This is a genomic window from Anianabacter salinae, from assembly GCF_019061145.1.
Classification (GTDB): Bacteria; Pseudomonadota; Alphaproteobacteria; order Rhodobacterales; family Rhodobacteraceae; genus Anianibacter; species Anianibacter salinarum.
Genome location: NZ_JAHQZS010000003.1, coordinates 1 through 219,581, shown reverse-complemented (window position 1 = coordinate 219,581; position 219,581 = coordinate 1). Strand labels below are relative to the sequence as shown.

Annotated in this window: 231 protein-coding genes, 3 tRNA genes and 1 pseudogene (1 of these 235 running past the window's edge); 132 read left to right on the top strand and 103 right to left on the bottom strand. The window is 64.6% G+C overall.

The window, feature by feature from the left end; genetic code table 11:
- On the bottom strand, positions 1-499 hold the 5' portion of the coding sequence (locus KTJ87_RS10040; RefSeq protein ID WP_267138985.1) for an OmpA family protein. Its footprint begins 68 nt before the window's first position; 499 of the gene's 567 nt are visible here — the first part of the coding sequence; its start codon is at positions 497-499; its stop codon lies beyond the left edge, outside the window.
- A 216-nt stretch (positions 500-715) separates the two neighbouring features.
- Positions 716-2,041 (bottom strand): tRNA (N6-isopentenyl adenosine(37)-C2)-methylthiotransferase MiaB, encoded by a 1,326-nt coding sequence (gene miaB / locus KTJ87_RS10035; protein ID WP_267138984.1) that lies wholly within the window; start codon positions 2,039-2,041, stop codon positions 716-718.
- 135 nt (positions 2,042-2,176) lie between these two features.
- Here miaB and KTJ87_RS10030 point away from each other — a divergent pair, with 135 nt between their 5' ends.
- From KTJ87_RS10030 to KTJ87_RS10020, 3 genes are all read left to right on the top strand, one after another.
- Positions 2,177-3,043 (top strand): glycosyltransferase family protein, encoded by an 867-nt coding sequence (locus KTJ87_RS10030; protein WP_267138983.1) that lies wholly within the window; start codon positions 2,177-2,179, stop codon positions 3,041-3,043.
- Between the two features lie 148 nt (positions 3,044-3,191).
- Entirely contained in the window at positions 3,192-4,088 is an 897-nt protein-coding gene (locus KTJ87_RS10025) for a DUF5677 domain-containing protein (RefSeq protein ID WP_267138982.1), read from the top strand.
- Between the two features lie 197 nt (positions 4,089-4,285).
- On the top strand, positions 4,286-4,753 hold the full coding sequence (locus KTJ87_RS10020) for a hypothetical protein (RefSeq protein ID WP_267138981.1): 468 nt from the start codon (positions 4,286-4,288) through the stop codon (positions 4,751-4,753).
- Positions 4,754-4,769: 16 nt separating this feature from the next.
- On the opposite strand, the gene KTJ87_RS10015 is transcribed toward KTJ87_RS10020, so the two are convergent.
- The 4 genes from KTJ87_RS10015 to fabA are packed head-to-tail and all read right to left on the bottom strand — an operon-like array spanning position 4,770 to position 8,388.
- Complete coding sequence (locus tag KTJ87_RS10015; RefSeq protein WP_267138980.1) at positions 4,770-5,780, bottom strand: serine hydrolase domain-containing protein; 1,011 nt, start codon at positions 5,778-5,780, stop codon at positions 4,770-4,772.
- A 51-nt stretch (positions 5,781-5,831) separates the two neighbouring features.
- A complete protein-coding gene (locus KTJ87_RS10010; RefSeq protein WP_267138979.1) occupies positions 5,832-6,620 on the bottom strand; it encodes an enoyl-ACP reductase FabI in 789 nt (262 codons plus the stop codon).
- Positions 6,621-6,626: 6 nt separating this feature from the next.
- A complete protein-coding gene (locus KTJ87_RS10005; RefSeq protein WP_267138978.1) occupies positions 6,627-7,856 on the bottom strand; it encodes a beta-ketoacyl synthase N-terminal-like domain-containing protein in 1,230 nt (409 codons plus the stop codon).
- Between the two features lie 22 nt (positions 7,857-7,878).
- Entirely contained in the window at positions 7,879-8,388 is a 510-nt protein-coding gene (fabA, locus tag KTJ87_RS10000) for a bifunctional 3-hydroxydecanoyl-ACP dehydratase/trans-2-decenoyl-ACP isomerase (RefSeq protein WP_267138977.1), read from the bottom strand.
- A gap of 198 nt (positions 8,389-8,586) precedes the next feature.
- Here fabA and irrA point away from each other — a divergent pair, with 198 nt between their 5' ends.
- Positions 8,587-9,012, top strand: coding sequence for an iron response transcriptional regulator IrrA (gene irrA, locus KTJ87_RS09995; RefSeq protein ID WP_267138976.1), 426 nt, complete (start codon positions 8,587-8,589; stop codon positions 9,010-9,012).
- Positions 9,013-9,086: 74 nt separating this feature from the next.
- Here the strand turns inward: irrA and KTJ87_RS09990 are convergent, their stop codons facing one another.
- Positions 9,087-9,515: an FKBP-type peptidyl-prolyl cis-trans isomerase gene (locus KTJ87_RS09990; RefSeq protein WP_267138975.1), complete on the bottom strand. Its 429-nt coding sequence runs from the start codon at positions 9,513-9,515 to the stop codon at positions 9,087-9,089.
- 185 nt (positions 9,516-9,700) lie between these two features.
- On the opposite strand from KTJ87_RS09990, the gene KTJ87_RS09985 reads away from it, so the two are divergent.
- The 13 genes from KTJ87_RS09985 (at position 9,701) to KTJ87_RS09925 (ending at position 22,005) form a co-directional block, all read left to right on the top strand.
- Positions 9,701-10,387, top strand: a complete 687-nt coding sequence (locus KTJ87_RS09985; protein ID WP_267138974.1) for a haloacid dehalogenase type II — start codon at positions 9,701-9,703, stop codon at positions 10,385-10,387.
- Complete coding sequence (locus KTJ87_RS09980; RefSeq protein WP_267138973.1) at positions 10,387-11,205, top strand: alpha/beta fold hydrolase; 819 nt, start codon at positions 10,387-10,389, stop codon at positions 11,203-11,205. The genes KTJ87_RS09985 and KTJ87_RS09980 overlap by 1 nt, the downstream gene beginning before the upstream one ends.
- Positions 11,202-12,182: a threonine ammonia-lyase gene (locus KTJ87_RS09975; protein ID WP_267138972.1), complete on the top strand. Its 981-nt coding sequence runs from the start codon at positions 11,202-11,204 to the stop codon at positions 12,180-12,182. Before KTJ87_RS09980 ends, KTJ87_RS09975 begins: the two co-directional genes overlap by 4 nt.
- Positions 12,183-12,783: 601 nt before the next feature.
- Complete coding sequence (gene pobA, locus KTJ87_RS09970; protein ID WP_267138971.1) at positions 12,784-13,953, top strand: 4-hydroxybenzoate 3-monooxygenase; 1,170 nt, start codon at positions 12,784-12,786, stop codon at positions 13,951-13,953.
- A gap of 29 nt (positions 13,954-13,982) precedes the next feature.
- Positions 13,983-14,771 carry a 3-oxoadipate enol-lactonase gene (pcaD, locus tag KTJ87_RS09965; protein ID WP_267138970.1) on the top strand — a complete coding sequence of 263 codons (789 nt, stop codon included), beginning with the start codon at positions 13,983-13,985 and terminating at the stop codon, positions 14,769-14,771.
- Between the two features lie 123 nt (positions 14,772-14,894).
- Positions 14,895-15,272: a 4-carboxymuconolactone decarboxylase gene (gene pcaC / locus KTJ87_RS09960; protein ID WP_267138969.1), complete on the top strand. Its 378-nt coding sequence runs from the start codon at positions 14,895-14,897 to the stop codon at positions 15,270-15,272.
- Positions 15,272-15,997, top strand: coding sequence for a protocatechuate 3,4-dioxygenase subunit beta (gene pcaH, locus KTJ87_RS09955; protein ID WP_267138968.1), 726 nt, complete (start codon positions 15,272-15,274; stop codon positions 15,995-15,997). The genes pcaC and pcaH overlap by 1 nt, the downstream gene beginning before the upstream one ends.
- Position 15,998: 1 nt before the next feature.
- Positions 15,999-16,598, top strand: coding sequence for a protocatechuate 3,4-dioxygenase subunit alpha (gene pcaG / locus KTJ87_RS09950; protein WP_267138967.1), 600 nt, complete (start codon positions 15,999-16,001; stop codon positions 16,596-16,598).
- Complete coding sequence (locus KTJ87_RS09945) at positions 16,598-17,308, top strand: alpha/beta fold hydrolase (protein ID WP_267138966.1); 711 nt, start codon at positions 16,598-16,600, stop codon at positions 17,306-17,308. Before pcaG ends, KTJ87_RS09945 begins: the two co-directional genes overlap by 1 nt.
- Positions 17,305-18,138, top strand: coding sequence for a BKACE family enzyme (locus KTJ87_RS09940; protein ID WP_267138965.1), 834 nt, complete (start codon positions 17,305-17,307; stop codon positions 18,136-18,138). The genes KTJ87_RS09945 and KTJ87_RS09940 overlap by 4 nt, the downstream gene beginning before the upstream one ends.
- On the top strand, positions 18,138-19,466 hold the full coding sequence (locus KTJ87_RS09935; protein WP_267138964.1) for a class-II fumarase/aspartase family protein: 1,329 nt from the start codon (positions 18,138-18,140) through the stop codon (positions 19,464-19,466). Before KTJ87_RS09940 ends, KTJ87_RS09935 begins: the two co-directional genes overlap by 1 nt.
- A gap of 216 nt (positions 19,467-19,682) precedes the next feature.
- Positions 19,683-20,768, top strand: a complete 1,086-nt coding sequence (locus KTJ87_RS09930) for a Zn-dependent alcohol dehydrogenase (RefSeq protein ID WP_267138963.1) — start codon at positions 19,683-19,685, stop codon at positions 20,766-20,768.
- A 4-nt stretch (positions 20,769-20,772) separates the two neighbouring features.
- A complete protein-coding gene (locus tag KTJ87_RS09925) occupies positions 20,773-22,005 on the top strand; it encodes a mandelate racemase/muconate lactonizing enzyme family protein (RefSeq protein WP_267138962.1) in 1,233 nt (410 codons plus the stop codon).
- Between the two features lie 220 nt (positions 22,006-22,225).
- Here KTJ87_RS09925 and KTJ87_RS09920 read toward each other — a convergent pair whose 3' ends face one another.
- The 3 genes from KTJ87_RS09920 to KTJ87_RS09910 form a co-directional block, all read right to left on the bottom strand.
- A complete protein-coding gene (locus tag KTJ87_RS09920; RefSeq protein WP_267138961.1) occupies positions 22,226-22,891 on the bottom strand; it encodes an SOS response-associated peptidase in 666 nt (221 codons plus the stop codon).
- 4 nt (positions 22,892-22,895) lie between these two features.
- Positions 22,896-23,198: a DnaJ family domain-containing protein gene (locus tag KTJ87_RS09915; RefSeq protein WP_267138960.1), complete on the bottom strand. Its 303-nt coding sequence runs from the start codon at positions 23,196-23,198 to the stop codon at positions 22,896-22,898.
- A 151-nt stretch (positions 23,199-23,349) separates the two neighbouring features.
- A complete protein-coding gene (locus KTJ87_RS09910; protein ID WP_267138959.1) occupies positions 23,350-24,906 on the bottom strand; it encodes a bifunctional metallophosphatase/5'-nucleotidase in 1,557 nt (518 codons plus the stop codon).
- A gap of 168 nt (positions 24,907-25,074) precedes the next feature.
- On the opposite strand from KTJ87_RS09910, the gene KTJ87_RS09905 reads away from it, so the two are divergent.
- The 7 genes from KTJ87_RS09905 to KTJ87_RS09875 all read left to right on the top strand — a co-directional run bounded on the left by KTJ87_RS09905 (position 25,075) and on the right by KTJ87_RS09875 (position 29,690).
- Entirely contained in the window at positions 25,075-25,413 is a 339-nt protein-coding gene (locus KTJ87_RS09905) for a DUF952 domain-containing protein (protein WP_267139253.1), read from the top strand.
- 76 nt (positions 25,414-25,489) lie between these two features.
- Positions 25,490-26,548 (top strand): quinone-dependent dihydroorotate dehydrogenase, encoded by a 1,059-nt coding sequence (locus tag KTJ87_RS09900; RefSeq protein WP_267138958.1) that lies wholly within the window; start codon positions 25,490-25,492, stop codon positions 26,546-26,548.
- Positions 26,545-26,898, top strand: a complete 354-nt coding sequence (arsC, locus tag KTJ87_RS09895) for an arsenate reductase (glutaredoxin) (protein WP_267138957.1) — start codon at positions 26,545-26,547, stop codon at positions 26,896-26,898. Before KTJ87_RS09900 ends, arsC begins: the two co-directional genes overlap by 4 nt.
- Positions 26,895-27,782 (top strand): dihydrodipicolinate synthase family protein, encoded by an 888-nt coding sequence (locus KTJ87_RS09890; protein WP_267138956.1) that lies wholly within the window; start codon positions 26,895-26,897, stop codon positions 27,780-27,782. The genes arsC and KTJ87_RS09890 overlap by 4 nt, the downstream gene beginning before the upstream one ends.
- Positions 27,783-27,807: 25 nt before the next feature.
- Positions 27,808-28,914 (top strand): pyridoxal phosphate-dependent aminotransferase, encoded by a 1,107-nt coding sequence (locus KTJ87_RS09885; RefSeq protein ID WP_267138955.1) that lies wholly within the window; start codon positions 27,808-27,810, stop codon positions 28,912-28,914.
- 99 nt (positions 28,915-29,013) lie between these two features.
- Positions 29,014-29,391 carry a CopM family metallochaperone gene (gene copM / locus KTJ87_RS09880; RefSeq protein ID WP_267138954.1) on the top strand — a complete coding sequence of 126 codons (378 nt, stop codon included), beginning with the start codon at positions 29,014-29,016 and terminating at the stop codon, positions 29,389-29,391.
- 86 nt (positions 29,392-29,477) lie between these two features.
- Positions 29,478-29,690 (top strand): hypothetical protein, encoded by a 213-nt coding sequence (locus tag KTJ87_RS09875; protein WP_267138953.1) that lies wholly within the window; start codon positions 29,478-29,480, stop codon positions 29,688-29,690.
- Here the strand turns inward: KTJ87_RS09875 and KTJ87_RS09870 are convergent.
- Positions 29,636-30,883 (bottom strand): pyridoxal-phosphate-dependent aminotransferase family protein, encoded by a 1,248-nt coding sequence (locus tag KTJ87_RS09870; RefSeq protein ID WP_267138952.1) that lies wholly within the window; start codon positions 30,881-30,883, stop codon positions 29,636-29,638. The genes KTJ87_RS09875 and KTJ87_RS09870 overlap by 55 nt on opposite strands.
- Before the next feature lie 122 nt (positions 30,884-31,005).
- On the opposite strand from KTJ87_RS09870, the gene ygfZ reads away from it, so the two are divergent.
- Complete coding sequence (ygfZ, locus tag KTJ87_RS09865) at positions 31,006-31,767, top strand: CAF17-like 4Fe-4S cluster assembly/insertion protein YgfZ (protein ID WP_267138951.1); 762 nt, start codon at positions 31,006-31,008, stop codon at positions 31,765-31,767.
- A 403-nt stretch (positions 31,768-32,170) separates the two neighbouring features.
- Positions 32,171-32,491: a DUF6280 family protein gene (locus KTJ87_RS09860; protein WP_267138950.1), complete on the top strand. Its 321-nt coding sequence runs from the start codon at positions 32,171-32,173 to the stop codon at positions 32,489-32,491.
- 72 nt (positions 32,492-32,563) lie between these two features.
- Here the strand turns inward: KTJ87_RS09860 and KTJ87_RS09855 are convergent, their stop codons facing one another.
- Positions 32,564-33,133, bottom strand: coding sequence for a cobalamin biosynthesis protein CobQ (locus KTJ87_RS09855; protein ID WP_267138949.1), 570 nt, complete (start codon positions 33,131-33,133; stop codon positions 32,564-32,566).
- A gap of 60 nt (positions 33,134-33,193) precedes the next feature.
- Between KTJ87_RS09855 and KTJ87_RS09850 the strand changes: the two genes are divergently transcribed.
- Positions 33,194-34,648: a cobyric acid synthase gene (locus tag KTJ87_RS09850; protein ID WP_267138948.1), complete on the top strand. Its 1,455-nt coding sequence runs from the start codon at positions 33,194-33,196 to the stop codon at positions 34,646-34,648.
- A gap of 7 nt (positions 34,649-34,655) precedes the next feature.
- On the opposite strand, the gene KTJ87_RS09845 is transcribed toward KTJ87_RS09850, so the two are convergent.
- From KTJ87_RS09845 to KTJ87_RS09835, 3 genes are all read right to left on the bottom strand, one after another.
- A complete protein-coding gene (locus KTJ87_RS09845) occupies positions 34,656-35,963 on the bottom strand; it encodes a hypothetical protein (protein WP_407650484.1) in 1,308 nt (435 codons plus the stop codon).
- A gap of 76 nt (positions 35,964-36,039) precedes the next feature.
- Complete coding sequence (locus tag KTJ87_RS09840) at positions 36,040-37,413, bottom strand: TolC family outer membrane protein (RefSeq protein WP_267138946.1); 1,374 nt, start codon at positions 37,411-37,413, stop codon at positions 36,040-36,042.
- 39 nt (positions 37,414-37,452) lie between these two features.
- Positions 37,453-38,109, bottom strand: coding sequence for a protein-L-isoaspartate O-methyltransferase family protein (locus tag KTJ87_RS09835; RefSeq protein WP_267138945.1), 657 nt, complete (start codon positions 38,107-38,109; stop codon positions 37,453-37,455).
- 162 nt (positions 38,110-38,271) lie between these two features.
- Between KTJ87_RS09835 and KTJ87_RS09830 the strand changes: the two genes are divergently transcribed.
- Positions 38,272-38,345: transfer RNA gene (locus KTJ87_RS09830), tRNA-Cys, on the top strand.
- Between the two features lie 159 nt (positions 38,346-38,504).
- Here KTJ87_RS09830 and KTJ87_RS09825 read toward each other — a convergent pair.
- From KTJ87_RS09825 to KTJ87_RS09795, 7 genes are all read right to left on the bottom strand, one after another.
- Positions 38,505-40,127, bottom strand: a complete 1,623-nt coding sequence (locus KTJ87_RS09825) for a dihydroxyacetone kinase subunit DhaK (protein ID WP_267138944.1) — start codon at positions 40,125-40,127, stop codon at positions 38,505-38,507.
- Between the two features lie 11 nt (positions 40,128-40,138).
- Positions 40,139-41,134 (bottom strand): ABC transporter ATP-binding protein, encoded by a 996-nt coding sequence (locus tag KTJ87_RS09820; protein ID WP_267138943.1) that lies wholly within the window; start codon positions 41,132-41,134, stop codon positions 40,139-40,141.
- Positions 41,127-42,224, bottom strand: a complete 1,098-nt coding sequence (locus KTJ87_RS09815; RefSeq protein ID WP_267138942.1) for an ABC transporter ATP-binding protein — start codon at positions 42,222-42,224, stop codon at positions 41,127-41,129. Before KTJ87_RS09815 ends, KTJ87_RS09820 begins: the two co-directional genes overlap by 8 nt.
- Before the next feature lie 4 nt (positions 42,225-42,228).
- Complete coding sequence (locus KTJ87_RS09810; RefSeq protein ID WP_267138941.1) at positions 42,229-42,417, bottom strand: hypothetical protein; 189 nt, start codon at positions 42,415-42,417, stop codon at positions 42,229-42,231.
- Positions 42,414-43,352, bottom strand: a complete 939-nt coding sequence (locus tag KTJ87_RS09805) for a carbohydrate ABC transporter permease (RefSeq protein ID WP_267138940.1) — start codon at positions 43,350-43,352, stop codon at positions 42,414-42,416. Before KTJ87_RS09805 ends, KTJ87_RS09810 begins: the two co-directional genes overlap by 4 nt.
- Positions 43,349-44,296 (bottom strand): carbohydrate ABC transporter permease, encoded by a 948-nt coding sequence (locus tag KTJ87_RS09800; RefSeq protein ID WP_267138939.1) that lies wholly within the window; start codon positions 44,294-44,296, stop codon positions 43,349-43,351. Before KTJ87_RS09800 ends, KTJ87_RS09805 begins: the two co-directional genes overlap by 4 nt.
- A gap of 120 nt (positions 44,297-44,416) precedes the next feature.
- Entirely contained in the window at positions 44,417-45,736 is a 1,320-nt protein-coding gene (locus KTJ87_RS09795) for an ABC transporter substrate-binding protein (protein ID WP_267138938.1), read from the bottom strand.
- A 187-nt stretch (positions 45,737-45,923) separates the two neighbouring features.
- Here KTJ87_RS09795 and KTJ87_RS09790 point away from each other — a divergent pair, with 187 nt between their 5' ends.
- From KTJ87_RS09790 to KTJ87_RS09770, 5 genes are all read left to right on the top strand, one after another.
- Positions 45,924-46,946 carry a LacI family DNA-binding transcriptional regulator gene (locus tag KTJ87_RS09790; RefSeq protein WP_267138937.1) on the top strand — a complete coding sequence of 341 codons (1,023 nt, stop codon included), beginning with the start codon at positions 45,924-45,926 and terminating at the stop codon, positions 46,944-46,946.
- Between the two features lie 103 nt (positions 46,947-47,049).
- Complete coding sequence (locus tag KTJ87_RS09785) at positions 47,050-47,391, top strand: ArsR/SmtB family transcription factor (protein WP_267138936.1); 342 nt, start codon at positions 47,050-47,052, stop codon at positions 47,389-47,391.
- On the top strand, positions 47,388-47,864 hold the full coding sequence (locus KTJ87_RS09780; protein ID WP_267138935.1) for an SRPBCC family protein: 477 nt from the start codon (positions 47,388-47,390) through the stop codon (positions 47,862-47,864). The genes KTJ87_RS09785 and KTJ87_RS09780 overlap by 4 nt, the downstream gene beginning before the upstream one ends.
- On the top strand, positions 47,864-48,736 hold the full coding sequence (locus tag KTJ87_RS09775) for an SRPBCC family protein (protein WP_267138934.1): 873 nt from the start codon (positions 47,864-47,866) through the stop codon (positions 48,734-48,736). The genes KTJ87_RS09780 and KTJ87_RS09775 overlap by 1 nt, the downstream gene beginning before the upstream one ends.
- Before the next feature lie 131 nt (positions 48,737-48,867).
- Entirely contained in the window at positions 48,868-49,830 is a 963-nt protein-coding gene (locus KTJ87_RS09770) for an aminoglycoside phosphotransferase family protein (RefSeq protein ID WP_267138933.1), read from the top strand.
- On the opposite strand, the gene KTJ87_RS09765 is transcribed toward KTJ87_RS09770, so the two are convergent.
- Both KTJ87_RS09765 and KTJ87_RS09760 read right to left on the bottom strand, forming a co-directional pair.
- The gene (locus tag KTJ87_RS09765; protein ID WP_267138932.1) at positions 49,796-50,935 is read right to left on the bottom strand and encodes an acetoin utilization protein AcuC; all 1,140 of its coding nucleotides are present in this window, start codon (positions 50,933-50,935) and stop codon (positions 49,796-49,798) included. The genes KTJ87_RS09770 and KTJ87_RS09765 overlap by 35 nt on opposite strands.
- Positions 50,932-51,462 (bottom strand): glutathione peroxidase, encoded by a 531-nt coding sequence (locus tag KTJ87_RS09760; RefSeq protein WP_267138931.1) that lies wholly within the window; start codon positions 51,460-51,462, stop codon positions 50,932-50,934. Before KTJ87_RS09760 ends, KTJ87_RS09765 begins: the two co-directional genes overlap by 4 nt.
- A gap of 186 nt (positions 51,463-51,648) precedes the next feature.
- Here KTJ87_RS09760 and KTJ87_RS09755 point away from each other — a divergent pair, with 186 nt between their 5' ends.
- The 5 genes from KTJ87_RS09755 (at position 51,649) to ptsP (ending at position 56,986) form a co-directional block, all read left to right on the top strand.
- On the top strand, positions 51,649-52,101 hold the full coding sequence (locus KTJ87_RS09755; RefSeq protein WP_267138930.1) for an NUDIX hydrolase: 453 nt from the start codon (positions 51,649-51,651) through the stop codon (positions 52,099-52,101).
- A 70-nt stretch (positions 52,102-52,171) separates the two neighbouring features.
- On the top strand, positions 52,172-52,600 hold the full coding sequence (locus KTJ87_RS09750; protein WP_267138929.1) for a DUF1178 family protein: 429 nt from the start codon (positions 52,172-52,174) through the stop codon (positions 52,598-52,600).
- Complete coding sequence (locus tag KTJ87_RS09745; protein ID WP_267138928.1) at positions 52,600-53,250, top strand: SDR family NAD(P)-dependent oxidoreductase; 651 nt, start codon at positions 52,600-52,602, stop codon at positions 53,248-53,250. Before KTJ87_RS09750 ends, KTJ87_RS09745 begins: the two co-directional genes overlap by 1 nt.
- Positions 53,251-53,340: 90 nt before the next feature.
- Entirely contained in the window at positions 53,341-54,576 is a 1,236-nt protein-coding gene (locus KTJ87_RS09740) for an aspartate kinase (protein ID WP_267138927.1), read from the top strand.
- Positions 54,577-54,739: 163 nt separating this feature from the next.
- Positions 54,740-56,986, top strand: coding sequence for a phosphoenolpyruvate--protein phosphotransferase (gene ptsP / locus KTJ87_RS09735; RefSeq protein WP_267138926.1), 2,247 nt, complete (start codon positions 54,740-54,742; stop codon positions 56,984-56,986).
- A 61-nt stretch (positions 56,987-57,047) separates the two neighbouring features.
- Here the strand turns inward: ptsP and KTJ87_RS09730 are convergent, their stop codons facing one another.
- Both KTJ87_RS09730 and KTJ87_RS09725 read right to left on the bottom strand, forming a co-directional pair.
- Positions 57,048-57,701 (bottom strand): hypothetical protein, encoded by a 654-nt coding sequence (locus tag KTJ87_RS09730; protein ID WP_267138925.1) that lies wholly within the window; start codon positions 57,699-57,701, stop codon positions 57,048-57,050.
- 138 nt (positions 57,702-57,839) lie between these two features.
- Entirely contained in the window at positions 57,840-58,352 is a 513-nt protein-coding gene (locus KTJ87_RS09725) for a GNAT family N-acetyltransferase (RefSeq protein WP_267138924.1), read from the bottom strand.
- 76 nt (positions 58,353-58,428) lie between these two features.
- On the opposite strand from KTJ87_RS09725, the gene KTJ87_RS09720 reads away from it, so the two are divergent.
- Entirely contained in the window at positions 58,429-59,034 is a 606-nt protein-coding gene (locus KTJ87_RS09720; RefSeq protein ID WP_267138923.1) for a flavin reductase family protein, read from the top strand.
- 144 nt (positions 59,035-59,178) lie between these two features.
- Here KTJ87_RS09720 and argF read toward each other — a convergent pair whose 3' ends face one another.
- Genes argF through KTJ87_RS09705 form a run of 3 tightly spaced genes read right to left on the bottom strand, consistent with a single transcriptional unit; the run spans position 59,179 to position 61,821 of the window.
- Entirely contained in the window at positions 59,179-60,105 is a 927-nt protein-coding gene (argF, locus tag KTJ87_RS09715) for an ornithine carbamoyltransferase (protein ID WP_267138922.1), read from the bottom strand.
- Between the two features lie 56 nt (positions 60,106-60,161).
- Complete coding sequence (locus KTJ87_RS09710; RefSeq protein ID WP_267138921.1) at positions 60,162-60,650, bottom strand: GNAT family N-acetyltransferase; 489 nt, start codon at positions 60,648-60,650, stop codon at positions 60,162-60,164.
- The gene (locus KTJ87_RS09705) at positions 60,640-61,821 is read right to left on the bottom strand and encodes an aspartate aminotransferase family protein (RefSeq protein WP_267138920.1); all 1,182 of its coding nucleotides are present in this window, start codon (positions 61,819-61,821) and stop codon (positions 60,640-60,642) included. The genes KTJ87_RS09710 and KTJ87_RS09705 overlap by 11 nt, the downstream gene beginning before the upstream one ends.
- Before the next feature lie 354 nt (positions 61,822-62,175).
- Between KTJ87_RS09705 and KTJ87_RS09700 the strand changes: the two genes are divergently transcribed.
- The gene (locus KTJ87_RS09700; protein WP_267138919.1) at positions 62,176-63,396 is read left to right on the top strand and encodes a GSCFA domain-containing protein; all 1,221 of its coding nucleotides are present in this window, start codon (positions 62,176-62,178) and stop codon (positions 63,394-63,396) included.
- 173 nt (positions 63,397-63,569) lie between these two features.
- Complete coding sequence (locus tag KTJ87_RS09695) at positions 63,570-64,670, top strand: hypothetical protein (protein ID WP_267138918.1); 1,101 nt, start codon at positions 63,570-63,572, stop codon at positions 64,668-64,670.
- Between the two features lie 81 nt (positions 64,671-64,751).
- Here the strand turns inward: KTJ87_RS09695 and KTJ87_RS09690 are convergent, their stop codons facing one another.
- A complete protein-coding gene (locus KTJ87_RS09690) occupies positions 64,752-65,555 on the bottom strand; it encodes an ABC transporter permease (RefSeq protein ID WP_267138917.1) in 804 nt (267 codons plus the stop codon).
- A gap of 119 nt (positions 65,556-65,674) precedes the next feature.
- Here KTJ87_RS09690 and KTJ87_RS09685 point away from each other — a divergent pair, with 119 nt between their 5' ends.
- Positions 65,675-66,244: a GcrA family cell cycle regulator gene (locus KTJ87_RS09685; protein WP_267138916.1), complete on the top strand. Its 570-nt coding sequence runs from the start codon at positions 65,675-65,677 to the stop codon at positions 66,242-66,244.
- A 57-nt stretch (positions 66,245-66,301) separates the two neighbouring features.
- Here KTJ87_RS09685 and KTJ87_RS09680 read toward each other — a convergent pair whose 3' ends face one another.
- On the bottom strand, positions 66,302-68,341 hold the full coding sequence (locus tag KTJ87_RS09680; protein WP_267138915.1) for an AsmA family protein: 2,040 nt from the start codon (positions 68,339-68,341) through the stop codon (positions 66,302-66,304).
- 141 nt (positions 68,342-68,482) lie between these two features.
- Between KTJ87_RS09680 and rimO the strand changes: the two genes are divergently transcribed.
- Genes rimO through cutA form a run of 3 tightly spaced genes read left to right on the top strand, consistent with a single transcriptional unit; the run spans position 68,483 to position 70,920 of the window.
- The gene (gene rimO / locus KTJ87_RS09675; RefSeq protein ID WP_267138914.1) at positions 68,483-69,847 is read left to right on the top strand and encodes a 30S ribosomal protein S12 methylthiotransferase RimO; all 1,365 of its coding nucleotides are present in this window, start codon (positions 68,483-68,485) and stop codon (positions 69,845-69,847) included.
- A 9-nt stretch (positions 69,848-69,856) separates the two neighbouring features.
- Complete coding sequence (locus KTJ87_RS09670; protein ID WP_267138913.1) at positions 69,857-70,606, top strand: hypothetical protein; 750 nt, start codon at positions 69,857-69,859, stop codon at positions 70,604-70,606.
- Entirely contained in the window at positions 70,603-70,920 is a 318-nt protein-coding gene (gene cutA / locus KTJ87_RS09665; RefSeq protein ID WP_267138912.1) for a divalent-cation tolerance protein CutA, read from the top strand. The genes KTJ87_RS09670 and cutA overlap by 4 nt, the downstream gene beginning before the upstream one ends.
- Here cutA and KTJ87_RS09660 read toward each other — a convergent pair.
- The 4 genes from KTJ87_RS09660 to KTJ87_RS09645 form a co-directional block, all read right to left on the bottom strand.
- On the bottom strand, positions 70,917-71,141 hold the full coding sequence (locus KTJ87_RS09660) for a DUF6455 family protein (RefSeq protein ID WP_267138911.1): 225 nt from the start codon (positions 71,139-71,141) through the stop codon (positions 70,917-70,919). The genes cutA and KTJ87_RS09660 overlap by 4 nt on opposite strands.
- Entirely contained in the window at positions 71,138-71,392 is a 255-nt protein-coding gene (locus KTJ87_RS09655) for a DUF6455 family protein (RefSeq protein WP_267138910.1), read from the bottom strand. Before KTJ87_RS09655 ends, KTJ87_RS09660 begins: the two co-directional genes overlap by 4 nt.
- 4 nt (positions 71,393-71,396) lie before the next feature.
- A complete protein-coding gene (locus KTJ87_RS09650) occupies positions 71,397-71,654 on the bottom strand; it encodes a DUF6455 family protein (RefSeq protein ID WP_267138909.1) in 258 nt (85 codons plus the stop codon).
- Between the two features lie 76 nt (positions 71,655-71,730).
- Positions 71,731-72,435 (bottom strand): M48 family metallopeptidase, encoded by a 705-nt coding sequence (locus KTJ87_RS09645; protein WP_267138908.1) that lies wholly within the window; start codon positions 72,433-72,435, stop codon positions 71,731-71,733.
- Positions 72,436-72,587: 152 nt separating this feature from the next.
- On the opposite strand from KTJ87_RS09645, the gene KTJ87_RS09640 reads away from it, so the two are divergent.
- Complete coding sequence (locus tag KTJ87_RS09640) at positions 72,588-72,827, top strand: hypothetical protein (protein WP_267138907.1); 240 nt, start codon at positions 72,588-72,590, stop codon at positions 72,825-72,827.
- A 4-nt stretch (positions 72,828-72,831) separates the two neighbouring features.
- Here KTJ87_RS09640 and KTJ87_RS09635 read toward each other — a convergent pair whose 3' ends face one another.
- Positions 72,832-73,080, bottom strand: a complete 249-nt coding sequence (locus tag KTJ87_RS09635) for a DUF167 domain-containing protein (RefSeq protein WP_267138906.1) — start codon at positions 73,078-73,080, stop codon at positions 72,832-72,834.
- A gap of 72 nt (positions 73,081-73,152) precedes the next feature.
- On the opposite strand from KTJ87_RS09635, the gene KTJ87_RS09630 reads away from it, so the two are divergent.
- The 3 genes from KTJ87_RS09630 to KTJ87_RS09620 are packed head-to-tail and all read left to right on the top strand — an operon-like array spanning position 73,153 to position 75,593.
- Positions 73,153-74,277, top strand: a complete 1,125-nt coding sequence (locus tag KTJ87_RS09630; RefSeq protein ID WP_267138905.1) for a class II histone deacetylase — start codon at positions 73,153-73,155, stop codon at positions 74,275-74,277.
- A gap of 42 nt (positions 74,278-74,319) precedes the next feature.
- Complete coding sequence (locus tag KTJ87_RS09625) at positions 74,320-74,898, top strand: nitroreductase family protein (RefSeq protein WP_267138904.1); 579 nt, start codon at positions 74,320-74,322, stop codon at positions 74,896-74,898.
- Positions 74,895-75,593, top strand: a complete 699-nt coding sequence (locus tag KTJ87_RS09620; RefSeq protein WP_267138903.1) for an EI24 domain-containing protein — start codon at positions 74,895-74,897, stop codon at positions 75,591-75,593. The genes KTJ87_RS09625 and KTJ87_RS09620 overlap by 4 nt, the downstream gene beginning before the upstream one ends.
- On the opposite strand, the gene KTJ87_RS09615 is transcribed toward KTJ87_RS09620, so the two are convergent.
- Positions 75,571-75,843: a DUF1467 family protein gene (locus KTJ87_RS09615; protein ID WP_267138902.1), complete on the bottom strand. Its 273-nt coding sequence runs from the start codon at positions 75,841-75,843 to the stop codon at positions 75,571-75,573. The two genes, KTJ87_RS09620 and KTJ87_RS09615, sit on opposite strands and share 23 nt — an antisense overlap.
- Complete coding sequence (mce, locus tag KTJ87_RS09610; protein WP_267138901.1) at positions 75,843-76,247, bottom strand: methylmalonyl-CoA epimerase; 405 nt, start codon at positions 76,245-76,247, stop codon at positions 75,843-75,845. Before mce ends, KTJ87_RS09615 begins: the two co-directional genes overlap by 1 nt.
- 139 nt (positions 76,248-76,386) lie before the next feature.
- Between mce and KTJ87_RS09605 the strand changes: the two genes are divergently transcribed.
- Positions 76,387-77,109: a response regulator gene (locus tag KTJ87_RS09605; RefSeq protein ID WP_267138900.1), complete on the top strand. Its 723-nt coding sequence runs from the start codon at positions 76,387-76,389 to the stop codon at positions 77,107-77,109.
- On the opposite strand, the gene KTJ87_RS09600 is transcribed toward KTJ87_RS09605, so the two are convergent.
- Positions 77,106-77,825 (bottom strand): GNAT family N-acetyltransferase, encoded by a 720-nt coding sequence (locus tag KTJ87_RS09600; protein WP_267138899.1) that lies wholly within the window; start codon positions 77,823-77,825, stop codon positions 77,106-77,108. The two genes, KTJ87_RS09605 and KTJ87_RS09600, sit on opposite strands and share 4 nt — an antisense overlap.
- 385 nt (positions 77,826-78,210) lie before the next feature.
- Here KTJ87_RS09600 and KTJ87_RS18160 point away from each other — a divergent pair.
- Positions 78,211-78,975: pseudogene (locus KTJ87_RS18160) on the top strand (DpnI domain-containing protein).
- A 5-nt stretch (positions 78,976-78,980) separates the two neighbouring features.
- Here KTJ87_RS18160 and aspS read toward each other — a convergent pair.
- On the bottom strand, positions 78,981-80,948 hold the full coding sequence (gene aspS / locus KTJ87_RS09595) for an aspartate--tRNA ligase (RefSeq protein ID WP_267138898.1): 1,968 nt from the start codon (positions 80,946-80,948) through the stop codon (positions 78,981-78,983).
- Positions 80,949-81,268: 320 nt separating this feature from the next.
- Here aspS and KTJ87_RS09590 point away from each other — a divergent pair, with 320 nt between their 5' ends.
- Entirely contained in the window at positions 81,269-82,525 is a 1,257-nt protein-coding gene (locus tag KTJ87_RS09590) for an SAM-dependent methyltransferase (protein WP_267138897.1), read from the top strand.
- 12 nt (positions 82,526-82,537) lie between these two features.
- Here KTJ87_RS09590 and KTJ87_RS09585 read toward each other — a convergent pair whose 3' ends face one another.
- Complete coding sequence (locus KTJ87_RS09585) at positions 82,538-83,209, bottom strand: CPBP family intramembrane glutamic endopeptidase (protein WP_267138896.1); 672 nt, start codon at positions 83,207-83,209, stop codon at positions 82,538-82,540.
- Between the two features lie 179 nt (positions 83,210-83,388).
- On the opposite strand from KTJ87_RS09585, the gene carB reads away from it, so the two are divergent.
- Together carB and lfb1 are read left to right on the top strand one after the other, a co-directional pair.
- On the top strand, positions 83,389-86,694 hold the full coding sequence (gene carB / locus KTJ87_RS09580; protein ID WP_267138895.1) for a carbamoyl-phosphate synthase large subunit: 3,306 nt from the start codon (positions 83,389-83,391) through the stop codon (positions 86,692-86,694).
- A 65-nt stretch (positions 86,695-86,759) separates the two neighbouring features.
- Complete coding sequence (gene lfb1, locus KTJ87_RS09575; protein WP_267138894.1) at positions 86,760-87,152, top strand: LIC10280 family protein; 393 nt, start codon at positions 86,760-86,762, stop codon at positions 87,150-87,152.
- 176 nt (positions 87,153-87,328) lie between these two features.
- Here lfb1 and KTJ87_RS09570 read toward each other — a convergent pair whose 3' ends face one another.
- Both KTJ87_RS09570 and KTJ87_RS09565 read right to left on the bottom strand, forming a co-directional pair.
- Entirely contained in the window at positions 87,329-87,805 is a 477-nt protein-coding gene (locus KTJ87_RS09570; RefSeq protein ID WP_267138893.1) for a hemerythrin domain-containing protein, read from the bottom strand.
- Positions 87,806-87,875: 70 nt separating this feature from the next.
- Positions 87,876-88,682, bottom strand: a complete 807-nt coding sequence (locus KTJ87_RS09565; protein WP_267138892.1) for a DUF4198 domain-containing protein — start codon at positions 88,680-88,682, stop codon at positions 87,876-87,878.
- Here KTJ87_RS09565 and KTJ87_RS09560 point away from each other — a divergent pair.
- Both KTJ87_RS09560 and KTJ87_RS09555 read left to right on the top strand, forming a co-directional pair.
- Positions 88,681-89,850, top strand: coding sequence for a HupE/UreJ family protein (locus KTJ87_RS09560; RefSeq protein ID WP_267138891.1), 1,170 nt, complete (start codon positions 88,681-88,683; stop codon positions 89,848-89,850). The two genes, KTJ87_RS09565 and KTJ87_RS09560, sit on opposite strands and share 2 nt — an antisense overlap.
- 59 nt (positions 89,851-89,909) lie before the next feature.
- The gene (locus KTJ87_RS09555) at positions 89,910-90,509 is read left to right on the top strand and encodes a thymidine kinase (RefSeq protein ID WP_267138890.1); all 600 of its coding nucleotides are present in this window, start codon (positions 89,910-89,912) and stop codon (positions 90,507-90,509) included.
- Here the strand turns inward: KTJ87_RS09555 and KTJ87_RS09550 are convergent.
- Both KTJ87_RS09550 and KTJ87_RS09545 read right to left on the bottom strand, forming a co-directional pair.
- Complete coding sequence (locus KTJ87_RS09550; protein ID WP_267138889.1) at positions 90,506-91,453, bottom strand: 2-hydroxyacid dehydrogenase; 948 nt, start codon at positions 91,451-91,453, stop codon at positions 90,506-90,508. The two genes, KTJ87_RS09555 and KTJ87_RS09550, sit on opposite strands and share 4 nt — an antisense overlap.
- A complete protein-coding gene (locus KTJ87_RS09545) occupies positions 91,453-91,791 on the bottom strand; it encodes a tRNA-binding protein (protein ID WP_267138888.1) in 339 nt (112 codons plus the stop codon). Before KTJ87_RS09545 ends, KTJ87_RS09550 begins: the two co-directional genes overlap by 1 nt.
- Positions 91,792-91,902: 111 nt before the next feature.
- On the opposite strand from KTJ87_RS09545, the gene KTJ87_RS09540 reads away from it, so the two are divergent.
- Positions 91,903-92,706, top strand: coding sequence for a hypothetical protein (locus tag KTJ87_RS09540; protein WP_267138887.1), 804 nt, complete (start codon positions 91,903-91,905; stop codon positions 92,704-92,706).
- On the opposite strand, the gene proC is transcribed toward KTJ87_RS09540, so the two are convergent.
- The 3 genes from proC to KTJ87_RS09525 form a co-directional block, all read right to left on the bottom strand.
- On the bottom strand, positions 92,695-93,507 hold the full coding sequence (gene proC, locus KTJ87_RS09535; protein ID WP_267138886.1) for a pyrroline-5-carboxylate reductase: 813 nt from the start codon (positions 93,505-93,507) through the stop codon (positions 92,695-92,697). The two genes, KTJ87_RS09540 and proC, sit on opposite strands and share 12 nt — an antisense overlap.
- 36 nt (positions 93,508-93,543) lie before the next feature.
- Entirely contained in the window at positions 93,544-94,044 is a 501-nt protein-coding gene (locus tag KTJ87_RS09530) for a type III secretion system chaperone family protein (protein WP_267138885.1), read from the bottom strand.
- Between the two features lie 291 nt (positions 94,045-94,335).
- Positions 94,336-94,581 carry an accessory factor UbiK family protein gene (locus KTJ87_RS09525; RefSeq protein WP_267138884.1) on the bottom strand — a complete coding sequence of 82 codons (246 nt, stop codon included), beginning with the start codon at positions 94,579-94,581 and terminating at the stop codon, positions 94,336-94,338.
- Between the two features lie 93 nt (positions 94,582-94,674).
- Between KTJ87_RS09525 and lgt the strand changes: the two genes are divergently transcribed.
- The 5 genes from lgt to KTJ87_RS09500 all read left to right on the top strand — a co-directional run bounded on the left by lgt (position 94,675) and on the right by KTJ87_RS09500 (position 98,655).
- On the top strand, positions 94,675-95,559 hold the full coding sequence (lgt, locus tag KTJ87_RS09520) for a prolipoprotein diacylglyceryl transferase (protein WP_267138883.1): 885 nt from the start codon (positions 94,675-94,677) through the stop codon (positions 95,557-95,559).
- On the top strand, positions 95,556-96,623 hold the full coding sequence (locus KTJ87_RS09515; RefSeq protein ID WP_267138882.1) for a class I SAM-dependent methyltransferase: 1,068 nt from the start codon (positions 95,556-95,558) through the stop codon (positions 96,621-96,623). Before lgt ends, KTJ87_RS09515 begins: the two co-directional genes overlap by 4 nt.
- Entirely contained in the window at positions 96,620-97,375 is a 756-nt protein-coding gene (pgeF, locus tag KTJ87_RS09510; RefSeq protein WP_267138881.1) for a peptidoglycan editing factor PgeF, read from the top strand. The genes KTJ87_RS09515 and pgeF overlap by 4 nt, the downstream gene beginning before the upstream one ends.
- A 136-nt stretch (positions 97,376-97,511) precedes the next feature.
- Positions 97,512-97,655, top strand: coding sequence for a hypothetical protein (locus KTJ87_RS09505; protein WP_267138880.1), 144 nt, complete (start codon positions 97,512-97,514; stop codon positions 97,653-97,655).
- Positions 97,656-97,860: 205 nt separating this feature from the next.
- The gene (locus KTJ87_RS09500) at positions 97,861-98,655 is read left to right on the top strand and encodes a Hint domain-containing protein (protein ID WP_267138879.1); all 795 of its coding nucleotides are present in this window, start codon (positions 97,861-97,863) and stop codon (positions 98,653-98,655) included.
- Positions 98,656-98,659: 4 nt separating this feature from the next.
- On the opposite strand, the gene KTJ87_RS09495 is transcribed toward KTJ87_RS09500, so the two are convergent.
- Positions 98,660-99,661, bottom strand: coding sequence for a DUF2125 domain-containing protein (locus KTJ87_RS09495; protein WP_267138878.1), 1,002 nt, complete (start codon positions 99,659-99,661; stop codon positions 98,660-98,662).
- A 64-nt stretch (positions 99,662-99,725) separates the two neighbouring features.
- Between KTJ87_RS09495 and KTJ87_RS09490 the strand changes: the two genes are divergently transcribed.
- The 3 genes from KTJ87_RS09490 (at position 99,726) to KTJ87_RS09480 (ending at position 103,994) form a co-directional block, all read left to right on the top strand.
- Positions 99,726-100,268 carry a gamma-glutamylcyclotransferase gene (locus KTJ87_RS09490; protein ID WP_407650483.1) on the top strand — a complete coding sequence of 181 codons (543 nt, stop codon included), beginning with the start codon at positions 99,726-99,728 and terminating at the stop codon, positions 100,266-100,268.
- Positions 100,269-100,340: 72 nt separating this feature from the next.
- A complete protein-coding gene (locus tag KTJ87_RS09485; RefSeq protein ID WP_267138877.1) occupies positions 100,341-101,534 on the top strand; it encodes a biopolymer transporter ExbB in 1,194 nt (397 codons plus the stop codon).
- 3 nt (positions 101,535-101,537) lie between these two features.
- Positions 101,538-103,994 (top strand): peptidoglycan -binding protein, encoded by a 2,457-nt coding sequence (locus KTJ87_RS09480; RefSeq protein ID WP_267138876.1) that lies wholly within the window; start codon positions 101,538-101,540, stop codon positions 103,992-103,994.
- A 3-nt stretch (positions 103,995-103,997) separates the two neighbouring features.
- Here KTJ87_RS09480 and KTJ87_RS09475 read toward each other — a convergent pair whose 3' ends face one another.
- The 3 genes from KTJ87_RS09475 to gloB all read right to left on the bottom strand — a co-directional run bounded on the left by KTJ87_RS09475 (position 103,998) and on the right by gloB (position 108,237).
- Positions 103,998-104,948, bottom strand: coding sequence for a M23 family metallopeptidase (locus KTJ87_RS09475; protein WP_267138875.1), 951 nt, complete (start codon positions 104,946-104,948; stop codon positions 103,998-104,000).
- Between the two features lie 7 nt (positions 104,949-104,955).
- The gene (gene clpA, locus KTJ87_RS09470; protein ID WP_267138874.1) at positions 104,956-107,286 is read right to left on the bottom strand and encodes an ATP-dependent Clp protease ATP-binding subunit ClpA; all 2,331 of its coding nucleotides are present in this window, start codon (positions 107,284-107,286) and stop codon (positions 104,956-104,958) included.
- A gap of 183 nt (positions 107,287-107,469) precedes the next feature.
- Positions 107,470-108,237: a hydroxyacylglutathione hydrolase gene (gloB, locus tag KTJ87_RS09465; RefSeq protein WP_267138873.1), complete on the bottom strand. Its 768-nt coding sequence runs from the start codon at positions 108,235-108,237 to the stop codon at positions 107,470-107,472.
- A 66-nt stretch (positions 108,238-108,303) separates the two neighbouring features.
- Between gloB and KTJ87_RS09460 the strand changes: the two genes are divergently transcribed.
- The 7 genes from KTJ87_RS09460 (at position 108,304) to KTJ87_RS09430 (ending at position 114,667) form a co-directional block, all read left to right on the top strand.
- The gene (locus KTJ87_RS09460; protein ID WP_267138872.1) at positions 108,304-109,047 is read left to right on the top strand and encodes a class I SAM-dependent methyltransferase; all 744 of its coding nucleotides are present in this window, start codon (positions 108,304-108,306) and stop codon (positions 109,045-109,047) included.
- 262 nt (positions 109,048-109,309) lie between these two features.
- Positions 109,310-109,870 (top strand): F0F1 ATP synthase subunit delta, encoded by a 561-nt coding sequence (locus tag KTJ87_RS09455; RefSeq protein ID WP_267138871.1) that lies wholly within the window; start codon positions 109,310-109,312, stop codon positions 109,868-109,870.
- A 1-nt stretch (position 109,871) separates the two neighbouring features.
- A complete protein-coding gene (gene atpA / locus KTJ87_RS09450) occupies positions 109,872-111,410 on the top strand; it encodes a F0F1 ATP synthase subunit alpha (protein WP_267138870.1) in 1,539 nt (512 codons plus the stop codon).
- A 27-nt stretch (positions 111,411-111,437) separates the two neighbouring features.
- On the top strand, positions 111,438-112,319 hold the full coding sequence (locus KTJ87_RS09445) for a F0F1 ATP synthase subunit gamma (RefSeq protein ID WP_267138869.1): 882 nt from the start codon (positions 111,438-111,440) through the stop codon (positions 112,317-112,319).
- A gap of 19 nt (positions 112,320-112,338) precedes the next feature.
- Positions 112,339-113,763, top strand: coding sequence for a F0F1 ATP synthase subunit beta (gene atpD / locus KTJ87_RS09440; RefSeq protein WP_267138868.1), 1,425 nt, complete (start codon positions 112,339-112,341; stop codon positions 113,761-113,763).
- 9 nt (positions 113,764-113,772) lie between these two features.
- Positions 113,773-114,204 (top strand): F0F1 ATP synthase subunit epsilon, encoded by a 432-nt coding sequence (locus tag KTJ87_RS09435; protein WP_267138867.1) that lies wholly within the window; start codon positions 113,773-113,775, stop codon positions 114,202-114,204.
- A gap of 112 nt (positions 114,205-114,316) precedes the next feature.
- Positions 114,317-114,667: an H-type lectin domain-containing protein gene (locus KTJ87_RS09430; RefSeq protein WP_267138866.1), complete on the top strand. Its 351-nt coding sequence runs from the start codon at positions 114,317-114,319 to the stop codon at positions 114,665-114,667.
- Here KTJ87_RS09430 and KTJ87_RS09425 read toward each other — a convergent pair.
- On the bottom strand, positions 114,661-114,888 hold the full coding sequence (locus KTJ87_RS09425; RefSeq protein WP_267138865.1) for a DUF2842 domain-containing protein: 228 nt from the start codon (positions 114,886-114,888) through the stop codon (positions 114,661-114,663). The genes KTJ87_RS09430 and KTJ87_RS09425 overlap by 7 nt on opposite strands.
- Positions 114,888-116,180 (bottom strand): adenylosuccinate synthase, encoded by a 1,293-nt coding sequence (locus KTJ87_RS09420; RefSeq protein WP_267138864.1) that lies wholly within the window; start codon positions 116,178-116,180, stop codon positions 114,888-114,890. The genes KTJ87_RS09425 and KTJ87_RS09420 overlap by 1 nt, the downstream gene beginning before the upstream one ends.
- A 150-nt stretch (positions 116,181-116,330) precedes the next feature.
- Here KTJ87_RS09420 and KTJ87_RS09415 point away from each other — a divergent pair, with 150 nt between their 5' ends.
- From KTJ87_RS09415 to KTJ87_RS09330, 18 genes are all read left to right on the top strand, one after another.
- Entirely contained in the window at positions 116,331-116,726 is a 396-nt protein-coding gene (locus tag KTJ87_RS09415; protein WP_267138863.1) for a DUF6524 family protein, read from the top strand.
- Positions 116,727-116,823: 97 nt separating this feature from the next.
- The gene (gene secG / locus KTJ87_RS09410; RefSeq protein WP_267138862.1) at positions 116,824-117,207 is read left to right on the top strand and encodes a preprotein translocase subunit SecG; all 384 of its coding nucleotides are present in this window, start codon (positions 116,824-116,826) and stop codon (positions 117,205-117,207) included.
- Between the two features lie 174 nt (positions 117,208-117,381).
- Positions 117,382-119,025, top strand: a complete 1,644-nt coding sequence (locus KTJ87_RS09405; RefSeq protein WP_267138861.1) for a CTP synthase — start codon at positions 117,382-117,384, stop codon at positions 119,023-119,025.
- Between the two features lie 181 nt (positions 119,026-119,206).
- Positions 119,207-119,992 (top strand): 23S rRNA (adenine(2030)-N(6))-methyltransferase RlmJ, encoded by a 786-nt coding sequence (gene rlmJ / locus KTJ87_RS09400; protein ID WP_267138860.1) that lies wholly within the window; start codon positions 119,207-119,209, stop codon positions 119,990-119,992.
- A 43-nt stretch (positions 119,993-120,035) separates the two neighbouring features.
- Positions 120,036-120,476, top strand: coding sequence for a tellurite resistance TerB family protein (locus tag KTJ87_RS09395; RefSeq protein ID WP_267138859.1), 441 nt, complete (start codon positions 120,036-120,038; stop codon positions 120,474-120,476).
- Positions 120,473-121,243 (top strand): phosphate/phosphite/phosphonate ABC transporter substrate-binding protein, encoded by a 771-nt coding sequence (locus KTJ87_RS09390; RefSeq protein ID WP_267138858.1) that lies wholly within the window; start codon positions 120,473-120,475, stop codon positions 121,241-121,243. Before KTJ87_RS09395 ends, KTJ87_RS09390 begins: the two co-directional genes overlap by 4 nt.
- A gap of 98 nt (positions 121,244-121,341) precedes the next feature.
- The gene (locus KTJ87_RS09385; protein WP_323371726.1) at positions 121,342-122,115 is read left to right on the top strand and encodes an ABC transporter ATP-binding protein; all 774 of its coding nucleotides are present in this window, start codon (positions 121,342-121,344) and stop codon (positions 122,113-122,115) included.
- Between the two features lie 29 nt (positions 122,116-122,144).
- Positions 122,145-122,879, top strand: coding sequence for a transporter substrate-binding domain-containing protein (locus KTJ87_RS09380; protein ID WP_267138857.1), 735 nt, complete (start codon positions 122,145-122,147; stop codon positions 122,877-122,879).
- A gap of 48 nt (positions 122,880-122,927) precedes the next feature.
- A complete protein-coding gene (locus KTJ87_RS09375; protein WP_267138856.1) occupies positions 122,928-123,806 on the top strand; it encodes an ABC transporter permease in 879 nt (292 codons plus the stop codon).
- On the top strand, positions 123,803-124,609 hold the full coding sequence (locus tag KTJ87_RS09370) for an ABC transporter permease (protein ID WP_267138855.1): 807 nt from the start codon (positions 123,803-123,805) through the stop codon (positions 124,607-124,609). Before KTJ87_RS09375 ends, KTJ87_RS09370 begins: the two co-directional genes overlap by 4 nt.
- Positions 124,606-125,937, top strand: a complete 1,332-nt coding sequence (locus tag KTJ87_RS09365; protein ID WP_267138854.1) for a glutamine synthetase family protein — start codon at positions 124,606-124,608, stop codon at positions 125,935-125,937. Before KTJ87_RS09370 ends, KTJ87_RS09365 begins: the two co-directional genes overlap by 4 nt.
- 54 nt (positions 125,938-125,991) lie before the next feature.
- Positions 125,992-126,246 carry a type II toxin-antitoxin system ParD family antitoxin gene (locus KTJ87_RS09360; RefSeq protein WP_267138853.1) on the top strand — a complete coding sequence of 85 codons (255 nt, stop codon included), beginning with the start codon at positions 125,992-125,994 and terminating at the stop codon, positions 126,244-126,246.
- Positions 126,135-126,578 carry a type II toxin-antitoxin system RelE/ParE family toxin gene (locus KTJ87_RS09355; protein ID WP_267139250.1) on the top strand — a complete coding sequence of 148 codons (444 nt, stop codon included), beginning with the start codon at positions 126,135-126,137 and terminating at the stop codon, positions 126,576-126,578. The genes KTJ87_RS09360 and KTJ87_RS09355 overlap by 112 nt, the downstream gene beginning before the upstream one ends.
- Before the next feature lie 64 nt (positions 126,579-126,642).
- Positions 126,643-127,338: a type 1 glutamine amidotransferase gene (locus KTJ87_RS09350; protein WP_267138852.1), complete on the top strand. Its 696-nt coding sequence runs from the start codon at positions 126,643-126,645 to the stop codon at positions 127,336-127,338.
- Complete coding sequence (locus KTJ87_RS09345; RefSeq protein WP_267138851.1) at positions 127,331-128,689, top strand: glutamine synthetase family protein; 1,359 nt, start codon at positions 127,331-127,333, stop codon at positions 128,687-128,689. Before KTJ87_RS09350 ends, KTJ87_RS09345 begins: the two co-directional genes overlap by 8 nt.
- Positions 128,686-129,993, top strand: a complete 1,308-nt coding sequence (locus KTJ87_RS09340) for an NAD(P)/FAD-dependent oxidoreductase (RefSeq protein ID WP_267138850.1) — start codon at positions 128,686-128,688, stop codon at positions 129,991-129,993. Before KTJ87_RS09345 ends, KTJ87_RS09340 begins: the two co-directional genes overlap by 4 nt.
- Positions 129,994-130,036: 43 nt before the next feature.
- Positions 130,037-130,438 (top strand): GFA family protein, encoded by a 402-nt coding sequence (locus KTJ87_RS09335; RefSeq protein WP_267138849.1) that lies wholly within the window; start codon positions 130,037-130,039, stop codon positions 130,436-130,438.
- Between the two features lie 105 nt (positions 130,439-130,543).
- Positions 130,544-131,911, top strand: a complete 1,368-nt coding sequence (locus KTJ87_RS09330; protein WP_267138848.1) for an aminotransferase — start codon at positions 130,544-130,546, stop codon at positions 131,909-131,911.
- Positions 131,912-131,946: 35 nt separating this feature from the next.
- Here KTJ87_RS09330 and phaR read toward each other — a convergent pair whose 3' ends face one another.
- From phaR to KTJ87_RS09315, 3 genes are all read right to left on the bottom strand, one after another.
- Complete coding sequence (gene phaR, locus KTJ87_RS09325; protein ID WP_267138847.1) at positions 131,947-132,510, bottom strand: polyhydroxyalkanoate synthesis repressor PhaR; 564 nt, start codon at positions 132,508-132,510, stop codon at positions 131,947-131,949.
- A gap of 142 nt (positions 132,511-132,652) precedes the next feature.
- Positions 132,653-133,111 carry a Phasin gene (locus KTJ87_RS09320; protein ID WP_267138846.1) on the bottom strand — a complete coding sequence of 153 codons (459 nt, stop codon included), beginning with the start codon at positions 133,109-133,111 and terminating at the stop codon, positions 132,653-132,655.
- A gap of 131 nt (positions 133,112-133,242) precedes the next feature.
- Positions 133,243-135,033 carry a PHA/PHB synthase family protein gene (locus KTJ87_RS09315; RefSeq protein WP_267138845.1) on the bottom strand — a complete coding sequence of 597 codons (1,791 nt, stop codon included), beginning with the start codon at positions 135,031-135,033 and terminating at the stop codon, positions 133,243-133,245.
- Between the two features lie 98 nt (positions 135,034-135,131).
- Here KTJ87_RS09315 and phaZ point away from each other — a divergent pair, with 98 nt between their 5' ends.
- Complete coding sequence (gene phaZ, locus KTJ87_RS09310; RefSeq protein ID WP_267138844.1) at positions 135,132-136,463, top strand: polyhydroxyalkanoate depolymerase; 1,332 nt, start codon at positions 135,132-135,134, stop codon at positions 136,461-136,463.
- On the opposite strand, the gene KTJ87_RS09305 is transcribed toward phaZ, so the two are convergent.
- From KTJ87_RS09305 to KTJ87_RS09280, 6 genes are all read right to left on the bottom strand, one after another.
- Entirely contained in the window at positions 136,363-137,073 is a 711-nt protein-coding gene (locus tag KTJ87_RS09305; RefSeq protein WP_267138843.1) for an alpha/beta fold hydrolase, read from the bottom strand. The genes phaZ and KTJ87_RS09305 overlap by 101 nt on opposite strands.
- Before the next feature lie 117 nt (positions 137,074-137,190).
- Entirely contained in the window at positions 137,191-137,853 is a 663-nt protein-coding gene (locus tag KTJ87_RS09300; protein WP_267138842.1) for a hypothetical protein, read from the bottom strand.
- Positions 137,835-138,266, bottom strand: a complete 432-nt coding sequence (locus tag KTJ87_RS09295; protein ID WP_267138841.1) for a VOC family protein — start codon at positions 138,264-138,266, stop codon at positions 137,835-137,837. The genes KTJ87_RS09300 and KTJ87_RS09295 overlap by 19 nt, the downstream gene beginning before the upstream one ends.
- On the bottom strand, positions 138,266-139,246 hold the full coding sequence (locus KTJ87_RS09290) for an alpha/beta hydrolase (RefSeq protein WP_267138840.1): 981 nt from the start codon (positions 139,244-139,246) through the stop codon (positions 138,266-138,268). Before KTJ87_RS09290 ends, KTJ87_RS09295 begins: the two co-directional genes overlap by 1 nt.
- A 1-nt stretch (position 139,247) precedes the next feature.
- Complete coding sequence (locus KTJ87_RS09285; RefSeq protein WP_267138839.1) at positions 139,248-140,009, bottom strand: alpha/beta fold hydrolase; 762 nt, start codon at positions 140,007-140,009, stop codon at positions 139,248-139,250.
- 55 nt (positions 140,010-140,064) lie between these two features.
- Positions 140,065-141,357 (bottom strand): MFS transporter, encoded by a 1,293-nt coding sequence (locus KTJ87_RS09280; protein WP_267138838.1) that lies wholly within the window; start codon positions 141,355-141,357, stop codon positions 140,065-140,067.
- A gap of 103 nt (positions 141,358-141,460) precedes the next feature.
- Here KTJ87_RS09280 and KTJ87_RS09275 point away from each other — a divergent pair, with 103 nt between their 5' ends.
- From KTJ87_RS09275 to thrS, 3 genes are all read left to right on the top strand, one after another.
- Positions 141,461-142,231 carry an ArsR/SmtB family transcription factor gene (locus KTJ87_RS09275; RefSeq protein WP_267138837.1) on the top strand — a complete coding sequence of 257 codons (771 nt, stop codon included), beginning with the start codon at positions 141,461-141,463 and terminating at the stop codon, positions 142,229-142,231.
- On the top strand, positions 142,228-142,626 hold the full coding sequence (locus tag KTJ87_RS09270) for an MAPEG family protein (protein ID WP_267138836.1): 399 nt from the start codon (positions 142,228-142,230) through the stop codon (positions 142,624-142,626). The genes KTJ87_RS09275 and KTJ87_RS09270 overlap by 4 nt, the downstream gene beginning before the upstream one ends.
- A gap of 170 nt (positions 142,627-142,796) precedes the next feature.
- Positions 142,797-144,749, top strand: coding sequence for a threonine--tRNA ligase (thrS, locus tag KTJ87_RS09265; protein WP_267138835.1), 1,953 nt, complete (start codon positions 142,797-142,799; stop codon positions 144,747-144,749).
- A 40-nt stretch (positions 144,750-144,789) separates the two neighbouring features.
- Here thrS and KTJ87_RS09260 read toward each other — a convergent pair whose 3' ends face one another.
- Complete coding sequence (locus tag KTJ87_RS09260) at positions 144,790-145,146, bottom strand: hypothetical protein (protein ID WP_267138834.1); 357 nt, start codon at positions 145,144-145,146, stop codon at positions 144,790-144,792.
- Between the two features lie 48 nt (positions 145,147-145,194).
- Positions 145,195-145,521: an arsenate reductase family protein gene (locus KTJ87_RS09255; RefSeq protein ID WP_267139249.1), complete on the bottom strand. Its 327-nt coding sequence runs from the start codon at positions 145,519-145,521 to the stop codon at positions 145,195-145,197.
- 214 nt (positions 145,522-145,735) lie between these two features.
- On the opposite strand from KTJ87_RS09255, the gene KTJ87_RS09250 reads away from it, so the two are divergent.
- Positions 145,736-145,942, top strand: coding sequence for a cold-shock protein (locus KTJ87_RS09250; protein ID WP_267138833.1), 207 nt, complete (start codon positions 145,736-145,738; stop codon positions 145,940-145,942).
- A 52-nt stretch (positions 145,943-145,994) separates the two neighbouring features.
- On the opposite strand, the gene KTJ87_RS09245 is transcribed toward KTJ87_RS09250, so the two are convergent.
- From KTJ87_RS09245 to KTJ87_RS09235, 3 genes are all read right to left on the bottom strand, one after another.
- Positions 145,995-146,297: a hypothetical protein gene (locus tag KTJ87_RS09245; protein WP_267138832.1), complete on the bottom strand. Its 303-nt coding sequence runs from the start codon at positions 146,295-146,297 to the stop codon at positions 145,995-145,997.
- Between the two features lie 127 nt (positions 146,298-146,424).
- Complete coding sequence (locus KTJ87_RS09240; RefSeq protein WP_267138831.1) at positions 146,425-146,760, bottom strand: hypothetical protein; 336 nt, start codon at positions 146,758-146,760, stop codon at positions 146,425-146,427.
- Positions 146,761-146,872: 112 nt separating this feature from the next.
- Complete coding sequence (locus KTJ87_RS09235) at positions 146,873-147,157, bottom strand: hypothetical protein (protein WP_267138830.1); 285 nt, start codon at positions 147,155-147,157, stop codon at positions 146,873-146,875.
- Positions 147,158-147,443: 286 nt separating this feature from the next.
- Between KTJ87_RS09235 and KTJ87_RS09230 the strand changes: the two genes are divergently transcribed.
- Positions 147,444-148,487, top strand: coding sequence for a hypothetical protein (locus tag KTJ87_RS09230; RefSeq protein ID WP_267138829.1), 1,044 nt, complete (start codon positions 147,444-147,446; stop codon positions 148,485-148,487).
- On the opposite strand, the gene thyX is transcribed toward KTJ87_RS09230, so the two are convergent.
- On the bottom strand, positions 148,465-149,373 hold the full coding sequence (gene thyX / locus KTJ87_RS09225) for an FAD-dependent thymidylate synthase (RefSeq protein WP_267138828.1): 909 nt from the start codon (positions 149,371-149,373) through the stop codon (positions 148,465-148,467). The genes KTJ87_RS09230 and thyX overlap by 23 nt on opposite strands.
- 149 nt (positions 149,374-149,522) lie before the next feature.
- On the opposite strand from thyX, the gene KTJ87_RS09220 reads away from it, so the two are divergent.
- Genes KTJ87_RS09220 through KTJ87_RS09210 form a run of 3 tightly spaced genes read left to right on the top strand, consistent with a single transcriptional unit; the run spans position 149,523 to position 151,341 of the window.
- The gene (locus KTJ87_RS09220; protein ID WP_267138827.1) at positions 149,523-149,951 is read left to right on the top strand and encodes a VOC family protein; all 429 of its coding nucleotides are present in this window, start codon (positions 149,523-149,525) and stop codon (positions 149,949-149,951) included.
- Positions 149,945-150,637, top strand: a complete 693-nt coding sequence (locus KTJ87_RS09215; RefSeq protein ID WP_267138826.1) for a DUF1194 domain-containing protein — start codon at positions 149,945-149,947, stop codon at positions 150,635-150,637. The genes KTJ87_RS09220 and KTJ87_RS09215 overlap by 7 nt, the downstream gene beginning before the upstream one ends.
- On the top strand, positions 150,634-151,341 hold the full coding sequence (locus tag KTJ87_RS09210; protein ID WP_267138825.1) for a DUF1194 domain-containing protein: 708 nt from the start codon (positions 150,634-150,636) through the stop codon (positions 151,339-151,341). Before KTJ87_RS09215 ends, KTJ87_RS09210 begins: the two co-directional genes overlap by 4 nt.
- Here KTJ87_RS09210 and KTJ87_RS09205 read toward each other — a convergent pair.
- The 3 genes from KTJ87_RS09205 to KTJ87_RS09195 form a co-directional block, all read right to left on the bottom strand.
- Positions 151,335-151,835 carry a MarR family winged helix-turn-helix transcriptional regulator gene (locus KTJ87_RS09205; RefSeq protein WP_407650482.1) on the bottom strand — a complete coding sequence of 167 codons (501 nt, stop codon included), beginning with the start codon at positions 151,833-151,835 and terminating at the stop codon, positions 151,335-151,337. The two genes, KTJ87_RS09210 and KTJ87_RS09205, sit on opposite strands and share 7 nt — an antisense overlap.
- A gap of 71 nt (positions 151,836-151,906) precedes the next feature.
- Entirely contained in the window at positions 151,907-152,167 is a 261-nt protein-coding gene (locus tag KTJ87_RS09200; protein ID WP_267138824.1) for a succinate dehydrogenase assembly factor 2, read from the bottom strand.
- On the bottom strand, positions 152,164-152,571 hold the full coding sequence (locus tag KTJ87_RS09195) for a helix-turn-helix domain-containing protein (protein ID WP_267138823.1): 408 nt from the start codon (positions 152,569-152,571) through the stop codon (positions 152,164-152,166). Before KTJ87_RS09195 ends, KTJ87_RS09200 begins: the two co-directional genes overlap by 4 nt.
- An 84-nt stretch (positions 152,572-152,655) precedes the next feature.
- Between KTJ87_RS09195 and KTJ87_RS09190 the strand changes: the two genes are divergently transcribed.
- The gene (locus KTJ87_RS09190) at positions 152,656-153,858 is read left to right on the top strand and encodes a pyridoxal phosphate-dependent aminotransferase (protein WP_267138822.1); all 1,203 of its coding nucleotides are present in this window, start codon (positions 152,656-152,658) and stop codon (positions 153,856-153,858) included.
- Positions 153,858-154,283 (top strand): hypothetical protein, encoded by a 426-nt coding sequence (locus KTJ87_RS09185; protein WP_267138821.1) that lies wholly within the window; start codon positions 153,858-153,860, stop codon positions 154,281-154,283. Before KTJ87_RS09190 ends, KTJ87_RS09185 begins: the two co-directional genes overlap by 1 nt.
- On the opposite strand, the gene KTJ87_RS09180 is transcribed toward KTJ87_RS09185, so the two are convergent.
- From KTJ87_RS09180 to KTJ87_RS09165, 4 genes are all read right to left on the bottom strand, one after another.
- The gene (locus KTJ87_RS09180) at positions 154,268-155,629 is read right to left on the bottom strand and encodes an MATE family efflux transporter (RefSeq protein ID WP_267138820.1); all 1,362 of its coding nucleotides are present in this window, start codon (positions 155,627-155,629) and stop codon (positions 154,268-154,270) included. The genes KTJ87_RS09185 and KTJ87_RS09180 overlap by 16 nt on opposite strands.
- 86 nt (positions 155,630-155,715) lie before the next feature.
- Complete coding sequence (locus KTJ87_RS09175) at positions 155,716-156,618, bottom strand: NAD-dependent epimerase/dehydratase family protein (protein WP_267138819.1); 903 nt, start codon at positions 156,616-156,618, stop codon at positions 155,716-155,718.
- A gap of 56 nt (positions 156,619-156,674) precedes the next feature.
- The gene (locus KTJ87_RS09170; protein WP_267138818.1) at positions 156,675-157,400 is read right to left on the bottom strand and encodes a redoxin domain-containing protein; all 726 of its coding nucleotides are present in this window, start codon (positions 157,398-157,400) and stop codon (positions 156,675-156,677) included.
- A gap of 372 nt (positions 157,401-157,772) precedes the next feature.
- Positions 157,773-158,735, bottom strand: a complete 963-nt coding sequence (locus tag KTJ87_RS09165; protein ID WP_267138817.1) for a D-2-hydroxyacid dehydrogenase family protein — start codon at positions 158,733-158,735, stop codon at positions 157,773-157,775.
- Between the two features lie 136 nt (positions 158,736-158,871).
- Here KTJ87_RS09165 and KTJ87_RS09160 point away from each other — a divergent pair, with 136 nt between their 5' ends.
- From KTJ87_RS09160 to KTJ87_RS09150, 3 genes are all read left to right on the top strand, one after another.
- A complete protein-coding gene (locus KTJ87_RS09160; protein ID WP_267138816.1) occupies positions 158,872-159,492 on the top strand; it encodes a TIGR02453 family protein in 621 nt (206 codons plus the stop codon).
- 104 nt (positions 159,493-159,596) lie between these two features.
- Positions 159,597-161,558 (top strand): DNA topoisomerase IV subunit B, encoded by a 1,962-nt coding sequence (gene parE / locus KTJ87_RS09155; RefSeq protein WP_267138815.1) that lies wholly within the window; start codon positions 159,597-159,599, stop codon positions 161,556-161,558.
- A gap of 628 nt (positions 161,559-162,186) precedes the next feature.
- On the top strand, positions 162,187-162,543 hold the full coding sequence (locus tag KTJ87_RS09150) for a hypothetical protein (RefSeq protein ID WP_267138814.1): 357 nt from the start codon (positions 162,187-162,189) through the stop codon (positions 162,541-162,543).
- Between the two features lie 76 nt (positions 162,544-162,619).
- Here KTJ87_RS09150 and KTJ87_RS09145 read toward each other — a convergent pair whose 3' ends face one another.
- The 4 genes from KTJ87_RS09145 to KTJ87_RS09130 form a co-directional block, all read right to left on the bottom strand.
- Positions 162,620-163,297 (bottom strand): ABC transporter ATP-binding protein, encoded by a 678-nt coding sequence (locus KTJ87_RS09145; RefSeq protein WP_267138813.1) that lies wholly within the window; start codon positions 163,295-163,297, stop codon positions 162,620-162,622.
- Entirely contained in the window at positions 163,290-164,573 is a 1,284-nt protein-coding gene (locus KTJ87_RS09140) for a lipoprotein-releasing ABC transporter permease subunit (protein ID WP_267138812.1), read from the bottom strand. The genes KTJ87_RS09145 and KTJ87_RS09140 overlap by 8 nt, the downstream gene beginning before the upstream one ends.
- 129 nt (positions 164,574-164,702) lie before the next feature.
- Positions 164,703-166,592, bottom strand: a complete 1,890-nt coding sequence (locus tag KTJ87_RS09135; RefSeq protein ID WP_267138811.1) for an acyl-CoA synthetase — start codon at positions 166,590-166,592, stop codon at positions 164,703-164,705.
- A gap of 97 nt (positions 166,593-166,689) precedes the next feature.
- Positions 166,690-168,477 (bottom strand): ABC transporter transmembrane domain-containing protein, encoded by a 1,788-nt coding sequence (locus KTJ87_RS09130; protein WP_267138810.1) that lies wholly within the window; start codon positions 168,475-168,477, stop codon positions 166,690-166,692.
- Positions 168,478-168,670: 193 nt separating this feature from the next.
- Here KTJ87_RS09130 and KTJ87_RS09125 point away from each other — a divergent pair, with 193 nt between their 5' ends.
- Positions 168,671-169,651, top strand: a complete 981-nt coding sequence (locus KTJ87_RS09125) for a calcium/sodium antiporter (RefSeq protein ID WP_267138809.1) — start codon at positions 168,671-168,673, stop codon at positions 169,649-169,651.
- Positions 169,652-169,855: 204 nt separating this feature from the next.
- Here the strand turns inward: KTJ87_RS09125 and KTJ87_RS09120 are convergent, their stop codons facing one another.
- The 4 genes from KTJ87_RS09120 to KTJ87_RS09105 form a co-directional block, all read right to left on the bottom strand.
- The gene (locus tag KTJ87_RS09120; RefSeq protein ID WP_267138808.1) at positions 169,856-170,491 is read right to left on the bottom strand and encodes a recombinase family protein; all 636 of its coding nucleotides are present in this window, start codon (positions 170,489-170,491) and stop codon (positions 169,856-169,858) included.
- A 607-nt stretch (positions 170,492-171,098) separates the two neighbouring features.
- A complete protein-coding gene (locus tag KTJ87_RS09115; protein WP_267138807.1) occupies positions 171,099-172,547 on the bottom strand; it encodes a class I SAM-dependent DNA methyltransferase in 1,449 nt (482 codons plus the stop codon).
- Between the two features lie 147 nt (positions 172,548-172,694).
- A complete protein-coding gene (locus tag KTJ87_RS09110; RefSeq protein WP_267138806.1) occupies positions 172,695-174,275 on the bottom strand; it encodes a DUF6538 domain-containing protein in 1,581 nt (526 codons plus the stop codon).
- Between the two features lie 92 nt (positions 174,276-174,367).
- Positions 174,368-174,442: transfer RNA gene (locus KTJ87_RS09105), tRNA-Thr, on the bottom strand.
- Positions 174,443-174,526: 84 nt separating this feature from the next.
- Here KTJ87_RS09105 and KTJ87_RS09100 point away from each other — a divergent pair.
- The 18 genes from KTJ87_RS09100 to KTJ87_RS09015 all read left to right on the top strand — a co-directional run bounded on the left by KTJ87_RS09100 (position 174,527) and on the right by KTJ87_RS09015 (position 188,878).
- Positions 174,527-174,673: a hypothetical protein gene (locus KTJ87_RS09100; protein WP_267138805.1), complete on the top strand. Its 147-nt coding sequence runs from the start codon at positions 174,527-174,529 to the stop codon at positions 174,671-174,673.
- 1 nt (position 174,674) lies between these two features.
- Positions 174,675-175,943, top strand: coding sequence for a UDP-N-acetylglucosamine 1-carboxyvinyltransferase (murA, locus tag KTJ87_RS09095; protein WP_267138804.1), 1,269 nt, complete (start codon positions 174,675-174,677; stop codon positions 175,941-175,943).
- Positions 175,940-176,419, top strand: coding sequence for a DUF2948 family protein (locus KTJ87_RS09090; RefSeq protein ID WP_267138803.1), 480 nt, complete (start codon positions 175,940-175,942; stop codon positions 176,417-176,419). Before murA ends, KTJ87_RS09090 begins: the two co-directional genes overlap by 4 nt.
- 4 nt (positions 176,420-176,423) lie before the next feature.
- A complete protein-coding gene (gene hisD, locus KTJ87_RS09085; protein WP_267138802.1) occupies positions 176,424-177,740 on the top strand; it encodes a histidinol dehydrogenase in 1,317 nt (438 codons plus the stop codon).
- A complete protein-coding gene (locus KTJ87_RS09080) occupies positions 177,737-178,216 on the top strand; it encodes a UPF0262 family protein (protein WP_267138801.1) in 480 nt (159 codons plus the stop codon). Before hisD ends, KTJ87_RS09080 begins: the two co-directional genes overlap by 4 nt.
- A 68-nt stretch (positions 178,217-178,284) precedes the next feature.
- On the top strand, positions 178,285-178,686 hold the full coding sequence (locus KTJ87_RS09075; protein WP_267139247.1) for an arsenate-mycothiol transferase ArsC: 402 nt from the start codon (positions 178,285-178,287) through the stop codon (positions 178,684-178,686).
- A complete protein-coding gene (locus tag KTJ87_RS09070; RefSeq protein WP_267138800.1) occupies positions 178,683-179,078 on the top strand; it encodes a ketosteroid isomerase-related protein in 396 nt (131 codons plus the stop codon). Before KTJ87_RS09075 ends, KTJ87_RS09070 begins: the two co-directional genes overlap by 4 nt.
- Complete coding sequence (locus KTJ87_RS09065) at positions 179,075-179,662, top strand: GNAT family N-acetyltransferase (RefSeq protein ID WP_267138799.1); 588 nt, start codon at positions 179,075-179,077, stop codon at positions 179,660-179,662. The genes KTJ87_RS09070 and KTJ87_RS09065 overlap by 4 nt, the downstream gene beginning before the upstream one ends.
- Entirely contained in the window at positions 179,662-180,546 is an 885-nt protein-coding gene (locus KTJ87_RS09060; RefSeq protein ID WP_267138798.1) for a carbon-nitrogen hydrolase family protein, read from the top strand. Before KTJ87_RS09065 ends, KTJ87_RS09060 begins: the two co-directional genes overlap by 1 nt.
- A gap of 77 nt (positions 180,547-180,623) precedes the next feature.
- On the top strand, positions 180,624-180,842 hold the full coding sequence (gene infA, locus KTJ87_RS09055; RefSeq protein ID WP_011455993.1) for a translation initiation factor IF-1: 219 nt from the start codon (positions 180,624-180,626) through the stop codon (positions 180,840-180,842).
- A 4-nt stretch (positions 180,843-180,846) separates the two neighbouring features.
- Positions 180,847-181,455, top strand: a complete 609-nt coding sequence (locus KTJ87_RS09050; protein ID WP_267138797.1) for a Maf family protein — start codon at positions 180,847-180,849, stop codon at positions 181,453-181,455.
- Positions 181,452-182,483 carry a ribonuclease E/G gene (locus tag KTJ87_RS09045; RefSeq protein WP_267138796.1) on the top strand — a complete coding sequence of 344 codons (1,032 nt, stop codon included), beginning with the start codon at positions 181,452-181,454 and terminating at the stop codon, positions 182,481-182,483. The genes KTJ87_RS09050 and KTJ87_RS09045 overlap by 4 nt, the downstream gene beginning before the upstream one ends.
- Complete coding sequence (locus tag KTJ87_RS09040) at positions 182,483-182,680, top strand: DNA gyrase inhibitor YacG (RefSeq protein WP_267138795.1); 198 nt, start codon at positions 182,483-182,485, stop codon at positions 182,678-182,680. Before KTJ87_RS09045 ends, KTJ87_RS09040 begins: the two co-directional genes overlap by 1 nt.
- Positions 182,681-182,760: 80 nt before the next feature.
- A tRNA-Phe gene (locus KTJ87_RS09035) sits at positions 182,761-182,835 on the top strand.
- Positions 182,836-182,968: 133 nt separating this feature from the next.
- Positions 182,969-184,048 carry an IS5 family transposase gene (locus KTJ87_RS09030; protein WP_267138794.1) on the top strand — a complete coding sequence of 360 codons (1,080 nt, stop codon included), beginning with the start codon at positions 182,969-182,971 and terminating at the stop codon, positions 184,046-184,048.
- 197 nt (positions 184,049-184,245) lie between these two features.
- Positions 184,246-185,328, top strand: a complete 1,083-nt coding sequence (locus tag KTJ87_RS09025; RefSeq protein ID WP_267138793.1) for an IS630 family transposase — start codon at positions 184,246-184,248, stop codon at positions 185,326-185,328.
- Positions 185,329-186,083: 755 nt separating this feature from the next.
- On the top strand, positions 186,084-187,592 hold the full coding sequence (locus KTJ87_RS09020) for a tyrosine-type recombinase/integrase (protein ID WP_267138792.1): 1,509 nt from the start codon (positions 186,084-186,086) through the stop codon (positions 187,590-187,592).
- 668 nt (positions 187,593-188,260) lie between these two features.
- Positions 188,261-188,878, top strand: coding sequence for a trimeric intracellular cation channel family protein (locus tag KTJ87_RS09015; RefSeq protein WP_267138791.1), 618 nt, complete (start codon positions 188,261-188,263; stop codon positions 188,876-188,878).
- Between the two features lie 241 nt (positions 188,879-189,119).
- Here KTJ87_RS09015 and KTJ87_RS09010 read toward each other — a convergent pair whose 3' ends face one another.
- The 3 genes from KTJ87_RS09010 to KTJ87_RS09000 form a co-directional block, all read right to left on the bottom strand.
- Positions 189,120-189,533, bottom strand: coding sequence for a hypothetical protein (locus tag KTJ87_RS09010; protein WP_267138790.1), 414 nt, complete (start codon positions 189,531-189,533; stop codon positions 189,120-189,122).
- 194 nt (positions 189,534-189,727) lie between these two features.
- Complete coding sequence (locus KTJ87_RS09005) at positions 189,728-190,003, bottom strand: hypothetical protein (protein ID WP_267138789.1); 276 nt, start codon at positions 190,001-190,003, stop codon at positions 189,728-189,730.
- Between the two features lie 540 nt (positions 190,004-190,543).
- Positions 190,544-190,717: a hypothetical protein gene (locus tag KTJ87_RS09000; RefSeq protein ID WP_267138788.1), complete on the bottom strand. Its 174-nt coding sequence runs from the start codon at positions 190,715-190,717 to the stop codon at positions 190,544-190,546.
- A 356-nt stretch (positions 190,718-191,073) separates the two neighbouring features.
- Between KTJ87_RS09000 and KTJ87_RS08995 the strand changes: the two genes are divergently transcribed.
- Both KTJ87_RS08995 and KTJ87_RS08990 read left to right on the top strand, forming a co-directional pair.
- Positions 191,074-191,832, top strand: a complete 759-nt coding sequence (locus KTJ87_RS08995; RefSeq protein ID WP_267138787.1) for a DUF1236 domain-containing protein — start codon at positions 191,074-191,076, stop codon at positions 191,830-191,832.
- A 1,204-nt stretch (positions 191,833-193,036) separates the two neighbouring features.
- Positions 193,037-193,225, top strand: a complete 189-nt coding sequence (locus KTJ87_RS08990; protein WP_267138786.1) for a hypothetical protein — start codon at positions 193,037-193,039, stop codon at positions 193,223-193,225.
- Between the two features lie 360 nt (positions 193,226-193,585).
- Here KTJ87_RS08990 and KTJ87_RS08985 read toward each other — a convergent pair whose 3' ends face one another.
- Entirely contained in the window at positions 193,586-193,819 is a 234-nt protein-coding gene (locus KTJ87_RS08985; protein WP_267138785.1) for a hypothetical protein, read from the bottom strand.
- Positions 193,820-193,999: 180 nt separating this feature from the next.
- Here KTJ87_RS08985 and KTJ87_RS08980 point away from each other — a divergent pair, with 180 nt between their 5' ends.
- Positions 194,000-194,731: a Crp/Fnr family transcriptional regulator gene (locus KTJ87_RS08980; protein ID WP_267138784.1), complete on the top strand. Its 732-nt coding sequence runs from the start codon at positions 194,000-194,002 to the stop codon at positions 194,729-194,731.
- 387 nt (positions 194,732-195,118) lie between these two features.
- Here the strand turns inward: KTJ87_RS08980 and KTJ87_RS08975 are convergent, their stop codons facing one another.
- From KTJ87_RS08975 to KTJ87_RS08965, 3 genes are read right to left on the bottom strand one after another with little or no spacing between them, the layout of a single operon-like run.
- Positions 195,119-195,823 carry a maleate cis-trans isomerase family protein gene (locus tag KTJ87_RS08975; protein ID WP_267138783.1) on the bottom strand — a complete coding sequence of 235 codons (705 nt, stop codon included), beginning with the start codon at positions 195,821-195,823 and terminating at the stop codon, positions 195,119-195,121.
- Complete coding sequence (locus KTJ87_RS08970) at positions 195,820-196,986, bottom strand: M24 family metallopeptidase (RefSeq protein ID WP_267138782.1); 1,167 nt, start codon at positions 196,984-196,986, stop codon at positions 195,820-195,822. The genes KTJ87_RS08975 and KTJ87_RS08970 overlap by 4 nt, the downstream gene beginning before the upstream one ends.
- Positions 196,979-198,028, bottom strand: a complete 1,050-nt coding sequence (locus tag KTJ87_RS08965) for a pyridoxal-phosphate dependent enzyme (RefSeq protein ID WP_267138781.1) — start codon at positions 198,026-198,028, stop codon at positions 196,979-196,981. The genes KTJ87_RS08970 and KTJ87_RS08965 overlap by 8 nt, the downstream gene beginning before the upstream one ends.
- A 166-nt stretch (positions 198,029-198,194) precedes the next feature.
- On the opposite strand from KTJ87_RS08965, the gene KTJ87_RS08960 reads away from it, so the two are divergent.
- The 3 genes from KTJ87_RS08960 to KTJ87_RS08950 all read left to right on the top strand — a co-directional run bounded on the left by KTJ87_RS08960 (position 198,195) and on the right by KTJ87_RS08950 (position 202,088).
- Positions 198,195-198,656: an Lrp/AsnC family transcriptional regulator gene (locus tag KTJ87_RS08960; RefSeq protein WP_267138780.1), complete on the top strand. Its 462-nt coding sequence runs from the start codon at positions 198,195-198,197 to the stop codon at positions 198,654-198,656.
- A 458-nt stretch (positions 198,657-199,114) separates the two neighbouring features.
- Entirely contained in the window at positions 199,115-200,113 is a 999-nt protein-coding gene (locus KTJ87_RS08955; protein ID WP_267138779.1) for a hypothetical protein, read from the top strand.
- Between the two features lie 691 nt (positions 200,114-200,804).
- A complete protein-coding gene (locus KTJ87_RS08950) occupies positions 200,805-202,088 on the top strand; it encodes a hypothetical protein (protein ID WP_267138778.1) in 1,284 nt (427 codons plus the stop codon).
- Between the two features lie 462 nt (positions 202,089-202,550).
- Here the strand turns inward: KTJ87_RS08950 and KTJ87_RS08945 are convergent, their stop codons facing one another.
- A complete protein-coding gene (locus KTJ87_RS08945) occupies positions 202,551-202,949 on the bottom strand; it encodes a helix-turn-helix domain-containing protein (protein WP_267138777.1) in 399 nt (132 codons plus the stop codon).
- A gap of 1,486 nt (positions 202,950-204,435) precedes the next feature.
- On the bottom strand, positions 204,436-205,215 hold the full coding sequence (locus tag KTJ87_RS08940; protein ID WP_267138776.1) for a hypothetical protein: 780 nt from the start codon (positions 205,213-205,215) through the stop codon (positions 204,436-204,438).
- Between the two features lie 216 nt (positions 205,216-205,431).
- Here KTJ87_RS08940 and KTJ87_RS08935 point away from each other — a divergent pair, with 216 nt between their 5' ends.
- Positions 205,432-206,379, top strand: coding sequence for a tyrosine-type recombinase/integrase (locus KTJ87_RS08935; protein ID WP_267138775.1), 948 nt, complete (start codon positions 205,432-205,434; stop codon positions 206,377-206,379).
- An 89-nt stretch (positions 206,380-206,468) separates the two neighbouring features.
- Here KTJ87_RS08935 and KTJ87_RS08930 read toward each other — a convergent pair whose 3' ends face one another.
- From KTJ87_RS08930 to kdpF, 6 genes are all read right to left on the bottom strand, one after another.
- Complete coding sequence (locus KTJ87_RS08930; RefSeq protein ID WP_267138774.1) at positions 206,469-207,170, bottom strand: response regulator; 702 nt, start codon at positions 207,168-207,170, stop codon at positions 206,469-206,471.
- The gene (locus tag KTJ87_RS08925; RefSeq protein ID WP_267138773.1) at positions 207,167-209,821 is read right to left on the bottom strand and encodes a sensor histidine kinase; all 2,655 of its coding nucleotides are present in this window, start codon (positions 209,819-209,821) and stop codon (positions 207,167-207,169) included. The genes KTJ87_RS08930 and KTJ87_RS08925 overlap by 4 nt, the downstream gene beginning before the upstream one ends.
- A 9-nt stretch (positions 209,822-209,830) precedes the next feature.
- A complete protein-coding gene (locus KTJ87_RS08920; RefSeq protein WP_267138772.1) occupies positions 209,831-210,409 on the bottom strand; it encodes a potassium-transporting ATPase subunit C in 579 nt (192 codons plus the stop codon).
- Between the two features lie 24 nt (positions 210,410-210,433).
- Positions 210,434-212,095: a potassium-transporting ATPase subunit KdpA gene (gene kdpA / locus KTJ87_RS08915; RefSeq protein ID WP_267138771.1), complete on the bottom strand. Its 1,662-nt coding sequence runs from the start codon at positions 212,093-212,095 to the stop codon at positions 210,434-210,436.
- Positions 212,096-212,191: 96 nt separating this feature from the next.
- Positions 212,192-214,204 (bottom strand): potassium-transporting ATPase subunit KdpB, encoded by a 2,013-nt coding sequence (gene kdpB / locus KTJ87_RS08905; protein ID WP_267138769.1) that lies wholly within the window; start codon positions 214,202-214,204, stop codon positions 212,192-212,194.
- 10 nt (positions 214,205-214,214) lie between these two features.
- Complete coding sequence (kdpF, locus tag KTJ87_RS08900; protein ID WP_267138768.1) at positions 214,215-214,304, bottom strand: K(+)-transporting ATPase subunit F; 90 nt, start codon at positions 214,302-214,304, stop codon at positions 214,215-214,217.
- A gap of 390 nt (positions 214,305-214,694) precedes the next feature.
- Here kdpF and KTJ87_RS08895 point away from each other — a divergent pair, with 390 nt between their 5' ends.
- A complete protein-coding gene (locus KTJ87_RS08895; RefSeq protein ID WP_267139246.1) occupies positions 214,695-216,143 on the top strand; it encodes a TrkH family potassium uptake protein in 1,449 nt (482 codons plus the stop codon).
- 242 nt (positions 216,144-216,385) lie between these two features.
- Here the strand turns inward: KTJ87_RS08895 and KTJ87_RS08890 are convergent, their stop codons facing one another.
- Positions 216,386-216,718, bottom strand: a complete 333-nt coding sequence (locus KTJ87_RS08890; RefSeq protein WP_267138767.1) for a type II toxin-antitoxin system HicB family antitoxin — start codon at positions 216,716-216,718, stop codon at positions 216,386-216,388.
- Positions 216,715-216,969: a type II toxin-antitoxin system HicA family toxin gene (locus KTJ87_RS08885; RefSeq protein ID WP_267138766.1), complete on the bottom strand. Its 255-nt coding sequence runs from the start codon at positions 216,967-216,969 to the stop codon at positions 216,715-216,717. Before KTJ87_RS08885 ends, KTJ87_RS08890 begins: the two co-directional genes overlap by 4 nt.
- A gap of 416 nt (positions 216,970-217,385) precedes the next feature.
- Here KTJ87_RS08885 and KTJ87_RS08880 point away from each other — a divergent pair, with 416 nt between their 5' ends.
- Positions 217,386-218,006 (top strand): transposase, encoded by a 621-nt coding sequence (locus KTJ87_RS08880; protein ID WP_267138765.1) that lies wholly within the window; start codon positions 217,386-217,388, stop codon positions 218,004-218,006.
- Here the strand turns inward: KTJ87_RS08880 and KTJ87_RS08875 are convergent.
- Together KTJ87_RS08875 and KTJ87_RS18155 are read right to left on the bottom strand one after the other, a co-directional pair.
- Positions 217,952-219,141 (bottom strand): IS3 family transposase gene (locus KTJ87_RS08875; protein WP_267138764.1). Its coding sequence is split into 2 segments (ribosomal slippage): positions 217,952-218,889 and positions 218,889-219,141, totalling 1,191 coding nucleotides; the frame shifts between segments, so codons are not numbered across the junction. The genes KTJ87_RS08880 and KTJ87_RS08875 overlap by 55 nt on opposite strands.
- Positions 219,142-219,282: 141 nt before the next feature.
- Positions 219,283-219,447 (bottom strand): transposase, encoded by a 165-nt coding sequence (locus KTJ87_RS18155; RefSeq protein ID WP_407650488.1) that lies wholly within the window; start codon positions 219,445-219,447, stop codon positions 219,283-219,285.
- Positions 219,448-219,581 lie beyond the last annotated feature (134 nt).

Here is a 219,581-nt window from a genome sequence, read left to right as displayed (position 1 = left end):
GCGGAACCCGCTCGCCATAGCCGCGCACGTCGGCAATCCGCGCCCCTGTCGAGGCGGCGACCTGCGCCACCGAATTGGCGCGGTTGACCGAAAGGCGCATGTTGTATTCGTCGCTGCCACGGGCATCGGTGTGCCCGGCAATGACGTAGGACGTCGCGCGCGCGCTGCCGAAGAAGTTCTGAAGATAGGCCGCCCCCTGCTGGCTGAGCCGGAAGCTGCCCGTCTGGAAAAGAACATCCGAATTCAGCACGCCGCAGGTGTTGCCCCGGCGGCAGACCGGAATGCCCTGGCGGGTGACATGGGGTGTCATGAAGCCTTCCCAGCCGTCGTCCATGACCCAGTGCTCGCACCCGTCGGGATCGACCCAGATCGTCGGAACATAGGCCTCGCCGATGACCGTGCGATTCACCCCCTGCGCCTGAGCCCCGGCGGCGAATAGCCCGAACACGACTGCTGCGGCTGCGATACATCCGCCGAACGCGCTGCTGACCTTGCCCATCGAAATACCCTTTGCCCAGTTGCACAGCGACCCCGGATATCACCGGTCGGTCCATCTGCCTCACATGATTTGGGGCATGATAGCAAACATGGTGGTTGTGTGAAGATGTTTTCACCACATATGGCGCAATTAAGGCGGGCGTGACTTCAATGCACGGATGCGCGCTGCGGCACGGGGTGCAGCGCGCCACAAGATGTGGGGTTTGGACCGAGACGATCAGGCGGTCGCGGGAACACCGGCCAGCGAGTTGGGGCCGCTCTCGACGATGCGGACGGGCAGGATATCCCCCGCCGCCGCGCCGCTGCCGGTGACATGGACGGCGTGCAGGTATTCGGACTTGCCGACCATCTGGCCCGGCATCCGCCCCGCCTTCTCGAACAGCACCTTGACCGTGCGCCCGACCATCGCGTTCTGGATCTCGCGCTGCTGGCGGGTCAGCAGTTCCTGCAACCGGGCCAAACGATCCGACGCGGTGTCTGCATCCACGAAGGACCGCTCGGCGGCAGGCGTTCCGGGGCGCGGCGAGTATTTGAAGGAATAGCACTGGCCATAGCGCACCTGCTGCACCAGCCGCAGCGTGTCCTGAAAGTCGTCCTCCGTCTCACCGGGAAAGCCGACGATGAAGTCGCCCGACAAAAGGATATCGGGCCGCACGGCGCGGATCCGCTCGATCAGGCGCAGGTAGTCGCCGGCGGTGTGCTTGCGGTTCATCGCCTTCAGCACGCGGTCGGACCCCGACTGCACCGGAAGATGCAGGTAAGGCATCAGCTTGTCGCAATCGCCATGCGCGGCGATCAGGTCATCGCCCATGTCGTTCGGATGCGAGGTGGTGAAGCGGATGCGCTCCAGCCTGTCGATTTCGGCCAACGCCCGGATCAGCCGCGCCAGCGTCCAGTCACCGCCAGCACCCGCGCCATGATAGGCGTTGACGTTCTGGCCCAGAAGCGTGATCTCGCGCACCCCGCGTTCGACCAGCCCGCGCGCCTCGGTCAGCACACGGTCCGCCGGGCGCGACACCTCGGCCCCGCGCGTGTAGGGCACGACGCAGAAGGCGCAGAACTTGTCGCAGCCTTCCTGCACCGTCAGGAACGCCGTCGGCCCGCGCCGCGCCTTGGGGCGTGCGGCGAGGCGGTCGAATTTGTCTTCTTCGGGAAACTCGGTGTCGAGCGCGCGCGCACCGCCCGCAACGGCGGCCTCCATCGCGGGCAGGCGGTGATAGCTTTGCGGCCCGACCACCAGATCGACCAGCGGCTGGCGGCGCATGATCTCTTCGCCCTCGGCCTGCGCGACACAGCCCGCCACGCCGATCTTGAGATCGGGGCGCGCGTCCTTCAGCGGCTTCAGGCGGCCAAGCTCGGAATACACCTTTTCCGCCGCCTTCTCGCGGATGTGGCAGGTGTTCAGAAGGATCATGTCGGCGTCTTCCGCGGTGTCCGTGGTGACGTATCCCGACGCGCCCATGGCCTCGGCCATGCGTTCGCTGTCATAGACGTTCATCTGACAGCCATAGGTCTTGATATACAGCTTTTTCGGGTCCGACATTGCGCCTGTGCTCCCGTTCGCGTTCAAGGGCCGTGGCGTATCCGAGAAGCCCCTTGGGTGCAACGCTTGAAAATCCCGGGCGTGCGGTCAAACTGCGCCCCGCACTCCGTCCGAACGACCCCGAAAGACACCGCCATGCGCTACGCCAGCCTCGATGAGTTCCTGAAGACCGGCACGGCGGCCCTGGCGAAGGGGCCGGTCGCAATGGTCTTCTGCGAGGATCTGGTCGAGATCGAGAGCACCGTGCGCCACCATCTCGACGCCGGTTTCGTCGAGGTGCTGCTGTTCGCGCCGCCCACGATCGAGCTGTCGCGCCTGATCGAGGAAGAGGTGCAACGGATCGACCACGACATCGTCGTCGCCGGGGCGCTGCAGGCCGCGGTCAACCGTGTGATCGCCGCTGCCGGGGATATCTGGCTCTACTACTGCTATAACGCCGAATACCTGTACTACCCGTTCTGCGAGACGCGCAGCGTCGCCGAGATGCTCGCCTTCCACGCCGAAGAACGACGCGGAGCGATGCTGACCTATGTGATCGACCTGTACGCGTCCGACCTGTCGAAGAACCCCAACGCGGTGAACCTGCGCGACGCCTGGCTTGACCGCACGGGATACTACGCGCTGGCCCGCAAAGGCGGCCCGCACGATCACCCGATGGACCGGCAACTGGATTTCTTCGGCGGGCTGCGCTGGCGCTTTGACGAGCATATCCCGCCCGAGAAGCGCAAGATCGACCGGGTGTCGCTGTTCCGCGCCAAGCCGGGCCTGACCCTGCGCGGCAACCACACGTTTTCCGACGAGGAATACAACACCTACGCCTGCCCCTGGCACAACAACATCACCGCGACGGTCTGTTCATTCCGCACGGCCAAGGCCCTGAAGATGAACGCCGGGTCCACCTTCGACATCGGCAAGTTCAAATGGCACAACTCGACCCGCTTCGACTGGAACTCGATGCAGTTGATGAAGCTGGGGTTGATGGAGCCGGGGCAGTGGTTTTGAGTGGGGGGCGGAGCAAACCGGTCATTGAACTGAGGCAGCGAGTGCCGCACTCGCATTCAGCCTAGCAGACATCCGCCTTTAGGTTTCCCAATTCTAAACTTTCTTGAACTTATCGGGACACATTTCAGTCTATGGATATCTAAAGAAGATGAAGCATGGTTTTTCAAAAGAATTGAACGAGATTCAAGATGCCACGCTTGCAAGCGTATCAATTTCTCGAGACAGCATAGCCAAGATTTTTGAAGATCGCATTGATCGGTCAACTCTTATTGGAGCTACACTGTGGGATCTCGTCAAATACCAATCAGAACGCAGTCAGACAGTTTCCTACCTGGTCAGTTCGAACTTAATCTGGGACGCAGAGATGATCCTGCGCTCGTTCTATGAGGCCAATGTCAAGATTTGGTATCTCTGTTGTTTGCAAGGAGACGAGCGAGACGCGGCAGTCGAGGATTTCGCAAATGCATTTCGCGACGTGCAAGCCAACAAGCGCCGACTGAAGGCTAGCCTCGCTCGCACCGTAGGCGAAGCTAATGGTCGCAAGTTCGAAAGCGAAATTCTTGCGGCCTTGGAAGATGACAAAATCTTCAATTTTCATGATGGCAACAAGAAGGAGCGAAGGGACACCGAGCAACGCTGGTCGTTTTCTATCCTAGTTAGAAAACTAAAGGAAACCCCACCAGATATTCTCGACTTTTCAATGATACGTGGAATTGAGCATGCGTTTGGCCTCCAAAGTCATCTGCTGCATGCCGATGTAACAGCATTGGACCTAGTGCATGATAGACGCAATAGGCAAGCAGAGGAACTTGAGGCACTCGTTGGTGCACACGTTTGCCGAATTTTCTCTGACCAAGTGGCCATATGGGCGATAACAGCAATTGCCATTTGGAAAGTCGCAGCAGCGAAGAACCCGAATGGCAAACAGATCACTGAGAGCGTGGAGCGAGTGCACAATCTGACGCGTCCATTCAGAGACCGATTTGAGGCAACTCAAAGGGACTTTTACGATACCGTCGCCTTTAGACGGGGTGGAGATGAATGAGAGGACTGATTGACTGCGTTTCAAGACTTCGCGTCACCTGGTCTTCACTCTCAGCAACAGTCGCGCCAAACTCGTTTGAACGTTCTCCGACGCAATTCTAAATTGTGTTGACTCGCGCTACGGCGAACTACCGCTCCCTCCGGCAAGTTCACGCCGATGGCCTTGATCGCGCGGCATCTTCCCATAGTTTTCCGGGTATGACAGCGTTTCCTCACCCCCCCGCCACCGCCGCCGTGGCCGTCGCCAACCCCCGGCGGCCGCTTGCCAACTTGCGATCCATCCTGCCGCGCTTTCGGGCGGCGGAGGTGTTACTGGCCGCGTGCCTTGTCTTCTCCGCTTCGGCGGTCGTCTCGGACGAGCGGCTGCAGGACTGGATCCCCGAGGTTCTGACCCTTCCCGATGACGCCGAGGTCGTCACCGACCGCGCCATCGGCTCGACCGTGCGGATGTTCTCGATCGCGACGGGCGCCGACATCGACGATCTCTTCGCCGACTGGGAAGAGCAGCTGAACAGCAACGGCTATCCCGTGACGCAAGGGGCGGACGAGCTGCTGGACCAGGCGATCGAATTCTCGGGCCCCGGTATCTCGAACGCCAAGATCCTCGTCGCCCCGGCCACCACCGGCGAGCGCAACGTGATCGAGTTCGACGCGACGCTGAACTGACGCCGCCCGGCCCCGCTCAGGGCGCGAAGACCGGCAGCACAGCCTCGGCCAAAAGCGCGTTCAGCGCGCCGAAATGCCCCTCGCTCTCGCCCGCCGGGCGGGAGGCGTCCGAGGTGGCCACGACCGTCAGGCGCAGGTCCGGTACGACCCAGATCATCTGCCCGCCATAGCCCCGCGCATAGCGAGTGTCCCATCCGGTGGGCTGAAATGCATACCAGCCATAGCCGTATTCGTGGCCCGATTCCGGGCTGCGGGTGCGGGGCGTCCAGCTTTGGGTGATCCAGTCCGTCGGGATCACCTGGGTGCCCCCCCAGAACCCGCCCTGCCGGTATGTCTCGCCCAGTTTCATCAGCGCCTCTGGCGACAGGCGCATGTCGTTGCCGCCGAGGTAGCGCCCCGAGGGGTCCTGCGTCCAGGCGGGGATCTCGATGCCCAGCGGCACGCCCAGCCGGTCGCGCGCGAGGCTTAGCAGGTTCTGCCCCGTCGCCTCCATCAGCACCGCGCCCAGCATGTGATAGCTGGCGGTGGAATAGAGCATGTCGGTGCCGGGTTCGGCGACCATCGGTTCCGACAGCGCGTCATAGATCCAGTGCGTGCCCTCGACCCAGTCGCCATAGGCCGCGCCCGACAGCCGCGTCAGGCCCGAGCGCATGGTCAGAAGATCGCCCACCGTGATCGCGCGGACACGCGGATCGGCACGGCGCGGCACCCAGCGCGCCAGGATCGGGGCGATGGGCTGATCGACGCCCGACACTTCGCCGTGCCCGATGGAAATGCCGACAAGCGCCGAGATGATGGATTTCGAGACGGACTTGATGTTCACGGGCACGTCGAGTGCGGGGCCGCGGAACGCCTGCGCCTTCAGCACCTCGCCGCCCTGCGCGACGGCAAGCGACCAAAGTTGTTCCATCTCGCCCGCCCGCGTGAAGGCGGCGGACAGGTCAGGCGTGCCTTGTGCCCTGAGCGCCGGGGCCGCGAGCGATGCGCCCAGCCCCGCCAGAATCATGCGCCGTGTCGGTGTGGTCATGGGCGCGAGCCTAGGGGGCAATCGCCGCACGGGTCGATGAAGACTCCGCGATCAGAGGTTTTCCGGCTGAGGCATGCCGAGAACGTGGTAACCGCCATCGACGTGGATGATCTCGCCGGAGGTGCAGGCGCCATAGTCGCTGGCCAGATACACCGCCGTTCCACCCACCGCGTCGAGCGTCGCGTTGGCGCGCAGCGGCGCGTTGAGGTCGGTGTGCTTGAACGTCTTGCGCGCGCCGCCGATGGCCGCGCCCGCCAGCGTCTTCATCGGGCCGGGCGAGACCGCGTTGACGCGGATGTTGTCGGGGCCAAGATCGTTCGCAAGATAGCGCACGGTGGATTCCAGCGCCGCCTTGGCCACGCCCATGACGTTGTAATACGGCGTCACCTTGTTGGACCCCTGGTAGGTCAGCGTCAGGATCGTGCCGCCGTCCGTCATCAGCGGGCGGGCCCGCCGCGCCACGTCGATCAGCGAATAGCACGAGATCGTCAGCGAATGCTTGAAGTTGTCGCGGGTGGTGTTGATGAACCGCCCGGTCAGTTCCGCCTTGTCGGAATAGGCGATGGCGTGGACCACGAAATCAAGCCGGCCCCAGGTCTGCTTCAGCGTCTCGAACGCCTCGTCCATCTTGGCGTCGTCCAGCACGTCGCAATCCACCAGAATCGACGAGCCGACGCTTTCTGCCAAAGGCTGCACGCGCTTGCCGAACGCCTCGCCCTGGTAGGTGAACGCGAGTTCCGCCCCCTCGGCGGCCATGGCCTTGGCGATGCCCCAGGCGATCGAGCGGTCGTTGGCGACGCCCATGATCAGACCGCGCTTGCCCATCATCAGATCAGCCATGGCGCGTCACCCGTCATACTTGCTGAGCAACATCGACCCGTTGGTGCCGCCAAAGCCGAAGCTGTTGGTCATCACCGTGTCGAGGCTTGCGGCCTCGACCGTCTCGGTTGCGATTTCGGAAGGATCGAGCGCGGGGTCGAGCGTCTCGACGTTGATCGACGGCGCGATGAAGTCATGCTTCATCATCAAAAGGCAGAAGATCGTCTCAAGCGCGCCCGCCGCCCCCTGCGCGTGCCCGGTCATCGACTTGGTCGAACTGATCGGCGGCGTCGTGCCCTGGCCGAAGACGCGGCGCACCGCTTCGACCTCGCCGACATCGCCCACCGGGGTCGAGGTGCCGTGCGCGTTGATATAGTTCACGCGGCGTCCCTCGGGCAGCGTGCGCAGGGCCGTGCGCATCGCCCGTTCGCCGCCCTCGCCTGACGGGGCAACCATGTCGTGCCCGTCCGAGGTGGCGCCGAAGCCGGTGATCTCGGCGTAGATCGGCGCGCCGCGCGCCTTCGCCCGCTCAAGGTCTTCCAGCACGACCATGCCGCCGCCGCCCGAGATGACAAAGCCGTCGCGCGCCACGTCGAAGGCGCGGCTGGCCCGCGCGGGATCGTCGTTGAACTTGGACGACATCGCGCCCATCGCGTCGAACAGGCACGACAGCGTCCAGTCCAGTTCCTCGCCGCCGCCCGCGAACATCACGTCCTGCTGGCCGAGCATGATCTGTTGCGCCGCCATGCCGATGCAGTGCAGCGACGTGGAACAGGCCGAGGTGATCGAGAAATTCACGCCTTTGATCTTGTAGGCGGTCGACAGGTTCGCCGACACCGTGGACGACATGCATTTCGGCACCGCGAAGGGGCCGATGCGCTTGGGCGCACCCTTTTCCAGAACGATCTGGTGCGCGTCGAACATCGCGCTCGTCGAAGGCCCGCCCGAACCGGCGATCAGGCCGGTCATCGGGTCCGACACCTCGGCCTCGGTCAACCCTGCGTCGGCGATGGCCTGCTGCATGGCGATGTAGGAATAGGCCGCGCCCGGCCCCATGAAGCGCAGTAGCCGCTTGTCGATCTGCTCGGAGACGTCGATGTCGATCGCCCCCTTAACCTGGCTGCGAAAGCCACGCTCGATGTAGTCCTCGGCCCGGACGATGCCGGACGTGCCCGCTTTCAGCGAGGCGGTGACCTCGCTCGCGGAATTGCCGATGGACGAGACGATGCCCAGTCCTGTGATGGCGACGCGGCGCATGGGGGATTCTCCTTGTCGCGGGTCAGCTCTCGGAAAGAGCGACCTTCATGTCCTTGACCTGGTAGATGGTTTCGCCGTCCGCCTCGACCCGGCCGTCGGCGACGCCCATGGTCAGGCGGCGGGTCTGCACCGCCTTGGTGAAATCGACGTAATACGTCAACATCTTGCGGTCCGGGCGCACCATGCCGGTCAGCTTGACCTCGCCCACGCCCAGCGCATAGCCGCGCCCCTGCCAGCCGCGCCAGCCCAGGTTGAAGCCGGTCAGCTGCCACAGCCCGTCAAGGCCAAGGCAGCCGGGCATGATCGGGTTGCCCGGAAAATGGCATTCGAAGAACCACAGGTCCGGCGTGATGTCGAATTCGGCCACGACATGACCCTTGCCGTGCGCGCCGCCGTCGCCCGAGATGTCGGTGATGCGGTCCATCATCAGCATCGGCGGTTCGGGAAGCTGCGCATTGCCGGGGCCGAACAATTCGCCCCGCGCGCACTTCAAAAGGTCGTCCTTGCCGAAGCTGGTCGGATAGTCTGCCATGCGGTGCGGTCTCCCGGATCGCCGTGTCCCTTGGTCCAGCAGGGTCTATCACCGCGCGGCGAGACGTGGCAAGCAGACTGCCCGCTCTGGCCCTGCAATATGGCGGACCGAACGCGGACGGTTCGGGTGACGTCGAATTATGTTTGAAATTCCCGCCCTGAACGCCCTATATGTGCAGCGATCATGGAAGATTTCGCAATGAGCACCCCATCGGAAGATCAGGTCGAACGCGGCACGCAGTGGCTGTCGCGCGCGGGCCTGCGGCCGACACGCCAGCGCGTGACGCTGGCCGCATTGCTTGTCGGGGACGGGCACAACCGGCATGTGACGGCGGAAAGCCTGTTCGCCGCGACATCGCAGTCGGGCGACAAGGTCTCGCTTGCGACCGTCTACAACACCCTGCGCGCGTTCTGCGACGCCGGGCTGATGCAGGAAGTCACGGTCGAGGGGACCAAGTCCTATTTCGATACGCGGATGGACGATCACCCGCATTTCTTCTGGGAAGACGAGGGGCGGCTGACCGACGCGCCAGCCGATCAGCTGGATATCGCGCAGTTGCCCGAGCCGCCCGAAGGCATGACCATCTCGAAGGTCGACGTGGTCATCCGCCTGCGCCGCAGCTGATCCGCAGGCCGGTGCGGGCAGGCCGGTGCGGGCTGCGCGGCGCACCGCGCAACCCGAAGACGCGTGAAGCGCGATCAGACGATCTCGACCAGTTCCACGTCGAAGACCAACGCCTTGCCCGCCAGCGGGTGATTGGCGTCAAGCGTGACCTCTGCCTCGTTCACATCCGCGACCACGACGGGAACGGTTTGCCCGTCCGGCGTCTGAAGCTGCAACTGCGTGCCGACCTCGGTCGGGATGTGGTCGGGGATCTGGTCGCGCGGCACGGTCTGGGCGCGCGCCGGGTCATGCTCTCCGTAGGCTTCCGTCGGCGGCACGGTCACCTTCTTGGTGTCGCCGGGCACCATGCCGGGCACCGCGTTGTCGAGGCCGGGAATGATCTCGCCCGATCCGACGGTGAATTCGAGCGGCTCGCGGCCCGCGCTGGAATCGAATGTGGTGCCGTCTTCCAGCGTTCCTGTGTAGTGCATGCGAACCTTGTCGCCGGCTTTGACCTGCGTCATTGGAGTCTCCTTGATGTCGGGGTGAATGAAGCGAGGCCGCCAGTCTCGGCGGGTGCCCGCGAATGCCTCCCCAAGGTAAGGGCTCATGTCCTGATGTAAACCCGGTGGGCCGGGCATCTGCGGGAAACGGCTTTTCCAGCGCCGCCCGCTCTGCCAATGTCCGGTGCGACAGGCAGGAGGACCCCATGAACATCAAGGCTTGCGTCTTTGACGCATACGGGACGCTGTTCGACGTGGCTGCCGCCGCCCGCGAGGCTGCCGCCGAGCCGGGCAACGAGGCGCTGGCCGAGGTCTGGCCGAAACTGGCCGCCGACTGGCGCCTGAAACAGCTGCAATACAGCTGGCTGCGCGCGGTGACGGGCGCGCATACGGGCTTTTGGCAGGTCACGCAGGACGGGCTGGACTGGGCGATGGAGGCTTCCGGTCTGGAGGACGCCGCGCTGCGCGAGCGGCTGCTGGCGCTTTATTTCGAGCTGTCCGCCTATCCCGAAGTGCCGGGGATGCTGGCGACCCTGAAATCCGAAGGCTTTGCCACCGCGATCCTGTCCAACGGCTCGCCCGACATGCTGGACGGTGCGGTGCAAAGCGCCGGGCTGGCCGAGTTCCTCGACGACGTGATCTCGGTCGAGGATGTGGGCGTGTTCAAGCCACATGCCTCGGTTTACCGCCTTGTGCCTGAACGGATGGGCGTCGCGGTGGACGAGGTGCTGTTCGTCTCCTCGAACGGCTGGGACGCCGCCTGCGCCAAGGGTTTCGGGTTCGTGACCGCATGGGTCAACCGCGCGGGCGAGCCTGTCGACCGCCTGCCCTGGACGCCGGACCACATCCTGACCGATCTTTCCCCCATTCCCGACCTGACCAAGGGGCTCTGATGCCGACCTATGAAAGCGCCGATGGACTGACGCTCCATTATCTCGACGAGGGAGAGGGCCGCCCGGTCCTGTGCCTGCCGGGCCTGACCCGCAATGCCAGCGATTTTGACTATCTCGCGCCCTACCTGCCCGATGTGCGCCTGATCCGCCCCGACTATCGCGGGCGCGGCAAATCCGACTGGGCCGACCCAGAGACCTACACGGTCCCGGTCGAGGCGCGCGACATCGTCAGCCTGCTGGATCACCTTGGACTGGACAGCGCCGCCGTCATCGGCACCTCGCGCGGCGGGATCATCGCGATGATGCTGGCCGCCACGTCAAAGGCGCGGCTGCAGGGCGTCTGCCTCAACGACATCGGCCCCGTGATCGACCAGGCGGGGCTGGACCGGATCTCGTCCTATGTCGGGCAGCGCCCGCGCGCCGCCACCCGCAGTGAGCTGGCCGCCGCACTGCCCGGCGCATTTCCCGATTTCGAGGGCGTGCCGGACAGTCGCTGGGCGGAAGAGGCCGCGCGCCACACCGTCGAGACAGACACCGGTCTGAACATCAACTACGACCCGCGCCTAAAGGACGCGTTCGATGTGGCCAATGCCGCCGGTCCCGTCGATCTGTGGCCCCTGTTCGACGCAATGGACGGCCTACCGCTCGCGGTGATCCGAGGCGCGAATTCGGACCTTCTGTCGCCCGCCACCGTCGAGGAAATGTGCCGCCGTCGCCCCGATCTGATCCAGGCCGAAGTGCCGGGGCGCGGGCATATTCCGTTCCTCGACGAGCCCGAGGCGATCGAGACCATCCGCTCCTGGCTGGCCGGCCTATGAACATCGAGATGATCGAGGCGGCCGCGATCCGCCTGGCCGGCAAGGTGCGGCGCACGCCGCTGCTGTCGTCGCCGTTTCTCGACCAGATCGCCGGGCGCCGCGTCTTCGTGAAACCTGAATGCCTGCAGCATACCGGATCGTTCAAGTTTCGCGGCGGCTGGTCCGCCCTGTCGGCGCTGGACCCGGACACGCGGGCGCGCGGCGTCATCGCGTATTCGTCGGGCAATCACGCGCAGGGCGTCGCCCATGCCGCGCGCGAACACGGTGTACCCGCCGTGATCGTGATGCCGTCGGACGCCCCCGCCCTCAAGATCGCCAACACCCGTGCACTCGGCGCCGAGGTGATCCTCTATGACCGCGCCCTTGAGGACCGTGACGCCATCGGCGCGGCCCTGGCCGAGGAACGCGGCCTCGTGCTGGTCAAGCCCTATGACGATCCGCAGGTGATCGCGGGTCAGGGCACGGCCGGGCTGGAAATCGCCGCCCAGGCCACCGAGTTGGGCGTCACCACCGCTGACGTGCTGGTCTGTTGCGGGGGCGGCGGACTGACCTCGGGCATCGCGCTGGCGCTGGCGGATCGCGCCCCCGGTCTGCGCGCCCGCCCGGTCGAGCCCGAGGGCTTCGACGATGTGGCGCGCTCGCTCGCCTCAGGCCGGATCGAGCGGAACGCCCGCCTGAGCGGCTCGATCTGCGACGCCATCGTCACGCCCGCGCCCGGCACCCTGACCTTCCCGATCATGCACGCCCGGTGCGGCCCCGGCATCGCCGTGCCCGACGAGGACTGCCTGCGTGCCATGGCCGCTGCCTTCCTGCGGCTCAAGATCGTGCTGGAACCCGGCGGCGCGGTCGCCCTTGCAGCGGCGCTCTATCACCCCGACGCGGTGACGGGCGACACGGTGATCGCGGTGGCCTCGGGCGGCAACGTCGACCCGGCGCTTTTTGCCGCCGCTGTGGAAAAGTACGGGGACGGAACCTGACGCAACGTCCGGTAGCATGAGGGCTGTCACCGCCACGGGATCGAGGACGGATGGGCCTGTCCGTTTCGCACATTGCGGCCCGCCGCACCAGCGCCCCTCCGCCAGGCGAGCGGGCTGAACCGGGGCCTTCCGGCTGGTGCAAGCCCTGCGCGACCTTGCCCGTTCAAGGGGGGCTTTCCAGTGGTGACGGGTGGCCATGACGCCCCCGGAAATGATGCCAATTGCGCACCGTAACCCACTGCCAGCGCGAAGGAATGTTCTCGCATCACGCCTCTCATCGGAACCTGCAATCCAAGCCCCTTGGCGCACCCGCCGCTGGCCATTACACCAGCCATCCGCCTTTCGGCCTAAACCCGCAATCCGGCTGTCCCTGCCCCGTGGCGCTGCGCAAGCAGCCGCCCGGACAGCACTGCGCGCCGCTTGCACTTTCCCCGCATCAGGGCCTGCACGCGGCCCTGTCCGGCACCCGCCTTTGGGCCTGTGGATGAAACGCGCCCGCCCCGGCCGCGTCACCCGGATCGCAATTCCGCGCGGTCCTGCCCTTGATAGTTGACAATGACAACTACCTTGCTGCAAAGATGCATGTAGGGAGAGACATTTCATGCGCACACAGGTCTGTATCATCGGCGGTGGCCCGTCGGGACTGCTTCTCAGCCAACTGCTGCACAAGGCAGGGATCGACACCGTCGTCCTCGAACGCCGCACGCGGGACTATGTGCTCAGCCGCATTCGCGCGGGAGTGCTGGAATGGGGCTCGGTCGAGTTGTTGCGCGACGCCGGGATCGGCCCGCGCATGGACGCCGAGGGCTTTCCCCATACCGGAACATACCTCGCCTTGCAGAACCGCGGCTTCCGCGTCGATTTCCACAAGACCACCGGCAAGCAGGTCATGGTCTACGGCCAGACCGAGGTGACATCGGATCTCTACAAGGCCCGCGACGCGATGGACGGCATCGTGATCCACGAAGCGGAAGGCGTCACGCCCCGCGCGCTGGACAGCACCGCGCCTTACGTGACCTACCACAAGGACGGCACCGAACGCCGCGTCGACTGCGACTTTGTCATCGGCTGCGACGGGTATCACGGCGTCTCGCGCCGTTCGATGCCTGCGAACGTGCTGAAGGAGTACGAACGGGTCTACCCCTTCGGCTGGCTCGGCATCCTGTCGGAAACGCCGCCCGTCGATCACGAGTTGATCTACGCCAACCACAGCCGCGGCTTCGCGCTCTGCTCGATGCGCAACGCCAACCTGTCGCGCTATTACGTGCAGGCCCCGGTCGATGATCCGATCGAGAAATGGACGGATGACGCGTTCTGGGACGAACTCAAACGCCGCATTCCCGAAGAGGCCGCAGATCGCCTCGTCACCGGCCCGTCGATCGAGAAATCGCTCGCTCCCTTGCGGTCCTACGTGGCCGAGCCGATGCGCTGGGGTCGCCTGCTTCTGTGCGGCGATGCCGCCCATATCGTGCCGCCCACCGGCGCCAAGGGCCTGAACCTCGCCATCGGCGACGTGAAATACGCCGCCGATGCGCTCGTCGCGCATTTCCGGCACGGCGACGACAGCGGGCTGGAACAGTATTCGCAAAAGGCGCTGGCCCGGGTCTGGGGCGCGATCCGCTTCTCGTGGTGGTTCACCACGCTGATGCACCGCTTCCCGGAACAATCCGATTTCGACCAGCGCATCCAGGAAACCGAACTGGAACAGCTTGAAGCGTCGGTTGCAGCGCAGACGGTGATGGCCGAGAACTACGTGGGGCTGCCCTACTGATCCGGCCCCGCACACCGGAGGAGACCGCCATGCAGATCGCCGAACTCAAGGACACAAATATCCATTACCGCGAGGACGGCGATCCGTCCGGCGCGCCGGTGGTCTTCGCCAATTCGCTGGGCACGGACCTGCGGCTCTGGGACCAGGTGCTCCCGCTACTGCCCAAGGGCCTGCGGATCATCCGCTACGACAAGCGCGGCCATGGCCTGTCGTCCTGCCCGCCCGCGCCCTACGCGATGGGCGCACTGGTCAGCGATCTGGAACAGCTTCTGGATCACCTGACCGTCAAGGACTGCCTGCTGGTCGGGCTGTCCATCGGCGGCATGATCGCGCAAGGGCTGGCGGTGAAACGCATGGACCTCGTGCGCGCCATGGTGATCTCGAACACCGCCGCCCGGATCGGTACGCCCGAGATGTGGCAACAACGCATCGACGGCGTCCGCGACGGCGGGATCGAGGCACTGGCCGACCCGGTGATGGAGCGGTGGTTCTCCAAATCGTTCCGCCGGACGCCCGCGCTGGAGGCGTGGCGCAACATGCTCACCCGCACCCCCGCCGAGGGCTACATCGGCTGCTCCGCTGCGATCTCGGGCACCGATTTCTACACCACCACTGCCAGCCTGACCCTGCCGACCCTCGCCATCGCCGGCTCCGAGGATGGCTCGACCCCGCCCGATCTCGTGCGCGAGACCGCCGATCTCATCAAGGGCAGCCGCTTTCACCTGATCCGCGGCGCGGGCCATCTGCCTTGCGTCGAGAACCCCGCCGAATATGCGGAAGTGCTGACGAAATTCATCAAGGACACCGGCCATGCCTGATCGCCCCCTCACCGCCCCGGCACCTGCTGCCATCTTTGGTCTCCAAATACCTCCGGGGGTCCGGGGGCAGAGCCCCCGGCCGGTCCGGTGCGCAGCACCGGAAACCGGATCGGAGCGCCGCACATGACCCGTTTCGACGATGGCATGAAGACCCGCCGCCGCGTCCTTGGCGACGCCCACGTCGACCGCGCCGAGGCGAAAAAGACCGCCTTCGACGAGCCGTTCCAGACCCTCATCACGGAATCCGCCTGGGGCTCTGTGTGGTCGCGCGACACGATCAGCCCGCGCGAACGCTCGATGCTGACCATCGCGCTGCTGGCCGCGCTGGGGAACCACGAGGAAGTCGCGATGCACATCCGCGCCACCGCCAACACCGGCGCCAGCAAGGACGACGTGATCGAGGCGCTTCTGCACGTCGCGATCTACGCGGGCGTGCCGCGCGCCAACCACGCGATCAAGATCGCGAAAGAGACCTATGCCGAAATGGAGGGACAGGACTGATGGACCACGGGCCGCTCATCCCGCGCAACCGCGCGGCGCACCCGCCTGCCTATGATGTCGATTACAAGACCGCCGTGCCGCGCAGCCCGCGCTGGCCGCTTCTTTCGATGGAATCGACCATCTCCGAGGAAACCGGCCCGACCTTCGGCCACGGCATCCTGGGCAAGCACGACAACAACCTGATCGTGAACTACACCCAAGGCGAAGGCCTCGCCGTGGGCGAGCGCATCCGCGTTCATGGCCGGGTGCTGGACGAGAATGCGCGCCCCGTGCCGAATACGCTGGTCGAAATCTGGCAGGCCAACGCCGGCGGGCGCTATCGCCACGTCAAGGACAATTACTTTGCGCCGCTCGACCCCAATTTCGGCGGCTGCGGGCGCACGATCACGGACGACAACGGGTTCTACGAGTTCTTGACGATCCGCCCGGGCGCCTATCCCTGGCCGAACCGCGCGAACGACTGGCGGCCGATGCACATCCACTTTTCGATCTTCGGCCACGCCTTCGGCCAGCGGCTCATTTCCCAGATGTATTTCCAGGGCGATCCGCTGATCGACCTGTGCCCCATCGCCGCGACGATCAAGTCGCGCAGCCAGCTCGACCGGCTGGTCGCCCCGCTCGACATGCAGGGATCGCGCCCGATGGATTACCTCGCCTACAAGTTCGACATCGTCCTGCGCGGCAACCGCCAGACGATGTTCGAGAACAAGCTGGAAGGGATGTAAGATGACACAGGAACTGACCACCCTGATGGAAACCCCGTCGCAGACCGGCGGGCCTTACGTCCATATCGGCTGTATCCCGTCCTTCACCGGCATCACCTCGATCTACCCGGTCGATCTTGGCGTCTCACCGATCGAGGACGGCGCGGCGGGCGAGATCGTCACCATCACCGGCGAGGTGATCGACGGCACTGGCTGGGCCTTGCGCGACGCGATGCTGGAAAGCTGGCAGGCGGATGCGGCGGGCCTCTATCCCGGCCAGCCCGGCGCCGATCCCAAGGTGAACGGCTTCTGCCGCTTCGCCGCCGACAAGGAGACCGGCAAGTTCACCCTGCGCACCGTCAAACCGGGCCGCACGCCGATGCGCTATGGCGGCACGCAGGCGCCGCACATCTCGGTCTGGATCGTGGCGCGCGGCATCAACATCGGCCTGTCCACCCGCATCTACTTCGAGGACGAGGACAACGACAGCGACCCGCTGCTGGCACGGATCGAACAACGCCAGCGCGTGTCCACCCTGATCGCCAGGAAAACCGGCGACGGGCAGTACACGTTCAACATCGTGCTGCAAGGCGACGGGGAAACCGTGTTCCTCGACCTGTGATGGCGCGGCTGGTCCTGATCCACGGCGCCTGCCACGGCGCCTTTTGCTGGCGCGACGTCATCGGCCCGCTGCGCGCAGCGGGCCACGATGTCGTTGCCATCGACCTGCCGGGGATGGGCGACGACCTGACACCGACAGATGGCATCGACCTGGACTCCTATGCGCAGGCGGCGCTTGCCGCATGCGCGACGCCCTCGATCCTCGTCGGCCATTCGCTGGGCGGTCTGACGATCACCGAAGCCGCCGCCACGGACGCTGCGCACATACGCGGGATCGTCTACCTCGCCGCCTGGGCGCCGAAGCCCGGCGAAAGCGGCGCGTCCCTGCGCAAGACCCACGGCTGCGAGGCACTTCAGGCAGCAACCGTGATGTCCGAAGACCGCCAGACCTTCACCTTTGCCGAGGACGCGCATGTGCCGGTGTTCTACGCAGACTGCCCGCCCGAAACGGTGGCTTTCGCCCGCAAACACATCCGCCCGCAGCCCGTGAAACCCTCACAGGCCCCGGCCAAACCCCTGCCCGCCGATCTGCCGCGCCATTACATCCGCTGCACCGAAGACCGCGCCATTCCCTATGCCGCTCAGGTCGCCATGACCGATGGCTGGCCCCCGGGCACCGTCCACGACCTGCCCACCTCGCACTCGCCCTTCTTCGCGGCGCCGGATAGGCTGGCCGCACTCCTCGACCGCATCGCGAAAGACATCCCATGACCGATACCCCCTGCATCATCTGCTGCGCCATCACCGGCTCGTTGCCCCGCAAGGAGGACAACCCCGCCGTTCCCGTCACGGTGTCCGAACAGGTCGAATCGATGCACGAGGCGTTCGAGGCGGGCGCGAGCATCTGCCACGCCCATGTCCGCAACGATGACCAGACACCGACTTCGGACCCCGACCGTTTCGCCGCCCTCAAGGAGGGCCTCGAAAAGCACTGCCCCGGCCTGATCATCCAGTTCTCGACCGGCGGGCGGTCGGGTGCCGGGCGCGAACGCGGCGGGATGCTGCCGCTGAGACCGGACATGGCATCGCTCACCGTGGGGTCGAACAACTTCCCCACCCGCGTTTATGAAAACAGCCCCGATCTGGTGGACTGGCTGGCGTCCGAGATGCTCGAATACGGCATCAAGCCCGAGATCGAGGCGTTCGACCTGTCGCACATCCACCAGGCCGCGAAGATGGCCGCCGACGGGCGGCTCAAGGGTCCGCTCTACATCCAGTTCGTCATGGGTGTGAAGAACGCGATGCCCGCCGACAAGCCGACGTTCGATTTCTACATCGAGACGGTGAAACGGCTGGCCCCCGATGCCCAGTGGTGCGCGGCGGGGATTGGCCCGAACCAGATCGTCCTGAACGAATGGTGCGTGTCGATGGGCGGCCATGCGCGGACGGGCCTTGAGGACAACATCCGCCTCGACAAGACCGCGCTCGCGCCGTCGAACGCCGCACTGGTCAAGCGCGTCACCGACCTGTGCGAGAAATACGACCGCGCCGTGGCGACGGCCCAGCAGGCAAGGCAGATCCTCGGGTTGGCAGCCGCCTGATGGCCGCCAGCGTCTTCGACAGCGCGATCTACCGCGACCTGTTCCGCGACGAAGAGACGGCAAGGCTGTTCTCGGACACCGCCGAGGTGCGCGCGATGCTGCTGGTCGAGGGCGCGCTGGCCAAGGCGCAGGGCGCGCACGGGATGATCCCCGAGACAGCGGCCAAGGCGATCCACCGCGCCAGCCTCGAGGCGCAGATCGACCCCGCGGCGCTGGCCGAGGAGACAGGCCGCAGCGCCGTCGTGGTGCCCGCGCTTGTCTCGGCCTTCCGCAAGGAAATCGGCGCGCCCGACCATGCGCAATACGCCCATTGGGGCGCCACGTCGCAGGATATCATGGACACCGGCCTGGTCCTGCGGCTACGGCAGGTGATCGCGCTTTACGAGACGCGGCTGTCCGCGCTGCTGCACGCGCTCGCCGACCAGGCCGAGCAGCATGAAGGCACGCCGATGGCCGCACGCACCTACATGCAGGTCGCCTCCCCCACCTCGTTCGGGGCAGTCGTGGCGCAGTGGGGCCGCCCGCTCCTGCGCCTGCGCGCCCGCCTGCCCGCCGTCCGGGACGCGCTTCTGACGGTCAGCCTGTCGGGCGCCGCCGGAACCCTGTCCGCGATGGGCGAGGATGGCCCGAAGGTCCGCGCCCGTCTGGCCGAGGAACTTGGCCTGTCCGATCCCGGCGCAACCTGGCACACCGAACGTGACCGGCTGACCGGCTTCGCTGCCTGGATGACCGACACCGCCACCGCGCTTGGCAAGATGGGCGAGGACCTGATCCTGCTCACCCAGTCCGGCATTGGAGAGGTCACGCTGGGACAGGGCGGCGGATCCTCGACGATGCCGCAGAAATCGAACCCGATCCAGCCGACGCTCCTGTCGGCGCTGGCGCGGCAGACCGTTGCGCTCAACAGCGCGATGCAGGGCGCCGCGATCCACCGCCAGCAGCGCGACGGCACGGCGTGGTTCACCGAATGGATGACGCTCCCGCAGATGTGCATGGGCCTCGGCACCGCGCTGACGACCGCCACCGACCTTGCCCGAACGCTCACCGCCAACACCGCCCGGATGCGGGCGGGGATCGACGACGGCACCGGCCTCATCCATGCCGAGGCGCTGTCCTTCGCGCTCGCCCGGCACATGCCCCGCCCCGAGGCGCAGGCCGAGGTCAAGGCGCTGTGCCAGCAGGTGCAGACCAGCGGCACGCCGCTGCCCGATCTTGCCGCCGCGCGCTGGCCCGATCAGGACCTGTCCGCGCTGTTCACGCCCGAGGCGAGCCTCGGCACCGCCCCGGCCGATGCGCGCGCCTTCGCCAGGGCGGCCCGCACCCCCTGACATCTTTGGTCCCCAAATACCTCCGGGGGAGTCGCGCGGCACGCGCGGCGGGGGCAGAGCCCCCTGCCCGAGGGGGCGTAGCGTAGCGAAGACCCCGAGACATGTCTCGCGCCCGCAGGGCGCACCTTGATCGCACTGAAGGCCGACACTCGGACTGCTTGCAAGGCCGGGCACACCCCGGCACTGTCCGGCGAAACGAGGGGGAGTCTCGACATCATGCCAAGCACGATCCGCGCCGCCGTCTGCCGCGACTTCGGCGCGCCGCTGACCATCGAGGACATCACCCTCGCCGATCCCGGTCCGAACGAGATCGAGGTCACACTGGCCGCCTGCGCGATCTGTCATTCCGACATCTCGCTGGCCGAAGGCGGATGGGGCGGCTACCTGCCAGCGGTCTACGGGCACGAGGCGGCTGGGCGGATCACGCGGCTGGGCGCGGGCGTGACGGCCTATGCGACAGGCGACACGGTCCTTGTCACCTTCCTGCGCAACTGCGGCACCTGTCCGTCCTGCCACGGCGGTCATCCCGCCACCTGTGAGACCGGTTTTGACCGGCTGTCGCGCTATACGGGCAAGGACGGAACGCCGCTTGAACAGGGGCTGGGGTCGGGTTGCTTTGCCGAAAAGGTGGTCGTGGACACCAGCCAGATCGTGAAGATCCCCGGCACCCTGCCGATGGCATCCGCGTCCACACTGGCTTGCGGCGTCATCACCGGCATCGGCGCGGTGGTGAATACGGCGGGCTTGCGTCCCGGCCAGTCGGCGGTGGTGATCGGCGCGGGCGGGGTCGGCCTCAACGCGATCCAGGGCGCGCGGCTGGCGGGCGCGTCGCACGTCATCGCCGTCGACATGACCGAAGGCAAGCTGGCGATGGCGCACGAGTTCGGCGCGACGGCAGGGGTGCTGGCGACCGGCGAAAAGCCCTGGCGCGACGCGATGGACATCATCGGGCGCGGCGCGGACCATGTCTTTGTCACCGTGGGCGCGATCCAGGCGTATGACACCGCAATGCGCTATCTCGCCAACCACGGCAAGATGACCATGGTGGGCATGCCGCATTCCGGCCAGACCACCAGCTATGAGCCGGTGATCGCGGCCTACACCGGGCAACAGATGCTGGGGTCCAAGATGGGCGACGTCGTGATCCAGCGCGATATTCCGTGGATGGTGGAACTCTATCAGCAGGGCCGGTTGAAGCTGGACGAGCTGGTGTCGGCGACATGGACGCTCGACCAGATCAACGAGGCTATCGCCGACACACGGGCAGGCGGCGCCAAGCGCAACGTCATCGTGTTCGAGTGACCGCATGAAGCTGGCAGACCTCGATATCATCGTTACCGCGCCCCCCGCTCCCGGCTGGGGCGGGCGCTACTGGATCCTCGTCAAACTCACGACCGACACCGGCATCACCGGCTGGGGCGAGGTCTATGCCGCCTCGGTCGGCCCGGATGCCATGCGCTCGGTGATCTCGGACGTGTTCGAGCGGCACATGGCGGGCGAGAACCCCGAGAACATCGAGTTGATGTTTCGCCGCGCCTATTCCGCCGGCTTCACCCAGCGCCCTGACCTGACGGTGATGGGCGCGTTCTCTGGGCTGGAAATCGCCTGCTGGGACATCCTCGGCAAGGACCGCGACCGCCCGGTCTGGGCGCTCTTGGGCGGGCTGATGAACGACCGCATCCGGGCCTATACCTACCTCTACCCCGAGCCGGACGACCCCGACATCGGCGGCTTCTGGAACGATGCCGACCGCACGGCCGAGGCCGCCGCGCGCGCGGTCAAGGATGGCTGGACCGCCGTCAAGATGGACCCCGCAGGCCCCTACACCATCCGCGGCGGGCACATGCCGTCGATGAGCGACATCTCGCGGTCGGTGCGGTTCTGCAGGGCCGTGCGCGCAGCGGTGGGCGACCGCGCAGACATCCTCTTTGGCACCCACGGCCAGTTCACCCCCGCAGGCGCGATCCGCATGGGGCAGGCGCTGGAGCCCTACCTGCCGCTGTGGTTCGAGGAACCGATCCCGCCGGACAATCCGCTGGATTTCGCCCGCGTCGCTGCGGCGGTGCGGATCCCGCTGGCCACCGGCGAACGCGCCACGACCCGCGCCGAATTCGCCACGCTTCTGCGTGCGGGCGGGGTCGAGATCCTGCAACCGGCACTTGGGCGCGCGGGCGGTATCTGGGAGGGCCGCAAGATCGCCGCCGTGGCCGAAGCCTTCGGCGCGCAGGTCGCGCCGCATCTCTATGCCGGACCCGTGGAATGGGCCGCGAACCTGCACCTGTCGGCAGCGATCCCGAACCTCCTGCTGGCCGAGACCATCGCCACGCCGTTCCACGACGCGCTCATCAAGGGCAGCATCCGGGTCGAGGCGGGGCATGTGCGCGCGCCGCAGGGCCCCGGGCTTGGCATCGATGTGGACGAGGCGCTGGCCCGCGCGCATCCCTACACCGGCGATGCCCTGCACCTGTCGATGCAGGAAGCCCCCTGCGACTACGCGCAGGAAAACCGCTTCGAGGGCGGCGCCCCGCCCAAGCCGTAAGACCCAAGGACAATGGCACCGGACACGCGCCGAGTGTCATGGAACTGATACAGTTGCCACATTCACGCCGCATTCTCGCGGTACGTTACTTCAGGGCAAGAGCGCAGAAAACGCCCGCCCTCGCAGGTTTTGGTGAAGTAACGAGTCCTCCCTGACTGGATGGCCGCCGCACTGGCGGTCATTTTTTTGCCGCGCCTGCGGTCAGGCAAACAGCGGGCGGTCAGGCCACCAGTGGCTGGATCAGATCGGCGCCGTGCGCGCGGTTCGAATTCACCTTCGCATCCACCCTGTGAAAGACGAAGCGGTCCTCGGGCGCCGAGCTCATCAGCGTCGCAGCGCCCTTGCCGTCCTCGCCCAGCCACAGGGCATAGTCATCCGGCGCCAGCGTCACGGGCATCCGGTGGTGGATCGCGGACATCGCGTCATTGGCCCCGGTGGTGACGATGGCGCAAGTGACCAGCCGCTCCTCGCCGCGCTCCCACAGCTGCCAGACAGCGGCAAAGGCGATGGGCGCGCCGTCTGCGGGGCGGATGTACCACGGCAGGCGGTTGCCCGCGTCGTCCTTGGTCCATTCGTAAAAGCCGGTGGCGGGCAGGATGCAGCGCCGTTCGCGGCAGGCGGCCCGGAACGCCGGTTTCTCGGCAATGGTCTCGGCCCGCGCGTTGATGAGCAACGGGCCATCCGTGAGCGTCTTGTACCAGTGCGGCAGAAATCCCCAGCGCATCGCGGTCAGGCGCCGCTGAGCGCCGTCGCTGACGACGGCATGCACCCGGTTGGTGGGGCAGATGTTGAAGTTGGGCACCGGCGGCAGGTCGTTCGCGGGCGCAGCGCCGAACAGGCGCGCCATCTCGTCGTCGGGCAGGGTCAGGACAAAGCGGCCGCACATCGGATCAGCCCCTCCGCCGCGCGATCTCGATCCTGACCTCGGTCATCGACATCTCTGTGACGATGCGCTTGCGCTCTGTGCGGTCACCCGTCTCGCGCAATTCCGCGCGCAACCGGGCCAGCTCGCGCGACAGCGACACCAATTCCGGCACCGCCCCATTCTCCTGAAGGATACGGTGCAGCACTGCGTTGTCGGGATCACTCACCTTCGGCAGGGGCTTACCTGCGCCCGGCAGGTTGTCGAAATCGCCGCGCGCCTCGGCCTCGCGGATCTTCGCAGAGATCAGGTCGATCAGGGGATGGTCCATGCGCCGAATATAGGGCGTGGCAGCGCGCAACGGAATGGGCCTTTGCGATGAACGCTGCCACCTTGCGCGGCCAAATCGTTGCAAAGGATTTGTTCCGATTTCCTGTCAGGAAATCGTCCCCCGGCGGCAGGACCGCCGGGGGAAGCTTGTCTTACTTCATGGTGATGCGGCCATCCGTATAGGGCTCATACGGGCCGTTCGCGGCCAGATACTCTGCCGTCACATCGGCCAGGTCGGGGCCGAAGTCGTAGGCGTTCATCGCATCGACGAACATCCGATAGCCGTCGCCGCCGTTGCGGACGTAGTTGTTGGAGACCACGCCATAGGTCGCGGCCGGATCGATCGGCGCGCCGTCGACCATGACATCAGACACGCGGCTGCCCGGCTCTGCCGTAGGATCGAAGGCAAAACTCATGCCCGAGACCTGCGGGAAGCGGCCAGCGCCCTCTTCGACTTGGCTGACACCGTTCTCGAGTGCCTCGACAAGCGACTCACCCGAGACCTGGAAGGTCGACAGCGTGTTCTGGAATGGCAGCACCGTCAGGACCTCGCCCATGGTGACCTCGCCCGCGTCGATGGACGCGCGCAGACCGCCGCTGTTGGCGATGGCGACCTGGATGCCCTGTCCGGCCACGCGTTCCAGCATGGCGTCGGCGACAAGGTTGCCCATCGAGCATTCCATCGCGCGGCACACCTCGCGCCCGCCTTCGATCGGCGCTGCGGTCTCGGCGACGACGCGGTTGCGGATCTCGTCGAGCGGCGCTGCGGCCTCGGCGATGCGCGCCTTGGTGGCTTCGTCCTCGGTCACCGCTGCGTCCATCAGAAGCGGCGCGCCCGAAGCTTCGGTCACGTTGCCGTCGTCGTCGAAGGTCACGTTCAACTCGCCCAGGAACTTGCCGTAAGCGTAGGCCTGAACGATCTGCACGCCGTTCACCGCGGTCGGATAGGACCCGGCCGCACCCTCCATGTCACCCAGAAGCGTGTTCGAGTGGCCGCCGACGATCACGTCGACCCCGGTGGTGTTCTCGGCAACGCGCTGGTCAACGGCAAAGCCCGAGTGCGACAGCACGATGATCTTGTTGACGCCATCGGCGGTCAGCTTGTCGACCTCGCCCTGAACGGCATCGGACGGATCGGTGAAGATCACGTTGGGACCGGGCGAGGCCAGCTCGTCGGTGTCTTGCGGGGTCAGGCCGATCAGGCCGATGCGCTCGCCGCCCTGCTCGATCACGACCGATTTCTGGATTGCACCGGCCAGCAGCGGCTCGCCGCTGACATCGGCGTTCGACATCAGGACGGGGAAGTCGACGGTATCGACGAAGCCGCGCAGAACCTCGGGGCCATCGTCGAATTCGTGGTTGCCCACGGTCATCGCGGTGTAGCCCATCTTGTTCATCATCTCGGCCGCAAGCGCGCCCTTGTAATAGGTGTAGAACAAGGTGCCCTGGAACTGGTCGCCGCCGTCCACGAGGATCCAGTTGTTCGACCGCGCCTTGGCGTCGGTGATGGCGGTGACCAGACGGGCCGAGCCGCCAAAGCACTCGCCAGCCTGGTTATCCTCTTCCGAGCAGCCCGAATCGAAGCCCGAAATCGGCTCGAACCGCGCGTGGAAGTCATTGGTGTGCAGGACGGTCAGCTGGTAGTCGGCCAGCGCCGCGCCAGAGGTCAGCGCAAGCGCTGCCGCCGAGGCGAGAAATCGTGCGAACATGGGGAGCTCCCTGTTGGTTGATGACATCACTCTGACCGCAGCGCGCGGCGCTGTCAAAGCGTCCCGGCGCTTCCGATAGGCCGCCAACGTGACAGCCCCATGAAGCGGCAGCGTCTGCCCGAAAGATGGACGCTTGACCCCCGGGGCGCGGCGGGGCATCCCGGTTTCATGCTGATCTACAAGATATTCCGGGCGGGCGAATGGGCCGCGTTCCAACAGGCCGAGGTCACCGCGGGCGCGCCCATCGACGTGACCGACGGCTTCATCCATTTCTCGACCGCTGCGCAGGCGCCCGAGACGGCCGCGAAACACTTTGCAGGTGAAGACGGGTTGTTCTGCGTCGCGGTCGACACGGGGCGCCTTGGCGATGACCTGAAATGGGAAGTCTCGCGCGGGGGGCAGGAGTTTCCGCATCTCTACCGCGAGCTGACCATGGAAGATGTTGTCTGGGTCGAGCCCATGTCGCTGGAGAACGGGGCTCACGTCTTTCCGGCGGCGATGCTGTGACAGGCGCGCGGGCCTTGGTCGTCCGGGCCCGCCGGTCGTGCGGGGCACCGCAGCGGCGGGCAAATGAGGTCGTTGGATGTCCGTGATCGAGCGTGCGGGCCTGCGCCTGCTGCGGACCGCCGATCCCGAAACCGCGCATGGGCTGGCATTGACCGCGCTGCGGGCCGGGCTGGGCCGGATGCACGGGCCAGTCACCTCGGCCCGTCTTGCCACAACGCTGGCCGGGATACCGTTGCCCAATCCGGTCGGACTTGCCGCGGGCTTCGACAAGAACGCCGTCGCGCTGGCGCCGCTGATGCGCGCGGGCTTCGGGTTTCTCGAGGTCGGCGCCGCGACACCGCGCGCGCAGCCCGGCAACCCCAGGCCGCGCCTGTTCAGGCTGACCGAGGACCGCGCCGCAATCAACCGCTTCGGGTTCAACAATGAAGGGGCGGCGGCAATCACCGCGCGCCTTGCCTCGCGCCCGGTGGGCATTCCCGTCGGCCTGAACCTTGGCGCGAACAAGGACAGCGACGACCGTGCCGCCGATTTCGCATCAGTGCTGGCGACGGCGGGGCCACACATCGACTTTGCGACCGTCAACGTCTCGTCCCCCAACACCGAACGCCTGCGCGACCTGCAAGGGGCCGCCGCCCTGCGCGCGCTGCTGGCGGGCGTGATGGAGGCGCGGGCCGCGCTGCTGCGCCCGGTGCCCGTGTTCCTCAAGATCGCGCCGGACCTGACGGACGAGGAGATCGCCGACATCGCCTCGGTCGCGGTGCGCGCGGGCGTCGATGCGATCATCGCCACCAACACCACCCTGTCCCGCGACGGGCTGAAGGGTCGGCATGCGTCCGAAAAGGGCGGCTTGTCGGGAACACCGCTGTTCCAGCGCTCGACCCGGGTGCTGGCGCGGCTGCACTGGGAAACCGGCGGCGCGGTGCCGCTGGTCGGGGTCGGCGGTGTCGGTTCGGCGCGGGACGCTTATGCCAAGCTGCGCGCGGGCGCGTCGGCGGTGCAGCTTTACACCGCGATGGTCTATGACGGATTGTCGCTGGCGGCGCGCATCGCAGAGGGGCTTGACGGCTTGATCAAGGACAGCGGTTTCGCCACAGTCGCGGATGTGGTGGGCACTGGGAGGGACGCCTGGCTATGACGACACCGACGGTGATCTGGCACAATCCGCGCTGTTCGAAATCGCGCGAGACGCTGAAACTGCTGGAGGATCAGGGCGTTGCCCCGGTCGTCCGGCTGTATCTGTCCGAGCCGCCACAGGCTGACGAGATCCGCAAGGCGCTGGACAAGCTGGGTCTGCGCCCGATTGAGCTGATGCGCCGCAAGGACGCGGCCTTCAAGGATCAGGGCTTGAGCGACACGATGGAGGACGAGTTGCTGATCGCCGCCATGGCAGCCAGCCCCGAGTTGATCGAACGCCCCATCGTGTTCCACAACGGGGCCGCAGCCCTTGGCCGTCCACCTCAATCCGTGGCGGGCCTGTTCGAATGAACGGCGCGGACTTGCACGGGGTCATCCCGTATCTGCCGACCCCGCTGACGGCGGGCGGCGACGTGGATTCCGACATGCTTGCCAGGCTCACCGATCACCTGATCGCGCAGGGCGTCCACGGCGTGACGCCGCTGGGATCGACCGGAGAATTCGCCTATCTCGATTCCGCGCAGCGTGAAGCGGTGGTGTCCTGTGTGGTCGAAGCGGCGGCGGGCCGGGTGCCGGTGATCGCGGGCGTCGCGTCGACCAACACCCACGATGCCGTCCGCCAGGCGCGGCGCTGGGAAACGCTGGGCGCAGACGGATTGCTGGCGGTGATGGAAGCGTATTTTCCCGTGCCTGACGCGGGCGTGGTCGATTACTTCACTGCCATCGCCGATGCCACGTCGCTGCCCGTGACGCTGTACACCAATCCCAATTTCCAGCGATCCGACCTGTCGATCGACGCGATAGACCGGCTGGCCGACCATCCGCGCATCGTCCACATCAAGGACGCCTCGACCAACACCGGGCGCCTTCTGACGATCCTGAACCGCTGCGGCGACCGGATCGGCGTGTTCGCCGCCTCGTCGCACATCACCACCGCCGTGATGTTGATCGGCGGTCAGGGCTGGATGGCCGGGCCGTCCTGCCTGATCCCCCGGCAAAGCGTGCGGCTGTACGATCTGTGCCGCGCGGGCGAGTGGGACAGCGCTATGGAATTGCAACGCGATGTCTGGGCGGTGAATCAGGCCTTCGCCCGCTTCAACCTTGCGGGGGCGGTCAAGGCCGGGCTCAAGCTGCAGGGCTTCGACTGCGGCAACCCCGCGCCGCCGCAGCAGCCCCTGACGGAAGCCGATGTCTCGGTGATCCGCGCCGCGCTTGAAGGGTGCGGCGCGCTGTGACCCCCTTCGCGCAGGAGCGACGCCGATGACCCAGCCGCGCTACACCGCCCTTGCAGGCACCCTGCCCGCCTCGGTTCCCTTCGTCGGCCCCGAGGCGCAGGAACGCGCGCGGGGCCGCCGCTTTGCCGCGCGCATCGGCGCAAATGAAAGCGTCTTCGGCCCCTCGCCCCGCGCCATCGCCGCGATGGAGACGGCGGCGCGCGAGGTGTGGATGTACGGCGATCCCGAAAGCCACGACCTGCGCCACGCGCTTGCCGAGCACCACGGCGTGACCCCGGCGAACATCATCGTCGGCGAGGGCATCGACGGGCTTCTGGGGTATCTCGTGCGGCTGGTGACGGAACCGGGCGACGCCATCGTGACCTCTGCGGGCGCCTATCCGACGTTCAATTACCACGTCACCGGCTTTGGCGGCGTGCTGCACATGGCCCCCTACCGCGATGACCGTGAAGACCCGGAGGCGCTGGCAGAACTGGCGCATCAGACCGGCGCAAAGCTGGTTTATCTCGCCAACCCCGACAACCCGATGGGCACCTTCCACGACGCTGCGGCCATCACCGACCTGCTGGACGCGCTGCCGGAGGGCACGCTTCTGATCCTCGACGAGGCCTATGTCGATTTCGCACCGCCGCAAGCAGTGCCGGTGCTCGCGCCGGACGATCCCCGCGTGATCCGGATGCGCACGTTCTCCAAGGCATACGGCATGGCTGGCGCGCGCGTCGGCTATGGCATCGGCGCGCCGGACCTGATCCGCAGCTTCGACAAGATCCGCAACCATTTCGGCATGGGACGGATCGCGCAGGACGGGGCGCTGGCCGCCTTGGCAGACCAGCAGTATCTGGCCGAGGTGATCGCAAACGTTGCCGAGGCGCGGGACCGGGTCGCCGCCATCGCCGCCGAAAGCGGGCTGACCTGCGTGCCGTCGGCGACCAACTTTGTCGCGGTCGACTGCGGCAGCGACGGCGCCTTTGCAAAGCGCGTGCTGGACGGCCTGATCGCCCGTGACGTCTTTGTGCGGATGCCGTTTGCCGCCCCGCAGAACCGCTGCATCCGGGTGACGGCAGGCCGCCCAGCCGATCTTGATGCCCTTGCCGAGGCGCTGCCCGGCGCGCTGGCGGACGCACGCGGCTGACTCGCTACCAGTATCGAACTTCACGCGCAGGTGACTTGCTTTCAGGGGCAGTTCCGGGGGTTCCTGACCGCACCTCAATCACGGATCAGGCCCTTGCAGATGACGCACAGATACCTTGCTGCCTTCACCCTCGTTCTGGCTGCCGCGCTGCCCCTTGGCGCGACCGGTGAAACCTCGGGCGGATCACATGCCGGGCATGACATGTCCGCCATGGCAAGCGATGTGCCGCTGGCCGAAGAATGGGCCGAGATCAACGACAAGATGCACACCGGCATGGCGATCGAGCTTTCGGGCGATGCGGATGCCGACTTCGTTCGCGGCATGATCCCGCACCACGAGGGCGCGGTCGACATGGCACGCCTCGTGCTGGACCACGGGTCCGATCCTGAGGTCCGCAATCTGGCCGAAGCCGTGATCGAGGCGCAGGAGGCTGAAATCGCATGGATGCGCGCATGGCTTGCTGAGCGCGGATACTGACCGAAGCCGCCCACACGGACAATTTTCTAGCCTGAGCGCGAATCGGTGCTAGCCTTTCCCCAGAGGTAAGCTGCCGAGGCCTCCGGATGAAGCGATACGATCTTCACGAACGCCCGCCCCTGCCCGGCACCGGCCGGGTCGAGGATTATACCACTGCGTTCCTGTGGTCCTTTGGCGCGTTGGTGTTCATCGCGCTGTTCACGATCTGGGCGGCCTTCGGGTTTCCGCTTGCGCTGGCGGCGGGCTATTTGGCCGACATCGGAATGCGCCGTTTTATCGGGCCGGACGACACCGCCTGAGGTCCCGCGCAGACCGCCGCCGCCGCGTCGAGGGCGCCGCGCCCGTGCGGGATGCCAAGCGCCTTGAGCCCTGCGTCGATCGACGCCAGCGCCCCCAGCACCATGTGGGCGTTCACATGCCCCATGTGCGCGATGCGGAAGAACCCGTGCCAGGCCGGATCGCCCGGTTCCGCCATCCCCAGCCCGATGCCCAGCGTCACGCCCGTGTTGGCGGTCAGCCAGTCGCGCAAGGCCGATCCGTGCGGCGCGCCGATCCGCACCGCCGTGACCGCATGGCTGCGCAGGGCAGCGCCGGCGATGTTCATCTCGACCGGGCCGTCCTGCCCCCAGGCCTCCAGCGCGGCCCAGACCGCGCGGGCAAGGGTGGCGTGGCGGTCCCAGACCTGATCGAGCCCTTCCTCGGCGATCATGTCCAGCGCCTCGCGCAAGGCAAAGATGTGGTGCGTCGGCGCGGTCCCTGCGAAATACTGGTAGAACTCGGACGGATTGGCGCGCGGCAGCCAGTCCCAGTAGAACGACACGCGGTCCACCTCAGCGCGGGCGGCGGCGGCCTTGTCGTTGAAGAAGACAAAGCCCAGCCCCGGCGGCGTCATCAGGCCCTTCTGGCTGGCGGCGACCATGATGTCGACGCCCCAGGCGTCCATCTCGAACCGGTCGCAGCCAAGGCAGGCGATGCAGTCCACCATCAGAAGCGCCGGGTGCCCGGTCTCGTCCAGCACGCGGCGCACGCCTTCGACGTCGTTCTTCACGGACGATGCGGTGTCGACCTGCACCAGCATCACGCTGTGGTAGCGGTGCCCGGTGTCGGCGCGCAGCACCTCGGCCAGATGGTCCAGATCGACCGGCGCGCGCTTGCCGAAATCGACGATCTCGGTCTCGATCCCCATCGACCGCGCGACCGTGCCCCAACCAAGCGCAAAGCGCCCCGTGGCCAGCACCAGAGCGGTGTCGCCAGGGCGGTGCGTGTTGGCCAGCGCCGCCTCCCACGCGCCGTGACCGTTGGCGATGTAGATCGCCACCTGCCCCTTGGTGCGCGCCACCGCCTTCAGGTCAGGGACCAGCCCCGCGACAATCTCGTGCAGCTCTCCGGTGTAGATGTTCGGCGCGGCGCGGTGCATCGCGTTCAGCACGCGGTCAGGCATCACCGAGGGGCCGGGGATGGCAAGGTAGGGACGGCCATTGGCAAGGGACATGGGGCGAACTCCGACGCGGGACCGGATGACAAAAGCGCGGCGGCGCGGCGGCGTCAATCGCGATCCCTTTCGCACAGCGTCCCGGCGCCTATATTCGAGAGGAACACGCACAAGGGGGCATCATGCCAGGCGAACGGGACGACGCGCGGACCATCCTTCGGATCAGCGGGGCCGAGCGGGTCGAGTTTCTTCAGAACCTCGTCACCAACAACCTTGGCGGGCTGTCCGGCGGGGCGGTCTATGCGGCCCTTCTGACGCCGCAGGGCAAGTACCTGGCCGACTTCTTCCTTGTCGAGCAGGGCGACGCGATCCTTCTGGACGTGCACAGCGATCTGGCGCCGGGCCTCGCGCAGCGGATGTCGATGTACAAGCTGCGCGCCGATGTCAGCATCGAGGACAGCGGATTGCGCGTGCTGCGCGGCATCGGCGATGCACCCAGGGGTGCGGTGGCCGATCCGCGTCATCCCGCGATGGGCTGGCGGCTTTATGGCGACGAGGGCGGCGCAGAACCGGCGACCGACTGGGACGCGATCCGCGTCGCGCATTGCATCCCCGAGACCGGCACCGAATTGATCCCGAACGAGACCTTCATCCTTGAGGCAGGGTTCGACCGGCTGAACGGCGTCGACTTCCGCAAGGGCTGCTATGTCGGGCAGGAGGTCACGGCGCGGATGCGTCACAAGACCGAGTTGCGCAAGGGATTCCGCACCGTCTCGATTGACGGCGAGGTGCCCCTCGGCACCGAGATCCTGTCGGACGGCAAGGCGGCGGGCACCGTTCATACGCAGTCGGGCGGCCGCGCGATCGCCTACCTGCGGTTTGACCGGATCGGCCCGGCGATGCGGGCCGCCGATGCAGCGGTTCAGGCCGAAGACACCGTCTGACAGAGCATATCGGGCAAGAGGCGCGCGCCGCATCGGAAACTGTCCGCCGATTGGCGACGGCACTGTTGAAACTGTTGCGCAAAACGCCCACTTCGGGGCGACAGAGGGTCTTCAAACCGCCCGGATCGACCGCGATAGAGGCACAGGACGACGTGAAAATTTCCCCGCAGCGGGAACATTTTCATTTGTGGCGAAATCTTGACAAAAGGTTGATCGGTCAGGGGCCGGACCTATATTTCGTCGGGACGGGGTACTGATTCCGACAAGATACGGATGCCTTGGTGACACAGCCATGATCTGTGTGCATAGGTGGCATTCCGAAGGAACAATACCGAATCGCGCGTTAGCGGTCATAGTGGCCGCCACGCCTGAAAGACAAGAGCAATAATCGAAGGACGACGACATGGTCGATTTCGTTGACGGTAACGCATTCAATTGGGAACAGGGCCAGCGTGCGCGCAAGCTGTTTGCCGCCGTGGTTCTCGCAGCCCTGGACGATGCGATTGCCGACGACAAGAAGTACGGGAACGGACCCGAGCAGATCGCCCGCTGGGCGCGGTCTCGTGACGGTCGTGAAGTGCTGTCCTGTGCAGGCATCGACCCCAACGAACGCGTTGTGAAGGGTCTGATGGAGTTCGTCTCCAAGGGCGTGCGCACGTCCGTCGCGCTGTCGCGCGAGGAAAGCGAGCGTCGCCAGGTTGCACTGCAGGCCGAAGCCGCCTGATCCCGGCTCTGCCGTACCGAATTTGCGCGCCCCTTCGTGGGCGCGCTTTTTCGTTTCGCGCGCTGGGAGCGGTCAGAAGATGAACCGCCAGATGTTCGCCGAAGCCGCCTCGGCCAGCGCCATCAAGGCGACTGCGCCGCGCATCGCCGCGCTCTTGAACCGCCACAGCATCCAGCCGCACAGCGCCAGAGACACGGCAAGTTCCAGCGGGCCGATGATGCCGCCGTAGCGGCTGCTGTCCCAATAGCTGACGGGGCTGACGAACACCCAGTCCGTCAACGGCCAGAATTGCCGCCGCGCGTCCTCGTTGTGCAGCAGGAAATCGAACACCAGGTGCAGAAGTCCCGCCCCGGCAAAGGCGATCAGCACCGGCCAGCGCCGCCACAGCGCCGCGCCAAGCAACGCGCCCCACAGCACAAAGCTGTTGTCGATGGCAAAGATCCCCTGCCACAGGTCGGAATAATACATCTCGCGGAACACCACCTCGGCGGGGATGTTCATCACCAGCATTGACCAGCCGACAAGCAGGTAAAGCGACAGGTCCGGCAAAAGCGCGCCCGCTGCGGCGGCGGCGATGACTCGCGGCTGGCCGGGCGTGCCGAAAGCGGCGACGCCGAAGATCAGGTGCGCAGGCGTGTTCATAGGCTCTTTCCCCTGCCCGGCTCTCGGGCTACCGCTGACAACTAGCGCAAAGGGGGACACATGGCGAAGGCGATCATGATCCAGGGCGCCGGGTCGAACGTCGGAAAGTCGCTGATCGTGGCGGGGCTGGCGCGGGCGCTGGTGCTGCGCGGCCATTCCGTCGCCCCGTTCAAGCCGCAGAACATGTCGAACAACGCCGCCGTGACGGTGGATGGCGGCGAGATCGGCCGCGCGCAGGCGTTGCAGGCCCGCGCGGCGCGGCGCGAACCGGTCACCGACATGAACCCCGTCCTGCTCAAGCCCGAGACCGACATCGGCGCGCAGGTGATCGTGCAGGGCCGCCGCGTCGGCACCATGAAGGCGCGCGAATACGGCAGTCGCAAGGCCGAGCTGATGCCGCAGGTTCTGGACAGCTTTCGCCGCCTTGCCGCCACAGCCGACATCGTGCTGGTCGAGGGCGCGGGCAGCCCGGCCGAGATCAACCTGCGCGCAGGCGACATCGCCAACATGGGCTTTGCCGAGGCGGCGGGCGTGCCGGTGATCCTGGTCGGAGACATCGACCGGGGCGGCGTGATCGCGCAGCTTGTCGGCACCCATGCGGTGCTGCCTGCACAAGACCGGGACCGCATCGCAGGCTTTGCGGTGAACAAGTTCCGGGGCGACGTGTCCCTGTTCGACGAGGGCGTGCGCGAGATCGCAGCGCGCACCGGTTGGCAGGCGATGGGTGTTCTGCCGTGGTTCGACGAAGCTTGGCGGCTACCGGCGGAAGACATCCTCGACCTGCGCGGGCGGCCTGGCGGCGCGCTGAAGATCGCGGTGCCGCGCCTTGGCCGGATCGCCAATTTCGACGATCTGGACCCGCTGTCAGCGGAACCCGGCGTCACCGTCGACATCGTCGAGCCGGGGCTTGCCCTGCCTGGCGATGCGGCGCTGGTGCTGATCCCCGGCTCCAAGTCCACCATCGCCGATCTGGCCGCGTTCCGCGCGAACGGCTGGGACATCGACCTTGCCGCCCATGTGCGGCGCGGCGGGCATGTGCTTGGCATCTGCGGCGGCTATCAGATGCTCGGACGCGAGGTGGCGGACCCCGAAGGGCTTGAAGGCGCGCCGGGACGACACGACGGGCTGGGGCTGTTGGATGTCACGACGGTGATGCGCCCCGAAAAGCGGCTGGCGCTGTCGCATGGGGTTCATCCCGCGTCCGGGGCCACCGTGGAAGGCTACGAGATCCATCTTGGCAGCACCGAAGGCCCAGATTGTGCGCGCGCCTGGCTGACCATCGGCGATCGTCCAGAGGGCGCGGCCAGTGCGGACGGACGGGTGCGCGGCTGCTACCTGCACGGGCTGTTCGCGTCGGACGGGTTCCGGGCCGACATGCTGCAGGAACTCGGCGCATCGTCGGGGATCGCCTATGGCGACACGGTAGAGGTGACGCTCGACGCGCTGGCCCGCCACATTGAGACGTATTTCGACGTGGACGCGCTGGTGCGGTTGGCCTTGCCCGTCAGGGTCTAGTCAGGCCCTAATCGAGGCTGCGCATCGACAGCGCGCGCTGCACTTCACGGCGCACAAGGCGCTTGACGTTGCGGGTGATGCGCTCGCCCAGAACGCCCTGCAATTCCTCGCGCACGATCTCGGCAACCAGCAGGTGCAGCGCCTCTTCATCCAGCGGCAGGTCTTCGGCCATCTCATAGGATGTGGGCCCCGCGTCCTTGCCGCGCGCCGCAAGCGGCCCTGAGGCAGCAGTCGCCGGTTCGTCCGTATCGTCGGCGTCGCCGGGGTCTTGCTCTGCGGTATCCTGCGAGAGTGGCGTGTCGTCGTCCTGCCCATCAGCCCCGGCGGATGCAGGTTCAGGCAGATCGGCTTGCGGGTCTTCCTCTGCCGCCTCGCCGTCGTCCAGCCAGCTGTCCACGTCGAAACCGACGCGCTCCGCGGTCTCGTGCGCGTCCTCTTGCGGGTCGGCCGCACCCTCGCCGCTGCCGCCCCACAAGCTGTCGGCAAGGCGGTCCACGTCAAAGGCGTTGCCCTCGAACCTTGCCTCGCCGCGCTCGTCGCCGTCACCAGAGGGGATATCCGCCAGCGCTTCGGCCAGGCTGTCCGAAAGCGACTCGGTCGCGGGATCGTCCGCCGCGACTTCGCTGCCGTCGGGCTCCCAGTCGCCCGCGGTGCGGCTGATCGCGGCCTCAAGCTCGGCGATCCGCTCTTCCAGAGTGAGGGCGCGGCGCGGCGCGGCGGCCTCGACCGGGGCGTCGTCTTGCGGCTGCGGCGCATAGAGTTCCGCCACGGCGTCGCTTTCGGCTGCGTCTTCTTCGGACTGTTCGGCAAGGGATTGCAGATCGGCGGCCTCGACGTGGGCGTCGGCGTCAGCGGCCTTGTCGGTATCGTCGTCGCGCAGCGAGGCGATCAGCGCCTCGGTCTCGTCGTCCGCGTCGTCCGCCGCCGGTTCTGCGGCTTGCGGCGCCGAACCCGTATCATCATCGGTGTCCAGCCGCGACCAGAACGCCGCCTCGACCGGGTCGGCATCGGAATCATGTGCCTTGGCATCCCCGGCGCCAAGCGCGTCCAGGAGCGCCTCGTCCTCGGCGTCGCCCTGCGGCGCGTCCGGGTCATCGAGGGCCGCATCGCCAAAGTCCGCCTCCTCGGGTGCCTGGTCGTGAAGGATGTTCGACCGCTCGGGCGCAGGCACCCGCAACGCATCGGTGAGAACCAGCTTCTCGACCGAACGCTGGCGCGGGCGCTGCCGCTCGTACGTCGAGGGATCCTCGGACACCAGACGCCTGATGGAGGATAGGACGTCTTCTATTTCAGCGTTTGTGACTGGGTCAGACATGAAGGATTCCGTGCGGGACTGCGACAAGACTACTCGCGCTGCCGCGACCATACAACATGCGCGGCAGACCCCTGCCCTAGTTGCGACCTAGGCGCTTCATCAGGCTGTCCAGACGCTCTCCCTGCGGGCTTACGGTGCCGTTCGGCGCGTTCTTGACCGCGTTGTAATAGGCGGCCGGATCATAGGTGACGATGCCGAGGTTCAGGTGATCCACCGTCAGAAGACCCATCGCCGACAGCAGCGAATAGACCGCGACATAACGATCGACCTCGGCCGAGACGCGGTTTGTGCGCGCGTCGAGAAGTTCCTGTTCCGCGTTCAGCACGTCAAGCGTCGTGCGCGCGCCAAGGCGCAATTCTTCGCGCACCCCGTCATAGGCAAGCTGCGACGACCGGACCTGCTGGTCGCTGGCCGCAAGCACCGCCTGCGACACGGCCAGCCGCGCCCAGGCGTTTCCGACGTTCTGGCGCACCTGCAGCACGGTCTGGTGCAGTGACGCGCGCGAGGCGTCGCGCCGCGCCGCCGCCTGGCGGATCGCTGCGGAAATCGACCCGCCGCTATAGATCGTCTGGTTCAACTGCACGCCCGCCGTCAGGTTCGCCGGTCCGGTCGAGGTCACACGCGCCCCGGCATTGCCGGTGATCGACGGTTTCTTCGCGGCCTCGGCGCGCAGGATATTGAACTCGGACGCCTGCACCTCGTGCTGCGCCTGCGCAATGCTGGGGTGCGTGCGTTCCGCGATGGCTTTGGCCTGATCCTCGGACGAGGCAGAGATCGGCGGGCTGGGCGGCGGACGCAAGGTTCCGGGATACTGTCCGACAGCTGCCTTGTAGGCCTCGCGCGCGATGTCGAGATCGCCCAGCGCCGCCGACAGCGATGACCGTGCGGCCGCAAGGCGCGACTCGGCGATGGCGACGTCGGTGCGCGTGACCTCGCCCACCTCGAACCGGTCACGGGCGGCGCGCAGCTGCTCGGTGATCAGGCGCACGTTGTTCTGGCGCAGCTGCACGAATTCGGACGCGCGCAGCACGTCGGTATAGGCCTGCACCGCGGTCAGCAGCACTTGCTGTTCCACCTGCAACAGGCCGTCGCGCGTCGCGAGCACGGTCTCTTTCGCGGCGTCGATGGCCAGTTGCGAGCGTCCGAAATCGAAGAGCGTGATTTCCGCCGTGATCTGGGCGGTGCTGGTCAGGGTCGAGGGCGCGGCAGTCCCCGGGATGGCGGTGAATGTCGAGCCGGCAATGAAGGCAACCACCGGCCGGAGTTGGGCCACCGCCGTTGCCACATCCTCGTCCGCGGCGCGCAACAGCGCGCGGTTCTGTTCCAGAAGATTCGAGTTGCGGTAGGCCAGCACAAGCGCATCGGCAAGGCTTTCGGCGCGCGCGGGTCCGCTCGAAAGCATCATGGCGGCCATTCCGGCGATCAGCACTGACTTGAACCTGAAGATCATCGGAATTCCCTGCAGAGTGGCGGTGTCCGCACGCGCGGTTCAGAACTGGAAAGCTGGGGCTTTCGCGAAGCCCGGCAAGACCGGCGCGGTGCCGTTGAACGCAAAACGCCAGGTCATGCGGCCGTCGATCTTGTAGCCGATGCGGCAGGTGCCCAGCACGCCTTCCATGAAGATCGCCGCGATCCGACCGCCCTCCTTGATCTGGTCGATCAAGGCATCGGGGATCATCTCGACAGCGCCTTCCAGAACGATGACGTCATAGGGTCCGTGCTGCGCGGCCCCCGCGGCAAGGGCGCCCTCCACGACCGCGACGTTGTCGGCGCCGTATTCGGACAGCGCCGTCTGGGCCTCGGACGCCATTGCCGCGTCTTCCTCGAGCGCCACGACAGCCTCGGCCAGATGCGCGATCACGGCAGAGGAATAGCCGTGCCCCGCGCCCACATCGAGAACAAGCGCATTGCGGGTCAGGTCCAGCGCCTCGATCATCTTGGCGAAAGTGCGCGGCTCCAGCAGGACACGGTCTTCGAGGCCCAGCGCGACGTGTTCGCCGACATAGGCCGTCTCGCGCTTGTCGCCCGGCACGAAGCGCTCACGCGGCACGGCGAGCATCGCCTCGATCAGCGGATATTCGGTCACGTCCGAGGGCCGTATCTGGGTGTCGACCATGAAGGTCCGACGAGCGGCGTAATCGGCCATATCTAAACTCATCCGTTCAGTCTTGTCAGAATCGGTGTGCCACAGATGGCGCAAGGCGGCAACGGGCGATGGCAGCTTATCCACGCCCCGTGTCGCGACAACCCGCCGCCCTGCCTCTTGCGCGAGCGGAAACCTTGATATACCTCCCCCTAGCACCACAGCGGCGAGTTGGCGGAGTGGTTACGCAGCGGATTGCAAATCCGTGCACAGGAGTTCGATTCTCCTACTCGCCTCCACGTATCCTGCGGCTCAGATGCGCGTGCTCTTTGGTTTTTCTGGAAGTGTCGCGCGGCTCGCCCCGCAAGCCACAGTTCGCGCCGGGCGTCGTGCTCAGGCCTCAGTCATGCCGCGACCTTCGGCCGGTCGCAGCACCAGTAACAACCATTCCTTCCCGGTCATGAGGCAAGCCGTTCGAACAGTCGCGCGACCGCTTCGGCGCCTGGGTCCACATGACCTTCAAGCTGGTCGGCGTTGATATAGGAGGCGCGGCCCGCCTTGGCGTGCCGGATCGTGGCGGTATGTTCCGCGCCTGCGCGGGCGACGATCGCGGCTTCAGCGATGCCCTTTGCCTGCAACTCGTCCAGCGCGGGCTTGAGGGCGTCGACCATCGTGCGGTCCCCCAGTTGCGCCCCGCCGATACGCTGCATGCGGGCCAGTCCCTCTTGCAGGGCGGCGACCATGCTCAGCCCGCTCGATGCGGCATCGCCTGCGGCGGTGAAGAAGATCGCCAGCAGAACACCGGACGAGCCGCCCATCGTCTGGGTCAGTTCCTGCCCGATCGCCCGGTACAGCTGGGTGTGGTCCGCCAGCGGAAGCCGGTCCAGCGCGCCGATCAGGGCACGGGACGCGCCCGCCAGCGTCGAGCCGGTGTCCCCGTCCCCGGACTTTGCGTCAAGCGCGTTCAGATCCGCCTCGGCGTCGATCAGGATCTGGCAGCAGCGGGTCAGGAACTCCGCCGTTGCCTTGTGTTCGGACGGGATCGGGCGGATCGGGCGCAATCCGTCCGGCAGGTCGAGCACACGCACCGGCGTGATCGCCTTGCATCCCGGCCAGGCCGAGGGCGCGCAGGGCGCAGAGAGCCAGGCGTGATCCTCTGCGGCCAGCGGGAAGACCGAGACCGAGAAGCCGCGCATGTCGAGCGATGTCATCATCGCGGCAGGACCGACGATCAGTTTCAGGTGCCTGCCGATCGCCGACTTGACCAGATCATTGGCAAGGATCGACATTTCCAGTTCCGTCGCGCCGCCAAGGTTGTTGAGAAGGACGACGTGCGGCGTGTCGTCCATGACCGCGGCCAGCTTGGCGGTCACTGCAGCCATCGCCTGTGCCGCATTGTGATAGTCGACCTGTTCCACTCCGGCTTCGCCGTGAATGCCGAGGCCAAGCTCTGCCTTGCCCGCGCCGATGCGGTCCTCCTTGGGCGAGCCGGGCACGGTGCAGGTATCGAGCGACATGCCGATGGACCTGGTGCCTGCGATCACCCGTTCAGCGGCGGCGGTCACGTCGGCGAGGGACGCGCCGCTTTCGGCCATCGCCCCGGCGATCTTGTGCACGAACAGCGTCCCCGCCACACCGCGCGGCTGCGGCAGGTTCGGCAGGGCGATGTCGTCGTCGACGATCACCATGTTGACGTTCAGGCCAAACGCCCGCGCCCGTTCCGCAGCGAGGCCGAAATTCAACCGGTCGCCGGTGTAGTTCTTGACGATCAGCAGGCACCCCGCCGGTCCCGTGACGGCAAGCACCCCTGCAAGAACCGCGTCCACCGAAGGCGAGGCAAAGACATCGCCGCAGACCGCCGCCGTCAGCATCCCCTGGCCGACGAAACCTGCATGGGCGGGCTCGTGTCCCGACCCGCCGCCGGAGACGAGGGCGACCTTGGACCTGTCCCAGTCCGTGCGCAGGACGACGCGGATATGCGGGTAGCCATCCAGCCGAGCCAACGCGCCTCCCGAGGTCTGGATCATGCCGTCGATCGCCTCGGTCACGGTCGCTTCTCTGGAGTTGATGAATTGGGCCATGGTGTCCTCCCTCAGGCCAGTCGCGCGCCAGAGGCGTCGAAATAGAACGGTTTGTCGGGGCGGATCCTGACGATGTCCCCTGATTTGAGGGGCGTGTGCGCATCCGTCACCGTGACGATGTCGTGCGACTTGAACGCCAGGTGCAGGCGGGTCTGGTCGCCCAGACGCTCGACGCGCTGAACGCGGCTTTCCTCACCCTCGCCCTGCACGATCTGTTCGGGGCGCAGGCCGATGCTGCTGGCCCCGGCGGGCGCGCCGCCGAACACATCCGCCGGAAGCACGTTGATACGCGGCTGTCCAAGGCGGCTGGCGGCATAGATGCTGACCGGGGCTTCGTAGATCTCGCGCGGGGGGCCGAACTGAACCAGCTTGCCCTTGTCGAGAACGCCGACGTGGGTGGCCATCGTCATCGCCTCGATCTGGTCGTGGGTCACATAGAGCAGGGTCGCGCCGCTGTCCGCCTGGATCGATTTCAGCTCGACACGCAGATCGGCGCGCAGCTTTGCATCGAGCGAGCTGAGCGGCTCGTCCATCAGGTAGACGGACGGATCGCGCACCAGCGCTCGCCCGATGGACACGCGCTGCATCTCGCCGCCCGACAGCGCCGTCGCCTTGTTGTCGAGCTTGTGGGAAATCTGCAGGACCTCGGCGACCTGCCCGACCTTGCGGTCGATCTCGGCCTTGGGCGTGCGCAGGATCGGCGACTTCAGCGGAAACTCGAGGTTCTGGCGCACCGTGAGGTGCGGGTAGAGCGAGTATTGCTGGAACACCATCGCCACGTTGCGCTGTGCTGGGGCAAGGCCGGCCATGTCCCGCCCGCCGATGGTCACGCGGCCCCCGTCCGGGGAATCCAGACCCGAGACCATGCGCAAGGTGGTGGTCTTGCCCGCCCCGGTCGGTCCAAGCAGGACGACGAAAGACCCGTCCGGTATGGTCATGGTCACATCGTTCAGCGCCACATTTGCGCCGAAGGTCTTGGTCAGGCCGGTCAGCGTCACCTCAGCCATGAGCCAGCACTCCTTCATTGGCGCGGCTGCGCAGGGCGCGGCCCCCGGCGTTCTCGAACAGGGTGATCGTGCGGGCATCAAAGTGCAGGCCCGTCGCCGTGCCGACCGCCACCTTGTCGCTGCTTGCGACGCGCGCCTTGAGCGTGCCGTTCGGCGTGTCCAGGGTGACGATCTGCGTTGTCCCGAGATATTCGGTGGCCACCACCCGGCCGCGATAGGGCGCCGCATCGTCCAGCGTCACATGCTCTGGCCGGACGCCAAGCGTCAAATCACCCTTGGCCCCGTCGATGCTGTGCGGAACCCCGACCGCGACATCGCCGAGGCGCACCTTGTCCTGCCCGGCGTCCACCGTGCCGTTGAAGTTGAGGAAATTCATCGGCGGCGAGCCGATGAACGCTGCCACGAACCGGGTCGCGGGCCAGTCGTAGATGTCTTGCGGCACGCCGAACTGTTCGACGACGCCGTGGTTCATCACCACGATCTTGTCGCCCATCTGCATGGCTTCCAGCTGGTCATGGGTCACGTAGACCGTGGTCGCGCCCATCCGGTCATGCAGCGCGCGCAGCTCTTCGGCCATGTGTTCGCGGAACTCCGCATCCAGCGCGCCCAGCGGCTCGTCCATGAAGAACGCCTTGGGATCGCGCACAATGGCCCGGCCCAGCGCGACGCGCTGGCGGTCGCCGCCCGACAGCCCGCCCACCGGACGGTCGAGGATGTCCGCGATCCCGAGGATGTCCGCCACCTCGGCGACCTTGGCCCTGATCTGCCTGGTTGGCATGCCCTGGCTTTTCAGCGGATAGCTGATGTTGCCGCGCACGTTCATGTGCGGGTACAGCGCGAACATCTGGAACACGAACGCGATGTCGCGCTGGCTGGCGGGCTTCTGGCCGACCTCTTCGCCGTCGATATAGATCTGCCCGGACGTCGGCAGCTCCAGCCCGGCCATCATCCGCAAGGTGGTGGTCTTGCCGCAGCCGGACGGGCCAAGGAGCATGAAGAACTCGCCGTCCTCGATGGTGAAACTCGACGACTGCACCGCGGTGAAGGCCCCGAAATCCTTGCGCACGTTTTCTATTCTGATCTGTGCCATGGGTTCACTCCGGGAAGTGGCTGACGATGACGAACAGGACCGTTCCGGTCAGCGTCACGAGGAAGGACCAGGAATAGAGGCCGATGGCGAAGGGCTGCATCAGCATCAGCACGCCAAGCGCGATGAGCACCGAGGCAACCATTTCCCAAGGGCCGCGACGCAGCCGCAGCAGGCCGTTAATGAAGCCGCTCATTTGCGCACCGCCCCGAACGTGATCCCGCGCAGCAGGTGCTTGCGCAGAAGAATGGTGAAGACCATGACCGGCACCAGGAAGATCGTGGCGCCCGCGGCGACGGCCGGCCAGTCCTTGCCCGACGTGCCGATGATCGTGGGGATGAAGGGCGGCGCGGTCTGCGCGGTGCCGGACGTCAGCAGGACCGCAAAGGCATATTCGTTCCACGCGAAGATCAGGCAGAAGATCGCGGTCGAAGCGATGCCGGTGGCGGCTTGCGGCAGCACGACCTTGTAGAACGCCTGGAACCGCGTGTAGCCGTCGATCAGCGCGGCCTCCTCGTATTCGACGGGGATCTCGTCGATGAACCCCTTCAAGAGCCAAACCGACAGTGACAGGTTCACCGCCGTATACAGCAGGATCATCCCCAGATGGGTGTCGTTCAGGCCAAGGTTGCGGAACATCAGGAAGATCGGGATCGCCACCGCGATGGGCGGCATCATCCGCGTCGACAGGATGAAGAACAGAAGATCGTCCTTGAGCGGCACCCTGAACCGGCTGAACGCATAGGCCGCCGCCGTGCCAAGGATCATGCACAGCGCGGTCGACCCGAAGCCGATGATGACCGAGTTCAGGAACCGCTCGCCATAGCGTGACGCGCCGGTGATGACGGTGCCCTGATCGCGCGCGATCTGCTCGTACCAGTTCCGTGGCGCTCCCGCTGCGTCCAGCATGTCCTGCGTGGCGCGGGTGCGGTCGGTGAACAGGTTGACGTAGCCTTCCAGCGTCGGCTCGAACAAGACCTTGGGCGGGTAGGCAATGGAATCCGGGCCGGACTTGAAGCCGGTCGCGACGATCCACAGCAGCGGCGCGATGGTGACAAGCGCATAGCCGACGACAAGGATGCCCGCGACCCACTTGATCCTGTTGGTGGGCTCGGTGACGGAAAAGCTCATCTCTGTTTCACCTTGTTCAGGGCCTTCACGTAGATCGAGGCCAGCCCGAAGACGGTGACGAACAGGATCACCGCATAGGCCGAGGAATAGCCGGTGCGCCACTTCTCGAAGGCTTCGCGCTTGAGATCGATCGAGGTCAGCGTGGTGGTATTGCCCGGACCTCCGCCGGTCAGTTGCACCACGAGATCGAACATCTTGAAGTTCTCGATCCCGCGGAACAGGACCGCCAGCATCAGGAACGGCAGCACCATGGGCACCGTGATCGTCCAGAACTGCCGCCACTTGCTCGCGCGGTCGCATTCGGCGGCTTCATAGATGCTGTCCGGGATGGACCGCAGGCCCGCCAGACAGATCAGCATCACAAAGGGCGTCCACATCCAGGTGTCAGCGATCACGATGGCCCACGGCGCAAGGTTCACGTCGCCGATCATCGAGAAACTGGCGGGATCAACGCCGGTGAAGAAGGCGATGACGTAGTTGAACAGGCCGATCTGCGGTTGGTACAGGAACGTCCAGAAGTTGCCGACGACGGCGGGCGACAGCATCATCGGAAACACGATGATCGTGGTCCAAAGATCGTTGCCCCGGAAGTTCTTGTTGATCAGGTAGGCCAGCGCGAAGCCGATCAGCACCTGCAACACGATGGTCCAGATCAGGAAATGCGCGGTGGCCTGCATGGTGGCCCAGATGTCCGGGTCCGTCAGGATGCGCTCGTAGTTGCGCAGGCCGACCCATTCGACCTCGCGGTTCGGGCGGTTCACCCGGAAATCGGTAAAGCTGAGCCGGATCGTCCAGATCAGCGGAAAGATATTGACCGCCAGCAGCAGGAAGATCGTCGGAGCGACGAATATCCACGCGATGGTCCGGTCGGAAAATCCACGGATGCGGCGCGCCATGCCCGCTGGCGTTGCCCGTGCGATCTTGTCGATGGGTGTGTCCGTCATGTGCCTCGCCCCGGTGGCGCCTTGGCAATGCCCGGCGCCTTGTCTCTTGAATAGGGCTCCCGGCGGCATGACGTGCCGCCGGGAGCGGCCGGACCGTCACCGGCCCGACAGGGAGGAGCGTTACAGCTTGCCTTCGTCCTCGAAGACCTCGGTCCAGTCCCGCACCAGCCCGTCAAGAGCTTCCTGCGCGGTGCCTTCGCCTGCAATGACGTAGTTGTGGATGCGTTCCTGCATGGGCAGCAGCAGGTCGGCGTAGGCAGGCTCGGCCCAGAAATCCTTTACGATCGCCATGCTGTCGAGGAAGGTCTGTGCGTAGGGCTGGCTGGAGGCAAAGCCGGGGTCCTCGACCACCGCGCGCAGGGCTGAATAGCCGCCCAGTTCCCACCAGCGGGCCTGGATCTGGGGCTGTGCGAACCACTGGATATACTCCAGCGCCGCATCCTGCTTTTCCGAGTAGGCCACGACCGAGATGCCCTGCCCGCCAAGCTGCGCGAACTGGCCCGCCGGACCGGCCGGATTGGGGAAATAGCCGGAACGTCCGCCACCGACATTCGGATCAGCCTCGACACCCGGCCAGATGAACGCAAAGTTCATCTGAAGCGCGACCTGACCCGACCGATACGCGTCGATATTCTCGCCCATGTACCAGTTTGACGATCCGGGCGGCGTGGCGGTGTCGTAGAGATCCTTGTAATACTCAAGACCCGCGACCGCGCCTTCGGAATTCACGAAGCCGTCGATGGCATAGGGCTGGGCGGGGTCTTCGTACATGAACCCGTAATTGTAGAGAGCGTTCGTCACGCCCATCGTGATCCCCTCCGAGCCGCGCTCGGTGTAGATCGCGGCGCCGTAGACCGTGGTTCCGTCGATGTCCCGGCCCTGAAAGAACTGGGCGATGTCCTTAAGCTCTTCCAGCGATGCGGGCACGCCCAAGGGACGGCCATGCTCGGCCTGAAAGGCCTCCTGAAGCTCGGGACGCTCGAACCAGTCCTTGCGGTAGGTCCAGCCGACCACGTCGCCGAAGGCCGGAAGCGCGTAGTAGTTGGGCGTGTTCTTGGGCCACTCGGCATAGCCCGTCACCGTCGCCGGGATGAAATCGGCCATGTCGATGCCGTTGGCGTCGAAGAAATCATTGAGCTTGACGTAGTGACCGTTCTCGGCGCCGCCGCCGATCCACTGGCTGTCACCGATCATTAGGTCGCAAAGCTGGCCGCCCGAGTTGAGTTCGTTCAGCATCCGGTCCGCGAACGAGGTCCACGGCACGAATTCGAAGTTCATGGTGTGGCCGGACTGCGCCTCGAAGTCCTTGGACAACTCGATCAGCGCGTTCGCCGGGTCCCAAGCCGCCCAGCACAGGGTCAGGTCTTCGGCCGAGGCGGACGTGGCAGCACCCGCGACCAAGGCGGTAGCGGCAGCCGAAATCAGGTATTTCGTCTTCATTTGGTTTCCTCCCAGTTGCACCGCCACGGCCCTCCTGCCGAAGCTTTACTGACGCCAAGAGATAGATGAGGTGCGCACCTCAAAGCAAGCAATTCCTGAGGTGCGCACCTCATTTCACCTTGTCACCACAGTATCGAGCAGCCATGATGGGCGCAGTTAGGCCAGCAAAATCAGGGCTTTCAGCAATATGAGACCGACCACGAAAGACCTTGCCAAAGCGGCCGGCGTCAGCCTTGCAACGGTTGACAGGGTGCTCAATGGACGGTCGGGCGTGCGCGACAAGACGGTCCGGGCCGTCAACGAAGCCATCGAGAGAATCGGCTTCGAGCGCAACCAGGTCGCCGCCACGCTCGCCCGGCAGCGCGCCTATCGGTTCGCCTTTGCCCTGCCCCGTTCGGGCGATGAGTTCCTTGAAGAGATCATCGACCGCATCCGCGAATTCGACAAGGCGGGCCGCGCCGAGATGGTCGAGGCCGACGTGATCCGCCTTGACGACCGCGACCCCCACCGCACGGCACGGACGCTGTCGCGCCTGTCCCCCGAGGACATCGACGGGATCGCGATCATGGCCCCCGAGACACCGCAGATTCGCGACGCCTTGCTGCGAATGCGCGAGCGCGGGATCAGGACGATCCCCTTCGTGACCAACCAGCAGGAGGACGGCGGAGAAGGCTTTGTCGGGATCGACAACCGGGGCGCGGGCGCCACGGCGGGGCGTCTGATGGGGCGGTTCATCGGCCCCGCCGCCGGGTCCATCGTCGTGCTGACCGAGACGACGCAATCGCGCGACAGCCTTGAGCGCCGCCTTGGGTTCGACGGCGTCATCAACCGCGACTACCCGGACCTCACGATCCTGCCGACGCTTGAGACACACGGCGATCCGGGCCGCGCCCAGCACGTCCTGCGCAACGCCCTGCACTCCCACGACGACGTGGTCGGGCTTTATTTCATGGGCGCCGAGGCGCGGATTCCGATCGAGGTCGCGCGCGCCCTTGGGGCGACCGAGGGGCGCGTCACGATTGCCCATGAACGCACACCGGCAACGGAACGCGCGCTGCGGACGGGCGAGCTTGACGCGGTCATTCACCAGGATCCCGGCCATCTGGTGCGCAGCGCCATCCGCATCCTGCGCGCCAAGTGCGAAAACCGGGCGACGCTGGCCTCGCAGGAACGCATCCGCACCGAGATCCTGATCGCAGAGAACGTGTGAGGCTTTGGCCTGCAAGGCCGTTGCCATCAACCCATAATGCGAAACTTAGCCAACTGACGAAGTTTATCCTTGCGTGGACCGGCGCCGCGGAATAGTTAGACGTATGACTAAGCATGATCCCGATCTGTCCCTTGTGTTCCATGCCCTTGCAGACCCGACGCGGCGCGCGATGCTGGCGCGGCTTGCGGCGGGGCCCGCTCCGGTAAGCGATCTGGCAAGGCCGACCGGCCTGCGCCTGCCAACCGTGATGCGGCACCTTTCGGTGCTGGAAGACGCCGGGCTGATCGCCACCACCAAGGAGGGCCGCGTGCGGACCTGCGCCATGGTGCCCGAGGCGCTGACCCCGGTGCAGTCCTGGCTCGAAGAGCAGCGCGCTCTTTGGGACGCACGGCTCGACCGGCTGGATGCCTATGTGATGACCCTGATGGAGACGCGTGACACATGACCCCCGACCTCAATCCCGAGACCGACCTCAGCTTTACCCGCACGCTGGCGGTGCCTCGACAGCTTGTGTGGGACTGCTGGACACAAGCGGAACACATCCCGCATTTCTTCATTCCCGCTCCGCACAAGGTGACGGAGGTCGACATCGACCTTCGCGTCGGCGGGCGCTTCAACACCGTCTTCGACGTGGATGGCAACCGGATGGACAACACCGGCGTCTACCTCGAGATCGTGACGGGCGAAAAGCTTGTGTTCACCGACACTTACACCGAAGGGTGGAAGCCGGCGCCAGACCCGTTCATGACGGCGATCCTGCTGTTCAGCGATGCCGAGGGCGGCGGCACGACCTATACCGCCATCGCCCGCCACAGATCACCCGAGACGCGCAAGTCGCACGAGGAGATGGGGTTTTTCGACGGCTGGGGCACGGTCACAACGCAGCTTGAGGCCTATGCCAGGGGGCTGCGCGCCTGATGGACCGTTTCGCCACCCTGACCTTCGAGCGGCAGGCCGCCGCGCCGGTCGATGCCCTCTGGCAAGCGTGGACCTCCCCCACGGCGCGGGCCATCTGGGCACCGCCCGCACCGGGCGTGACGGTCGAGTTTCTCGAGGCCGACAGCCAGGTCGGCGGGCGCGAGGTCTCGATCTGCCGGGCGCCCGGACACCCCGATATCCGGGCCGAGTGCATCTGGCTGCATCTTGAGACGGACAGGCGCAGCGTCGGCACGGAAGTGCTGTCGAGCGACGGCGCGGCCCTGTCGGCCGCGCTGGTCACCGCCGACTTCGAGACGCGCGGCGACGGCAGCCACATCACCGTGACGGTGCAACTGTCGCCCCTCGCGCAGGACATGGCCGAGGGGTATCGGCAGGGCTTCGCGGCCGGGCTGGAAAACCTGGCGGGTGTCGCCGCGCGCACGATGGTCCTTCGCCGTGTGATCGACGCGCCAAGGGATGTCGTCTGGGGTGCCTGGGTGAATGCCGAGACGCTGCCGCAGTGGTGGGGGCCAGAGGGCTTTTCCTGCCGCACGGACCGGATCGACCTGCGCTCTGGCGGAGAGTGGGTCTTTGACATGATCGGGCCGGATGGCACAGTCTACCCGAACCATCATCACTATATCGAGGTGCGAGAGCAGGCGCGGCTGTCCTACACCCTGCTGGCCGGAGAGAACGGGCCGAAGCACGCAGACGCCTGGGCGACCTTCGAGGAATCCGGGGGCGCAACCGTCGTGACGCTTGGCATGGTCTTCAACACGGCGGCGGAATTCGCCGCCGCGAAGGGGTTCGGCGCACAGGAGCTTGGGATGCAGACGCTGGGCAAGCTTGCGCGGTTCGTCGGCGACAGGTGATGGCGCCCCGCCGGGGTGATCCTTGCGGCGCCAGCATTGTTTGCACCTGCCCGCGCGGGCGTGTTGAGTAGACCTGTCCTTGCCGGGATGCCCGCCAACCGGGCGATCCCCGTCCCGAACAGGTGGTTCCGATGCCCCCCGCGCGTCCAGACATACCCGACACGCCCGGTTTCACCGCCCTGATCGCAGAGGCGGCCGAGGCGCTTGGCCTGTCCGATGCGCACGCCATCCCGCTCGCCCGCGCCAAGGACCGAACGCACGAGCGCTGCGTCGTCGCGCTGGCAGGCGGCGGGCGCATGGTCGCGGTCAAGATCGATCTGCGCGGGGACGACACCGGACGGCTTGCACGGGAACACGTCCAGCTTGTCCGCCTGCGTCCGCTGTTCGCCGCTGCGGATGGCGCCGCCCTGATCGAGCCGATCCTGCTGGGCGGCAATGGCCGCTTTCTCGTCACCGGCCTCGTTGAAGCGCCGACGATGCTGGAGACCTTGGACGCGGGACCTGCCCCCGCCGACGCGCGGGCGCTGTTCACGGCAGCGGGACGCTGGCTGCGGGTGCTGCATTCGGCGGACACCGCAGAGATCGCGCCATTCTGGCCGCGCTGGATGATCGAGCGGTTGCAAGAGCTGGCGAGTGGACCGGCGCAAGCCGACCCGGCGCGGGCGCAGGCGGTGACGAACGCCATCGCCGAGAGGCTGCGCGCCCTGCGTGGAACGAACGCGACCGAGGGCCTGTGCCACCGCGATTTCCACGCCAACAACCTGCTGTTCGACGGACAGACCGCCACCGGGCTGGACCTGACCGAAGTGACCCGAAAGCTGGCGCTCTATGACATCGTCGATCTTCTGCGGGCGGATGTGCAACTGGTGCTGGACGGGCCGCTTCACCCCTCGGGGATCGCGCAGACCACGATCGAGGCCTTTGTCGCCGGGTATGGCCCGCTGCCCGATCCCCGGCTGTTCGAGGCGGCCATGCAGGCGCGGCTGGCGATGGACTGGCTGACCGTCACGCCCGAGCGCTTTGCCACCTCCGCCGCCCAGCGCCACCGGTTCGACACGCTCAGCCTGCGGCTGCGATCCGTTCTGCCGATCTGATCCGGGCGGCAAGGGCCGCGATGCGGCCCGCCACCTCGGGCCGCACCGGGCCTTCGTTCGGAGCGTCGCGCAGGGCGGTGAACAGCGTCTCGCGCGGGGCGCGGGCGCGACTGTTGCCGGACCAGGGCACGGCGCGCAGGATCGCTTCGGCCTCTGGCGGCAGGCGGTCCGGGATCTCGGCTCCGGTCAGGGTCGCCCAGACGCCGGACCACAACCGCCCCACCGTCCAGGGGTTGTAGCCGCCACCCCCGGTCACGAAGTAGCGCGGGCTGAGGGGGCGCAGCGCCGCCACCACCTGCCAATGCGCGTTGTTCGACAGCGACAGGCGCGACAGCGGGTCTTCCTCGACCGCGTCGGCGCCGCATTGCAGGACCACGGCATCAGGCCGGTGCGCGGCGACGGCGGGCAGGATCACGCTGTCCAGCGCGGCGCGCATCTCGGTGTCGTTGAAGCCGCGCGGCACCGGCAGGTTGAACACGTTGCCCGCGCCCTGATCGGCCAGCGCGCCGGTGAACGGCCAGCGCCGTTCCTCGTGCACCGACACCAGCAGCATGTCTGGATCATCGCGGAACGCGTGATCGACGCCGTCGCAATGATGCGCGTCGATGTCGACATAGGCGATCCGCCGCACGCCCATCCGGCGCAGCGACAGAAGGCCCAGCACCGGGTCATTGAGATAGCAGAAGCCGTTGGCGCGGTCCGGCATTCCGTGGTGCGTGCCGCTGGCGGGCGAATAGACCACGCCGCCCTCTGCCAGCATCTCGCCCGCAAGGATCGATGCCCCCGCCGCCGTGGCGGGACGGCGGAAGACTTCGGGGTAGACCGGGTTGGAATGGGTGCCAAGGTGATGCCTCTGCCGAACCGCGTCACTCACGGTCTGGTCACGCTCGGCCGCCTGCAGCGCGGCGATGTAGCGGGGCGTGTGGAAGGCGTGCAGCGCAGCAGGCCGTGCGCGGGGCGAGGGGACGAACTGCGCGCGCGGCAGCCAGCCCAGCGCGCGGCACAGGTGCATGACAGTGGACACGCGCGGCACCCGCAGCGGGTGCCAGCCGCCATAGGACGAGCCGCGATAGATCTCGGAGCCGATGAAGACCGGCAGGGTCATTGCGACAGGAGCGCCTCGATCCGAGTGCGGATACGCGGCGACATCGGATCGACGCCGGACCCGTAGGTGTCGATCACGGTGCCGTCCGGCCCGATCAGCACCTTGTTGAAGTTCCAGTTCGGCACGAAGCCTTCCGTCTCGCGCAGCCAGGCGTAGAACGGATGCGCCTCGCGTCCTCGCACGGGTGTGATCTCGGTCATCGGCAGGTCGAGGTCGAAGTTCACCGCGCAGAATTCCTTGACCGCCGCCTCGTCGCCAAGCTCTTGCGCGAAGTCGTCCGACGGCACCGCCAGAACCAGAAGCCCGCGTGCGCGGTAGGTGTCATAAAGCGCCTGAAGCCCATCGTATTGCGGGGTGTAGGCGCACAACGACGCGGTATTGGCCACCAGCACCGGGCTGCCCTGCCAGTCGGCGCTGTCGATGGTTCCGCCGTCGATGGACCGGAAACTGAAGCCGCCGATGGACTCGATCGCATACGCCGGGGCGGCAAGGGCAAGCGACAGGATGACGATAACGGCGCGCAGCATGGGGGGACCTCCGTTGTCATGCAGAAACTATGGCCGCGCTACATGGGGTCAAGACAATCACATGCAGTTGCCTCTTGGGCTTTGCGCAATCATGGCGTATCCTCCATGTCCAATAATGGCGGCGATCCATCGCGGCCCAGAGCGGTCAGGTAAATTTTGAGCATTGCCAAGCCAAAGCAGCAGCCCATGCGGCTGCCTTCGTCGTCAAAGCGCGACGTGCGGACCCAGTTCGGGGCCGTCTGCTACCGCATGCGCAAGGACAAGACCGAAGTGCTGCTTGTCACCAGCCGCACGACCGAGCGCTGGATCACGCCCAAGGGCTGGCCGGTCGAGGGCGCGACCCCCAGCGACGCGGCCGCGACCGAAGCCTGGGAAGAGGCGGGCGCGATCGGCAAGGTGTCGACCCTGTGCCTTGGGATCTATTCCTACATCAAGCTGGCCGAGGCGCCGGACGAGACCGACATGCCCTGCGTCGTGGCGCTGTTTCCCTTCAAGGTCACAGAGCTTGCCGACGACTACCCCGAGGCAAAGGATCGGCGCCGCCGCTGGTGTTCGCCGCAAAAGGCCGCCACGCTGGTGGACGAGCCGGAATTGCGCGAGATCCTCAAGGTCTTCGACGCGCGCAACCTGCCGCGCTGACGCACGGGGGCGATTGATCGCCCCGCGCCGGTGACTATGTTCGGCGGATCGTTTTGACGGGACAGATGGAATGATCCGCTACGCGCTCAAATGCTCGAACGCCCATGACTTCGAAAGCTGGTTCCAGTCGTCGGGCGCCTACGACACGCTGCGGGCGTCGGGCCATGTCGCCTGCCCGAATTGCGGCGACACCGTGGTCGACAAGGCGCTGATGGCGCCCGGTGTTCCGGCGGCGCGGCGCGACGAGCGAACGGTTCCCGCGCTGTCGGCACCGTCGCACCCGCTTGAGGAAAAGCTGCGCAAGATGCGCGCCGAGGTCGAGAAGAACGCCGAGTATGTCGGCACCGATTTCGCCCGCCAGGCCCGCGCAATCCATGATGGCGAACGGGATAGCAAGCCGATCTGGGGCGAGGCGCGGCCCGACGAGGCGCGCCGCCTGATCGAGGACGGCGTGCCGGTGGCCCCCCTGCCCTTCATGCCAACGCGCAAGGCGAACTGATGCGCGTGCTGGTCACGGGGGCCAACCGTGGGATCGGTGCCGCGCTGCTGGACGGCTACCGGAGCGACGGCGCCACGGTGTTCGGCACCACGCGGGCGGCGGGCGGCGCAGACGGTCTGATCGCAGCCGACGTCACCCGGCCCGGCGATCTGGCCACGCTGTCCGCAACGCTCGGCGCCGACCCACTCGATGTGCTGATCTGCAACGCCGGTGTCTATCCCGACAAAGTGCAGGCGCTGGGCACCGGCTATCCCGCCGCGATGTGGGCGGATGCCTTTGCGGTCAACGTCACCGGCGTGTTCCTGACCGTGCAGGCCCTTCTGCCGCAGCTTCGCGCGGCGCGCGGCAGGATCGCGATCATCTCCAGCCAGATGGCCAGCCACACCCGCGCGCCCGGCGGCAGCTATGTCTACCGCGCGTCCAAGGCGGCGGCGCTGAACCTTGGGCGCAACCTTGCCACCGATCTGCGCGGTGACGGCGTGAGCGTCGGGATCTATCACCCCGGCTGGGTGCGCACCGACATGGGCGGCGGCAGCGCCGAGATAGCGGTGGACGAGGCGGCGGCAGGCCTGAAGGACCGCATCGCCGAATTGTCGCTGGACAGCACGGGGTGCTTCCGCACCTGGGACGGGCGCGACCACCCCTATTGATCCGGCGCGCCACTCGCCGCGATTGACCACCCCCTTGGCTAACCCTATAGAGCGCCCGTTCACCTCTCTGACGGGACCAGACCCGGCCTCATGCCCATTCTCGTGATGAAATTCGGCGGCACGTCCGTCGCCACGCTCGACCGCATCCGCCGCGCCGCAAAGCGCGTGGGCCGCGAGGTTGCCAATGGCTATGACGTCATCGTCATCGTCTCGGCCATGTCCGGCAAGACCAACGAACTGGTCGGCTGGGTCAACGAGACCTCGCAATTCTACGACGCGCGCGAATATGACGCGGTGGTGTCGTCGGGCGAGAACGTGACGGCGGGCCTGATGGCTCTGACCTTGCAGGAAATGGATGTCCCCGCACGCAGTTGGCAGGGCTGGCAGGTGCCGCTACTGACCAACAGCGCCCACGGGGCTGCGCGGATCGAGGACATCCCGCCCGCCAACATCCTGTCGAAGTTTGCCGCAGGCATGAAGGTCGCCGTTGTCGCGGGCTTTCAGGGCGTCAGCCCCGAGGGCCGGATCACCACGCTGGGCCGTGGCGGATCGGACACCACCGCCGTCGCCTTCGCCGCCGCCTTCGGCGCGGAACGCTGCGACATCTACACCGACGTGGACGGCGTCTATACCACCGACCCGCGGATTTCCGACAAGGCACGCAAGCTGGACCGCATCGCGTTCGAGGAGATGCTGGAACTGGCGTCGCTGGGTGCAAAGGTGCTGCAGACCCGTTCGGTCGAGCTGGCGATGCGCTTTGGCGTGAAACTGCGCGTGCTGTCGAGTTTCGAGGAAATGGATGACAACGCGGGCACCCTTGTCTGCGCCGAGGAGGATATCGTGGAAAGCAAAGCAGTGGCCGGTGTCGCCTATAGCCGCGACGAAGCGAAGATGACCCTGATCTCTGTCGCCGACCGCCCCGGCATCGCGGCGGCGATCTTCGGCCCGCTGGCCGATGCGGGCGTGAATGTCGACATGATCGTGCAGAACATCGCCGAGGATGGCCGCACCGACATGACCTTTTCCTGCCCCATCGATCAGGTCGCGCGGGCCGAGAAGGCAATGACGGACGCCAAGACCAGGGGCGAGATCAACTTTCACGACCTGGTCGCGGACAAGGACGTGGCCAAGGTGTCGGTCGTCGGGATCGGCATGCGCAGCCATGCGGGCGTCGCGGCGACGATGTTCAAGGCGCTGCGCGACGAGGGCATCAACATCAAGGTCATCACCACGTCCGAGATCAAGATTTCTGTCCTGATCGACCGCAAGTACATGGAGCTTGCAGTGCAGGCGCTGCACGACGCGTTCGAGCTAGAAAAGGCCTGAACCGCCCAGCAAATTGGCGGAGCTGAAAGCAAACGGATCAACGCCCGGGCGGCCTGCAAGCGGCCCGGCGCTTGCAACACGTTCAGCGGGAAAATCCGTTCCGTTCCACAGATCGCTGTGATTTAAGCCGAACAGAAGGCCGCACGAGGCGGGGTCGAGGGACATGCCCGACAGAACCGAAAGCGAAAGCCGCAAGCTTCTCGGACGCTTGCGCGATACGCTGGCCGACGAAAGCGCGGGCCAGACCCGACTTGACCGGATCACCCACCTGATCGCGGACTCGATGGGCACCGAAGTGTGCTCGATCTACCTGTTCCGCGACGCCGAAACGCTTGAGCTTTGCGCGACCGAGGGCCTCAAGGCCGAAGCCGTGCACCAGACCCGGATGCGGGTCGGCGAGGGCCTTGTGGGCCGCGTCGCCCGGGCCGCGACGCCGGTGAACACCAAGGATGCACCGTCGGAACGCGGCTTTCGCTACATGCCCGAGACCGGCGAGGAAATCTATTCGTCGTTCCTGGGCGTGCCGATCCAGCGTCTGGGCGAAACACTTGGCGTGCTGGTCGTGCAGTCCAAGGAAGAGCGGCTGTTTTCTGACGATGCGATCTACGCGCTGGAAGTCGTGGCGATGGTGCTTGCCGAGATGACAGAGCTTGGTGCCTTCGTCGGCGAAGGCGCCGCGCTGGCCAAGCCGCACCAGCAGGCGGTGCTGATCCGCGGCGGCACCGGGCAGGAAGGCACCGCCGAAGGGCATGTCTGGCTGCACGAGCCGCGTGTCGTCATCACCAACCTCGTCGCCGACGATCCCGAGGCCGAACGCCAGCGGCTCCACGATGCCGTCGACCGGCTGCGCGTGACCGTCGATGATCTGCTGAAGTCCGTGACCTCGACCGACAAGGACCAGCGCGATGTGCTGGAAACCTACCGGATGTTCGCCAACTCGCGCAGCTGGATGCGCCGGATGGAGGAAGACATCTCGCGCGGGCTGTCGGCAGAGGCGGCGGTCGAGAAAGAACAATCCTCGGCTCACGCCCGGATGGGCCAGGTGCCCGATCCCTACCTGCGCGAACGGCTGCATGATCTGGACGATCTGTCGAACCGGCTGCTCCGCATCCTGTCGGGACAGGGCCGCGACACCGGCGCCGAGATTCCCGCCGATCCGATCCTCGTTGCACGCAACATCGGTCCGGGCGAGTTGCTGGACTATGGCCGCTCTCTCAAGGGCGTGGTGCTGGAACAAGGCTCGGTCGGCAGCCATGCCGCAATCGTCGCCCGCGCGCTGGCGATTCCGCTGGTCATCAACGCGGCCCGCATCACCACCGAGGCGCTGAACGGCGATCCGATCCTTGTCGACGGCGATCAGGGCATCGTCCACCTGCGCCCCGAGGAAACCGTGACCAAGGCGTTCCGCGACAAGATCGCGATGCAGGCCGAGGCGCAGCAACGCTACGTCTCGCTGCGCGGCCTTCCGGCCGAGGCGAAGTGTGGCACGGTGATCGACCTACATATGAACGCCGGGCTCATGGCCGACCTGCCGTCGCTGGACGGCTCCGGCGCGCAAGGTGTCGGCCTGTTCCGCACCGAGCTGCAGTTTCTCGTGCGCAACACCATGCCACGCCGGTCGGAGCTGGCCAGCATCTACGCGCGCGTTCTGGATGCGGCGAAGGGCAAGCCGGTGGTGTTCCGCACCCTCGACATCGGGTCGGACAAGGTGCTGCCCTACATGAAGCCTAACGAGGAACCGAACCCCGCGCTGGGCTGGCGGGCGATCCGGGTCGGCCTCGACAAGCCCGGCGTGATGCGGATGCAGCTTCAGGCGCTGATCCGTGCCGCCAACGGCCGCCCCCTGACGCTGATGTTCCCCTTCGTCGCGCAGCTCGAGGAATTCCGCGCCGCGCGCGCCCATGTCGACCGCGAGATCGAGCGCGAGCGCGCGCTGGGCCACCCCCTGCCATCCGAGTTGAAGGTTGGCGCGATGCTGGAAACGCCCAGCCTCGCCTTCGCGCCCGATGCCTTCTTCCGCGAGGTCGATTTCATCTCGATCGGCGGAAACGATCTGAAACAGTTCTTCTTCGCCGCCGACCGCGAGAACGAACTGGTCCGGCGCCGCTACGACACGCTCAACGTCAGCTTCCTGACGTTTCTGCAGGGCATCGTGCAGCGCTGCGCCGAGCATGGCACGCCGCTGTCGTTCTGCGGTGAGGATGCAGGCCGGCCGGTCGAGGCAGTGTGCTTCGCTGCCATCGGCATGCGTGCGCTGTCGATGCGCCCCGCCTCCATCGGTCCGGTCAAGAGCCTGGTGCGCCGGGTCGATCTGGCCGAGGCAAAGGCCGTCATCGACGAGGCGTTCGGCAGCGGCGCGCAAAGCGTGCGCGCGGCGGTGACGGACTGGCTGGCGCGGTCCACCGCCTGATCGCGCACATGAAAAGGGGCACCCCGAAGGGTGCCCCAAGTCGGTCAGACTTCTGCGAAGATCACATGCCGACGATCGCGCCGATCCGGTTGACCTCGTCTGTGCCCATCTCGCTCGACGTGGCGAGCGTGTAGATTTCCGCCTTCTGGCTGGTGGACAGGTTCGAGACGTCGACGCTGGTGTAGCCGGTGCTGACCAGAGCGTTCTCCACCGCAGCGTCGAACTGCGACTGCTCCATGTTCAGCACGACCAGCAGCGTTTCGGGGTCGTTCATGTCGACGGCGCCCGATCCGGCAAGGATACCGCGCACGCGCTGCATCGCGGTGCCTTCGTCATCGGTCGAGGTGGTGGCCGCGTAAAGCTCCGACACTTCCTCGTCAGTCAGAAGCGCCACGTCCACGTCCATGCCATAGGTCGCCAACTCGTTGGCGACGGTCTGGCGCAGCTGGTCGGCATCATCCATGCTCATCCCGGTGCTGTTGTCGGCGATCACGGCACGCACCCGCTGGGCCACGTCACCGCTGTCGTCGGTCGAGGTGATGATGGTGTAAAGCTCGGCAACCTGCTCCTGGCTCAGGGTCGACACATCGATGTCCATCCCCAGGGTCGCAATCTCGTTGGAAACCGTGTTGCGGATCTGGCTGTCCTGCGCGGTTGCGACACCTGCGGTTGCGGTTGCCAGAACAAGTGCGGTCGTCGTGAGAAGACGTTTCATATCAAAAGTTCCTTTCGTCCTATCGTGTCCCGGCAGTGCGCCGGTTCGGGTGTGGAACACGGGGCCACGACGAAGGGTTCCTGCAACTTCAAGTACTTGTGAGGTTTCGCCGCGTAAGGCAACCGCCTTCCGCAGCCCTCAGCTGGGCGGCTCGCCCGCGTCCCGGCGAACCACCGCCCCCGTGATCCCGTCCCAGGCATCGCCGGGGACCAGCGACAGCCCCAGGACGCGGTCCGGGTTGGTCGGCGGCGGCATCTCTACCCCGTCCAGCCGCGTGAAGCCGAAGCGCCCGTAGTAGGGCGCATCGCCCACCAGCATCGCGCGCGTCCAGCCAAGCGCGCGCGCCCGCTGCAGGCTCTCGCGGATCAGAAGACCGGCCAGCCCCTCGCCCTGCCGCGTCGGGTGCACCGCCACCGGTCCCAGCAAGAGCGCCGCCGCCCCGGCAGTGCCGACGCGCACCGGCCAGTAGCGGATCGCGCCCTCAAGAATGCCGAGGGTGTCGCGCGACACCAAGCACAGCGGCCCGACAGGCGCCACATCCTCGCGCAGGCGATAGGACGACAGCGCCGTGCGGCCCGGCGCAAAGCACAGATCGAACAGCGCCTCGACCTCCCACCAGTCGTCAGGACGTTCTTCGGCGATACGGTCCAAGGCTGTCCTCCCAGCACTGGATTTGGCCGTAGCATGGGGCTAGGTCAGCAACAACACGGCGCAAGGGACCCCCCGCATGTTCTACCAGCCCAAGGACGGCCACGGCCTGCCGCACAACCCGTTCAACGCCATCGTCACGCCGCGGCCCATCGGCTGGGTGTCGACGCGGGGCGGCGACGGTCACGACAACCTTGCGCCCTATTCCTTCTTCAACGCCGTCGCCTACACGCCGCCGCAGGTGATGTTCGCCTCCACCGGCAGCAAGGACGACCGCGACGGCACCAAGGACAGCGTCGGCAACATCCGCGATACCGGCGTGTTCTGCATGAACATCGTGCCCTATGCGATGCGCGACGCGATGAACGCCACCTCGGCCACCCTGCCGCGTGGCACCGACGAATTCGCCCGCGCGGGCCTGGACAAGCTGGGTTGCGAAACCATCGACTGCGCGCGCGTCGCGGGCTGCCCGGCACATCTCGAATGCAGGGTCACGCAGATCGTGACACTGGAAGGCCCCGCCAACATCGCCGTCTTCGGAGAGGTAACGGGCATCCACATCGACGAGCGCTACCTTGTGGGCGGGATGCTCGACATCACCCTCTACCAGCCGCTCTCGCGCCTCGGCTACCGCGACTACACGCGCATCGCAGACGTGTTCAGCCTGCGCCGCCCGGACGACTGACTTCCCGCTTCTCTTTGGTCTCAAATACCTCCGGGGTGAATGGCCCGCAGGGCCAGAGGGGCAGAGCCCCTCGCCCCCGGGCGGCGCAGCGCAGCGGAGCGTCCGGGACATGTCTTGCGCCGCAGGCGCTCCTCCTTCGCGCGCTCACACGCCAAGGCACCAGCGCAGGATCGCCTTTTGCGCGTGCAGACGGTTCTCGGCCTCGTCGAAGACCACCGACTGCCGCCCGTCCATCACCTCGCTCGTGACTTCCTCGCCGCGGTGGGCGGGCAGGCAGTGCATGAACAGTGCGTCCGGCTTGGCGTGGCGCATCAATTCGGCGTTCACCTGGTAGGGGCGCAGCTGGTTGTGCCGCCGCTCGCGCGCGGACTGGCTGTCGTGCATCGAGATCCAGGTGTCGGTGACGACAAGGTCCGCGCCGGTGACGGCAGCGGCGGGGTCACGCTCGATCCGCACCTTGCGGCCCTTTTCGCGGCCATAGCGCAGGTATTCGGCGTCGGGATCCAGCGTCTGCGGCCCGGAGAAGGTCACGTCGAAGCCGAATTGCCCCGCCGCATGCAGGAACGACGAGAACACGTTGTTGCCGTCCCCGCACCACGTCACCTGCGCATCGGCGATCGGCCCCCGGTGTTCCTCGTAGGTCATCACGTCGGCCATGATCTGGCAGGGATGGCTGCGGTCGGTCAGCCCGTTGATCACCGGCACCGTCGCGTTGTCGGCCATCTCGTGAAGCACCGCCTCGTCGAAGGTGCGCAGCATGATGAGGTCGACATAGCGCGACAGCACGCGGGCCGTGTCGCCGATGGTCTCGCCATGACCAAGCTGCATGTCGCTGCCCGACAGCACCATCGTCTCGCCGCCCATCTGCCGCACGCCAAGATCGAAGGACACCCGCGTCCGGGTCGAGGGTTTCTCGAAGATCAGCGCGACCATGCGGCCCGCCAATGGCTGCTCGTCGTCTGCGGCACCCTTGGGCCGGTCTTGCCGCGCGGATTTCATCGTCGCGGCGTGGTCGATCATCTGCCGCAAATCGGCGGGGTCGGTGGTGTGGATGTCTAGGAAATGGGTCATCTGTCGTCTCGTATCGCGGGCAGGAAAAAGGGTGGACCGGATCATGGACCGCCGGATCAGGGGTCGTATTCCATCACCAGAACAGGGTCGCCGTCCTCGCACGGGGCGGTGAAGCGGGGCTGAAACCCCGCTGACGTGTAGGCGCGGATCGCGCGGGCATTGTCCGGGTCTGGATCGACAAGGACGGCCGGAAAGCGGTCGCGCAACACCCCGGCCCTCGCGCGCAGATAGGCGGCGGCGTGGCCCTTTCCGGCAAAGGCAGGCTCGCCCAGGAAGGTATCGACCGCGCGCGCACCGGATGCAAACGCCTCGTATTGCGGCATCGGCCAGTGATGCGCCGGATAGTCCTGCACATAGGCAAAGGGCGCGCCGTCCACCGTGACGATGCGCATGTCCGTCGGGCCGCTGTCCATATCCGCCTCGATCAGGGCGATCTCCTCCTCGGGATCGCCCCACCAGGCGCGCACATGCGGTTCGGCCAGCCAGCGGCGCAAGAGCGGGTAATCGCTCCGCGCCACCGGCCGGAAGCCGTAGTCAGGCCGCATCGCCCGTCACCCTGGCCGCTGCCCGGCCCAGCCGGTCCACCGCTTCGCCGATCTCCTCGTCGGTGATGGTCAGGGGCGGCAGCAGGCGCACCACGTTGTCCCCCGCAGGCACCGTCAGCACATGCTCGGCATAGCCTGCGGCGACCACATCGCTGTTGGTCGCGCGGCATTTGAGGCCCAGCATCAGCCCCGATCCCCGCACGCCCTCAAAGACGTCCGGGTGCGCCGCGACCAGCCCTTCCAGCTTTTGCCTGAGCAGGCCCGCCTTGCGGTTCACCTCGGCCAGGAATTCGGCATCGGCGATGATCTCCATCACCTTGGCGCCGACCGCGCAGCCCAAGGGGTTGCCGCCATAGGTCGACCCGTGGGTGCCCGCCGTCATGCCGCTCGCCGCCTCTTCGGTCGCAAGCACCGCGCCAAGGGGAAAGCCGCCGCCGATGCCCTTGGCGATCATCATGATGTCGGGGCTGACCCCGGCCCATTCATGGGCGAACAGCTTGCCGGTCCGGCCCATGCCGCATTGCACCTCGTCGAAGATCAGCAGGATGCCATGCTCGTCGCACAGATCGCGCAGGCCCTTGAGACACTGGTCAGGAACCGGGCGGATGCCGCCCTCGCCCTGCACCGGCTCGATCAGGATCGCCGCGGTGTACTCGGTGATGGCGGCGCGCAGCGCGTCATGATCGCCAAACTCCAGATGGGTGAACCCGGGCAGCAGCGGCGCGAAGCCCTTGGTCATCTTCTCGGACCCGGCAGCCGCGATCCCGGCAGAGGACCGGCCGTGGAACGAGCCGGAGAAAGTGATGATGTCGGTCCGCTCGGGCTGTCCTGCGTCAAAGAAATGCTTGCGCGCCATTTTGACCGCCAGCTCGCAGGCCTCGGTGCCCGAGTTGGTGAAGAACACCGTATCGGCGAAGGTCGCGTCGACCAGACGGTCGGCAAGGTCTTCCTGCTGCGGGATGCGGTAGAGGTTCGAGACATGCCACAGCGTCTCGCCTTGGGTCTTCAGCGTCTCGACCAGCGCCGGGTGCGCATGACCCAGCGCATTCACGGCGATCCCGGCGCCGAGGTCGAGGTATCGCGCGCCGCCTTCCTCGAAAAGCCAGCTGCCCTGCCCCTTCACGAAGGTCAGGGGCGCGCGGTTGTAGGTCGGAAGGATCGACGGGATCATGGAGATATCCTCGGGAACAGGAGGCTCTGAGAGGTGCATGACCGACAGGGCCAAGTCAACGTTTTGAAGGAAAGCGGTTTGCGCAGGGCGCGGGGGGCGGTCACCGCGCGCACGCGGGCCGGTCGTCAGACGCGGGTGCGCCTACGTCGGATGATCGGAAAGGATGCGATCTGGATGCCCATGCGGCAAGCGATAGACCGCGCGCCCGGTCCGCGCAAGCGCGATTTGACCGCGCAGCAAGCCGCAGCGCTTGAGTTGATGGCCGCTCCGGGGCATTCTTTGGGCAAGTGGCCTTCAACAATTGGCCATATTCTCGGGCCAGACTTGCGCCCAGGCAAAAAATCGAGGCGAGCGATGGCGAAAACGACCGACAAGATGAAGAAGGACGGCACCGAGATGCTGGTGACGGACGAACACGGCACCCAAAGCCTCGTGTTCCAGAAGACCACCAAGGCCACGCGCGACCACCGGACGTGGTTCCGGGGCGAGTCGACCAACTTCAACCCCAAGCAGGCGCAGATGATCGGCACCAACGCGGTGATCGACAACGTGCTGCACGGCTGGGCGCCCGAAAAGCCGATGCTCAAGCCCTCGACCCAGATCACCGCCTTTGGCTCGTGCTTTGCCACCAACATCTCGAAATGGCTGTCGGCGCGGAACTTCAACGTCCTGAACAAGAGCGGCGAAGACGCCGAAGACGCGAAGTCGGCCTATGTCGTCACCATGGGCGAGGGCATGGTGAACAGCTTTGTCATCCGTCAGCAGTTCGAATGGGCGTGGGAAAACAAGACCTTCGAGCAACCGCTCTGGCACGGCTACAAGGCCGAGGAATTCGGCTATGACGAGGAAATCCGGCTGGAGACCCGGAAGATCTTCGACGAGACGGAATTCTTCATCCTGACCTTCGGGCTGTCCGAGGTCTGGTATGACGAGCCCACGAACAACGTGTTCTGGCGCACCATCCCCAAGGACGTCTACGACCCCGAACGGCACAAGTTCCGGGTGTCCTCGGTCGAGGAAAACCGGGACAACATGCTGGCGATCTACGACCTGATCCGCAAGCACCGCCCGGATGCCAGGATCCTGTTCACCCTGTCGCCGATCCCGCTGATCGCCACCTTCCGCGACGTGTCCTGCCTGACCGCCAACTCGGTGTCGAAATCCGTGCTGCGCGTCGCCATCGACGAAGTCATGCGCGAGAAGCAGGACGAGGGATACCTGTATTACTGGCCGTCCTACGAGATCATCACGGACGTCTTCCGCCTGCCCTACCGCCCCGACCGCCGCCACCCGCCGCAGCCGACGCTCGACTACATCATGACCCTGTTCGAGCATGTGTGGTGCGACGAGGACGAGAAACCGTCGCTGGCCGAGGCGTGGGTCAAGGCGCAGGCGTCGGCGGGCAACATGCCGGGCGACTTCTACCGCATCACCAACCACCGCAAGCTCGAAGCGCTCGACCGCTGGCTGGCCAAGGAAAGCTTGTCGCGCGACGTTGAGCAAGACATCGCGATGCGCGAGCTGCTGATGGAGTTGCGCGCGGAGTGGACAGGGGAGCGGGAAGCGGCGGAGTGAGGGGGGCGTTTAAGGGATGAATTCTGCTAAGAAACCGCAGGCGACCCAAAATAATCCCTCAGCATGACGCAGACCAGCAGCAGAGCATAAGCATCTGACGACAACAAGAGTTCTTGCCTACGAAGCCTTAGCCGGTCTAGGTTTTCAACCATAGGTGGGGCGATAGGCGGCATATGACTGAAGTATTGCCATGGGAATTTGACGCGCGCTCGGATCGATTTTTCATCCACTTCGATGTAGATGACCACTTCCTGAAGCTGGACACCTTCGTTCAAACGGCGGAGAGTACCAGGAAGGTTATTGAGGCATTCAATAGCACCTTCTTTCAAGGTAGTTTGGACTATGAGCTGATAGTCCTGCCGCCCGAAAGCGGTACTTTTTTATCTAAACTAGCCGTCCTATTGGCCGTGCCTGGTACAGTGTTTGCGTTCCTGAATAGCGACGTAGGGTCCGCATATGTCGAAGGATTAACCGGGAAGTCGCCAGCCGATTGGGCAATGGAACTCGGGCAAGACCACCAAGAACGAATTCGAACCCTGCAAGAGTTTACGGTATTAGAAATTGAAGAGCCACAATACGGAGAGGAAGCGCTAGAGCCAACAGTGCCTATGCCTGACGATGACGAGGCCGCGTGCCGTTTGGGAGCGAAGATCGTTGTCGCAATGACGCAGGGGGTGCTCGAAAAGAGCAATGATGACCTTCGAAAAATTGGTATGGAACTTGGTGACCTACCTGACGCCCTAGACGCTCGATCTGACTTCTTCGCCGCCTGCATCGAAGATCGCGATGTAAGGCGCATTGGCTTTTCAAGCGACGACGATTTTCCCATCCCCCGTAGTCAGTTTCCCGAACGCGCGCAGAAGCCCGTCCGAAAGGAAAATGACGACGAGCCGCTAGAATGGACCGTCACAATCGAAGGTATCTACGTCACCTCACCAAACTGGGATCAGGAAGACCAGAAGGCGCGTCAATGGAAGGGCAAGGACTCGGTTCGTCGGGACTGCTATTTCGTGATTGACGACGCTGAGTTCTGGCATCTGGTGAAGCGGAAAGATTTACCCGTGGAGGTTCTGGATAATCTTAAGGTGCAGTGGGCGTTTCAGATCAGTGATGGACGCCCTAAGAACCGCCGTGTTTTGCGTGTGCTAGAGTTCAATGGGGCCAAGCTTGCTGAACCTTTGACGCCAGATGCAATTAAGGCGCGCCTTGGCGACTTCACGACAGCGTATGCGCAACGTGAGCATCCGTCACTCTTTGATGGCAGCGAGGATTGACCTACGCACAGATGTAGCGAAGATACGTTTCCTTCTGCATTACCACTGCTTCAAGAAATCAAAGCGCCGCAATCCCCCCCCTCAACTCTTCATCCGGTACCCGCTCCGGAACCACCACCAGCACAGCGTGCAGACCAGCCCCGTGCACACCGACACGATGAACAGCCCCAGCCAGGGCGAGCTGTCGGACACCCCGAGCATCCCGTAGCGCACGCCGTCGATGAGGTAGAACACCGGGTTGAGGTGGGTGATGACCTGCATCGGTGCGGGCAGCGTCTCGATCGAATAGAAGGTGCCCGACAGGAACGACAGCGGCGTGATGATGAAGTTGGTGATCGCCGCCATCTGGTCGAACTTGGTCGCAAAGATCGCCGCGACGATGCCCAGCGCGCCCAGGAACGCCGCGCCGAGGAACGAGAACACCAGCACCCAGGCGGGATTCGCCAGCCCCGCGCCCACGGTCAGCACCATGAACACCAGGATCGCGGCCGCCACGAACAGCCCGCGCGCCACCGCGCCCGTCAGGTAGCCCACCAGCAACTCGCCCGCCGACAGGGGCGGCATCAGCGTGTCGACGATGTTGCCCTGCACCTTCGCCACCATGATCGAGGACGAGGTGTTGGCGAATGCGTTCTGGATCACCGTCATCATCAGGATGCCCGGCGCAAGGAATTCGACAAAGGGCACGCCCATCACCTCGCCCCGCGCCGGGCCGATGGCCAGCGCAAAGATCGCAAGGAACAGACCCGCCGTCACCAGCGGCGCGGCCAGCGTCTGGTTCCACACCGACAGGAACCGCATGCATTCGCGTTCCGCCAGGGTATACATCCCCAGCCAGTTGACCCGCCCGAAGCGGCGTGTGCCCATTGTGCCTGTTTCGGCCATCGTTGCCTCCTTTGACTGCTCGCGGCTTGTATCCCGCCTTGCGGTGATTAGAATAGGGTCCGACACAAGATGACCAGGCGGCGCGGGGTTCCCGGGCCGCCTTGATATTGGAGACGGCCATGTCCTGGACCGACGAACGCGTTGAACTTCTCAAGAAGATGTGGGGCGAAGGCCAAAGCGCAAGCCAGATCGCAAAGGAACTTGGCGGCGTGACCCGCAACGCGGTGATCGGCAAGGTGCACCGTCTGGGGCTGTCGAACCGCACGCAAGGCACCGCCGTGCCGCCCGCCGCGCCCGCCAAGGAAAAGGCCGAGGCGCCCAAGCCCGCCGCAAAGGAGAAGGTCCTGGAAGACGCCGCCCCCGCCGAAGCCGCGCCCGAGCCGCGCCCCGACCCCGCGCCCATCGCGCGCAAGCAGATCGTGCCCGCAGGCCAGCCCTTGCCGCCGCAGCCTTCGGCGAACGAGATCAGCCCCGAGGCGCTGGCCAGCGTGCGCGAGATCGAGAAGAAGGCCAAGAAGATCAGCCTGATGGAGTTGACCGAGCGGACCTGCAAATGGCCGATCGGCGATCCGGCGACGGATGATTTCTATTTCTGCGGCCTGCCGGTGAAACAGGGCAAGCCGTATTGCGAGGCGCATGTGGGCGTCGCATTCCAGCCGATGAGCTCGCGCCGCGATCGCCGCCGCTGAGCTGCCGCTACAGGATGACAAAGGGGCGCCCACTCGGGCGCCCCTTTTTGCGTCAGTCTAGTTCCCGCCCAGCAAGTCACCCAACAGGTTGTTCAGCCCTTCCGTGGCGCGTTCTTCCAGCCCGCGCTGCAGGATCTGCTCGGCCGTCTCGCCCTCTTGCGCCTCGACGCCAAGCTCCTGTCCGATGCGGTTGCGGATCTCGGTTTCGGCCTGGCCTCGCAGGTTGTCGAGCTCTTCCTGGATTTCCTCTTGCGCCGCCGCCGCCAGATCGAGCGACACGCGCGGGCCGGACCACGGCCCCGTGATCACGACCGGCACGTTGATGTCGTCCTGCCCGTCCAGCAGCGACGGGATGATCCGCATGTCGATGGTTTGCGCCCCCAGCCCGATGGTCCCGCGCCCGCTGGCCGACGCCGCCGGGGTGACAAGGCGCAGGTCCTCTGTGCGCGCGGTGCCGCCCGCAACGGCAAAGGTCGCCGATGCGGTCTCGACCGGCGTCGCCATGTTCGGCCCGACGGCAGAGGGGTCGAGGTTCCGCAGCATCCGGTCAAGGTCGATGCCGCGGATCTCGCCGCCCGTCAGTTGCAGCGACGCGTCGCCTTCGAGGCTTTTCATCAGGGTGTCCACCGAATTGCCGACCCCCAGCAGGTTGACCGAGAAGTCTCCGCTGCTGTCGATCCGGTCCAGATCGGCCAGCGCCATCAGAAGCGCGTTCATGTCGATGTCCCGGCCGGTCAGCGCCGCCCGCGTCGACAGCCCGCCACGGCTGTTCACCACAAGGCTGCCGGACAATCCGCCGCCGTAGCCCGCAAGCTGCTGGATCTCGGTAACGGCGCGTCCGTCGGCAAGTTGCGTCACAAGGCGGGCCGCGCCGAATTGCAGCATCCCCAGATCAAGGCTGTCCGCGTTCAGTGACAGGTCCAGATCGACAGCCTGCAGCGCCGAGACGTCGATCCGGTCCGTGGGCCAGCCGGTCGGTCCGGATGTGGTGCCTTGGCCGCCCTGCCCGCCTTGGCCGCCCGTGCCCGAGCCGCCGCCTGAAGACGCCGCAGCGTTGCCGCCGCCCAGCGCCGAGAGATCCAGATCGCCCGCCGTGACCTGCGCAGTCACCTTGGGCCGCGCGCCCAGCGCGATATCCGCCGCCAGCGCGATCCGGTTCTGGTCAAGCGTGACCGACGCATCGCGGATGTTCAGGGTCTGCGCGGTATAGGTGATGTCACCCGTCAGCGCCACGGTGCGGCCCATCCCCTGCGGCAGTCCCGGCGGCGTCATGCCGAGGATGGCGAAGGGCCCGGACAGATCGCCGAGGTCGGCGTCGATGCGCCCCGACGCCGCCAGCGGCGCCAGCCCCGCGCGCCCGGTAAAGTCCACATCTGCCGATCCCAGCGTGCCGCGCACCGACACCGGGACGGCGCCATTTGCAAGGAAAGTCGACAGCCCCTCGATCCGCGCGACCGTGTCGATCCGCTGGCCGTTCATTGTCGCGGCAAAGTCGAGGTCGGCGATGCCGTTGAAATCGGGCAGCTCCACCACTGCGTCGATGTCCGTCAGGGACGAGCGGCTGCCATCGCGGCGGTCGATGTAGAGGATCGCCCCATCGCTGATCCGCGCCACGTCGAGCGAGAAGAAACGCGGGCCCGAGGCGGGGGCTTGCCCCGCTTCGCCCGCCTCACCCTGCGCCGGATCGCCCGTGGGGGCAGCCTCCGGCTCTGCCGCGCCGATTTCCCAGTTGCCGGTGCCGTCGGCGGCCCGTTCCAGGATGATCGCGGGCGCCGTCGCCGTGACCTCGCGAATGCGCACCTCGCCCCGGATCAGCGCCGCGGCATCGACCCCGATCTTCAGCCCCTCGGCGCGCAAGAGCGGGCCTTCGTCGGACCACTCCGCGTTGGCGATCTCGACTGGCCCCGTCTCGACCCCCAGCACCGGCCAGACCGTCGGGCTGACCCCGCCCGACAGCGTCATCGTGCGCCCGGTCGCGGCCTCGAAGCGCTGTTCGGCCAGCGCCGCGATGCGGTCGGCGGGCAGAAGGAACAGCAGAACCACGGCAGCGACGACAAGGCCCACGAGGGCAAAGGCAATGCGAAGTATCCAGCGCATGGGGGGCGTCCTTTCCTGAGCGTGAGGAAAGCCTAGCAGCGCCCCCGCCGGGCGGAAAGCGTCACGCGCTCACGCGACCGGCATCGCCTCGCCGTTTTCAGGGCCTTTTCCCGCGCCCCGGATGCGCGTATCTGCCGGGCCATGACCCAGAACCCGCCCGACCTGCGCCCCGACCAAGCCCGCGCCCGCATCACCGACACCGTCCGCGACGGCCAGCCGACCATCGGCATGGTCTCGCTTGGATGTCCCAAGGCGCTGGTCGACAGCGAACGCATCCTCACGCGGCTGCGGGCCGAGGGGTATGGCATCTCGGCGGACTACGCGGGCGCGGACGCGGTGATCGTGAACACATGCGGATTCCTCGACAGCGCCAAGGCCGAGAGCCTCGATGCCATCGGCGAGGCGCTTGCCGAGAATGGCCGCGTGATCGTCACGGGGTGTCTGGGGGCCGAACCCGACTACATCACTGGCGCGCATCCAAAGGTCCTCGCCGTGACCGGGCCGCACCAGTATGAACAGGTGCTCGACGCGGTGCATGCCGCCGTCCCGCCCTCGCCCGATCCCTTCGTCGACCTTTTGCCCGCGCGGGGGGTCAGCCTGACACCCCGCCACTACAGCTATCTGAAGATTTCCGAGGGCTGCAATCACGCCTGCAAGTTCTGCATCATCCCCGACATGCGCGGCAAGCTGCAGTCGCGCCCGGCAAAGGCCGTCCTGCGCGAGGCGGAAAAGCTGGTCGAGGCTGGCGTGAAGGAGCTTCTGGTCATCAGCCAGGACACATCGGCCTACGGGACCGACTGGAAGGACCGCGACGCCAAGGCGCCCATCATCCCGCTCGCCCGCGAATTGGGGCAACTCGGCGCCTGGGTGCGGCTGCACTACGTCTACCCCTACCCCCATGTGCGCGAGTTGATCCCGCTGATGGCCGAGGGGCTGGTGCTTCCCTATCTCGACATTCCGTTCCAGCACGCGCACCCGGACACCTTGCGCCGCATGGCCCGCCCCGCCGCTGCCGCGCGCACGCTGGACGAGATCGCCGCCTGGCGCGCCGACTGCCCGGACATCGCCCTGCGCTCTACCTTCATTGTCGGCTATCCCGGCGAGACCGAGGCCGAGTTCCAGACGCTGCTGGACTGGCTGGACGAGGCGCAACTCGACCGCGTGGGGTGCTTCAAGTACGAAAACGTCGCCGGGGCGCGGTCGAACGCCCTGCCGGACCATGTGCCCGAAGAGGTGAAGGACGACCGCTTTGCCCGCTTCATGGAAAAGGCCCAAGGGATTTCAGAGGCCAAGCTGGCCGCGAAGGTCGGCACGCGGCTTGAGGTGATCGTCGACGACATCGACGAAGACGGCGTCGCCACCTGCCGCACCAAGGCCGACGCCCCCGAGATCGACGGCTGCCTGTTCATCGACGAGGAGACGGAGGGGCTGTCGGTGGGTGAGATCGTGACGGTCGAGGTAGACGAGGCGGGGGAGTATGACTTGTGGGGTAGACCTGTTCAGTAGGAGAAACTCATGGCCCACCCAAGCTTTTATCGAGGTGCGGTAGCAGGCGTGACCATAGGGGCTGTCCTGGCGTTCTCGTTTTGCGCAATTCAAGAATATGAAATTTTCTACCGGCTGCGCAGCGAAGTATCTTCAATACTTACAGCATTTGTAGCCATTATTTCCGCATTTTATGCCTATTCAGGGATAGCGCGTCAGATCAAAAATACTGAAGAAGTGGAGGAAAGACGGAGATTGGCCAGACTGGAAGCCGAACGTGCAGCGCTACCAATAGCCCTCAGCAACCTAGGGAATTCTGCAGAGAACACAATAAAGGCACTGGCCTTCGATAAGGGCGTTCCAGAAAATATTTCGATCCTTAAGAATTCAAATAGACTACAATCCTCAATAGATACAATAAAATCATGCATAGAACATGATAGGAATAATGAAGCTCTTATTGGAATCATAAGAAATTTTCAGATGTGTGTCTCCAGAACTGACCGGCTGAGTGCGGATGCAAATAAGACTATTCCAGACCACAAATATGAGTTAAACGTTAAGCTAATTTTGGATTGGTTGTTGCTGCGTGAATTAATTGGAGATTGCTTTGAGTATGCTCGCGGCGAAGGCGCGCTCCCTATGCAGTTCAGGGCAAAGTCTCTAGATTCACAACTGGCTATTATGGGATTGGGCAGTCAATCAGACCTTCTCGAGGCTGCACAACTTCACCAAGGTGCGGGCGCTGTATTCTCTTCTAGTTCCGTGATTCTGACATGACCCACCCCGTCGATCTCCATGTCACCTGCCCCGATGAGGCCACAGCCGAGGCGATTGCCCGTGCCGCCATCGCCGCGCGGCTGGCGGCTTGCGCGAACCTGCAGGGTCCGGTGAAAAGCCTGTTTCACTGGGAGGGCGCGGTGGACAGCGGCACGGAATGGGCGCTGGCGTTCAAGACGCGGGACGCTTGCGCGCAAAGGCTGGTCGCGCTGATCCGGGCCGAGCATCCCTATGATCTGCCCGCGATCACCTGGACGCGGGTTCAGGCCGACGCGGACACCGCCGCCTGGATCGCGACAGAGACCGGCGGCTAGGGGCGCAGCGCCAGCAAGTCCTCGGCGTTCAGGCAATAGCCCGGCGCCGCCTCGGCGCGGGGGTGGTCGAGCATCCACAGGATGCAGGCGTCGTGCTTCACGCAGGCCCGGCAGCGCGTCACCATCGCCTCCACATCGGGCGCGCGGTCGGCCACCACGCCCAGCTTGTCCGCCATGCCCTGCATCAGGCAGTCGTGGGCATGATCGGCAAGGCGGGTCACAGCGCGGCCCTCATCAGGTCGAACTCGTGCCGGTTGGCGCAATGGTCCGGCGCAGCTTCGGCGCCTGGATGCTGCACCGGCATCGCCGCGCAGGCCTCCGTCCGGGTGCAGTCGGCGCAGTGTGCAACGATGCGTGACATTTCGCGCCGCCCGATCAGGCCGGACGACACGGCATCGGCGAGGCGCAGTCCGATGGCACGCGCCATGCCCTCTGCGCCGCGAAAGGCGCGCCCCTGCAAATAGGCCGGCATCCCGTCAGCCGGTTGCGAGGCGAGCCAGCATCTCGCCGTTGCGGCAATAGCCCGGCGCGGCAGCGGCGCCTTGCGGGTGCGCATCCATCCACGCCTCGCAGGTCTGGTCCTGGCGGCAGGACATGCAGCGGAACACGGCGCCGCGCACTTCGTCAGGGCTGACATGCGCGCGCATCATCTGCTCGGCCATGTCCACGCCGACCGTGTCGGCCATGCGGTTCACCAGGCTGGAACGGCGGTTGAGCTTTTCCATGATCGACATTTCGGCGTCTCCTCTCTGCGTGATGTTCACCGCAGACTGGACGGCCCGAAACCGCCGCGCCTTGATCCCGATCAAGTCACCTGATCTGCGACAACACCCGCTGCACCGTCGCGACCCGGTCGCCGTTCGGCGGATGCGTCCCGAGGAACCGGTTGCCGGGATCGGGAATGCGCGTGAAGTATTCCGCGCCGCGCGCCGGGTCATAGCCCGCCTGATACGCGATGACCGTGCCGAGCGCGTCGGCCTCCAGCTCGAAATCCTTGGCAAAGCTGCGCGCACCCACCTGCGCGCCAAGGCGGCTGACCTGCTCGGCGGTGGCGGCATTCGCCCCGCCCAGCGTCGCCAGCGCCCCGGCCAGAAGCGCACCCTGCATCGCAGAGGCCTGCACGCGCGGGATATGCCCCTCGATATGGTGCGCCGCCTCGTGCCCGAGGATGAACGCCAGCTCGTCCTGATTCCGCGCGTCCGCGATCAGCGCCACGGTAAAGCCGATCACCGGGCGCCCGGCGTCGTTCAGTGTCTGGAACGCGTTCGGCGGCTGGTTGGGGCGGCTGTCGACGGCGATCTGGAAATCGCAATCCACGCCGCGCGTGCGCTCGCGGCAGACCTGCTCTGCGATGGGTTCCACCCGGTCCACCACGGCGACGAAATTGTCGGCGGCCTGCCGGGCCGAGGGCGGCGCGCCGGGCGGCAGCTGCGATGTCGGGCCCGGCGCGGGCGGCGGGGCGGGGACTGCGCAGGCGGACAGGACAAGAAGAAGCGGGAGGATCAGGCGGATCATGCGTGGGCCTTTCGGCAGACGTGCGCGGTTGCTGGCGACCCTAGCAAATTCGCCGCCCGGTGCCAGTGGCAAGCGCGTGATCGGCGGTTTGCGCCCGCCGCGGCTCCGTGCAAGGCTGGACGGGACACACGCCAAAGGCCGGGAGACCCGCGATGTTCACCATCGAGCACGATTTCGACGCCACCGTCGTCACGCTGGTCGACGAAGGCGCGCCGCACCTGCAGGAAGACATTACCATCAACGCCTTCGAGGATTGCGTGACGCTGGAACAGCTCGATCCGGTCAGCGACACGGTGCAGAAGGTCACCCTGTCGATGACGCAGCTGCGCGACCTGTCGGCGGCGCTGAAGTTGCCCGAAGGCGTCTACCGGCTGCGGCCCGCCGGATCCTGAGGACTCATTCCACCCGGAACGTCTTGTCGCGCGAGGTCTCGCCGCGCACCAGCGTCAGGCGGGATTTCGGGATGCCGATCGCCTTGGCCAGCAGCCGGACCACCTCGGCCGTGGCTTTGCCGTCTTCCGGCACCGTCGACACCTGAACGCGGATCTTGCCGTCGCGCAGGGTCACGTCATTGCGCGATGCCTTGGGCGTGACGCGCACGGCGAACAAGGTGCCGGGCGCAGCAAGGTGGCGAAGGTCGATCATGCTGGTCTGGCCTTTCCCCCCGGACGCGCGCAGCCTAGTCTCTCGCAGCGCAGCACGCCACAAGGAGGAACCATGCCGCGGACGGGATTTTTCTGGAGCGAACGCTGTTTCTGGCACGCAGGCTATGGCTATGCGATGACCATGTCCGAGGGCGGGCTGGTGCAGCCGATGGTCGCGGGCGGGTTGCCCGAGGCGCCCGAGACCAAGCGGCGTCTCAAGAACCTGGTCGAGGTGTCGGGGCTGGCCGGTGATCTGGCGATGCAGGGCGCCGAGGCTGCGGACCGCAGGGCGCTGGAGCGGGTGCACCCCGCCGCCTTCCTTGACCACTTCAAAGAGGTGTCCGACGCGGGCGGCGGCGAGATCGGCCTGCGCACGCCCTTTGGGCGCGGCGGCTACGAGATCGCGGCGCTGTCGGCCGGTCTGACGGTGGCGGCGCTGCGGTCGGTGCTGAAGGGCGAGGTGCAGAATGCCTATGCCCTGTCGCGCCCGCCGGGGCACCATTGCCTGCCGGACTGGCCGAACGGGTTCTGCCTGCTCAACAACATCGGCGTCGCGGTACGCGCGGCGCAGGCGGACGGGTTGGCGCGGCGCGTGGCTGTCGTCGACTGGGACGTGCACCACGGCAACGGGACCGAGGCGGTGTTCTGGGACGATCCCGACGTCCTGACCATCTCGGTGCACCAGGAACGGAACTATCCGCTCGACACCGGCGAGGCCGAGGCAACGGGCGGCGCGGGCGCAGAAGGCGCGAACATGAACATCCCCCTGCCCCCGGGCGGCGGTCACAAGGTCTACATGGACGTGATGGAGCGGCTGATCCTGCCAAAGCTGCGCGCCTTCAGGCCCGACGCCATCGTCGTCGCCTGCGGCTACGATGCGTCGGCCTTCGACCCCTTAGGCCGGATGATGGCCACCGCCGAGACGTTCCGCCTGATGACGCGTGCGGTGATGCAAGCGGCGGACGATCTGTGCGGCGGGCGGCTGCTTCTGGTCCATGAGGGCGGCTATTCCGAGGTGCATGTGCCGTTCTGCGGCCACGCCGTGCTCGAGGAACTGTCGGGGAGCGGCCATGCCGCCCCCGATCCGATGGCGGCGACGCTGGAGAAACGACAGCCGGGCGCGCGGATGGATGCCGCCCATGCGGCGCTGGTAGACGACTATGTGCAGCAATTCGGGCTGGAGCGGCTTGAAACCTGACTGTTTTTGTCTGACATCAGGCCCAGCATAGAAAGGTATCCCATGCCCGCACCCAATCCCGCCGCGCTCGACTTCCTGCTCACCCGGCGTTCTCGCCCTGCCAAGACCCTGACGACGCCCGTGCCAAGCCGCGATGACTTGCGGCCCATCCTGACCGCCGCCGCCCGCACGCCGGATCACGGCAAGCTGGAGCCGTGGCGCTTCATCGTGCTGGAGAAGCCCGCGCTGGACCGTCTTGCCGCACTGGTGGTGGCGCATGGCCCGGCCCTCGGCAAGGCCGAGGAGGACGTCGCCAAGGCCCGCTCGCAATACGCCGACGGGCATCTTGCCGTGGCCGTGGTCGAGGTGCAAAAGCCGTCCGGCAAGATCCCGGCGCTGGAACTGACCTATTCGGCAGGCGCGGTCTGCCTGGCGCTGCTGAACGCGGCACTGGCGGCGGGTTGGGGCGCGAACTGGCTGTCGGGCTGGCCAAGCCATGACCGCCGCTTCATGGCCGAAGGCTTTGGTCTGGCCGAGAACGAGCGCATTGCGGGCCTGATCCACATCGGGACCGAGACGAACCCGCCGCCAGAGCGCCCGCGCCCCGACTTGGATGCCATCACCACCTGGGCCACGTCTTGATACTGTCGGATTTCCTCAAGGCACTGGCGCAGCTTGGCGATCCGCGGTTCCGGGGCGTGCTGGCCAAGGGCCTCGGCCTGACGCTGGCCCTGCTGGTCGCCGTCTATGCACTGACCTTCTGGGGCGTCGGGCTGCTGTTGCCCGACAGCTTCAGCCTTCCCTGGATTGGCGAGATCACATGGGTCGACGACATCGCCTCGGGCGCGTCGGTGATCCTGATGATGGGGCTGTCGGTGTTCCTGATGGTGCCTGTCGCTTCGGCCTTCACCGGGATCTTTCTCGACGATGTGGCAGACGCCGTGGAACAGTCGCACTACCCCGGCCTGCCCCCGCCGATCCGCTTTGGCCTGGCCGAGAACCTGAGTCAGAGCCTTGCGTTCCTTGGCACGGTCATCGCCGCGAACGTCGTCGCGCTGGTGCTTTACCTGTTCCTCGCCCCGTTCGCGCCGCTGATCTTCTGGTCGCTGAACGGCTTTCTTCTGGGCCGCGAGTATTTTCAGCTTGTCGCCCTGCGCCGGATGCCTCCGCCCGAGGCCAAGCGCCTGCGCGCCCGCCACGGGCTACAGATATGGCTGGCCGGGGCGCTGATGGCGGTGCCGCTGACAATTCCGGTGGTGAACCTGTTGGTCCCGGTGCTGGGCGCCGCGACCTTCACGCACCTGTTTCACCGGCTCAGGTCTCGCCCATCCGGTTGAACATGTCGATGTCGTCAACCGTCACCAGTCCGGTGACGATGACGCCTGCGATGATCGCCCAGACCACGAAGGCGATGATCGAGGTCTGCAGGAACTTGCGCCTCAGGTTCAGGTTCGCGGGCGATCCGGCATGGGTGCCGGGCTCGATCTTGCCCTCGTCGCCTTGTGTGCGCAGCCCGATGGGCAGAAGCACGAACAGCGTCATGAACCAGATGACCGCGTAAAGAACGAGACCAGAGACGGGGCCCATCAGACCTGCTCCAGCTCGACGAGGGTTCCGGTGAAATCCTTGGGGTGCAGGAACAGGACCGGCTTGCCGTGTGCGCCGATCTTCGGCTCGCCGTCACCCAGCACCCGCGCGCCCTGCGCCTTCAGCCGGTCGCGCGCCGCAAGGATGTCGTCGACCTCGTAGCAGACATGGTGGATGCCGCCCGACGGGTTCTTGTCGAGAAAGCCGCGGATCGGACTGTCCTCGCCCAAGGGATACAGCAGTTCGATCTTGGTGTTCGGCAGTTCGATGAACACGACCGTCACGCCGTGGTCGGGTTCGTCCTGCGGCGCGCCGACATCGGCGCCCAGCGTGTCACGATAGAGCGCCGAGGCCGCATCGAGGTCGGGCACGGCGATGGCGACATGGTTCAGGCGTCCGATCATGGGGCGGGTCCTTTTCATCGTGGTGCGGGCGTTATGTCGGGATGGCACGGCCCCTGCAAGAGACGTGACGCCGCGCCCCTTAACCACTCGTTCACGATGGGGCGTCTAGCCTCTGAATATCGTGATTGAGGACACTGCCATGCCCGATTCGAACCCGCTGGATCTTGCGCCCTGCACCCGTCCGACCGCCGACCGCCCGCTGGCCGGGATCACCGTGCTGGTGGTCGAGGACAGCCGATACGCATCTGAAGCGGTCAGGCTCTTGTGCCTGCGTTCAGGCGCACGGCTGCGCCGCGCCGACAGCCTTGCCGCCGCAGATCGCCACCTCAAGGTCTACCGCCCGACCGTGATCCTGGTCGATGTGGGGTTGCCGGATGGCTCGGGGCTCGACCTGATCGAGCGGCTGAACCGGTCCGAGCCGCGCATCCCCGCGATCATCGCGATGAGCGGTGAGGATACCGCGCTGAGCACCGCGCTCATGGCGGGTGCCAATGCCGCCCTGGCAAAACCGCTTGGCGATCTGGGGGCGTTTCAGGAAACCCTGCTGGGCGCGCTGCCGCCCGACTATCGCCCAAATGGCCCGCGCAAGATTTCGCACGAAACGGTGGCGCCGGATGTCATGGCCCTGCACGATGATTATGCCCGCGTGGTCGAGATGATCGGCGGACAGGATCTCGATCACAGCATCGACTACGTCGCGCAGTTCCTGACCGGGCTGGGCCGCGCCGCGCAGGATACCGATCTTGAGACCGCGGCGACCACCCTGCGCCGCCGCCACGAACGCGGCGCCCCGATGCTGGGCGACATGGCGCGGGTCGCGGGGCTCTTGCAGGATCGCCTGTCGCGCCGCGCGGCCGTCTAGCCGCGTCCTGCTAGCGCGGGGTCGCGCGCCACAAGGATCGGCGCGGTCAGCTCCGAAAGGGACTGACGTTGGCGCCCCTCCGCGTCGAAATTCGCAAGGTCGAGCCAGGTCTTGAAGGCGGCTTGCAGGGCAGGCCATTCGGCATCGATGGCGGCAAACCACGCGGTGTCGCGGTTGCGCCCCTTCACCACGGCGGCCTGCCGAAAGATGCCCTCGTAAGACAGGCCAAGCCGCTGCGCCGCCCGGCGCGAGCCAAGGTTCAGCGCATTGCACTTCCATTCATAGCGGCGATACCCGGCGCCAAAGGCCCACCTCATCATCAGGTACATCGCCTCGGTCGCGGCGGGGGTGCGCTGCAAGGCCGGCGCGAAATTGATGTGCCCGACCTCGATGCTGCCTGCCGCGGGGGTGATCCGCAGATAACTGGCGACCCCGCCCCACTGCCCGGTCGTGCGGTCCATGATGGCATAGAACATCGGATCGGCGCCAAGGGCGCTGTCCTGCATCCAGTCCAGATAGGCGGCTTCGGTGCCGAACGGACCGTAGGGCAGCCATTTCCAGATCGCATCGTCCTCCGCGTTCGCCGCATGCAGCGCAGCCGCGTGCCGGACCCCAAGCCGCTCGAGCCGCGCGAGGCGCCCCTCCATGACGTCCGGCCCCGGCAGGGGCGGCGGCGTCCAGCCGGGAACAAGCGGTGCGTCGGCGGGGTGGGGCATCAGCGAATCATTCCTCGACAAACTTCGAAAGTATGGGCACATTCAAGAGAAACATATTATTTGCCAACGCCTTGAAGGAAAGGGGCCATTTCATGGCTTGGTTAGCAATTTACTACGAATGCCCAACCTGTTGCGAAGTATGGGACGAAGAATGGTCCTGTGCTTGCGATAGTCGTTGTCCGGCTTGCGGATGCTCTGATGTTTCCCCTGCAGGAACCGACGACCTTTCCATCCTTGTTTCCCCTGCTGAGACTGGTCGATATTCTGTCTCAGTTTCAAAGCGTGATGCTGAGGATGATCCAAAGTACGAGAAGCTTGCGAGCTTCGTCAAATTTGAGAACGCCATTCGATTCTCTAAATCGACAGTCCTCTTCAGAAATACCGTATGAAACGAGGGTTTGAGGAAGCGCCACAACAATTCCATGGCGCCACGCAAGTCGCTCGCTATGACACAGAAAATTGGGCCGCCCGGTGGATGTATTGCCCGAACTGTGGCAATTCCAAGCTATCGCGCTTCACGGCCAATCGACCTGTCGCGGACTTTTATTGCGCAGATTGCGGTGATCAATACGAACTCAAGAGCCAAACCCGGAAGTTTGGTCGAAAGATTGCAAACGGCGCATTTCGAACGAAAATGGAACGTCTAGCGTCAGATTCCTCACCAAACTTGATCTTACTTCAGTAAGATCGCAATGAGCGAACCGTAGACAACATGTTTGTTGTGCCAAAGCGCTTCTTTGTTCAATCCGTTGTCGAGAAGAGACCGCCATTAAAGGCGACTGCGCGTCGCGCAGGATGGATAGGGTCAAACATACTGCTAGGTCAGATCCCGCAATCTGGCAGAATACCGATCATCGAAAATGGCATCATTAGGCCAAGACACCAAGTTCTTGATGATTGGAAGCGCACCTACTTTGTCGGCAATCGGACAGGGGCCGCGAGAGGTTGGCTAGTCGACGTAATGCGCTGTGTAGACCAGTGCGGGACAGGCGAGTTCTCAATATCAGACGTGTATGCTTTCGAGCATCACTTGACTCTTCTCTATCCAGAAAACGCTAACGTCCGTCCGAAGATACGTCAACAGTTACAAGTACTTCGCGACAACGGGCACATCGCATTCCTTGGTGGCGGAAGGTATCGCAGGCTGTAGCCCCATCACTCCTCTCGCGGCAGGACGCGCAGGCCCAGTTCGCGGAGTTGCTCGTTCATCGGCTCGGACGGGGCGCCCATCATCAGGTCTTCGGCGCGCTGGTTCATCGGGAACATGATGACCTCGCGGATGTTCGCCTCGTCGGCCAGCAGCATCACCATCCGGTCGATGCCCGCCGCACAGCCGCCGTGGGGCGGGGCGCCGTAGCGGAAGGCGTTGACCATGCCGCCGAAGCGCTTTTCCACCTCGTCGCGGCCATAGCCCGCAACCTCGAACGCCTTGAACATGATGTCGGGGCGGTGGTTCCGGATCGCGCCCGAGATCAGTTCATAGCCGTTGCAGGCCAAGTCATACTGATAGCCGAGCACGTCCAGCGGGTCGCCGTTCAGCGCGTCCATCCCGCCTTGCGGCATCGAGAACGGATTGTGCGAAAAGTCGATCGCGCCGGTTTCCTCGTCCTTCTCGTACATCGGGAAATCGACGATCCAGGCAAAGGCGAAGCGGTCCTTGTCCGTCAGGCCCAGCTCCTCGCCGATGGTGTCGCGCGCCTTGGACGCGACCCGCTGGAACGCATCCGGCTTGCCGCCAAGGAAGAACGCCGCGTCGCCGACGCCAAGGCCAAGCTGCTGGCGGATCGCCTCGGTCCGCTCGGGTCCGATGTTCTTGGCGAGGGGGCCGGCGGCCTCCATATACTTCGACCATAGGGCAGCAACGCTGTCCAAGTCTCCGCTCTCTTGGATCTTTTCGAGCATCCTTGCCAACAACTTGCTGTCGATGGCGGAAATTGGCTGGTTCTTACGGATAGGTGTCCCGCCAGACTCAGCCACAGCATCACCATAAACTGAGGCAATTCGTTGTAGAAACTCCTCGTCTACCGTCTCCTCGGTCTTCGGACGCCAGAAGATATACCCCATGCCCGGCAGGCCCTCTTTCTGGGCAAAGGCGTTCATGCGGTCACAGAACTTGCGGCTGCCGCCCGTGGGCGCAGGGATAGCGCGGATCTCGGTGCCGTCCTGCTCCAGAAGCTTGGCGAAGATCGCAAAGCCAGAGTCGCGGAAATGCTCTGACACGACCTGCATTTGAATCGGATTGCGCAGGTCGGGCTTGTCGGTGCCGTATTTCGCCAGCGCGTCGGCATAGGTGATCTGCGGCCACTCGGCATCGACCTTGCGGCCGCCGCCAAACTGCTCGAACATGCCCCGGATAACCGGTTGGATGGCGGCGAACACGTCGTCCTGCGTCACAAAGCTCATCTCGAGGTCAAGCTGGTAGAAATCGGTGGGCGAGCGGTCGGCGCGCGGGTCTTCGTCGCGGAAACAGGGCGCGATCTGGAAATACTTGTCGAAGCCCGACACCATGATCAGCTGCTTGAACTGCTGGGGGGCCTGCGGCAGCGCGTAGAACTTGCCGGGATGCAGGCGCGACGGCACCAGGAAGTCGCGCGCGCCCTCGGGGGACGAGGCGGTGATGATCGGCGTCTGGAACTCGGTGAACCCCTGCCCCCACATGCGCTGGCGCAGGTCGGCAACGACGCGGCTGCGCAGCATCATGTTCTCGTGCAGCTTGGTGCGGCGCAGGTCGAGGAAGCGGTAGCGAAGGCGCGTTTCCTCGGGGTATTCCTGATCGCCGAACACCATCAGCGGCAGTTCCTCGGCGGCGCCGAGGATCTCGATGTCGCGGATGTAGACCTCGATCTCGCCGGTGGGGATCTTGGTGTTCACGAGGCTGGCGTCGCGCGCCTTCACGGTGCCGTCGATGCGGATGCAGTATTCCGAGCGGACCTTCTCGGCCTGCGCAAAAACCGGGCTGTCGGGATCGCACAGCACCTGCGTGATGCCGTAGTGGTCGCGCAGGTCGATGAACAGCACGCCGCCGTGGTCGCGGACGCGGTGGACCCATCCGGCAAGGCGAACGGTCTCGCCCACGTTGTCATGGCGAAGGTCGGCGCAGGTGTGGCTGCGATAGGCGTGCATGGCGAAAATGTCCTGTTCAGCAAGGCGTGCGGGGCGCCGGGCCGATACACCGTGACGGGGCCGGGAAGTCAAGGCGCGCGCGCCACAACGTCAAGGCGGACGGTGTTTCCGCGCGCAACTGGCGACGGCGCAAGTCCGGGGGGCTGCCTGATTTTCGGGCGGCGGCGCCGGATGCCCCAACGGCATCTTGCCCGAAACGGCTTGATTTCCAGACAGAATGTCGCAGATTTGAGGGAAAACGCGGCGTCAGTGACGGCCGGAGCCGATGACCCGCGGTCTCTTGCGGGGCCCAAGCGCCCCCCCTGCAAGGAGTGGTGGCAATGTGGAACACGCTTTTCGATCGCGCCATCGGGCAGATCATCACCTCGGGCACGCTGATCGTCGAGATGCCGGATGGCGCCGTCACCCGCTACGGTGATGGCACCGGAACACCGATCCGCGTGACGATCAAGGACCCCGCCCTGCCGCGCCGGATCATGATGAGCCCGGACCTTGGCGTTGGCGAGGGCTATATGGAGGGCACCTTCGTCATCGAGGATGACGACCTGCGCGGGTTCCTGACGCTGGCGATCCGCAACTCGGCCAAGACCTTCGGCCGGTTCAACGTGCACACCCTTGGCAACCACCTGCGCGCGCTGGTGCGATGGGCGCAGCAATACAACCCCGTCGGCAAGGCGCAGAAGAACGTCGCGCATCATTATGACCTGTCGGGCGAGCTGTATGACCTCTTTCTCGACGCCGACAAGCAATACTCCTGCGCCTATTTCCGCGCGCCCGATGTCAGCCTGGAACAGGCGCAGATCGACAAGAAGAACCACATCGCGGGCAAGCTGCTGATCGAGCCGGGGATGAAGGTGCTGGACATCGGCTGCGGCTGGGGCGGCATGGGGATCACGCTGGCGCGCGACTATGGCGCCAAGGTGCTGGGCGTCACCCTGTCCGAGGAACAGCACAAGGTCGCCACGCGCCGCGCAGAAGAGGCCGGGCTTTCGGACCGCGTCGAATTCCGTCTGACCGATTACCGCAATGTGCAGGACAGCTTTGACCGCATCGTGTCGGTCGGCATGTTCGAGCATGTCGGCGCGCCGCATTACCGCGAGTATTTCCGGCATGTGAAGGACAAGCTGACGCCAGACGGCGTCGCGCTGATCCATACCATCGGGCGCGCCACGCCCCCCGGCGCGACAAGCCCCTGGATCGCCAAGTACATCTTTCCGGGCGGCTACATCCCTGCGATGTCCGAAGCGATGGCGGCGGTCGAGAAGGCAGACCTTTATCCAACCGACGTCGAGGTCTGGCGCCTGCACTATGCCGAGACGCTGAAGCATTGGCACGAACGGTTCGTGGTCAACATCGACCGCGCGCGCGAGATCTATGATGAGCGATTCTGCCGGATGTGGCGGTATTACCTGCTGGCCTCCGAACTGACCTTCCGGCTGAACCGGCAATGCGTGTTCCAGTTCCAGCTGGCCCGCAGGCAGGACGCCGTGCCGCTGACCCGCGACTATCTCTACCGCGACGATGTCTCTGCCGGGGCAGCGCCGCAAAAGGCCACCGCACCGCAGGCCGCCGAATAGCGCGGCTGCGCCCTAGAACGGGCGCACGACGTTGCCGGAATAGAAGTACACGCCAAGCCCCAGCGCAAAGACGACGATCCCGGCAAGGCTGTGCAGCAGCACCGCCTCGGGGAAGTTGCGGCGCACGCGGTAGGCATAGGCAAAGGCCAGCCCGCCCGAGAACGTCATCGCCGCGACGATCCAGTTCCAGTACATCAGGTGCGCCAGCGAAAAGACGGCGGCGTTCAGCACCACCTGCGCGCGCACATCGCCCGGCAGAAGCGTGCCATAGCGGCGGAAGAACAGCGGCCTGAACACGATCTCCTGCGGCAGGGCCGACAGCACCGGATACAGCAGCGCGATCATCAGCATCAGGCCAGGGTTCGCGCGCAACAGCAGCCACAACGCCTCGGGTGCGGTCAGGACCATCACGGCGTATCCCACGGCCAGCGTCGCCAGCGTGCCCAGCACGACAAAGGCCAGCGACACCTCGCGCAGGCCGCGCGTCAAATCAGACCAGTGAAAGCCCGGCGTCAGGTGCAAAAGGACCAGCCCAAGCGCGGTGACGCCGAACAGCGCCGGGAACATCATCGACGGCGGCAACACCAGCGCCAAAATCATCGGCGCCGCAAGATAGAACGCGCAGAATTCGGCGATCAGCCGGGCGCGGGTTGCGGCGGGGGCGCGGATATGGGCAAGGCTCATCGGGGCGTCTCGGCAGCGGCGGGTCGCACCCATAGATAGGGCCATGTGCGGCATTCCCAACCCTTCCGGGGACCGCCCCTTGCACGGGGCGCGCGCATGTCTATAACCGCCACAATTTTGCCCACCGCGCCGCGGCGGGCGCGACAGAACCGATCACAACAGCGATCAAAGAGGGTCCCATGCCAAAGCGCACCGACATCAAGTCGATCATGATCATCGGGGCGGGACCCATCATCATCGGACAGGCCTGCGAATTCGACTATTCAGGGGCTCAGGCCTGCAAGGCGCTGCGCGAGGAAGGCTACCGGGTCATCCTCGTCAACTCGAACCCCGCCACGATCATGACCGACCCCGGGCTGGCGGATGCCACCTATATCGAGCCGATCACCCCCGAAGTCGTCGCCAAGATCATCGAAAAGGAACGCCCGGACGCGCTTTTGCCGACGATGGGCGGGCAGACCGGCCTGAACACCTCGCTCAAGCTGGCGGACATGGGCGTTCTGGACAAGTTCGGCGTCGAGCTGATCGGTGCCAACCGGCAAGCCATCGAGATGGCCGAGGACCGCAAGCTGTTCCGCGAGGCGATGGACCGCATCGGCCTCGAGAACCCCAAGGCCACCATCGCCGAGACGATGGAGGAATGCGTCGCGGCGCTGGAACACATCGGCCTGCCCGCGATCATCCGCCCCGCCTATACGCTGGGCGGCACCGGCGGCGGCGTGGCCTATAACCGCGACGATTACCTGCGCATCTGCCGCTCTGGCCTCGATGCCTCGCCCGTCAGCCAGATCCTGATCGACGAGTCGCTTCTGGGCTGGAAGGAATTCGAGATGGAGGTCGTGCGCGACCGCGCCGACAACGCCATCATCGTCTGCGCCATCGAGAACGTCGACCCGATGGGCGTGCACACCGGCGACAGCGTCACCGTGGCCCCGGCCCTGACGCTGACCGACAAGGAATACCAGATCATGCGCAACGGCAGCATCGCCGTCCTGCGCGAGATCGGCGTCGAGACCGGCGGATCGAACGTGCAATGGGCGATCAACCCCGAAGACGGGCGCATGGTCGTGATCGAGATGAACCCGCGCGTGTCCCGCTCGTCGGCACTGGCGTCCAAGGCAACCGGCTTTCCCATCGCCAAGATCGCCGCCAAGCTGGCCGTGGGCTACACGCTGGATGAGCTGGACAACGACATCACCGGCGTGACGCCTGCGTCCTTCGAGCCGACCATCGATTATGTCGTGACCAAGATCCCCCGCTTCGCCTTCGAGAAGTTCCCCGGCTCCAAGCCGGAACTGACCACAGCGATGAAATCGGTGGGCGAGGCGATGGCCATTGGCCGGACCTTCCACGAGAGCATGCAGAAGGCGCTGGCCTCGATGGAGACCGGGTTGTCGGGCTTTGACGAGATCGCCATCGACGGCGCGGGCGACACGCCGCAGGGCACCGCCGCCATCATTCGCGCGCTGTCGCAACAGACCCCCGACCGGCTGCGCGTGATCGCACAGGCGATGCGCCACGGCTTGACCGACGACACCATCCAGGCCGCCACCAGCTATGATCCGTGGTTCCTGTCGCGCATCCGCGAGATCGTCGACACCGAGGCCGAAGTGCGCCGGGGCGGCCTGCCCGTGACCGAGGACGGCTTGCGCCGCCTGAAGATGATGGGCTTCACCGATGCCCGTCTCGCCAAGCTGACCGGCCGCGAGGAAGACCAGGTGCGCCGCGCCCGCCACAACCTTGGCGTCACGGCGGTGTTCAAGCGCATCGACACCTGCGGCGCCGAGTTCGAGGCGCAGACGCCCTACATGTATTCCACCTACGAGGCCCCGGTGATGGGCGACGTGGAATGCGAGGCGCGCCCCTCGGACCGCAAGAAGGTCGTGATCCTCGGCGGCGGCCCGAACCGGATCGGTCAGGGCATCGAATTCGACTATTGCTGCTGCCACGCCTGCTATGCGCTGACGGATGCTGGCTATGAGACAATCATGATCAACTGCAACCCCGAGACGGTGTCGACCGACTACGACACCTCGGACCGGCTGTATTTCGAACCGCTGACCTTCGAGCATGTGATGGAGATCCTGCGCGTCGAGCAGGACGCGGGCATACTGCACGGCGTGATCGTGCAGTTCGGCGGGCAAACCCCGCTGAAACTGGCGAACGATCTGGAAGCGGCGGGAATCCCGATCCTCGGCACCTCGCCCGACATGATCGACCTGGCCGAGGACCGCGAGCGGTTCCAGCAGATGCTGATCCAGAACGGCCTGAAACAGCCGCGCAACGCGCTGGCGCGCACCGATGCCGAGGCGATGACCATCGCCAAGGAAATCGGCTATCCGCTTGTGATCCGCCCGTCCTACGTTCTGGGCGGCCGCGCGATGGAGATCGTCCGCGACGACGCGCACCTCGAACGCTACATCCGCGATGCGGTGGTGGTGTCGGGCAAGAACCCCGTCCTTCTCGACAGCTACCTGTCGGGCGCGGTCGAGGTGGACGTGGACGCCCTGTCGGACGGCACGTCGGTCCATGTCGCGGGCGTGATGCAGCACATCGAAGAGGCGGGCGTGCATTCCGGCGACAGCGCCTGCTCGCTGCCGCCCTATTCGCTGTCCGCCGATGTCGTGGCCGAACTGAAACGCCAGACCGAGGTGATGGCCCGCGCGCTGAACGTCGTCGGCCTGATGAACGTGCAGTTCGCGATCAAGGGCGACGACATATACGTCCTCGAGGTGAACCCCCGCGCCAGCCGCACCGTGCCCTTTGTCGCCAAGGCCACCGACAGCGCCATCGCGTCCATCGCCGCGCGCCTGATGGCCGGAGAGCCGATGTCGGCCTTCCCGCTGCGCCCGCCCTATGAAAAGGACGCCGGCATCGACAGCGAGATCCCGATGGCCGACCCGATGACGCTGGCCGATCCCGACATGCCGTGGTTCTCGGTGAAAGAGGCGGTGTTGCCCTTCGCCCGCTTCCCCGGCGTCGATACGCTGCTGGGGCCGGAAATGCGCTCCACCGGCGAGGTGATGGGATGGGACCGGTCCTTCCCCCGCGCTTTCCTCAAGGCTCAGCTTGGCGCGGGCGTCGACCTGCCGCACAAGGGCACCGTCTTCATCTCGATCCGCGATGCCGACAAGACCCCCGAGATGATCGAGACGGCGACGATCCTGACCGAAATGGGCTTCGGCATCCTCGCCACGCGCGGCACCGCCGCCTTCTTCGAGGCGGGCGGCATCACCGCGCAGACGGTGAACAAGGTCTACGAGGGCCGCCCGAACATCGTCGACCGGCTCAAGGACGACGAGGTGTGCCTCGTGATGAACACGACCGAGGGCGCGCAGGCGATCGAGGACAGCCGCGAAATCCGCTCGGTCGCGCTCTACGACAAGATCCCCTACTACACGACCGCCGCCGCCAGCCACGCCGCGGTCCTGGCGATGCAGTCGCGCCGCGAAGGGGCGTTCGAGGTGCGCAGTTTGCAAGGGTGATCGGCGGGCTTGCCCGTAACGGGGCAAGCCGCCATTCTGGCGCCATCCCTTGACGGAGACGCGCCATGCCCAGTCGACGCCTAGCCCTTGCCTGCTGCCTTGCCATCCTCGCCGCCGCCGCGCCCGCCCAGGCGCAGAAGAAAAGCGCATCGACAGGCGCAGGCAGCGCAACAGTCGCCGCCGAAGTGATCGACATCTCGGGCGGCTATTCGGTCGAAGGCCGCAACGCCGACGGGTCCGCCTATTCGGGGCGCCTGTCCGTGGCGCAGTCGGCCTCAGACCTGCGCTTCGACTGGCAAGTCGGCAGCGCCTATTCCGGAACCGGACTGATCGAGGGACGCATCGTCACGATCGACTGGGGCAGCACGACGCCGGTCGTCTACGTCGTCATGCCGAACGGCGCGCTTCACGGCACCTGGGCGGACGGCACCGCGCTGGAACGCGCCACGCCCGACTGACCATTCCAGATCGGCCGGACCACGGCAGCCTGACCAGACCGGCCGCACCCTCCCATCTTTGGTCCACAAATACCTCCGGGGGTTTGGGGGCAGAGCCCCCATGCTGCGGGGGTTTGGGGGCAAAGCCCCCATGCGGCGCGCGGGGGCCCAAATGGCCCCAAGCGCCGCTCCCCCCCTCAATCCTCCAACGCGTCCTCGGACTTCTGATCGACGATCTCGCGCTCGCGGGACTTGCGCGTCTCGAAGTCCGCGCCGTGCCGGTCCCACTCCGCCTTGTCCACGACCTCGCGCGCGCGGGCGAAGATCTCGGTCTCTTCCTCGTCGATGTGGTGCTCGTAGTCGTGCCGCAACTTGCGGAACGTCTCGAGCCATTCGGGCGCGGCCATGTCCATGTCGTTCAGCTTTTCCAGAAGGTCGTCCATCTGTTGGTGCTCGTGCACCGAATGCCGCGCGGCGTCCTGCCCCCAGGGCTGGGACATCAGCTTGGAATAGAACGTCTCTTCCTCGGCTGCGGCGTGGGATTTCACGTCGTAGTAGAAGTTCTGCCAGGCGATGTTGCGGTCCTTGCTGCCGTCCGGGGTGTCCTCGATACGGGCCAGCAGATCGCGGTGCTTGTCGTGGTCGCCCTTGATGACCTCGAAAATGTCGGGCATGGGATCGGTCCTTCTTCAGCCGGTGTACTGTCCCGGCTGAAACGCGGCCCGACCGCGGGCTGTTCCGCGCCTATCCGGGCATGCGGAAGGTCAGCGACGCCCAGAGCGATTCCCACGCGGGTCCGGTCTCGGTGCCGCTCTCGATCTCGCGCAGGACCACGCTGTCGACAAGGTACTCGTGCCCGGCCTCGACCGGAAACGACACCCGCCCCTCGGCATCGGTGCGGTAGCGCGTGACCGACACCGCGCCCTCCGGGGCTCGGGAATAGACCTCGACCTGAGAGCCCGCGCGCACGGCGCCGTCGTGGAACACCTGCACCGGCATCTCGCTCAGCGCGGCGGTGTAGGGGTTTGCCTCCGCCACGATCTCGATCAGAAGACCGACCCGCACGTCCTGCCCCGCCGCATCGCCGACACCGACTAGCGACTTGCCATAGCGGCTGTATTGCTCGCGCACGTTGTCCATGGACAGGCCCCGTGCGACATGGCGCTCTTGCGCCCAGGTGACATCCTTGTGCTCGGTGAAGCCCACGAAGGTGTCCCAGTCCTTGTACTTGAGCTGCGTGTCGGTGGTGACATGGACCACGGTCCACAGCCCGTCCCCGGGGGCCGCCATCGCCAGCGCCGGACGGTCGCCAATGCGCCCTTCCACGGGCACCACGGTGTCGCCCTGCACCAGATCGAAGCGGCGGAAGTTGTCCGGGATATAAGAATAGCTCGACCCCTCGAAATCCGAACCGACCCGGATCGCCGCCGTGATGGTGCCCCCTGCCTCGACCTGATACGCCTCGGGCGAGATCCAGAACTCGTGGGCAGCGGCGGGAAGCGCGCTAGCTCCGGCAAGGATCAGGGAAGCAACAAGGGTTCTGAGGCGCATGGCGAGTATCCGGTCTGGTTCGATCATGGCAAAGCTGGTCTATCGGCGGGTGGTGTCAAGCATACTGCTGGCCCTCGCCCTCACGTTCGCGGCACCGTCCGGCGCACATGAGGTGCGTCCAGCCATCGCCGACCTGACGCTGGAGGGCAGCACGGCGCGGATACAGGTGACGCTCGCGCTTGAGGCGCTGGTGGCGGGGGTCGATCTACAGGGGCTGTCCGACACCGACGAGTCGCCCAACGCAGCGCGCTACGACCGGCTGCGCGCGCTGCCCCCGGCAGACCTGCGCGCCGCGCTCGATGAGGCGTGGCCGGACATTCGGGACGGTTTCGTCTTTGAAGTGGACGGCGCGCGCCTTGTGCCGCAGATCGTGGAGACCGACATTCCGCCCGTCGGCAACGCCGAGTTGCCGCGCGACAGCGTGCTGACCATCGCAGCCGACCTGCCCCCCGGCGACGCGCCCCTTCAGGTCGGATGGATTGCCGAATACGGCCCGCTGGTGGTGCGCCAGCAGGGCGCGGGCGACGGCGAGGGGTATTCCGGTTACCTGACGGGCGGCCAGTTGTCGGATCCGATCCCGCGCGACGGCGTGGCGGATGTCGGGCTGCTGGCCGCGTTCGGCAGCTACGTCCTCATCGGGTATGAACACATCGTGCCCAAGGGCCTCGACCACATCCTGTTCGTGCTGGGGCTGTTCTTCTTCTCGCTGCAGCTGCGCCCGCTGGTCCTGCAGATCACCGCCTTCACCGCTGCGCACACCGTGACGCTGGCGCTGGCGACGCTGGGGTATGTCACGATCTCGCCCGCCATCGTCGAGCCGCTGATCGCCGCGTCCATCGTCTATGTCGCGGTCGAGAACGTCCTTGTCACGCGGATGCACTGGTGGCGCACGGCGATCGTGTTCGGCTTTGGCCTGCTGCACGGATTGGGCTTTGCGTCCGTCTTGGGAGACATCGGGCTGAACCCGGCGCGTTTCGTCACCGGGCTGATCGGTTTCAACGTCGGGGTCGAGCTTGGCCAGTTGTCGGTGATCCTGCTGGCGTGGATCACGCTGGCCTACTGGTTCGGCAACAAGCCTTGGTGGCGGTCGCGGATCGCCGTTCCGGCCTCTCTCGCCATCGCGGCGGTCGCGGCCTACTGGTTCGTCGAACGCACGTTTCTGGCTTGAACCCCCGCCGCCGCCCGGTCTAACCGGAACGCCGACGATGGGACGGCGGCGGCAGGCACATGGCAAAGCTCTATTTTCACTACTCGACGATGAACGCGGGCAAGTCGACGCTGCTGTTGCAGGCCGCCTATAACTACCGCGAACGGGGCATGGTGCCCTATCTTATCACGGCGCAGCTTGACCACCGGGCCGGGCGCGGGCGCATCGCCTCGCGCATCGGGATCGATGCAGAGGCCGACACCTTCACGGCCGGCGAGGACATGTTCGCCAAGATCGCCGCGCGGCAGGCAGAAGGGCCGATGGCCTGCGTCTTCATCGACGAGGCGCAGTTTCTCAGCCACGCGCAGGTGTGGCATCTGGCGCGCGCGGTGGATGACTTGAAGGTGCCGGTGATGTGCTACGGGCTGCGCACGGACTTCCTGGGCAACCTGTTCCCGGGCTCCTCCGCGCTTCTGGCGCTGGCCGACGAGATGCGTGAGGCGCGCACGATCTGCCACTGCGGCAAGAAAGCGACGATGGTGGTGCGCAAGGATGCGGCGGGCCGGGTGCTGATTGGCGGCGCGCAGGTGCAGGTCGGCGGCAACGAGACCTATGTCGCGCTGTGCCGCCGCCACTGGCGCGAGGAAACCGGCGACGCGGCGCCGTTCGGGCCGCTCTAGACCGGGTTCGGCGGGCTGCGGCCCTCGGCCACGGCGGTCGCGTTGTCGAGCGCCAGCATCCCCATCGCCTCGCGGATTTCCAGCGCGGCAGTCCCCAGATGCGGCAGAAGCGCGGTGTTCTCCAGCGCGCGCAGGGCCTCAGGCACCTCGGGTTCGTTCTCGTAGACATCAAGCCCGGCGGCGGCGATCCGTCTCTCTTGCAGCGCGGCGATCAGCGCGGCCTCGTCCACCACGTCGCCCCGTGCGATGTTCACGAAGACGGCGTGCGGCTGCATGTGCGACAGGACAGCGGCGTCGATCAGGTGGCGCGTCTCTGCCCCGCCCGGCACGCAGACGACGACGATATCGGCCGCCGCCATCAACTCGGACAGGGAGCCGAGTTGCCGCGCGGGCATTCCGGGGTCGGCAACGGCCGAGCGGTTGTGAAACACCACCGGCATGTCGAACCCGTAGTGGCAGCGCTTTGCCACCGCCTTGCCGATGCGTCCCATGCCGACGATGCCGACCGTCTTGCCGGTGACGTGCAGGCCCAGCATCTGTGTCGGCGTCCAGCCCTTCCACGCCCCCGCGCGCACGACGCGCTCGCCCTCGGACGCGCGGCGGGCGGCCATCAGCAGCAGCGTCATGGCGATGTCGGCAGTCGCATCGGTCAGCACGCCGGGTGTATTCGTCACCTCGACCCCGGCGGCACGGGCGGCGGGCGCGTCGATGTGGTTATAGCCGACACCGAAGTTCGCAAGCACCCTGGTGCGCGGCGCTGGCCCCTCGAAGGCCGCCGCGCCGAAGGCATCGCCGAGCGTGGGGATGATGAGGTCGTAGTCGGACAGCGCCGCGCGCGCCTCGTCCGGCGACAGCTTGCCGCCCTCGTGGACCGTGGTGTCGAACCGGGCGCGCGCGGCGTCCAGAACCTTTTGCGGCAGGGTGCGGGTGATCAGCAGGTTCATCAGTAAAGCCTCCCTCCAGGCGGCACGTCCCGCTCGGGCGTCATCAGGACCACCTCACCGGCGGCGTCGGGCACTCCTAGCACAAGGATTTCAGACATGAACGGCCCGATCTGGCGCGGCGGAAAGTTCACCACCGCCATCACCATGCGGCCCGGCAGGTCATCGAGCGCATAATTCGCCGTGATCTGGGCCGAACTTTTCCGCACTCCCAAGTCCGGGCCAAGATCGACCCAGAGCTTGAAGGCGGGCTTGCGCGCCTCGGGAAACGGCTCTGCCCGCGCGATGCGGCCCGCGCGGATATCGACTGCAAGGAATTGCTCGAAACTGATCTCTGGCACGGCTGGGGTCCTATCCTGTTGCCGGATTCGGTGATTTCGGGTAAGTTATCCACAGACGGGGCAAACCCGCGCGAACAACAAGAAGATCGGGCAGGCAGTATGGCGCACAGGATGCGGGTCGCAAGTCTCTGGCTTGGCGACAGGCTCAGTTTCATCGAACAGGTCGTATTGCAGTCCTGGGTGGACCACGGCCATGACGTGCAGCTTTACGCCTACGGGGATGTTGCGGGCGTGCCAGGGGCCGTCGATCTTGTCTCGGCAGCGGATATCCTGCCCCCGCGCGATCTGCCTGACGCGCACGACGCCGCGATTTTCACTGACATCTTCCGGCTGACGCTGCTGGCGCAGGCCGATGTCACATGGTTCGACATGCGCGCGCTGTGCGTTGCGCCGCTGCCCGCCGATGACGTGCTGTTCGGGCTGTCCGCGCCTGATGTCGTCTCGCCGCTGGTGCTGCGTGTGCCGGGCGACCTGTCCGCGCTGGCCGAGGCGCTTGAGTTCCTGAACGCGGACCCTCCGATAATGCCCTGGCGCGGTCCGCGTTTCGTGCGGCGCATGGAAGAGCAGATTGCGGCGGGCGAGACATGGACCCTGAAGGACCTGCGCGAGGGCGCCACCGGCACGATGCTGCTGACCCACATGATGATAAGCGCGAACCTGTTGCAGCGCGGCCTGCCGACCGAACGCATCGCGCCGGTCAGCGAGGCGGCGAGCGGGCTGTTCTGGACGACGCTGGTGCCGCTTGACCGGATCGAACCCAAGGGGACGCTGACCGTCGCCCTGCCCGATGCCGCGCGGTCGGTGATCGAAACGACGTTCTGCGGATTGCCGCCCAAGACCAGCTATCTGGATGCGATCTGTCGGCGGCACGGGATCAATCCCGTCGCCGCTCCCGTGACCGCCCTAGCCGCGTAGCGCGCGAGAGCGGTCGGCGGCGGCCTTGACCGCGCGGCGCAGAAGCGCCGGAAATCCGTTGTCTTCATCCATCAGCAGGCCCAGCGCGGCGGCAGTCGTGCCTTGCGGGCTGGTGACGTTGACGCGCAGCTGCGACGGGTCCTCGACCGCATCCTCGGCCAGTTGCCCCGCGCCGCCCACCGTGGCCTTGGCAAGCTGCATGGCAAGCTCTGGCGGCAGTCCCTCGGCCTCGCCCGCGGCGGCCAGCGTCTCGATCAGGTGGAAGACATAGGCCGGGCCGGACCCGGACACGGCGGTGACGGCGTCCATCTGGTCCTCATCATCGAGCTGCACCACCTGCCCCACGGCCGACAGAAGCGTCTCGGCAAGGGACATGTGATCGGGCGTCGCCTGCGCATTGCCGATGATCGCGGTGATCCCGCGCCCTACGGCGGCGGGCGTGTTCGGCATCGCGCGGATTATCGGCGACCCGGCGCCAAGCGCCTCCTCGAACCGGGCGATCGGGGTTCCGGCGGCGATCGAGACGAACAGCGTGCCGCCCCCGCCCAGCGCCCGCAGACCGGGCAGCGCGTCGCCCATCATCTGCGGCTTCACCGCGATCAGGGCGATGGCAGGATCGGCTGGAAGGTCGGCGTTCAGGCGCGTGCCCTGCGCGCGCAACCAGTCGGTCGGCTTGGGGTCGATCACGGTGACGGACGGTGCAGGCAAGCCCCGCGCCAGCCATCCGGCCAGCATCGCCGATCCCATCTTGCCGCAGCCCATAAGGACAAGGCCGCGGCGTTCGATGTCGTTCATATCCATGGTGCGTCGCCCCCAAATCGCTTCAGGGGGCGGAGGTTAGGCGCGCCCGTAGGCCTGTGCAATGGCGACCTGCATCGCGTCCTTCGGCTCTCGGTTGCCCCAAGCGACAAGCTGGAACGCGGGGTAGTAGCGTTCCGCCGCGCTGACGGCGGCGCCGATCATCTGGTCGATCTGCTCGGGGCTGGCCATCTGGCCGCCCGCAAGGATCAGGCCATAGCGGTAGACCATCAGGCGCTGTTCCGGCCAGTAGCTGAACGCGCCCGCCCAGCAGGTGTCGTTGGTGCGGTTGAGCGTCTCGTAGAGCGCCGGCAAACGGTCTTCGGGAGGCTCCATCTCGAAGGTGCAGATCAGGCGAAGCGTCTCGTCGAAATGCGTCCAGGCCAGCGTGATCGAGTAGGTGCGCCACTGCCCCTCGACCGCCATCGCGATCTGGTCGTCCGACACGCGGTCAAAGTCCCAGTCCTGATGTTCGGCAAGATGTTCGACGATGTCGATGGGGTGGATGTCGTCCGAAAGGAACTGCTCTGAAAGCGACATGCGCGGCCTCTCTGGGTTTCGCCTGCGAACACTGCTGGTCCGCTACGGCTTGGTGCCTGCTCCAAGAGCGGCGGTTACAGAGGCCGCCCTTACCAGATATGGTGTGTCCTGCGGGAGTCTGAGTAAAGCTTTATTTTGTGGGTAACCGCAGGAAGTTGTGGAAAGCCCCATTGTCGCCACAAAACTTCGCAAGGCTGTTACGTTGGACCGAGGCGCCAGGAGGTGCCAACGAAAACGGGCGCGCCCGGCGGCACGCCCGTGTTGTGTCTCACGCCTTGGCCTGGGCCGGTGTCAGCCCTTTTTCTTCTCCAGCGCGTCAAGACGGGCCTTCAGCGCCTCGTTCTCTTCGCGCGCCTTCTGCGCCATCGCGCGCACGGCGTCGAATTCCTCGCGGGTGACGAAATCGCGGTCGGCGAGCCAGCGGTCAACCAGCCCCTTCATCGCCGTCTCGGCCTCGTCCTTGGCGCCTTGCGCGACGCCCATGGCATTGGTCATCAGTTGCGAGATGTCGTCGAAAATCTTGTTGCGTGTCTGCATGGCGGGGCCTCCTGTCGCTTGGCTGATATATGGCGCTGACATTCCCTCTCCACAAGGTTGACTTCCCGATCACCAGAATGTCTGCATCCTTTCATGCTTGCCGCCATCCCCTTTCCCGACCTCTCGCCCGAGATCTTCACGATCGAGATCGGCGGCTTCGCCTTTGATCTGCGCTGGTATGCGCTGGCCTATATCGTCGGCATCCTGATCGGCTGGCGCATTGCCGTCGCCGCTGTCCGGCGCCCGCAAATCTGGCCGGGCAGCCATGCGCCGATGACCCCTCAACAGGTCGACGACCTTCTGACCATGGTGATCCTCGGCGTCATCATCGGCGGGCGGCTGGGCTTCGTCATCTTCTACCAGCCGGGCTATTACCTGGCGAACCCGGTGGACATCGTAAAGATCTGGACCGGCGGGATGTCGTTCCACGGCGGGATGCTGGGCGTGGTCGCAGCGCTGGTCTGGTTCTGCCGCCGCAACAGCGTGCGGCTGCTGTCGGCCGCCGACATGCTGGCCATCGCGACGCCTGCCGGACTGCTGCTGGGCCGCATCGCCAACTTCATCAACGCCGAGCTGTGGGGCCGCCCGACGAACCTGCCCTGGGGCGTGATCTTTCCGGGCGCGGCGGCGCAGACTTGTCCCGGCGTCGAGGGCCCCTGCGCGCGCCATCCCTCGCAACTTTACGAGGCGGGACTGGAAGGGTTGCTGCTGGGCGCGCTGGTGCTTGTCGCGGCCTTCGTCTGGTGGTGGACACGCCGGCCCGGACAAGTCACCGGACTGTTCCTTGCGGGCTATGGCGCGGCGCGCTTTGTCGTTGAATACTTCCGGCAGGCGGATGCGCAGTTCATCACGCCCGGCAATCCCTGGGGCCATGTGGTCCGCCTTGGCGAGACCGGGATCACCATGGGCCAGCTTCTGTCCCTGCCGATGGTGCTGGCCGGTGTCGCCCTGATCCTCTGGGCCCGCCGCAGACCATGACACCGCTCGCCGCGCTGATCGCCCGGCGGATCGCAGCCACAGGCCCGATCACGCTTGCCGATTACATGACCGAATGCCTGTTCCACCCAAAGCACGGCTATTACACCACCGGCCACCCCATTGGCCGCGCCGGCGATTTCACCACCGCGCCCGAAATCAGCCAGATGTTCGGAGAGCTTGTCGGCCTGTCGCTCGCGCAGGCGTGGCAGGATCAGGGCTGTCCCGCCCCCGTCGCACTGGTCGAGATGGGGCCGGGACGCGGCGCGCTGATGGCCGATGCCTTGCGTGCAACATCCGGCGTGCCCGGCTTTCACGACGCGCTGCGCCTGCATCTAGTCGAGGTGTCGCCAGTGCTGCGCGGCGCACAGGCCGCCGCGCTGGCGGGACCGCATGTCATCACCTTCCACGACAGCATCGCCGATGTGCCCGAGATACCGCTGCTGCTGATCGCCAACGAATTCTTCGACGCGCTACCGGTGCGGCAGTTCCAGCGCCATGACGGCGGCTGGCAGGAGCGTGTGGTGGGGCTGGAGGGCGACCGACTGACGCTTGGCCTGACCGCACCCGCCCCGCTGGCCGCGCTGGAGCACCGGCTGGCCGACACCATTCCCGGCCAGATCGTCGAGACCCGCGCCGGGGCAGGCGCCATCGCCGAGGAGATCGGCCGCCGGATCGCCGATCACGGCGGTGCGGCGCTGATCGTGGACTATGGCGGTTGGCGGTCCATCGGAGACACCTTCCAGGCCCTGAAGGACCACGCGCCGGACGACCCCTTTGCGCATCCAGGGCAGGCCGACCTGACCGCGCACGTCGATTTCGAGGCGCTCGCTCAGGCGATGCCAAGGACGCAGGTCAGCGCGATGACGCCGCAAGGCGTCTGGCTGGAACGGCTTGGAATAACGGCACGGGCGCAGGCGCTTGCCAACGGGTTGACCGGCGCGGCGCTCGATGCGCAAGTCTGTGCACACCGGCGCTTGACCCACCCGCAGGAAATGGGGAGCCTGTTCAAGGTGATCTCGGTCACGCCGCACGACGCATCCACGCTTCCCGGGCTGGGCACATGACGCTCGACATCATCACCTCGGACCGGCTTGCGCCCTTGCGCCACGGGTTCTTTACCCGTCTCGGCGGCGCGTCTTCCGGCGTGTTCAGCGGGCTGAACTGTGGCCTCGGCTCGTCCGATCAGTCCGATGTCGTCAAGATCAACCGGGCCCGTGTGTCCGATGCGATGGGCGTCGCGCCCGAGGCGCTGGTCGGCGTGCACCAGGTGCATTCCGCTGATGTCGTGACCATTGCAGACGCCGAGACGCCGCGCGGGCAAGCCGATGCGCTGGTGACGTCAGAGCCGGGGCTGGCGCTGTGTGTGCTGACGGCGGATTGCCAGCCGGTGCTGTTCGCGGACCCCGAGGGCGGCGTGATTGGCGCGGCACATGCCGGCTGGAAGGGCGCGCTGCACGGCGTTCTGGAAACCACGGTCGAGCGGATGGAGGCGCTGGGGGCGCGGCGCGACAACATCCGCGCCGTCATCGGCCCCTCGATCAGCCAGCGCGCCTACGAGGTCGGACCGGAGTTCTTCGAGGCGTTTCACGACGAGGACCCGGCGTATTCGCGGTTCTTCGTCAACGGCACCGGGGACCGGTATCATTTCGACCTGCCGGGCTTTGGCCTGTTGAAATTGCGCGAGGCGGGCATCGCGCACGCCGAATGGACGCGGCACTGCACCTATTCCGACCCGCTGCGGTTCTTTTCCTACCGCCGCTCGGTGCACGAAAAGGAAGCGGACTATGGCCGCCTGATCGCCGCCATCCGTCTGTGACGCCCTGCCACAATTTCACCTCGAAAGGCCGCGAAAAGATCGCTCATCGCCCCATGCTTGCCCGATTGCGCCAGCAGTCTGCATCCAAGGGCGAAACGACAGGCATCGCTCCGCGACATTGAAGAGGAATGACACCATGAAAACCCGCCGCTGGATCGTCGCCGCGACAAAGGAAGCCGCCGAGTGCGACGTGCAGATGCCCTGGACGCGCGGCGCGCGCCGGGCCGCGTTCGTCGCCGCGCGAGACTCTGCGCAGGACCCCTGCCGCGCGTCTGCCTGACCTTCGATTCGCGCGCTGCCGCGCGATCACACCGGCGTTCGGTCGCTGCCACCCGAACAATCGGGGGACCGGACGCCGGATTGATGCCCAAGACACGACACGCTTCTTCTGTGCTTTGACAGTAACCCACTCGACCCACATTGTTTAATATCTGCTTATCCGGTGGGGGCCGCGGCAGATGTGACGGAACGCAAGGACTGCTCGCATGACATACCCCCATCGGCCCGGCGATCGCGGCGCTGCCACGCCCCTGTCGACCTTCGCGCCCCAGCCCTGGACGGTCCGGAAATCCACCGAATACGGAACCCGAGCCCTGCCGATGCGGCGCTACGAGATCACCGCGTTGACGCCGGACGGCGACTATGTCGATGACATCCTGCGCGGCCCTGCCCATCCGGCGTTTGAATCCGCCTTCGCGGCGCTGGCGCGCGGCACGCTTCTGTCCACCGAGCACGGACCGATGGCGGTCGAGGACCTGCAACCGGGCATCTGGATCGAAACCCGTGACAACGGGCTTCAGATGCTGGTCTGGCGCGGCGCGATGACGCTGATCCCGCGCGCCGACGACACCACCGGCCGCGCCTGTCTTTACCGCATCCCGATGGATGCCTTCGGCCCGCAACGCCCGATGCCCGACCTCGTGCTTGGCCCCTATGCCCGCCTCGTGACGCGCAATCCGGCGCTTGCCGACCTTGTGGGCCGCGACAGCGCGCTGGTGCCGCTGCCGGTGTTCGAGGATGGCCACAACGTGATCCGCGTGACGCCCGCCTCGCCGGTGACAGTTTATCACCTGGCCTTCGCGCGCCACCAGATCATCAGCGTCAACGGGCTGGACATCGATTCGATGCACCCCGGAGGCGAGCTTGCGGGGCAACTGACCGACGAGACGCTGCGCCTGTTCCTGTCGCTGTTCCCGCACGCGGCCCAGCCGGGGCGGTTCGGCCCGCTGGCCCTTCCCCGCATCAGCGAGGACGCATGGCACGGGGTGCGCGCTGCCTGATCGCCTAGCGGATCGTCAGGTTCGGGGCCTGCCCGATCGGGATCGGCCCAAAGGCGACGATCCCGTTACGAAAGGTCAGCGGCGCGTCCAGCGTCTCGGGCTGGCCGGACATCCCGGCCAGTGCCGCCAGCCCCCGCTCGGCCGTCGGGGCCAACATGTCGGGGATCAGCCCCGCTGCACGGGCCATGTCGAACATCTGGCGCCAGTTCTCGGCCCGCACGGTGATCTTGCCGGTCGGAACGCCGGCCGCATCCACGTCCAACTCTCCCGCCAGGCGCAGGTCCATCTCGCCCCAGCGCGCCTGCATCTCTCGCAACTCGATCCGGGTGACCTGCGGGCGGCGATCCTCGATCGCAAAGCGGTTCCACGGCGCATCGAAACCGACAGTCGCGTCGATCCGCATCCGCTGAACCGCGTCCGGCAGCACCCCCGCCGGATCGACCGAGGCGCGGAAGCCTTCGGTCAGCGTCACGGTGTCGGCTTCGAACCCGATATCGTGCGAATTCTGCAAGGCGGCGGTCTGGCGGGTGGCCAGCCGCGCGCTTGTCGCGCTGGCTTGCCACCCTGCGTCCGAGGACAACGCGATATTGTCCAGAACGAACGTCGCATGGTCCAGGGTCAGCGCCGTGCCTGCCTCGAATATCACTGATCCGCGCATGTCGTCGCTGGTGACGGCGACCTTCTCGAACGGCGAGGCGACGCTCTGCTCGTTCGGCCAGACCGCGATGATGTGGTTCGGTTTGTAAGACAACGCGAGCATCTGAAAGAACGGTGCGGTCCAGGCAACGCCGGTCGCGGGGTCCGCCAGACGGATGCCCGTCACGGTGGTGTCAAAGCGGTTGGGAAAGCCGCGCGTCGTGACATCGTCATACTCGGCCACCCAGCCTTCGGCGGCGCGTGCATCCAGCCAGCCCGCGATGCCGCGTTCGACGGCGGTGGACCCGATGAACCAGTATCCGCCCCACAGCGCCGCCAAGGCCAGAAGCACCCAGATCAGTTTCCGCATCTGCAACCCTTTCACACCGGAGCGTCCCGGTGTTTATAGGCCCGCGATGACAAGGACCAGTCACATGGACATGACCCCGCTCTGGGTGTTCGGCTACGCGTCGCTGACGTGGAACCCCGGCTTCGACTTCGAGGAGTCGGTGATCGGCACCCTGCCGGGCTATCGCCGCAGTTTCTCGATGCGCTCGATTCACCATCGCGGCACGCCCGAGGCGCCGGGCCTCGTGCTGGCGCTGCACGAGGAAACCGGCGCGGCCTGCACCGGGCTTGGCTTTCGCGTGGCGCCACAGAAGACCGAGGCGACGCTGGACTACCTGCGCGCGCGCGAACTGATCTCGTCGGCCTATCTGGAACGCTCCTTGCCGCTGATGCTGGAGGACGGGCGCGAGGTTCGGGCCGTCACCTACGTTCTCGACACCGGCCATGCGCAGTATTGCAAGGGATTGCCGCTAGAGGATCAGGCGCAGATCATCGCCCGTGCCGTGGGCGGACGCGGCCCGAACACCGAGTATCTTTACAATACCGCAACGCATTTGCGCGACCTTGGAATAGAGGATGCGGAACTTACATGGCTGGAAACGCGGGTAAGGGCACTCGATAACGTGTGAATCGCGATATTGCGTGTTGGCTTGGCGCATGGTCCACAGTATCTTGTGACAAACAGCGGCAGGAACGTCCGGATGGACCAGCCCGATCGCGAGGCAGAGCCTTACTTCTCTCAACCGACCCGGCAGATCTTCTTGATGCTGCTGGTACTTGGGCTCGTGGGCGCAGGGGCCTACCTGGCATTTCCCGCCGTGCAACCGGTATTTCTGGCCAACCCTTGGCTGAATGGCGGCATCGCCTTCGTGTTCGTCATCGGCGTTCTGGCCTGTTTCCAGCAGACCTTCATGCTGATCGCATCGGTGCGCTGGATCGTCGGGTTCGCCGCGCACCGCCCCGGCCACGAGGCTGCGACGCCGCCCCGCCTGCTTGCACCGTTGTCGGCCGCCCTGCGCTCGCGCGGGTCGCGCACCCAGATCACCACGACCTCGGCGCGGTCGATCCTCGATTCAGTTGCGCAGCGGGTGGACGAGGCGCGCGATATCACGCGCTACATCGTCAACTTGCTGATTTTCCTGGGTCTTCTGGGTACGTTCTACGGCCTTGCAACGACCGTTCCGGCGGTGGTCGAGACCATCCGCTCGCTTGCGCCGCAAGGCGACGAGTCGGCGATCAACGTGTTCAACCGCCTGATGACGGGTCTCGAAGCGCAGCTTGGAGGCATGGGCGTCGCGTTCTCGTCCTCGCTCTTGGGGCTGGCCGGGTCGCTGGTCGTCGGTCTCTTGGAATTGTTCGTGAGCCACGGCCAGAACCGGTTTTACCGCGAGCTGGAAGAATGGATGTCGACGATCACCCGCTTCGGCTTTGCCTCGGACGGCGAAGGCGCGGGCGATGGCGGCGCGTCGACGGCGGCGATGGATTACATGGCCGAGCAGATGGAAAACCTGCAGCAGATGTTCACGCAGTCGGACATCAGCCGCGCGCTGGTCGATGAACGCCTTGCCAGACTGGCCGACTCGGTCGAGGGGCTGACGGCCAAATTGTCGGCGCCCGGGGACGGACCTGCGCCCGATGCGCTGAACCGGATCGCCGAGGGGCAGGAGCGGCTGATCGCCGCGCTGGAGAACGGCGGCGCCCATGTCGATGCCGAAAGCCGGATGCGCCTGCGCTCGATCGACGTGCAGCTTCTGCGCATCCTTGAAGAGATGTCGGCGGGCCGCCAGGAATCCACCGCCGACCTGCGCGCCGAGATCGCGGCGCTGACCCGCGCGATCCGCGAAAGCCGCCCCGGCGCGCCGCAAGCCCCAGCCACCGCCGGGCGGCGGAGCTAAGCCGTGGCGCTGAGCCGCCGACAGAACCGCATGGCCGTCGGGATCTGGCCCGGCTTTGTCGATGCGATGACGGCGCTTCTGCTGGTGCTGATCTTCGTGCTGACGATCTTCATGATCGTGCAATTCGCGCTCAGCCAGCAGATCTATGGACAAGAGACCGAGCTGGACGAGCTGTCCGCCGAGGTCGCCGCCCTGTCGGATGCGCTGGGGCTGGCCCGGCAGGAAAACACGCAGCTGACCGCGACGCTGGGCGATGTGCGTGACACCAACGCGGCGCAGGCCGACCTGATCGCGTCGCTGCAGGCCCGCGCCAAGGAACGCGAGGGCACAATCGCCGGGCTGCGGTCCGACCTGTCCGACCGCAACGCGCGCATCGCCAGCTTTGAGGAGCAGGTTGCCACGCTTTTGGCGCAGCGCGACGATGCCCGCGCCGAGGGTGCGCGCCTGACCGCCAGCCTGGAAGAGATCGAGGCGGCAAACGCGCGTCTCATCACCGAACAGGAGGCGCTGCAACTGGCCCTCGCCAGCGCCCGCGACGAGATCGACGCGCAGGCCGAGGTGGCGCGCCTTGCCGCCGCCCGCCGCGAGGCGCTGGACGCGCTGGTCGCCGACTTGCGGGGCCGCATCGAGGAACGAGAAACCTCGCTCGCCGAGACATTGGCGGCCCTTGAAGGTGCGCAATCCGAAAACACCGGCCTGAACGACCGGCTGGCGCAGCTACAGGCCGCGCTCGACGACGAACAGGCTGCCCGCAGCGTCGCCGTCGCCGAGGCCGAGGACCTGAACGCCCGCATCCTTGCGCTGCAGGCGTCTCTGTCGCAGGAACAGGACGCGCGCGAGACCGCAAGCGCAGAGGCGGAAACGCTGTCGCAGACGATCCTGCGCCTTCAGGCCAGCCTGTCCGAGGCCGAGGAGACCCGCCGCGCCGCCGAGGACCAGATCGCCGTCCTGTCCGACCGCCTCACCGAAACGCGCAGCGACACGCAGGCCGCGCTCGACGCCGAAGAAGCGCAGCGTCTTGCCGTCGAGGCGGCGCTGGCCGACCTGCGCGCCCGGCTGGCAACGGTCGAGGGCGAGCTTGACACCACCGAGGCGCAGCGCATCGCCGCCACCGCGGCGCTGGAAGACCTGCGCGCGCGGATTGACGTCACCGAGGCCGCGCTGTCGGACGAACAGGCCCGCCGCATCGCCGAGGCCGCCGCCGCCGAGGAATTGCGCACGCGGCTGGCTGGCTTGCAGGACACGCTGTCCGACGAGGAAGCGCGGCGCCTGTCCGAAGCCGCAGCGGCGGAACGCCTGCGCGCGCAACTGGCAAATGCCGAGGCCGCGCTGAGCGAAGAGGAACAGGCCCGTATCGCCGAGGCCGCCGCCGCCGAGGCCCTCCGCGCCCGGCTGGAGAACGCAGACAGCGAGTTGACCGCGATGCAGCTGGCGCTTGAGCAGGAGCGCAAGCGCGCCGAGGACACGCTGACCCTGCTGGCCGCCGCCCGCGCCTCGACCGACGATCTGACCCAGCGGCTCGCCGCGGCATTGGCCGACGTGGAAACCGCCGAGGACCGCGCCGCACAGCTTGAGGCCGAGACTGCATCGCTGCGCGAGACCGTCGGCGACGAGGAAGAATTGCAGCGGCGTCTGGCCGATGCGCTGGCCGCCCGGATCGCCGCCGAACAGAGGCGCCAGCGCGCCCTGACCGAGGCAGAGCGGCAGGCGGCGCTTCTGTCCACCGCACAAGAAGAGTTGTCGGCGCAAGAGGATCAGACCGCCGAGGCGCAGCGCCGCACCGCGCTCTTGAACGAGCAGGTGCAAGAGCTTCGGGCGCAGCTTGCGTCGCTTCAGGAAACGCTCGATGCGTCGGATGCGCGCGACAGCGACGCCGAGGTGCAGATCGAAGAACTTTCGTCGCGCCTGAATACCGCGCTGGCACAGGTCGCATCCGAACAACGCCGCCGCGCCGAACTGGAAGAGGCCGAGCGCATCCGGCTCGAGGAACAGGCGAAGCGGCTCGAATCCTATCGCTCGGAATTCTTCGGCCAGCTGCGCCAGCTGCTTGCCGACCGCGAAGGCGTGCGGATCGTTGGCGACCGCTTCGTGTTCTCGTCCGAAGTGCTGTTCCAGCCCGGCGACTTCGAGTTGTCCGAGGGCGGCAAGAGCCAGATCGCGCGCGTCGCGGGCATCCTGCGCGATGTGGCGAACGAGATCCCCGAAGGGATCGACTGGGTACTTCGGGTGGATGGCCACACCGACAACGTACCGATCCGGGGCGGCGAGTTCGAGGACAACTGGGAACTGTCGCAGGCGCGCGCGCTGTCGGTGGTGCGCTTCATGATCGACGATCTGGGCTTTCCGGCGGAACGTCTGGCGCCCACCGGTTTCGGCGAATGGCAGCCGATCAACACCGACGACACGCCCGAGGCGCGCGCCCAGAACCGCCGGATCGAGTTCAAGCTGACCGAGCAGTAGGCGTCAGGGCACCGTGGTCGTCACGGTGATCCGGTCAAGTTCCCTGCCGCCACGTTCCAGAACCGCGGTGCCGGAATAGACCCCGGGCGTCAGGGGAGCGCGCAGGCGCTTGCCGCTGGCGCGAAACGCCTGCGACTGGGTGCGGTCAACAGCAACGGCTTGCCGGTGGAACGGGCCGTCCGGTCCGTCGATTCGCAACGTCACGACATCGCCCGCCTGCCCCCGGTAGAAATAGGCCCAGAGCACCAGCGCGGGCGCATCGCGGGCAATGTCCTCTGCGGCAGTGCCCGCCTTGATCGCCCCGTAGTCGGGGATGGCCGGGGCGAAACCCGCCGCGATCATCCCGCCGGGGTCATATCCGATCTCGCCGGACCACAGCGCGCCATCGGGCGGGCCGCAGCTGGTGCTTTCGGGGCGAAACGGGTCGATCACCGCGCCGTCCTTGCGAAAGGTGATGTGCAGGTGCGGGAACTCGGTGCGCCCGCTCATTCCGACGCGGCCGAGCGCCATGCCCTCGGTCACCGGCGCGCCCTTGGCCACCGCGACGCTGCCGCCTGCCAGGTGGCAATACTGGCTTTCCCAGCCCTGACTGTGGTCGATCACCACGCCGTTGCCGCAGTCCCTGCCCTCCAGATCCGCGCCGCCGTGGCCGCCGGGGGTGTCGGCCATGCCGTCACGGACCGCCTTGACGGTGCCGGGCGCCGCGGCGCGCACCGTGACACCCGCCGCCATCGCGGAAACCGAAGGCAGCGCAAAGTCGGTGCCCTTGTGGCCGTCGTAGCTGGCCGCGCCACAGGCGAAGTCGGCAACGCCGGGGCCGGGATCGCGGTCGACGTATTGCTGAATGAAACAGGTCTCGCCCAGCTGGCAGTCCAGCGGCAGGCCAAACGAAATCTCCCCCGCAGCCGGCAAGGCTGCGAGGGAGAGGACAAGCGGCAGACCCGCCCGGATCAAGCGCCGATCATTCCGCCGTCAGAAGCGGTGGCTTCTTGGACGACAGGCGGCGCGGCGGCTCGTCGGTGATGATAAGGTCGATCTCGCCGTCCTTCAGTGCCACCTTGACCACACCGCCCTTGGCCAGCTTGCCGAACAGCAATTCCTCGGCCAGCGGCTTCTTGATGTGCTCCTGGATGACGCGTCCCAGCGGGCGCGCTCCCATCTTGTCGTCATAGCCCTTGTCGGCCAACCACCCAGCGGCGGCAGGCGTCAGCTCTATGGTGACGTTGCGGTCCAGAAGCTGCGCCTCGAGTTGCAGCACGAACTTTTCGACCACCGACAGGATGACCTCTTTCGACAGCGGCGCAAAGCTGATGACCGCGTCCAGACGGTTGCGGAACTCCGGCGTGAACATCCGCTCGATCGCGGCCGTATCCTCGCCCTCGCGGCGGTCGCGGCCAAAGCCGATGGCGGCCTTCGCCATGTCGGCAGCCCCCGCGTTCGAGGTCATGATGAGGATCACGTTGCGGAAATCCACAGCCCGGCCGTTGTGGTCGGTCAGCTTGCCGTGGTCCATCACCTGCAGAAGGATGTTGAACACATCGGGGTGCGCCTTTTCGATCTCGTCAAGCAGGAGCACGCAGTGCGGATGCTGGTCGACGCCGTCAGTCAAAAGCCCGCCCTGGTCAAAACCGACATAGCCCGGAGGTGCGCCGATCAGGCGGCTGACCGCGTGCTTCTCCATGTATTCCGACATGTCGAAGCGCAGAAGTTCGACGCCCAGCGTATCGGCCAATTGCTTGGCAACCTCGGTCTTGCCGACGCCGGTGGGGCCCGCGAACAGGTAGTTGCCGATCGGCTTTTCCGGCTCGCGCAGGCCCGCGCGGGCCAGCTTGATCGCCGACGACAGCGCGGTGATCGCGTTGTCCTGCCCGAAGACCACCCGTTTGAGCGAGCCTTCGAGATCCTTCAGCACCTCGGCATCGTCCTTGCTGACGTTCTTCGGCGGGATGCGCGCGATCTTGGCCACGACGGCCTCGATCTCTTTGGGGCCGATGGTCTTGCGACGCTTCGATTCGGCCACAAGATGCTGCGCCGCGCCCGCCTCGTCGATCACGTCGATGGCCTTGTCGGGCAGCTTGCGGTCGTTGATGTAGCGCGCGGACAGTTCCACCGCCGTCTTGATGGCGTCGTGGGTGTAGCGGATGTCGTGGTGTTCCTCGAAATAGGGCTTGAGGCCCTGAAGGATCTTCACCGTATCCTCGACCGTCGGCTCGTTCACGTCGATCTTCTGGAACCGGCGCGACAGGGCGCGGTCCTTTTCGAAGTGCTGGCGGAATTCCTTGTAGGTGGTCGACCCCATGCAGCGCAGCTTGCCGCCCTGAAGCGCGGGCTTGAGCAGGTTCGACGCATCCATCGCGCCGCCCGATGTCGCACCGGCGCCGATCACGGTGTGGATTTCGTCGATGAACAGGATCGCGTCGGGGTGTTCCTCAAGCTCGGTCACGACGGCCTTCAGGCGTTCCTCAAAGTCGCCGCGATACCGGGTTCCGGCCAGCAGCGCGCCCATGTCGAGCGAGAAGATGGTGGATTTCGACAGCACCTCGGGCGTCTGGCGGTCGACGATCTTCTTGGCGAGTCCCTCGGCGATGGCGGTCTTGCCCACGCCGGGATCGCCCACCAGAAGCGGGTTGTTCTTGCGGCGGCGGCACAGCACCTGGATGCAGCGTTCCACCTCGGATTCGCGGCCGATCAATGGATCGACGTCGCCCTTGCGGGACTTGGCGTTCAGGTCCACGCAATACTTCGCCAAGGCGCTTTCCGACTTGCTGTCGTCGTCGCCGCCCGCAGCGGTCTGCGCGTCGTCATCGCCATCGGACGAGCCGGTGACAGGGCGCGCCTCGCCATAGGTCGAATCCTTGGCGACGCCGTGCGCGATGAAGTTCACCGCGTCGTACCGGGTCATGTCCTGCTCTTGCAGGAAGTAGGCGGCATTCGATTCGCGCTCGGCGAAAATGGCGACCAGCACGTTCGCGCCGGTGACTTCGGTGCGACCGGACGACTGGACGTGGATCGCGGCGCGCTGGATCACCCGCTGGAAGGCGGCGGTCGGCACCGCTTCGGAGCCGTCGATCTCGGTCACGAGGGTGGACAGGTCGTCGTCGATGAATTCCTCGAGGTTCTGCCGCAAGGTATCCAGATCGACGCTGCACGCCTTCATCACCTTTGCCGCGTCCGGTTCGTCGACCAGCGCCAGCAACAGATGCTCCAGCGTGGCAAGCTCATGGCGGCGGGCGTTGGCCAGGGCCAGCGCGGCGTGAATGGCTTGCTCGAGAGTGTTCGAAAATGACGGCACGCTCCGTGCTCCTTGATCTGGGTCGGAGGGGCTTTGAGAGCCCCGCCATACCGTGGCCTCTGTCTGTTAAGGTTCGGTTTTATCCGGCCCGCTTCAAGTGAATTCTGCCTTCCCCCGCTCACAATTCTTGTGATTGGGCCATTTTTGGGCAGCGGGCCATCGCGGCCCAGACAGTGGCCGCGATCAGAACTCGTCCTTGCGCCGCCGAATCTCGGCGAACACATCGGCGTCCGCGTATCCGCCCATGTCCAGGCCCCGCTTCACCTCGGGCAGATGCGCCCTCAGGAACGGGTTGGTGGCAAGCTCTTCGGCCAGCGTGGACGGGACGGTCGGACGACCTGCCGACCGTGCATCCTCGACGGCCGATACACGAGATTTAAGCGCGGCGTTGCCGGGTTCAATAGTCAGCGCGAAGCGCGCGTTGGTCTGGGTGTATTCGTGGCCGGAATAGACCACCGTTTCCTCGGGCAGTTCTGCCAGTTTCCTGAGGCTTTGCCACATCATCGGCGCCGTGCCCTCGAACAGACGCCCGCAGCCGAGCGCCATCAGGCTGTCGGCCGTGAAAACCGCCTGCGCGCCCGGGATGTGAAAAGCGATGTGCCCGACCGTGTGGCCCGACACGTCCAGAACCCGGACTTCCTCGTTGCCGAACATGAAGCGATCGCCCTCGGACACCTGCAGGTCCAGCGCCGGAAGCCGCGCAGCATCCTGCGCGGCACCGATCACGCGCACGTCGCCGTGCCCCCGCAGCGCCGCGACCCCGTCGATATGGTCGCCGTGGTGGTGGGTGATGATGATGTGGCTAAGCGTCCAGCCCCGATCCGACAGCGCGGCCTCGATCGGCGCGGCTTCGGGCGCGTCGACCACGGCCGTCTCGCCACTGGCGGCATCATGGATCAGGAAGGCATAGTTGTCGGTCAGACACGGGACGGTGACGATTTCGAGAGGCATGGCGTTTCCCTGCTTGTCCGTTATGGTCTGGGCCGGACACGGGGTGAACCGGGACCGGGCGTACTCATGCACCTAGATGTGCTCGATCTGCGGAATTTCTACTATCGGACGGGCCTTGGCCGTGCGGCTCAACGGGCCGTGCGCGACCAGGTGCAAGCGATCTGGCCGACGGCCAAGGGGCAAACCGTTGTGGGATTCGGCTTTTCCGTGCCGCTGTTGCGCCCCTATCTGAAAGATGCGCGGCGGGTCGTGGCCCTGATGCCCGGGCAACAGGGCGTGATGCCCTGGCCTGCCGGGATGCCCAACGTGTCGGTCCTGTGCGAAGAGAACCTGTGGCCGATCCAGACCGGGCAGGCGGACAAGCTGATCTTCCTGCACGGGCTGGAAACCAGCGAGACTCCGGGGCGGCTTCTGGATGAGGCGTGGCGCGCGCTGGCGCCGGGCGGACAGGCCCTGTTCATCGTGCCGAACCGCGCCGGGTTGTGGTCGCGGCGCGACCGCACGCCTTTCGGCTTTGGCCGTCCCTATTCGCTGTCGCAGCTGGAAACCCAGTTGCAGCGCCACCGCTTTCGCCCCGAGCGCCACGTCGCCGCATTGTTCCAGCCGCCATCCAGCCGGCGCTTCTGGATGCGGACCGGCGCGCTGTGGGAACAGATCGGGCGCCGGGTGTCGTCGCACTATGCGGGCGGGGTGCTGATGGTGCTGGCCACCAAGGACGTCTACATCCGTCCCCCCGGCACGCCCGAGCGCGCGCGCGAGCGGACCCCGATTCACGACGCCCTGCCCCAGCCCGAGGCCAGCCCGGTCTGACATCGGCCCCGATGCGGCACCTGCGAGCGCCATCATTTGCCATCCGCGCGATATTAAATTTCGCGCAAACGGTCGCACCCTTGGGCAGCACCAAGTTTTATTGGCCCTGAAGGCGGGGCGGCGGGGGGCCATGACGGTTGCGGCGTTCCCGGGCCTCTGCTACACCCGCGCCGATTTTGGAGCGTGTCCACACGGGCACGCTTTTGCTGCGCCCCGGTCCCAGACCGGAAAAACCGGGGCTCCAGACATCGAAAGGGTGGACGTGTCCGAACCAGCTTCGATCTCGACCGGCATTGCCGACAGATATGCCACGGCGGTCTTCGCTCTGGCGAAAGACGACAAGGCGCTCGACGTGCTCGAGACCGATGTCGACACGCTGGACAGCGCGCTGAAGGACAGCGCCGAATTCCGCGACCTGATCGCGTCGCCGATCTACAGCCGCGAGACGCTCAAGTCGGCCGTGACCGCCATCGCCGACAAGGCGGGGCTAAGCACGACGCTCAAGAACACACTGGGACTGATGGCCGACAAGCGGCGCCTGTTCGTGCTGCCGCAGATGGTTGCGCACCTGCGCGAGCGCATCGCGACCGAAAAAGGCGAAGTCAGCGCCGACGTCATCAGCGCCAAGGCGCTGACCAAGGCCCAGTCCGACAAACTTGCCGCCACGCTGAAGAAATCCGTGGGCAAGGACGTCAAGATCAACACTACCGTGGATGAAACGCTCATCGGCGGTCTCGTCGTCAAGGTAGGCTCGAAGATGATCGACACCTCGATCCGCTCGAAGCTCGCCAAACTCCAGAATGCTATGAAAGAGGTCGGATAACATGGCGATCCAAGCTGCTGAAATTTCTGCGATCCTGAAGGACCAGATCAAGAACTTCGGACAAGACGCCGAAGTCGCAGAGGTCGGCCGTGTGCTGTCGGTCGGGGACGGCATCGCCCGTGTCTACGGTCTCGACAGCGTCCAGGCGGGCGAGATGGTCGAATTCCCCGGCGGCATCATGGGCATGGCGCTTAACCTTGAATCCGACAACGTCGGCGTCGTGATCTTCGGCTCTGACCGGGACATCAAGGAAGGCGACGTCGTCAAGCGCACCAACTCGATCGTGGACGTTCCGGTCGGTGACGGCCTGCTTGGCCGCGTCGTTGACGGCCTTGGCAACCCCATCGACGGCAAGGGTCCGATCAAGTCGACCGAACGCCGCGTGGCGGACCAGAAGGCCCCCGGCATCATCCCGCGCAAATCGGTGCACGAGCCGATGGCGACCGGCCTGAAATCGGTCGACGCGATGATCCCGATCGGCCGCGGCCAGCGGGAACTTATCATCGGCGACCGTCAGACCGGCAAGACCGCCGTGGCGCTCGACACGATCCTGAACCAGAAGGTCTATAACGACGAGGCCGGTTCGGACGAATACAAAAAGCTGTATTGTGTCTACGTCGCCATCGGCCAGAAGCGGTCGACCGTTGCGCAGCTTGTGAAGAAGCTGGAAGAAACCGGCGCCATCGAATACTCGATCGTCGTCGCAGCCACCGCGTCGGACCCCGCGCCGATGCAGTATCTCGCGCCCTACACCGCCACCGCGATGGGCGAGTATTTCCGCGACAATGGCCGCCACGCGCTGATGGTCTACGATGACCTGTCCAAGCAGGCCGTCGCCTACCGCCAGATGTCGCTGCTGCTGCGCCGCCCGCCGGGCCGCGAAGCCTATCCGGGCGACGTTTTCTACCTGCACTCCCGCCTGCTGGAGCGTTCGGCCAAGCTGAACGAGGACAACGGCTCGGGCTCGCTGACGGCGCTGCCGATCATCGAAACCCAGGGCGGCGACGTGTCGGCATTCATCCCGACGAACGTGATCTCGATCACCGACGGCCAGATCTTCCTCGAGACCGACCTGTTCTACCAGGGCATCCGCCCCGCCGTGAACACCGGTCTTTCGGTGTCGCGCGTCGGCTCGTCCGCGCAGACCAACGCGATGAAGTCGGTCGCCGGTCCGGTCAAGCTTGAGCTTGCGCAGTACCGCGAAATGGCGGCCTTCGCACAGTTCGGGTCGGACCTCGACGCCTCGACCCAGCGCCTGCTGAACCGCGGCGCGCGCCTGACCGAGTTGATGAAGCAGCCGCAATACGCGCCGCTGACCAACGCGGAAATCGTCTGCGTGATCTACGCGGGCACCAAGGGCTACCTCGACAAGATCAAGGTTGGCGATGTCGGCCGGTTCGAAAAGGGCCTGCTTGCGCACCTGCGCGGCAAGCGCAAGGACGTGCTGGACTTCATCACCAAAGAGGACCCGAAGGTCAAAGGCGATGCCGAAGACAAGATCAAGGCCGCCCTTGACGAGTACGCCGCAGACTTCTCCTAACGCTGGCCGAAAGGTAGGATTGGATACATGCCCAATCTCAAGGACCTGAAGAACCGGATCGCGTCGGTCAAATCGACCCGCAAGATCACGAAGGCCATGCAGATGGTCGCCGCGGCGAAACTGCGCCGCGCGCAAGAGGCCGCCGAGGCGTCGCGCCCCTATGCCGACCGTTTCAACGCGGTCATGGCGCGGCTTTCCGCGTCGGTGGGCGACAGCGACAACGCGCCCAAACTCCTTGCCGGAACCGGCAAGGAGGATGTGCACCTGCTGGTCGTGATGACCGCCGAGCGCGGTCTGTGCGGCGGCTTCAACTCGACCATCGTGCGCCTGGCCAAGGCCCATATCCAGAAGCTTCTGGCGGCGGGCAAGACGGTCAAGATCGTGACCGTCGGCAAGAAGGGCCGCGAGCAGTTGCGCCGCGACTATGGTGACTACCTCTTGCAGCACATCGACCTCTCCGAGGTGAAGCGCGTCGGCTACGAGCACGCCCAGAACATCGCCCGCGAGGTTTTGACGCGCTTCGATGCAGGCGAATTCGATGTCGCGACCATCTACTACAACCGCTTCGAATCGGTGATCAGCCAGGTGCCGACCGCACAGCAGATCATCCCGGCCAAGTATGACGACGCGGGCACCGCAGACGATGCTGCATCCGCGCTCTACGAGTACGAGCCGGGCGAGGAGGAGATCCTCAAGGATCTTCTTCCGCGCGGGGTCGCGACGCAGATCTTCACCGCACTGCTCGAAAACGGCGCCTCGGAACAGGGCGCGCGGATGTCCGCGATGGACAACGCGACCCGCAACGCCGGCGACATGATCGACAAGCTGACCATCGAGTACAACCGCTCGCGTCAGGCCGTCATCACCAACGAGCTGATCGAAATCATTTCGGGCGCCGAGGCGCTCTGACGAACCTGGAGACGAACACATGGCAAACGCAAAAGGCAAAGTGACCCAGGTCATCGGCGCCGTCGTCGACGTGCAGTTCCGGGATCACCTGCCGGAGATCCTGAACGCGCTGACCACCGAGAACAACGGCAAGAAGCTGGTGCTCGAAGTCGCCCAGCACCTTGGCGAAGGCACCGTGCGCACCATCGCGATGGACGCGACCGAGGGTCTTGTCCGCGGTCAGGAAGTCACCGACACGGGTGCACCGATCATGGTTCCGGTGGGCAACGCGACGCTGGGGCGGATCCTTAACGTCGTCGGCGACCCCGTCGACGAAGGCGCACCGATCGAGGCGGAAGAGTATCGCCCGATCCACGCGCTTGCGCCGTCCTTCGACGAACAGTCGACCTCGTCCGACATCCTCGTGACCGGCATCAAGGTGATCGATCTGCTGGCCCCCTACTCCAAGGGCGGCAAGATCGGCCTGTTCGGCGGCGCGGGCGTCGGCAAGACCGTTCTCATCATGGAACTGATCAACAACATCGCCAAGGTGCACTCGGGCTACTCGGTGTTCGCCGGCGTGGGTGAGCGGACGCGGGAAGGCAACGACCTGTATCACGAGATGATCGAATCCAACGTCATCAAGCCCGACAACCTGTCGGAATCGCAGGTGGCGCTGGTCTACGGCCAGATGAACGAGCCTCCGGGCGCACGCGCGCGCGTCGCGCTGACCGGCCTTACCCTGGCCGAGCAGTTCCGCGACCAGTCGGGCACCGACGTTCTGTTCTTCGTCGACAACATCTTCCGCTTCACGCAGGCGGGATCCGAGGTGTCGGCGCTTCTGGGCCGGATTCCTTCGGCGGTGGGCTACCAGCCGACGCTGGCGACCGACATGGGCCAGATGCAGGAACGCATCACCTCGACCAAGGCCGGTTCGATCACCTCGATCCAGGCCGTCTACGTTCCCGCGGACGACCTGACCGACCCCGCGCCTGCAACGACCTTTGCGCACCTTGACGCCACGACCGTTCTGTCGCGCGCGATCTCGGAGCTGGGCATCTACCCGGCCGTGGACCCGCTCGACTCGTCGTCGCGGATCCTCGACCCGCAGATCGTCGGCGAAGAGCACTACCAGGTGGCCCGCGACGTGCAGAACATCCTTCAGCGCTACAAGTCGCTGCAGGACATCATTGCCATCCTCGGGATGGACGAGCTGTCCGAAGAGGACAAGCTGACCGTGTCGCGCGCCCGCAAGATCCAGCGCTTCCTGTCGCAGCCCTTCGACGTCGCCAAGGTGTTCACCGGTTCGGACGGCATTCAGGTGCCGCTTGAAAAGACCATCGCGTCGTTCAAGGCCGTTGTCGCGGGCGAATACGATCACCTGCCGGAAGGTGCGTTCTACATGGTCGGCGACATCGACGACGTCGTCGCCAAAGCCGAGCGTCTGGCAGCAGACGCAGCCTAAGGGGGCATCATGGCCGATACGATGCAATTCGACCTCGTCTCTCCCGAACGCCGCCTGGCGTCGGGCGAGGCAACCGAGGTTCACATCCCGGGCGCCGAGGGCGACCTGACGGCGATGGCGGGGCACATGCCCCTCATCACCACGCTGCGGCCGGGCATCCTGCGCATCGTGGGACCGAACGGCACCGACGAATACGCCGTCACCGGCGGCTTCGCCGAGATCAACGCCGAAGGCGCGTCGATCCTCGCCGAAGAGTCGCTGCATGTCTCGGACGTGACACAGGAAGCGATCGACCGTTTCATGGAGAAGGCGGCCGAACGTGTGCGCGCGGCGCGTGATGCAGGGGACCAGAACCTTGTGGACGAAGCGACCAAGCTGGTCGCCGACATGGTCGCCATGGGCGATCACATCGGCCTGTCGCCCAAGCAACCGTCTCTTTAAACCCATAGTTGCAAGAAATGTTGTGCGGCCCCGGCTAATCCCGGGGCCGCATTCATTTTGTTTCCATGCTTTTGCCGTTTTGCAGGGTTAACCCGTCTTGCGGGAGTATTGGATGAAACGTCTACGCAACCATCTTATCGGCGTCGATCAGGGCGCCCGCGTACTGTTCTCGGATTTCGAGGACGGTGGCGACATGTGGACGGGGCGTGGTCCACGTCACCACCGGACGCGCATCGCATTCTCCGAGCCCTTTCGCGAGCCGCCTGCGGTTCAGATTTCGATGTCGATGTTCGACATGGACCAGAAGACCAACCAGCGGGCCGAAATCCTTGCCGAAAACATCGCGGTGGACGGGTTCGACGCCGTGTTCCGTACCTGGGGCGATACCCGCGTCGCAAGGGTCAGCGCGACCTGGCTGGCGATCGGCGAATTGAAGCACGACGACGAGTGGGAGCTTTACTGATCCGCGCTCTCGTCCGGGTCAGGCCGACCGACGCCCTTGAACACCGCCTTGAAGGGCAGCGCCCACAGGATGCCGAGGACGACGAAGATCAGCAGTTCCACAAGAATCGGCGGGCGGTCGAACAGGTCCACGACGTTGACCGCCACCACGATATACAGCGGCAGCCCCACGATCAGCAGGACCAGCGACCAGCGGCGGCGCGCTTTGTAGGATAGGGCCATCAGTCCTCGAAGGGGTCGGTTACAAGGATCGTGTCTTCACGCTCGGGCGAGGTGGACAGTAGCGCCACCGGGCACTGGATCAACTCTTCGATGCGGCGGACATACTTGATCGCTTCGGCGGGAAGTTCCGCCCAGCTGCGCGCCCCGTCGGTGGAGTCTGCCCAGCCCGGCAGTTCCTCGTAGATCGGTGTGCAGCGCGCCTGCTGATCGGCGGCGGTCGGCAGATAGTCCAGCCGCGTCCCGTCCAGATCATAGCCGGTGCAGATCTTCAGCGTCTCGAACCCGTCCAGCACGTCCAGCTTTGTCAGCGCGATGCCGTTGACGCCGCTCGTCGCGCAGGTCTGGCGCACAAGGCAGGCGTCGAACCAGCCACAGCGCCGCTTGCGGCCCGTGGTGGTGCCGAACTCGTGCCCGCGCTCGCCCAGCCGTTCGCCGTCGGCGTCGTGCAATTCGGTCGGAAACGGCCCCTCACCGACGCGGGTGGTGTAGGCCTTGACGATGCCGAGGACAAAGTCGATGGCGCCCGGCCCGATGCCGGTGCCCGTCGCCGCCTGCCCCGCGATCACGTTGGACGAGGTCACATAGGGATAGGTGCCAAAGTCGATGTCCAGAAGAGCGCCCTGCGCCCCCTCGAACAGGATGCGGTTGCCGGCCTTGCGACGCTCGTTCAGCACCTTCCACACCGGCGCGGCAAAGCGCAGGATGTGCGGCGCCACGTCACGCAGCTTGGCGATCAGCGCGTCGCGGTCGATTGCCTCCAGCCCCAGACCCGCGCGCAAGGCGTTGTGATGTACCAGCGCGCGGTCGACGCGCAGTTCCAGCGTCGCATCGTCAGCCAGATCGGCGACGCGGATCACCCGGCGCCCGACCTTGTCCTCGTAGGCGGGGCCGATGCCGCGCCCGGTGGTGCCGATCTTGGCGACCGAGTTCTGGTTTTCCCGCGCGCGGTCCAATTCGCCGTGGAATGGCAGGATCAGCGGCGTGTTCTCGGCGATCATCAGCGTCTCGGGGGTGATCTCGACGCCTTGCGCCCGGATCGTCTCGATTTCCTGCAGCAGGTGCCAGGGGTCCAGCACCACGCCGTTGCCGATCACCGACAGCTTGCCGCCGCGCACCACGCCCGAAGGCAGCGCATGAAGCTTGTAGACCGTCCCGTCGATCACCAGCGTGTGGCCCGCGTTATGGCCTCCCTGGAACCGGCAGATCACGTCGGCCCGCTCTGACAGCCAGTCGACGATCTTTCCCTTGCCTTCATCGCCCCACTGGGCGCCCACGACGACGACGTTTGCCATGACTGGATGGACCCCTTGGTTGGCCGGTTCACAAACCCTGCCCTCATACCGGGGCGCGCAAGCGTGCGAAACCTCGAAATTGATCCCTTGGGCTGGACAGGAGCGGGGCGGATCGGCCAAACAGCACGGGACACTCACGCGAGAGCCCCGATGACATTCATTGCCCGCTGGACATTCGCCTTTCTGCTGCTGGCGGTGACATTCAACCCGACGCAATGGAATTACGTCGCCTGGGCCCGGCGCGAATATGAAAGCAGTCTGTCGCTGGTGATCCTCTTCGGCCTGATCCTGGTGATCGCCTATGTCGTCTACCTGCGCGCGACGTTCCGTTCGATCGGGGTGTTCGGCATGCTTCTGGTCGCGGCGCTGGTCACGGTGCTAGGCTGGGTGCTGCATGATTTCGGCCTGTTGTCGTTCCAGGACCCCGACCTCAACGTCTGGCTGTCGATCCTTGCGATCTCACTGGTGCTTGGCATCGGCATGTCGTGGTCGTTCGTCCGGCGGGCGCTGTCGGGGCAACTGGACGTGGACGACGTGGACGAATAGCGCCTCTGCGGAATGCGGCCACGGGCGGCATTGCGGGGTTGCGACCCAATCCATGACCCTCTAGATACCGCCTGTCTGAACCCGAAGGCCCCAGAGCATGGAAAACGTCGTCCTCATCATTCACCTGATCCTGGCGCTTGGCCTGATCGGCGTGGTGCTTCTTCAGCGCTCCGAAGGCGGCGGCCTTGGCATGGGCGGCGGAGGCGGCGGCGGTGCCATGTCGAGCCGCAGCGCGGGCACGGCCCTTGGCAAGCTGACCTGGGGCTTCGCCATCGCCTTCATCGGCACGTCGATCTTCCTGACGATCATGGCGGCGCAGAATTCGGCCGACAGCTCGGTCCTGGACCGTCTTGGCATCGAGGCGCCGCAATCGCCGGCCGCACCGGCGCTTCCTGGCGCGGGCGATCTGACGCTTCCGGGCATCGGCGGAAACACCGGCACCGACGACAGCGCGCCGCTGTCGCTGCCCCGCGCCGACTGAAGGCGCTGATCGACCACTAATGGTTGCGGCCCGGTTTTCGGGCCCTCCCTTATCTTGCGGTTCGGTTGCGCGGGACGACCGAATCCTTTACCGTTGAAATCCCGTGGGCAGGCGAAAAATCCGGCTGCCGCACCCGATCGAGGTTTGCAGCAACACGGGGGGGCCCAGCCCGCAATGGCACGGTTCGTTTTCATCACTGGCGGTGTCGTCTCGTCGCTTGGCAAGGGCCTTGCCTCGGCGGCCTTGGGCGCACTCTTGCAGGCGCGCGGGTTCTCGGTGCGGCTGCGCAAGCTTGACCCCTATCTCAACGTCGATCCCGGCACGATGTCGCCGTTCGAGCATGGCGAGGTGTTCGTCACCGACGACGGCGCCGAGACGGATCTCGACCTTGGCCATTACGAGCGGTTCACCGGCGTCGCGGCGCGCGCCACGGATTCGGTGTCCTCGGGCCGGATCTATTCCAACGTGCTCGAAAAGGAACGGCGCGGCGACTACCTCGGCAAGACGATCCAGGTGATCCCGCACGTCACCAACGAGATCAAGGATTTCATCTCGATCGGCGAGGACGAGGTGGATTTCATGCTCTGCGAGATCGGCGGCACTGTCGGAGACATCGAGGGCCTGCCCTTCTTCGAGGCGATCCGCCAGTTCGCGCAAGACAAGCCGCGCGGCCAGTGCATCTTCATGCACCTGACGCTGCTGCCCTGGCTCGCGGCCAGCGGCGAGTTGAAGACGAAACCCACGCAGCACTCGGTCAAGGAGTTGCGGTCCATCGGGTTGCAGCCTGACATCCTCGTCTGCCGCTCGGAACGCCCCATTCCGCAGAAGGAACGCGAGAAGCTGGCGCTGTTCTGCAACGTGCGCCCCGACAGCGTGATCGCCGCCTATGACCTGAAGTCCATCTACGAGGCGCCGCTGGCCTATCACCGCGAGGGGCTGGACCAGGCGGTTCTGGACGCCTTCCAGATCAGCCCCGCGCCGCGCCCGGATCTCACCCGCTGGCACGACGTCTATGACCGCATCTTCAACGCCGAGGGCGAGGTGCGCGTCGCCATCGTCGGCAAGTACACCCAGCTGGAAGACGCCTATAAATCCATCGCCGAGGCGCTGACCCACGGCGGCATGGCCAACCGCGTCAAGGTGCGCGTGGAATGGGTCGACGCCGAGCTGTTCGAACGCGAAGACCCCGGCCCCTACCTTGAAGGCTTCCACGCGATCCTCGTCCCCGGCGGCTTTGGCGAGCGCGGGACCGAAGGCAAGATCCGCGCCGCGCAATTCGCGCGCGAACGCAAGATCCCCTATCTCGGCATCTGCCTTGGCATGCAGATGGCGGTGATCGAGGCGGCGCGGAACCTTGCGGGCGTCACCACCGCCGGGTCCGAGGAATTCGACCATGAGGCCGGCAAGCGCCGGTTCGAGCCGGTGGTCTATCACCTCAAGGAATGGGTGCAGGGCAACGCCACCGTCGCGCGCAAGGTGGATGACGACAAGGGCGGCACCATGCGCCTTGGCTCCTACACCGCGAACCTGAAAGAGGGCTCCAAGGTGGCCGAGGTCTATGGCGAGACGGTGATCGAGGAACGCCACCGCCACCGCTACGAGGTCGACATCAAGTACCGCGAGGCGCTGCAGGACGTCGGCCTGTGCTTTTCCGGCATGTCGCCCGACGGCCGCCTGCCCGAGATCGTCGAGGTCGAGGATCACCCGTGGTTCATCGGCGTCCAGTTCCACCCCGAGCTGAAGTCCAAACCGTTCGAACCGCATCCGCTGTTCCGCGATTTCGTGCGCGCGGCGAAAGAGATGTCGCGGCTGGTGTAGGCCCCCGCAAACTGATCCCGTCTTTGGTCTCGAAATACTCGGGAGAGCGCGAGAGGGAACATCTCGCACGCCGCGCAGCGGGCTCAATGCCCGCAAGCGGCGTCCCCCCCCCGGGCCTGTCGCCTGCCGCCCCCTCGGCAAACCCCTTGCCCTGACCCGCATCCTCGGCCACTGACGCCCCATGCTCTCCTACCAGCACCTTTACCACGCGGGGAACCTCGCTGATGTCCACAAGCACGCGCTTCTGGCCTTCGCGCTCGACTACCTGACCCGCAAGGACAAGCCGCTGTCCTACATCGAGACCCACGCCGGGCGGGGGCTCTATGACCTGTCGGCGGCAGAGGCGCTCAAGACCGGCGAGGCGGCGCAAGGGATCGCCCGGCTGTCGCAAGCGTTCCCGGCAAGCCATCCCTATGCCCGCGTGCTGGCGGCGGTGCGGGCCACCAACGGCGCCAGCGCCTATCCCGGCTCGCCCCTCGTGGCGTCGCATCTCTTGCGCGACACCGACACGATCACCCTGGCCGAATTGCACCCGCAGGAGCGCGCCGCGCTCGGCGTGGCGCCGGGCATGTGGCGCGCAAGGGTCCGGGCCGAGGACGGCTTTGCGATGGCAATGTCGCTGGCCCCGCCGACCCCGCGCCGGGGGATGATCCTGATCGATCCGTCCTACGAGGTGAAGGCCGATTACGACGCCATCCCCGGTTTCATCGCCAAGCTGGCGCGCGCCTGGAACGTGGGCGTCGTGATGCTGTGGTATCCGGTGCTGACCAGCGGCGCGCATGTGCCGATGCTGGACGCGCTTTGCGCCGCGCATCCCGGCGGTCTTCGCTACGAGGTGCGGTTTCCGCCCGCGCGCACCGGGCACAAAATGATCGGCTCGGGCGTGTTCGTGCTGAACCCGCCCTATGGCATGGACGACGAGGCGCGCAGGCTGGATGCGATCTTTGCCCGCCTCGCGCGGAGGTGACCGGGGCTTTCCCCGCGCGCTTTGCCCGCATATATAAACGCCCATGTTTGCAGATTTCCTTCGCCGCCTCACCGCGCCAGAGCCCCAGACGCTGCCCGATGGCGATGCGCGGCTGGCCCTGACCGCCCTTCTTGTCCGCATCGCCAAGGCGGACGGTCATTATGCAGCGGACGAGATCGACCGCATCGACCGGATCGCCGCGCAGCGCTTTGGACTGTCGCCGTTCGAGGCGACGGCGCTGCGCCGCGACGCCGAGCAGCTTGAGTCCGAGGCGCCCGACACCGTCCGCTTCACCCGCGCGATCAAGGCCGCCGTTCCTTACGACGACCGCGCCGCCGTGATCGAGGCGCTGTGGGAGATCGTGCTGGCCGATGGCGCCCGCGACGAAGAGGAAGACGCGCTTCTGCGGCAGGTCGCGCCGCTTCTGGGCGTGAACGACCGCGATTCCAATATCGCCCGCAAGCGGGTGGAAGACCGCAAGTGATCGCCGCACTGCCGATGTATGACTGGCCCGAAGAGCGGGCCGGGGTCGATGCCTTGTGGTCATATCTCGGCGATGCGCTGCGGGAGGGCGGAGTTCCCGCCCCCCTGGCGCTGACGCGCGGCGACGATCTTTGGGCGCTTTGGGAAGATCCGGGCCTGGTGATCGGCCAGACCTGCGGGCTGCCCTACCGCGCGCGGCTGCACGACCGCGTCCAGTTGATCGGGACCTTCGACTATGGCCTTCAAGGCGTGCCGACCGGGCACTACCGCAGCGAGATGGTCGTGGCGCGGAACGATCCGCGTGAGGATCTGGCGCAGTTCCGCGAGGCGGCGCTGGCGCTCAACGGGTTCGACAGCCAATCGGGTTGGTGCGCCGCGCATGCCGCCGCAAAGGCCGCCGGGATCACCTTTCGCCGGTTCCACCACACTGGCGCGCACAGAGCCAGCGCAGGGCTGGTCGCCGAGGGCCGCGCCGACATCGCAGCGGTGGATGCCGTGACCTGGCGCCTGATCCAGAGGCACGAGCCGGACATGGCGGCGCGGCTGCGGGTGCTGGGCCCCACGCCGTCCTCGCCCGCCCTGCCGCTGGTGGCGGCGCCGGGCCAGCCTGCGGGCCGCATCGCCGACATCCTCGAGGCGGCGGTGACCGCAATGCCGGACGGCCTGCGAGACCGCACCGGCGTCACCGGCTTTCACCGTATGTGCGACGCGGACTATCTTGCTGTCGTTACGCCCCCGCTTCCAAGCCAGGCACAGCCCGTTCTTTAGGCGAATGCCCTGATCCCGTCACGTCAGACCGCCTCGCCCCATTGCATTTGCCGCCGTCTTCCGCCCTACTCCGGGCTTGGACCAAACGGACAGAGCCGTTGAACGATAAAGTGCCCGTCATAGAAATCCGCGACCTGCACAAGAGCTATGGCAGCCTCGAGGTGCTCAAGGGCGTCGACATGGCTGCGCCCAAGGGGCATGTCGTGTCGCTGATCGGCTCGTCGGGGTCCGGCAAATCGACGCTTCTGCGCTGCGTGAACCTTCTGGAAGACAGCCAGTCGGGCGAGATCCTGTTCGAGGGCGAGCCGGTGTCCTGGCGGGGCCGTGGCGGTGGCCGTCAGCCTGCGGACCGCAAGCAGGTGACCCGCATCCGCACCAACCTGTCCATGGTGTTCCAGCAGTTCAATCTGTGGGCGCACATGACGATCCTTCAGAATGTGATGGAGGCGCCGGTCACCGTGCTGGGCCGCCCCCGCGCCGAGGCCGAGAGCGCGGCGCGCGGCTATCTCGACAAGGTCGGCATCGGCGACAAGTGCGATGCCTACCCCGCGCAGCTTTCGGGCGGCCAGCAGCAGCGCGCCGCCATCGCCCGCGCCCTGTGCATGGAGCCGCGCGCGCTTTTGTTCGACGAGCCGACATCGGCGCTCGACCCCGAGCTTGAACAAGAGGTCGTGCGCGTCATCAAGGCTATTGCCGACGAGGGGCGCACGATGCTTCTTGTCACTCATGACATGGCCATGGCGCGTGACGTGTCGGACCATGTCGTCTTTCTCCATCAAGGCAAGATCGAGGAGGAAGGCCCCCCCGCGCGCCTGTTCGGGGCGCCGGAGACCGAGCGGCTGCGCCAGTTCCTGAGCGCTACCGCCGCCTGAAATAAACAAACCGCAACCGGGAGACTTCGATGAAACTGATCCTTTCCACCGCCGCCGCACTGGCCCTGATGACAGGCGCCGCGTTTGCCGCAAGCCACGCGCAGACCGTCCGCATGGGCACCGAGGGCGCCTATCCTCCCTACAACTTCATCGACGATTCCGGCGAGGTGGCCGGTTTCGAGCGCGAGCTGGGCGACGAGCTGTGCGCGCGCGCCGAGCTGACCTGCGAGTGGGTCACGAACGACTGGGATTCGATCATCCCGAACCTCGTGTCCGGCAACTACGACACCATCATCGCGGGCATGTCGATCACCGACGAGCGCGAGGAAGTCATCGACTTCACCCAGAACTACTATCCGCCGACCGCCTCGGCCTACGTTGCGGCCAGCGATTCGGTCGACGTGATGTCAGGTGTCGTCGCCGCGCAGACCGCCACGATCCAGGCGGGCCATGTCGCCGAATCCGGCGCGACTCTGGTGGAATATGCCACGCCCGAGGAAACCGTCGCAGCCGTGCGCAACGGCGAGGCGGACGCGGTGTTCGCTGACTACGACTATCTCAAGCCGATCGTGGATGCTTCGGGCGGCGAGTTGACGTTCGTTGGCGACGAGGTTCCGCTGGGCGGCGGCATCGGCCTTGGCCTGCGCGAAAGCGACACCGAGCTGAAGGACAAGTTCGACGCCGCGATCACCTCGATGAAAGAGGACGGCACGCTGAACACCATGCTGAAAAAGTGGTTCGGCGAAGAAACCCAGACCTATTGATGGTCCCCGGGGCGGGGCGCCTAGGCGCGCCCTGCCCCATCCGGCGCGATGCTGTCCTGCACAGACCCCCAAAGCCTTGAAGGCCTTTCCTGGCTTGCCTGTTACCTGACAACGGGCAAGCACATGGCGTTCTATACGTCCTTTGGAACGGTGCTGATCCTGATCGCGGTCACAGCGCCCGTTTCGCTAGCCTTCGGCTTTTTCGGCGCGATGGCCGCGCGGGGGCCGGTGCCGGTCCGCTGGCTTGGCCAAGGCTACATCGCCATCGTGCGCGGCGTGCCCGACATCGTGTTCTTCCTGTTCTTCGTGATCGCGCTGGATCAGGCGTTCGAATACGCCCGCCACAAGGTTCTGTGCCCGGACTGGGACCAGCCGGTGCGGCAAGGCAATGACTTCATCGTCTGCGCCGCCGCCAAGCTGCCGCTCGGCACCGCGCCGCAGTGGCTGCACGAGGTGTATGGCTTCGCCCTTGCCGTCATCACCTTCGCCATCGTCTTTGGCGCGTTTGCGGCCAATGTTCTTTACGGAGCCATGCGCGCCGTGCCCCGTGCGCAGATGGAGACGGCCGAAGCCTATGGCATGTCGCCGCGCCAGACGTTTTGGCGCATCCTCGTGCCGCAGATGTGGGTCTATGCGCTGCCCGGCCTGTCGAACCTTTGGATGGTGCTCATCAAGGCGACGCCGCTGCTGTTCCTGTTGGGGATCGAGGATATCGTCTACTGGGCGCGCGATCTGGGCGGCACCAAGACGCCGCAGTTCACCGAGTATCCGCACGGCGACTGGCGGATGTGGTACTTCCTTGCGCTGCTGGTGTTCTACCTTGCGCTGACCCGCGTGTCCGAGATCGTGCTGGGCCGGCTCATGCAGCGTCTGACACTCGGACAGGCGACCTCGGGCGGTGAAGCCCAGCGGAAGGTCGCGGCATGAGTTGCTGGGAAACCATCGCCGACTATGGCCTGCGCTCGGTCGGGATCGGAGAGAGGCTGTTGCCACGATCCGACTTCACGCTCTGTCAGCAGGTCGTGCTGATCGGCTCGGGCATGATCTGGAACATCTATTTCGGCATCCTCGCCCTGTGCGGAGGCTTTTTCCTTGCGGTGGCCACGGCTGTCGGCAAGGCGTCAGGCAACCGCGCCGCGCGCAAGGCGTCGGAATGGTTCATCTTCCTGTTCCGGGGCTCGCCCCTGTTCATCCAGTTCTTCTTTGCCTATTTCGCGTTCCTGTCGCTCAAGAGCGTCTCGCCGGTGTTCGATCCCTTCACCTCGGCGGGTCTTGGGGCGCTGGCCGTGCTGTTCCTGAACACCGCCGCCTATTCGGGGGAAATCTTCTATGGCGCGCTGCAGTCCATCCCCAAGGGCGATCTGGAAGCGGCCGAGGCTTATGGGCTGACCGGCTGGACCAAGTTTCGCCGGATCACCTTTCCGACGATGCTGCGGCTCGCGTGGCCCGCCTATACGAACGAAGCGATCTTTCTGTTCCACGCCACGACGCTGGTGTTCTTCTCGGGCTTTCCGGCATGGCAGCAAAAGGGCGACGCGCTGTATTACGCCAGCTACTTCGCGGACAAGACGTTCAACCCCTTCGTGCCTTACCCCATCGTCGCCGGGTATTTCATTCTGGCGACGCTCGTGATCATAACCCTGTTCGGAGCTGCGAACCGCAGGCTGAACCGACACCTTCCGCAAGAGCGGCGGGCGAAACTTCGCATAAGACCGATGGTGATCCGATGAGCTGGCTGGACGAGCACCCCGAAGTGCGCACGATCCGCGTCGCCGCCTGCGACGTGAACGGCCAGGCGCGCGGCAAGCGCGTGCCCGCCCGCTATGCCCGCAAGGTCGAGGAGGACGGCACCCGGTTTCCGCTGTCTGTGCTGAATCTCGACATCTGGGGCGAGGACATCGACGACAGCCCGCTGGTGTTCGAATCCGGCGATCCCGATGGTGTGCTTCTGCCGACCGAACGCGGCTTCATCCCGATGCCTTGGCTCGAGGCGCCGACCGCGCTGTTGCCGCTGTGGATGTTCCGCGAGGATGGCCGCCCCTTTGCAGGCGATCCCCGGCACGCACTGGCTGGCGTGGTCAAGCGGTTCACCGACGCAGGGCTGACGCCGGTGGTGGCGACCGAGATGGAGTTCTACCTGATCGACGACAGTTCCAAGACGCTGCGGGTGCCGTCCTCTCCCCGGTCGGGCAAGCGGCGCACGGGCGCGGAAATTCTGAGCTTGCGGGCGCTGGATGCGTTCGACCAGTTCTTTACCGATCTCTATGACGCGTGCGAGGCGATGGACATTCCCGCCGACACCGCGATTTCCGAGGCGGGTCTGGGTCAGTTCGAAATCAACCTGATGCACCAGTCCGACCCCTTGAAGGCCGCGGACGATGCTTGGTTCTTCAAGCTGCTGGTCAAGGGCCTGGCCCGCAAATGGGGGTTCGCCGCATCGTTCATGGCGAAACCCTACGAGGACTACGCAGGCAACGGGATGCACGTTCATTTCTCGGTGCTGGACAAGGACGGGCGCAATATCTTCGACGATGGTGGCCCCAAGGGGTCGGACGCGCTGCGCCATGCCGTCGCCGGGTGCCTGTCGGCGATCCCCGGCTCGACGCTGCTGTTCGCGCCCCACGGCAACAGCTATGACCGGCTGGTGCCCGAGAACCATGCGCCGACCGGCATTTGCTGGGCCTACGAGAACCGCACCGCCGCCGTGCGCATCCCCGGTGGCAGCAATACCGCGCGGCGGATCGAACACCGGGTATCTGGCGGCGACATCAACCCTTACCTGCTGGTCGCCGCGGTGCTGGGATCGGCGATGAACGGCCTCGAAGACAAGGCCGAGCCGCCCGAGCCGATCAAGGGCAACGCCTATACCATGGACCTGCCGCAGATGCCGATGACCTGGGGGGCCGCCATCGACGCCTTCGAGACATCCGAGGATCTCGCCCGCATCCTGCCGCGCGACCTGGTGCGCAACATCGTCGCCACCAAGCGGCAGGAAATGCACTATCTGCAGGAACTGGACGCGCAGGAACGGGTCGACCTGTATCTCGATACGGTCTGAGGCTTTGCGCCTGCGCCTCGGTTGGCATATATTGCCAACAGCAGGAGAAGCATCATGCCCACACGCAATGTCGTTCTGACCGAAGAACAGGATCGCTTTGTCGCCCGGCTGGTGGAAACCGGCCGCTTCCAGAACGCAAGCGAGGCGCTGCGCACCGGTCTGCGCCTGCTGGAACAGGAAGAGACGGAGCTTGCCGCATTGCAGGCGCGGTTGCAGGCGGCGGTCCGGGAATACGACAACGGAGAACGCGCAGAGGGGACCGGGGAAGAGGTCATCCGCCGTGCCTTTGCCTCGGTCCTCGGGTCCTGATTCTGAAACTCGGCTTCACCCCACGGGCCGAAGCGCGGCTTCGGGACATTGCAAGGCATACGCTGGAGACCTTCGGCGCCCATCAGGCGCAAAAGTATGAGGCCTTGCTCATCGAACGTTGCGCAATGCTTGCCAGCGGTCGGGTTCCAAGCCGGTCGTGTTCCTCGATAACGCGCGATACCTCTGACACAGACCTTCTCTATGCGCGTGCCGGAGAGCATTTTCTGATCCATGCCATCGAAGATGACGAAGTGACGATCATCGACATCCTCCATACCCGCTCTGACCTTCCGCGCTGGATCGCGGCGATCGATGCAATGGGCGGGGCCTGAGCCCTCTTTACTTCCCCCCGCGCGCCTACCAGACTCTCAGCCAGCCTGAACAGACTGGTGCTTCATGAAGATCGGTATCCTGCAATGCGGCCACCCTCCTGCGGGGGTCATCGAACGCCATGGCGAATTCTCGGACATGTTCGCCCGCCTTCTGGGCGAGGATGCGTTTACCTATGAGACGTGGAACGTCGTCGACATGGTCTTCCCGGGCGGGCCCGAAGACGCCGATGGCTGGCTCATCACCGGCTCGCGCCACGGGGCCTATGACGCTCTGCCGTTCATCAAGCCGCTGGAAGACCTGATCCGCGCCATTGCAGGCAGCGACCGCCCGCTGGTCGGCATCTGCTTTGGCCACCAGATCATCGCGCAGGCGATGGGGGGCCGCGTCGAGAAGTTCAAACGCGGCTGGTCGGTGGGCGCCACGCGCTATGACTGGACCGGCATGGGACAGGTCGCGCTGACCGCCTGGCATCAGGATCAGGTGGTCGAGGCACCGCAAGGCGCGCGCACCATCGCATCGAGCGACTTCTGTGCACATGCAGCGCTGGTCTACGGTGACGACATCTTCACGATCCAGCCGCACCCTGAATTCGCATCCGACATCGCGGCCACCTACGTGAGCGAGAAGAAGGCCGATCCGGTCTATCCCGAGGGCTTGATCGAAACCGCCGAGACGCGACTGGACACCGCCCTTGGCGACAGGACCATCGGCGCACGGATCGCCGGTTTCCTCAAGGAAAGGACCGCCCCCGATGCGTGACGACTGGATCAGCCAGCTTCCCGAAAGCGCGCGCAGCTGGCTTGAAGGCCGCAGGCTCGACGAGGTGGAATGCCTTGTGGCCGACCTGTCCGGCATCGCACGGGGCAAGGCGATGCCCGCGTCGAAATTCGGCAAGCAGACGCATTTCTACCTGCCCAACTCGATCTTCCTGCAGACCATCACCGGCGATTGGGCCAACATCATCGGGGATGATTTCACCGAGCCGGACATGATCCTGACGCCGGATTATTCGACCGCGACGGCGGCGCCCTGGACGGCGGACTGGACGCTTCAGGTGATCCACGACATCTCGGACCAGGCCGGGAACCCCTGGCCCATCGCACCGCGCAACGTGCTCAAGCGGGTGGTGCAGCAGTTCAAGGACAACGGCTGGACGCCCATCGTCGCCCCCGAGATGGAATTCTACCTTGTCGCGCGCAACATCGACCCGAACATGCCGGTCGAGCCGCCGATGGGCCGCACCGGGCGGCGCGCCGCCGCGCGGCAGGCCTATTCGATGTCGGCCATCGACGAATACGGCCCCGTGATCGACGACATCTATGATTTCGCCGAAGCGCAGGGGTTCGAGATCGACGGCATCCTGCAGGAAGGCGGCGCCGGGCAGATCGAGATGAACCTGCGCCACGGCGATCCCGTGCTTCTGGCCGACGAGATATTCTTCTTCAAACGCACCATCCGCGAGGCGGCGCTGCGCCACGACTGTTTCGCCACCTTCATGGCCAAGCCGATCCAGGACGAGCCGGGCAGCGCGATGCACATCCATCACTCGGTGGTGGAAACCGCGACAGGCAGGAACATCTTTTCCGATGCCGAGGGCAAGGAGACGGACGTCTTCCGCCATTTCATCGCCGGGCTGCAGAACCACATGCCGGCGGCCATCGCGCTCTTGGCGCCATATGTAAACAGCTATCGACGGTATGTTCCCGACCACGCCGCGCCGATCAACCTTGAATGGGGCCGCGACAACCGCACCACGGGCATCCGCGTGCCGGTGTCCGATCCGCAGAACCGCCGGATCGAGAACCGGATCGCGGGGATGGACTGCAACCCCTATCTCGGGATCGCCGCGTCGCTCGCCTGCGGCTTGCGCGGGATGCTGGAGCAGACGGAACCCGCGCCCGAGTTCAAGGGCGACGCCTACAAGACGGAACCGGATTTCCCGCGCGGGCTGGGTGATGCGCTGGACCTGTTCGCCGGGTCGAACGGGATGCGCGAGCTTCTGGGCGACCAGTTCTGCCGCGCCTATGCGGCGGTGAAAGAGCTTGAGAACAAGGAATTCCTTCAGGTCATCAGCCCTTGGGAGCGTGAGCACCTGCTTCTGAACGTATGAACCTACTGTTCGCAAACGACCGCCCCGGCCAGTTCCCGCCAAGCTGGTATGCAGCGACGGCCGCGATCCCGCCTGCCTCGCCCCCGCTGGACGGCGATGCGCGGACAGATGTGTGCGTGATCGGCGGCGGCTACACCGGCTTGTCCGCCGCGCTGCATCTCGCCCAGGCGGGCATGGGCGTGACCCTGATCGAGGCGCACCGTGTCGGGTTCGGCGCCTCGGGGCGCAATGGCGGACAGGTCGGGTCGGGGCAGCGGATCGACCAGATCACGCTGGAAAAGCAGCTAGGGCGCGGCGACGCGCGGCGGCTGTGGGATCTGGGCGAAGAGGCCAAGACGCTGGTGCGCGACTTGATCGTCGATGCCCGGATCGACGCGCGCTGGACCCCCGGCATCGCCTGGGCCGAAGAAACCGCCAAGGGCACCGAACATCTGCACCACTACGTCGAGAAGCTGGCGCATGAATACGGCTATGCGCGGGTCGAACCCGTCGACGCTGCCCACGCCCCCGAGGCGTTCGGCTCGCACCTGTTCAAGGGCGGCATGATCGACTGGGGCGCGGCGCATATCCATCCCTTGCGCTATGCCTTTGGCCTGGCGCGCGCCGCGCGGGCCAACGGCGCGGTGGTCCATGAGGGGACGCTGGCCCGCAAGGTGCGCCGCGATGGCGACGGCTGGGCGGTCGAGACCGATCATGGCACCTTGCGCGCAGGCCATGTCGTGATGGCGGGCAACGGCTATCTTGAAGGGCTGAACGGGCGGGTCGCGCGCCATGTGATGCCGATCAACAATTTCATCATCGCCACCGAGCCTCTGGGCGATCTTGGCAAGTCCCTGCTCCCGCGCGGCAATGCCGTGGCGGACTCGCGCTTTGTTGTGAACTACTGGCGCCTGTCCGAGGACGGACGGCTTCTGTTCGGCGGCGGCGAAAGCTATGGCTACCGGTTTCCCGCCGACATCACCGCCGTCGTGCGCAAGCCGATGCTGCGGATCTATCCGCAGCTTGCGGGCGCGCGGATCGACCATGCCTGGGGCGGCACGCTGGCGATCACCCGCAGCCGTATGCCATTCTTCTGCGCGCCGGAACCGGGGTTGTGGTCGGTATCGGGCTATTCGGGGCACGGTGTCGCAATGGCGACGCTGGCGGGCAAGATCGCGGCGGCGGCCATCGGCGGGGATGCGGCCAAATGGGACGCCTTCGCCAACATCGCGCCCCCCGCCTTTCCGGGCGGGCGGGCGCTGCGCAGCCCGCTTCTGGCGCTGGCGATGAGCTGGTTTGCCCTGCGCGACCGGCTGGGGATTTGATTTCCGTAGCGGCGGTGGCAGGCTGCGCAAGGGAGGATACGCCATGCCGAAAGGAACCGGCCGCTGCCATTGCGGCGCGACGATCTTCAAGTTTGACCCCGGCACCGTGCGCTGGCGCGGCATCTGCCATTGCGAGGATTGCCGCCGCGCGTCCTCTGCGCCGATGGTGGCGTGGTTCGGAGTGCCCGCCGACGCCTGGCGCTGGCTGGGCGACGCGCCCGGCGCGCGGCAGACGAGCCCCAGCGTCACGCGCTGGTATTGCACGCAGTGCGGATCGCCTTTGGGTTATGCCAGCACCCGCTGGCCCGGCGAGATGCACGGCCCCGCCGCCGCGCTGCTGGATCAAGGCGACTATGCACCCACGTTTCATTGCTACGTCGACGAGAAGTTGCCTTGGGTGCAGATCGAGGACGGGCTGAAACGCTATCCCAAGGCCGCCGAATGACGGGCCGAGCCCCCGTTTACCCCGCCGCGAATTGAGATACTCTGCCCCCTGAACTGCCGCGCCGCTCTTGGTGCGCCCCCATTCCTGTTACCTGTGGAGAACCCGATGCGTGACGACAGCCCCAACAGCTGGGAAGCCCGCGCCGACCGCAATTCCTTTTATGGCTTCACCGATCTGCCTTCGATCGAGGCGCGCGGCACGGTGGTCGTCACCCACGGCGAAGGCCCGTATGTCGTAGACGTCCACGGCAAGCGGTATCTCGATGCCAACTCGGGCCTCTGGAACATGGTCGCGGGCTTCGATCATCCCGCTATGGCCGAGGCCGCAAAGGCGCAATACGACCGCTTTCCCGGCTATCACGCGTTCTTCGGGCGGATGTCGGACCAGACGGTGATGCTGTCCGAAAAGCTGGTCGAGGTGTCGCCGTTCGAGCGCGGCAAGGTGTTCTACACGAACTCGGGGTCCGAGGCGAACGACACGCTGGTCAAGATGCTGTGGTTCCTGAACCGCGCCGAAGGCAAGCCCGAGCGCACCAAGATCCTGACGCGGATCAACGGCTATCACGGTGTCACGGTGGTGTCGGCGTCGATGACCGGCAAACCCTACAACTCGGTGTTCGGGTTGCCGCTGCCGGGGTTCCTGCACCTGACCTGCCCGCATTACTGGCGCAACGGCGAGGACGGCGAGACCGAGGCAGAGTTCACCGCCCGCATGGCGCGCGAGTTGGAGGACACCATCGCGCGCGAGGGCGCCGACACCATCGCCGCCTTCGTGGCCGAGCCGGTGATGGGCGCGGGCGGGGTGATCCCGCCATCAGAGGGATACTTTCAGGCGATCCAGCCGATCCTGCAGAAACACGGCATCCCGCTGGTGTCGGACGAGGTCATTTGCGGCTTCGGGCGCACCGGCAACGCCTGGGGCTGCCAGACCTATGATTTCATGCCGGACGCGATCATCTCGTCCAAGGCGCTGACAGCGGGCTATTTCCCGATGGGAGCGGTGATCCTTGGCCCCGAACTGGCCGACCGCATGGACGCCGCCGTAGCCGAGATCGAGGAATTCCCCCACGGTTTCACCGCGTCGGGCCATCCTGTCGGCTGCGCCATCGCGCTGCGGGCCATCGACCTTGTGCTGAACGAGGGGCTTTTGGACAACGTGCGCGCGCTGACCCCGCGCTTCGAGGCGGGGCTGGCGGAATTGGCGCAGAACCCCAACATCGGCGAATGGCGCGGCAAGGGGCTGATGGGCGCGCTTGAGGCGGTGAAGGACAAGGCGACGAAAACGCCCTTCCCCGGTGATCTGTCGGTGAGCGAGCGCATCGCCAACACCTGCACCGATCACGGGCTGATCTGCCGCCCGCTCGGTCAATCCATCGTGCTGTGCCCGCCGTTCATCATGACGGACGCTCAGATGGACGAGATGTTCGACAAGCTGGACCGCGCGCTGAAGCAGGTGTTCGCCGAGGTCGCCTGACCGCGAAAGGGCCGCCCCCAAGGCGGCCCGACGCGCTATTTCTTGTCCATGCTCGACAGCTTGGCCTGCATGGCGGCAAGCTGTTTCTTGATCTCGTCCAGATCGTCCTTGGACGCATCCTCGGTGGGGGCGTCCGTGCCGGGTGCCGGTCCGGTGCCACCGGGCCAGCCGCCCGACATCGCCTTGAAGAACGCCTCTTGCTGCTTTCGCATCATGTCGAACCCCGGCATCGTCGCCATCGGGTTGATCGAGGTCATGTTCTCCATCACCTTGGATTGCCCGTCGCGCAGCATCTCGAAGCTGGCGGCAAGGAACTGCGGCACGACGCTTTGCACCTCGGAGGTGTAGCTGCGCACGAGGTCCGTCAGCACGTTGATCGGCAGCACGCTTTCGCCGCGGCTTTCATGCTCGGCCACGATCTGCAGAAGATACTGGCGGGTCAGGTCGTCCCCGGTCTTGAGGTCGATGATCTGCACATCTCGCCCGCCGCGGATGAAGCCCGCGATATCCTCGAGCGTGACGTAGTCGCTTGTCTCGGTGTTGTAGAGCCGTCGGCTGGCATAGCGCTTGATCAAAAGCGGCGCGATATCCTTGGCCATGTCGGGCGTCCTCCCCCTTTGCGGCGGTGCAGCACAGCCTACGCCGCGATTCGGCAAAATGAAAGGGCGGGCACAAGGCCCGCCCTTCAAAGTTCGGCATCCCCAGGGAGGAGAAGGGGGATGCCGGAAGATCGCGCGGCGATTACTTCGCTGCTGCGGTCGCTTTCTTGGTGGCGGCGGTCATGTCGTCCGATGCCTTCTTCATGGCAACCGATGCGTCTTCCTGCATGGTCTTGCCAGCCGACAGCATCAGCTCGACGGTTTCCATCTGGACCTTCTTGGCGACTTCGGCGAATGCCGACATCGCTTCCGAGGTCATCTCGGCCTGGGAAGACGCGAAATCGGTCATCGCCTTGGTGTAGTCGGCAACGTCGTCCTTCGCGGTGGTGACGTCGGCCAGCTTGGCGAGGGTCTCTTTGGTCCACTTGGTCGAGATCTCGGTCGACTTGTCAGCGGCTTCGAAAGCGACTTTCGACATCTTGTCCGACAGATCGGCCTGCGACTTGAAGGTGTCCTGCATCGCGGTCATGTCGACCGGGAATGCGCCCATCATGTCTTTCATCATCTTGGTGTAGTCGGTGGTTGCGGTCTTGGTAGCCATGGGAACTCTCCTGATTCAAATTTCGGTAGGCGCGGGTCTTGCTGCGTCTGCACAGAATATGCGCGCTGCGGTGCAGCATTTCAAGGATTAATGCTGCACCGCAGCAAAATTCCTGTAACCTACTGACTTTACTAAGAGGAGTGTTCCAGGACATAGGTTCCGGGCGCGTCGCACAGCACAGGATGCGCCGAATCGCCGGGGTTTCGGGCCGGGATTTGCTTGCCGGAGCGGTTCTTCAGCCACTTTTCCCACTCGGGCCACCACGAGGATTTGCGGAACTCGGCGCCTGCCTGCCAGTCCTCGGGCGGCTGGTTCAGGTCAGTATTGATGTAGTGACCATACTTGTCCCGCGACGGCGGATTGACGATCCCGGCGATATGCCCCGACTCCGACAGGATGAACGTCTTGGACCGGCTGCCCATGTGGCTGATGCCGTTGTAGCTCGATTTCCAGGCGGCGATATGATCGGTCTCGCAGGCGATGGCGCAGATCGGCACCTTCACGTCCTTGAGCGACAGCGTCTCGCCGCAGATCTCGATCGTGCCCTGCGCCAGGCGGTCTTGCTGGCACAGCCAGCGCAGGTATTCCACCGCCATGCGCGCGGGCAGGTTGGTGCTGTCTCCGTTCCAGAACAACAGATCGAAGGCGGGCGGTGTCTGGCCCATCATGTAGCTGCGGATCGCGGGACCATAGACAAGGTCCTTGGAGCGCAGGAACGAGAAAGTGCGCGACATGAAGAACGAGTGCAGATAGCCCTTCTCGAGCACCTCTTTCTCGATCCCGTCGACGAAATCGTCGGTCAGGAACACGGCGAATTCGCCCTGATCCGAGAAATCGGTAAGCGTGGTGAAGAACGTCGCCGACCGCACCGACTTGTCGCCGCGCTTGTGCATCAGCGCCAGGGTCAGCGACAGCGTGGTGCCCGCGATACAATAGCCGATGGCGTTGACCTGATCCTGCCCGGTGATCGATTTCACCTCGGAAATCGCGGTCAGAAAGCCCTCTTGAACATAGGTATCCAGACCGACGTCGGCATAGCTTTCGTCGGGGTTCTTCCAGCTTACGACGAACAGGGTGTAGCCCTGATCGACCACCCAGCGGATCAGCGAATTCTGCGGCTTGAGGTCGAGAATGTAGAACTTGTTGATCCACGGCGGGAAGATGATCAGCGGCGTCGCGTGCACCGTCTCTGTCTTGGGCGCATACTGGATCAGCTCGAACAGGCGGTTGCGGTAGACGACCTTGCCCTCGGCGGTGGCAAGGTTCTCGCCGACCTTGAAGGCGTCCTTGTCGGCCAGTGTCACGAGGATGTCGCCGTCGTTCGCCTCGATGTCCCGCACGAGGTTCTCAAGCCCGTCGACCAGCGATTGCCCGTCCGTCTCGACCGCGCGCGACAGCGCCTCGGGGTTGGTGCCAAGGAAATTCGACGGGCTGAACATGTCCATGATCTGCCGGGTAAAATACTCGACGCGGCGGCGCTCGCGCTGGTCAAGCCCGTCCAGGTCGCCCACCGCGCGTTCCATCGCTTCGGAGTTCAACATGTACTGCTGCTTGATGAAGTTGAAATAGGGGTGCGTCTGCCACAGAGGGTTGTCGAAGCGCTTGTCGCTGGCCGTATGATCCTCGGGGGCGGCAAGCTGACCTTGCGACAGCGCCTTTTGCGCCTCGACGTAATGCTGCAGCGACTTGCCCCAGTAGGTGATCTGGTGCTCCAGCATCTTTGACGGATTCGCCATCATTTCCTGCACATAGGCCGCTGCGGCCTTCATGAAGAGATCCTGGCCGGGCCCTTGAAGCGCGGGATTTGCGGGCTTCTTGCGCCCCAGAGCGGCGATCAGGCGCTGGGTAAGTTCCTCTACATGGGCAAGATTCTGGTTCAGGCGGTCCAGATCGGGCTCGTTGGCCTTTTCCTCAGTTGTCATCCCACGAAATCCCCCCTACCGTTCGCAGTCGCAGCATGAACGCGCCGCAGTGCGATATGTTGCCCGACTGTAATGGACCGCCGCGGGGTTATACAATCATGCGTTTCATGGCGACTTACGACTGGATGGAAACCGTCCGGAATACCAACCAGTGGCTTGGCGCGACCGCCTCGGCGATGGGGTCCTACCCTGCGACCGGCCTTGTGCCGAACCCGTTTTTCCAGGTGCTCGCCGCCTGGGGCGATGTCACCGAACGCAGCTTTGCGCGCATGGTCGTCAAGCCCGACTGGGGCATCGACACCGTCGTCGCCGAGGATGGCCGCGACCACGTCGTGCAAGTCGACAAGGTGCAGGAACGCGCCTTTGGCGATCTGATCCATTTCAAGGCGGTCGGACGTGCACCGCGCCCGCGCCGGGTTCTGCTGGTCGCCCCGATGTCCGGGCACTACGCCACCCTTTTGCGCTCGACCGTGAAAAGCCTGCTGACGGATTGCGAGGTGTTCATCACCGACTGGCACAATGCCCGCGACATTCCCGCCAGCGAAGGCAAGTTCGATGTCGAGGATTACACCCGTTATCTTGTCGACTTCATGAAAGCGCTTGGCCCTGACACCCACGTCATCGCCGTCTGCCAGCCCGCGCCGCTTGCGCTGGCCGCGACCGCGCTGCTGGCCGAGGAGCAACCCGATGCGCAGCCGCGCACGCTGACCCTGATCGGTGGCCCCATCGACCCCAATGCGGCGGCGACGGATGTGACCGATTTCGGCCGCAGCGTGACGATGGGCCAGCTGGAAGAGTTGGTGATCCAGCGCGTCGGCTTCAAATACAAGGGCGTGGGGCGGATGGTCTATCCCGGCCTTCTGCAACTGTCGTCCTTCATGTCGATGAACGCCGACCGGCACGGGCAGGCGTTCTTTGACCAGATCATGAACGTCGCCAAGGGCGACGCCGCCGACCACGACAAGCACAACAAGTTCTACGACGAATATCTCGCCGTGATGGACATGACGGCAGAGTTCTACCTGTCGACCGTCGAGCGCGTGTTCAAATCGGCCGAGATCGCGTCGAACACCTTTACCGTCGAGGGCAAGGTCTGCGACGCGGGCAAGATCAGGGACGTCGCCGTGATGGTGGTCGAGGGCGAGAATGACGACATCTCGGCCCCGGGCCAGTGTCTTGCAGCGTTGGATCTTCTGACCAACCTGCCTGATGCCAAGAAGGCCGCGCACCTCGAACCGGGTGCGGGACACTACGGAATCTTTGCGGGCAAGTCGTGGCGGAACAACATTCGCCCGCTGGTGCTGGACTTCATCGACGCGAACGCGTCCGTCAAGACACCTGCCCGTCCGGCGCCGAAAGCCACCGCGACAAAATCTCGGTCAGACGATCAGGCCGTTCCAGAGAAGGCCGACGACCGCACTGCCGTATGACTTCCAGCCGGGCGTTTGGCATCAGGTCGGCCATGAAGGCATGGCGGCGCTCGGGGTAGACGTTGTCCTCGTCGCCGCACACGACAAGCCCCGGCACCTTGATGCGGCGCAGCGTCGACTGCTGGTCGGGCCTGCGCTGCATCGCGCGTGACTGGGCGATGTAGACGCCATCGCCCAGCGCCATGCCCATGTCTTGCAGCAGATCCAGAATTTCGCCGCGATAGGGCCCGGTGGGCGCGTCGCGGCGTACATCGGCCTCCAGCACCTCACGCAGCCGTCCGCCCTGCACCGCGACGATCCGTTCCTCGCGGGCAGCGGCGGTGGTGGGCAATTCGGCATGGCAGGTCGTGTCGATCAGCGCGATGCGGCTGACCCGGCCACCCGCGCGCTTGAGCACCTCCATTGCGACCATCGCGCCGAACCCCTGCCCCGCCAGCGCAAAGCGCTCGGGCACATGGGTCAGCACCTTCGCCGCCAGCGCCTCGACGGAATGCCCGCCCGTCAGCGGCGCAAGGTGCAGCGCGTGGGTGGCCGACAGCGCAGCAATCTGCGGCCCGAACAGGCGGGCGTCGCACATCATGTCTGGCAGCAGGACAAGTGGGTCTGGCATGGGCCTTTGGTCCGTTTCCTGCGGCGAGAGTTGCAGAAGGCTGAGGCTGGTCAACAGGATGTCGCGCGTCGGCCTGCCGTTTTCGGGGATTGTGGCGAAGGCGCCGCCCCCGCCGTGTCACATGCCGGGGATCGCCGGATAGCGGATGCCGCGAAAGGCTGGGAAATCCGCATAGCGCGCGTGCCGCCCCGGTTCGGCGTCGCGGTCCGGCCCCACCAGCAGCCCCTTGGGCGACTGGTAGCTGAGGATGCGTTTCTGTGGTGCCTCGCGCCACGTCAGGTTGAACACCGCCGATTTGCCGAAGACATACACCTCGTGGAAATCGAGGTGATCGTAGAGCCACCACGCCAGGTCGCGCCAGTCGCGCCCGGCCTCGCCCTGCCGCCCGAACCACGGGATGCCGACGCTGACGCAGGCGCCCATGCGTCCCTCGGCATCGCGGCGGTCCCAGATATGGCCCGCGTAGTTCCTTTCGTTGGCCGAGCATTTCTGCGGGCGCACCTCGGTCGCGCCAAAATGGTTCAGCGCGGGCGAGCGATAGGCCGACCGCACATCGATCGGTCCGAACGTCTCGATCAGCGGTTCCAGCAACTCCTCGGCCAGCCGCCGCCCTGCGGCGATGGCGAGGTCCGGGTCATCGGGGATGTTTGGCCGCCCGTAGAAATTGGCGATGTCGGAATACAGGAAATTGCGGAGCTCGAAATGCCGCGACAGCCGAACCCGCCCCAGCTTTTCAAGTGACAGGAAACTGCCTGGCGGCTTCAAAGCGCGCCGTTCCACTGGAACGCGCCGTCCTGTCCCAGCGGCGCATGGGGGTTCCACGCCAGTTCCCACACCACGCCATCGGGGTCGGCGACATAGGCGATGCAGCCCCCCCAGAACACGTCATGCGGCGCCTTGAGGACCGTGCCGCCCGCCTTGTCCCAACGCGCGGCCAAAAGTCCGACCTCGTGCTTTTCGCGCAGGTTATGCGCCAGCGTCACGCCGCCCGAACCTTTCAGCGTCTCGGCAGCCACGCCCATGTCGCGGGCCAGGTCTGCCTTGGGATAAAGCCCAAGCGTCTGCCCGATCAGGTCGAAGGCGATCACGCCGTCCGGCGATTCTACGCGGGTCCAGCCGAGTGCTTCGTAGAACGCGGCGGCACGTTCCATGTCGTCCACGCCAAGCGTGATAAGGCTGATGCGTTGGTCCATCACAATCCCCCTGCCCAGTCGATGATGATCTCGGCCACGGGCTGGGTCATGCCGGGGCTGAGGATGTCACCCGCGATGACATGATTGTCTGGGTCGTTTCCGGGCGTCAGAGTGATCGGCTCGATCCGCGCAGGACCGCCCCATCCCTCCGCGATCTCGCGGGTGCGGGACTGATCGACGATGGCGTCGTCAGGTGAAAAGGCGAACAGCGCGGGCACATCGACACCGCCATAGTCTCGGCCCGAGGCATGACGCACGACAGCCGCCATCGGCATCAGTGCGCGGGTCGGATAGCGCGTGGTCCAGTGGGCGGCGTGTTCGGGGTTCTGCGGCTCGAACGCGCGGTCTTGCCCGGTCACGAGCGGCACCCACGTTCGCGCCATCGGCCATGTCAGCAGCGCGGCGGCGGGGTTGGCGATGCGGAAGTTCGGCGAGACAAAGGCGATTCCGGCGAGATCCTCGCTCATCGCGGCGTCAAACGGCACCAGCGCGGCCAGTGTGCCGCCGGTCGACACCGACAGGATCACGACGCGCTCACCGACCTGCCGGGCGGCGGCCAGGCCCTCGGCCACGTCGCCCATCCAGTCCTGCACCGACGCCTCGGCCATCGCGGCGCCGTCGCGGCCATGCCCGGTCAGCCGGGTGTAGATCAGGTTGGCGCCCAGCGCGTCCGCGACGATGTCGGGGACGGGCCGGATTTCCTCTGCCGAGGCTGAAAAGCCGTGAAGGTAGAGGATCGCCAGCGGCGTCACGGCGCCCGGCGCGCCAGCCCAGACGACGCGCTTGCGCGCCGCTTCGCGCAGGTCCGGCACATCCGCTTCGACACGCTGGAAGTAGGCATCAAGATCGTCGCCAAGCGCGCCTTGATCGAAATCCGCGTCGGTCACGACCGGCTCGCGGGGGCCAAGATACCAGACGGCGGCCGAGACGATCACCGACAGGACAACGATCCAGGCAACCATGCGAAGCAGTCCGATCATACTAGAGATCCTGTGCGCGGTGGGTGACGTCGATGATCGCCTGCTCCATCATCGCAAGACAGTCGGGCGAGGAAAAGCGGTGGTCGGCGCCCTTGACCAGCGTCAGCCGCATGTCGGCACAGTCGGCATGATCCATCAGGGCCAGCGGCCGGTCCACGGACACGTCCTCGTCCGCGGTGCCCTGCAACAACCGCACCGGAAACGGCAGGGCAAGCGGGCGGCGCAGGACAAGGTGGTCTCGCCCGTCCTCGATCAGACGCCGGGTGATGATGTAGGGCGCATCGCTGTAGTCTGAGGGCCGTTCAAGGCGCCCGGTTTCCATGATCTCGGCGCGCTGGTCCTCGGTGAACTCGGCCCAGAACCCGTCCTCGGTGAAATCGGGCGCGGCGGCGATGCCAACGAGGCCCGCCACCCGCTCGGGCATCGACCGCGCCACCAACAGCGCGATCCAGCCGCCCATGGACGAGCCGACAAGGATTTGCGGGCCATTCGTAAGCCGCTCGATCGCCGCTACCGCGTCCTCGGCCCAGTCGCCGATGGCGCCGTCCTCGAACGCGCCAGAAGATCGGCCATGCCCGGAGTAGTCAAAGCGCAGAAAGCCGCGGCCCAGCGCACGCGCCCAGGTCTCGAGGTGCAGCGCCTTGGTGCCGTCCATGTCCGACTTGAAGCCGCCCAGGAACACGATGCCCGGCCCGGCGCCCCGCGTGACGTGATAGGCGATGCGGCGCCCCTGCGGCGTGTCGATGAACTGTGGATCGGACATGCGGCCTCCTTCTGCCGGTAGAGTAGTGCCACGCGCGCCCCGATCCGCAAAGCGATTAGCTGCTCTCCAGCACCTCGACCTCGTTCAATCCGAAGGCCGCGATGCCGCCGACCAGCGCCATCACCGCGAACAGGGCGACCGCCGCCGCCGTGCCCGCGACCGAGGCCAGCGCGCCGATCACGCCGCTGCCCAGCAGGATCAAGCCGATCACGGTATTGGAAACGGCAGTATAGGCCGAGCGGTGTTCGCGCGGCGCCATGTCCACCAGGTAGGTGGACCGCCCCTGTCGCACGCCGTGGTAGGCGATCATCAGCACGAACAGAACCGCCGGGATCGCCCAGACCGCTTGCACCAGCCCCAGCGCCTGCAAGGCCAGCGCCGCCCCCAGCGCCGCCGCGCCGGACAACCCCGACAGGATCAGCACCCAGCGGCTTGATCGATCGGACAGCCGCCCCCAGACATAGCTCGACACGAAGGACGCCGCCGCCGAGGCCAGCACCAGCGCGCCGAGGCGCTCGAACGCGGCGCCGCCCGCACCGCCGAGGACCACGAGGAATGGCGGCGCCAGCGCGGTTGATACCAGCATCCCGCGCACGGCGATAAAGTGGACAAGCTGCGGGTCCTCGCGCAGATGGCGGAAGTGTTCCCACGGAACGCCCTGCCCCGTGGACGCCTGGCGCGCCGTTTCCCGCAGCGTGCCAAAGATCAGCCCCGCCCCGACCCAGAACACCGCCGCCAGCGCGATGGCCGACAAGACCAGCGCCAGCCGGTCCACCGCACCCATCATCAAGAGCAGGGCAAAGGCGACGACGGCAAGCGATGCAGCCGAGCTTGCCGTGCCGGTGATCGCCCCCCGCCGCGACTTGCCCACCGTCTTGCCGAGAATGTCCTTGTAGCTGACCGAGCAGACGCTGCGCGCCAGCGCCAGCACCGCCAGCGCCGCCGCGATCAACGCGCCCGCAACCGCGCCGTCCAACACGGCGGCCACCAGCACGATCACCGCCGCGGCCGACCCCTGCACTACGCTGCCCCCAGCCCAAGCCCATTTCCGGCGCGGCATCGCCCGGATCAGGTTCACGGTGAACAGCTGCGGCAGCAGCGCCCCGGCCTCGCGGATCGGCACCAGCAGCCCCACGATCACCGGCGGCGCGCCGAGGGTGGTGGCCAGCCACGACAGCACCAGCTTGGGGTCGATCAGCCCGTCCGCGACCTTGGACATCGACAGCGACAGCGCGTGGCGCAGGCCGTTCGGAGCTTCGTGTTCGCGCGCCGCCGAATCGAGGTCTTCGGCCTCATCCTCCGCTCCGGTCAGCCGCTCGAAGATTTCTTCCTGAAAATCCTGTGGCACCCCGCCCTCCAAGTCCTTGCAACTTCATCCGAAATAGTCACCCCTCCAGAAAATCACGTTACCATCTTGTCACGTTACTATTTCGTCACCTAATCTGGCACCCATGGATGCGATCTTCAAAGCCCTGAACGATGCCAGCCGCCGCGCGCTTCTCGATGCGCTCAAGCTGGAAGACGGCCAAAGCCTCTCTGATCTCGAGGCGCGGCTGGACATGACCCGCTTCGGGGTCATGAAACATCTCAAGGTGCTCGAAGATGCGTCCCTGATTACCACCGTGAAACGCGGACGCTTCAAGTACCACTACCTCAACGCCCTGCCCCTGCAGGAGGTCATCGACCGCTGGATCGACCCCCTCCTTGCCAAGCCTGCCGCCCGCGCGACGCTCGACCTCAAGTCCCGCCTCGAAGGAGCCAAACTCATGCTGGACGACGCGAAGAAACCCGACCTTGTGATGCACACCTTCATCCGCTGCACCCGCGATGCCCTGTGGGACGCGCTCAGCGATCCCGGCCAGATGTCGGCCTGGCATTTCCTGTCGCCCAAGGTGGTGCTGGAGGATGACACCTACACCTACCACACACCCGACGGCGGCGTGATGATGCGCTGCCGCACGATCGAAGCGACGCCGAAATCGAAGATCGTCTCGACGTTCGAGCCGGAATGGGAAGGTGGCGGCGCGCCATCGCGCACGGTGTTCCTGATCGACGAGGAAGGCGCGCACTGCCGTCTGACCATCGAGCACTACGACCTGACATTCCCGGTGGTGCCGGGCGAAGGCGTACACGACGGCTGGCAGCGCTGGGCGGCGGGCCTCAAGACGTATCTCGAAACCGGCGAAGCGGTGCGCTTCAACCAATGGGGGGCGGGCGCATGACCGCCGAGCTGTTCTGGCTGACGCTGACCACGCTTCTCGCGGCGTCGTTGTGGGTGCCCTACATCGTTGGCGTGAACTCCACCCCCGTGCCGCAGCCCGAAGGCCACAGGCCGCATGATGTGTCGGGCACGGTGCCCTGGGTCCACCGGGCGTGGCGCGCGCATCTGAACCTGTTGGAGCAGTTCCTGCCCTTTGCCGTGATCGTTCTGATCGCGCATCTGGCGGGGGTGTCGAACGCGGCGACGGTCTGGGCGTCGGCGGCATTCTTCGGCCTGCGCGTGGCGCACGCCGTCTGGATGATCGCGGGGTTTCCCACCCTGCCCTTGCGTCCGCTGATCTTCACCGCCGGGTGGATCTGCATCCTGGTGATCGGCGGCGCGGTACTGACCGCGTGACGGCTCTCGGCGGTCTCGATCCTGCAAGGACCGGGGCCGCCCAACGGGGGGCATTCCTGCACGGCACGGCCACCCGGAGCTTGACGGCGCGGCCCCAAGCGGTCACATCCCCCGCACGACATACCCGCAACCGGGCGTTCCGTGGGCGCCAAACCGACGAGGAGGCCGACATGGCCCAGCTTTCCTTGACCTTCCCCGATGGCAATGCGCGTGACTACGAGGCAGGCATCACCGCCGCCGAGGTCGCCGAGAGCATTTCCAAATCCCTGTCGAAGAAGGCCATCTCGGCCAGCCTCGACGGGATGCACTGGGACCTTCAGTGGCCCATCGACCGCGACGCGGCCATCGCCATCCACACCCTTCAGGACGATGCGCAAGCGCTGGAACTGATCCGCCACGACTGCGCGCACATCATGGCCCGCGCCGTGCAGGAGATCTGGCCGGACGTGAAGGTCACCATCGGCCCGGTGCGCGATCAGGGCTGGTTCTACGATTTCGACCGGGCGGAACCGTTCACGCCTGAAGACCTTGGCGCGATCGAGAAGAAGATGCGCGACATCATCAACGCCCGCGATCCTGTGAAGACCGAAGTCTGGGACCGCGACCGCGCGATCCAGCACTACAAGGACGCGGGCGAGCCGTTCAAGATCGAGCTGATCGACCGCATCCCCGAGGGCGAGCCGCTGCGGATGTACTGGCACGGGCATTGGCAGGACCTTTGCCGTGGCCCGCACCTGCAGAACACCGGACAGGTGCCCGCCGACGCCTTCAAGCTGATGAACGTCGCGGGGGCCTACTGGCTGGGCGACAGCACGCGCCCGATGCTTCAGCGCATTTACGGCGTGGCGTTCAAGAACCGCGAGGATCTCAAGGCGCATCTGACCATGCTGGAAGAGGCCGCCAAACGCGATCACCGCAAGCTTGGCCGCGAGATGGACCTGTTCCATATGCAAGAGGAAGCGCCCGGACAGGTGTTCTGGCACCCGAACGGATGGATGGTCTACACGCAGCTTCAGGACTACATGCGCCGCAAGCAGCGCGCCGATGATTATGTCGAGGTGAACACGCCGCAGGTCGTCAACCGCGTGCTGTGGGAGAAATCCGGCCACTGGGACAACTATCAGGACAACATGTTCATCGTCGAAGTCGACGAGGAGCACGCGCGCGAGAAGTCGGTCAATGCGCTCAAGCCGATGAACTGTCCCTGCCATGTGCAGATCTTCAACCACGGCCTGAAATCCTATCGCGAGCTGCCGTTGCGCATGGCGGAGTTCGGATCGTGCAACCGCTATGAACCCTCGGGCGCGCTGCACGGCATCATGCGCGTGCGCGGCTTCACGCAGGATGACGGGCATATCTTCTGCACCGAAGACCAGATCGTCGCCGAGACGGAAAAGTTCATCAAGTTGCTGGCCTCGGTCTATGCCGATCTCGGCTTTCACAATTGGAGCATCAAGCTGTCGACCCGCCCCGAAAAACGGATCGGGTCCGACGAAAGCTGGGACCAAGTCGAGGCCGCGCTTGGCGACGCCTGCAAGGCGGCGGGCTATGCTTTCGACCTGCTGCCCGGCGAAGGCGCCTTCTATGGCCCCAAGCTCGAGTTCACCCTGACCGACGCCATTGGCAGGCAATGGCAGTGCGGCACCCTGCAGGTGGACCCCAACCTGCCCGAGCGGCTGGATGCCAATTACGTCGGCAAGGACGGCGCCAAGCATCGCCCCGTGATGCTGCACCGCGCGGTTCTTGGCTCGTTCGAGCGGTTCATCGGCATCCTGATCGAGGAACACGCGGGCAAGCTGCCGTTCTGGCTGGCGCCGCGACAGGTGGTCGTCGCCTCCATCGTGTCGGATGCCGACGATTTCGTGCACGAGGTCGTCGCATCGCTGCAAGCGCAGGGTGTGCGGGCCGAGGCGGACGTGCGGAACGAAAAGATCAACTACAAGGTCCGCGAACATTCGCTGGGCAAGGTGCCGGTGATCCTGGCCATCGGCGCACGAGAGGTCGAAGAGCGGACGGTGACGGTGCGGCGGCTTGGCGAGAAATCGACCGAGGTTCGCCCCATCGACGAGGTGGCGGCAGAGCTGACCCAGGCCGCGTTGGCGCCGGATCTGGCACGCGCCTGACACCCCGGATGAAGGGTCCCCGCTGCGGGGCCCTTCTTCGTCAGGCGGTATCCGGCTTGGTCGCAGCCAGCGCCAACACGCCACCCAGCCCGCAGAACGCAATCGGGAACATGGTGAAGACACCGAACCCGAAGGCCCACCACATGCCAGCCGCCGACGCGATCATCAGCGCGCCGCCAATCGGCGCCTGGGACCGCGCCATTGCGCCGCCTGCAATCGCCAGCAGCGGCGACAGAAGGCTGATCCAGCGGATGCGGTCCACGTTCTCGACCACCGGGGCGAATTCCGGCGTCTCGCCCAGCCAGGCGACAAACTCGGTGTAGCCGTAGCCGAAGAAGCCGACGATCATCCCGATGATGCCGCCGATCACGCCAAGTGTCAGTGCCGCGTTCCGCATGGTCGGCCTCCCTCATGCCTGACGGGAAAGATAGGCACGGCGCGCGCGCTACCCAAGCACCGCCGCCCGGGTTTCCGCACTCCACCCCAGGAACAGCCGCCCGCCTGCGTCGATCACCGGACGCTTCATAAGCGCCGGATGCGCACCGAGCAAGGTGGCCGGATCACCCGCGCGCTCGGCCTCGGACAGCCCGCGCCAGGTGGTCGAGCGGCGGTTCACCAGCGCCTCGCCGAAGGCGTCGAGGAACCGTGCCAGTGTCGCCGCATCCAGCCCATCCGCGCGCACGTCGACGAAACCGGGCTCCGCACCGCTAGCGCGCAGTTCGGCCAGCGCCTTGCGGCAGGTGTCGCATGTCTTCAAGCCGTAGACCGTCATCATCCTGCGCACTCCTTCGGCGGTTTCGTGAAATTTCGATGACGCTCCCACGCGCCCCTCTTGAAAAATACAGCCGATCGCGCATCCTGAAAGCCGTGACAACAGACTTTCTACGACGACCGCTCTCTTGCAGGAGCAGCTGGAAGACTTGGAAGACACTGGCTGCACCACCCCGCCGCACTTCCGCGGGCGGACCATGCAAAGGAGCAAGCGGATGGCCACTGGCACCGTGAAATGGTTCAACACAACCAAAGGCTACGGCTTTATCGCGCCCGATGACGGCGGCAAGGACATCTTCGTCCATATCTCGGCGGTCGAGCGGGCCGGAATGACCGGCCTGCAGGACAACATGAAGATCGCCTACGAGCTGCGCGAAGGCCGCGACGGACGCGAATCCGCCACGGACCTGCGGGCGGTCTGAACCACCTTTCCGCAGCAGGCGATGGGGCGGCCCCGAAGCGGGGCCGCGATCTTCAGTTCTGCCACCAGAACGGCTGGTAGCCCGTCCCGTTCCCGCCGGGATAGACGATGACTTGCGTGCCGTCCCGGTAGATGTAGCGGCGGGTGTTCAGCTGTTCGGTCGGACGCGGCGCGTTGGCGCAGCAGCCGGGAACCTGGGCAAAGCGCCCCGTCTGCGCATGTCCCCGAACGGCATAAGCCTGCGGCGGCGCCATATAGCCACCGTATCCGTGGCCATATCCGTATCCGTTCGCATGGGCAGGCATCGCAAGCGCAGCCGCGACAAGAGCCGCGGCAGTGTATTTAGTGGTCTTCATGGTCACCCCCAACCAGATGTTGCGCTGCCCGAAACCTCTGATTTTTCAGGAGCGTAGCAGGGCCGGGGATGACTTCAATGGGGCGGCGCGAAACGCTGCGTTTCGCGCCCGGCCCTTCTGACAAGCCTCAGTTCTTGTAGCCGTCGCCATAGCCCTTGCCGGTGGCGACATAGGCGCCCTCGTCCAGGCCCTTGCCGTAGGACACGTAGGTTGCCTGCGGCTTGTGGGGGCGGTGGACAGGCTCGGGGTAGGCGGTGGGCACGCCGCAGCACACCACGCCGCCGATCTGCACCGGGGCAAGGCCGGCGGGGCAGTAGTTCGCGGTCGGGTAGGCGTAGACCAGCGTCGAGGAGTTGGGGTTGTTCGGCTGGAACCCGGTCACGACACCGTGGTTCGATTGCCAGGCGAATGCGGTGGATGCGGACAGGACGAATGCGCCAGCGGCGACGGTCAGAATACGCATGGATGACCTCCATGATAGCGCGTCGCCCCCACGCATGGGACGGCTTATCGCCGGGATGGCCAATTGTGTCAAAAGGTTGTCTGGAAACAGTCCGTTTCGCGCAAATGGGGCATCAGGCCGGGCTGTCGGCCAGCGTCTCCCAGCCCTCGCCCATGGCGACGATGCAGGCGCGCCCGTCGGGGTAGGTCATCACCAGAGTCCAGTCGCCGCGCCGGTCGGTCCACATCTCGACGATCCGCTCGGGCCCGTCGAGACCGACCCCGTTCTTGGTCGCCCCGTAGCTGCGCGTCAGCCGGTCCACCATGTCGGCGCGCGGGGCACAGACAATCTCGGCGATCGGACTGACCGCGGCGGCGGGGGCGGCGAGGACGAGGGACAGGGCTGCGAGGCGGATCATGCGCCTGAATGTAACGGTTTTATGACGGATTGTATGCACTTTTTCTGTGCGGCGCAGCAAAGGAAGACACTCCGCCTAGGGCTGTGCCATGCATCAAATCATGCCCGCAAAGCCCGCACCGACACCTCATGTTGCGGTCTGAAACTTATCCACAGCTATATACGGACATCCGATTTGACGGAGATCACCCAAGATGCTACCGTCGCGTGCGAGGGAGAACAAAAATGCAACTGAGAACAAAGCATGAAGATCTGCAATGTTCTATTTTAGTTCATAGGAAGTTCATATGGCGCTCCCCAAGCACCTACCAAATTCGCCTAAGCCGTTCAAAAATAGGCCTTCTCCCCGATGGGTCGAAGGCTTCAAGGAGCATGTAAGGAGAACAGGTCTTCCCGAGGCCTTTCCAGGAATCAGCTGGGAGCCATTGGAAGAAATTTATGGGGCCCAAATACTTACTGAATTTGAGATAGTAAGAGCAAAACGGCCCAACCTTGACATGGCACCTTGTCCAATTTGCTCCCCGGCAGCACCAAAGTTCTTGAAGGGCGTTCTGATTTGGGTTCCTTCGATTGGAAAAGTTTGTGCTATTGGCTGCGAATGTGGAGCCAAAATACACGAAGATTGGAATGCGGAAAAGAAGCGCCGCGCTCAAGAGAAGAAGGGAGAAATAATAGAGTCTTTTCTTGAAGAAAACCTCCATAGAATTGAGGAAATTCAAAAAAATCTAAGATACGCTCGAAGAATAGCTAAAGATCACAGGTCTTGCTGGTCGTCTTTCCGAAAGGAATGCCCAATGATTACATATGAGCTGAGAGAGGCGATGAAGCGCGGGCCGATTTTTGTCACAGAGCGCATATCATCCAATCAAGAAGCATTGAGGTCTCTAGGGCTGAAGCAACCCAAAATGATAAACAGACAAATTGGTTCTGTTACCGGTCAGGCCGTTGTCAAATCTAGGTTTGAACACCACAAGGAAAATTTTGCTCTAGAAAATCAGCTAGAGGCAATCAAATTTGGATCCAACCAGCAAGAATGCTTTCTGAAAATTTGCGAAATGACGTACAAAGAAAAGCAAATGACTGAACGCCTCATAAAGAAGGCAAGGCAAGAAATATCCAAAATCTCAGACCTAAATAAAGACTTTATTTCGTTCTTCGAACCCGAAAATCTGAGAAAACTGAACGAATGGAGCCAGCACGAAAATCGCGCAACACCATTCAGAATTGACTACAGACTAGGCCAGGGCCGCATGAAGGTATCTGGTCGCGGGATACCGACTACATTTGTTGATATGAGTGGGCTTTGCTCTACCCACCAATCACCCCCATAAACTCCCGCCATTCCCCCTTGGACATCCCCGATGTCTCCTGGGTCACGCCCTCACCCTTGAGCATCCGGCGCACACAATCAATCGCCTTGGACGAGAGCGTGGCGCCGCCCATGCGGTAGTCCTCGAAGGCGGCATAGGCGAGCGGGACCCAGTCGCGGACCATGGCGCAGATCGCCTCGGCGTAGACGCGGATTTCATATTGCGCGTGGGCGTCGGCGCGCAGGCGCAGGAAGTGGAACAGGTTGTGCAGGTCGGTCTTCCAGTACCACTGGGTGTAGACGTTCGCGGGCAGGTTCATCCGCGCCAGTTCGCGGGCAAGGCCCTGCTGGCCGTCCTGCGACAGCATCTCCTGGTAATGGTCATAGCTGCGCGCGGCGTCGGATTTCAGCATGTCGAGCACGCGCGCCGCCTCTGCCCCCGCCAGCACCTCGCCCCGGCCCTGGTTGTTCACGGTGGACTGCGCGGCCAGCTGTTCGGGCGCGGGGATGTAGAACTCGCGGTCGAGGATCGAATAGCGCGCCGAGTATTCGTTGACGTTGGCGGTGCGGTGCCGGATCCACTGCCGCGCGACGAAGACGGGCAGTTTGACGTGCAGCTTGATCTCGCACATCTCGAAGGGGGTCGAGTGCCAGTGCCGCATGAGGTAGCGGATCAGCCCCTCGTCGTTCGAGACGTGTTTCGTGCCCGCGCCATAGCTGACCCGCGCGGCCTGCACGATGGCGGCGTCGTTGCCCATGTAGTCGATCACCCGGACAAAGCCGTGATCCAGCACCTCGTGCGCACGGTAGAGGTGCGCCTCCATCCCTTCGGACACGGCGCGCAGGGTCTGGCGCGGGGCGCTGCGGGCGGCGTCGATCTCGGCCTGTTGCTCGGGCGACAGCGGCATGGGCGAATCCTTTCACGGGGCTGTGACGGGGCGATACTACATCTATGGGCGGGGGCACGAAAACCGCCAAGATACGGTGTGCGCGAAACAGGTGGCGGGGCGTGGCGCGGATGCTAGGTTCCGGGGCAACCACAGAAAGGAAGACCCCAATGGACGTGAAATACCTGCACACGATGGTCCGCGTGAAGGACCTGGAGAAAACCATCGCCTTCTACGAGCTTCTGGGCCTCAAGGAAACGCGCCGCACCGAGAGCGAGAAGGGGCGGTTCACGCTGCTGTTCATGGCGCCCCCCGGACAAGAGGACTGCCCGGTCGAGCTGACCTACAACTGGGACGGCGACGACGGGCTGCCATCGGATTCGCGCCATTTCGGGCACCTCGCCTACGCAGTCGAGAACATCTACGAGATGTGCGACCACCTGCAGAAGAACGGCGTGACGATCAACCGCCCGCCGCGTGATGGCTGGATGGCCTTCGTGCGCTCGCCCGACAACATCTCGGTCGAGCTGTTGCAGATGGGCAAGCCGCTGGAGCCTGCAGAGCCCTGGGCCAGCATGGAAAACACCGGGCATTGGTAAGGCTGCTCGCCCCCCTGTTGCTGTGGCCGGGGGCGGCGGATGCCGCCTGCCGGCTGGCGCTTTTGCTGGCGCTCGACATCTCGTCGTCCGTCGATCCGGGCGAGGATGCGCTGCAGCGGCAGGGGCTGGCGGCGGCGCTGATCGCGCCCGAGGTGCAGGCGGCGATGTTCTCGGCCCCCGGCGATACCGTGGCGCTGGCGGTCTACGAATGGTCGGGGCGGTATCAGCAGGACGTGATCCTGGACTGGGTTCTGGTTCAATCGCCCGCCGATCTGGAGCGGGCGGCGGTGGCGGTGGCCTCCTCGCGGCGCAGCTATGCCGAGTTTCCGACGGCGCTTGGGTATTCGGTGGGCTTTGCGGCCAGCCTGTTCGCCGCGGCGCCGGACTGCCTGTTCCGCACGCTGGATGTGTCGGGGGACGGGGTGAACAACGACGGTTTCGCACCACGGCTGGCCTACCGGAATTTCCCGCTGGACGAGGTGACGGTGAACGGGCTCGCGATCGGGTCGGCGGACGGGGTGGACCTGGCCGAGTATTACCGGCGCGAGCTGATCCGGGGGCCGGGCGCCTTTGTCGAAGTCGCGGACGGGTTTGACGACTTCGAGCGGGCGATGCGGCGCAAGCTGGTGCGCGAGTTGCAGGCGATGGCCATCGGCGCGCTTCCGGGCGCGGAGGGTCCGGGGTGAAACGGCTGGTGTGTGCGGCGGTTCTGGCGCTTGCGCCTCTGGCGGCGTCTGCCGAGTGCCGACTGGCGCTCGCGCTTGGGCTGGACGTGTCGGGATCGGTCGATGCCGAGGAATATCGGCTGCAGCTGGACGGGCTGGCCGGTGCGCTGCTGCGCCCTGACGTCGCCGAGGCGATTCTGGCGATGCCTGACGCACCGATGCGGCTGTTCGTCTACGAATGGTCGGGGGCGGCCAGCCAGCGCATCCTGATCCCGTGGACGGAAATCGCGGACGAAGCGGGGTTGCGCGCGATCGCGGGGCGCCTGACGGGCGCCGAGCGGGCGGCGCTGGACCTGTCGACGGGGATCGGTCAGGCGATGTTGTTCGGGCAGACGGCGACGCGCCGGCAGGCCGAATGCTGGCGGCGCACCCTCGATCTTTCGGGCGACGGCGAGTCGAATTCGGGCCCGCGCCCGCGTGAGGTGCGCGATGCGCTGGGCGATCTGACGGTGAACGGGCTGGTGATCGGAACGCCCCGGCTGGCCGAAACCGGCGACAGCGCGGCGTCGTCGCTGCGCCGCTACTTCGAGAGCGAGGTGATCCGGGGGCCGGACGCCTTTGTCGAGGTCGCCCGTGGCTACGAGGCGTTCGAGGACACGATGGCGCGCAAGCTGTTGAAAGAAATCCAGATCCTCGCATTCAGCGACGCAAGCGGGGATCAGTAGAGATAGCGGATCTGATCGGTCCAGAACCGTTCGAGCATCCGAAGCCGGTCATTCGATCCGGCAAGATCACGCTCCGGATCAGCAGACCACAGCCCCGCGTGACGCGCGAACAGCGCCCCCAGCGTCAGCCGCACCCGCCTGCCCTTTTCGGTCAGCCGCACGCGCACCGCGCGGCGGTCCACCGCGCAGCGCTGGTGGTGCATGTAGCCCAGATCGACCAGCTTCTTGAGATTGTAGGACACGTTCGAGCCCTGGTAGTAGCCGCGCGTCTTCAACTCACCCGCTGTCACCTCGTTGTCGCCGACGTTGAACAGCAAGAGCGCCTGCACCGCGTTGATCTCGATGATGCCCAGACGCTCGAACTCGTCCTTGATGACGTCCAGAAGCAGCCGGTGCAGCCGTTCCACCAGCGCCAGCGTGTCCAGATACCGGCCCAGCGGGACCGGGTCGACCATGGGTTCCGAAGGATCGGAAAGGGGGTGAAGCATGCTCATGAAGGTCTCCGCCGAAAGTGCCTGTTCGCGGCGACTTTTCAGCGAAAACCCTGAAATAGCGTTAAGCGGTGTCAGATGGCGTTGGCGTGTTCGGCGATCTGCGCCAGCAGCGGGCGCAAATGCTCGGGCGCATCTTCCTGACCCGTGACCCAGCGATAGAGGTCCTGATCGTTCTCTTCCAGCAGCACCTCGTAGATATCGAGCGTGCCGTCATCCAGCGTCGCCAGCCGCTCATCCGACCAGGTGCCAAGGATGATGTCCATCTCTTTGATGCCGCGCCGCCAGGACCGCATGCGCAGCCGTTTCAGCCGGGTCTCGGGCGCTTCGGTCATGTGGTGGCCTTCAATGCCTTGCGGAGTTTCTTTTCCGCAACGGCCAGACGGTCGGCGGTATGGGACAGGCCGCTGCGGATTTGCCGGATTTCCGTCAATAGCGCGGTCACGTCAACGTCCAGCACCGCGGCTTCGTCCGGTGCGGCCACGCCGTCGCCTTCGCCCGACAACAGCCAGACCATCGACACGTTCAACACGCCCGACAGCATCTGAAGCTTGTTGGCGCGCGGCTCGGCCAGATCTTCTTCCCAGCCCGTCACGGTCTTCAGCTTGACGCCAAGACGCTTGGCCAGATCGGCCTGCGACATGCCCACAGCCTCGCGCGCGGCCGCGACCCTGTCGCCGAATGTCGCGGCGTCGTTGGAAAACCATCCCGCCGCGGCGGGGTCTTGTGTGTCGTTCATCGGTATACCTCCGGCCGATGTGCTTGATCGGCATTCCCCCACACTCTAGAGAATGTGGCCAATGCTTACAAATCGGAGACGACCATGTCCTTCCTTTCCGCGACACTGGACAGGATCGCCCCCTCTCCCACCGTGGCGGTCACCGCGCTGGCGCGAGAGCTGAAGGCGGCGGGCAAGGACGTCATCGGCCTTGGCGCAGGCGAGCCGGATTTCGACACGCCCGCCCATATCAAGGCGGCTGCCAAGGACGCGCTGGACCGGGGCGAGACGAAATACACCGCCGTCGACGGCATCCCCGAGCTGAAAGAGGCGATCCGCGGCAAGTTCAAGCGCGACAACGGCCTCGACTACGACCTTGGACAGATCAGCGTCGGCACCGGCGGCAAGCAGGTGCTGTTCAACGCGCTGATCGCCACGCTGAACCCCGGCGACGAGGTCATCATCCCGGCGCCCTACTGGGTCAGTTATCCCGAGATCGTGCGCTTTGGCGGCGGCACTCCGGTGATCGTCGAGGGCGGGATCGAGCACGGGTTCAAGATCACGCCCGAGGCGCTGGAGGCGGCGATCACGCCGCGCACCAAGTGGTTCCTGTTCAACTCGCCGTCCAACCCCACCGGCGCAGGCTATACGCGGGCCGAGTTGAAGGCGCTGACCGACGTTCTGCTGCGCCACCCGCATGTCTGGGTGCTGAGCGACGACATCTACGAGCACGTCCGCTACGACGGCTTTGAATTCTGCACGCCCGCCGAGGTCGAGCCGCAGCTTTACGACCGCACCCTCACGCTGAACGGGGTGTCCAAGTCCTATGCCATGACCGGCTGGCGCATCGGCTATGCAGGGGGGCCGAAGGTCCTGATCGACGCGATGCGCAAGCTGCAGTCGCAGAGCACCACAAACCCCTGTTCCATCGCACAATGGGCGGCGGTCGCCGCGCTGAACGGGCCGCAGGGGTTCATCGACGACAACAACGCCGTCTTCAAGCGCCGCCGCGACCTGGTGGTCGAGCGGCTGAACGCCATCGACGGGATCACCTGCCCGATGCCGGAAGGGGCATTCTACGTCTATCCGTCTATCGCAGGGCTGATCGGCAAGAAATCGAAGGGCGGCACCCTGATCGACAATGACGAGGTGTTCGCCAAGGCGCTGATCGAGGAAACCGGCGTCGCCGTCGTCTTTGGCGCGGCCTTCGGCCTCTCGCCCAACTTCCGCATCAGCTATGCCACGTCGGACGAGGCGCTGGCCGAGGCCTGCACGCGGATCGCGGATTTCTGCGCCGGGTTGTCCTGATGTCGGCAAACCTGCCCGAGTATTACTTTCGCGTCCGCGAGAACGGTGCCTTCGTCTTCTCGGTCGATACCGAGAACCGCCAGCGCCGGATCGAGATGGAACAGATCGCGGTCGTGAACATCAAGAACGGCCAGATCAAGGCGCATGGCGACTATCAACTGACCGCCGAGGACAAGGCGGTGATCCAGGAGTGGATGGACGAGCGCACCGCGCTTTTGGCCCGCCGCAACATCGAGGACATCCACCGGGCAGTCGATTATCTGAACAATACCGCGCATTGGGTGCAGTCGAACGCATCGGACGACGAGCTGGAAAACGTCACCGATGCGCTGCTGCTGGCGATGCACGACCTGCGCTCGGTGCTGGTCCGGAAAAAGGCGGACCGGATGCTGAAAACCGCCAAGGGCGGTCAGGCGGGCGACTGAATCCGCGCCAGCCCGACCGTCCAGAACCGCGCCATCAGCGCAACGCTCGCGACCCCAAGCCCCGCCGCAAGGCCCAGCCAGATGCCGACACCGCCCCAGCCCAGCACGAAGCCCAGCACATAAGCGGTGGCAAGACCGACGCCCCAATAACTGAACGCCGCCACGATCATCGGAACGCGGGTGTCCTGAAGCCCGCGCAGAAGGCCGATGCCGATCACCTGCGCCGCATCCACCAGCTGGAACAGTGCCGCCGCCGCCAGAAGCCCCGCGCCGATGGCGATCACCGCGCCCCGGTTTGGATCATCGGGATCGGTGAAGATGCCGATCAGCGGCTCGGGCGCCAGCAGGAACAGCGCGACCGTTCCCGCCACGGCGACACCTGAACAGAACAACACCGTCACGGACCCGCGCACCAGATCGGTCCGGTTGCCATGGCCCAGCGCCTGCCCCGCGCGGATCGTCGCCACGTTGGACAGCCCCAGATGCACCATGAAGGTCATGGAACTGATCTGCAGCGCGGCACCATGCGCGGCCAGCGGCAAAGTGCCCAGCCAGCCCATCATCACCGAGGAGGCGGTGAAAAGCCCGACCTCTGCCAGCGCGGTCAACCCGATCGGCAGGCCAAGACGGAACACGGTGCGGAACGCCTCCCAGTCGGGGCGCCAGAGACGGACGAACAACTGGTGTTCGGGCATGGTGCGCACGGCGTAAAGCGCCGTCAGGATCGCGCTCAGCAGGCTGGTGGCCACGGTGGCGATGGCGGCACCGCGAATACCAAGTTCCGGAAAGCCCCAGTTGCCGAAGATCAAAAGCCAGTTGGCGGCAAAGTTCACCGGCACCGCGATCAACGTGATCCACAGCACCGCATTCGCTCGGCCCAGCGCGGCTAGGTAGCTTTTCATCACCATGACGAACAGCCCCGGCATGATCGCGAATCCCGCGATCCGCAGGTAATCCTGCGCCAGCGTGGCCACCACCTCGGTCTGGCCCAGCCACAGGAAGATCGGCCGCGCGAACAGGAACACCGGCAGGCAGGCGACCGAGAACAGTGCCGACAGCCACAGGCCCATCCGCGTGGCGCGCCGCACCTCGGTCGCGTCGCCCTTGGCATGGGCCGTCGCCACCAGCGGCATTACCGCCCAGCCAAAGCCCGCGCCGAAGATCAGGAAGACGAAGAACACGCCGCCCGCAAGGTTGCCCGCCGCCAGCGCCTCGACGTCATACCAGCCGATCAGGATCGTGTCCGTCAGCGTCAGCAGGAACTGCGCGACGTGGCTGCCGACAAGCGGCAGACCAAGGGCGACAACGGCCGCGAAATGCTGGCGATAACTCAGGGGCGGGGACATGCCCTGCCTCTAGGCTGATCCGGTGACAGCGGCAAGACATGCCTGAATGTTGGGCGAAAAATGAACGGCCCCGGATCAGGCCGGCATCACGCCATCGTCGGATCGTCCAGATACATCCGCCAGTGATGCGCGGGCTGGAACCCGGTCAGGCTCTTCAGCTTCTTGTTGGAATAGAACGTCTCGCGCGTGCCCATGTCCCGCGTGAAGGGGATGCCGGGATAGAACCTCTCGGCGATCTCCTGCGTGCTCAGGGCGACGGAATGGTCGTCGTTGGCCACGTTGAACACCTCATAGCCCAGCCCGTCCGTGCGCAGCGCGCAGTCTACCGCCTGCCCCAGGTCGCGCGCGTCGATATAGGCGAAGATGTTGCGCTCGCGCAGGCCTGGATTGTCGATGAAGGCCGGGAACATCTCGCGGTATTCATGCGGCTCGATCACGTTGTTGATACGAAAGCCGTAGATGTCCGCGCCCGAGCGGCGCTGAAAGCTGCGCGCCGTGACCTCGTTGGCGACCTTGGACATGGCGTAGCTGTCTTCCGGAACGGTCGGGTGTTCCTCGGTCATGGGCAGGAACTCGGGCTTGCGGTCGCCATCGGCGAAACAGACGCCATAGGTCGTCTCGGACGAGGCGAAGATGATCTTGCGCACGCCAGCCTTCAGCGCGGCGTCGATGACGTTGTAGGTGGACAGCACGTTGTTGCGGTAGCATTCGCCATCGCTGGTGATGAGGATGCGCGGCACGGCGGCGAAATGCACGACGGCGTCAAAGCCCTTTGGCCCCTGCCCCGTGCCCAGCTCGTCCAGTCCGGCATAGCTGTGCATCACGTCATGAACCTGCCCCGCATCGGTCAGGTCCGCGATCCGGTTGTCAACGCCGTCCGCGTCCAGCGGGGTCTTGTCGACGTTCAGCACGCGGTGCCCCTGCCCGATCAGGTAGGGGACGACGTGCCGCCCGGCCTTGCCGCTGCCGCCGGTGAAAAGAATGCGCATGGGAGCCTCCGATAGTGTTGCGCGCACCCTAGCCACAATCAGGCGGACGGCAACCGTCAGCGACCGGCCGTCGGAACCCCGCGCAGCGCCGGGCTGTAGTAGCTGATCGCATCGCCGTAGCGTGCCATCGCGTCCGAGGCGGGCACCGATTCCGGGATCAGCGCGTCGTCACCCGGCAGCCAGTCGGCAGGCGTCACCAACCCCGAGCGGTCGCGAAGCTGGTGCGCATCGGTCAGCCGCAGAATCTCGTCCACGCTGCGCCCGACGTTGAGCGGGTATTCGAACAGCCCGCGCACCTTGAGCGAGGGGTCGATCAGGAACGACTTGCGCACCGCATGCTCATAGCTGTCCCGCAGGCTGAACATGCCCAGGATGCGCGACAGGTGGCCCGCCTGGTCCAGCACGACGGGAAAGTTCACGCGAACATCGAACAGGCGCTCGATCTCGACCTCGAACCCGATTTGCTGCGACTTGGTCGCCTGCACGAGGCCGAGGTTCACCACCCCGCGCTGGTCGAACTCGGGCGCCGCCGCGCTGAACGAGGCCAGTTCGGTCGACGTGACGGCGCCGCCCAGCTTGGGACAGTTGAACAGGTGCACCCAGCGCCCTTCCGCCCAGTCGTGGAAGTCCAGATGCCCGGTCGTCGTCTCGGCGGTGAAGTTGGGAAAGATGTCGCCGATGCGGGGAACCCAATCGACCCTGCGCCTGTAGGACGCTGGCAAAGTGACCTCGACATCGACGGCGCGGCTGCCTTTCAGGAAGGTCTGGTCAAAGAGCCCCATTATCAACTCCTGCGTGTGCTTTGTTGCGGCGCGGAAGGGCCAAAGGAAGCGATCTTCACGCTGCACTGAATACACGTTCAAGATGAATCAAGGCATCAATGAGGCGGGAAAACCCTGCAAGCCAGAAGTGATTGCATGACTTTGCGTAAGCCTTTCCTGCACTCTTGATGCTGTGGCAGGCCACATCCGAAGGATGCAATCCGTATCTTGCTGGGGATGCTGCGCTTGGCATGGCGTTCGGCCCCCATCCGCCTGCGAGACCGCAATAACCTTGCTCACCACGCCCAGTCATGTTCTACTTACGCGTGCATAATTCCACCACCCGACCACGGAGGTCCCGCCATGATGCAGGGCCGCGCGAACCCGTTGGCGCTATGCGGAAATGAGCCGCACCGGAACGCCCGATTGCCACGCCGCAATCGCCTCGACCGTCTCTTCGTAGAACAGGCGGAACGTCGCTTCGGTGGTGTATCCCAGATGCGGCGTAAGCAAGAGGCGCCCCGACGCGATCAGGTCTTCGTCGCGCAGCGGGCTGTCATCCGGCAGTGGCTCGACATCGAAGACGTCCAGCCCGGCAGAGTGCAGCGCACCGCTGTGCAGGGCCGCGACCAGTGCATCCTGGTCGACGATGGGCCCGCGCGAGGTGTTGACGAAGACATGGCCCGGCTTGGCCGCCGCGAACGCCTCGGCCCCGATCAGACCGGCCGAGCGGGCAGACAGCACAAGATGCACGGTCGATATGTCGGCCTCTGCCATCAGCGCGGGCAGGCTGTCCATCCGGCGCGCGCCCACCTCTGCGCAGCGCGCTTCGGTCAGGTTCTGCGACCACGCGGCGACATCCATGCCAAAGGCCCGGCCGAGCGCCGCCATCTGCGCCCCGATGTTGCCAAGGCCGATCACGCCCAGCGTCAGGCCCGCCAGATCGCGGCCCAGGCCCGCCTGCCATCCGCCCGCGCGCAAGGCCTCGGTTTCGGGGATCAGGCGGCGGTTGATCGCAAGGATCATCAGCATTGCCAGTTCCGACGTTGTCGTCTTGCGCGACCGTGTGCCCGACACGGGGATGCCCCGCACGGTGGCGGCTGCCACGTCGATGGCGGCATTTCGCGGCCCGCTGGTCACGATCAGCTTGAGGTTCGGCAAACCCTCGATCACCCGGCGCGGGAATGCCGTGCGCTCGCGCATCAGGCAGACCACATCAAACGGCGCCAGCCGGTCGATGACCGCCTGCGCATCGTGCAACGTGTCATGGAAGACGGTGATGTCCGCGCCAAGCCCGCTCCAGTCGGCAAGGCCGAGCGCGCGGTCTGCGTAGTCGTCGAGGATCGCTATTTTCATGGCCGCGACTTTGCTTGGAACCAAGGGCCAGCGCAACGGGGCATGAACGGCGGAAATCTTCCGCTAGGTCAATCCGGTGATTGCCTTTGTCCCGCTTCGGGTCAATCCTTTGCCATGGGTGGCGATGGAGGTCCGGATGCCCGCTGAACTTCTGGTGAACGCTCGGTCCTTCCTGTCCCGCCTCAACGAGACGAACACCCGCGAATGGTTCCTTGCCAACAAGGCCGAATACGAGTCGAACCTGCGCGCGCCTGCGCAGCGTCTTCTCGACCGTGTGGCAGAGGATCTTGAACGGCTGACCAGAACGCCCATCGTCACAAAGATCTTCCGCCCGAACCGCGATGTGCGGTTTTCCAAGGACAAATCGCCCTACACCACGCATCTGCACATGCTGTGGCGTCAATCCACGCGCGACGACGGGCCGGGGTGGTTCTACGGCATCGCACCCGATTACGCCAAGGCTGGCTTCGGCTGGATGGAGTTCTCGAAGGACCAGCTTTCGGCCTGGCGGATGGCGATCGACGGGCCGTTCGGCCCCGGCGTTGACGCGGCGATCCGGTCGACCGGGCTGAGCCTGCCAGAGCCGGACCTCAAGCGTGTGCCGCAGGGGCACGAGCCGGACCATCCGCAGGCCGATCTCTTGCGCCGCAAGGGTCTTGTGCTGTGGCAGGACGACGTGGACAGTGACCCCGAGGCGCTGATCGAGGTGTTCCAAAAGGTCGATCCGGTGCGCCAGCAGCTTGAAGGGCTGCTCTAGGCGCAGCCCCTCCGGCGTCTTGTCCACAGCCAATGGCGCGTGCGGACTTTTCGCGCAGGCGCAAACCTGTTCTAATTACCAGAAACCAGAAAAGAGCAGTCCACATGGCCGACGACCTTCTCTCCGCGACCGGCGGCGACCAGACTTACGATGCATCCTCGATCGAGGTGCTCGAGGGGCTGGAACCTGTGCGCAAGCGCCCCGGCATGTATATCGGCGGCACCGACGAGCGGGCGCTGCATCACCTTGTCGCCGAAATCCTCGACAACGCGATGGACGAGGCGGTGGCAGGCCACGCCAGCCGGATCGAGGTGGAACTGAACGCCGATCATTCGGTGACGGTGCGCGATAACGGGCGCGGCATGCCGGTCGATCCGCATCCGAAGTTTCCGGGCAAATCGGCGCTTGAGGTGATCCTGTGCACGCTGCATGCGGGCGGCAAGTTCTCGGGCAAAGCCTATCAGACGTCGGGCGGCCTGCACGGTGTCGGTGCGTCCGTGGTGAACGCGCTGTCCGATCACCTGCGGGTCGAGGTCGCTCGCAACCGCGAACTGTTCGCGCAAGAGTTCGTGCGCGGCATCCCGCAGGGCCCGGTGATGGCGCTGGGCGCCACCAACAACCGGCGCGGCACCACGGTCACTTTCCACCCCGACGAGCAGATCTTCGGCGCGTTGCGGTTCAAGCCGGGGCGCATGATGAAGATGGTGCGGTCCAAGGCCTACCTGTTCTCGGGTGTCGAGATCCGCTGGAAGACGGCAATCGACGATGGCGAGACCCCGGCCGAGGCGGTGTTCCATTTTCCCGGCGGGCTTGCCGATTACCTGCGCGAACAACTGGACACGGCCGCGACCTATGCCGACCAGCCCTTTGCGGGCAAGGTCGAGTTCCAGGAACGCTTTGGCGTGCCCGGGTCAGTCGAATGGGCGATCAACTGGACCCCGTCGCGCGACGGCTTCATCCAGTCCTACTGCAACACGGTTCCGACGCCCGAGGGCGGCACCCACGAGGCTGGCTTCTGGGCGGCGATCCTGAAAGGCATCCGCGCCTATGGTGAGTTGTCGAACAACCGCAAGGCCAAGGACATCACCCGCGACGATCTGGTGACGGGCGGCTGCGCGCTGGTGTCGTGTTTCATCCGCGAGCCTGAATTCGTCGGCCAGACCAAGGACCGCCTTGCCACGACCGAGGCGGCGCGGCTGGTCGAACAGGCGGTGCGCGACCGCTTTGACAACTGGCTGGCGGCGGACACGAAATCGGCAGGCGCGATCCTCGATTTCCTGGTGCTGCGGGCCGAGGAGCGGCTGCGGCGCAGGCAGGAAAAGGAAACCCAGCGCAAGACCGCGACCAAGAAACTGCGCCTGCCGGGCAAGCTGGTGGACTGCACCGCTGCGGCCAAGGACGGGTCGGAAATCTTCATCGTCGAGGGCGACAGCGCGGGCGGATCGGCCAAGGCCGCGCGCGACCGCAAGACACAAGCGCTGCTGCCACTGCGGGGCAAGATCCTGAACGTGCTGGGCGCCGCGTCGTCCAAGCTGGGGTCGAACGCCGAGATCAGCGACCTGTGCCAGGCGCTTGGCGTCGGCATGGGCACCAGGTTCAGCATCGACGATCTGCGCTATGACAAGGTCATCATCATGACCGACGCCGACGTGGACGGCGCACATATCGCATCGCTGCTGATGACGTTCTTCTTTTCGCAGATGCGCCCGCTGATCGACCAGGGGCACCTCTACCTCGCCTGCCCGCCGCTCTACCGGCTGACCCAGGGCGCCAACCGCGTTTATGCCGTCGATGAGGCGGAAAAGGACGCTTGGTTCAAGAAGGGGCTGGGCGGCAAGGGCCGGATCGACGTGTCGCGCTTCAAGGGTCTTGGCGAGATGGACGCCAAGGACCTCAAGGACACCACGATGAACCCCGCCACGCGCAAGCTGATCCGGGTGCGGGTCGACGACGCGTTTCCGGGCGAGACCGGCGATCTGGTGGAGCGGCTGATGGGCAAGAAGCCGGAACTGCGGTTCCAGTACATCACCGAAAACGCCCGCTTCGTTGAAGAGCTGGACGTGTAGGGCGGAGCATGAACCCACCATTTCTGGTAAGAGAGAAACTTCCAGACAATTTCCTATATTGCCTTGGCATATATGCGCAAAGCTGCGCGCATCTTGAGCACACCGCGGCAGAATGTATATGTTTCATTGAAGGAGTTTTGCCGGAATCACCGGGCTTCGCGCGTCGATACAACACTCTAAGAATGCTCTCGACGACTGAACTGATAACTTGTTTCTCAAAATCCATACATATGAAAAATAATATTGAAGACACCCCCATCGAAATTCAGGAAATACCAGGATGGCTTCATCGCTTTAAGAAGAACAGACACCTCGCAATTCATGGAGCGTTCGAAACCCGCGGTGAGGGTTATCGCGCGTGGCATTCGACCAAAGACTTCGAAGACAATCCCTTGAACTTGGACCATGACGTCATCATCGAATCCTTGAACGATGTTGATAGGCTACTGCGTATCTGCAAACAGTTTAGGGCCGGGTTATTGGAGAACTTGGCAAGAAAACCGTCTGGCTAGTCACCGATCCACTCGGGCCAACCCAACCTATCCTGTTTTCCCGCTTCCGGCCTGCGGGCCCTGTGGTAATCTTGCTCTGCCGCGCGCATGCGGCGGATGGCTTACGGAACACAGAGATGAAGATCTGGATGGCGACTGCAGCGTTCGCTCTCGCAGCCGGAGTTGCACTGGCCCAAGGCACCGGCTCTGAAGGCTATTTCGAGCTCTACAACGACACCGAGGGCAACACGGTCGTCGGGTTCTACACCAACGACGGCACCGGCTGGTCGGACAACTGGATCGAAGGCGTGCAGATCGCGCCCGGGGAAAGTGGCACCGCCGAGTTCGTCGCCGACACCGGCGCCTGCGCGCAGACCTTCCAGGCCAGCTGGCTTGGACAGGACGGCAGCGAGGTGTTCGACGATCCCATCTCCATCGACATCTGCGCGGCGTCGAACGTCTATCTCAACGACAACGAGATCTATTTCGACTGACCTGGGATGGGGGGCTCTGCCCCCCGCCCTTCGGGCTCCCCCCGGAGTATTTCGAGACCAAAGATGCCAGCCCGTTTCAGGTGACGCGCCCGTCTTCCAGCCGCAGCGTGCGGTCCATCCGAGCGGCGAGGTCGAGGTTGTGGGTGGCGATCAGTGCCGCAAGCCCGGTCTCGCGCACCAGCTTCATCAGCGCGTCGAACACCCTTTCCGAGGTCGCGGGATCGAGGTTTCCCGTTGGCTCATCCGCCAGAAGCAGCTTTGGCTGATTGGCCAACGCGCGGCAGAACGCGACGCGCTGTTGCTCGCCTCCCGACAGCTGCGCAGGGCGATGATCGGCGCGCGGCGCGATGCCGACACTGTCCAGAAGCGCGCGGGCGCGGTCGGTGGCGGCGCGGTCGGTGGCACCGTTGGCAAGCTGCGGCAGCACGATGTTTTCCAGCGCGGTGAACTCGGGCAGAAGATGGTGGAACTGGTAGACGAAGCCCACCAGCGCGCGCCGCGCATCGGTGCGGCGGCGGTCGCTGAGGCCGGTCATGTCGGTGCCGCCGATGCTGACCGTGCCTGCGTCCGGGGTATCGAGCAGCCCGGCCATGTGCAGCAGCGTCGACTTGCCCGCGCCCGAGGGAGCGACAAGGGCGACGACCTCGCCGGGCTGGACGGTGATCGAAGCGCCCTGCAGCACCATTACTTCGCCCGGTTTGCCGCGGTTGTAGGCCTTGGTCAGACCATCGAGGTGCAACACCGGATCACTCATAGCGCAGCGCCTCGACAGGGTTCATCCGCGCGGCGCGGCGGGCCGGGAAATAGGTGACGACGAAGGACAGGCCCAGCGACAGGGACACGGCGGACAGAACGTCGGGCCATTGCAGCTTGGCAGGCAGCGCGTAGATGCCGCGGATCGACGGGTCCCAGACGCCGCCGCCCGCGACGTAGTTCACCGCCGAGAAGATCGGGTCGATATAGAGCGCGAAGAGGCAGCCCAAGGCCACGCCCGCCGCCGTTCCGATCAGCCCGGTGGAGGCCCCGCAGATGAAGAAGATGCGCAGCACCGATCCTTCCGTCAGGCCGATGGTGCGCAGGATGCCGATGTCGCGGCCCTTGTTCTTGACCAGCATGATGAGGCCCGAGACGATGTTCATCGCGGCGATCAGCACGAGGATCGACAGGATCACGAACATCACGTTGTCCTCGACATCGAGGGCGCGCAGGAAACTGCCCGCGCTGTCGCGCCAGGTCCAGAGCATCGTGCGCTCGCCCGCTGCAGCGATCAGCGCGGGGGCGAAGCGGTCCACCTGCTCGGGGGTGTCGACCATCACCTCGATCTCGTCGGCGCGGCCATCCTTGTTGAAGAAGCTCTGCGCTTCGGCAAAGGGCATGTAGATGCGGGTCCGGTCGATGTCGTAGCGCCCGGCGGTGAAGATGTAGACCACCGGGTAGGCGTTCACGCGCGGCGAGGTGCCGAAGGCTGTCTTGACCCCGTCGGGCGAGATCAGGCGCACCCTGTCGCCGATCCCGACATTCAGTTCGCGCGCGATGCCCGAACCGATGGCAATGCCGCCCTCGAAATCGTCGATCGACCCGACAGAGTTTTCGGGATCGGCAATGCGGGGGATGCCCTTGAGGTCTTCCTCGGTGATGCCGTAGACCTCGGCGCCGGTGTTGGCGCTGCGCAGGTTGGCCATCACCTGCCCCTTCACCAGCGGCGCGGCGCGGGTGACGCCGTCGATCTGCGCGATGCGGTCCGCCAGCGCGTCGTAGTCAGTCAGCGTGCGCGTGGTCTGGCCGTTGTCGTCGACATAGACCGACGAATAGACGGTGACGTGAGCGTTCGCGCCAAGGATCGTGTCGACGAATTCAGCACGAAAGCCCGAGCGCACGGCCAGCGTGGCGATCAGCGCGAAGACGGCAAGGGTGATGCCGATCAGGCTGATCCAGGTCATCACGCTGACGCCGCCCTCGGCCCTGCGGGCGCGCAGGTAGCGCCAGGCGATCAGCCATTCGAAACGGGAGAAGGGGCGAGTTCTGGTCACGCGCGCGGCCTTTGCTGGATTACCGGCGCAGGGATAGACGATGGGCGCGCGGGGTCAAGCGCGCCGGGCTTCACGCTTGCGGGACAGGGCCAGGGCGACGAGGGCAAAAGGCCCCCGTCGCCTGCTGGATCAGCTGCGCCATTCCCAGGGCCGGGTGAATTCGCCCAGCGTATGCGCCACCGCGTCCTCGTCCACTTCTCCGGTCTTGTGCAGACGCGCGACAAGGCCACGCTTCTTGTCCTCGATCACTTCGGTGACCTCGGCCTTCAATCCGGCGCCCGCCAGAGCCGCGTTGTAGACGCGGGTGATCGCCTTGCGCCGCAGGTCGGGCTTGAACACCTTGCCGACCGCAGTCTTGGGCAATTCGTCCAGCACTTCGAGATACTTGGGATGCGCCGCCCGCTCGTGGATATGGGCGTTCGCGTGATCCAGAAGGTCGGCCTCGGTGACGCTCGCGCCGTCCACCAGTTCGACATAGACGCAAGGCAACTCGCCCGCGAAGGCGTCGGGCTGGCCGATCGCACCGGCAAAGGCGACGGCCTCGTGGCTCAGCAGCGCCTCTTCGATGATTGCCGGGTCGATGTTGTGGCCGCCCCTGATGATGACATCCTTGGCGCGGCCGGTGATCCAGAGATAGCCGTCGGGATCGAGGCGGCCCAGATCGCCCGTGCGCAGGAAATCATCGGCATAGAGGTTCTTGTTCTTGGCCACCTCGGTGTAGGTATTGCCGACAAAGACGCCGGGGCTGGCGACGCAGATCTCGCCGACCTCGTCCGGCGCGCATTCTTTGGTCACGGCGCCGCTGGCATCGAAGTGCAGGATGCGGATGTCGGTGTGCGGGAACGGCAGGCCGACCGATCCGATCTTCTTGCTGCCCTCGGGCGGGTTGCAGGACACAAGACACGTCGCCTCGGTCAGGCCGTAGCCTTCGACGATGGTCACGTTCGTCGCCTTCTGGAAGCGGTTGTACAGCTCCACCGGCAGCGGGGCGGAGCCAGAGAACGCGACCTGAAGCGACGAGACATCGGCATCGACCTTGCGCTGCATCAGCGCGGACAGGGCGGTCGGCACGGTGATAACGAAAGTGACCTTCCAGCGTTCGATCAGCTTCCAGAAGTTGTCGAACACGCCGTCGCCGCGATAGCCCGCAGGCGTCGGGAACACCACATGCGCGCCGGTCGAGGCGACCGCAGACAGCACCACGACCGCCGCGAAGACATGGAACAGCGGCAGCGGACAGATCAGCGTGTCCTTTTCGGTGAACAGCAGCCGGTCCGCGATCCAGCCGTTGTAGACAAAGCCGGAATACTTGTGCTGCGCGACCTTGGGCATGCCCGTCGTTCCGCCGGTGTGGAAATACGACGCGATGCGGTCGGTGGTGGCATCCTCGAACTCAAGCGTCTTGGGTTGCTTCGCCATTTCCGCGTTGAAGCTGAGAACGCGCGCCTTGTGCCTGGGCGGGTTCTTGGGCCGGATCATCGGCACGATCAGCTTTTTCGGGCCGGTCAGGTAGCGCAAGAGGTCGATCTCGAGCACGGTGTGCACGTTGGGCGCCAACGCCACCGCCTCATTGGCCTTTTGCGCCACGTCGGTCTTGGGAAAGGCGCGCAGCGTGACAAGGACCTTTGCATTCGTCTCGCGCAGGATCGCCGCGATCTGTTCAGCGTCGAGCAGCGGGTTGATCGGGTTCACGATGCCCGCGATCTGCGCGCCGAACAGGGTATAGACCGTCTCGTTCGAGTTCGGCAGCAGGAAGGCGACGACATCGCCCTCCCCGATCCCGAGCGACCGGAACAGGTTGGCCGACTGGCAGGACCGTTCCAGCAATTCGCGCCAGGTGACCGTCTCGGCCTTGTCCTTGGGGCCGGAAAACATCTGGAACGTGACGGCATTGCGCTCGGGGTGCGCGGCCGCGGTCTTTGACAAAAGCTCGTAGAACGTCGTTGCGACGTCGCGCTTGTTCCACGGCATCTCGTCGGTGATGCGGTCGCGGTCCGCGGCGCTGGCGAATTCTCCCATGTCGTCTCCCTCCCGTAGACCCTTTGGCCGGGCCTTTTCCTGCACACAAAGTGGTGCGGGCGAGAATGCAACGCAAGTGTGACGCCGCGAAACGGGATTACTCGGCGGCCATGCCTTCGGTGAATTGCAGCCGCGCCAGCCGGGCATAGAGCCCGTTCTCGGCCACAAGGGACGCGTGGGTGCCATCCGCGACGATGCGGCCTGCCTCGAAGACAAGGATGCGGTCGGCCTTTTTCACGGTCGCAAGACGGTGGGCGACGATCAGCGTCGTGCGGCCCTTGGCCAGCGCGTCGACAGCGTCCTGCACCGCGCGCTCGCTTTCGGCATCCAGCGCCGATGTGGCCTCGTCCAGCAGCATCACGGGCGCGTCGCGCAGGATCGCGCGGGCGATGGCGATGCGCTGCTTCTGGCCGCCCGACAGCATCACGCCGCGCTCGCCGACATAGGTGTCATAGCCGTCGGGCAGCGCCGACAGGAAATCATGTGCGGCAGCGGCGCGCGCGGCGGCCTCGACCTCGGCATCGCTGGCGCCGGGACGACCGAAGCGGATGTTCTCGCGCGCGGTCGCGGCAAAGATCACCGGGTCTTGCGGGACCAGCGCGATATGGCGGCGGAAGGCAGAGCGTTCGAGATCGCGCAAGTCCTTGCCGTCGAGCCGGATCGCGCCGCTGCCCGGGTCATAGAAACGCAAGAGCAACTGGATGATGGTCGTCTTGCCCGCGCCCGAGGGGCCGACGATGGCAACCGTCTCGCCCGGCTCGATCCGCACGGACACACCGTCCAGCGCGGCGATCTCGGGGCGCGTGGGATAGTGGAACGTCACGTTCTCGAAGCTGATCGCGCCCTTCACCACCTCCGGCAACTGCGCCGGGTCTTCGGGGTCCTTCACGCTGTCCTGTGCGTTCAGCAATTCCACCAGCCGCTCGGTCGCGCCCGCGGCGCGCTGCAATTCGCCCCAGATCTCGGACAGGGCGGCGACGGAACCTGCGGTGAGCACGGCGTAAATGACGAACTGCACCAGCTCGCCCACGGTCATCACGTCGGCGCGCACGTCGCGCGCCCCGACCCACAGAACACCGACGATGCCCGAGAAGATCAGCGCGATCACGATCACCCGGAGCGCGGCGGAGATGGCGATGCGGCGGCGGGCGGCATCGAAGCTTTGCTCGGTCACGTCGCCAAAGCGCGTGTTCGACGCGGCCTCGTTGGTAAAGGCCTGTACGGTCTGCACCGACAGAAGCGCCTCGGAGGCATTGCCCGAGGAATTGGCGATCCAGTCCTGGTTCTCACGGCTGAGCGCGCGCAGCCTGCGCCCCAGCATGATGATCGGCACCAGCACCAGCGGAACGATCAGCAGCACAAGGCCGGTCAGCTTGGCCGAGGTGAACAGCATCAGAACGATGCCGCCCACAAGCATCAGGATGTTGCGCAGCGCGATCGACACGGACGAGCCGATCACCGACAGGATCAGCGTGGTGTCGGTGGTGATGCGGCTGAGAACCTCGCCGGTCATGATGCGTTCGTAGAACGACGGGCTCATCCCGATCATGCGGGCGAACACCGCCTTGCGGATGTCGGCCACCACCCGCTCGCCCAGCCGGGTCACGAGGTAATAACGAAGCCCGGTGCCCAGCGCGAGCAGCATGGCCAGCCCCAGCGCCGCGAAGAAATAGCTGTCGAGCAGGTTCTCCAGCGAGGTCTGGAAGCCGTCGACGACGCGCCGCACCGCCAGCGGCATGACAAGCGACACCATCGCGGTCAGGACAAGCGCCACGACGGACGCCACCATCAGCGCCTTGTAGGGCGCCATGAACGGCCAAAGCTGGCGCAGGGCGCTGAAATTGCGCGATGTCGCGCGGTCGCGGGGGTTTGTCTCGTCGGCCATGGGGTCTCTGATCTTGCGTCAGGCAGCAGATAGCCAAGGATCGGCCCGGCGGCAAGAACGCGCCTGTCGCACCCCCCCCCGTGCGCGCGGCGTCCAACTGTATTTTTCGCATGGGCTTGAAGTCCCGCCCCGCACCCATGAGCTATGCGCGAACCGGCCCGGCGAACGGGCGGCGCATTGCACGAGGTGAGACATGCTGACGACACTGGCCATGCTGATGGGCGGCCTTGTGCTTCTGGTGGTGGGCGGCGAATTCCTGGTGCGCGGCGCGGTGCAGGTGGCGACGCGGCTGGGCGTCTCGCCGCTGGTCATCGGTCTGACGCTGGTGGGCTTCGGCACATCGACCCCCGAACTCGTGACCTCGGTTCAGGCGGCACTGGCCGGATCGCCCGGCATCGCCTACGGCAACATCGTCGGCTCGAACCTTGCCAACATCCTTCTGATCGTCGGGGCCTCGGCGCTGATCTTCCCGATCGTTGTGTCCTCGGCCGCGCTGAAACGGGACGGTGCGGTGATGATTGCCGTGGCGCTGGTCTTCGCCGCCCTTGCCGCGTGGATGCCGATGACGCGGGCGGTCGGGGCCGCGTTCCTCGCGCTGCTTGCGGGCTACATCTATCTGGCGTTCCGGCAGGAACGGCAGCCGCAGCAATCCGGTCACGGGGCGGTCCACGACAAGGCTGCCGCGCTCGAGATGACGGACCCTGCCCTGCCCGTCGCCGCCGGTCCGACCGTCGCGGTGTCGGTGTTGACGGCCGTTGGCGGCCTCGCACTTGTCGTGTTGGGCGGCTATTTCCTTGTCGAAGGCGCGGTCGCCATCGCCCGCGGCTTCGGGATTTCCGAAACGGTAATCGGCCTGACCATCGTTGCCGTCGGCACCTCGATGCCCGAACTGGTCACATCCGTCGTCGCGGCATTGAAGAAGCAGACCGAAGTCGCGTTCGGCAACATCGTCGGATCGAACATCTACAACATCCTCGGCATCGGCGGCACCACGGCCCTGATCGCGCCGGGCTCGGTCCCGGCAGAGATCGTGCGCTTCGACGCCCCTCTGATGGTGGCCGTGTCGTTCGCGCTGATCGGCCTTGCCGCCACGGGCCGACGGATCAGCCGCGCGGAAGGCGGGGTGCTTCTGGCCGGGTATCTGGGCTATGTCTACCTGATCTGGCCAGCATGACGCCGGGCGATACAGCGCCACAATCTGCGCGATTTTTCAGGGAGACTGGTGCTGCCGGAGAGATTCGAACTCCTTGGGCAATGCGGCAAGTGCTTGATATGTCTAAACTTTATATCGAGGCGACACCAGTTGATGCTCTAGGTTCATGTACCAACCGAGGCCGGGCCGTTCAAGCCCGGCAACAGATCAATAGACTGAGAGACATCACGACGCCCAGCGCTCAAGTGCAGCCTGCGCAGCGGCAGGGTCTTCCTTGATCCTGAGGACTGTCTGCCGGGACAGGCCCGTCTGTTTGGCAACAGAAGAGGCTCCTGCCCCCTGTCCAAGCATCTCGACGACCACGGCCAGCGTATCACCGTCGTAGCTCGGCTTCTTGCCTCGGTACTTTCGCGGGTTGGCCTTGGCAGCGTCGATGCCAGCCCGTTGGGCTTCCTTGGTCGCTTCTGCCTGCGCCTGTGCAGATGCCGCCATGAAGGCGATCAGCGCGTCTCGTACAGCCTCCTGCATCGGATCGCGCGTTGCACCATCGAAGGTCATGTTGTTGATCACCGTGCGAACCACGACGCCACGGCGCATGAACTCGCGTATCGTGTCGGTCACGTCTTGGTAGTTGCGTCCAAGTCGATCAACCCAACGAACAACAAGCACGTCGCCTTCGCGCAGTTTGTCGTACAGCCGCTTGCCTTCTGGTCGGTCACTCAGGACAGACGAGACGCCAGATACGCCATGATCCGACACGACCTCGTCGATCACGAAGCCCGCCTTCTCGGCCTGCGCCTTCTGGTGTGACAGCGTCTGGTCTGCCGTGCTTACCCTTGCGTAGAGGATTGTCTTGGGCATGTTCCCTCCTTGTGTCCGATTGGGTGGTGCCCGATAGGTGATGTGTCCGTTGATCAAAGTCAACCCTTGCGGACACCTCAGGCACCAACACGACGACTGACCTCTAGGGTATACCCATGCGGACAGTGGAGAGGCACTCCACCATCCACCCTTGTCGTTCTTCTTGGGAGGTGTTGGCCGTCCATGGGCACACGGGGAAAATCGTCTTTCGGCCCAATCATGTCGGATGCATGTGAACTGCGGAAGTAGTAGGCCAAGTAGTCGACGTCCAAACACTTGGCAGGCCGTACGATCACAAGCGATGAAGCGATTGCGCCGGGACCATCCCTATCGACGACTCCAAACTTTCCTAGCGATCCCCGCAGGCAATAGAGAATGTCGCCCCGCTGGACTTTTCCAGACCCGAGAAGATCAAACCGATCTGCGGGAATAAAATCCATGCAGCCCCAACTGATTACTCCGTTGTTGATGTGTCCAGCGTTGATGAAGGGCACGCCGGACCGTACAAACGCCTTCCGACCGGGGTAGTTCTTCCCCCGATCACCATTCACGAAGGAGCATACATCCTCCAGTGCCACTTCGGACCATCCTTCTGGCGTTGCATCCTTCACAGCATCCCCCGAATGTCTTCGAGGATCGCCGCTGTCTCGGCATCCCGCGTCAGCATGTCGGCGATGATGTCCTCGGGCGAGCGCAGCGCCTCGGCCTCGGGCGCGTTGGGGTTCTTCACCGACAGGTCATAGGTCTCGCCGTCGATGGCATCCCGCGTCACCGTCCAGCTTTTCGGCCCCTCGGCACAACTCTTCTGCAGCTCGATGAACTCGGCCAGATCGTCGTCGTTCAGCGCGTTGGTCTTGCCCATGCTGCGCCCCGGATCGAGCTGGTAGTACCAGACCTGCCGCGTCGGTGCGCCCTTCTCGAAGAACAGCACCACCGTCTTGACCCCCGCGCCCTGGAACGTGCCTTGCGGGCAATCAAGGATGGTGTGCAGGCGACACGCCTCGAGCAGTTCCTTGCGCAGCGCGACGCTGGCGTTGTCGGTGTTGCTGAGGAAGGTGTTCTTGATCACCACCGCCGCCCTGCCTCCGGCCTTCAGCTTGCGGATGAAGTGCTGCAGGAACAGGTACGCCGTCTCGCCCGTGCGAATGGAGAAGTTCTGCTGCACCTCGCGCCGTTCGCCGCCGCCGAAGGGCGGGTTGGCAAGGATCACGTCGTGGCGGTCCTTGTCCTGTATGCCCATGGCGTCTTCGTTGAGCGTGTTGGTGTGCCGGATGTTGGGTGCTTCGATCCCGTGCAGCACCATGTTCATGATGCCGATGATGTAGGCGAGGCTCTTCTTCTCCTGCCCGTAGAAGGTCTTGCGCTGCAGCTTGTCCCAATCCGCCGCCGACAGGTCGTCCCGCCGCATGTAGTCGAAAGCCTCGCACAGGAAGCCCGCAGACCCGACCGCGCCGTCGTACACCGTCTCGCCGATCTTGGGGTCGGTGACCCTGACCATGGCCCGGATCAGCGGGCGCGGGGTGTAGTACTCGCCCCCGTTGCGGCCCGCGTTGCCCATGCGCCGGATGCGCGTCTCGTACAGCTCTGACAGCTCGTGGCGCTGGGCTTGGGTGTTGAAACTGAGGCTGTCGATCACCTCCAGCACGTCCCGCAGGATGTAGCCCGAGCGGAACTTGTTGCGCAGTTCGGTGAAGACCTCGCCGATCTTGTACTGGATCGTGTCCGGCCCCTCGGCCCGTTCGCGGTAGCTGCCAAGGTAGGGGAACAGCTCGCCGGTGACGAAGTCCACAAGGTCCTCGCCAGTCTTCGCGGCGTTGTGGTCGAACTGGCCGTTCACCTTGGGCGCAGCCCAGCGATCCCAGCGGTACTTCCCCTCGATGATCGGGGCATAGTCCTTGCCCTCGAGGTCCGCGCGGTCGCGGCGTTCCGTCTCGAGGTCGTGCAGGTACTTGAGGAACAGGACCCACGACGTCTGCTCGACGTAGTCCAGCTCGTTCGCGATCCCTTCCTCGGCCCTCAGTTGACGTTCGATCTGGTTGAACGCGTTCTCGTACATGCGGCCCCGCTCCCTCTGGTTGCCGTCCATTCAGCATCTTAGAGCGGGGCAGACAAGCGCTGAGCGCCTCACTCAGCGGCACGAAGGCCCATCGGCGACCAATGGACCACAGGCCGATACAGGCGCTTCTCAGCCGCGCTCAGGGCGTCACTCGTCAGGCAGGTATGACGGAATTTTCGTAAGCTCCCGAGCAAGCCCCGGCAGCATCACCTCGCTCTTTCCGTAGCGCTCTGCCGATTTCCCCAGCGACCGCCCGGTGATGTACGTCTTGGCGCTGTCCGACATCCCTGACCGCATCGCCATATCCTCGAAGAGGTGCCGCCACCCATGGCTGGGCGCTAGCTCCTTCCGGGTCAGCCCGACCTCTTCTCGCACCCAAGTCGCCACGGTGTTCTGTGAACGGGCAAGGAACAGCTTGCGGCCGCCTTCGGCCTTCACCTGCTGCACGAACTGGATCAGCCCTTCGGCCTCCAACTGAGGATGGACCGGCACCGTGCGGATCGAGTGGACGTTCTTGAGGCTGCGGCCACCCATGGTGCTGATGTTGTAGTACCACGCGCCCTCGTACCGGAAGAAATCATCCGGCTCCAAAGGCGCGACCTCGTTGATCCGCGCACCAGAAAAGGCGCACATCCAAGGCACCCAGCGAAGCGTTGGCTTGGCCTCTTCTCGTGCTGCCCTGAGTATCGCTCGCGCTTCGCTCATCCTCAGCGTACGGTCCTCGCTGGAGGCAGCGGCAGCTTCGGGAATGGGGACCACCGCCACAGGATTGCCGGTGGTGTATAGCTCTCCCAGAGACTGCTTCCTAACCCATTCAAGCAGGGCGCTGAGGTTCTGCAAGCGCTGCCGAATGGTGTTGTTGCTCAGCTCGCCCGACGAAAGCATTGATCGCTTCCAGCTATCCACCTCCTTGGCGGTCACGTTGTCGGCGCGGTCGCTTTGCCGGTGTTTGGAGAACTCCTTGGCCAGACGCTCGAACTTCGCCCGCGTCGCCTTCGGCATAGGCTTCGCCTCCCGGCCCGCAGCCCGTGCTTCGACCTCGTCGGCGATAACGCCTTTGAACGTCCAACCACAGCCGCCACCATCTGGCGGCTCCGGCTTCGACGACTCGAACGAGGGAAACGCTTTGGCCTTGCCATCTTCTGTGTAGTCGCCCAGCGCCTTGCGCCTGTTCACGGACGGCACATCCTGCATCGCCTGAGAAAGCTGCGTGACCAACCGCGCTCGTGATCCAGCGTCCACGACCAGCCCACGGCGACGCAGGACCGCGTTGGCCAATCCCCCGAACCGCCTTTCAAGGTCAATTGCCAGCGTCGTGTCGTTCGGGATGGCCAAGGCGTTCAAGCGCCCCTGTCTGGCCGCCAAGTCTGCCTCTGCCACGTCTTCCCACAGGGACGCAGAGCCGGGTTCTTCGTCCAGCAAGTCAATGAAGGTGTTCCTAGCCTCGCCAGCGAGCGCCACGGCCTGCTTGTGAGTGAGCTGCGTCAATTCGTTGCGAAGGACATCCCAAAGGCCATCAAGGGCTTCCAGTGCGGCAGAAAAACGCCGCCGCGCCTCTGCCCATTGCTTCGTCTGGAGGGAGACCTTGGCGTGAGACTTCAGCTTGATCTCCTTGTAGCTGTCGCCAACAGGGACCGACACTCTCATGCCCCGCGCCTTCTCGGCCACGTCGCTGGGCACGTGAATACGCAAGTAATAGGTCGAGCCGACCCTGACGGGTTGGGGCATGACAGGCCTCATCGTGTACTACCTCCGTGTACCAGTGGAGGCGTCGCAACGACTTACATGTCAGACATTTACGCCATTTCAAGGGGATGAAATGGTGCTGCCGGAGAGATTCGAACTCTCGACCTCTCCCTTACCAAGGGAGTGCTCTACCCCTGAGCTACGGCAGCGCGTGGCGGGGTCTTTACGGGCGTTCGTTTTTCGATGCAAGCGCAATCTGGACGCTTCGGGAGGGGTGCGTTAGAGAGGCGGGAATGGCGGACAAGACGGACAAGAAGCCACCGGCAAAGCCTGCCTCGGCGCGCGACGCGCGGCTCAAGGCGGCCTTGAAGGCAAACATCCAGCGCCGCAAGGCGCAGGCCCGGGCGCGCACGCCGGGCGAGGGGCAGAAGGACAGCTGACATGGACCAGATCGTGGTGACGGGGAACGGCCCGCTCAAGGGCGAGATTCCTATCGCGGGGGCCAAGAACGCCTGCCTGACGTTGATGCCCGCAACCTTGCTGACCGACGCGCCGCTGACGCTGACCAACGCGCCGCGCCTGTCGGACATCAAGACGATGAAGGCGCTTCTGGAATCGCTCGGGGCCGAGGTGCAAGCGTTGCAGGACGGCAAGGTGTTGGTGATGGCGAGCCATGACCTGACCTCGCGCCGCGCCGATTATGACATCGTGCGCAAGATGCGCGCCTCGATCCTTGTGCTGGGGCCGCTGCTGGCGCGCTACGGCGATGCCGAGGTGTCGCTTCCTGGCGGCTGCGCCATCGGCGCGCGGCCTGTGGACCTGCACCTTCGCGGGCTTGAGGCGCTTGGCGCGACGCTGGACCTGCGCGACGGCTATGTCCACGCCAAGGCCCCCGGCGGGCTGAAGGGCGCGGAGTTCGAGTTTCCGCTTGTGTCGGTCGGCGCGACCGAGAACGTGCTGATGGCCGCGACGCTCGCCAAGGGCACCTCGGTTCTGAAGAATGTCGCGCGCGAGCCCGAGATTGTCGATCTGGCCCGCTGCCTGCGCCGCATGGGCGCGGACATCGAGGGCGAGGGCACCGACACCATCGTCGTGCACGGCGTCGCGGCGCTTGGCGGTGCCACGCATCCCGTCGTTGCCGACCGGATCGAGTTGGGCACCTACCTGCTGGCCCCCGCCATCGCGGGCGGCGAGGTGGAGTGCGTCGGTGGATCGCGCGACCTGATCGCCGCTTTCGCCGACAAGCTGGAAGAGGCGGGCGTCGAGATCACCCAGACCAACCGCGGTGTGAAGGCGGCGCACAAGACCGGGCGGATCAAGGCGGTGGACGTGACCACGCAGCCGTTCCCGGGCTTTCCGACCGATCTGCAGGCACAGATGATGGCGCTGATGTGCACCGCCGAGGGCACCAGCGTGCTGGAGGAAACCATTTTCGAAAACCGCTTCATGCATGCGCCCGAACTGACGCGCATGGGCGCGCGGATCGAGGTGTCGGGCGGCACCGCCAGGGTGACAGGCGTTGACCGGCTGAAGGGTGCGCCGGTGATGGCGACCGATCTCCGCGCGTCGGTGTCGCTGATCCTTGCGGGACTGGCAGCCGAGGGCGAGACGGTGGTGAACCGCGTCTACCATCTGGATCGCGGCTACGAGAGCGTCGAGGACAAGCTGTCGGCCTGCGGCGCCAGGATCGAACGGATGCGCGCAGCATGACCGAGGATGCACGTTTCGAGGACGCGGCGGAACGTCCGCTGCGCCTGCGCGCGCTGGACGGCGAGGACCTGCAGGTGATCTCGTCGCTGGTGCAGGACGCGGTGTTTCCGGCAACCGAGATGACATGGCTGCCGAAGGAACGACGCTTTGCCCTGCTGCTGAATCGCTTTCGCTGGGAAGACGCGCCGAACGCCGAGACCCGCCGCCGCGCCTTCGAGAGGGTGCAGAGCGTGCTGGCGGTCGAGGACGTTCTCAAGGTCCGCTCGCAGGGCATCGACCGCACCGACGGCGACACGATCCTGTCCGTCCTGTCGGTCGCGTTCGAGCCGGGCGAAGACTGCACCGGCACGCTTTTGCTGACACTCGCGGGCGACGGCGCCATCGCGCTGGATGTCGAGGCGCTTGAAGTCACATTGAAGGATGTCACCCGGCCCTATATCGCGCCGTCAAAGGCCAAGCCGACCCATCCGGAGTGAACCCGTGCCCCAGTTCCTGAATTCCGCCGACGCCGATTTCGCGGACCGTCTGAACGCGCTGCTGTCGATGAAGCGCGAGGACAGCGCCGACGTGGACGACACGGTCGCCGCGATCATCGCGGACGTGCGGGCGCGCGGCGATCAGGCGGTGATCGACTACACGCAGAAATTCGACCGGCTGGACCTGACACCCGAGTCGCTGGCCTTCACCCCCGACGAAATCGAGGCGGAATGCGCCAAGGTGCCCGCGGACGAAAAGGCCGCACTAGAGTTGGCAGCAGAACGCATCCGCGCCTACCACGCGCGGCAGTTTCCGCAAGACGAAAGCTGGACCGACGACATCGGCGCAACGCTGGGCTGGCGCTGGACGCCTGTCGCGGCGGCGGGTCTCTACGTGCCCGGTGGGCTTGCCTCCTATCCGTCGTCGATGCTGATGAACGCGATCCCGGCGCAGGTGGCGGGGGTCGAGCGGCTGGCGATGTGCGCGCCCACGCCGGACGGCACCGCGAACCCGTTGGTGCTGTATGCCGCCCGGCTGTCGGGGGTGGACACCGTCTACCGCATCGGCGGCGCGCAGGCGATCGCGGCGATGGCCTACGGCACCGAGACGATCGCCCCCGTCGACAAGATCACCGGACCCGGCAACGCCTATGTCGCGGCCGCCAAGCGCCGGGTGTTCGGCCGCGTCGGCATCGACATGATCGCGGGGCCGTCCGAGATCCTTGTGATCGCAGACAGCTACAACGATCCCGACTGGATCGCGCTTGATCTGCTGTCTCAGGCCGAGCACGACGAAAGCGCGCAGTCGATCCTGATTACCGACGATGCCGATTTCGGCTTTGCCGTCGCCCGCGCCGTGGACAAGCGGCTGGAAACGCTCGACCGGCGCGAGATCGCGGGGAAAAGCTGGCGCGACTACGGCGCTGTCATCACCGTCGAGAACATGGGCGAGGCGGCGGTCGTGTCGGATATGTTCGCGCCAGAGCACCTTGAGCTGTGCGTGGCGCACCCCGAGGAACTGGCGGCGATCATCAAGCACGCCGGCGCGATCTTTCTGGGCCAGTGGACGCCCGAGGCCATCGGCGACTACATCGGCGGGCCGAACCACGTCCTGCCCACCGCCCGCTCTGCCCGCTTCTCGTCGGGGCTGTCGGTTCTGGATTTCCTCAAGCGCACGACGATGGCGCGCATGACGCCGGACGCCCTGCGCTCCATCGGCCCCGCCGCCGAACGGCTGGCACGATCCGAGACGCTGGAGGCGCATGGCCTGTCGGTGCGCGCGCGGCTGAACGCGCTCAATGACCTGGAGGGCGAGGCGTGACCCGCATCAGCCACATCGACGTCGACGACGCCAACCTGCCCCCGCCCACGCCCGAGATCGAGCAAGAGCGGCGCGTCGCCGTGTTCGACCTGCTCGAGGACAACAGCTTTGTCATCCCGGCACGCGACGGGCGCGATGCGCCGGACGGGCCGTATCACCTTGGCCTCGCGATCCGCGAGCGGCGACTAGTGTTCGACGTCAAGACCGAGACCGCCGCCGACGTGGCGCAGTTTCACCTGTCGCTTGGCCCGTTCAAACAGGCGGTCAAGGACTACTTCCAGATCTGCGAAAGCTACTTCGACGCCGTGAAAAAGCTGCCGCCCAGCCAGATCGAGGCCATCGACATGGCCCGGCGCGGCATCCACAACGAAGGCGCGCGCATCCTTCAGGAACGGCTGGAGGGCAAGGCCGAGGTCGACATCGACACCGCGCGGCGCCTGTTCACCCTGATCTGTGTCCTGCATTGGGGCGGGTGACAAAGGTGGTCGCAGGCAAACCCCAATCGGTGCTGTTCTGCTGCGACCACAACTCGGTGCGCTCGCCCATGGCCGAGGGGATGATGAAACAGTTCTACGGTCAGGCGACCTATGTGCAGTCGGCGGGCGTCTACAGCCACCGCGACATCGACGGCTTTGCGGTGGCGGTGTGCCACGAGGTCGGGATCGAGCTGGATCGCCACCGCTCGCGCAGCTTCGAGGAAATGCAGGAATGGGGCGACGATCTGTCGTCGTTCGATCTGATCGTCGCGCTGTCTCCCGCTGCCCAGCGGCAAGCCCTGGAACTGACGCGCTTCTATTCGCTTGAGGTGGAATACTGGCCGATCCTCGATCCCACCGGCCTTGGCGAAAAGCGTGAGGACAAGCTGGACGCCTACCGCAAGACGCGCGACATGATCCGGGGCAGAATGCTGGACCGGTTCGGCCCACCGACAGAGGACCAGACATGAGCGAAGACACCATCCGCCGCTACTTCGACGCCTTCAACACCGCCGACACCGACAGGATGCTGGCGCTGCTGTCCGATGACGTGGCCCATCACGTCAACGAAGGACAGGTGCGCCACGGCAAAGAGCTGTTCCGCGCCTTCTGCGATCACATGGCGCGCTGCTACCGCGAAGAGCTGACCGACATCGTGATCTTCTCGGCAGAGGGCGGCACGCGCGGCGCGGCGGAATTTGTCGTGAACGGCACCTACCTCGAAACTGACGAGGGGCTGCCCGAGGCGAAGGGCCAGACCTATCGCCTGCCAGCGGGGTCGTTCTTTTCGCTGAAGGACGGGCTGATCACGCGGGTAACGACCTATTACAACCTTGCGGACTGGACCCGGCAGGTTTCATGACGCTGCGCTTCGAGACGCTGACGGGGGCGGCCATCGATCCCGTGATCGACGCGCTGGCCGACCTGCGGATCACTGTGTTCGCCGACTGGCCCTATCTGTACGAGGGCGATCCGGATTACGAGCGGCGCTATCTGGCCAGCTACCGTGACAGCGCGGGTGCGATTGTCGTCGGCGCCTTCGACGGGAACCGCCTTGTCGGTGCCGCGACCGGCACGCCGATGGAGGACCACGAGGAGGACTTTGCCGCTGCCTTCGGCGGCACGGGCTATCACCTGTCGCAGGTGTTCTACTGCGCCGAAAGCGTGCTGCTGCGCGCCTACCGGGGACAGGGCGCGGGACATGCGTTCTTCGACCGGCGCGAGGATCATGCGCGGCGCCTTGGGTTCCAGCATTGCGCCTTCTGCGCCGTGATCCGGCCGGACGATCACCCGGACCGGCCCGCGAACTATGTTCCGCTTGATGCGTTCTGGCGCAAGCGCGGTTATGCGCCACTGGACGGCGTTGTGGCCCGTTTCGGCTGGCGCGACCACGGCGAGACGCAGGAGACGAAGAAACCGCTGCAGTTCTGGGCGAGGCCGCTGTGATGCGCGTTGCCGCTGCCGCCTACCCTCTCGACTGGCACGACGACTGGTCGTCCTACGAGGCAAAGATCACGGCCTGGGTGGCTAGGGCCGCGGAACAGGGCGCGGACCTGCTGGTCTTTCCCGAATACGGCGCGATGGAACTGGCCTCGCTGGGCGGGACGGACATCGCGGGCGATCTCGCCGCGTCGCTGGACCTGGTCGCAGGGATGCTGTCGAAGATTGACGCGCTGCACGCCCGGTTGGCGCGGATGCATGGTGCGGTGATCCTGGCCGCCAGCGCCCCGGTGCGGGAGGGCGACACCTTTGTCAACCGCGCGCGCCTGTTCACACCTGACGGATCGGCACATCAGGACAAGCAGATCATGACCCGGTTCGAGCGTGAAGTGTGGGGTATCTCGCCGGGCGGGCCACTGACCGTGTTCGACACCGCACTGGGCCGGATCGGAGTGCTGATCTGCTACGACAGCGAGTTCCCGCTTCTGGCCCGCGCGCTGATCGAGGCGGGCGTGGAGATCCTGCTGGTGCCGTCCTGCACCGACACGCTGGCCGGATTCACCCGCGTGCGTGTCTCGTCGCAGGCCCGCGCGCTCGAGGGGCAATGCGTCGTGATCCAGTCGCCCACCGTCGGGGCCGCGCCCTGGTGCCCCGCCGTCGACGAAAATGTCGGCGCCGCCGCGATCTTCGGCCCGCCCGACCGCTGGTTTCCCGACACCGGAATCCTTGCCGAAGGCACGCTGAACACGCCGGGCTGGACCTATGCAGACCTGTCCGATCACGCGGTCAGGCAGGTGCGCGCGGATGGTCAGGTTCTGAACATGACGCACTGGCCCGAACAGGCCGCGCGCCTGTCCCCTGTCAAAACTGTCGCCCTGACGCGCGAATAGCCTTGAAAACCATGGCAGATAGGACCATTTAAGCGCATCCCGGCCAGCGTGCCGGGGCGTGCAACAACGGAGTGACCATGGCCAAGGAAGAAATGCTCGAATTTCCCGGCGTCGTGAAGGAACTCCTGCCGAACGCGACATTCCGGGTCGAGCTTGAAAACGGCCATGAGATCATCGCGCACACGGCAGGCAAGATGCGAAAGAACCGCATCCGTGTTCTGGCTGGCGACAAGGTTCAGGTGGAAATGACCCCCTACGATCTGACCAAAGGTCGGATCAACTATCGCTTCAAGTAAGGCGTTGGCCCCGGACGCGCAGAGCCGCGCGCCCAAGCGGCTTGTGCTGGGCTCTGGCAGCCCGCGCAGGCGCGAGCTGCTCTTGCAGCTTGGACTTGTGCCGGATGACATCCGCGCTCCCGACATCGACGAGACGCCGCTGCGCGGCGAGCTTCCGCGCGACTATTGCCGCCGCATCGCGCGCGGCAAGGCCGAGGCGCTGATGCCCGCCCCCGGCGAGGTGATCCTGTGCGCCGACACGACCGTCGCACTGGGGCGCCGCATCATGGGCAAGCCAGCGGACAAGACCGAGGCTGCGGCGTTCCTGCGGCTGCTGTCGGGGCGCAGGCACCGCGTTGTCACTGCCGTGGCGGTGCGCGACACTGGCGGCCTCCGCGAGCGCGACGTAGTGACAGCGGTGCGGATGAAGGTCCTGTCCGAGGACGAGATCGCCGCCTACATCGCCACCGGCGACTGGAAGGGAAAGGCGGGCGCCTATGCCATCCAGGGGCCCGCAGGCGCCTTCATCCCGTGGATTCAAGGCAGCCATACCGGCGTCGTCGGCCTGCCCGTTCACGAAACCGCGCAGCTCTTGCGCGCGGCAGGCATCACCATACCGGGAGAGCACCTGTGAAGGGTTCCATCGTTGCGCTCGACCATTGGCGCGGGCGCCCTGCCGCTGCGCTGATCGTGGACGGGATCGTCGAAGACCTGATCGTGACGCCAAAGGACGAAAGCGTCCTGGTGCCGGGTACGATCCTGCGCGGCATTGCAGACCGTCCGCTCAAGGGCCTCGGCGCACTCATCGTCAAGCTGCCGGGCGGCGCGACCGGCTATCTGCGCGATGCCAAGGGCCTCGCGCCCGGCGACGCCGTTCTGGTGCAGGTGTCGGGTTATGCCGAGCCGGGCAAGGCCGTGCCTTTGACCTCCAAGCTGTTGTTCAAGAGCCGCTACGCCATCGTCACCCCGGATGCACCCGGCCTCAACATCTCGCGCCGCATCCGCGACGAAGAGGAACGCCTGCGCCTGAAGGACATCGCGCAGGACGCGATGGACGGAAGCGCTGCGGGCACGATCCTGCGTTCGCAAGCCGAGGGGGCCGGTGATGACGCCGTCGCGGGCGATCTGGCCACGATGCGCAGCGTCGCCGAGGCGGTGCTGGCGGACCGCGCGGGCAGCGCGGCAGAGTTGCTGCTCGACGGCCCCGACCCACACGAGATGGCCTGGCGCGACTGGGGCAAGCCGGACCTTCTGGCCGAGGCGCGCGGCAGCTTTGCCGATCACGGGGTCCTCGATGCGATCGACGGCTTCCTTGCGCCGATGGCGCCTCTGCCCGAGGGCGGCCACCTGTACATCGAGCCGACGCGCGCGCTGGTGGCGGTGGACGTCAACACCGGCGCCGACACCTCGCCCGCAGGCGGGCTCAAGGCCAATCTTGCGCTCGCCCGCGAATTGCCGCGCCAGTTGCGCTGCCGCGGCCTTGGCGGCCAGATCGTGATCGACATGGCCCCCGCACCCAAGGCGCAGCGCAAACAGATCGACCAGGCCCTGACGGCGGCCTTCCGCCGCGACAGCGTCGAGACAAGCCTTGTCGGCTGGACGACCATGGGCCACATCGAAGTGCAAAGGAAACGCGAACGCTGCCCGCTGACGGAGGCCTGATGACCCGCTGCCCGATCTGCAAACGCGAAACCCATGCCGACTACCGCCCGTTCTGCTCGCGCCGCTGCGCCGACGTGGACCTTGGGCGCTGGGTGACAGGCGCCTACGCGATCCCGGCCGAGGACGGGGGTAGCGACGGAGACTTGGATGACGACGGCGAAGATACGGACACGAACGGCCCCCGCATCCACCACTAGAAAAACCCGCAAAACCCCTCTGGACACCGCTGCGGACCAGCACTAAACCACCCCAACCCGAGCGGTCCCCGCTCGCCCGTGCCCGGGTAGCTCAGGGGTAGAGCAGTGGATTGAAAATCCTCGTGTCGGTGGTTCGATTCCGCCCCCGGGCACCACTATTCAAATAATGTTAATTACTGGTGTGGGGTCATAGTCTTGCCCGTTCTCAGCTGGACACCCGCAACAACCTAGCGGGATCGGTCGTATCGTGATTCACTCGCTCCACAGGCATGGATGAGGAGCGGGTGTATGGATCAACGGAGTTTCTTCGGTCTGACGGAACAGCTTGAGGCTTTGTCCAGGCATGGCGATCCGCTCGAGGTTCTGCATGCGACGGTGGATTTCGAGCATTTCCGCGGCTGGCTGGTCGAGGGTCTGGGCTACGGCGACGGCTCGAAAGGCGGCCGCCCGCCGTTCGATCCGGTGTCGATGTTCAAGGCGCTGATCCTGCAGGCCCAGCACAATCTGAGCGACGCCAGGATGGAATTCATGATCCGGGACCGGCTGTCGTGGATGCGGTTCCTGGGCTTTGACCTGGGCGCGCCAACCCCTGACGAGAACACGATCCGGCACTTTCGCAACCGGCTGACCGAGACCGGAACGCTCAAGCGGGTGATGAAGGCGTTCGACTGGCAACTTCACAAGAAGGGATACATCCCGATGTCGGGGCAGATCGTGGATGCGTCGCTGGTCCCGGCGCCGAAGCAGCGCAACACCGATCCCGAGAAGGCCGCGATCAAGGCCGGCAAGACCGCCGCCGAGATCTGGCCGGACGCGCCGGACAAGGCCGCCCAGAAGGATACGAACGCGCGCTGGACCCTGAAAATCGGCGGCAAGATCCGGTATCGCCCGGATGGCAAGCCCTTGCCGCAGATCGCGCTGCCTGTCTTTGGCTACAAATCCCACATCAGCATCGACCGGCGGTTCGGGTTCATCCGCGAGAGCGCGGTGACATCGGCGGCGGCCCCGGACGGGCGCATGCTGCGACAGCTTTTGTCCGATGAGAACACGTCGATGGAAGTCTGGGCCGACAGCGCCTATCGCTCACAAAGCAACGAGACATGGCTGTCGAAAAACGGCTTCATCAGCAGCATCCACCGCCGCAAGCCGCACGGAAAGCCGATGCCGGAGCGCACCCGTGCCGCCAACTTCAGGAAATCTTCGATCCGTGCCCGCGTCGAGCATGTCTTCGCTCATCAGAAAAATCGCTTCGGCCTGTTCATCCGCACCATCGGACTGGCCCGAGCCGAGGCGAAACTGACCCTCGCCAATCTCGCCTACAACTTCGACCGCCTCGTCTTCCATGAACGCCGAGCCGCCATGGGATGAGTCCGTCCACAGACCTCCAATGTCGGCAAAGCCGGGACCTGATCGCCTAAATCCAGGCTGCAAGGCGCCGCCTCATGCCATCCCGACGCCAGCGGACAGAAATCTGGTAGGTTCTTGCGGGTGTCTAGTGGTCTGAGCGAGACGGAAGAGTCCGTTTTAGGATTCCCATGGTTGGGCGTGCGTGCGAGTCTGCGGACATGCGCACCGGTGTCAGTTTCAGTGTCTCGTCCAGCGACCGTCAGCGATTGGAAGCGATCGTCGCGGATGGCAACCGTCCCCAGAAACATGTCTGGCGGGCCCGGATCATTCTGCTGAGCGATGACGGGCTCGGCACCGCCGCGATCATGGCGGCGACGGGCAAGTCCAAGACCTGTGTCTGGCGCTGGCAGGAGCGGTTCATGGAGGAAGGCGTCGATGGCCTTCTGCGGGAGAAGACCCGGCTGCCCGGCATTCCGCCGACGCCGACCAACAAGGTGGCCGAGATCGTGCGCCTGACCCAGGAGCCGCCGCCGCACGAGGCCACACACTGGACGCTGCGGGCGATGGCTACGCTCAGTGGCGTTGCGCCATCGACGGTGCGCGGGATCTGGAAGGCACATGGGCTGAGCCCGCATCGCTGGCGTGCGTTCAAGCTCTCGAACGATCCGAAGTTCGTGGACAAGCTGACCGACGTGGTGGGGCTCTATGTCGATCCGCCCGCGCATGCGGTGGTGCTCTCGGTCGATGAAAAGTCGCAGATTCAGGCGCTGGATCGAACACAACCCGGCCTGCCGATGAAGAAGGGCCGGGCCGGAACCATGACGCATGACTACAAGCGCAACGGCACCACCACGTTGTTCGCCGCGTTGAACGTCCTCGACGGCACCGTGATCGGCAAGAACATGCAGCGCCACCGCCATCAGGAGTTCATCCGCTTCCTCAACGAGATCGAGTGCAGCGTGCCGACCGGCAAGGAAGTCCACGTGATCCTTGACAACTATGCGGCCCACAAGCACGCCAAGGTCCGCGCATGGCTGGAGCGGCATCCGCGATGGACATTCCACTTCGTGCCCACCAGCTGTTCCTGGCTGAACGCCGTCGAGGGCTTCTTTGCCAAGCTGACCCGGCGCCGTCTGCAGCGCGGAGTGTTCCATTCCCTGGTCGACCTCCAGGCCGCCATCAACCGCTTCATCAAGGAGCACAACACGACCGAAGCAAAACCATTCCGATGGACCGCGGACCCCGACCGCATCATCGCCGCAAGAAACCGAGGGTTCCAAACGTTGGATTCAATCCACTAGCTTAACCTTTTCGGCGATTAGTTTTTTCGTCGAGCCCGAGAGCGTCTTGAACAAATCCCTGCTCTTCCGTCGCCGGAGCTCGGAAGTGATCTCATCGCCAGATATGAGAGGGCCTAGATACTGTTCGGTCATGCCACATGTCGCTTCTGATTCAATATACTGTAGTAAGCACGGAGAAGGCACCTATATGCAACGGATTCGTCGCGCCTAGGGCTTGGTTTGGTGACAAATGGCTAGCCAGCCCTTGCGACCTGCCCATGAACTTTCATTCAGCTGCGACCGGAGTCCGGTGGGTGTTGGGCCGGACTCCGATCGACGATGGCGGAAGAAACCTGTTGCAGGGCTATATCCACCGTCGATCCGCCGGACCCGTGCCACCCAGTAGATCGGGCCACAGGGCGATTTCAGAATCCCGATGTGGCGGCAATACTCGAGGATGTTCCAATACGGCGATCGACGCTCAGGAAGCGCCAGGATCGCTGCGGCTGTGCTGAGATCTGGTTTCGGCATGCTGCGGCTCGTTACCCTCCTGTTCGCTTAGGACGGCGCGCGCTTTGTCGGTGAGCCCGTATCGCTCAACATATTCGAGAAGGGCCTCTTCGAGCCGTCGTTCTCGATCACAGGCCACAGCGGTCCTCCGATAACCTGCGCCACTGAACCCGCAAAAGGTTAACATCCGGTGAACGGACAAGCGGGTCAGCCGCTGGTGAGGCATTCGCGCAGCTGAAGCACCAAGCGGCACGGAGGACCCTCACATGACCTTTTTCAAAGAAGCCGACGATTTCTTGCGGACGGAACACCGCATCAACCCGTGTAGATTTGCCGAGCCCGATAGGATCGAGGCCCTCGCATTCAGGCCCACGCCCTACTGGCATTCGCTCTACCAATGCCGACATCTCGGCATACACCGCCCCGATGACAGTATGTGCAACTGGACAGCGCGGATCCTGACGAAGGACAAGCTCTACAAGCAGAAATGCGTCGGACCGGCCCTGGATCTGGGTCACGGCGCAATCGAGTATCGGGTCGCGCTCGCTCGTGCCCTGGAATGGTTCGCCTCCGGGGCTGTCATGTCGCTGGCGAACGAGCCTCGAGCCTTGGGACGCATGAGCGATGTCAGCGTCTGCCCGATCGGAGATGTCTACACCGTTGGCCATGCGCTCAAGGATTACACGGACTGGACGCGCATGGCCCGCTCTCCCGGCGGTCACTACAACAGTATCGTCCTGATCAACTACCACCTCATTCCGAACTTCGCGAACCTGCCGCTCGAGGAGTTCTCGGCGCGCCATCTCAGAGACCTTGCCCAGCAAGTGCTGGAAACAGCGCCTCGGTTCGGGTTCATGGAACGGCGGCAGCGGGTCGGGATCGATACCCTTACGGCGGACGAACTCCGCCGACGAAAGCGGACGTTCAACTCGCTGGTCACGATTCTGAAGATGGCTTTTCGCCATGCCTGGGACAATGCGGCGCTGCAATCGGAACGCCCGTGGCGCTGTCTCAAGCGCATTCCGGTCAATCACTCGCCCCGAACCATTTTTCTCGATCGCGACGAATGCAGACGGCTCCTGGAAGCATGCACACCAGCCTTGAAAGATCTGGTCCTCGCAGCGCTTTATTCTGGCTGTCGGATCGGAGAGCTCGGCAGCCTCATCGTGGATGATGTGGGACGGCAGGGCTTCGGCCTGCGCATCGGCGCCTTCAAGCGCTCGCCCGCGCGCTTCGTGTTCCTTCCGGACGAAGGCATGGCGTTCTTCCTTGCGAAATGTGAGGGCAAGTCCGGGCAAGATCACGTGCTTCTCTCCGACATGGGAAAGCCCTGGCGCCGACAGCACAGCCAATTGTTTCGTCGCGCCGTTGCGAAAGCGGGCCTCCCGAGGGCTTTGGTGTTTCATGGGCTGCGACATACCTACGCGAGCGACCTGATCCGCGCCGGTGTTCAGCTAGAGGTCGTCGCAAAGCAATTGGGACATGCCAACACGATGACCGTCAGCAACACCTACGGACACCTCGCCGAGCAATACCGAGAGGAACAGATCCGGACGAAATTCACGCCCTTGAGCGAGGAACAGCATCACGGAATGCGCAAACGTCAGGGTGAGCTGGATCAGCTGTGGTCCACCCTCCAGAAGACGAACTGGCGCGACTATGCCGCCCTGGAGATGGTCAGCTCCAACCCGCGGAAGACATTCGCCAGCCCAGCCCCCGAGGTTGCCGAGATCTTCGAACGAGCGCAGAAAGGCAGCCTGTTTCGCGCGCAATGAAGCGCGGTGGATTGAGATTGAGGGATCCCTGCGCTACCCGACAAGCGCACAAGAGCTTGATCCAATTGATATGACATCATTTCAAATAAGCGTTCCGATCACCTTCCTGAAGAGAGTGATCGCCTTCATGGCATTCGCGGCATCCGTCACCTACGGCAGTGTCACGAACGCCGACACACCTGTGGTCCCGGCTGGTCAGATGTTCACCTGCACGCCGACCCATGTCTGGGACGGCGACGGTCCGATCTGGTGCAAAGAGGGTCCACGACTACGACTATCGGGCATCGCCGCTCGCGAACTCGACGGGTCTTGCTCACCCGGCCATCCCTGCCCCCAAGCCCGCGCTGAGGACGCACGATCCGGGCTGGTCAATCTGCTTGGTGGCGCCAAGGGCACGGGCACGCACGGACATGTCCTTGTCAGAGGGCCAGCGCTTCAGTGTCGGTCGGATGGATCCGCCGGCGGGAACCGCACCGCCGCATGGTGCGTCTCGCCGGTCTCTGGCAACATCAACTGCGCGATGGTAGCAAGCGGGCTTGCGGCAAGATGGGATCGCTATTGGAAAGGACATCGCTGCTAGGGCTTGCACTGCTCCCCAAATCGCCGGGCTGGACCAACATCTTCTGCCGAGTGATTGTGCAGGTCTATCTCACGATATTGGGAAAATTATGGAAATCCTGCCCCTTGGCGTCTGGCTCGATCTGCTCGGGACCTTTGTGTTCGGCATCAGTGGTGCGCTGGTGGCCGTCCGGCGCGGCCTCGACATATTTGGGATCGCGGTCCTCTCGATCGCAGCCGGTCTCGCAGGCGGCATCATCCGGGATATGATCCTCGGCGCAACGCCGCCCCCGGCATTCGAGGAATCACGCTACCTTCTCACCGCTCTCGCGGCGGGCATCTGCGTTTTCTTCTGGCATCGGGTTCTGGAGCGCTTGAACAAGCCTGTGATGGTGCTGGACGCGCTTGGTCTCGGCGTTTTCGCGGTGAGCGGCTGCCAAAAATCGCTCCTGTTCGGGCTCGACCCGCTTCCGTCGATCCTGCTCGGGGTTCTCACGGCCGTGGGCGGCGGCGTGGCGCGCGATCTTCTTGTCGTCGAGATCCCGCGAGTGCTGCGCGATGAGGTCTATGCGCTCGCCGCAATGGTCGGCGCCGTGATCGTGGTTGCCGGTGCGGCGCTCGACCTGTCCGCGACATGGACCGCCGCGATTGGTGTCGTGGCAGCCTTCTCGATACGTGTGATCAGCGTCTGGCGTGGCTGGCGCGCGCCGCGCGCTCCAAGGTCGTGATCCAGTGGGCGGACACAACAAGGACGGGCTCTTGTCGCGACAGGCTGAGGCCGAGGCCAGTAGATCGATCTATTCTGCTCCGCTGTATAAGGGGAATGACGCCGAATGCCGATCCTCCTGAGCGACGCTGCCATGGCTGCTCGCACACCAGCTAGGACTTCCTGCAACGGGAAACACAGGCGCGCGGACAGGGGTCACATCCCGAGCACCTGCTTGTTGGCATCCGGCTCTGCTGCGTCGACTAGGCTGCTCGATCCGCAAGCCTGCCGACATCTGGTCCGGATGGAGGTGCGTTGTCGTTGTCGAAAGCCAGGGTTGCCAGGCGCACCTGCTCTGCACGATCGACTTCCCTGCCCTTTCGCGCTGCCGAGATGAATACGAAGACCGTCGCGACAAGGAATCCGACGCTTAGGATGTAGATTGGCGACGAGACCAGGCTGAAGCTGGGATCCACTGAGGTCAGGGTGGCATTGGCGGCAAGCACCAGTCCGGCAATGGGCAGGGGAAGCAGGCCGACGAAAATGGACACGGAGATCATGAACAGGGTCTCGGAGGCTTGCCAGCGGCCCGTTTGGCCTCTGGCGCTCAGATACCTGCAAAAGCCCATAATGAGAAAACAAAGACCACTGAACGTGGCGATGAGGAGCGAGTTCATGGGAGTCCCTTGTCTTGGGTGGGGTTGAAGTGTTCTTGGCTCTCCCGGTCACCGGACACCACGGAAGGTGGGATCGGCACAGGGAGAGATCGTATGAAAGTCGTGAGCAGGACTGGTGTTCGGCTGCATGGTTGGATCGCTAGAGGGACGCGGTAATCCAGTTGCCGCGCGCGGCGCAGACGACGCCGGGCGACCTATCCTGCCAGCAGATACCCACCGCCGAAGACGACGCCCATCACCAGCAGAAAGACCGCCCAGTGCAGAAGCAGTTCCGTCGCTGAATTTGTGGTCGCCGCAGTTCTCGCCCTGCACGTCGCGCATTCCTGTTCGGCCGCCGGAATCGAGGTTCTGCAACCGCTGCAGATACTTTCAGCCTGCGCGTTGTCCTGCTGCGCCGAACGCGGGTTCGGGGGCGGGGTGTAGTTCGTGTTCAGAATTGTCTTCGTGAGGGGATGGAAGGTGTATTCCACGATCTCGTGCCTTCAGAAATCGCTCTCAAGGGCGGTCCTGCGCAGGCTTGCGCACCGGACACCTTGAGCGATCGTGCGAGATCCGGACGGTCAGTTGTCTTGGTCACCGTCCCGGGCCCCACTCTCGTGGAGATCAGTGCTCGCCGAAGCGGTTCAAGGGCGTCTCTGAGAAAGGGATTTTTTCCTTGCCGCTACGTGGCCAAGTCGAAACGCAGGAACCACGAGGCAGGTGACGCACGGGTGGCTCTGGAAGCAGTGAAGAGAGACCGCACAGCATCGAGTCTTGCCGCCGAATATGGGCGCATCCGACGAAGATCCATCAATGGAAGCCACGAAGGTGCAAGCCACTGCCAACCCCCAGAGTGGTAACGTCGTTGAACCTTGCATCTCGCTTCAGCAGCGAAGTGGACGGAAAGACAGCCAAGGTTCCTGGCTGGCAATCTGCGCTGGGCCGGTATCAGCAACAAGATGGGAAAATGATGTCCCCCATCGCCTTTAAGTGTCTGTGACGAACAAGAGTCCGACGCGGTCGGCGATGGTCTACAATCCCTTGAGCAGCACGCCTGCAGCAAGGATGACATAGGCAATCGCAAGGGCCCAGACGACCGAGATACCCACGTCGGGGATCGCGACGCCTAGCAAAGGCAAGAGCCCGATGAGGGCAAACACAATCGAAATGATGAAGACAACGAACCGAGGAGGAGAAAGGCGCATGGGACAGCTCCGGACGAGGTTCAGATTTGAAACCGACATTCCCGAAGTGGCCTGCCGCTCATCTGCACGGTTGCGTGATGCAGCCTTAAGGATCAAGCGTATTCGCCGCCTTCTCGTGACGTGGGCGCGAAATACCTGGAACCAGCCGGATCGAGACATACCCCCCTGCCGTGGTGCCGCAGTGGCTCTCTCTTTTTTTTGCGTGTCGGACAGACCTATCGGGTATCTGCGGTCCGGTATGGTGGGGGTCGCAGAAGTTGGTCGCCCCGCACTTGGCCTCCCAGGCTCAAAGCCAGCGGCAAAGCCGCTGCGGATCGAGTGACACAGCATACCGGGCACCAGAATGAGCAGCCGTTGTGGAACTTGCAGCGACCACGCGCGTTGCCTGTCTGGTCGACGTGAGCGTCGCGAACCGCGACGCCAACGATTTGACCTCAAATGGGAAATATATCATGTCCATCAAAACCGCTTTTGGCGTGGCGATTGCCGCGGCCCTGTTGTCGTCGGCTGCCTACGCCCAGACCACCACCACTGCATGGACCGATCTGAACCTGCGCGCAGGACCCGGCCCGCAGTTCGAAATCATCGGCGTGATACCTGCGAACGGCGAAGTGACCGTCGAAGGCTGTCTTGAAACGGCAAGCTGGTGCAAGGTCAACCACGTCGGCATGGATGGCTGGGCCTCGGGCGACTATCTGACCACCATGGTCGATGCTGTTCCAGTCGCGATCTATCCGAACCGCGCGGCCGTTCCTGTGAATACCGTTGTCTATACGAATACGACTGATACTTCGGCCGGCACCACGGCGGCAGGCGGTCTGACAGGTGCACTCGCCGGCGCGATGATTGCCGGGCCGGTGGGAGCAGTGGTCGGCGGCATCATCGGTGTCAGCGCCGGTGCGGCAGCCGATCCGGGGCCGACCGTGACAACCTACGTTCGGGAGAACCCGAGCGAAGTCATCTACCTCGACGGTGAAGTCGTCGTCGGGGCGGGCGTTCCCGAAACCGTGACCCTGTCAGAAGTGCCCGAGAGCACCTTCTCCTATGCCTACATCAACGGCGTTCCAGTAATCATCGAGCGTGAAGGGCGGCGTATCGTGCAGATCATTCGCTGAACGCCAGTTTCTGAGCGTTCAGTCTGAAGTAAGAAGGGCGGCTCGCAGTGCGGGCCGCCTTTTTTCGTTGCCGACACTTGGTCCGGCGAAGGTCGCCCTGCGCTGCTCTCCAACCTTGGGCCGCCGGAAGCTGGAATTTTTTCCGGTAGAGCACCGATGATCCGGCCACACTAACCTATGTAAGGGCGCCAGCATTGATCTCAGAGTAGCGCTAGCACATTTGAGCGGTCTTCGCTCACGCATTCAAGGAACGCCAAGATCGTGGCCGAAGAACGAAGTCTCACCACGAACCTGACTGGGTTCGAGCTCTCTCAACATGTGTCTGGGGGCAGCGACCACGACTCGATCGTGCTCAGGACGTCTCCGGAGGCAGGTCTCCTCGGCTTGGATCCCTGGAACGAGGCGGCTGGGCTGGTCGCACGGGCCGAAGAGTCCGAGACCCCCTATGGCATAGAGCGATGTCTCTTGGACGACAGTCGCCAGCGCCTTGAAACAACGGAACATGCTGTCCCGCTTCGCGTCGAAATCGGACGGCCCACGCTTTCGAAGACTCGTGGCCAACCACAGGGATACGTTACGCCACATGACGTCGCGGCACCATCGCGAGATCAGAGTGCTCTTTGGCGCATGGAGGAACGCTTTTGGACAAGTGGCCCTGATAACGCGAGAGCAACGACGGCCCATGACGCAGTCATGATATTCAAGTATCCCCCCGGAATTGTTCAGGGCGACAACATCTGGAACCATTTGGCTCGAAAGACAAGCTGGCAGACCGTCGTGATGGCAGAGCGCCGGGTCCTGAGATGCGACGGGATCGCCATCCTCACTTACCGCGGCTCGGCGGAGAAGCCTGGCTCTCCCGTCTACGAGGCACTTTGCGCCTCTTCATATTCGCATCATCAGGGGACTTGGCTTCGGATATCCCACCAGCAGACTCCGATAAAATGACCTGCCATTTCAGGTCTTCTGCCGGTTTGTTGAGAGGCTGGAAATGCACACTCCAGCCTTTGACGAAGTTCTGCGAAAATCCTGATCTGGGTTAGTGCGGCGGAGGATAAGAAGGCGCCTAAAGCGCCGTGCCCGCCGAACATTCGGCGGCGCGATTTCCGAGTGCCCAGGAAGCGTGCAGTCGCGTGGCCCCCAAGAAAAATCCGCGGGACCGTGCGCTTCTTGTTCTCGGAATGTCCACGAAAGGACAATCCTTATGACTCCCCAACAGACCAAAACCGCCGAGAAGATGACCTCCGTCAAGGCCGCATGGGACAAGGCGCCCGCCGGTCCGAAGAAAGACGCGGCTCTCAAGCACTATCAGGCAGCCGAGAAGGCAAACACGGCGAAGAACGACGCCGACACCAACAAGGAACTCGACGCGGCGACTCACGCTCTCGCGTGACCGACCACGCCTGAGATGATCGCCCGGGTCGCCTGCCGCATATCGGCAGGCGGCCCTCAGGTTTGAGCCATGGCGCGGACTTTTTCCGCTCTTCGAAGTCGGACGCACACGGTTCTCGACGAAAGCGCATAGCATTGAATGTTTTAGGGACTTCTTTCCTCGCCTCGTTCAGTTTCCCCTTCACGCTCTAAAAGAGCCCATTCCGCAGCGCGTTCGAGGACAAGTCTGGCACCTGCAAATCTCCGCTGCCCCGAGACCAGAGATGGCTTGCGCCTTTGCGCACTCGACAGCGGCCCTTTTGACCTCATGCAAAGAGCCCGCCCTGGCGCGCGCCAAGACGAACTTCGACGCGGGCGGCGCCTACCTGCGCCGCACGGAGTTCCCGCCGTCAAGTATGCCGTTGATCAACACCGCGACGGCCGCATGCATCTCAAATTGTTCGGAATCAGGGGCGAATTGATGCGCCGCGGCCGCATCCTTGAGTATGCCCACGATTTCCTTTTCTGGGAGGATGTTTCGATCGTTCAGCGCCAGCAAGAGGGATTCACAGATTGACAGAGCTGCCGTTCCGGCGACGTCTTGAGGGAGTGGCATGGTCGGCTTCGCTTTCAGGTCAGGTTAAGAGGAACCCTGCTCCGTCGGAGCGCAGCGTTCGTTCGTGATCCTATGCATTGCCTGCTCGTCGAGACTGATCCAAAGCAGCCCATGAGACAAGTTTTTCAGGTTATTCGTAAACTCAGACCAGACACCGCCACACAAGGGGGGAAAGCCGACGTGTCGATCCTGCAAAGCCCTTTGACGCGCAAGCTTTCCGCTTTTGTGGCCCTGTCCAGCACTGATCTCAAGACGCTTGCGCGATATCACAGCCGAAGACGGGTTTTTCGGGCAGGCCATGAAATGATCCATGAGGGCGAACGTAACCAGTCTGCCTTCATCCTGGCAGAGGGCTGGGCCTGCTCGTTCAAGCAGCTTGCGGACGGCGAACGGCAGATCGTGGACGTCCAGATACCGGGCGATTTTCTCGGCCTGCGCAGCATCCTGTTCCGAACTGCGGACCACAGCAGTGAAGCGTTGACACGGATCGAGGCGTCAGAAGTCCTCGCGGCAGATATTTTCGACAGCTTTGCAGAAGCGCCAAGGCTTGCGACTGCCGTGCTCTGGGCGGCGTCACGTGATGAGGCAATGGTGGTCGAGCACCTCGTCAATCTCGGCCGCCGCTCGGCCGAGATGCGTATGGCGCATTTCCTCTTGGAACTGAGCACCCGTCTCCATCTGGTAGGGATCGGCGACAGGACCGGCTTCGATTGCCCGTTGACGCAGTTCCATTTGGCGGATGCGCTGGGGCTGAGCGCCGTGCACGTCAACCGCGTCTTGCGGCATCTTCGTGAAGAAGGGCTGGTAACCTTCCAAAAAGGTCATGTCGCCTTCGACGATTTTTTCGGTCTGGTGGCTCTTTCGGGCTTCAATACGGATTATCTGGATCAGGACGGCCCCCTGCTCCGCTAGGAGGACTTTCTGATCTCGATGATGCGACCATGTTGTTTACCGACATGCCACTTGCAGGATTCGATCCGGAACATCCTCCGCCGCCTATTCCACCGCGCTGCGGCAGTAACAGGAGGCCCGGACGGACACCTCGGCGCGCGCGAGTGCCCGGTCGAGCAGGCTTTTCACCGGCATGACCTCAACGTCTCGACCCGTGGCCTGAGGCTTTGGCCATGGCTGCGGCTGCGGCTGTCGACAGCGGCGGTCGATCTGCGCCCACGGCTCCATAAGGCTAATTGGCCCTGGCGCCGATCGATATGAACGAAGCTGCCATGGCCGCGCGCACACTACCTAGGACTTCCTGCAACGGGCCAGACAGTGAAGCACACGTGGCTTCAGCAGGTGCATCTAGCCACGCTTCGCCAGTGCGGCCATATGCGCCGCAAGGCACTGGTTGGAACTGAGCACGGGTAGGCCAAGCTCTTCGGCCAATGGAGCAAGAACATCCAAAGTGCGCAGATTGGTGCAGGACAAGAAGACTGCGTCCAGTTTACTGCGGTTTGCCAATACCCGAGCAGCCGCAGCGATGGAACTGGGGGCGATCCGTGCAACTTTGGCTTCTACCTCCTCGCCGAAAGATAACGTGTCGGGCACCAGGATGCCTGCCGCCTCGAACGCCGCTCTGATCGGTTCAGCTATGGAGGCGATGTAGGGCGAGACGATCCCCACACGCTCAAGACCCAAGCTGTGGCACTGGTTCAGTGCTGCAGTCAGCGGGTTAGTCACGGCCCGCGTCTGGGCCACACCCATTACCAGTTCGCGCACTTTGTCCGCGCCGATCAGCGTCGTGCCAGACGTGCAGGCATAGCCCACCACATCCAAAGGATGCTCACAGGGCAGCAAACTTGCCGCAGCGGGCAGAGTGCGTTCCATTTCCGCAATGCTGTCCGGTGTCAGCTCTGCGCCCGACGGCACGCGGGTGACATACATGCGCGCAATATCCGGTGAGAAAAGGCGCCGAAAATCCTGTTCGATTGTTTCATCGACACGCAAGACAATCAGGCCAAGCCGGGGCAGATCATTCACTTCCAGGGTATAGGGAAAGGCGGTCATGGTCGGATCATTGGCAGATCCTCGAGCGCGCGGGATGACAGCAACTCTGGCCCATCCGCCCGCAGGACGATGTTTTCTTCATGCACCATGATCCGTCCCTCGGTCGTGACGCAACCGGGTTCCAGAGTCAGGACCATGCCCTCGCGCAACGGGGTGTCGTCCAGCGGGGTAAAGGATGGCCATTCGGTCAGCGTGACCCCCAGCCCATGCCCCAGCCGCCCGCCAACGGGCGTTACGTTGCGCAGTTGCAGCCCCTCCGACAGCAGGCGATGAGCATCACGCGCCAGCATGCCGGGGAGCAACGCAGTCAGAGTGTCTTCTGTTGCGTGCCAAAGCGCGGCATGGGCGCGACGCGCCGTATCAGACGCCAGACCGATCGCGAAATTCCGATCGAAGTCACAAAAATACCCGTCTTTCACAGCGCCGGTATCCAGCATCAGGATATCCCCGCGCTGCAAGGGCCACGGACCCGCCGGCGAGATCACGTCGCCATAGCCTTCGGGACCCGCACCGCCCGCGACGTAGCTGACCCAATCCGCCCCCTCGGCCAGCAACGCGATCTGGAAGTCGCGGAACACGTCTTCCAATGGCCGCCCTTCAGGAGCAAATTCGGGCACGCGGGCGAAGGCACGGGCAGCAACCGTGCAGGCGGAGCGTATCTTGCCGATCTCGGCCTCGGATTTCACCTCGCGCACCCGTTGAACGCAGGCGGTGGCATCAAAAAAGCGGCGCGGTGCAAGCCGCGCGCGCACTGCTTCGAAATCCTGAAGCGGCATGCGCAGATGAGTTTCCGGCCCCATAGGCAGGCCAATCCGACCTTGGGGCGCGACAATTTCCGCGAGCGTCTCTACCAACAGGCCGACGCCATCGTCGCGCGGGTCGGGAGAGTTCCATGTGCGGATATCGCACAACCATGTGCGCCCCATCAGATCGGCCCCGATCGACGGGATCACCGCCACCGGCTCCCCCTCACTCGGGACAACTACAAACCACGGCCGCGCGGGGCTTTCCCAGAAGCGGGTCAGAAAGCCCGTGGCATAGAAAATGTCGGCAGGCGACGTCAGCAACAGCGCCGACAGCCCTTGCGCGGCCATTCCTGCTTGCAGACGCTCGATGCGTGCGCGGTATTCGTGCGCCGGAAAGATCAGAGAGCGTTCATCCATCCTCTGGCCCTTCACTGACAATAGCCAACACATGCGCATCGGCAGGCAAATCCAGTCCAGCAGGCAGCGCCGCGATCCCTGCTGCCCCGGAAGGCGTTGTCGGCAGCCCATGCGCGGCCATCAGGTCGGCAGCACGCTGTGCGTCTGTTTCACTGATGGTGACAAAGGCGTCCGCATCCCGTGCCAGACCATTCAGCGCAATCATCGAGGCGGCCTTGCAATCCAACCTGCCCATGCAAGATGCGGGGCCGGTTGTATCGACCACCTGCCCCGCGCGGATGCCCTCCATCAGGGCCGGGGCCGCATCCGGTTCAACGACGATGATCTGCGGGCCCTCGCCCCAGACGTGACGCATGTGTGCGGCGACGGCAGCCGCCAAACCGCCGACCCCTGCCTGAAGCAGGACATGACTGGGCGGCGTGTCAATTTGCGCCACCGCCTCGGCGGCCAGTTGCAGATAGCCTTCCATCACGCGCAGCGGCAACTCGGTGTAATCGGGCCACGAGCTGTCTGACAGCAATGTCCAGCCTCGCGCCTGCGCCGCATCCGCGGCGGTCCGCATGCTTGCCTCGTAATCCGCACCTGCGCGCACGACATCGGCCCCTTTTTCCCGCAGGCGTTCGGCGAATGCCTCTGGCACGGCGTCAGACAGATAGATCACCGCACGCGCCCCGAACAACCGGGCGCCAGCAGCCACCGACAGCCCATGGTTTCCTGCGCTGGCGGTCACATATACCCGCCCTTGCAGCGCCTGTAGCAGATCACCCGCCCCAACCACCGCAGCCTCGCGCGCTATCGCATGGGCAGCACCAAGCGCTTTGAAACTGCCAAGGCCCATCCGTTGGCGTTCATCTTTCAGACTGATGCGCGCCACACCCAACGCGACCGCAAGCTCTGGCGCATCCCGCAGCTGTGTCGGCGTATGCGCAGGGCATTTCGACAAGAGTTCTGCCACGTCGGATACATCCGCGAGCGGGGACAACCCGCCTGCTGGAAAGCCGCGCCCCCGCCAAGGATTCTGGAAGTGTTGCACCGTTCTCATCCATTTTCATTTCGTTGCAGCCTATCGCAACAGTCGACAGGCCAACCGGATAATTTGGCACTCTCAGAGCCTTGTTTCGGCGTCACAGGAACAAATCAGGCCGATTATCGGACCCGCTTTCACGGAAAGCTTCTCTTTGCGCCGAATTTCCGCGACCCTGCCCCAAATGGATAAATTCGATGCAGATATTCTGGATGTCCTCCAGCACAACGCTCGCACCACAGCGGAGGCGATGGCACAGCAGGTCGGCCTCTCGCCCGATGCCTGCCGCAAGCGGATGGCCCGCCTACGGTCCTCCGGGATCATCAAGGCCGAGATCGCTGTTCTTGATCCCGCCAGAGTCGGGCGCGGCTTGATTCTGGTTGTCGAGGTTAACTTGCAAAACGAACGCAAGGCCGATCTGGATCGTTTCAAGGCCGCGATGCAGACCGCGCCCGAAGTGATGCAATGCTATTATGTGACCGGGAATGCCGATTTCATTCTCATCGTGTCGGCCTACGATATGGCTGATTTTGAGGCCTTCACGCGCCACCATTTCTTTGCGGAAGACAATGTCCTGCGGTTTCGGACTAGCGCCGTAATGGACAGCGTCAAAACGGGCTTTGCCGTGCCGGTTGGCAAGGGTTGAGCCTGCTCTCAGTGCAACGTCGTTCTGGAGAACTCGCTTGATGAGAACAGCGGTGTCTGAACCGATCTAAGTCGGGGGCGCTCCCCGGTTTCAGCGGGTCCGTAGGCTGTGAACGGAAGGACACGCTCCGGGGCTGAGGGTGCATAGATCGATCTATCGACATCGCGCTGTATAAGGGTAATGCCGCTGCACGCCGATCCGTCTGAACGATGCTGCCATGGCCGCTCGCACACCAGCTAGGACTTCCTGCAACGGGCCATGCCGCAAACTGCAGGTGGGTGTCGCACGCACTCGGACTAACGCCAGGGTGCTTGCTCATTTTTCGATATCAAGTCAGCTACCCATGCCTAATCGCTGTCAATACAGTATGCGGTATCGCATCTTATACCTGTATAATTCTAGACTGCTGAGATTTCTGGGCCCATGTATCGCTCCAACAGCAACGCAGGAGGATCCAGATGCAGACGCCACAAGATGAATTCCAGGAACGCGCTTCCGAGTTCACCGAGCTCTTCGGATCGGAGGAGGTCTTCTCGGAAGCGGTCTTTCAGATGCTTGACCGCATCGACGAACTGCTGGGGATCATGTTCGGCAGCAAGGTTGCCGGTGCGGCACTCGACGAACTGATTGCGAGAGCTTTGCCCGGTGAAGATCATTCTGATGGGTGGCGGCAGTGTCTCGCAGATGTTGGCGGAGGTTACTACTCGGAGGTCCCGATCGGGCACCTCTTTCACGACCTCTCGGCCTATGCGGACTACGGTATCGTGCTCGCGACGGCGCGGAACACTGCAGAACGCGAAGCGCTGCTTGCTGGCCAGATCGCCATGGCAAACATGCTCTTCAAAGTGATGCCGGTCGACCAATGGGAATTGAAAACCGCGGACATGACCACCGTGGCGAACAAAGCGCTTGCGCGATGGAAGCTCGATAGCAGGCAGTCGATCACGGCTGACGAGTTGTCGCTCTTGTCAGGGCTGGCGCTCCAGACGATCAAGAACAAGCTCGCGATGAAGGACGAAATCAAGGGCGCGCAATATGGGATCCCGGCAGACGAGGCACTTGCCTGGCTCCGGAAACGGCCGGAGAAGTTCTGTATGTCGATCTGGCGGGAGCAGGATGACACAGAAATCCTGATCGAACGCGACCGTCTCCTTGAAGCTGCCGTGTTCGTTCCGGTCGCCAAGGATGGCAGCACCTTTCATCCCGGCCTGAAGAAGGACGGCCACTACCTGATCGATGCCGAGGGCTGCGAGCAGAAAGTTGCCGACTTCAATGAGGCTCTCGCAGCGTTGCATCTCATGCCGTCGCCGGAGTGGCGCCGCCCGGGAGACGGAGGCCGCTGGATGCGTGTGCGCGGAATCGAGTGGCAAAGAATGACACCGGACGACCTGAAATTTCTCGCGGATCAGCACGCCGCGAAGTTCGACGAACCAGCCGAGCCAGCCAGCCGACCCTGACCTCATCATCGGGCGCGGAGGCCGCGCCCGATCCCCACGCAGACAACCCCCAAATGACGCAGCCGCGGCTGCGAACAGGAGACCTTTGCCATGGCGCACCGTATCGAGACCGTCTTCCTACTCAATCAAAGCGGGATCAGCCGCCTTAGCCATAACGGGCTACAGTGGATCTTGCAGACCGGCCCCCAAGACAGCGCGCGAGCGGGCCGCGATACGGGCTACTGCAGCAGGTCGTTCGTGCGCACGAGCAAACGTATCCTCCTGCGATGTATCCGGTATCAAGCGACTGTTTTCAACGTGGATGAAACCGGCAGCAGACGTCTGCGTCTCCTCTCTGACACCTACCCGAGCTTTCGAAATCTCGCAGACGCTTACGGCACGGCGGCTGTCTCTAATGCCATATGCACTCTTGCGAGCAGTGCGGCGCCGTTACCGGAAGCCTTCGTCGTCCCACGGTCAATTAGCAGCCCGCCTGTTCCTCAAACCGGGTGGGAAGCACCGTTCGATCTCGAGGAACATCTTCAAGCAGCAATCGCAGCCTGACGCCCGGTGTGGCGCTCGCATGTAGCAATCGCAGCCCAAGAGCCCATCCCTAATCGCCGGCGTGGGGCATCCGGATCAACCCAACCCAGCATGTCCGCTCGCAATGACGGCCGTGACGACACCTCGATTCTGAAAGCGACAACGACACATGACACAACGGGAAGACATCGACCTGCGCTTCAACACTGCACCGCAGCTCCTACTCCTCAGCGACCCGCCGACGCTGCGGTATGATTTGGTGCCCTATGCCCCCACGCCCGGACACGCGCCGCAATCCGTGCTGAACGATCGCACCGTCCTAGAGCCGCAGATCGACTTTAGCCGATATCGCTGCGAGGCAGTTATCGATTTCATCGAGTTCCAACTCGTCACACTGCAAGCCACTCAGCCGGTCCACATTCAAAAAACGGCGAGAAAGGCCTTGGAGGCAATGGGTTCGTCCTCATCGGTCTACGTCGAATTGAAAGGTGGCGCGAAATACACTTGGTGCAGATCTTACTACATCCGGATCCAGCAACCACGACCGCGCGAGCTTGAGCGAGTCCTTGCCGCGATTGATGCCCGGTATCCGCACTCGCTTGGATCTGCCTCGAAGCTCCCTGTGACGGCCATCGAAGTTTCCGTGGATTTCTACGTCAAGGATATCGATACGATCCACCCCGACACTGCGCAGATCCTTCGCTGGCAGATGACGGAAGTGCTGAAACGGCATTTCTTGCCAGAAAGATCCGTTGTCGACCCGATTGGGCGGAACGGCCTGCCAAGAATTGGCAAGGGCGATGCGCGGTTTTTTCCGAACGAGAAAGGCCACACTGGTTTCGTCGTCGACCGGAAGCGCGCGCACCCAAGAAAGCAATTGATGAAGTCGATCAGGGAAATCGGGCTCGACCGACGAGACGGTATCGCCTTGCACCTCGACGCCCATCATCAGCCGCCGATTGATGCGACATACTACGTCGGCGAGCGCGGGCTGGTGCATTTCCGGATTATGGACAAGACCACGGACCGTCGACAGCCCGTTCCTAGCACAGCCGACCCGTTGGGAGACGACCAGAAGCGAAGCCGCATCGAATTCTCCTTCCACATCAAGCGTGGCCTGGACATTCCTGGCGCCTTCGACCTTGACGAGGTCGGGAAACTGCATGGCTTTGACTTCTTTGAAATGCGGCGCGCAGCGCTGCACTTCGTCAAACCTACCATCGGCGACCGGTTCAAGATCGAGGGGGTAAAGCTCCAGCCTGGCTTCGACGAATGGCGGATCTTCAGCCGGAGCGGTGCCTATGGGTTGGACCGTATTCAACGCCTGCAGCACCGCGCCTGCGCACATTGCAAGGGCGACATGGGATGGAAAGGCCGGGCGGTCAGTTTCGAAGACCTGAACCGCAAGGTCGACCGGGCGACGGATCGACTGACAAGATACTGGGGTTCGTAGAGCGGATTGATGATTGGCAAGCGGCGGCGCTTCGAGACACCGTCGCGCCAGATCGACTAGCCCCAAGTGCGCGAATGCGGCCCAGAAGCGACCCTACCGGACGTGCAGGACGACCAGAATGCGACCAACTTTTCTTCACCGAAAATCACTCATCGCTGACTGACGTTTCTCGCGCCCTTCGCTGCCTGTGTTGCTTGAGGTTGCTTGAGTCCGCCCCTGCGACGCGCTCGCTCTAATAACTTGCGGGGAACGCGGGCCGCAGAGCACCTAACACCTCCCTTACCCCTTCACCGAAGCAATGGACGATACGAGATAAACCAGTATCCACGGGCGGAGCCCGGAACGGTTGATGGGTTCGGTATGAGACAGGCGAAGCCTGGCGAGTGCCTGACACCCATCAACCGTTTGTCACGAGGGAGGCGAAGCCGACTGAACGTGACGTCGATGAACATCCAAGCTTCCCTACCCCACCCTGAACGTGGACAACACCATCATTGCCCTCAGCGAGTCCTCGAGCTTGTAGTCCCAGATGATGGGTCCGTCATACGTTTCTACCTGATACATGATCTCCAGCAGTCGCCGTTGGTTCTCATTCAGGCTTGGTCTGTAGGTGCGCTGGATCACTTCCCATGTCTCCGGGTGATACTCCTTCATGGCGATCTCGAGGAACTGCTCGGCGCTGACTTCCAGGGCAAGGGCAAGCGCCGGGATCCGTTCGATGGGGATCTTGCTGTGCCCCTGCTTCATCATGGTCAGCATGTTGACCGCGGTGAAGCCAGCGTCTTCCGCGATCTCCTTCTGGGTCTTGTCACTGATCAAGATGGCTTCCGCCAGGAATTCTGCGGCGGGGCTTTTCGACATGGTGTGTTCCTTCGTATCGCTGCTGCGTTGTTGCGTGTGCACTGTGATAGAAGGCTGATCCCGGTCCTTGCTGATGCGTCTGCCCGCTGTAAGTCGAATATCGTTTCGGGGCGCTTGTGGTGTGGTGCTCCATGGTGGCCGATGAAGCCCTTACACCTCGGCGTGTCGTGTCTCTGGTGTGGTCATGGTCATGGTGAAGCGTCCCCCTGCCCTGCTCCTGGTGATATGCTGTCGGCGACGTCGTGATCACTACGGTTTTCGTCGTGCCTTTCCCGTGATGATGTCTTTCATGTCATGGACCATCCCGGCGTGATCTTCTCGAACCGTGGATCTGTGAAGCTTAATGCCCTGCGAGGGCCATACAGCGGCAAGTGTCTCTCTTGGGTGATCTCCGACTCTCAGTCTGCATAGCTCTCCATGGCGATCTCAGGGCCTGTGTGACGCCTCCGGTGCAGTGTGCTGGATGATCCATGTTGCGGATGATGCCTTGTCTGCTGATGGCGCTACCGGATGGGTCTCTCCGGACAGGTCGCTCGTCGTCTTCGTGGTTCTTGGTGCAGATCGACCCGTGGTTAACTCTTGATGGGTTTCCCTCGGCGTCGCGCTGGCCTTTTCCGATGTGGGAACATCTCGATCGCTTGTGTCGGCGCGTTTCAGTCGCGTCAGTCCCTGAGAACGTCACACAGCGGCATCTTCGTGCTGGACGCTCACCGGCAGGGAAGATGTCTGACTTGCCGTTCTGTGTCGATCTCAAGCGCTCTGCGGGGCGTCCGGTGGCGATGTCTTGGGTGTGATGCTTCGGGGGCCTTCACGGTCGGATTGAAGCAACCGGCGCTGGTGGTATATGGGGTCGTATCGGGCTGATCCGGATGGGCTGCCGCCATTGTGCTTCACCAGTCATGTGGCTCTCGGGCCAGCGCTGGCCTTTCCCATGCTGTGGGCATTCAGGTGCGGATCGAGCCTTTCCCGAGTTGCCGGAACTGATTTTCAGGCGAAAGATTGGTGTTTGTCGCCGCCAGAGGCCTTGAGAGCGCCACACACGGCGATCCGGCGGCCCTGTGTTGTTTTGGCCACACAGGATGAGATGGCCGTGTATGCGGCTCTCAGCGGCTCGATACCTTCTGCTGAAGGGATTTCATTAAATGAACAAGTGTTCATTTCCTTGGATTGCCGCATTCTGATCGATCACGTTCTGGTAGATCGATCTATGCTTGAGACGCATTGGCAGTAGCCCGTGCGAGATCCGCGATATGTTCGCCACCGGGATCGAAATGGGGGCTGTGGTAGATCGATCTACGGCAGCAACGCTTTTCTCCGCAATAAATCGTCGGTGACAGGCGACCAGCCGTGCCCTTTGTCGCAGACACGCTCTGAGGCTGGCTGGTCGCGGCATAGGCTGGGTTGGCGACAGAATATGAGCGGACATACATGCCGGATCGGGATCGCTGCCGGTGCGGCTCCCTGGTGATTTCTTGCCCGCCGACCGTCACCACGATCCTTCAGTTGAGTCCCGCGGCGCCGGTTGCGGCGGGATCTCCTCCCTGCGCTCCAGACGTTTCAGTGCGCGATGCACGGCAGCCGCATTCCATGGGTTTCCACGAGATGTGCGTAGTCCTCGTGCATTCGCCTCGTCAGCTATCTGCTGTGCGGTAGGCCTGTCACGACGAGGCTTCGGCTCGATGGTTTTAGCGATGCCGCTGAGTTGCTCCGCCAACCGATTTGCATCAATAGCCCTTGAGCGCGCGGAGCTCGCAGTTGCATTCCTCGTCTGCTCTCTCCCGGCCTCGCTGGGCCCATTTTTTGCCTTTTTTTCGAAGCGTGGCGTGCGCCTAAGTGCCCATACGTCATGAATCAGAAAATCGGGACGCAAAGACAGGATCTCACCCTTCCAACCATACCTCACATCAGTGATCCGAGAGGCGAACGGCGCGAGTTCTGCCACCATCAGCTCTCTGTTCGTCGAGCGGGCGAGAATATGCTGGATGGACATATGCAACCGCCCGGGATCGTCTGCCTGGACCAACTCATTGAGCGTCTTGTGGAGATTTGGGAGGTCGGAAAGACCAGAAATGCGCCGCGCATAGTCAAAAGTGAGATGCATGTCGGACCCGGAAGCCGAGTATTCTTTGAACGCCCGCAAAGCGCGCAACTGTCCTGCAGCACCCGGCAGTTTCTGGAGCTCGGGGACGCTACGCGGTCGCGCACCGTAGCTCACCATGACATACCCGAGCAACTTCTGCCGCCCCCTCCGGTTTGCGTTGGACAACGCCAATCTCCACCTGATCTTCGGCCTCCCCGCCCGGACACATGAGATCTGCACGGGGTTAGTCCGTGGATAGCCCGGTGAAGGCCCGCGAACAACCTGCTCCACGACATCATCGAGCTGCGAGAAGCCAGAAAACCCATAAAAATCTGAGGAATACGCCCGACGGCGACAGGCCGACCCTGTATGATGCGACATGAGCAACAACACAGGTGTCCAATGACCAAGAAGAACAAGACCGTCCGCGATGCATGCACCTCCTGGCTGAAAACCTGCGAGCGTAACGATCTCGAAACCGCGACAATGAAGGCCTATCGCTCGCATGCGCATGTTCATATCGAGCCGAGGATAGGGCATCTTCTGCTCACGGATCTGACGCGGTCGGATGTGCGCGATTTCATGAACGACCTCCTCGACGAGGGCGTGTCACAAGCCCAGACCCGCAAGATCATGGTCAGCCTGCGCGCGGCGCTGTCGGAGGCCGAGGAGCGCGAGTGGATCGATCACAACGTGGCGCTGAGCGTGAAGATGCGGCGCCAGCGCAAGCGTGTCGAAGACGACAAGGTGATCCCGACGAAAGAGCAGATCCGGCTCATCCTCGACAACGCACCGACGACGCACGCCGTCATGTTTCGCACCATGATCTTCACCGGTCTCCGGATCTCCGAAGCGCGCGGACTGCCGTGGAAGCATGTCGATCTTGATCGAAAGCTGATCGAGGTGCGTCAGAAGGCAGACGAGCAATGCAAGATCGGGCCACCGAAGAGCCGCGCCGGGCATCGCACGATCCCGCTTGCGCCGAATGTGGTTGAGGCGCTGGAAGCGTGGAAGAGCGAGGTGCCCTCGGGTGACGACGACCTCGTGTTTCCGAACGCCTCCGGAAATCCGCAGAACTACGCCAACATCTACAACCGCATCTACGTGCCGATGATGCGCGATCTCGAGCTCGTCGACGGTGACGGAAAGTGCCTGTTCACGATCCACAGCCTGCGCCACGCAGCGGCCTCCCTGTTCATCGAGCAGGGCTGGAACCCGAAGAAGATTCAGACGCTACTCGGTCACGCGAACATCACCATGACGATGGACTGCTATGGCCATCTGTTCGAGGACCCCGAGAAGGACGTCGCCATGTTCGAGAAGCTCGAGCAGGATTTCAGGGCGGCGTAGTCAGGCAAGTGCGACCGCCATGCCATATTGGCAACTGCACCCCGACACACCCTTTTCCCCATGTTGCCAAGGCGTTAGCTCCGGGAGCTTCACTGTGCTTGAGCGTCATCGACGGGTTCGATCAAACGATACCCTATTCCCGGCTCGTTCTGAATCAACTTTGGAGCCGACGGATCATCCTCTATCTTCTTGCGAAGTGACCTGACGCCAACGCGAAGATACTCGACTTGGTCGATGTGTGCTGGACCCCAGACTTCGCGCAGAAGGTGTGTATGGGTCAGAACCTTCCCTGGATGGGAGGCTAAAACTGCAAGCAGCATGAACTCCTTCGGCGTAAGCTTCACTTCGCTGTCACGCCTGTGAACGGTATGTGCATCTAGATCGACCTGCACCGGTCCGACCTTCAGCCTCCGTTGCCGCCCGTGGCTCTGGTCCGCCCGGCGCAGACAGGATCGGATACGTGCAAGCAGTTCCTCGCTGTCGAAGGGTTTGGTAACATAGTCATCAGCGCCCAGATCAAGGGCTGCGACTTTCTCGCTGGATGCCTCGCGTGCCGTGAGAACGATAATGGGAACATCTTTCTCACGAAACGCTCCGATCAACTCCAGCCCGTCCCGATCCGGCAGGCCGAGATCAAGCAGCACCAGTTGGGGCACTTCAGACTTGAGCACGCCGAGTGCAGCCCTGGCACAATCCGCTTCGACGGCGGCGTAGCCCGCGCGCTCCAGCGCAACACGCAGAAGCCTGCGGATCGGCATTTCATCATCCACGATCAGGATGGATCTGTTCAAGGGATGTCCTCCAGCGAGACTGGGACGATAGCAGCAGAAGGTATTCGGATCGTGAAGCGTGATCCACCGCCCTGGCGCCGCGCAGCCTCGACCGTGAACCCCATGGCTTCGGCAAACCCCTTGACGATGGCAAGTCCAAGGCCCGACCCTCCGGTTCGATCCGACGTCTCGCCCCGCGCAAAGCGGTCGAAGATACGCAGCTCGCTTCCCTGCGGAATTCCCGGCCCTCCATCGAGCACGTCAATCACTGGGCCTCGTCGTCCCATGCGCGCGATGATTTCGATAGGCTCATCCGGAGAGGAATACTTGGCCGCGTTGTCGAGCAAATTCAGAAGTGCGTGGTTGAGCAGAACTGCATCTGCCCGCACCAGCGGCAAATTCTGGTCAATCGAACTCTGCACCTTTCGTCCTGCAAGCGTCTTGGCAAGGTCACCGACCGCTGAGGCTATGACGTCGGTGAGATCAGTTGGGACAAGGTCGGGCGTGACAGCGCCTTCCTCAATCCGTGTCAGATCAAGCAGGTCGGACAGGAACCGATTCAACTTTCGTGCTTCGCTGCGCACCGTCTCAACCAACTCGCCATCGTCGCCTGTGGTCGACAGCGCGGCGGCTGCCGCCGTCACCGCCGTAAGCGGCGTGCGTAGGTCGTGACTGAGAGAGGCGAGCAACGCGGCCCTCAGAGAGTCCCGCTGGCGCACCACTTCCATGGCGCGCATTTCGGTTTCCAACTTCAGGCGTTCATGGGCCAATGCAGCCTGATCAATCAGGCTCTCGGCCAAGGCCGCTCGCTCCGCCGGGATCGGGTCACGGCCCGAGGGACCACGAAACCCTAGAACTGCAAGCGTTCCAAGAGACGTTTTGAGAGGGCGGAACTGCCAGTCACTTGCGGTCAGAGTGTCGGTTCCAAGTCCGGCATCCTCACCATGTTCCATTGCCCATTCTGCGGCCGCGCGGTCTACCGGACTGAGCTTGGGCTTGGTCTGGCCAAAGGCGATGATCTCGACGCCATCGCCGGAGGGATGCAGCACGATTGTCTGAACCGCCAGCAAGGAGCGCAATTCGTCGCGGATCAGTTGAGCGGTTTCTTCGGTGCTTCCCACTGCTCCGAGCCGGGTGGCAAATCGGGCGAGCCCGGCGTTCTCTCGCGCGCTGCGCATTGCGAGCGCCGCCGCAGAGCGGGCGCGGGCGGCAAGCTGGCCGGTGATGATCGCAACGATCACCAGCAGGATTGCCGTTATGACATTCGCGGGGCTGTAGATGATGAATGTGTAGACCGGCGGCAAGAAAAAGAAGTTGTAAGCGACCCCGGCAGCGACCGCTGCGACCAGACCGGCACGAAAGCCGTAGAAGCTTGCCGTGGCAATCACCGGCACAAGATACAACATGTCGATGGGTCCGCGTCCGATCCAACTCTGCGCGAGGTAGGCGGCCAAGGTCAGAGCTGCAACCGACCCGATTCCGACCGCATCACCAGTCCAGCTGCCCCTCGGCAGGAAATCCCGCCACCTTCGTCCCGACACGTGGTCGGCGAATGGGATGACGTGGATGACGACGCCTGTGGTCCGGTCGAGAATATCACGGACGATCCGGTCGCGCCGGTCGAACCACCTGCCCCTCCCCCGCGACTTTCCGAGAACAAGCTGCGTGGCGCGCACCTCCTTGCATTGCGCAAGGATCGCCTCTTGTGCCGAGGTCGCCGGAACAGACTGCAATGTGGCGCCCAGCGAAGACGCCAGCGACAAGTTCTGCGCGAGCTGTTTCTTTTCGGAAGGGCTCATTCTGCCCGCTGCGGGTGTCTCCACATAGAGTGCAGTGATTGGAGCTTTCAGAGCGTCGGCCAATCGCTTGGCTGCGCGCACGACTTGCTCACCGCCTGCGGTTTCTGAGACGGCGACAAGGATCCTCTGCCCACCACCGAACCCACCGTCCTTGCCGCTGGCGCTTTGGTGCTCCTGTATTCGAGCATCGACGTATTGCGCTGCGTGGCGCAGTGCGAGTTCCCGTAGCGCAAGCAGATTCCCCTTCGAAAAGAAGTGATCGAGCGCGTGCCTCGCCTGATCCGGAACATACACTTTTCCCGCAGCCAGCCGCTCGATCAAGTCTTCTGGTGGCAGGTCGATCAGCTCGATCTCGGCATTCTCGAACACTTTGTCCGGCACTGTCTCACGCACCCGCACGTGCGTGAAGCTGCCGACTACATCGTTAAGACTCTCCACATGCTGGATGTTCACGGTCGTCATCACATCGATGCCCGCGACCAACAGCTCTTCTATGTCTTGCCATCTCTTTGGGTGACGACTGCCGGGCGCGTTTGTATGGGCCAGTTCGTCAACCAGCACGATCTCTGGATGGCGTTCCAGCACTGCGTCAAGGTCCATTTCCGTCAGCACTTGGCCTTTGTAGTCGATGGGCTTGCGCGGGATGACAGGAAGCGGGGAGATGAGAGCTTCGGTATCGGAGCGGCCGTGACTCTCGACGATGCCGATGACCACATCGGCGCCAGCCTCGAGCTTTTCAGCGCCTTCAAGAAGCATTTCGTAGGTTTTCCCGACGCCTGGAGCGGCGCCGAGAAAGATCTTCAACGTGCCACGTCCCTCCCTTTGCGCTTCGCGCAGAAGGGCATCGGGCGAGGGACGGGCATCTTCGGTCATGGATATAGCCTAGTCGGCGACGGCCTGCACCGACAACTCGGCGTCAAGCGCAAGGTTCAGTTCGAGCACGTTGACGATCTGTTCGTCGGTCAGAAAGCCGCCGGGGCGCTCGGCAAGTCGGTCGATGATCGCCGTGATAGCGGCGGGCTCGACACCGCGCGCCTGTGCGACACGGCCCGCCTGGAACATCGCACCTTCCACCGAGACATGAGGGTCAAGCCCAGCCCCAGATGCTGTCACGAGGTCCGCAGGAATCGGGTCGGCCCTGCTCACACCGCCGTGGGCCTCGATCAGGGCTTCGGCCCGGTCTGCCAATTGCGGATTGGCGGACGAAAGATTGGATCCCCCTGCACCGCCCGCATCGTAGCCCACCGCCGATGGTCGCGGCCAGACATACTCCGGCGATGTAAAGGCCTGTGCAATCAGACGGCTGCCGATCACAGAGCCGTCTTGGCGCGAGATCAGGGATCCGTTGGCAGTTGCCGGTGTTACGACCTGCGCGAACGTGAGGATTACGGTGGTATAGCCCGCAACGCAGATCGCCATTGTGGCCGCCGCGACGCGCAGCCCCGAGATGATGTCATTCATGGTTCTATCTCCTGTCTGTGCCGGTCAAGGCAGCGAGAAGTGTTCGGCCAGCGGGCCTAGAGCCGCCGCCGGAAGAAAGGTGAGCGCGCCGAAGACTACAACGGTGAGGCCGAGCATCGTGCCGAAGGTCGCATCCTCCACCCCGAGCGTCCCCGCGCTTTCCGCTGCACGGCGCTTGGCCATCAGGCTGCCGATGATGGCGAGCGGCAGGATGATCGGCAGGAAACGGCCAATCAGCATAACGATGCCAGTGGCGATGTTCCAAGCTGCAGTGCCGTCGCCAAGGCCCTCGAATCCAGAGCCGTTGTTCGCTGCAGCGGACGTGAACTCGTATAGGATTTCAGAGAACCCATGCGCACCCGGATCCTGAACCGTGGATTGGCCCAGCGAAGTTGCAGCAAAGAGTGCCGTGCCGCCGAGGATCAGAAATGCGTGAGAGAACAGAGCAAGGATGGCCAGCCGCACCTCCTTTGCCTCGATCCTGTGGCCGAGGTATTCCGGCGTGCGTCCCACCATCATGCCGGCGACGAAGACCGCGACGACGATGTAGAGGAACATGTTGATCATCCCGACACCGACGCCTCCGAAGGTCGCGTTCAGCCACATGCCTGCCATCGGCATCAGGCCGGTGAGCGGATTGAGGCTGTCGTGCATCGCCCCGACAGAACCGTTCGAGGTCGACGTGGTCAACACGGCCCAAAGCGGTCCGCCGGTGGCGCCAAAGCGAAGCTCCTTGCCCTCGAGGTTGCCAGCGTCCGTCGATACCGGAAGTTCGGCAAAGGCAGGAGTCGGCGCAGACTCGAAGACGACCGAGCCGGTGATCTTGACCAGAATGAACACGGTCATCACCGAGAAGATGACGGCTGCGTGCTTCATGCGCCCCAAGATGCCACCGAACATCCAGACGCACGCCATCGGGATCAGCATGATCGCGATCATTGCCAGACCGTTTGTCCAGAAAGTCGGATTTTCCAATGGATGCGTCGCGTTGGGGCCGAAGAATCCTCCGCCATTGGTCCCCAGCTGCTTGATGGTCAGGAACGCAGCGACTGGCCCGCGCGCGATGGTCTGTGTGACGCCTTCCAGAGTAGTGGCCACTGCCGAGCCCTGCAGCGTCATCGGCATCCCGCCTAGAACCATCAGAACAGCCACAACCACCGCCAACGGCAGCAAGACAAGCAGACTCGCACGTTGGACATCTACCATGAAATTGCCAAGGCTCGGTCGTCCGGCAATCCCGCGCGCCAGTGCTGCAAGGGCAGCGATGCCCGTGGCGGCCGAAACAAACTGTAACCACATCAGCCCCGCCAACTGGCTTAGATAGCTCATGGACGCTTCACCCGAGTAGTGCTGCAGATTGGTGTTGGTGGTGAAAGACGCCGCGGTATTGAACACCAACGTCGGGTCGTGGGCTCCCATGCCGTCAGGGTTGAGTGGCAGGTAGTGCTGCAGCGCCAGGATAAGGAACACCACGGTGAACATGATGGCGTTGAAGGTCAGCATGGTGACGAGATAGCCTTTCCAGCCTTGCTCCTCGGCGGTTCCGCCGATCCGCGCAAACAAGCCGGTCCATCGGGACATGCGACCTGATGACGGGTCCATGGCGAGTTTCATCCAAGCCCCCAGCGGCAGCGACAGGAGCGTCGTTCCGCCAAGGATCAAGGCAACTATTATCACGTGTTCCATCGGGTCAGTCCTTGAATGCCTGGGTCACGATGCCGATCAGTCCGGCAAAGATCGCGATCCCGAGAACGTAGGTGAAAATGATCATTGAGGTTTCCTTCACGCGAGGCCGATGCTTGAGACAGCCATGTCGATGAGCTTGATGCCAACAAACGGCGCGATCAGGCCGCCGATTCCATAGATGCCCAGATTGCGGATAAGCTGCTTCGACGCGCTTTGAGGACGATAGGCGACGCCCTTTAGCGCCAGTGGCACCAGCAGTGGGATGATAATGGCATTAAAGATGATCGCCGACAGAATGGCGCTTTGCGGACTGTTCAGTCCCATGACGTTCAGCGCCGCCAGGCCGGGATAAAGTGTCACAAAGATCGCCGGAAGGATGGCGAAATACTTCGCCACGTCATTCGAGATCGAGAACGTGGTCAGGGCCCCGCGCGTCATCAGAAGTTGTTTGCCGATCCCAACCACCTCGATCAACTTGGTGGGGTTGTTGTCGAGATCGACCATGTTGCCTGCCTCGCGCGCAGCTTGCGTGCCCGTGTTCATCGCAACGCCCACATCCGCCTGCGCGAGGGCAGGCGCATCGTTCGTCCCGTCACCGCACATCGCGACCAGCTTGCCGCCCGATTGCTCCTTGCGGATCAGGTCAAGTTTGTCCTCTGGCGTTGCCTCGGCAAGAAAGTCATCCACCCCGGCTTCGGCTGCGATGGCCGCAGCGGTCAAAGGGTTGTCTCCGGTGATCATCACCGTGCGGATGCCCATGCGCCGCAATTCGGCGAAGCGTTCCTTGATGCCCGACTTTACGATGTCGGATAGATTGATCGCCCCCAGCAGACGACTCCCGTCAGCAACCGCCAGCGGGGTCCCGCCCGCACGCGCAATCCTTTCAGTTAGCGCACGCATCTGCGCACCCGCAGTCTTGTCAAACTCTTGCAATCCAAGGATCGCATCGACGGCCCCCTTGCGGATCTTGCGATCACCGATGTTGATCCCACTCACCCGCGTTTGCGCTGTGAATGGGACAATCTCGGCGTTGGCCGGGGTGCTGTCGCCCTTGCCTGCCAACTCTATGATGGAACGCCCTTCCGGTGTTTCGTCACCCAATGATGAAAGGTGCGCTGCCTCGACTAGTTCAGCCTCGCGCACTCCATTCAACGGTAGAAATTCGGTTGCCTGCCGGTCCCCCAGCGTGATCGTTCCCGTCTTGTCGAGCAGCAGCGTGTCGATGTCGCCTGCAGCCTCAACCGCGCGACCCGACTTGGCCAGCACGTTGAAGCGGATCAGTCGGTCCATCCCTGCGATGCCGATGGCCGACAACAACGCCGAGATGGTCGTGGGGATCAGCGCGACGAACAGCGCCACCAAGATCGGAACGGAGATCGACCCGCCCGCATAGGCCGCAAAGGCTGGCAAGGTTCCCACAGCAACAAGGAAGATCAGCGTCAGGCCGGTCAAGAGAACTGTCAGCGCGACTTCATTCGGTGTCTTCGCGCGGCTTGCGCCCTCGACGAGGCTGATCATCCTGTCCAGGAAACCCTCGCCAGGCTCAACCGTAACCTTGACCTTGATCCAGTCAGAGATCACGCGAGTGCCAGCTGTCACAGCCGACCGATCACCGCCCGCTTCCCGGATGACTGGGGCAGATTCACCCGTGATCGCTGCCTCGTTGACCGATGCGACCCCCTCAACGACCTCTCCATCCGCAGGAATCTGATCACCTGTCTCGACCAGCACGATGTCGCCCGCGCGCAGCTCGGACGCGGCGACGACCTTTTGTGTGCCGCCCTTGACCCGCTTGCCCCTCAGTTCCGCCTTGGTCGAGCGAAGCGATGCCGCCTGCGCCTTGCCTCGTCCCTCGGCCAATGCTTCTGCAAAGTTGCCGAACAACACCGTAACCCACAACCAGAAGACAATCTGGGCCTCGAACAGGAGGTCACCGCCCGACAAGACCGTGCCGATCAAAAGCACCGTCGCCAGCAAAGCGACGCTTGCTGTTGTAAACATCACCGGGTTGCGGATCAGCTTGCGAGGATCGAGCTTCGCGAAACTCTCGCCGATCGCCGGACCGATCAGTCCACCGGAGAAGACCGATTTGTTTTGTTGATGTGCCATCCTGTGCTCCTCAAAACCGTTCGGGCCGCAGGAGCACGGCCAACAGATAGACGAGGAGCGCCACAGCGACCAAGCCGCCAAGCACGAGATCGTAGCCCATGTATCATATCTCCAGATACCATTTCGCTACGCATGTCTGGATCGAGGGCGCGTAAACTCGCTATGTGAAAGTCGGGAGAAATAATAAAGGATTGATAAAGAAACTTCCTTTTCAGGTATTTGGCTGTGGCGCCTTCCTGCCGGTTCATGCCTGAAAGAGCGCCACGACAGCTGAACTGGCAACGGCCCGCGCCCAACAACCAGTGATCGGAGACGTTCGCGTTCAAAGCGACCATTTACGACCAATCCTGACGAGGGTAAGTCAGCCTGGGGCGACAAGGTGAAGCGAGACCACAAGCGGCCTGTGCGACCTCGGAGAGATCGGATGAACAGACCTAGCCGCTTGCACAAGGGCCCAGTTTCCGGATCTCCAAATGATAGTGCCTTGCCAGTGGTCGACTTCCGGCCTGTTGCACAAATTGTGGGCCTTCTCCTGGTGCTCGTAGGCGCGCTCATGGTTCCGTCGTCCCTGCTGGATCTGGATCAAGGCGGCCAGAGCGCGTCGATCTTTGCGATCTCGGCCCTTGTGACCATGGCCTTCGGCGGTGCTGTCTATCTAGCAACCCGAAACCACGTCTCATCTCGCCTCGACATTCGACAGGCCTTCTTGTTGACGACCACCATTTGGGTCGTCCTACCGCTTGCTGGAGCGATCCCCTTCGTCTTTGGGGCACCTCAGGCTTCTAAGACCGACGCCTACTTCGAGGCGGTGTCTGGAATGACGACAACCGGATCCACGGTATTCACTGGTCTCGATAATCTGCCAAATGGGGTTCTTCTATGGCGCGGCATCCTTCAATGGTTGGGCGGGCTGGGCATCGTAATAGTTGCGCTCATATTCTTGCCGGTCATGAAAGTTGGTGGAATGCAATTCTTTCGCACCGAGGGTTTTGACACTCTTGGAAAAGTCCTACCACGAGCGACTGATATATCACGACGGCTTCTTGAAATATATGTCGTCCTCACAGTAATCTGCGCAATCGCCTACGCCACTTTCGGAATGACGTTCCTTGAGGCCGTTGTTCACGCACTCACGACGATGTCGACTGGTGGGTTCTCAACGTCGGATGCCTCGTTTGCCAAATTTTCTGGGCCACTTGAATACGTATCCGTTGTATTCATGATCCTCGCTAGCCTGCCATTCATTCGTTACGTGCAGCTCGTGGCGGGTAATACACGACCCATCTTCGAAGATGTGCAGACCCGGGCGTATGTTCGGTGGCTGGTTTACGCGATTTGCGTAATTATTCTTTATAGGCTCATGAATGGAGAGACTGATTTTCTTGTGATCCTACGCGAGACTATGTTCAATGTAGTCACATTGTTCTCTGGCACCGGATACGGAAGCGCAGACGTATTATCTTGGGGGTCATTCCCTTTTACTGTCATCATCATTGTTGGCTTGATTGGTGGATGCACAGCTTCGACTGGTTGCTCGATCAAGGTATTCCGATGGCTCGTTGCCTTTGAGGCGATCAGAATTCAAATCCGCCGTCTAGGACACCCAAGTGGAGTCTTCAGTCCAAAAATGCAGGGTCAGAAATTGACACCGGATGTGTTCGACTCTGTAATAGCATTCTTTGGCCTCTTCATTGTGAGTTTTGGCGTCTTGTCTGTTCTTCTTGGCATGTGCGGACTTCCATTTCTGACCGCGTTCACTGCAGCTTGGACCTCTATTGCAAACGTCGGGCCGGCTTGGGGTTCGCCTGTTGGCCCAACTGGAGCGATGGACGCTTTTCCGGAGTCCGCGAAATGGCTAATGATCGCGGGCATGATCGTCGGTCGGTTGGAAGTCTTGTCTGTCTACGTTCTGTTCATTCCCACTTTTTGGCGTGGGTAGATTCATAAATATGTCGATTTCTTCAAGTTTCAAAATCTTCGTGTCATCTTGGGGATTGCCTGGGATACAAATATTCTGTGCCTCTCAATAGCATCAACATTGCTATGATTATAGACCAAGAATTTTACATGGTTGAGGACCCCGTGAAAGACGTCACCATGTTCGAAAGTTTAGCAGAAGACCTTCAGAAGCCCAGACGTCAGCGCAATGAGCACGAAATAAATCCATGTAGTTTTTGCGTCTCAGCCAGCGGCCCTGTCGAGCACTTCCTCCGCCCACTGGTTCAGGCTCTTGCCTGACAACTCAGCGGCCAGCGCGGCCTTGCGGTGAACCTCGGGGCTAACCCGGAACATCACCTGCCCCGAATACGCTTTTTGCGGCTCCTTGCCGACCTTGGCGCAGGTCTCAACATAATCATCGACAGCCTCACGGAAGGCATCGCGGAGCCCTTCCACGGTGTCGGCATGAAACCCTACCCCGTCGCGGATGCCCGCGATCCGGCCCGTAAAGATCCCGTCTTCATCGTCATATTCAATCCGCGCGGCGTAGCCCTTGTAATTCATAGTGTTGGTCATGGTGCATTCCCAATCCGTTCCAGGAAGTCACGAGCATCGCGCACCTGGTATCGCTTCGCTTCTTTAGAAGGGTGCGGACGGTGAAATGTCGCAACCTCACCATCCTTTTCAAATCGCACCCGTGACCCACTGCCTTCAATCAGCCTCGCTCCTGCAGCCAGAAGCAAGCCTTCGACAGCTGCCCATTCAATGGTGCCCGACACCGGATCTGTGAAGACGGCTGCAAGGGTCTTGCGGTGCTTGCTGTTCATAACGGCAACCTACGGAACGCTAGCGTAAAATGCAAGCCTATTGGCCACGCTCGCTGAAGATTGTCATCTCTAGGCTGGTCACTCCTTCCATGCCTGAGCGCCGGAAAGCCTCGTCCCAAATCTCCACCACGGGCAACTTCAAGGCTGTGCACCCCCGCCCACAGCATGCAACTTGCGTTGTCCAACGCCAGTGTTTGTGCATCGGTGAGCCAGCTTCCGAGACTTCAGTCAGGCCGGATTGAAAATCCTCGTGTCGGTGGTTCGATTCCGCCCCCGGGCACCACTATTCAAATAATGTTAATTACTGGTGTGGGGTCATAGTCTTGCCCGTTCTCAGCTGGACACCCGCAACAACCTAGCGGGATCGGTCGTATCGTGATTCACTCGCTCCACAGGCATGGATGAGGAGCGGGTGTATGGATCAACGGAGTTTCTTCGGTCTGACGGAACAGCTTGAGGCTTTGTCCAGGCATGGCGATCCGCTCGAGGTTCTGCATGCGACGGTGGATTTCGAGCATTTCCGCGGCTGGCTGGTCGAGGGTCTGGGCTACGGCGACGGCTCGAAAGGCGGCCGCCCGCCGTTCGATCCGGTGTCGATGTTCAAGGCGCTGATCCTGCAGGCCCAGCACAATCTGAGCGACGCCAGGATGGAATTCATGATCCGGGACCGGCTGTCGTGGATGCGGTTCCTGGGCTTTGACCTGGGCGCGCCAACCCCTGACGAGAACACGATCCGGCACTTTCGCAACCGGCTGACCGAGACCGGAACGCTCAAGCGGGTGATGAAGGCGTTCGACTGGCAACTTCACAAGAAGGGATACATCCCGATGTCGGGGCAGATCGTGGATGCGTCGCTGGTCCCGGCGCCGAAGCAGCGCAACACCGATCCCGAGAAGGCCGCGATCAAGGCCGGCAAGACCGCCGCCGAGATCTGGCCGGACGCGCCGGACAAGGCCGCCCAGAATGACCTGCCACTGAACTTTCATCCAGCCCCGACCGGAGCCCGGTTGGTGTTTACGCCGATTGGCGCAGGTTGAGCAATCGCCCGACGTGCGGAGCCATCATCTCGTGCAGCGGGGCGGGCGATTGCGGTGATCAGGGTCCGCGCGTAGTCGGCCGGTGTCTGGTAGTCCAAGGCCGAGTGCGGGCGTTCGGTGTTATAGTCAGCAGCCCAGGCGGCGATCGTGACACGCGCATGTGTCAGGTTGCGGAACATGGTCTCGTTGAGCAGCTCGTCGCGCATCCGACCGTTGAAACTCTCCACGAAGCCGTTCTGCATCGGTTTGCCCGGCGCGATGTAGTGCCATTCGATCCGGTGTTCGGAACACCACCGCAGGATCGCGTTACTGGTCAGTTCGGTCCCGTTGTCGCTGACAATCATGCCGGGCTTTCCGCGGCGCGCGATCAGGGCCGTCATCTCGCGTGCTACACGGCGTCCCGAGATCGAGGTGTCCGCGATCGCCGCCAGGCATTCACGAGTGACGTCATCGACCACGTTGAGCACCCGGAAGCGCTGGCCGTTGGCGAACTGGTCGTGGACGAAATCCAGCGACCAGCGCGCATTGGGCCGCGCCTCGACCAGGATCGGGACACGCGTCCCGACCGCCTTGCGCCGCGCCTTCCGCTTGCGCACCGTCAACCCCTCCTCACGGTAGAGCCTGTAGATGCGGTTGATCCCGGATGGCTCGCCCTCGCGACGCAGCAGAACGAACAGGCGCCGGTAACCGAACCGCCGCCGCTCGTTGGCCAGGTCCCGCAACCGACCGCGCAGAACCGTGTCCGGCGCGCGCCGAGATCGATAGCGGATCATCGTTCGATCCGCGCCGACGATGTGGCAGGCCCGCCGTTCCGACAGGCCATGCTCGGCCCGAAGATACGCAACGGCTTCGCGCTTCCCGGCGGGCCCTACCACTTTTTTGAAACCAGATCCTTCATCGCCGCCAGATCCAGCATCTGTTCGGCCAGAAGCTTCTTAAGCTTGGCGTTCTCATCCTCGAGCGCTTTCAGCCGCTTGGCCTCCGACACCGTCATGCCGCCGAACTTGGCCTTCCAGTTGTAGAAGGTGCCTTCCGACATGCCGTGCTTGCGGCACAGGTCCGCACACTTCGCGCCTGCCTCGTGCTCGGCCAGGATGCCGATGATCTGCTCGTCCGTGAATCTCGTTCGCTTCATTGTCCGTCCTCAGGTTGGGCCGGACTCTAATCGACGGTGGAGGAAAAATCCCGTGGCAGGTCAACACCAGCTGACATGTTGCGAGACCACCAACCTCTGCCGTTTGAGTGAGGCGACGGCTGTTATCGCGCTCGAGCAAGTTCAATCGGCGCATCTCTTCCATGAGATGATCGATCGCTTCTTCCAGTTGAACTTGGTCGGCTGGTCAATCCCGGCCTCGCGACATATCTGCGCTACCGGCGCACCCTCCTCGCACGGTTTCAAGATAAGCGCTTCTTGCGCCTCTGGGAACTTCGATGCCGTCATCGGCATCGTGGACTTGCCCGGATTTCGTGGAGAGCGTCTAGCTCACTTCGCGCGCCTTTCGCTCGAAGGCGATGGGGCTCTGGAAGCCGAGCGATGAATGCCGCCTGACGGGATTATAGAACCCGTCGATGTAT

Excerpts from the sequence above, each read along its gene's own strand:
- KTJ87_RS09170 (WP_267138818.1), bottom strand. The coding sequence starts at position 157,400 with ATGGGGCTCTTTGACCAGACCTTCCTGAAAGGCAGCCGCGCCGTCGAT.
- KTJ87_RS09980 (WP_267138973.1), top strand. The coding sequence starts at position 10,387 with ATGCCGACCTATGAAAGCGCCGATGGACTGACGCTCCATTATCTCGAC.
- KTJ87_RS09020 (WP_267138792.1), top strand. The coding sequence starts at position 186,084 with ATGACCTTTTTCAAAGAAGCCGACGATTTCTTGCGGACGGAACACCGC.
- KTJ87_RS09550 (WP_267138889.1), bottom strand. The coding sequence starts at position 91,453 with ATGAACCTGCTGATCACCCGCACCCTGCCGCAAAAGGTTCTGGACGCC.
- KTJ87_RS09860 (WP_267138950.1), top strand. The coding sequence starts at position 32,171 with ATGGTCGATTTCGTTGACGGTAACGCATTCAATTGGGAACAGGGCCAG.
- KTJ87_RS08890 (WP_267138767.1), bottom strand. The coding sequence starts at position 216,718 with ATGACCAACACTATGAATTACAAGGGCTACGCCGCGCGGATTGAATAT.
- KTJ87_RS08945 (WP_267138777.1), bottom strand. The coding sequence starts at position 202,949 with ATGTCGAAAAGCCCCGCCGCAGAATTCCTGGCGGAAGCCATCTTGATC.
- ygfZ (WP_267138951.1), top strand. The coding sequence starts at position 31,006 with ATGCCAGGCGAACGGGACGACGCGCGGACCATCCTTCGGATCAGCGGG.
- KTJ87_RS09820 (WP_267138943.1), bottom strand. The coding sequence starts at position 41,134 with ATGGCTGAGGTGACGCTGACCGGCCTGACCAAGACCTTCGGCGCAAAT.
- KTJ87_RS09180 (WP_267138820.1), bottom strand. The coding sequence starts at position 155,629 with ATGTCCCCGCCCCTGAGTTATCGCCAGCATTTCGCGGCCGTTGTCGCC.
- KTJ87_RS09795 (WP_267138938.1), bottom strand. The coding sequence starts at position 45,736 with ATGAAGACGAAATACCTGATTTCGGCTGCCGCTACCGCCTTGGTCGCG.
- KTJ87_RS09685 (WP_267138916.1), top strand. The coding sequence starts at position 65,675 with ATGTCCTGGACCGACGAACGCGTTGAACTTCTCAAGAAGATGTGGGGC.
- irrA (WP_267138976.1), top strand. The coding sequence starts at position 8,587 with ATGAGCACCCCATCGGAAGATCAGGTCGAACGCGGCACGCAGTGGCTG.
- KTJ87_RS09680 (WP_267138915.1), bottom strand. The coding sequence starts at position 68,341 with ATGCGCTGGATACTTCGCATTGCCTTTGCCCTCGTGGGCCTTGTCGTC.
- KTJ87_RS09825 (WP_267138944.1), bottom strand. The coding sequence starts at position 40,127 with ATGGCCCAATTCATCAACTCCAGAGAAGCGACCGTGACCGAGGCGATC.
- KTJ87_RS09615 (WP_267138902.1), bottom strand. The coding sequence starts at position 75,843 with ATGGGCCCCGTCTCTGGTCTCGTTCTTTACGCGGTCATCTGGTTCATG.
- KTJ87_RS09585 (WP_267138896.1), bottom strand. The coding sequence starts at position 83,209 with ATGAGCCTTGCCCATATCCGCGCCCCCGCCGCAACCCGCGCCCGGCTG.
- KTJ87_RS09375 (WP_267138856.1), top strand. The coding sequence starts at position 122,928 with ATGCTGTCCTGCACAGACCCCCAAAGCCTTGAAGGCCTTTCCTGGCTT.
- KTJ87_RS09710 (WP_267138921.1), bottom strand. The coding sequence starts at position 60,650 with ATGCGGCCTGACTACGGCTTCCGGCCGGTGGCGCGGAGCGATTACCCG.
- KTJ87_RS09700 (WP_267138919.1), top strand. The coding sequence starts at position 62,176 with ATGGCGAAAACGACCGACAAGATGAAGAAGGACGGCACCGAGATGCTG.
- KTJ87_RS10025 (WP_267138982.1), top strand. The coding sequence starts at position 3,192 with ATGAAGCATGGTTTTTCAAAAGAATTGAACGAGATTCAAGATGCCACG.
- KTJ87_RS09365 (WP_267138854.1), top strand. The coding sequence starts at position 124,606 with ATGAGCTGGCTGGACGAGCACCCCGAAGTGCGCACGATCCGCGTCGCC.
- KTJ87_RS09530 (WP_267138885.1), bottom strand. The coding sequence starts at position 94,044 with ATGTCGCTTTCAGAGCAGTTCCTTTCGGACGACATCCACCCCATCGAC.
- rlmJ (WP_267138860.1), top strand. The coding sequence starts at position 119,207 with ATGCTCTCCTACCAGCACCTTTACCACGCGGGGAACCTCGCTGATGTC.
- KTJ87_RS09635 (WP_267138906.1), bottom strand. The coding sequence starts at position 73,080 with ATGATCGACCTTCGCCACCTTGCTGCGCCCGGCACCTTGTTCGCCGTG.
- KTJ87_RS09425 (WP_267138865.1), bottom strand. The coding sequence starts at position 114,888 with ATGGCCCTATCCTACAAAGCGCGCCGCCGCTGGTCGCTGGTCCTGCTG.
- KTJ87_RS09185 (WP_267138821.1), top strand. The coding sequence starts at position 153,858 with ATGTCGGCAAACCTGCCCGAGTATTACTTTCGCGTCCGCGAGAACGGT.
- KTJ87_RS09560 (WP_267138891.1), top strand. The coding sequence starts at position 88,681 with ATGGCGAGTATCCGGTCTGGTTCGATCATGGCAAAGCTGGTCTATCGG.
- KTJ87_RS08970 (WP_267138782.1), bottom strand. The coding sequence starts at position 196,986 with ATGGATGAACGCTCTCTGATCTTTCCGGCGCACGAATACCGCGCACGC.
- KTJ87_RS08920 (WP_267138772.1), bottom strand. The coding sequence starts at position 210,409 with ATGAATGACATCATCTCGGGGCTGCGCGTCGCGGCGGCCACAATGGCG.
- copM (WP_267138954.1), top strand. The coding sequence starts at position 29,014 with ATGACGCACAGATACCTTGCTGCCTTCACCCTCGTTCTGGCTGCCGCG.
- KTJ87_RS09125 (WP_267138809.1), top strand. The coding sequence starts at position 168,671 with ATGCTGACGACACTGGCCATGCTGATGGGCGGCCTTGTGCTTCTGGTG.
- KTJ87_RS09565 (WP_267138892.1), bottom strand. The coding sequence starts at position 88,682 with ATGCGCCTCAGAACCCTTGTTGCTTCCCTGATCCTTGCCGGAGCTAGC.
- KTJ87_RS09195 (WP_267138823.1), bottom strand. The coding sequence starts at position 152,571 with ATGAACGACACACAAGACCCCGCCGCGGCGGGATGGTTTTCCAACGAC.
- KTJ87_RS09720 (WP_267138923.1), top strand. The coding sequence starts at position 58,429 with ATGTTCTACCAGCCCAAGGACGGCCACGGCCTGCCGCACAACCCGTTC.
- cutA (WP_267138912.1), top strand. The coding sequence starts at position 70,603 with ATGACCCACCCCGTCGATCTCCATGTCACCTGCCCCGATGAGGCCACA.
- pcaH (WP_267138968.1), top strand. The coding sequence starts at position 15,272 with ATGGACCACGGGCCGCTCATCCCGCGCAACCGCGCGGCGCACCCGCCT.
- pcaD (WP_267138970.1), top strand. The coding sequence starts at position 13,983 with ATGCAGATCGCCGAACTCAAGGACACAAATATCCATTACCGCGAGGAC.
- KTJ87_RS09415 (WP_267138863.1), top strand. The coding sequence starts at position 116,331 with ATGACATTCATTGCCCGCTGGACATTCGCCTTTCTGCTGCTGGCGGTG.
- KTJ87_RS08885 (WP_267138766.1), bottom strand. The coding sequence starts at position 216,969 with ATGAACAGCAAGCACCGCAAGACCCTTGCAGCCGTCTTCACAGATCCG.
- phaZ (WP_267138844.1), top strand. The coding sequence starts at position 135,132 with ATGCGTTTCATGGCGACTTACGACTGGATGGAAACCGTCCGGAATACC.
- kdpF (WP_267138768.1), bottom strand. The coding sequence starts at position 214,304 with ATGGGCTACGATCTCGTGCTTGGCGGCTTGGTCGCTGTGGCGCTCCTC.
- secG (WP_267138862.1), top strand. The coding sequence starts at position 116,824 with ATGGAAAACGTCGTCCTCATCATTCACCTGATCCTGGCGCTTGGCCTG.
- KTJ87_RS09740 (WP_267138927.1), top strand. The coding sequence starts at position 53,341 with ATGCCCATTCTCGTGATGAAATTCGGCGGCACGTCCGTCGCCACGCTC.
- KTJ87_RS09100 (WP_267138805.1), top strand. The coding sequence starts at position 174,527 with ATGGCGGACAAGACGGACAAGAAGCCACCGGCAAAGCCTGCCTCGGCG.
- KTJ87_RS09855 (WP_267138949.1), bottom strand. The coding sequence starts at position 33,133 with ATGAACACGCCTGCGCACCTGATCTTCGGCGTCGCCGCTTTCGGCACG.
- KTJ87_RS09785 (WP_267138936.1), top strand. The coding sequence starts at position 47,050 with ATGACTAAGCATGATCCCGATCTGTCCCTTGTGTTCCATGCCCTTGCA.
- KTJ87_RS09750 (WP_267138929.1), top strand. The coding sequence starts at position 52,172 with ATGATCCGCTACGCGCTCAAATGCTCGAACGCCCATGACTTCGAAAGC.
- KTJ87_RS09190 (WP_267138822.1), top strand. The coding sequence starts at position 152,656 with ATGTCCTTCCTTTCCGCGACACTGGACAGGATCGCCCCCTCTCCCACC.
- KTJ87_RS09230 (WP_267138829.1), top strand. The coding sequence starts at position 147,444 with ATGGCGCTCCCCAAGCACCTACCAAATTCGCCTAAGCCGTTCAAAAAT.
- KTJ87_RS09130 (WP_267138810.1), bottom strand. The coding sequence starts at position 168,477 with ATGGCCGACGAGACAAACCCCCGCGACCGCGCGACATCGCGCAATTTC.
- KTJ87_RS09640 (WP_267138907.1), top strand. The coding sequence starts at position 72,588 with ATGTTCACCATCGAGCACGATTTCGACGCCACCGTCGTCACGCTGGTC.
- KTJ87_RS09110 (WP_267138806.1), bottom strand. The coding sequence starts at position 174,275 with ATGCCCCAACCCGTCAGGGTCGGCTCGACCTATTACTTGCGTATTCAC.
- KTJ87_RS08955 (WP_267138779.1), top strand. The coding sequence starts at position 199,115 with ATGCAGACGCCACAAGATGAATTCCAGGAACGCGCTTCCGAGTTCACC.
- KTJ87_RS09395 (WP_267138859.1), top strand. The coding sequence starts at position 120,036 with ATGTTTGCAGATTTCCTTCGCCGCCTCACCGCGCCAGAGCCCCAGACG.
- KTJ87_RS09220 (WP_267138827.1), top strand. The coding sequence starts at position 149,523 with ATGGACGTGAAATACCTGCACACGATGGTCCGCGTGAAGGACCTGGAG.
- KTJ87_RS08985 (WP_267138785.1), bottom strand. The coding sequence starts at position 193,819 with ATGCCACTCCCTCAAGACGTCGCCGGAACGGCAGCTCTGTCAATCTGT.
- KTJ87_RS09765 (WP_267138932.1), bottom strand. The coding sequence starts at position 50,935 with ATGACCCTGCCGGTCTTCATCGGCTCCGAGATCTATCGCGGCTCGTCC.
- KTJ87_RS09760 (WP_267138931.1), bottom strand. The coding sequence starts at position 51,462 with ATGCTGCGCGCCGTTATCGTCATCCTGTCGCTTGCCCTTGCCGCCCCG.
- KTJ87_RS09780 (WP_267138935.1), top strand. The coding sequence starts at position 47,388 with ATGACCCCCGACCTCAATCCCGAGACCGACCTCAGCTTTACCCGCACG.
- KTJ87_RS09645 (WP_267138908.1), bottom strand. The coding sequence starts at position 72,435 with ATGATCCGCCTGATCCTCCCGCTTCTTCTTGTCCTGTCCGCCTGCGCA.
- KTJ87_RS09850 (WP_267138948.1), top strand. The coding sequence starts at position 33,194 with ATGGCGAAGGCGATCATGATCCAGGGCGCCGGGTCGAACGTCGGAAAG.
- KTJ87_RS09540 (WP_267138887.1), top strand. The coding sequence starts at position 91,903 with ATGCGGGTCGCAAGTCTCTGGCTTGGCGACAGGCTCAGTTTCATCGAA.
- KTJ87_RS09730 (WP_267138925.1), bottom strand. The coding sequence starts at position 57,701 with ATGAAACGTCTTCTCACGACGACCGCACTTGTTCTGGCAACCGCAACC.
- KTJ87_RS09910 (WP_267138959.1), bottom strand. The coding sequence starts at position 24,906 with ATGTTCGCACGATTTCTCGCCTCGGCGGCAGCGCTTGCGCTGACCTCT.
- argF (WP_267138922.1), bottom strand. The coding sequence starts at position 60,105 with ATGACCCATTTCCTAGACATCCACACCACCGACCCCGCCGATTTGCGG.
- KTJ87_RS09250 (WP_267138833.1), top strand. The coding sequence starts at position 145,736 with ATGGCCACTGGCACCGTGAAATGGTTCAACACAACCAAAGGCTACGGC.
- KTJ87_RS09650 (WP_267138909.1), bottom strand. The coding sequence starts at position 71,654 with ATGTCGATCATGGAAAAGCTCAACCGCCGTTCCAGCCTGGTGAACCGC.
- KTJ87_RS09925 (WP_267138962.1), top strand. The coding sequence starts at position 20,773 with ATGAAGCTGGCAGACCTCGATATCATCGTTACCGCGCCCCCCGCTCCC.
- KTJ87_RS09525 (WP_267138884.1), bottom strand. The coding sequence starts at position 94,581 with ATGCAGACACGCAACAAGATTTTCGACGACATCTCGCAACTGATGACC.
- KTJ87_RS10020 (WP_267138981.1), top strand. The coding sequence starts at position 4,286 with ATGACAGCGTTTCCTCACCCCCCCGCCACCGCCGCCGTGGCCGTCGCC.
- rimO (WP_267138914.1), top strand. The coding sequence starts at position 68,483 with ATGACCCAGAACCCGCCCGACCTGCGCCCCGACCAAGCCCGCGCCCGC.
- KTJ87_RS09770 (WP_267138933.1), top strand. The coding sequence starts at position 48,868 with ATGCCCCCCGCGCGTCCAGACATACCCGACACGCCCGGTTTCACCGCC.
- KTJ87_RS09200 (WP_267138824.1), bottom strand. The coding sequence starts at position 152,167 with ATGACCGAAGCGCCCGAGACCCGGCTGAAACGGCTGCGCATGCGGTCC.
- KTJ87_RS09810 (WP_267138941.1), bottom strand. The coding sequence starts at position 42,417 with ATGAGCGGCTTCATTAACGGCCTGCTGCGGCTGCGTCGCGGCCCTTGG.
- KTJ87_RS09350 (WP_267138852.1), top strand. The coding sequence starts at position 126,643 with ATGAAGATCGGTATCCTGCAATGCGGCCACCCTCCTGCGGGGGTCATC.
- ptsP (WP_267138926.1), top strand. The coding sequence starts at position 54,740 with ATGCCCGACAGAACCGAAAGCGAAAGCCGCAAGCTTCTCGGACGCTTG.
- KTJ87_RS09495 (WP_267138878.1), bottom strand. The coding sequence starts at position 99,661 with ATGCGGAAACTGATCTGGGTGCTTCTGGCCTTGGCGGCGCTGTGGGGC.
- pcaG (WP_267138967.1), top strand. The coding sequence starts at position 15,999 with ATGACACAGGAACTGACCACCCTGATGGAAACCCCGTCGCAGACCGGC.
- KTJ87_RS10030 (WP_267138983.1), top strand. The coding sequence starts at position 2,177 with ATGCGCTACGCCAGCCTCGATGAGTTCCTGAAGACCGGCACGGCGGCC.
- KTJ87_RS09900 (WP_267138958.1), top strand. The coding sequence starts at position 25,490 with ATGTCCGTGATCGAGCGTGCGGGCCTGCGCCTGCTGCGGACCGCCGAT.
- KTJ87_RS09295 (WP_267138841.1), bottom strand. The coding sequence starts at position 138,266 with ATGGACCAACGCATCAGCCTTATCACGCTTGGCGTGGACGACATGGAA.
- KTJ87_RS09625 (WP_267138904.1), top strand. The coding sequence starts at position 74,320 with ATGCCCGCACCCAATCCCGCCGCGCTCGACTTCCTGCTCACCCGGCGT.
- KTJ87_RS09420 (WP_267138864.1), bottom strand. The coding sequence starts at position 116,180 with ATGGCAAACGTCGTCGTCGTGGGCGCCCAGTGGGGCGATGAAGGCAAG.
- KTJ87_RS09815 (WP_267138942.1), bottom strand. The coding sequence starts at position 42,224 with ATGGCACAGATCAGAATAGAAAACGTGCGCAAGGATTTCGGGGCCTTC.
- KTJ87_RS09885 (WP_267138955.1), top strand. The coding sequence starts at position 27,808 with ATGACCCAGCCGCGCTACACCGCCCTTGCAGGCACCCTGCCCGCCTCG.
- KTJ87_RS08880 (WP_267138765.1), top strand. The coding sequence starts at position 217,386 with ATGGATCAACGGAGTTTCTTCGGTCTGACGGAACAGCTTGAGGCTTTG.
- gloB (WP_267138873.1), bottom strand. The coding sequence starts at position 108,237 with ATGCCTCTCGAAATCGTCACCGTCCCGTGTCTGACCGACAACTATGCC.
- KTJ87_RS09175 (WP_267138819.1), bottom strand. The coding sequence starts at position 156,618 with ATGCGCATTCTTTTCACCGGCGGCAGCGGCAAGGCCGGGCGGCACGTC.
- KTJ87_RS09655 (WP_267138910.1), bottom strand. The coding sequence starts at position 71,392 with ATGCCGGCCTATTTGCAGGGGCGCGCCTTTCGCGGCGCAGAGGGCATG.
- miaB (WP_267138984.1), bottom strand. The coding sequence starts at position 2,041 with ATGTCGGACCCGAAAAAGCTGTATATCAAGACCTATGGCTGTCAGATG.
- KTJ87_RS09075 (WP_267139247.1), top strand. The coding sequence starts at position 178,285 with ATGGCCGAGGGGATGATGAAACAGTTCTACGGTCAGGCGACCTATGTG.
- KTJ87_RS09875 (WP_267138953.1), top strand. The coding sequence starts at position 29,478 with ATGAAGCGATACGATCTTCACGAACGCCCGCCCCTGCCCGGCACCGGC.
- murA (WP_267138804.1), top strand. The coding sequence starts at position 174,675 with ATGGACCAGATCGTGGTGACGGGGAACGGCCCGCTCAAGGGCGAGATT.
- KTJ87_RS09975 (WP_267138972.1), top strand. The coding sequence starts at position 11,202 with ATGAACATCGAGATGATCGAGGCGGCCGCGATCCGCCTGGCCGGCAAG.
- KTJ87_RS09870 (WP_267138952.1), bottom strand. The coding sequence starts at position 30,883 with ATGTCCCTTGCCAATGGCCGTCCCTACCTTGCCATCCCCGGCCCCTCG.
- kdpB (WP_267138769.1), bottom strand. The coding sequence starts at position 214,204 with ATGGCACATCAACAAAACAAATCGGTCTTCTCCGGTGGACTGATCGGT.
- KTJ87_RS09040 (WP_267138795.1), top strand. The coding sequence starts at position 182,483 with ATGACCCGCTGCCCGATCTGCAAACGCGAAACCCATGCCGACTACCGC.
- fabA (WP_267138977.1), bottom strand. The coding sequence starts at position 8,388 with ATGGCAGACTATCCGACCAGCTTCGGCAAGGACGACCTTTTGAAGTGC.
- KTJ87_RS09030 (WP_267138794.1), top strand. The coding sequence starts at position 182,969 with ATGGATCAACGGAGTTTCTTCGGTCTGACGGAACAGCTTGAGGCTTTG.
- KTJ87_RS09070 (WP_267138800.1), top strand. The coding sequence starts at position 178,683 with ATGAGCGAAGACACCATCCGCCGCTACTTCGACGCCTTCAACACCGCC.
- KTJ87_RS09555 (WP_267138890.1), top strand. The coding sequence starts at position 89,910 with ATGGCAAAGCTCTATTTTCACTACTCGACGATGAACGCGGGCAAGTCG.
- KTJ87_RS09940 (WP_267138965.1), top strand. The coding sequence starts at position 17,305 with ATGACCGATACCCCCTGCATCATCTGCTGCGCCATCACCGGCTCGTTG.
- KTJ87_RS09835 (WP_267138945.1), bottom strand. The coding sequence starts at position 38,109 with ATGGCCGATTACGCCGCTCGTCGGACCTTCATGGTCGACACCCAGATA.
- KTJ87_RS09500 (WP_267138879.1), top strand. The coding sequence starts at position 97,861 with ATGACATACCCCCATCGGCCCGGCGATCGCGGCGCTGCCACGCCCCTG.
- KTJ87_RS18155 (WP_407650488.1), bottom strand. The coding sequence starts at position 219,447 with ATGACGGCATCGAAGTTCCCAGAGGCGCAAGAAGCGCTTATCTTGAAA.
- KTJ87_RS09205 (WP_407650482.1), bottom strand. The coding sequence starts at position 151,835 with ATGAGCATGCTTCACCCCCTTTCCGATCCTTCGGAACCCATGGTCGAC.
- KTJ87_RS09340 (WP_267138850.1), top strand. The coding sequence starts at position 128,686 with ATGAACCTACTGTTCGCAAACGACCGCCCCGGCCAGTTCCCGCCAAGC.
- KTJ87_RS09150 (WP_267138814.1), top strand. The coding sequence starts at position 162,187 with ATGAAGATCTGGATGGCGACTGCAGCGTTCGCTCTCGCAGCCGGAGTT.
- KTJ87_RS09505 (WP_267138880.1), top strand. The coding sequence starts at position 97,512 with ATGAAAACCCGCCGCTGGATCGTCGCCGCGACAAAGGAAGCCGCCGAG.
- KTJ87_RS09705 (WP_267138920.1), bottom strand. The coding sequence starts at position 61,821 with ATGATCCCGTCGATCCTTCCGACCTACAACCGCGCGCCCCTGACCTTC.
- KTJ87_RS09235 (WP_267138830.1), bottom strand. The coding sequence starts at position 147,157 with ATGATCCGCCTCGCAGCCCTGTCCCTCGTCCTCGCCGCCCCCGCCGCC.
- atpA (WP_267138870.1), top strand. The coding sequence starts at position 109,872 with ATGGCGATCCAAGCTGCTGAAATTTCTGCGATCCTGAAGGACCAGATC.
- KTJ87_RS09920 (WP_267138961.1), bottom strand. The coding sequence starts at position 22,891 with ATGTGCGGCCGCTTTGTCCTGACCCTGCCCGACGACGAGATGGCGCGC.
- KTJ87_RS09360 (WP_267138853.1), top strand. The coding sequence starts at position 125,992 with ATGCCCACACGCAATGTCGTTCTGACCGAAGAACAGGATCGCTTTGTC.
- KTJ87_RS09060 (WP_267138798.1), top strand. The coding sequence starts at position 179,662 with ATGCGCGTTGCCGCTGCCGCCTACCCTCTCGACTGGCACGACGACTGG.
- KTJ87_RS09485 (WP_267138877.1), top strand. The coding sequence starts at position 100,341 with ATGGACCAGCCCGATCGCGAGGCAGAGCCTTACTTCTCTCAACCGACC.
- KTJ87_RS08975 (WP_267138783.1), bottom strand. The coding sequence starts at position 195,823 with ATGACCGCCTTTCCCTATACCCTGGAAGTGAATGATCTGCCCCGGCTT.
- KTJ87_RS09985 (WP_267138974.1), top strand. The coding sequence starts at position 9,701 with ATGAACATCAAGGCTTGCGTCTTTGACGCATACGGGACGCTGTTCGAC.
- KTJ87_RS09315 (WP_267138845.1), bottom strand. The coding sequence starts at position 135,033 with ATGACAACTGAGGAAAAGGCCAACGAGCCCGATCTGGACCGCCTGAAC.
- arsC (WP_267138957.1), top strand. The coding sequence starts at position 26,545 with ATGACGACACCGACGGTGATCTGGCACAATCCGCGCTGTTCGAAATCG.
- KTJ87_RS08935 (WP_267138775.1), top strand. The coding sequence starts at position 205,432 with ATGACCAAGAAGAACAAGACCGTCCGCGATGCATGCACCTCCTGGCTG.
- KTJ87_RS09690 (WP_267138917.1), bottom strand. The coding sequence starts at position 65,555 with ATGGCCGAAACAGGCACAATGGGCACACGCCGCTTCGGGCGGGTCAAC.
- KTJ87_RS09285 (WP_267138839.1), bottom strand. The coding sequence starts at position 140,009 with ATGTCCGATCCACAGTTCATCGACACGCCGCAGGGGCGCCGCATCGCC.
- KTJ87_RS09515 (WP_267138882.1), top strand. The coding sequence starts at position 95,556 with ATGACACCGCTCGCCGCGCTGATCGCCCGGCGGATCGCAGCCACAGGC.
- KTJ87_RS10010 (WP_267138979.1), bottom strand. The coding sequence starts at position 6,620 with ATGGCTGATCTGATGATGGGCAAGCGCGGTCTGATCATGGGCGTCGCC.
- KTJ87_RS09845 (WP_407650484.1), bottom strand. The coding sequence starts at position 35,963 with ATGTCTGACCCAGTCACAAACGCTGAAATAGAAGACGTCCTATCCTCC.
- KTJ87_RS08950 (WP_267138778.1), top strand. The coding sequence starts at position 200,805 with ATGACACAACGGGAAGACATCGACCTGCGCTTCAACACTGCACCGCAG.
- KTJ87_RS09160 (WP_267138816.1), top strand. The coding sequence starts at position 158,872 with ATGCCCGCTGAACTTCTGGTGAACGCTCGGTCCTTCCTGTCCCGCCTC.
- KTJ87_RS09915 (WP_267138960.1), bottom strand. The coding sequence starts at position 23,198 with ATGGACCATCCCCTGATCGACCTGATCTCTGCGAAGATCCGCGAGGCC.
- KTJ87_RS09275 (WP_267138837.1), top strand. The coding sequence starts at position 141,461 with ATGGATGCGATCTTCAAAGCCCTGAACGATGCCAGCCGCCGCGCGCTT.
- KTJ87_RS09630 (WP_267138905.1), top strand. The coding sequence starts at position 73,153 with ATGCCGCGGACGGGATTTTTCTGGAGCGAACGCTGTTTCTGGCACGCA.
- parE (WP_267138815.1), top strand. The coding sequence starts at position 159,597 with ATGGCCGACGACCTTCTCTCCGCGACCGGCGGCGACCAGACTTACGAT.
- KTJ87_RS09775 (WP_267138934.1), top strand. The coding sequence starts at position 47,864 with ATGGACCGTTTCGCCACCCTGACCTTCGAGCGGCAGGCCGCCGCGCCG.
- KTJ87_RS09905 (WP_267139253.1), top strand. The coding sequence starts at position 25,075 with ATGCTGATCTACAAGATATTCCGGGCGGGCGAATGGGCCGCGTTCCAA.
- infA (WP_011455993.1), top strand. The coding sequence starts at position 180,624 with ATGGCCAAGGAAGAAATGCTCGAATTTCCCGGCGTCGTGAAGGAACTC.
- KTJ87_RS09590 (WP_267138897.1), top strand. The coding sequence starts at position 81,269 with ATGTGGAACACGCTTTTCGATCGCGCCATCGGGCAGATCATCACCTCG.
- KTJ87_RS09840 (WP_267138946.1), bottom strand. The coding sequence starts at position 37,413 with ATGATCTTCAGGTTCAAGTCAGTGCTGATCGCCGGAATGGCCGCCATG.
- phaR (WP_267138847.1), bottom strand. The coding sequence starts at position 132,510 with ATGGCCAAGGATATCGCGCCGCTTTTGATCAAGCGCTATGCCAGCCGA.
- KTJ87_RS09065 (WP_267138799.1), top strand. The coding sequence starts at position 179,075 with ATGACGCTGCGCTTCGAGACGCTGACGGGGGCGGCCATCGATCCCGTG.
- KTJ87_RS09255 (WP_267139249.1), bottom strand. The coding sequence starts at position 145,521 with ATGACGGTCTACGGCTTGAAGACATGCGACACCTGCCGCAAGGCGCTG.
- pgeF (WP_267138881.1), top strand. The coding sequence starts at position 96,620 with ATGACGCTCGACATCATCACCTCGGACCGGCTTGCGCCCTTGCGCCAC.
- KTJ87_RS09435 (WP_267138867.1), top strand. The coding sequence starts at position 113,773 with ATGGCCGATACGATGCAATTCGACCTCGTCTCTCCCGAACGCCGCCTG.
- KTJ87_RS09755 (WP_267138930.1), top strand. The coding sequence starts at position 51,649 with ATGCGGCTGCCTTCGTCGTCAAAGCGCGACGTGCGGACCCAGTTCGGG.
- KTJ87_RS09490 (WP_407650483.1), top strand. The coding sequence starts at position 99,726 with ATGGACATGACCCCGCTCTGGGTGTTCGGCTACGCGTCGCTGACGTGG.
- KTJ87_RS09145 (WP_267138813.1), bottom strand. The coding sequence starts at position 163,297 with ATGAGTGATCCGGTGTTGCACCTCGATGGTCTGACCAAGGCCTACAAC.
- KTJ87_RS09745 (WP_267138928.1), top strand. The coding sequence starts at position 52,600 with ATGCGCGTGCTGGTCACGGGGGCCAACCGTGGGATCGGTGCCGCGCTG.
- KTJ87_RS09330 (WP_267138848.1), top strand. The coding sequence starts at position 130,544 with ATGCGTGACGACAGCCCCAACAGCTGGGAAGCCCGCGCCGACCGCAAT.
- KTJ87_RS09260 (WP_267138834.1), bottom strand. The coding sequence starts at position 145,146 with ATGCGGAACGCGGCACTGACACTTGGCGTGATCGGCGGCATCATCGGG.
- carB (WP_267138895.1), top strand. The coding sequence starts at position 83,389 with ATGCCAAAGCGCACCGACATCAAGTCGATCATGATCATCGGGGCGGGA.
- KTJ87_RS09990 (WP_267138975.1), bottom strand. The coding sequence starts at position 9,515 with ATGACGCAGGTCAAAGCCGGCGACAAGGTTCGCATGCACTACACAGGA.
- KTJ87_RS10005 (WP_267138978.1), bottom strand. The coding sequence starts at position 7,856 with ATGCGCCGCGTCGCCATCACAGGACTGGGCATCGTCTCGTCCATCGGC.
- thrS (WP_267138835.1), top strand. The coding sequence starts at position 142,797 with ATGGCCCAGCTTTCCTTGACCTTCCCCGATGGCAATGCGCGTGACTAC.
- KTJ87_RS09290 (WP_267138840.1), bottom strand. The coding sequence starts at position 139,246 with ATGATCGGACTGCTTCGCATGGTTGCCTGGATCGTTGTCCTGTCGGTG.
- KTJ87_RS08990 (WP_267138786.1), top strand. The coding sequence starts at position 193,037 with ATGACTCCCCAACAGACCAAAACCGCCGAGAAGATGACCTCCGTCAAG.
- KTJ87_RS09015 (WP_267138791.1), top strand. The coding sequence starts at position 188,261 with ATGGAAATCCTGCCCCTTGGCGTCTGGCTCGATCTGCTCGGGACCTTT.
- KTJ87_RS09605 (WP_267138900.1), top strand. The coding sequence starts at position 76,387 with ATGCCCGATTCGAACCCGCTGGATCTTGCGCCCTGCACCCGTCCGACC.
- lfb1 (WP_267138894.1), top strand. The coding sequence starts at position 86,760 with ATGCCCAGTCGACGCCTAGCCCTTGCCTGCTGCCTTGCCATCCTCGCC.
- KTJ87_RS09805 (WP_267138940.1), bottom strand. The coding sequence starts at position 43,352 with ATGAGCTTTTCCGTCACCGAGCCCACCAACAGGATCAAGTGGGTCGCG.
- KTJ87_RS09000 (WP_267138788.1), bottom strand. The coding sequence starts at position 190,717 with ATGCGCCTTTCTCCTCCTCGGTTCGTTGTCTTCATCATTTCGATTGTG.
- KTJ87_RS09320 (WP_267138846.1), bottom strand. The coding sequence starts at position 133,111 with ATGGCTACCAAGACCGCAACCACCGACTACACCAAGATGATGAAAGAC.
- KTJ87_RS08965 (WP_267138781.1), bottom strand. The coding sequence starts at position 198,028 with ATGAGAACGGTGCAACACTTCCAGAATCCTTGGCGGGGGCGCGGCTTT.
- atpD (WP_267138868.1), top strand. The coding sequence starts at position 112,339 with ATGGCAAACGCAAAAGGCAAAGTGACCCAGGTCATCGGCGCCGTCGTC.
- pcaC (WP_267138969.1), top strand. The coding sequence starts at position 14,895 with ATGACCCGTTTCGACGATGGCATGAAGACCCGCCGCCGCGTCCTTGGC.
- mce (WP_267138901.1), bottom strand. The coding sequence starts at position 76,247 with ATGATCGGACGCCTGAACCATGTCGCCATCGCCGTGCCCGACCTCGAT.
- KTJ87_RS09670 (WP_267138913.1), top strand. The coding sequence starts at position 69,857 with ATGGCCCACCCAAGCTTTTATCGAGGTGCGGTAGCAGGCGTGACCATA.
- KTJ87_RS09090 (WP_267138803.1), top strand. The coding sequence starts at position 175,940 with ATGACCGAGGATGCACGTTTCGAGGACGCGGCGGAACGTCCGCTGCGC.
- KTJ87_RS09945 (WP_267138966.1), top strand. The coding sequence starts at position 16,598 with ATGGCGCGGCTGGTCCTGATCCACGGCGCCTGCCACGGCGCCTTTTGC.
- KTJ87_RS09460 (WP_267138872.1), top strand. The coding sequence starts at position 108,304 with ATGCACCTAGATGTGCTCGATCTGCGGAATTTCTACTATCGGACGGGC.
- KTJ87_RS09245 (WP_267138832.1), bottom strand. The coding sequence starts at position 146,297 with ATGAAGACCACTAAATACACTGCCGCGGCTCTTGTCGCGGCTGCGCTT.
- KTJ87_RS09800 (WP_267138939.1), bottom strand. The coding sequence starts at position 44,296 with ATGACGGACACACCCATCGACAAGATCGCACGGGCAACGCCAGCGGGC.
- KTJ87_RS09165 (WP_267138817.1), bottom strand. The coding sequence starts at position 158,735 with ATGAAAATAGCGATCCTCGACGACTACGCAGACCGCGCGCTCGGCCTT.
- KTJ87_RS09025 (WP_267138793.1), top strand. The coding sequence starts at position 184,246 with ATGCGCACCGGTGTCAGTTTCAGTGTCTCGTCCAGCGACCGTCAGCGA.
- KTJ87_RS09445 (WP_267138869.1), top strand. The coding sequence starts at position 111,438 with ATGCCCAATCTCAAGGACCTGAAGAACCGGATCGCGTCGGTCAAATCG.
- KTJ87_RS09345 (WP_267138851.1), top strand. The coding sequence starts at position 127,331 with ATGCGTGACGACTGGATCAGCCAGCTTCCCGAAAGCGCGCGCAGCTGG.
- KTJ87_RS09570 (WP_267138893.1), bottom strand. The coding sequence starts at position 87,805 with ATGCCCGACATTTTCGAGGTCATCAAGGGCGACCACGACAAGCACCGC.
- KTJ87_RS09135 (WP_267138811.1), bottom strand. The coding sequence starts at position 166,592 with ATGGGAGAATTCGCCAGCGCCGCGGACCGCGACCGCATCACCGACGAG.
- KTJ87_RS09695 (WP_267138918.1), top strand. The coding sequence starts at position 63,570 with ATGACTGAAGTATTGCCATGGGAATTTGACGCGCGCTCGGATCGATTT.
- aspS (WP_267138898.1), bottom strand. The coding sequence starts at position 80,948 with ATGCACGCCTATCGCAGCCACACCTGCGCCGACCTTCGCCATGACAAC.
- pobA (WP_267138971.1), top strand. The coding sequence starts at position 12,784 with ATGCGCACACAGGTCTGTATCATCGGCGGTGGCCCGTCGGGACTGCTT.
- KTJ87_RS09380 (WP_267138857.1), top strand. The coding sequence starts at position 122,145 with ATGAAACTGATCCTTTCCACCGCCGCCGCACTGGCCCTGATGACAGGC.
- KTJ87_RS10015 (WP_267138980.1), bottom strand. The coding sequence starts at position 5,780 with ATGACCACACCGACACGGCGCATGATTCTGGCGGGGCTGGGCGCATCG.
- KTJ87_RS09790 (WP_267138937.1), top strand. The coding sequence starts at position 45,924 with ATGAGACCGACCACGAAAGACCTTGCCAAAGCGGCCGGCGTCAGCCTT.
- proC (WP_267138886.1), bottom strand. The coding sequence starts at position 93,507 with ATGGATATGAACGACATCGAACGCCGCGGCCTTGTCCTTATGGGCTGC.
- thyX (WP_267138828.1), bottom strand. The coding sequence starts at position 149,373 with ATGCCGCTGTCGCCCGAGCAACAGGCCGAGATCGACGCCGCCCGCAGC.
- KTJ87_RS09405 (WP_267138861.1), top strand. The coding sequence starts at position 117,382 with ATGGCACGGTTCGTTTTCATCACTGGCGGTGTCGTCTCGTCGCTTGGC.
- lgt (WP_267138883.1), top strand. The coding sequence starts at position 94,675 with ATGCTTGCCGCCATCCCCTTTCCCGACCTCTCGCCCGAGATCTTCACG.
- KTJ87_RS09335 (WP_267138849.1), top strand. The coding sequence starts at position 130,037 with ATGCCGAAAGGAACCGGCCGCTGCCATTGCGGCGCGACGATCTTCAAG.
- KTJ87_RS09240 (WP_267138831.1), bottom strand. The coding sequence starts at position 146,760 with ATGCGTATTCTGACCGTCGCCGCTGGCGCATTCGTCCTGTCCGCATCC.
- KTJ87_RS09115 (WP_267138807.1), bottom strand. The coding sequence starts at position 172,547 with ATGTACGAGAACGCGTTCAACCAGATCGAACGTCAACTGAGGGCCGAG.
- KTJ87_RS08960 (WP_267138780.1), top strand. The coding sequence starts at position 198,195 with ATGGATAAATTCGATGCAGATATTCTGGATGTCCTCCAGCACAACGCT.
- kdpA (WP_267138771.1), bottom strand. The coding sequence starts at position 212,095 with ATGGAACACGTGATAATAGTTGCCTTGATCCTTGGCGGAACGACGCTC.
- KTJ87_RS09120 (WP_267138808.1), bottom strand. The coding sequence starts at position 170,491 with ATGCCCAAGACAATCCTCTACGCAAGGGTAAGCACGGCAGACCAGACG.
- KTJ87_RS09010 (WP_267138790.1), bottom strand. The coding sequence starts at position 189,533 with ATGAACTCGCTCCTCATCGCCACGTTCAGTGGTCTTTGTTTTCTCATT.
- KTJ87_RS09890 (WP_267138956.1), top strand. The coding sequence starts at position 26,895 with ATGAACGGCGCGGACTTGCACGGGGTCATCCCGTATCTGCCGACCCCG.
- KTJ87_RS09600 (WP_267138899.1), bottom strand. The coding sequence starts at position 77,825 with ATGCCCCACCCCGCCGACGCACCGCTTGTTCCCGGCTGGACGCCGCCG.
- KTJ87_RS09930 (WP_267138963.1), top strand. The coding sequence starts at position 19,683 with ATGCCAAGCACGATCCGCGCCGCCGTCTGCCGCGACTTCGGCGCGCCG.
- KTJ87_RS09430 (WP_267138866.1), top strand. The coding sequence starts at position 114,317 with ATGAAACGTCTACGCAACCATCTTATCGGCGTCGATCAGGGCGCCCGC.
- KTJ87_RS09935 (WP_267138964.1), top strand. The coding sequence starts at position 18,138 with ATGGCCGCCAGCGTCTTCGACAGCGCGATCTACCGCGACCTGTTCCGC.
- KTJ87_RS09370 (WP_267138855.1), top strand. The coding sequence starts at position 123,803 with ATGAGTTGCTGGGAAACCATCGCCGACTATGGCCTGCGCTCGGTCGGG.
- KTJ87_RS09305 (WP_267138843.1), bottom strand. The coding sequence starts at position 137,073 with ATGCCAGACCCACTTGTCCTGCTGCCAGACATGATGTGCGACGCCCGC.
- KTJ87_RS09270 (WP_267138836.1), top strand. The coding sequence starts at position 142,228 with ATGACCGCCGAGCTGTTCTGGCTGACGCTGACCACGCTTCTCGCGGCG.
- KTJ87_RS08925 (WP_267138773.1), bottom strand. The coding sequence starts at position 209,821 with ATGACCGAAGATGCCCGTCCCTCGCCCGATGCCCTTCTGCGCGAAGCG.